The organism is Pseudomonas sp. NEEL19 (assembly GCF_028751975.1).
GTDB classification, from domain to species: domain Bacteria; phylum Pseudomonadota; class Gammaproteobacteria; order Pseudomonadales; family Pseudomonadaceae; genus Aquipseudomonas; species Aquipseudomonas juntendi.
On record NZ_CP081491.1, the window covers coordinates 4102013 to 4332698 of the forward strand.

General features: G+C 63.2%; 209 protein-coding genes, 1 tRNA gene, 1 other RNA gene and 2 pseudogenes (2 of these 213 cut by a window edge). 96 read left to right on the forward strand and 117 right to left on the reverse strand.

The annotated features are described in order from the left end of the window. From rnc to rpoE, 7 genes are all read right to left on the reverse strand, one after another. Positions 1-159, reverse strand: the 5' end (the start) of a protein-coding gene (rnc, locus tag K4A76_RS18200) for a ribonuclease III (protein WP_009684761.1). 531 nt of this gene lie to the left of the window's left edge; the window shows 159 of its 690 coding nt (coding positions 1-159); the start codon lies at positions 157-159; the stop codon falls past the left edge of the window. A 163-nt stretch (positions 160-322) separates the two neighbouring features. Further along, positions 323-1177, reverse strand: coding sequence for a signal peptidase I (lepB, locus tag K4A76_RS18205; RefSeq protein ID WP_009684762.1), 855 nt, complete (start codon positions 1175-1177; stop codon positions 323-325). Between the two features lie 5 nt (positions 1178-1182). Further along, positions 1183-2982, reverse strand: coding sequence for a translation elongation factor 4 (lepA, locus tag K4A76_RS18210; protein WP_029886108.1), 1800 nt, complete (start codon positions 2980-2982; stop codon positions 1183-1185). Between the two features lie 181 nt (positions 2983-3163). Further along, positions 3164-4597 (reverse strand): DegQ family serine endoprotease, encoded by a 1434-nt coding sequence (locus tag K4A76_RS18215; protein ID WP_029886109.1) that lies wholly within the window; start codon positions 4595-4597, stop codon positions 3164-3166. 176 nt (positions 4598-4773) lie between these two features. After that, positions 4774-5739 (reverse strand): MucB/RseB C-terminal domain-containing protein, encoded by a 966-nt coding sequence (locus K4A76_RS18220; protein WP_274410858.1) that lies wholly within the window; start codon positions 5737-5739, stop codon positions 4774-4776. Between the two features lie 12 nt (positions 5740-5751). Next, positions 5752-6342: a sigma-E factor negative regulatory protein gene (locus tag K4A76_RS18225; protein ID WP_029886111.1), complete on the reverse strand. Its 591-nt coding sequence runs from the start codon at positions 6340-6342 to the stop codon at positions 5752-5754. Between the two features lie 31 nt (positions 6343-6373). After that, positions 6374-6955, reverse strand: coding sequence for an RNA polymerase sigma factor RpoE (gene rpoE, locus K4A76_RS18230; RefSeq protein WP_003252049.1), 582 nt, complete (start codon positions 6953-6955; stop codon positions 6374-6376). A gap of 432 nt (positions 6956-7387) precedes the next feature. Between rpoE and nadB the strand changes: the two genes are divergently transcribed. Further along, the gene (gene nadB / locus K4A76_RS18235) at positions 7388-8992 is read left to right on the forward strand and encodes an L-aspartate oxidase (protein WP_047149741.1); all 1605 of its coding nucleotides are present in this window, start codon (positions 7388-7390) and stop codon (positions 8990-8992) included. Here nadB and K4A76_RS18240 read toward each other — a convergent pair. Together K4A76_RS18240 and K4A76_RS18245 are read right to left on the reverse strand one after the other, a co-directional pair. Continuing rightward, positions 8979-9443: a protein YgfX gene (locus K4A76_RS18240; RefSeq protein ID WP_274410860.1), complete on the reverse strand. Its 465-nt coding sequence runs from the start codon at positions 9441-9443 to the stop codon at positions 8979-8981. The two genes, nadB and K4A76_RS18240, sit on opposite strands and share 14 nt — an antisense overlap. Further along, complete coding sequence (locus K4A76_RS18245) at positions 9427-9681, reverse strand: FAD assembly factor SdhE (protein ID WP_009684770.1); 255 nt, start codon at positions 9679-9681, stop codon at positions 9427-9429. Before K4A76_RS18245 ends, K4A76_RS18240 begins: the two co-directional genes overlap by 17 nt. A 133-nt stretch (positions 9682-9814) precedes the next feature. On the opposite strand from K4A76_RS18245, the gene ygfZ reads away from it, so the two are divergent. After that, positions 9815-10756, forward strand: a complete 942-nt coding sequence (ygfZ, locus tag K4A76_RS18250; protein ID WP_274410862.1) for a CAF17-like 4Fe-4S cluster assembly/insertion protein YgfZ — start codon at positions 9815-9817, stop codon at positions 10754-10756. Positions 10757-10811: 55 nt separating this feature from the next. Continuing rightward, positions 10812-11618, forward strand: coding sequence for an HDOD domain-containing protein (locus tag K4A76_RS18255; RefSeq protein WP_274410863.1), 807 nt, complete (start codon positions 10812-10814; stop codon positions 11616-11618). Positions 11619-11666: 48 nt separating this feature from the next. Here K4A76_RS18255 and K4A76_RS18260 read toward each other — a convergent pair whose 3' ends face one another. Continuing rightward, positions 11667-13046, reverse strand: coding sequence for a sensor histidine kinase (locus tag K4A76_RS18260; RefSeq protein WP_009684773.1), 1380 nt, complete (start codon positions 13044-13046; stop codon positions 11667-11669). Beyond that, a complete protein-coding gene (locus K4A76_RS18265) occupies positions 13039-13710 on the reverse strand; it encodes a response regulator (protein ID WP_009684774.1) in 672 nt (223 codons plus the stop codon). The genes K4A76_RS18260 and K4A76_RS18265 overlap by 8 nt, the downstream gene beginning before the upstream one ends. A gap of 198 nt (positions 13711-13908) precedes the next feature. Between K4A76_RS18265 and K4A76_RS18270 the strand changes: the two genes are divergently transcribed. From K4A76_RS18270 to K4A76_RS18290, 5 genes are all read left to right on the forward strand, one after another. Continuing rightward, positions 13909-15198 (forward strand): OprD family porin, encoded by a 1290-nt coding sequence (locus K4A76_RS18270; RefSeq protein ID WP_009684775.1) that lies wholly within the window; start codon positions 13909-13911, stop codon positions 15196-15198. Between the two features lie 45 nt (positions 15199-15243). Next, a complete protein-coding gene (locus K4A76_RS18275) occupies positions 15244-16224 on the forward strand; it encodes a Bug family tripartite tricarboxylate transporter substrate binding protein (RefSeq protein WP_054912178.1) in 981 nt (326 codons plus the stop codon). Between the two features lie 182 nt (positions 16225-16406). Then, complete coding sequence (locus K4A76_RS18280; protein WP_274410864.1) at positions 16407-16865, forward strand: tripartite tricarboxylate transporter TctB family protein; 459 nt, start codon at positions 16407-16409, stop codon at positions 16863-16865. 3 nt (positions 16866-16868) lie between these two features. Further along, positions 16869-18383, forward strand: a complete 1515-nt coding sequence (locus tag K4A76_RS18285; protein WP_009683064.1) for a tripartite tricarboxylate transporter permease — start codon at positions 16869-16871, stop codon at positions 18381-18383. Then, positions 18376-19407, forward strand: a complete 1032-nt coding sequence (locus K4A76_RS18290; RefSeq protein WP_274412310.1) for an AbrB family transcriptional regulator — start codon at positions 18376-18378, stop codon at positions 19405-19407. Before K4A76_RS18285 ends, K4A76_RS18290 begins: the two co-directional genes overlap by 8 nt. A gap of 57 nt (positions 19408-19464) precedes the next feature. On the opposite strand, the gene ung is transcribed toward K4A76_RS18290, so the two are convergent. Further along, positions 19465-20157 carry a uracil-DNA glycosylase gene (ung, locus tag K4A76_RS18295; protein ID WP_009683066.1) on the reverse strand — a complete coding sequence of 231 codons (693 nt, stop codon included), beginning with the start codon at positions 20155-20157 and terminating at the stop codon, positions 19465-19467. Between the two features lie 126 nt (positions 20158-20283). Between ung and K4A76_RS18300 the strand changes: the two genes are divergently transcribed. Further along, positions 20284-21390 carry an enoyl-CoA hydratase/isomerase family protein gene (locus K4A76_RS18300; protein WP_274410865.1) on the forward strand — a complete coding sequence of 369 codons (1107 nt, stop codon included), beginning with the start codon at positions 20284-20286 and terminating at the stop codon, positions 21388-21390. 12 nt (positions 21391-21402) lie between these two features. On the opposite strand, the gene K4A76_RS18305 is transcribed toward K4A76_RS18300, so the two are convergent. After that, on the reverse strand, positions 21403-21861 hold the full coding sequence (locus K4A76_RS18305) for a hypothetical protein (protein ID WP_029886127.1): 459 nt from the start codon (positions 21859-21861) through the stop codon (positions 21403-21405). Between the two features lie 212 nt (positions 21862-22073). Between K4A76_RS18305 and K4A76_RS18310 the strand changes: the two genes are divergently transcribed. From K4A76_RS18310 to K4A76_RS18330, 5 genes are all read left to right on the forward strand, one after another. Beyond that, a complete protein-coding gene (locus K4A76_RS18310) occupies positions 22074-23549 on the forward strand; it encodes a sensor domain-containing diguanylate cyclase (protein ID WP_182367390.1) in 1476 nt (491 codons plus the stop codon). Continuing rightward, positions 23546-23758 (forward strand): cysteine-rich CWC family protein, encoded by a 213-nt coding sequence (locus K4A76_RS18315; protein ID WP_182367386.1) that lies wholly within the window; start codon positions 23546-23548, stop codon positions 23756-23758. Before K4A76_RS18310 ends, K4A76_RS18315 begins: the two co-directional genes overlap by 4 nt. 9 nt (positions 23759-23767) lie before the next feature. Then, positions 23768-24460, forward strand: a complete 693-nt coding sequence (locus K4A76_RS18320) for a pseudouridine synthase (protein WP_274410866.1) — start codon at positions 23768-23770, stop codon at positions 24458-24460. Positions 24461-24919: 459 nt separating this feature from the next. After that, complete coding sequence (locus K4A76_RS18325; protein WP_274410867.1) at positions 24920-25807, forward strand: alpha/beta fold hydrolase; 888 nt, start codon at positions 24920-24922, stop codon at positions 25805-25807. Between the two features lie 110 nt (positions 25808-25917). Beyond that, positions 25918-25991: transfer RNA gene (locus K4A76_RS18330), tRNA-Gly, on the forward strand. A 2-nt stretch (positions 25992-25993) separates the two neighbouring features. Here the strand turns inward: K4A76_RS18330 and K4A76_RS18335 are convergent. Next, positions 25994-26176, reverse strand: a complete 183-nt coding sequence (locus K4A76_RS18335) for a hypothetical protein (RefSeq protein WP_009683073.1) — start codon at positions 26174-26176, stop codon at positions 25994-25996. On the opposite strand from K4A76_RS18335, the gene K4A76_RS18340 reads away from it, so the two are divergent. After that, complete coding sequence (locus K4A76_RS18340; RefSeq protein ID WP_274410868.1) at positions 26175-27881, forward strand: SulP family inorganic anion transporter; 1707 nt, start codon at positions 26175-26177, stop codon at positions 27879-27881. The two genes, K4A76_RS18335 and K4A76_RS18340, sit on opposite strands and share 2 nt — an antisense overlap. A gap of 63 nt (positions 27882-27944) precedes the next feature. Further along, a complete protein-coding gene (locus tag K4A76_RS18345; RefSeq protein ID WP_274410869.1) occupies positions 27945-28955 on the forward strand; it encodes a DUF4917 family protein in 1011 nt (336 codons plus the stop codon). A 39-nt stretch (positions 28956-28994) separates the two neighbouring features. On the opposite strand, the gene K4A76_RS18350 is transcribed toward K4A76_RS18345, so the two are convergent. Together K4A76_RS18350 and K4A76_RS18355 are read right to left on the reverse strand one after the other, a co-directional pair. Continuing rightward, on the reverse strand, positions 28995-30209 hold the full coding sequence (locus K4A76_RS18350; RefSeq protein ID WP_274410870.1) for a class I SAM-dependent methyltransferase: 1215 nt from the start codon (positions 30207-30209) through the stop codon (positions 28995-28997). A gap of 257 nt (positions 30210-30466) precedes the next feature. After that, positions 30467-31084: a TPM domain-containing protein gene (locus tag K4A76_RS18355; RefSeq protein WP_236185550.1), complete on the reverse strand. Its 618-nt coding sequence runs from the start codon at positions 31082-31084 to the stop codon at positions 30467-30469. A gap of 185 nt (positions 31085-31269) precedes the next feature. On the opposite strand from K4A76_RS18355, the gene bglX reads away from it, so the two are divergent. The 4 genes from bglX to K4A76_RS18375 all read left to right on the forward strand — a co-directional run bounded on the left by bglX (position 31270) and on the right by K4A76_RS18375 (position 38307). After that, the gene (gene bglX, locus K4A76_RS18360; protein ID WP_274410872.1) at positions 31270-33561 is read left to right on the forward strand and encodes a beta-glucosidase BglX; all 2292 of its coding nucleotides are present in this window, start codon (positions 31270-31272) and stop codon (positions 33559-33561) included. A gap of 122 nt (positions 33562-33683) precedes the next feature. Beyond that, positions 33684-35450 carry a sensor histidine kinase gene (locus tag K4A76_RS18365; protein WP_274410873.1) on the forward strand — a complete coding sequence of 589 codons (1767 nt, stop codon included), beginning with the start codon at positions 33684-33686 and terminating at the stop codon, positions 35448-35450. Beyond that, positions 35435-36766, forward strand: coding sequence for a sigma-54-dependent transcriptional regulator (locus K4A76_RS18370; RefSeq protein ID WP_274410874.1), 1332 nt, complete (start codon positions 35435-35437; stop codon positions 36764-36766). Before K4A76_RS18365 ends, K4A76_RS18370 begins: the two co-directional genes overlap by 16 nt. A gap of 221 nt (positions 36767-36987) precedes the next feature. Further along, the gene (locus K4A76_RS18375) at positions 36988-38307 is read left to right on the forward strand and encodes an MFS transporter (RefSeq protein WP_009683086.1); all 1320 of its coding nucleotides are present in this window, start codon (positions 36988-36990) and stop codon (positions 38305-38307) included. A 165-nt stretch (positions 38308-38472) separates the two neighbouring features. On the opposite strand, the gene K4A76_RS18380 is transcribed toward K4A76_RS18375, so the two are convergent. Beyond that, entirely contained in the window at positions 38473-39225 is a 753-nt protein-coding gene (locus K4A76_RS18380; protein WP_274410875.1) for a COG4705 family protein, read from the reverse strand. Between the two features lie 340 nt (positions 39226-39565). On the opposite strand from K4A76_RS18380, the gene K4A76_RS18385 reads away from it, so the two are divergent. Continuing rightward, positions 39566-39970, forward strand: coding sequence for a heme utilization protein (locus K4A76_RS18385; protein WP_274410876.1), 405 nt, complete (start codon positions 39566-39568; stop codon positions 39968-39970). A gap of 117 nt (positions 39971-40087) precedes the next feature. Next, positions 40088-40693, forward strand: a complete 606-nt coding sequence (locus tag K4A76_RS18390; protein WP_009683089.1) for a flavin reductase family protein — start codon at positions 40088-40090, stop codon at positions 40691-40693. Here the strand turns inward: K4A76_RS18390 and K4A76_RS18395 are convergent, their stop codons facing one another. Together K4A76_RS18395 and K4A76_RS18400 are read right to left on the reverse strand one after the other, a co-directional pair. Then, a complete protein-coding gene (locus K4A76_RS18395; RefSeq protein WP_009683090.1) occupies positions 40694-40951 on the reverse strand; it encodes a hypothetical protein in 258 nt (85 codons plus the stop codon). 59 nt (positions 40952-41010) lie between these two features. Further along, entirely contained in the window at positions 41011-41304 is a 294-nt protein-coding gene (locus tag K4A76_RS18400; protein ID WP_054905633.1) for a putative quinol monooxygenase, read from the reverse strand. Positions 41305-41505: 201 nt separating this feature from the next. Between K4A76_RS18400 and K4A76_RS18405 the strand changes: the two genes are divergently transcribed. Next, positions 41506-42426, forward strand: coding sequence for an AraC family transcriptional regulator (locus tag K4A76_RS18405; RefSeq protein ID WP_029884879.1), 921 nt, complete (start codon positions 41506-41508; stop codon positions 42424-42426). A gap of 51 nt (positions 42427-42477) precedes the next feature. Here K4A76_RS18405 and K4A76_RS18410 read toward each other — a convergent pair whose 3' ends face one another. Then, entirely contained in the window at positions 42478-44115 is a 1638-nt protein-coding gene (locus K4A76_RS18410) for a 5-guanidino-2-oxopentanoate decarboxylase (protein ID WP_274410877.1), read from the reverse strand. 114 nt (positions 44116-44229) lie between these two features. On the opposite strand from K4A76_RS18410, the gene K4A76_RS18415 reads away from it, so the two are divergent. Next, entirely contained in the window at positions 44230-45105 is an 876-nt protein-coding gene (locus K4A76_RS18415; protein WP_274410878.1) for a LysR substrate-binding domain-containing protein, read from the forward strand. Between the two features lie 98 nt (positions 45106-45203). Here K4A76_RS18415 and K4A76_RS18420 read toward each other — a convergent pair whose 3' ends face one another. Then, complete coding sequence (locus tag K4A76_RS18420) at positions 45204-45818, reverse strand: NAD(P)-dependent oxidoreductase (RefSeq protein WP_009685604.1); 615 nt, start codon at positions 45816-45818, stop codon at positions 45204-45206. Between the two features lie 27 nt (positions 45819-45845). Next, the gene (locus K4A76_RS18425) at positions 45846-46721 is read right to left on the reverse strand and encodes an MBL fold metallo-hydrolase (protein ID WP_274410879.1); all 876 of its coding nucleotides are present in this window, start codon (positions 46719-46721) and stop codon (positions 45846-45848) included. 103 nt (positions 46722-46824) lie between these two features. Between K4A76_RS18425 and K4A76_RS18430 the strand changes: the two genes are divergently transcribed. Both K4A76_RS18430 and K4A76_RS18435 read left to right on the forward strand, forming a co-directional pair. Next, positions 46825-47739, forward strand: coding sequence for a LysR family transcriptional regulator (locus tag K4A76_RS18430; protein ID WP_054912195.1), 915 nt, complete (start codon positions 46825-46827; stop codon positions 47737-47739). Positions 47740-47811: 72 nt separating this feature from the next. Continuing rightward, the gene (locus K4A76_RS18435; RefSeq protein ID WP_274410880.1) at positions 47812-47985 is read left to right on the forward strand and encodes a hypothetical protein; all 174 of its coding nucleotides are present in this window, start codon (positions 47812-47814) and stop codon (positions 47983-47985) included. Positions 47986-48004: 19 nt separating this feature from the next. Here the strand turns inward: K4A76_RS18435 and K4A76_RS18440 are convergent, their stop codons facing one another. After that, positions 48005-48874 (reverse strand): isocitrate lyase/PEP mutase family protein, encoded by an 870-nt coding sequence (locus K4A76_RS18440; RefSeq protein WP_009685607.1) that lies wholly within the window; start codon positions 48872-48874, stop codon positions 48005-48007. Between the two features lie 438 nt (positions 48875-49312). Here K4A76_RS18440 and K4A76_RS18445 point away from each other — a divergent pair, with 438 nt between their 5' ends. Further along, positions 49313-50764, forward strand: a complete 1452-nt coding sequence (locus K4A76_RS18445) for an MDR family MFS transporter (RefSeq protein WP_274410881.1) — start codon at positions 49313-49315, stop codon at positions 50762-50764. A gap of 105 nt (positions 50765-50869) precedes the next feature. On the opposite strand, the gene ttgR is transcribed toward K4A76_RS18445, so the two are convergent. Further along, positions 50870-51502 (reverse strand): efflux transport transcriptional regulator TtgR, encoded by a 633-nt coding sequence (gene ttgR / locus K4A76_RS18450; protein WP_054912197.1) that lies wholly within the window; start codon positions 51500-51502, stop codon positions 50870-50872. A 259-nt stretch (positions 51503-51761) separates the two neighbouring features. Between ttgR and ttgA the strand changes: the two genes are divergently transcribed. The 5 genes from ttgA to K4A76_RS18475 all read left to right on the forward strand — a co-directional run bounded on the left by ttgA (position 51762) and on the right by K4A76_RS18475 (position 59690). Then, positions 51762-52916: a toluene efflux RND transporter periplasmic adaptor subunit TtgA gene (gene ttgA, locus K4A76_RS18455; protein ID WP_009685610.1), complete on the forward strand. Its 1155-nt coding sequence runs from the start codon at positions 51762-51764 to the stop codon at positions 52914-52916. A gap of 3 nt (positions 52917-52919) precedes the next feature. Beyond that, positions 52920-56072, forward strand: coding sequence for a multidrug efflux RND transporter permease subunit TtgB (gene ttgB, locus K4A76_RS18460; RefSeq protein ID WP_029887533.1), 3153 nt, complete (start codon positions 52920-52922; stop codon positions 56070-56072). Continuing rightward, positions 56069-57523 (forward strand): AdeC/AdeK/OprM family multidrug efflux complex outer membrane factor, encoded by a 1455-nt coding sequence (locus K4A76_RS18465; protein WP_054912198.1) that lies wholly within the window; start codon positions 56069-56071, stop codon positions 57521-57523. Before ttgB ends, K4A76_RS18465 begins: the two co-directional genes overlap by 4 nt. 198 nt (positions 57524-57721) lie before the next feature. Next, a complete protein-coding gene (locus K4A76_RS18470) occupies positions 57722-58978 on the forward strand; it encodes an OprD family porin (protein ID WP_274410882.1) in 1257 nt (418 codons plus the stop codon). A 199-nt stretch (positions 58979-59177) separates the two neighbouring features. Continuing rightward, a complete protein-coding gene (locus tag K4A76_RS18475; protein ID WP_274410883.1) occupies positions 59178-59690 on the forward strand; it encodes an Mpo1 family 2-hydroxy fatty acid dioxygenase in 513 nt (170 codons plus the stop codon). 180 nt (positions 59691-59870) lie between these two features. Here K4A76_RS18475 and pcaC read toward each other — a convergent pair whose 3' ends face one another. The 7 genes from pcaC to pcaR all read right to left on the reverse strand — a co-directional run bounded on the left by pcaC (position 59871) and on the right by pcaR (position 67958). Then, positions 59871-60263: a 4-carboxymuconolactone decarboxylase gene (gene pcaC / locus K4A76_RS18480; RefSeq protein WP_047583944.1), complete on the reverse strand. Its 393-nt coding sequence runs from the start codon at positions 60261-60263 to the stop codon at positions 59871-59873. Positions 60264-60273: 10 nt separating this feature from the next. Next, positions 60274-61065 (reverse strand): 3-oxoadipate enol-lactonase, encoded by a 792-nt coding sequence (gene pcaD, locus K4A76_RS18485; RefSeq protein ID WP_274410884.1) that lies wholly within the window; start codon positions 61063-61065, stop codon positions 60274-60276. A gap of 11 nt (positions 61066-61076) precedes the next feature. After that, positions 61077-62429, reverse strand: a complete 1353-nt coding sequence (locus tag K4A76_RS18490) for a 3-carboxy-cis,cis-muconate cycloisomerase (RefSeq protein WP_274410885.1) — start codon at positions 62427-62429, stop codon at positions 61077-61079. Positions 62430-62438: 9 nt separating this feature from the next. Then, the gene (locus K4A76_RS18495) at positions 62439-63728 is read right to left on the reverse strand and encodes an MFS family transporter (protein ID WP_110675686.1); all 1290 of its coding nucleotides are present in this window, start codon (positions 63726-63728) and stop codon (positions 62439-62441) included. Positions 63729-63929: 201 nt separating this feature from the next. Then, complete coding sequence (gene pcaF / locus K4A76_RS18500; RefSeq protein ID WP_274412311.1) at positions 63930-65135, reverse strand: 3-oxoadipyl-CoA thiolase; 1206 nt, start codon at positions 65133-65135, stop codon at positions 63930-63932. A gap of 261 nt (positions 65136-65396) precedes the next feature. Beyond that, positions 65397-66743, reverse strand: coding sequence for an MFS transporter (locus K4A76_RS18505; protein ID WP_054912070.1), 1347 nt, complete (start codon positions 66741-66743; stop codon positions 65397-65399). A 339-nt stretch (positions 66744-67082) separates the two neighbouring features. Then, on the reverse strand, positions 67083-67958 hold the full coding sequence (gene pcaR, locus K4A76_RS18510; RefSeq protein ID WP_009685624.1) for a pca regulon transcriptional regulator PcaR: 876 nt from the start codon (positions 67956-67958) through the stop codon (positions 67083-67085). Between the two features lie 476 nt (positions 67959-68434). On the opposite strand from pcaR, the gene K4A76_RS18515 reads away from it, so the two are divergent. Then, complete coding sequence (locus K4A76_RS18515; RefSeq protein WP_009685625.1) at positions 68435-68635, forward strand: hypothetical protein; 201 nt, start codon at positions 68435-68437, stop codon at positions 68633-68635. A 308-nt stretch (positions 68636-68943) separates the two neighbouring features. Beyond that, a complete protein-coding gene (locus tag K4A76_RS18520; protein WP_274410886.1) occupies positions 68944-70416 on the forward strand; it encodes an inorganic phosphate transporter in 1473 nt (490 codons plus the stop codon). A gap of 287 nt (positions 70417-70703) precedes the next feature. Here the strand turns inward: K4A76_RS18520 and K4A76_RS18525 are convergent, their stop codons facing one another. Then, positions 70704-72179: a helicase HerA-like domain-containing protein gene (locus K4A76_RS18525; protein ID WP_274410887.1), complete on the reverse strand. Its 1476-nt coding sequence runs from the start codon at positions 72177-72179 to the stop codon at positions 70704-70706. Positions 72180-72492: 313 nt separating this feature from the next. Between K4A76_RS18525 and K4A76_RS23940 the strand changes: the two are divergent. The 5 genes and pseudogenes from K4A76_RS23940 to K4A76_RS18545 all read left to right on the forward strand — a co-directional run. After that, positions 72493-73317 (forward strand): annotated as a pseudogene (locus K4A76_RS23940) (PDC sensor domain-containing protein); the annotation flags it as partial. 141 nt (positions 73318-73458) lie between these two features. Further along, positions 73459-74223 carry a methyl-accepting chemotaxis protein gene (locus K4A76_RS23945; RefSeq protein ID WP_371262796.1) on the forward strand — a complete coding sequence of 255 codons (765 nt, stop codon included), beginning with the start codon at positions 73459-73461 and terminating at the stop codon, positions 74221-74223. A 159-nt stretch (positions 74224-74382) separates the two neighbouring features. Beyond that, positions 74383-75504, forward strand: a complete 1122-nt coding sequence (locus K4A76_RS18535) for a glycosyltransferase family 4 protein (protein ID WP_274410889.1) — start codon at positions 74383-74385, stop codon at positions 75502-75504. Next, entirely contained in the window at positions 75497-76261 is a 765-nt protein-coding gene (locus K4A76_RS18540) for a DUF2334 domain-containing protein (RefSeq protein ID WP_054905769.1), read from the forward strand. The genes K4A76_RS18535 and K4A76_RS18540 overlap by 8 nt, the downstream gene beginning before the upstream one ends. Continuing rightward, on the forward strand, positions 76258-77250 hold the full coding sequence (locus tag K4A76_RS18545; RefSeq protein WP_274410891.1) for a lysylphosphatidylglycerol synthase transmembrane domain-containing protein: 993 nt from the start codon (positions 76258-76260) through the stop codon (positions 77248-77250). Before K4A76_RS18540 ends, K4A76_RS18545 begins: the two co-directional genes overlap by 4 nt. A gap of 209 nt (positions 77251-77459) precedes the next feature. On the opposite strand, the gene purU is transcribed toward K4A76_RS18545, so the two are convergent. After that, positions 77460-78311 (reverse strand): formyltetrahydrofolate deformylase, encoded by an 852-nt coding sequence (purU, locus tag K4A76_RS18550; RefSeq protein ID WP_047149623.1) that lies wholly within the window; start codon positions 78309-78311, stop codon positions 77460-77462. Between the two features lie 284 nt (positions 78312-78595). Between purU and mvaT the strand changes: the two genes are divergently transcribed. Beyond that, a complete protein-coding gene (gene mvaT, locus K4A76_RS18555; protein ID WP_009685634.1) occupies positions 78596-78973 on the forward strand; it encodes a histone-like nucleoid-structuring protein MvaT in 378 nt (125 codons plus the stop codon). Between the two features lie 73 nt (positions 78974-79046). Here mvaT and sbcB read toward each other — a convergent pair whose 3' ends face one another. The 3 genes from sbcB to K4A76_RS18570 form a co-directional block, all read right to left on the reverse strand. Next, positions 79047-80480, reverse strand: a complete 1434-nt coding sequence (gene sbcB, locus K4A76_RS18560; protein ID WP_054912075.1) for an exodeoxyribonuclease I — start codon at positions 80478-80480, stop codon at positions 79047-79049. 59 nt (positions 80481-80539) lie between these two features. Continuing rightward, positions 80540-80899: a PilZ domain-containing protein gene (locus tag K4A76_RS18565; protein WP_009685637.1), complete on the reverse strand. Its 360-nt coding sequence runs from the start codon at positions 80897-80899 to the stop codon at positions 80540-80542. Positions 80900-81022: 123 nt separating this feature from the next. Next, positions 81023-81409, reverse strand: coding sequence for a tetratricopeptide repeat protein (locus tag K4A76_RS18570; RefSeq protein ID WP_274410892.1), 387 nt, complete (start codon positions 81407-81409; stop codon positions 81023-81025). 234 nt (positions 81410-81643) lie between these two features. Here K4A76_RS18570 and pyk point away from each other — a divergent pair, with 234 nt between their 5' ends. Further along, positions 81644-83098 carry a pyruvate kinase gene (gene pyk, locus K4A76_RS18575; protein WP_274410893.1) on the forward strand — a complete coding sequence of 485 codons (1455 nt, stop codon included), beginning with the start codon at positions 81644-81646 and terminating at the stop codon, positions 83096-83098. A gap of 356 nt (positions 83099-83454) precedes the next feature. Here the strand turns inward: pyk and K4A76_RS18580 are convergent, their stop codons facing one another. Further along, entirely contained in the window at positions 83455-84375 is a 921-nt protein-coding gene (locus tag K4A76_RS18580; protein ID WP_274410894.1) for an iron-sulfur-binding ferredoxin reductase, read from the reverse strand. Positions 84376-84654: 279 nt separating this feature from the next. Here K4A76_RS18580 and K4A76_RS18585 point away from each other — a divergent pair, with 279 nt between their 5' ends. Then, positions 84655-86178 carry a fumarate hydratase gene (locus K4A76_RS18585; protein ID WP_009685641.1) on the forward strand — a complete coding sequence of 508 codons (1524 nt, stop codon included), beginning with the start codon at positions 84655-84657 and terminating at the stop codon, positions 86176-86178. A gap of 104 nt (positions 86179-86282) precedes the next feature. Here K4A76_RS18585 and K4A76_RS18590 read toward each other — a convergent pair whose 3' ends face one another. Together K4A76_RS18590 and K4A76_RS18595 are read right to left on the reverse strand one after the other, a co-directional pair. Next, the gene (locus K4A76_RS18590; RefSeq protein ID WP_274410895.1) at positions 86283-87155 is read right to left on the reverse strand and encodes a carbon-nitrogen hydrolase family protein; all 873 of its coding nucleotides are present in this window, start codon (positions 87153-87155) and stop codon (positions 86283-86285) included. Beyond that, complete coding sequence (locus K4A76_RS18595; RefSeq protein ID WP_009685643.1) at positions 87152-87742, reverse strand: GNAT family N-acetyltransferase; 591 nt, start codon at positions 87740-87742, stop codon at positions 87152-87154. Before K4A76_RS18595 ends, K4A76_RS18590 begins: the two co-directional genes overlap by 4 nt. Before the next feature lie 115 nt (positions 87743-87857). Between K4A76_RS18595 and K4A76_RS18600 the strand changes: the two genes are divergently transcribed. Then, complete coding sequence (locus K4A76_RS18600) at positions 87858-88256, forward strand: nuclear transport factor 2 family protein (RefSeq protein ID WP_029887342.1); 399 nt, start codon at positions 87858-87860, stop codon at positions 88254-88256. Positions 88257-88299: 43 nt separating this feature from the next. Here the strand turns inward: K4A76_RS18600 and K4A76_RS18605 are convergent, their stop codons facing one another. From K4A76_RS18605 to K4A76_RS23795, 4 genes and pseudogenes are all read right to left on the reverse strand, one after another. Beyond that, complete coding sequence (locus K4A76_RS18605) at positions 88300-88878, reverse strand: DJ-1/PfpI family protein (protein ID WP_009685645.1); 579 nt, start codon at positions 88876-88878, stop codon at positions 88300-88302. Positions 88879-88929: 51 nt separating this feature from the next. Continuing rightward, positions 88930-90087 (reverse strand): phospholipase D-like domain-containing protein, encoded by a 1158-nt coding sequence (locus K4A76_RS18610; RefSeq protein WP_274410896.1) that lies wholly within the window; start codon positions 90085-90087, stop codon positions 88930-88932. A 1-nt stretch (position 90088) separates the two neighbouring features. Next, positions 90089-90670: a YceI family protein gene (locus K4A76_RS18615; protein ID WP_009685647.1), complete on the reverse strand. Its 582-nt coding sequence runs from the start codon at positions 90668-90670 to the stop codon at positions 90089-90091. Positions 90671-90754: 84 nt separating this feature from the next. Beyond that, positions 90755-90924: pseudogene (locus tag K4A76_RS23795) on the reverse strand (acyl-CoA dehydrogenase); the annotation flags it as partial. A 123-nt stretch (positions 90925-91047) separates the two neighbouring features. On the opposite strand from K4A76_RS23795, the gene olsB reads away from it, so the two are divergent. After that, positions 91048-91803 carry an L-ornithine N(alpha)-acyltransferase gene (gene olsB / locus K4A76_RS18620; protein ID WP_029887338.1) on the forward strand — a complete coding sequence of 252 codons (756 nt, stop codon included), beginning with the start codon at positions 91048-91050 and terminating at the stop codon, positions 91801-91803. After that, a complete protein-coding gene (locus K4A76_RS18625) occupies positions 91803-92591 on the forward strand; it encodes a lysophospholipid acyltransferase family protein (protein ID WP_274410897.1) in 789 nt (262 codons plus the stop codon). Before olsB ends, K4A76_RS18625 begins: the two co-directional genes overlap by 1 nt. 127 nt (positions 92592-92718) lie before the next feature. On the opposite strand, the gene K4A76_RS18630 is transcribed toward K4A76_RS18625, so the two are convergent. After that, a complete protein-coding gene (locus K4A76_RS18630) occupies positions 92719-93303 on the reverse strand; it encodes an acyl carrier protein phosphodiesterase (RefSeq protein ID WP_274410898.1) in 585 nt (194 codons plus the stop codon). 150 nt (positions 93304-93453) lie between these two features. On the opposite strand from K4A76_RS18630, the gene K4A76_RS18635 reads away from it, so the two are divergent. Continuing rightward, positions 93454-93756: an ArsR/SmtB family transcription factor gene (locus K4A76_RS18635; RefSeq protein WP_054906130.1), complete on the forward strand. Its 303-nt coding sequence runs from the start codon at positions 93454-93456 to the stop codon at positions 93754-93756. Positions 93757-93772: 16 nt separating this feature from the next. After that, positions 93773-94822, forward strand: coding sequence for an alkene reductase (locus K4A76_RS18640; protein ID WP_274410899.1), 1050 nt, complete (start codon positions 93773-93775; stop codon positions 94820-94822). Positions 94823-94873: 51 nt separating this feature from the next. Here K4A76_RS18640 and K4A76_RS18645 read toward each other — a convergent pair whose 3' ends face one another. The 3 genes from K4A76_RS18645 to K4A76_RS18655 form a co-directional block, all read right to left on the reverse strand. Continuing rightward, positions 94874-95698 carry an ATPase gene (locus tag K4A76_RS18645; protein ID WP_274410900.1) on the reverse strand — a complete coding sequence of 275 codons (825 nt, stop codon included), beginning with the start codon at positions 95696-95698 and terminating at the stop codon, positions 94874-94876. Positions 95699-95785: 87 nt separating this feature from the next. After that, positions 95786-96781: an NAD-dependent epimerase/dehydratase family protein gene (locus K4A76_RS18650; RefSeq protein WP_115294680.1), complete on the reverse strand. Its 996-nt coding sequence runs from the start codon at positions 96779-96781 to the stop codon at positions 95786-95788. 49 nt (positions 96782-96830) lie between these two features. Then, on the reverse strand, positions 96831-97721 hold the full coding sequence (locus tag K4A76_RS18655) for a LysR family transcriptional regulator ArgP (RefSeq protein ID WP_029887119.1): 891 nt from the start codon (positions 97719-97721) through the stop codon (positions 96831-96833). Positions 97722-97821: 100 nt separating this feature from the next. Here K4A76_RS18655 and K4A76_RS18660 point away from each other — a divergent pair, with 100 nt between their 5' ends. From K4A76_RS18660 to K4A76_RS18710, 11 genes are all read left to right on the forward strand, one after another. Then, complete coding sequence (locus K4A76_RS18660) at positions 97822-98421, forward strand: LysE/ArgO family amino acid transporter (protein WP_274410902.1); 600 nt, start codon at positions 97822-97824, stop codon at positions 98419-98421. A gap of 219 nt (positions 98422-98640) precedes the next feature. Beyond that, complete coding sequence (locus tag K4A76_RS18665; RefSeq protein WP_009686825.1) at positions 98641-99237, forward strand: superoxide dismutase; 597 nt, start codon at positions 98641-98643, stop codon at positions 99235-99237. A 260-nt stretch (positions 99238-99497) separates the two neighbouring features. Then, positions 99498-101549 carry a putative bifunctional diguanylate cyclase/phosphodiesterase gene (locus K4A76_RS18670; RefSeq protein WP_029887117.1) on the forward strand — a complete coding sequence of 684 codons (2052 nt, stop codon included), beginning with the start codon at positions 99498-99500 and terminating at the stop codon, positions 101547-101549. Between the two features lie 144 nt (positions 101550-101693). Continuing rightward, positions 101694-103028, forward strand: a complete 1335-nt coding sequence (locus K4A76_RS18675) for an imelysin family protein (protein WP_197886353.1) — start codon at positions 101694-101696, stop codon at positions 103026-103028. 145 nt (positions 103029-103173) lie between these two features. Then, positions 103174-103656, forward strand: a complete 483-nt coding sequence (locus tag K4A76_RS18680) for a hypothetical protein (protein WP_115295360.1) — start codon at positions 103174-103176, stop codon at positions 103654-103656. Positions 103657-103668: 12 nt separating this feature from the next. Continuing rightward, positions 103669-104055 (forward strand): hypothetical protein, encoded by a 387-nt coding sequence (locus K4A76_RS18685; protein WP_274410904.1) that lies wholly within the window; start codon positions 103669-103671, stop codon positions 104053-104055. Positions 104056-104165: 110 nt separating this feature from the next. Continuing rightward, positions 104166-105593, forward strand: a complete 1428-nt coding sequence (locus K4A76_RS18690) for a di-heme oxidoreductase family protein (protein WP_274410905.1) — start codon at positions 104166-104168, stop codon at positions 105591-105593. Between the two features lie 18 nt (positions 105594-105611). Further along, a complete protein-coding gene (locus K4A76_RS18695; RefSeq protein ID WP_009686819.1) occupies positions 105612-106676 on the forward strand; it encodes an imelysin family protein in 1065 nt (354 codons plus the stop codon). Between the two features lie 2 nt (positions 106677-106678). Further along, positions 106679-107776: a DUF1513 domain-containing protein gene (locus tag K4A76_RS18700; RefSeq protein ID WP_274410906.1), complete on the forward strand. Its 1098-nt coding sequence runs from the start codon at positions 106679-106681 to the stop codon at positions 107774-107776. A gap of 315 nt (positions 107777-108091) precedes the next feature. Then, positions 108092-109240: an efflux RND transporter periplasmic adaptor subunit gene (locus K4A76_RS18705; protein WP_274410907.1), complete on the forward strand. Its 1149-nt coding sequence runs from the start codon at positions 108092-108094 to the stop codon at positions 109238-109240. A gap of 12 nt (positions 109241-109252) precedes the next feature. Further along, a complete protein-coding gene (locus K4A76_RS18710; RefSeq protein ID WP_274410909.1) occupies positions 109253-112297 on the forward strand; it encodes a multidrug efflux RND transporter permease subunit in 3045 nt (1014 codons plus the stop codon). 82 nt (positions 112298-112379) lie between these two features. Here the strand turns inward: K4A76_RS18710 and K4A76_RS18715 are convergent, their stop codons facing one another. From K4A76_RS18715 to colR, 5 genes are all read right to left on the reverse strand, one after another. Then, positions 112380-112613 carry a hypothetical protein gene (locus K4A76_RS18715; RefSeq protein WP_029887498.1) on the reverse strand — a complete coding sequence of 78 codons (234 nt, stop codon included), beginning with the start codon at positions 112611-112613 and terminating at the stop codon, positions 112380-112382. Next, positions 112613-113311: a lipopolysaccharide kinase InaA family protein gene (locus K4A76_RS18720; protein ID WP_009684388.1), complete on the reverse strand. Its 699-nt coding sequence runs from the start codon at positions 113309-113311 to the stop codon at positions 112613-112615. The genes K4A76_RS18715 and K4A76_RS18720 overlap by 1 nt, the downstream gene beginning before the upstream one ends. A 6-nt stretch (positions 113312-113317) precedes the next feature. Then, on the reverse strand, positions 113318-113998 hold the full coding sequence (locus K4A76_RS18725; protein ID WP_054913949.1) for a class I SAM-dependent methyltransferase: 681 nt from the start codon (positions 113996-113998) through the stop codon (positions 113318-113320). A gap of 107 nt (positions 113999-114105) precedes the next feature. Further along, positions 114106-115416 (reverse strand): sensor histidine kinase, encoded by a 1311-nt coding sequence (locus K4A76_RS18730; protein ID WP_274410911.1) that lies wholly within the window; start codon positions 115414-115416, stop codon positions 114106-114108. Further along, positions 115406-116089 carry a two-component system response regulator ColR gene (gene colR, locus K4A76_RS18735; protein ID WP_009684391.1) on the reverse strand — a complete coding sequence of 228 codons (684 nt, stop codon included), beginning with the start codon at positions 116087-116089 and terminating at the stop codon, positions 115406-115408. Before colR ends, K4A76_RS18730 begins: the two co-directional genes overlap by 11 nt. A 183-nt stretch (positions 116090-116272) precedes the next feature. Between colR and K4A76_RS18740 the strand changes: the two genes are divergently transcribed. After that, positions 116273-117001, forward strand: coding sequence for a phosphatase PAP2 family protein (locus K4A76_RS18740; RefSeq protein WP_009684392.1), 729 nt, complete (start codon positions 116273-116275; stop codon positions 116999-117001). A gap of 102 nt (positions 117002-117103) precedes the next feature. On the opposite strand, the gene groL is transcribed toward K4A76_RS18740, so the two are convergent. The 5 genes from groL to K4A76_RS18765 all read right to left on the reverse strand — a co-directional run bounded on the left by groL (position 117104) and on the right by K4A76_RS18765 (position 121702). Continuing rightward, a complete protein-coding gene (gene groL / locus K4A76_RS18745; RefSeq protein WP_009684393.1) occupies positions 117104-118744 on the reverse strand; it encodes a chaperonin GroEL in 1641 nt (546 codons plus the stop codon). 49 nt (positions 118745-118793) lie between these two features. Then, complete coding sequence (locus K4A76_RS18750) at positions 118794-119087, reverse strand: co-chaperone GroES (RefSeq protein ID WP_009684394.1); 294 nt, start codon at positions 119085-119087, stop codon at positions 118794-118796. A gap of 253 nt (positions 119088-119340) precedes the next feature. Next, a complete protein-coding gene (locus tag K4A76_RS18755; RefSeq protein ID WP_009684395.1) occupies positions 119341-119802 on the reverse strand; it encodes an FxsA family protein in 462 nt (153 codons plus the stop codon). Between the two features lie 67 nt (positions 119803-119869). Then, on the reverse strand, positions 119870-120601 hold the full coding sequence (locus K4A76_RS18760) for a HugZ family pyridoxamine 5'-phosphate oxidase (RefSeq protein ID WP_110675646.1): 732 nt from the start codon (positions 120599-120601) through the stop codon (positions 119870-119872). A 90-nt stretch (positions 120602-120691) separates the two neighbouring features. Continuing rightward, positions 120692-121702 (reverse strand): DUF481 domain-containing protein, encoded by a 1011-nt coding sequence (locus K4A76_RS18765; RefSeq protein WP_029887495.1) that lies wholly within the window; start codon positions 121700-121702, stop codon positions 120692-120694. Between the two features lie 151 nt (positions 121703-121853). Here K4A76_RS18765 and K4A76_RS18770 point away from each other — a divergent pair, with 151 nt between their 5' ends. Together K4A76_RS18770 and K4A76_RS18775 are read left to right on the forward strand one after the other, a co-directional pair. Beyond that, entirely contained in the window at positions 121854-122207 is a 354-nt protein-coding gene (locus K4A76_RS18770; protein WP_033690708.1) for an MGMT family protein, read from the forward strand. A 43-nt stretch (positions 122208-122250) separates the two neighbouring features. Beyond that, complete coding sequence (locus K4A76_RS18775) at positions 122251-123798, forward strand: AmpG family muropeptide MFS transporter (RefSeq protein ID WP_274410913.1); 1548 nt, start codon at positions 122251-122253, stop codon at positions 123796-123798. Between the two features lie 1066 nt (positions 123799-124864). Here K4A76_RS18775 and K4A76_RS18780 read toward each other — a convergent pair. The 3 genes from K4A76_RS18780 to K4A76_RS18790 all read right to left on the reverse strand — a co-directional run bounded on the left by K4A76_RS18780 (position 124865) and on the right by K4A76_RS18790 (position 127676). Beyond that, a complete protein-coding gene (locus tag K4A76_RS18780) occupies positions 124865-126109 on the reverse strand; it encodes an MFS transporter (RefSeq protein WP_274410914.1) in 1245 nt (414 codons plus the stop codon). A gap of 126 nt (positions 126110-126235) precedes the next feature. After that, positions 126236-127078: a mechanosensitive ion channel family protein gene (locus K4A76_RS18785; RefSeq protein WP_182389422.1), complete on the reverse strand. Its 843-nt coding sequence runs from the start codon at positions 127076-127078 to the stop codon at positions 126236-126238. A gap of 112 nt (positions 127079-127190) precedes the next feature. Beyond that, positions 127191-127676, reverse strand: coding sequence for a YajQ family cyclic di-GMP-binding protein (locus tag K4A76_RS18790; protein WP_009682794.1), 486 nt, complete (start codon positions 127674-127676; stop codon positions 127191-127193). Between the two features lie 100 nt (positions 127677-127776). Here K4A76_RS18790 and K4A76_RS18795 point away from each other — a divergent pair, with 100 nt between their 5' ends. From K4A76_RS18795 to K4A76_RS18805, 3 genes are read left to right on the forward strand one after another with little or no spacing between them, the layout of a single operon-like run. Next, positions 127777-128694 carry a putative 2-dehydropantoate 2-reductase gene (locus tag K4A76_RS18795; protein WP_054905815.1) on the forward strand — a complete coding sequence of 306 codons (918 nt, stop codon included), beginning with the start codon at positions 127777-127779 and terminating at the stop codon, positions 128692-128694. 38 nt (positions 128695-128732) lie between these two features. After that, positions 128733-130763: a sensor histidine kinase gene (locus K4A76_RS18800; RefSeq protein WP_274410915.1), complete on the forward strand. Its 2031-nt coding sequence runs from the start codon at positions 128733-128735 to the stop codon at positions 130761-130763. Between the two features lies 1 nt (position 130764). Then, on the forward strand, positions 130765-131331 hold the full coding sequence (locus K4A76_RS18805; protein WP_054905817.1) for a cob(I)yrinic acid a,c-diamide adenosyltransferase: 567 nt from the start codon (positions 130765-130767) through the stop codon (positions 131329-131331). A gap of 48 nt (positions 131332-131379) precedes the next feature. Here the strand turns inward: K4A76_RS18805 and K4A76_RS18810 are convergent, their stop codons facing one another. The 3 genes from K4A76_RS18810 to secA form a co-directional block, all read right to left on the reverse strand. Continuing rightward, on the reverse strand, positions 131380-132324 hold the full coding sequence (locus K4A76_RS18810; protein WP_274410916.1) for a Nudix family hydrolase: 945 nt from the start codon (positions 132322-132324) through the stop codon (positions 131380-131382). A 125-nt stretch (positions 132325-132449) separates the two neighbouring features. Further along, entirely contained in the window at positions 132450-133667 is a 1218-nt protein-coding gene (argJ, locus tag K4A76_RS18815; protein WP_274410917.1) for a bifunctional glutamate N-acetyltransferase/amino-acid acetyltransferase ArgJ, read from the reverse strand. 90 nt (positions 133668-133757) lie between these two features. After that, positions 133758-136493, reverse strand: a complete 2736-nt coding sequence (secA, locus tag K4A76_RS18820) for a preprotein translocase subunit SecA (protein WP_274410918.1) — start codon at positions 136491-136493, stop codon at positions 133758-133760. A gap of 390 nt (positions 136494-136883) precedes the next feature. On the opposite strand from secA, the gene K4A76_RS18825 reads away from it, so the two are divergent. Next, positions 136884-137339, forward strand: a complete 456-nt coding sequence (locus tag K4A76_RS18825; RefSeq protein WP_009684406.1) for a DUF721 domain-containing protein — start codon at positions 136884-136886, stop codon at positions 137337-137339. A 53-nt stretch (positions 137340-137392) separates the two neighbouring features. Here the strand turns inward: K4A76_RS18825 and lpxC are convergent, their stop codons facing one another. The 18 genes from lpxC to rsmI all read right to left on the reverse strand — a co-directional run bounded on the left by lpxC (position 137393) and on the right by rsmI (position 156745). Then, entirely contained in the window at positions 137393-138304 is a 912-nt protein-coding gene (gene lpxC, locus K4A76_RS18830) for a UDP-3-O-acyl-N-acetylglucosamine deacetylase (protein ID WP_003260771.1), read from the reverse strand. 112 nt (positions 138305-138416) lie between these two features. Further along, on the reverse strand, positions 138417-139613 hold the full coding sequence (gene ftsZ / locus K4A76_RS18835) for a cell division protein FtsZ (protein WP_009684407.1): 1197 nt from the start codon (positions 139611-139613) through the stop codon (positions 138417-138419). Between the two features lie 55 nt (positions 139614-139668). Next, on the reverse strand, positions 139669-140931 hold the full coding sequence (gene ftsA / locus K4A76_RS18840) for a cell division protein FtsA (RefSeq protein WP_009684408.1): 1263 nt from the start codon (positions 140929-140931) through the stop codon (positions 139669-139671). Positions 140932-140945: 14 nt separating this feature from the next. Continuing rightward, a complete protein-coding gene (locus K4A76_RS18845; protein WP_054912890.1) occupies positions 140946-141815 on the reverse strand; it encodes a cell division protein FtsQ/DivIB in 870 nt (289 codons plus the stop codon). Positions 141816-141820: 5 nt separating this feature from the next. Next, positions 141821-142777, reverse strand: coding sequence for a D-alanine--D-alanine ligase (locus tag K4A76_RS18850; protein ID WP_029886560.1), 957 nt, complete (start codon positions 142775-142777; stop codon positions 141821-141823). Next, positions 142774-144222, reverse strand: a complete 1449-nt coding sequence (gene murC / locus K4A76_RS18855; RefSeq protein ID WP_029886559.1) for a UDP-N-acetylmuramate--L-alanine ligase — start codon at positions 144220-144222, stop codon at positions 142774-142776. Before murC ends, K4A76_RS18850 begins: the two co-directional genes overlap by 4 nt. Continuing rightward, positions 144215-145294 carry an undecaprenyldiphospho-muramoylpentapeptide beta-N-acetylglucosaminyltransferase gene (gene murG / locus K4A76_RS18860; RefSeq protein ID WP_274410919.1) on the reverse strand — a complete coding sequence of 360 codons (1080 nt, stop codon included), beginning with the start codon at positions 145292-145294 and terminating at the stop codon, positions 144215-144217. The genes murC and murG overlap by 8 nt, the downstream gene beginning before the upstream one ends. After that, the gene (gene ftsW / locus K4A76_RS18865; RefSeq protein ID WP_174824202.1) at positions 145284-146495 is read right to left on the reverse strand and encodes a putative lipid II flippase FtsW; all 1212 of its coding nucleotides are present in this window, start codon (positions 146493-146495) and stop codon (positions 145284-145286) included. Before ftsW ends, murG begins: the two co-directional genes overlap by 11 nt. Then, entirely contained in the window at positions 146495-147841 is a 1347-nt protein-coding gene (murD, locus tag K4A76_RS18870; RefSeq protein ID WP_274412312.1) for a UDP-N-acetylmuramoyl-L-alanine--D-glutamate ligase, read from the reverse strand. The genes ftsW and murD overlap by 1 nt, the downstream gene beginning before the upstream one ends. A gap of 6 nt (positions 147842-147847) precedes the next feature. Beyond that, positions 147848-148930: a phospho-N-acetylmuramoyl-pentapeptide-transferase gene (gene mraY, locus K4A76_RS18875; protein WP_003251852.1), complete on the reverse strand. Its 1083-nt coding sequence runs from the start codon at positions 148928-148930 to the stop codon at positions 147848-147850. After that, positions 148930-150297 carry a UDP-N-acetylmuramoyl-tripeptide--D-alanyl-D-alanine ligase gene (locus K4A76_RS18880; protein WP_274410920.1) on the reverse strand — a complete coding sequence of 456 codons (1368 nt, stop codon included), beginning with the start codon at positions 150295-150297 and terminating at the stop codon, positions 148930-148932. Before K4A76_RS18880 ends, mraY begins: the two co-directional genes overlap by 1 nt. After that, complete coding sequence (locus K4A76_RS18885) at positions 150290-151780, reverse strand: UDP-N-acetylmuramoyl-L-alanyl-D-glutamate--2,6-diaminopimelate ligase (protein ID WP_443218404.1); 1491 nt, start codon at positions 151778-151780, stop codon at positions 150290-150292. The genes K4A76_RS18880 and K4A76_RS18885 overlap by 8 nt, the downstream gene beginning before the upstream one ends. After that, on the reverse strand, positions 151777-153525 hold the full coding sequence (locus K4A76_RS18890; protein ID WP_161893096.1) for a peptidoglycan D,D-transpeptidase FtsI family protein: 1749 nt from the start codon (positions 153523-153525) through the stop codon (positions 151777-151779). The genes K4A76_RS18885 and K4A76_RS18890 overlap by 4 nt, the downstream gene beginning before the upstream one ends. Next, positions 153525-153818, reverse strand: a complete 294-nt coding sequence (ftsL, locus tag K4A76_RS18895) for a cell division protein FtsL (protein WP_009684421.1) — start codon at positions 153816-153818, stop codon at positions 153525-153527. Before ftsL ends, K4A76_RS18890 begins: the two co-directional genes overlap by 1 nt. Further along, the gene (gene rsmH, locus K4A76_RS18900; RefSeq protein WP_443218405.1) at positions 153815-154762 is read right to left on the reverse strand and encodes a 16S rRNA (cytosine(1402)-N(4))-methyltransferase RsmH; all 948 of its coding nucleotides are present in this window, start codon (positions 154760-154762) and stop codon (positions 153815-153817) included. The genes ftsL and rsmH overlap by 4 nt, the downstream gene beginning before the upstream one ends. After that, positions 154759-155214, reverse strand: a complete 456-nt coding sequence (mraZ, locus tag K4A76_RS18905; RefSeq protein WP_004575120.1) for a division/cell wall cluster transcriptional repressor MraZ — start codon at positions 155212-155214, stop codon at positions 154759-154761. The genes rsmH and mraZ overlap by 4 nt, the downstream gene beginning before the upstream one ends. 308 nt (positions 155215-155522) lie before the next feature. Continuing rightward, an RNA gene (gene rnpB / locus K4A76_RS18910) (RNase P RNA component class A) lies at positions 155523-155883 on the reverse strand. Positions 155884-155950: 67 nt separating this feature from the next. Further along, positions 155951-156745, reverse strand: coding sequence for a 16S rRNA (cytidine(1402)-2'-O)-methyltransferase (rsmI, locus tag K4A76_RS18915; protein WP_274412314.1), 795 nt, complete (start codon positions 156743-156745; stop codon positions 155951-155953). 267 nt (positions 156746-157012) lie between these two features. On the opposite strand from rsmI, the gene K4A76_RS18920 reads away from it, so the two are divergent. From K4A76_RS18920 to K4A76_RS18935, 4 genes are all read left to right on the forward strand, one after another. Next, positions 157013-158830 carry a penicillin-binding protein activator gene (locus tag K4A76_RS18920; protein WP_274410922.1) on the forward strand — a complete coding sequence of 606 codons (1818 nt, stop codon included), beginning with the start codon at positions 157013-157015 and terminating at the stop codon, positions 158828-158830. Beyond that, positions 158830-159201, forward strand: coding sequence for a YraN family protein (locus tag K4A76_RS18925; RefSeq protein ID WP_054889886.1), 372 nt, complete (start codon positions 158830-158832; stop codon positions 159199-159201). The genes K4A76_RS18920 and K4A76_RS18925 overlap by 1 nt, the downstream gene beginning before the upstream one ends. An 86-nt stretch (positions 159202-159287) precedes the next feature. Next, positions 159288-159881, forward strand: a complete 594-nt coding sequence (locus tag K4A76_RS18930) for a phosphoheptose isomerase (RefSeq protein ID WP_029887793.1) — start codon at positions 159288-159290, stop codon at positions 159879-159881. After that, positions 159878-160456, forward strand: coding sequence for a BON domain-containing protein (locus tag K4A76_RS18935; RefSeq protein ID WP_009684429.1), 579 nt, complete (start codon positions 159878-159880; stop codon positions 160454-160456). Before K4A76_RS18930 ends, K4A76_RS18935 begins: the two co-directional genes overlap by 4 nt. A gap of 222 nt (positions 160457-160678) precedes the next feature. On the opposite strand, the gene K4A76_RS18940 is transcribed toward K4A76_RS18935, so the two are convergent. The 7 genes from K4A76_RS18940 to rplM all read right to left on the reverse strand — a co-directional run bounded on the left by K4A76_RS18940 (position 160679) and on the right by rplM (position 165541). Continuing rightward, positions 160679-161110, reverse strand: a complete 432-nt coding sequence (locus tag K4A76_RS18940) for a ClpXP protease specificity-enhancing factor (RefSeq protein ID WP_274410923.1) — start codon at positions 161108-161110, stop codon at positions 160679-160681. 10 nt (positions 161111-161120) lie between these two features. Further along, on the reverse strand, positions 161121-161744 hold the full coding sequence (locus K4A76_RS18945; protein ID WP_054913251.1) for a glutathione S-transferase N-terminal domain-containing protein: 624 nt from the start codon (positions 161742-161744) through the stop codon (positions 161121-161123). A 115-nt stretch (positions 161745-161859) separates the two neighbouring features. Continuing rightward, a complete protein-coding gene (locus tag K4A76_RS18950; RefSeq protein ID WP_029886542.1) occupies positions 161860-162639 on the reverse strand; it encodes a cytochrome c1 in 780 nt (259 codons plus the stop codon). Next, the gene (locus tag K4A76_RS18955; protein WP_029886541.1) at positions 162639-163850 is read right to left on the reverse strand and encodes a cytochrome b; all 1212 of its coding nucleotides are present in this window, start codon (positions 163848-163850) and stop codon (positions 162639-162641) included. Before K4A76_RS18955 ends, K4A76_RS18950 begins: the two co-directional genes overlap by 1 nt. Continuing rightward, complete coding sequence (gene petA / locus K4A76_RS18960) at positions 163850-164443, reverse strand: ubiquinol-cytochrome c reductase iron-sulfur subunit (protein WP_009684434.1); 594 nt, start codon at positions 164441-164443, stop codon at positions 163850-163852. The genes K4A76_RS18955 and petA overlap by 1 nt, the downstream gene beginning before the upstream one ends. A gap of 262 nt (positions 164444-164705) precedes the next feature. Further along, complete coding sequence (gene rpsI / locus K4A76_RS18965) at positions 164706-165098, reverse strand: 30S ribosomal protein S9 (protein WP_003260797.1); 393 nt, start codon at positions 165096-165098, stop codon at positions 164706-164708. A gap of 14 nt (positions 165099-165112) precedes the next feature. Beyond that, on the reverse strand, positions 165113-165541 hold the full coding sequence (gene rplM, locus K4A76_RS18970) for a 50S ribosomal protein L13 (protein WP_003251819.1): 429 nt from the start codon (positions 165539-165541) through the stop codon (positions 165113-165115). 258 nt (positions 165542-165799) lie between these two features. Here rplM and K4A76_RS18975 point away from each other — a divergent pair, with 258 nt between their 5' ends. Beyond that, a complete protein-coding gene (locus K4A76_RS18975) occupies positions 165800-166840 on the forward strand; it encodes an NADP(H)-dependent aldo-keto reductase (RefSeq protein ID WP_110675628.1) in 1041 nt (346 codons plus the stop codon). A 258-nt stretch (positions 166841-167098) separates the two neighbouring features. Next, positions 167099-168019 (forward strand): GlxA family transcriptional regulator, encoded by a 921-nt coding sequence (locus K4A76_RS18980; RefSeq protein WP_172828420.1) that lies wholly within the window; start codon positions 167099-167101, stop codon positions 168017-168019. 93 nt (positions 168020-168112) lie between these two features. Here K4A76_RS18980 and zapE read toward each other — a convergent pair whose 3' ends face one another. The 3 genes from zapE to K4A76_RS18995 all read right to left on the reverse strand — a co-directional run bounded on the left by zapE (position 168113) and on the right by K4A76_RS18995 (position 171302). After that, on the reverse strand, positions 168113-169207 hold the full coding sequence (zapE, locus tag K4A76_RS18985) for a cell division protein ZapE (protein WP_029886538.1): 1095 nt from the start codon (positions 169205-169207) through the stop codon (positions 168113-168115). An 84-nt stretch (positions 169208-169291) separates the two neighbouring features. Continuing rightward, positions 169292-170641, reverse strand: a complete 1350-nt coding sequence (locus K4A76_RS18990) for a tryptophan--tRNA ligase (RefSeq protein ID WP_274410924.1) — start codon at positions 170639-170641, stop codon at positions 169292-169294. A gap of 25 nt (positions 170642-170666) precedes the next feature. Continuing rightward, positions 170667-171302 carry an alpha/beta hydrolase gene (locus tag K4A76_RS18995; protein WP_274410925.1) on the reverse strand — a complete coding sequence of 212 codons (636 nt, stop codon included), beginning with the start codon at positions 171300-171302 and terminating at the stop codon, positions 170667-170669. Positions 171303-171437: 135 nt separating this feature from the next. Between K4A76_RS18995 and K4A76_RS19000 the strand changes: the two genes are divergently transcribed. Next, entirely contained in the window at positions 171438-171875 is a 438-nt protein-coding gene (locus K4A76_RS19000) for a YhcB family protein (protein WP_009684440.1), read from the forward strand. Between the two features lie 229 nt (positions 171876-172104). Here K4A76_RS19000 and K4A76_RS19005 read toward each other — a convergent pair whose 3' ends face one another. After that, complete coding sequence (locus K4A76_RS19005) at positions 172105-173301, reverse strand: methionine gamma-lyase (RefSeq protein ID WP_274410926.1); 1197 nt, start codon at positions 173299-173301, stop codon at positions 172105-172107. A gap of 127 nt (positions 173302-173428) precedes the next feature. Here K4A76_RS19005 and K4A76_RS19010 point away from each other — a divergent pair, with 127 nt between their 5' ends. Then, entirely contained in the window at positions 173429-173908 is a 480-nt protein-coding gene (locus tag K4A76_RS19010; protein ID WP_173890979.1) for an Lrp/AsnC family transcriptional regulator, read from the forward strand. A gap of 96 nt (positions 173909-174004) precedes the next feature. Here K4A76_RS19010 and cysN read toward each other — a convergent pair whose 3' ends face one another. The 3 genes from cysN to K4A76_RS19025 all read right to left on the reverse strand — a co-directional run bounded on the left by cysN (position 174005) and on the right by K4A76_RS19025 (position 177872). Beyond that, complete coding sequence (cysN, locus tag K4A76_RS19015) at positions 174005-175906, reverse strand: sulfate adenylyltransferase subunit CysN (protein ID WP_009684444.1); 1902 nt, start codon at positions 175904-175906, stop codon at positions 174005-174007. A 16-nt stretch (positions 175907-175922) separates the two neighbouring features. Next, a complete protein-coding gene (gene cysD, locus K4A76_RS19020; RefSeq protein ID WP_009684445.1) occupies positions 175923-176840 on the reverse strand; it encodes a sulfate adenylyltransferase subunit CysD in 918 nt (305 codons plus the stop codon). A gap of 273 nt (positions 176841-177113) precedes the next feature. After that, complete coding sequence (locus K4A76_RS19025; protein WP_009684446.1) at positions 177114-177872, reverse strand: Nif3-like dinuclear metal center hexameric protein; 759 nt, start codon at positions 177870-177872, stop codon at positions 177114-177116. A 168-nt stretch (positions 177873-178040) separates the two neighbouring features. On the opposite strand from K4A76_RS19025, the gene algW reads away from it, so the two are divergent. Continuing rightward, complete coding sequence (gene algW, locus K4A76_RS19030) at positions 178041-179201, forward strand: Do family serine endopeptidase AlgW (RefSeq protein WP_009684447.1); 1161 nt, start codon at positions 178041-178043, stop codon at positions 179199-179201. 31 nt (positions 179202-179232) lie between these two features. On the opposite strand, the gene K4A76_RS19035 is transcribed toward algW, so the two are convergent. From K4A76_RS19035 to K4A76_RS19050, 4 genes are all read right to left on the reverse strand, one after another. Then, positions 179233-179997, reverse strand: a complete 765-nt coding sequence (locus tag K4A76_RS19035; RefSeq protein WP_003251792.1) for an amino acid ABC transporter ATP-binding protein — start codon at positions 179995-179997, stop codon at positions 179233-179235. Positions 179998-180007: 10 nt separating this feature from the next. Continuing rightward, positions 180008-181105: an amino acid ABC transporter permease gene (locus K4A76_RS19040; RefSeq protein ID WP_115294702.1), complete on the reverse strand. Its 1098-nt coding sequence runs from the start codon at positions 181103-181105 to the stop codon at positions 180008-180010. Between the two features lie 10 nt (positions 181106-181115). Then, a complete protein-coding gene (locus tag K4A76_RS19045) occupies positions 181116-182294 on the reverse strand; it encodes an amino acid ABC transporter permease (protein ID WP_029887285.1) in 1179 nt (392 codons plus the stop codon). A gap of 67 nt (positions 182295-182361) precedes the next feature. Further along, entirely contained in the window at positions 182362-183390 is a 1029-nt protein-coding gene (locus K4A76_RS19050; RefSeq protein ID WP_009684450.1) for an amino acid ABC transporter substrate-binding protein, read from the reverse strand. Positions 183391-183722: 332 nt separating this feature from the next. Between K4A76_RS19050 and K4A76_RS19055 the strand changes: the two genes are divergently transcribed. Together K4A76_RS19055 and rhlB are read left to right on the forward strand one after the other, a co-directional pair. Further along, on the forward strand, positions 183723-184379 hold the full coding sequence (locus K4A76_RS19055) for an alpha/beta hydrolase (RefSeq protein ID WP_009684451.1): 657 nt from the start codon (positions 183723-183725) through the stop codon (positions 184377-184379). 101 nt (positions 184380-184480) lie between these two features. Further along, positions 184481-185932: an ATP-dependent RNA helicase RhlB gene (rhlB, locus tag K4A76_RS19060; RefSeq protein WP_274410927.1), complete on the forward strand. Its 1452-nt coding sequence runs from the start codon at positions 184481-184483 to the stop codon at positions 185930-185932. Positions 185933-186095: 163 nt separating this feature from the next. Here rhlB and moaE read toward each other — a convergent pair whose 3' ends face one another. The 5 genes from moaE to K4A76_RS19085 all read right to left on the reverse strand — a co-directional run bounded on the left by moaE (position 186096) and on the right by K4A76_RS19085 (position 190198). Beyond that, the gene (gene moaE, locus K4A76_RS19065; RefSeq protein ID WP_054912050.1) at positions 186096-186542 is read right to left on the reverse strand and encodes a molybdopterin synthase catalytic subunit MoaE; all 447 of its coding nucleotides are present in this window, start codon (positions 186540-186542) and stop codon (positions 186096-186098) included. Positions 186543-186544: 2 nt separating this feature from the next. Next, positions 186545-186790: a molybdopterin converting factor subunit 1 gene (gene moaD, locus K4A76_RS19070; RefSeq protein WP_274410928.1), complete on the reverse strand. Its 246-nt coding sequence runs from the start codon at positions 186788-186790 to the stop codon at positions 186545-186547. Next, a complete protein-coding gene (gene moaC, locus K4A76_RS19075) occupies positions 186790-187260 on the reverse strand; it encodes a cyclic pyranopterin monophosphate synthase MoaC (RefSeq protein WP_054912052.1) in 471 nt (156 codons plus the stop codon). Before moaC ends, moaD begins: the two co-directional genes overlap by 1 nt. A 137-nt stretch (positions 187261-187397) precedes the next feature. After that, the gene (locus tag K4A76_RS19080; RefSeq protein WP_009684456.1) at positions 187398-188792 is read right to left on the reverse strand and encodes a PhoH family protein; all 1395 of its coding nucleotides are present in this window, start codon (positions 188790-188792) and stop codon (positions 187398-187400) included. A gap of 278 nt (positions 188793-189070) precedes the next feature. Continuing rightward, the gene (locus tag K4A76_RS19085; protein WP_274410929.1) at positions 189071-190198 is read right to left on the reverse strand and encodes a polysaccharide deacetylase family protein; all 1128 of its coding nucleotides are present in this window, start codon (positions 190196-190198) and stop codon (positions 189071-189073) included. 137 nt (positions 190199-190335) lie between these two features. Here K4A76_RS19085 and yaaA point away from each other — a divergent pair, with 137 nt between their 5' ends. From yaaA to K4A76_RS19165, 16 genes are all read left to right on the forward strand, one after another. Further along, complete coding sequence (gene yaaA, locus K4A76_RS19090) at positions 190336-191115, forward strand: peroxide stress protein YaaA (protein WP_274410930.1); 780 nt, start codon at positions 190336-190338, stop codon at positions 191113-191115. A gap of 246 nt (positions 191116-191361) precedes the next feature. Beyond that, a complete protein-coding gene (locus K4A76_RS19095; protein WP_274410931.1) occupies positions 191362-191628 on the forward strand; it encodes a hypothetical protein in 267 nt (88 codons plus the stop codon). A 619-nt stretch (positions 191629-192247) separates the two neighbouring features. Next, positions 192248-193564 (forward strand): nucleotide sugar dehydrogenase, encoded by a 1317-nt coding sequence (locus tag K4A76_RS19100; RefSeq protein WP_274410932.1) that lies wholly within the window; start codon positions 192248-192250, stop codon positions 193562-193564. Between the two features lie 73 nt (positions 193565-193637). Beyond that, positions 193638-195119: a glycosyltransferase family 2 protein gene (locus K4A76_RS19105; protein WP_009684460.1), complete on the forward strand. Its 1482-nt coding sequence runs from the start codon at positions 193638-193640 to the stop codon at positions 195117-195119. 36 nt (positions 195120-195155) lie between these two features. Continuing rightward, the gene (locus tag K4A76_RS19110) at positions 195156-196322 is read left to right on the forward strand and encodes a PilZ domain-containing protein (protein WP_274410933.1); all 1167 of its coding nucleotides are present in this window, start codon (positions 195156-195158) and stop codon (positions 196320-196322) included. A 12-nt stretch (positions 196323-196334) separates the two neighbouring features. Further along, the gene (gene algK / locus K4A76_RS19115; protein ID WP_115294710.1) at positions 196335-197780 is read left to right on the forward strand and encodes an alginate biosynthesis TPR repeat lipoprotein AlgK; all 1446 of its coding nucleotides are present in this window, start codon (positions 196335-196337) and stop codon (positions 197778-197780) included. After that, positions 197777-199255, forward strand: a complete 1479-nt coding sequence (locus K4A76_RS19120) for an alginate export family protein (RefSeq protein WP_054905664.1) — start codon at positions 197777-197779, stop codon at positions 199253-199255. Before algK ends, K4A76_RS19120 begins: the two co-directional genes overlap by 4 nt. 16 nt (positions 199256-199271) lie before the next feature. Then, on the forward strand, positions 199272-200831 hold the full coding sequence (gene algG / locus K4A76_RS19125) for a mannuronan 5-epimerase AlgG (protein WP_009684465.1): 1560 nt from the start codon (positions 199272-199274) through the stop codon (positions 200829-200831). Positions 200832-200844: 13 nt separating this feature from the next. Next, positions 200845-202287, forward strand: coding sequence for an alginate O-acetyltransferase (locus tag K4A76_RS19130; RefSeq protein WP_047149990.1), 1443 nt, complete (start codon positions 200845-200847; stop codon positions 202285-202287). Between the two features lie 7 nt (positions 202288-202294). Beyond that, complete coding sequence (locus K4A76_RS19135; RefSeq protein WP_054912059.1) at positions 202295-203398, forward strand: mannuronate-specific alginate lyase; 1104 nt, start codon at positions 202295-202297, stop codon at positions 203396-203398. Between the two features lie 197 nt (positions 203399-203595). Next, on the forward strand, positions 203596-205053 hold the full coding sequence (locus K4A76_RS19140; protein WP_009684468.1) for an MBOAT family O-acyltransferase: 1458 nt from the start codon (positions 203596-203598) through the stop codon (positions 205051-205053). 10 nt (positions 205054-205063) lie between these two features. Then, entirely contained in the window at positions 205064-206221 is a 1158-nt protein-coding gene (locus K4A76_RS19145) for an alginate O-acetyltransferase (RefSeq protein ID WP_274410934.1), read from the forward strand. A 20-nt stretch (positions 206222-206241) separates the two neighbouring features. Then, positions 206242-206889, forward strand: a complete 648-nt coding sequence (locus tag K4A76_RS19150) for an alginate O-acetyltransferase AlgF (protein ID WP_054912061.1) — start codon at positions 206242-206244, stop codon at positions 206887-206889. Between the two features lie 35 nt (positions 206890-206924). Continuing rightward, on the forward strand, positions 206925-208379 hold the full coding sequence (locus K4A76_RS19155; protein ID WP_054912062.1) for a mannose-1-phosphate guanylyltransferase/mannose-6-phosphate isomerase: 1455 nt from the start codon (positions 206925-206927) through the stop codon (positions 208377-208379). Between the two features lie 195 nt (positions 208380-208574). Then, entirely contained in the window at positions 208575-209039 is a 465-nt protein-coding gene (locus tag K4A76_RS19160; RefSeq protein ID WP_274410935.1) for a multidrug transporter, read from the forward strand. A gap of 52 nt (positions 209040-209091) precedes the next feature. After that, entirely contained in the window at positions 209092-209904 is an 813-nt protein-coding gene (locus tag K4A76_RS19165) for an SDR family oxidoreductase (RefSeq protein ID WP_274410936.1), read from the forward strand. A 98-nt stretch (positions 209905-210002) separates the two neighbouring features. On the opposite strand, the gene K4A76_RS19170 is transcribed toward K4A76_RS19165, so the two are convergent. From K4A76_RS19170 to K4A76_RS19190, 5 genes are all read right to left on the reverse strand, one after another. After that, positions 210003-210797: an SDR family NAD(P)-dependent oxidoreductase gene (locus K4A76_RS19170; RefSeq protein WP_161892685.1), complete on the reverse strand. Its 795-nt coding sequence runs from the start codon at positions 210795-210797 to the stop codon at positions 210003-210005. Positions 210798-210936: 139 nt separating this feature from the next. Continuing rightward, on the reverse strand, positions 210937-212388 hold the full coding sequence (locus K4A76_RS19175) for an efflux transporter outer membrane subunit (protein WP_274410937.1): 1452 nt from the start codon (positions 212386-212388) through the stop codon (positions 210937-210939). Next, complete coding sequence (locus K4A76_RS19180; RefSeq protein ID WP_274410938.1) at positions 212385-213446, reverse strand: HlyD family secretion protein; 1062 nt, start codon at positions 213444-213446, stop codon at positions 212385-212387. The genes K4A76_RS19175 and K4A76_RS19180 overlap by 4 nt, the downstream gene beginning before the upstream one ends. A 28-nt stretch (positions 213447-213474) precedes the next feature. Continuing rightward, positions 213475-215016, reverse strand: coding sequence for an MFS transporter (locus K4A76_RS19185; RefSeq protein ID WP_274410939.1), 1542 nt, complete (start codon positions 215014-215016; stop codon positions 213475-213477). Between the two features lie 559 nt (positions 215017-215575). Further along, complete coding sequence (locus K4A76_RS19190) at positions 215576-216484, reverse strand: LysR family transcriptional regulator (protein ID WP_009685043.1); 909 nt, start codon at positions 216482-216484, stop codon at positions 215576-215578. A gap of 188 nt (positions 216485-216672) precedes the next feature. On the opposite strand from K4A76_RS19190, the gene K4A76_RS19195 reads away from it, so the two are divergent. Then, positions 216673-217122 carry a universal stress protein gene (locus K4A76_RS19195; protein ID WP_274410940.1) on the forward strand — a complete coding sequence of 150 codons (450 nt, stop codon included), beginning with the start codon at positions 216673-216675 and terminating at the stop codon, positions 217120-217122. A gap of 15 nt (positions 217123-217137) precedes the next feature. On the opposite strand, the gene K4A76_RS23950 is transcribed toward K4A76_RS19195, so the two are convergent. The 5 genes from K4A76_RS23950 to K4A76_RS19220 form a co-directional block, all read right to left on the reverse strand. Beyond that, on the reverse strand, positions 217138-217926 hold the full coding sequence (locus K4A76_RS23950; RefSeq protein WP_443218406.1) for an RHS repeat-associated core domain-containing protein: 789 nt from the start codon (positions 217924-217926) through the stop codon (positions 217138-217140). Between the two features lie 624 nt (positions 217927-218550). Then, complete coding sequence (locus K4A76_RS19205; protein WP_009685041.1) at positions 218551-219411, reverse strand: efflux RND transporter periplasmic adaptor subunit; 861 nt, start codon at positions 219409-219411, stop codon at positions 218551-218553. A gap of 10 nt (positions 219412-219421) precedes the next feature. Next, complete coding sequence (locus tag K4A76_RS19210; protein ID WP_009685040.1) at positions 219422-219622, reverse strand: DUF1656 domain-containing protein; 201 nt, start codon at positions 219620-219622, stop codon at positions 219422-219424. A 4-nt stretch (positions 219623-219626) separates the two neighbouring features. After that, complete coding sequence (locus K4A76_RS19215; RefSeq protein ID WP_274410941.1) at positions 219627-221804, reverse strand: FUSC family protein; 2178 nt, start codon at positions 221802-221804, stop codon at positions 219627-219629. After that, positions 221801-223330: an efflux transporter outer membrane subunit gene (locus K4A76_RS19220; protein ID WP_274410942.1), complete on the reverse strand. Its 1530-nt coding sequence runs from the start codon at positions 223328-223330 to the stop codon at positions 221801-221803. The genes K4A76_RS19215 and K4A76_RS19220 overlap by 4 nt, the downstream gene beginning before the upstream one ends. Before the next feature lie 191 nt (positions 223331-223521). On the opposite strand from K4A76_RS19220, the gene K4A76_RS19225 reads away from it, so the two are divergent. Continuing rightward, entirely contained in the window at positions 223522-224469 is a 948-nt protein-coding gene (locus tag K4A76_RS19225) for a LysR family transcriptional regulator (RefSeq protein ID WP_009685037.1), read from the forward strand. Positions 224470-224626: 157 nt separating this feature from the next. Further along, the gene (locus tag K4A76_RS19230; RefSeq protein ID WP_029888023.1) at positions 224627-225601 is read left to right on the forward strand and encodes a 2-hydroxyacid dehydrogenase; all 975 of its coding nucleotides are present in this window, start codon (positions 224627-224629) and stop codon (positions 225599-225601) included. A gap of 84 nt (positions 225602-225685) precedes the next feature. Here the strand turns inward: K4A76_RS19230 and K4A76_RS19235 are convergent, their stop codons facing one another. Beyond that, positions 225686-226588, reverse strand: coding sequence for a DMT family transporter (locus K4A76_RS19235; RefSeq protein WP_274410943.1), 903 nt, complete (start codon positions 226586-226588; stop codon positions 225686-225688). A 159-nt stretch (positions 226589-226747) separates the two neighbouring features. Between K4A76_RS19235 and K4A76_RS19240 the strand changes: the two genes are divergently transcribed. Continuing rightward, positions 226748-227623, forward strand: coding sequence for a helix-turn-helix domain-containing protein (locus tag K4A76_RS19240; RefSeq protein ID WP_182390394.1), 876 nt, complete (start codon positions 226748-226750; stop codon positions 227621-227623). A gap of 128 nt (positions 227624-227751) precedes the next feature. Here K4A76_RS19240 and K4A76_RS19245 read toward each other — a convergent pair whose 3' ends face one another. Together K4A76_RS19245 and K4A76_RS19250 are read right to left on the reverse strand one after the other, a co-directional pair. Continuing rightward, positions 227752-230142: a TonB-dependent siderophore receptor gene (locus tag K4A76_RS19245; RefSeq protein WP_274410944.1), complete on the reverse strand. Its 2391-nt coding sequence runs from the start codon at positions 230140-230142 to the stop codon at positions 227752-227754. Positions 230143-230311: 169 nt separating this feature from the next. Beyond that, positions 230312-230686, reverse strand: partial view of a FecR family protein gene (locus tag K4A76_RS19250; protein ID WP_274410945.1) — the 3' portion only. Its footprint extends 609 nt past the window's final position; the window shows 375 of its 984 coding nt (coding positions 610-984); the start codon falls outside the window, past its right edge; its stop codon occupies positions 230312-230314.

A 230686-nucleotide genomic window follows, 5' to 3' on the forward strand; every position in this document is an offset into this window, starting at 1 on the left:
TTCACCGGCGACGAAGTTGAGAATGGCGTCACCCAGGAACTCCAGGCGCTCGTTGTTGCGCCCGGCGTAACTGCGATGGGTCAGCGCCAGGAGCATCTGGTCCTGGTTCTTGAAGGTGTAGCCGAGCTTTCGCTCCAGACGGGCAAGGGAAGCACTCATGCGGCCACCCGTTGGTTATTTAACGCGTTGTTCAAATCAACATCCTGAAAGACTGTTTGGCTGTGGCCCGCCGCGCGATGTGCGGCGAATCTCCCGATCCCTGAGAACACAGCCTATGTCAGAAATGCATTCGGCGCTGTCTGCTGGACAGCGCCGATGGGTATCAATGGATCAAACCGACCCGCGACAGGTTGGGCAGGTGGCTGAGCTTGGGTTCCGGCCAGCTCATCCATACCGCAAAGGCCTTGCCGACGATGTTCCGGTCCGGAACCATGCCGTGCAGCTCCTTGGGAATGTTCGGGTCATCCCAGAAACGGCTGTCGTTGGAGTTGTCGCGGTTGTCGCCCATCATGAAGTAGTGGCCTGCCGGCACGGTCCATTGCTGGTCCGGCGGCATGCGATAGCGGCTCATTTCCTTGCGGATCAGGTGTTCGGTCTCGCCCAGCTTTTCCTTGTACAGCGTGGCGCTGCCCAAGGTGCCCGGCTCGCTACCTACCAGCTGTTCGGCAACCGGCTGGCCGTTGACGAACAGGCGCTTGTCGTTGGTATAACGCACCACATCGCCTGGCAGGCCGACCACACGCTTGATGTAGTTGACGTTCGGGTCGCTCGGGTAACGGAACACCATGACGTCGCCGCGCTGCGGGTCACCCACTTCGATGACCTTCTTGTCGATCACCGGCAGGCGAATGCCATAGGAGAACTTGTTCACCAGGATGAAATCGCCCACTTCCAGAGTGGGTTTCATCGACCCCGAAGGGATCTGGAACGGCTCGACCAGGAACGAGCGCAGTACCAGTACGATGAACAGCACCGGGAAGAACGACTTGCCGTACTCGACCAGCAACGGTTCCTTGTTCAGGCGCTCGACCACCGCCATTTCAGGCTGGCTTACGCTGCCCTGATAGTTGGCAATTGCCGCACGCCGGCGCGGGGCCAGGAACAGCAAGTCGATCAAGCCCAGCAAACCGCAGACGAATACGGCAATGACCAGCAACAGCGGGAAATTTAGCGACATAGGACCTAGCTATCCAACCTGAGCACGGCGAGGAAGGCTTCCTGTGGAATTTCCACGTTGCCCACCTGTTTCATGCGTTTCTTACCGGCCTTCTGCTTCTCCAGCAGTTTCTTCTTACGGCTGACGTCACCACCGTAGCACTTGGCCAGTACGTTCTTTCTGAGCGCCTTGACGGTTGTCCGGGCAATGATCTGGCCGCCAATGGCTGCCTGGATCGCCACGTCGAACATCTGCCGAGGGATCAGTTCCTTCATCTTCTCGGTCAACGCACGGCCTTTGTAGGCCGCGTTGTCGCGGTGCACGATCAATGCCAGCGCATCGACCTTGTCGCCGTTGATCAGCACGTCCAGCTTGACCAGGTTGGCCGACTGGTAGCGATCAAAATGGTAATCCAGCGAAGCATAGCCGCGGCTGGTGGATTTGAGGCGGTCGAAGAAGTCCAGCACCACTTCGTTCATCGGCATGTCATAGCGCACCTGCACCTGGCTGCCGAGGAACTGCATGTCGCGCTGCACGCCACGCTTCTCGATGCACAAGGTGATCACGTTACCCAGGTGCTCCTGCGGCACCAGAATGGTCGCGGTCACGATCGGCTCGCGGAAGTCGGCCACGGCTGAAACATCCGGGAGCTTGGACGGGTTGTCGACGACAATAGTTTCGCCGGTTTTCAACTCCAGCTCGTAGATCACGCTGGGTGCGGTGGTGATCAGGTCCAGGTCGTACTCGCGCTCCAGGCGCTCCTGGATGATCTCCATGTGCAGCATGCCGAGGAAGCCGCAACGGAAACCGAAGCCCAGTGCATCGGAGCTTTCCGGCATGTACTGCAGCGACGAATCGTTCAGGGTGAGCTTCTGCAGGGCATCGCGGAAGTCTTCGAAGTCGTCGGAGCTGACCGGGAACAGGCCTGCGTAGACCTGCGGCTGGATTTTCTTGAAGCCTGGCAGCACTTCGACCTCGGGGGTCGAGGACAAGGTCAGGGTGTCGCCTACCGGGGCACCGTGAATGTCCTTGATGCTGGCGATGATGAAGCCCACTTCACCGGCTTTCAGGTCGGCGGTCTGGGTGTGTTTCGGGGTGAACACCCCCACGCTGTCGACCAGGTGCACCTTGCCGGTGGACTTGACCAGGATCTTGTCGCCCTTCTTGACGCGCCCCTGGCGCACGCGCACCAGCGAGACCACGCCCAGGTAGTTGTCGAACCAGGAGTCGATGATCAGCGCTTGCAGCGGCGCATCGATTTCGCCCACGGGCGCCGGGATCGAGTGCACCAGGCGCTCGAGCACCTCGTCCACGCCCATGCCGCTCTTGGCACTGCAGGCCACGGCGTCAGTGGCGTCGATACCGATGATTTTCTCGATTTCGTCCTTGACGCGGTCCGGGTCGGCCTGGGGCAGGTCCATCTTGTTGAGGACCGGCATGACCTCCAGGCCCTGCTCGATGGCGGTGTAGCAGTTGGCTACCGACTGGGCCTCTACACCCTGGCCGGCGTCGACCACCAGCAGTGCGCCTTCACAGGCTGCCAGCGAGCGCGAGACTTCGTAGGTGAAGTCGACGTGGCCGGGGGTGTCGATGAAGTTCAGCTGGTAGATCTTGCCGTCCTGCGCCTTGTAGTGCAGCGTGACGCTGTGGGCCTTGATGGTAATACCGCGTTCGCGCTCCAGGTCCATGGAGTCCAGTACCTGGGCTTCCATTTCGCGAGCCGTCAGGCCACCGCACATCTGGATGAAACGGTCGGCCAGCGTCGACTTGCCATGGTCGATGTGGGCGATGATGGAGAAATTGCGGATATGACTCAAATCACTCACGGGTCAACACTCGAAAAGGCTGCGAGCCGGACGCCCGCCGAAAAATAGCCGGGCATTGTACCTTAAGCTGTTCGCAGATGGGAGATTCCTCTGCCCGACTGTACACAACTACCCGCCAGTCAATTGTGAAGATTCATGAAAAAGGGCAGCCGAAGCTGCCCTTTTCGCCCCACCTGGCCGCTTATTCAGCGAGCTTGAAGGTGATGAAGCTGGCACGGCCCTGACGCAGCACGCGCATCGACACCGAGCGGTTCTTCGGCAGTTCCTTGGCGATTTCGGTGAATTCCTTGGCCGAGCCGATGGCCTGGTTGTTCAGGTGGCTGATGACGTCACCCGGGCGCAGGCCGATGAGCGCTGCCGGACCATCCTGAACTTCCTTGATCACCACGCCGCCCTTGAGCTCGAGGGATTTTTTCTGCTCGGCGGTCAGGTCGGCGACCGCGACACCCAGGCGATTGCTGCTGCGCTCGGTGCTGCCGTCGGCACCGGCGGTGATGTCGGCGTCGTCGTCCGGCATGGCGCCCACGGCCACGTCCAGGGTCTGGCGCTTGCCGTTGCGGATGATTTCCAGCTTGGCTTTCTCGCCATCCTTGAGGCTGCCGACCAGGTGCGGCAGGTCGGCCGACATGACGATCGGCTGGCCGTTCATGCTCAGGATCACGTCACCCACCTGCAAGCCACCCTTGGCGGCCGGGCCGTTTTCCAGCACCTGGGCTACCAGGGCGCCGGCCGGCTTGTCGAGGCCGAAGGATTCGGCCAGGTCCTTGTTGACCTCCTGAATCACCACGCCCAGCCAGCCGCGGCTGACTTTGCCGTCTTTCTTCAACTGGTTGGAAACGTCGAGCGCCACATCGATCGGGATGGCGAACGACAGGCCCATGAAGCCGCCCGAACGGGTGAAGATCTGCGAGTTGATACCCACCACTTCGCCCTTCATGTTGAACAGCGGACCACCGGAGTTACCCGGGTTGATGGCCACGTCGGTCTGGATGAACGGCACATAGGTATCGTTGGGCAGGGTGCGGCCCTTGGCGCTGACGATGCCCTTGGTCACCGAATGGTCGAAGCCGAACGGCGAACCGATGGCCAACACCCACTCGCCCACCTTGAGCTTCTCGGAGTCACCCAGTTTCACGGTGGGCAGGTTCTTGCCATCGACCTTGAGCAAGGCCACGTCGGTACGGGGATCGGTGCCGATCAGCTTGGCCTGCAGCTCACTGCGGTCCGACAGGCGGACGATGATCTCGTCGGCATCGGCGACCACATGGTTGTTGGTCAACACATAGCCATCGCTGGAAATGATGAAGCCAGAGCCCAGCGACATGGCCTCACGCTGGCGATCGCCACGCGGCGAGCGCGGCTGTTGCGGCATGTTGCGCTCGAAGAATTCGCGGAACATCGGCGGCAGGCCTTCCAGGTCCGGCATCTGGCCCTGGGCGACGCGGCGGTCCGGCAGCTTCTGCTTGGTGCTGATGTTGACCACCGCGGGCGAGGCCTGCTCGACCAGCGTGGTGAAGTCCGGCAGGGCTTCGTCGGCCTGGGCGGTGAGCGCCTGGCCGAGCATCAGCACGGTGGCGACCATCATTAGGTAGGATTTCAAGCGTGGTATTGACATACGGCTCCCGTCACAACGAGCGGTAGTTAGAAAGGCCCCTGCACAAAACAGGAAAGGCCAGGCTCCTGAAAGCCTGACCTATAGAAAATTTGCCGCAGGATTGCAAATGACAATGCTTTAATTTCATTTCAGGCGTATGCCCGGCTGCCTTTGGCACGGCCCGCAAACGGGCGCCATCACTGGCGTGCCTGGGCATCCTGAGGTCGCATGGACAGGGCAACACGCTCTGCCGTACCCAGGGGGATTTCACCGACGACCGTCACCATGACCTTGCCCTTGGGCGTATTCAGGCGACGTGAAACCGCCGACGTCGGCCCAAGCTGGGTGCGCACATCGCTACCACCGTCATCCTTGACCGGCTCGAGGAACACCGAGAAGCGCGCCAGGCCATCGTCGTACATCAGGCTACTGACCGAACTGCCAAGCTTGGGGTCGCGGTGCACGGTGCTGTTGACCAGTTCGAAGCCCGGCGGCAACCAGTCCGAACGCCAGGCGGCGATGTTGTCATTGCTGACCGAGGCCACATGCTGCACAGGTTTGCAGGCGGCGCTTGGCTGCAGGTCGCTGTCGCTGGGCAGGTCATCGGTATCGAGACGGGTCATCTGGAAGCGTTCCAGCAACTGCCCCTTGTCGTTGAGCATCAAGGAGCGCAGCGGCAGGCCGGTCTTGCGGTCCAGGTGCAATTCGAAGGCATAGCGGTGCTGGTCGCGCGGCGTGAGCGTCACAATCACCGCGTCACGCCCGGCCACGCGTGACTTGCCCGCCACGCTCAGGTCGTACCAACCCATGAGCTTCAGGGGATCGAGCACACGCGGTGCTGTATCTGGAGGGCTGGTAACCCCGCTGGCCAAGGCGCCGCTGACACACGCCACCTTGCCATCCACGCGCACGATTTCCTCGGCAGCGCCGTCGAGCTGCAATAGCCGCTCGCTGACCTTGCCGCCCTCTACCCTGTGCCAGATATCGTGGGAAGAAAAACTACCGTTGCGTTCGTAGACGAAAGCGCCTTGGTAGCTCTGTTTTTGCTCGGCCTGTGCCAGCTTGTTCAGCCATTCACTCGCCTCGGGCGAAGAATTGGCTGCCAACGCTGGCACCGTCATGCAACTGCCAACCAGCAGCGTCAGGAGAGGTAGCGCGCGCATGAGCCTCCTTACTTAACGGTTTTCCAGGCTGGCAGCGCGGGCATACGGCAGTGCAGTTTCAGTACCCTTGAGCGCAGACTCCTGAGCATGCTGGCGCAGGTAACCTGGCAGACGCTGGTCCCAGCCGGCCTGGTTCTGCAGCACACCGTTGGCCATTGGCCCGGTCGGTTGCTCGCTGCTCTCGGTATAACCTGCCAATACTGCAGGGCCCTGTGCTTGTGGCACGCTCACGCCCTGCTGGACCGGCTGCTGGGCAGCCAGCTCGGCACCGGTGATCTCGTCCTGGTTGTACATGCGCACACCCGCCAGCACGGCCACGGTGACCGAAGCAGCCACAGCCAGGCGGCCGATGCTGCGCCACGGGCCCTTGTTGACCTTGGCCGGCACGGCTTCATCGGCCAGCGCCGCAGACACCGCCGAGGCGATATCCAGGTTGGGCAGCAGCAACTCCTTGTGCATGGCTGCGCGGGCTACCTGGTAACGGGACCAGGTGGCACGGGTTTCGGCTTCGTCGACGGCGTTCAACACCCGACGCAATTCCAGTTCGTCCGCTTCGTTATCCATTACCGCGGACAGCGATTCCTGCAAAGCTTCACGACTCATGGCGGTTCCTCTCTTGGCTGTCGCCGCTGTCTCAGGTTTCCTGCAACAACGGTTGCAGGGCTTTGTCTATGGCCTCCCGAGCGCGGAAGATTCGAGAGCGCACGGTACCCACCGGACATTGCATGACACTGGCAATGTCCTCGTAACTCAGGCCATCGAACTCACGCAGGGTAAGCGCCGTGCGCAGGTCTTCGGGCAGTTGCTGGATGGTGCGATGGACGGTGCCTTCGATCTCATCCCGCAACAACGAGCGCTCTGGAGACTCAAGATCCTTGAGGCCATGATCGCCGTCGTAAAACTCCGCATCCTCGGAGCTGACATCGCTGTCTGGCGGCCGTCTTCCACGGGACACCAGGTAGTTCTTCGCCGTGTTGATGGCGATGCGGTACAGCCACGTGTAAAACGCACTGTCGCCGCGGAAATTACCAAGTGCACGGTAGGCCTTGATAAAGGCTTCCTGCGCAACATCCTGGGCCTCGTGGGTATCGTGAACGAACCGCACGATCAACCCGAGAATCTTGTGCTGATACTTCAGCACCAACAGATCGAACGCTCGCCTGTCGCCGCGCTGCACGCGCTCGACAAGTTGCTGATCCTCTTCCTGGGTTAGCATGAACACTCCTCAGTGAACTCGAAGGAGCGTTGCAACAGCCATCGCTCAGGCTTGCAACCATAGACTCGGGCTTTTCGCAAAAGTTCTCCCCTCCAAGCAAGTTTCCTGCAGCCCTTGGTCGGCTTGCACGGAAGACGAGGCACGGTCATCGCCGGCTTCGTCGATAATCAGGTTACGTGTACGCAGGGACAGCCGGGACAGGCCTGCCGCCCTGCGTCGCCGCGGCAATTTGTGGCGTGCGGGCAACCTTCATAGGATTTCCGGCCATGTCGGAAAGTTCCCACAAAGGTTGGCCACGCTGGCAGCTGGCATGGAAATTGGCCACCGGGGGCTGCTATAAAGGCAGCCCGGTCGAGCGAACAATAGTTTCACTATGCCACCTGCGCGTGGCTATTGTGCCGCGCCCCCTCCAAAGATTACTAGTGTCCCGACATGAGCCAACAATTCCAACATGATGTCCTGGTGATCGGCAGCGGTGCCGCCGGTCTCAGCCTGGCACTCAACCTCCCCAGCCACCTGCGCATCGCCGTGCTGAGCAAGGGCGACCTGGCCAATGGCTCGACCTTCTGGGCCCAGGGCGGTGTCGCTGCGGTGCTGGACAATACCGACACAGTGCAGTCGCATGTGGAGGATACCCTCAATGCCGGCGGCGGCCTGTGCCATGAAGACGCCGTACGCTTCACGGTCGAACACAGCCGCGAGGCCATACAGTGGCTGATCGAACAAGGCGTACCGTTTACCCGCGACGAGCACTACAGCGTCGACGATGGCGGCTTCGAGTTCCACCTTACCCGTGAGGGCGGCCATAGCCACCGGCGGATCATCCACGCCGCCGATGCGACCGGTGCCGCCATTTTCACCACGCTGCTCAAGCAGGCCCGCTCGCGCCCGAATATCGAGCTGCTGGAACAGCGCGTGGCAGTCGACCTGATCACCGAGCGGCGCCTGGGCCTGCCTGGCGAGCGCTGCCTGGGCGCCTATGTGCTCAACCGCAACACTGGTGAGGTCGACACCTTCGGGGCACGCTTCACCGTGCTGGCCACTGGCGGCGCGGCCAAGGTCTACCTGTACACCAGCAACCCCGACGGCGCGTGTGGCGATGGCATTGCCATGGCCTGGCGGGCCGGTTGCCGGGTGGCGAACCTGGAGTTCAACCAGTTCCACCCGACCTGCCTGTATCACCCGCAGGCCAAGAGCTTCCTGATCACCGAGGCCCTGCGTGGGGAGGGCGCCCTGCTGCGCCTGCCCAATGGCGAGCGTTTCATGCCACGTTTCGACCCGCGCGAGGAACTGGCGCCCCGCGATATCGTCGCCCGCGCCATCGACCACGAAATGAAGCGCCTGGGTGTGGACTGCGTGTACCTGGACATCACCCACAAGCCAGCCGAGTTCATCAAGGGCCACTTCCCCACCGTGTACGAGCGGTGCCTGGCGTTTGGCATCGACATCACCCGCCAGCCGATTCCGGTGGTGCCTGCCGCGCACTACACCTGCGGCGGGGTAATGGTCGACGACCGCGGCCACACCGATGTGCCGGGTTTGTACGCGATTGGCGAAACCAGTTTCACGGGCCTGCATGGCGCCAACCGCATGGCCAGCAACTCACTGCTGGAGTGTTTTGTGTATGGCCGCGCCGCGGCTGCCGACATCGAGGCCAACCTGCAGCAGGTGAGCATGCCAAGGGCTCTGCCGGGTTGGGACGCCAGCCAGGTGACCGATTCGGACGAGGACGTGATCATCGCGCACAACTGGGACGAGTTGCGGCGGTTCATGTGGGACTACGTGGGGATCGTGCGCACCAGCAAGCGCCTGCAGCGGGCGCAGCACCGCATTCGGTTGCTGCTGGATGAAATCGACGAGTTCTACAGTAACTACAAGGTCAGCCGCGACCTGATCGAACTGCGCAACCTGGCACAGGTGGCCGAGCTGATGATCCTGTCGGCGATGCAGCGCAAGGAGAGCCGCGGCTTGCATTACACCCTGGACTACCCGGGCATGCTGGACGAAGCAAAGGACACGGTGCTCAGCCCGACCTGAGCGCTGCAGCGCCCCAGCGCCGCCGGCTGAATTTCAACCGCACCCGCAACCGCCGATGCTCATCCGCGCCCAGGGCATCCGGCGGTACACACTGGCTTTGCCCCAACCAGCGCCCGGCGCGCTCAAAGCGCACCACCACCAACCCAGGCAGGGCGATGCTGTCCCGGCACAGCCGCACCGGCTGCCAGCCACCACCACGGGTGTACACCTGCCAGCCGCGCACATCACGGCGCAAGCCGGTAACGGCCTGTTCATGGGTCAACAGAATACGGCGGGGAAGCGCCCAGGCAGCGTGGGCAAGGCAGGCAATGATGAGGGTAAACGCCAGCCAGGCTGGCAGCGCACTTGCCCACGCGGCAAGCCAGGCTACCCCCTGGCATGCCAGGTAGACCGCCAGCAGCCGGCGCGAGCCCTGCCAGCGGCACTCATAACACTCACTTGGGTTGGACACGGTCCAGAATGATGCGGACCATGCGCTGCAGCTCCGGGTCTTCAGACTCGGTGCGCTCCATAAACCAGCCGAACATGTCCTGATCCTCGCAGCTCAACAGGCGCACGTACAGTTCGCGGTCGGCCTCGTTGAGGGTGGGGTAGACTTCCTGGGTGAAAGGCACCAGCAGCACGTCCAGTTCCAGCATGCCGCGGCGGCTGTGCCAGAACAGCCGGTTGAGTTCAGTTTGTTCGACCATGGGGCCCTCCTCGAATGGCCCGCCAGTATACAGCCAGGCGAGCGCAGCGGCACCGGGCGTTGGTCTACTCACCTACCTATTTTGTTACCGGCGTTCTATGATGGCCGCCAGTCTTTAGCCACCGCGATGACCCATGGCCGATTCCGCTTTCTTCTGCCCCCTGTCCCACGAGGGCATCCTCGCCGTCCGCGGCTCCGATGCAGGCAAGTTCCTGCAAGGCCAGCTGACCTGCAACATCAACTATCTCAGCCAGGAACATGCCGGCCTCGGCGCCCGCTGCATGGTCAAGGGGCGCATGCAGTCGAGCTTCCGTATCCTGCCCGAAGGCAACGGCTACCTGCTGGCCATGGCCAGCGAGCTGCTCGAGGCGCAATTGGCCGACCTGAAGAAGTACGCCGTGTTTTCAAAGGCCACGCTCACCGATGAGAGCAGCGCCTGGGCACGCTTCGGCCTGCAAGGGGGCGAAGCGGCACTGCAAGCACTGGGGATCGACCTGCCCAGCGCCGCGGGCAGCACCGTGCGCCAGGCCGGGCTGATCGCGATCACCGTGTCCGCCGGCCGCGTAGAGCTGTGGGTAGCGGCGGACAACGCCGAGCCCGTGCGCCAGGCCCTCGCCGCCGCCCTGCCCGAAGGCAGTCTCAACGACTGGCTGCTCGGCCAGATCCGCGCTGGCATCGGTCAGGTCATGGGGCCGACCCGCGAGCTGTTCATTCCCCAGATGATCAACCTGCAAGCCGTCGATGGCGTCAGCTTCAAGAAGGGCTGCTACACCGGCCAGGAGATCGTCGCGCGGATGCAGTACCTGGGCAAGCTCAAGCGCCGTCAGTACCGTCTGGCGCTGGACCAGGCCGCCGTTCCGGCGCCGGGGGCGGAAATCTTCTCGCCCACCCACGGCTCGTCGGTCGGTGAAGTGGTGCTGGCCGCCAGCAACGGTGCCGGCTGCGAATTGCTCGCCGTGCTGAGTGCCGAGGCGGTAGAGGACGACAACCTGCACCTGGGCAGCCTGGAAGGCCCGCGCCTGCAGGTGCTGACCCTGCCTTACGAACTGGACCGCGACCGGGAAATCCAGCGCTGACCAGCCTGCCCCGCCCGCGTGGCGGGGCCGCACCACCACTGCGGTAGACACGCCCATGAACAAGCTGGCCGAGATGGTTCAAGCACAGTTGCTCGATGCCATCGAAAAGGATGACCTGGTCCTGCCGACCCTGCCCGAAGTTGCCTTGAGCATCCGTGAGGCGGCAGAAGACAGCGAGATCAGCGTAGCGGCCCTGAGCAAGGTGATCGGCCGTGATGCGGCGCTTTCGGCGCGCCTGATCAAGGTCGTCAACAGCCCACTGCTGCGCGCGGCGGTAGAAGTGACCGACCTGCACACCGCCATCACGCGGCTGGGCATCAACTACAGCTGCAACCTCGCCATCGGCCTGGTCATCGAGCAGATTTTCCACGCCCGCTCGTCGGCCGTGGAGCAAAAATTGCGGGAAATTTGGGCCAACAGCCTGGAAGTGGCGGGCATCAGTTACGAAATCACGCGCCGCTACACCCAGCTCAAACCTGAGCAGGCGACCCTGGGTGGGCTGGTCAACCAGATTGGCGCGCTGCCCGTGCTGATCTACGCCGAAGAGCACAACGAACTGCTGTCCGACGCGGTGTGCCTGCATTATGTGATCGAGCAGATCCAGCCGGCGCTGGGTGACAAGATTCTCAAGGCGTGGGAGTTTCCGGAGCAATTGGTCAACCTGCCCTCGCAGGTTCAGGACCTGGACCGCCAGACTGACAAGGTCGACTACATCGACATCGTGCAGATCGCGCGTTGCATCAGCCAACGTGGGCGCCAGCGGCCGTTGGCGGCGCTGCCGGCGTACCGCCACCTGGGCTTGCCGTTCGGTACCGAGCTTGAGGTGGAAGAGCTGCTTGAGGCGCGGAGCATGTTGCGCTGACCCGCTCAAACCTGCGCTGGCCGGCGGTGGGCCAGCACAGGCACCGCGTCAGTCCGCGATAAAACTCACCCGTACCCGCAACCCGCCCTTCGCGCCATCATGCAGGCTCACCTGCGCCAGGTGCGCCCGGCAGATCTCGCCCACGATGGCCAGCCCCAACCCGCTGCCCTGCGCACTGCGCCGGTAGAACCGCTCGAAGACCCGCTCGCGCTCAGCCTCGGGAATGCCCGGCCCGTCGTCTTCCACTTCCAGCACGGCCGGGGCCAACACGCGGATGATCACATTGCCGCCTTGCGGTGTATGCGCCAGGGCATTGTCCACCAGGTTGCTCAACAGCTCGTTGAGCAACGTCGGTTCGCCCTTCAGCCAGACCGGCGCCTCGGCCTCCAGCGCCAGCGCAACGCCGCGCTTGTGCGCCAGGGGGGCCATGGCCATGCCCAGCTCCCGGGCCAGTTGGCTCAAGTCCAGGCGCTGCGCACCGCCCTCGGCAATCGCCCGCGCGCCGTTCTCCACCCGTGCCAATGACAGCAACTGGTTGGCCAGGTGGGTCAACCTGTCGGTGCCCTGGGCGGCAGACTCCAATGTTTCCCGCCACGCCTGCGGCTCTGGCGAACGCAGGCCCAACTCGACGCGCGCCTTCAAGGCCGCCAGCGGCGTGCGCAGTTCGTGCGCGGCATCGGCAATGAACTGGGCCTGGCGCTCGAACTGGCCACGCAGGCGTTCTGTGAAATGGTTCAAGGCACGCACCAATGGGCCCAACTCACGCTGCACCTGCACCACCGGCAGCGCCCGCAGGTCGTCGGGCTGGCGCTCCTCCACCGCCGTGCGCAGACGCTCCAGCGGCCGCAGCGCCGCACTGACGGCGAACCACACCATCACCAGCGCCGCCAGCGCCAGCATGCCCAGGCGCAGCAAGGTATCGGCCATCAAGCCGCGGGCCATGCTCACCCGCGCCTCCTCGGTCTCGGCCACCCGGATTTCCGCCATGCCATTCATGTTCGGCTCGCTCACCGCCTTGAGCAAACTGACCACGCGCACGTCCTGGCCCAGGTAGGTGGCGTTGTAGAACCGCGCCAGCGCCGGGTAATCGTCGGTGCGGGGCGTGCCTGGCGGCGGTGGCGGCAGGTTCTCGTAACCGGAAATCAGCCGCTGCTGGATATCGAGCACGGTGTAGTAAATGCGCCCGGCGCTGTCGTAGGCGAAGGTGTCCAGCGCCACGTAAGGCACGTCGGCGCTCAGCGAGCCATCGCGCTGCGACAGCCCCGCGGCGATGGTCCGTGCCGAGGCCAGCAGGGTACGGTCGTAGGCGGTATCGGCAGCCTCGCGACCATTCCAGTAGGCGCTCAGGCCGCTGGCCAGCATCAGCACCACCAGCAGCAACGCCAGGTTGCCCATCAAGCGCCCGCGCAGGCTGCCATTGTCACGCATCGCGGTGCTCTAGCAGGTAGCCCAGGCCGCGGAAGGTGACGATGGCTACCGGTTGGCCGTCGAGCTTCTTGCGCAAGCGGTGGATGTAGATTTCGATGGCATCGGGGCTGGCCTCCTCGTCCAGGCCGAAGACCTGGGCGGCCAGCTGCTCCTTGCTCATCACCCGGCCCGGGCGGGCGATCAGCGCCTCCAGCACACTCTGCTCACGGGAGGTCAGGGTCAGGTTGTCGTCGCCAAGGGCAAAACGCCGGGTATCGAGGTCGTACACCAACGGCCCGCAGCGCTGCTGGCGCTCCCCACCGAGCACGCTGCGCCGCAGCAGGGCTTTGACCCGGGCTTCCAGCTCGGTCAGCTCGAACGGCTTGGCCAAGTAGTCATCGGCCCCCAGGTTCAGGCCGTGGACCCGGTCCTTGACGTCGCTGCGGGCGGTCAGCATCAACACCGGCAGGGTCTTGCCACGCCCACGCAAACGCGCCAGCACTTCAAAGCCATCCATGCGCGGCAAGCCGACATCCAGCACGGCCACTGCGTATTCTTCGCTGGCCAGGGCCAGGTCGGCGGCCACGCCGTCATGCAGCACATCCACGGTCAGACCCAGGCTTTTCAAGGCCAAGGCCACGCTTTCGGCCAGTTGCAGGTGGTCTTCGACCAGCAGCACACGCATCGGTTTTTCCCTCTCGGCTGGGGCAATGGCGCGGAGTGTACCGCTGTCGCCGGGCCTGTGAAGCCCCTTGTGGCAACCTTTCAGATTGAAAGGTTAGCGAAAGGTTCGTTGCCTAGCATCGCCCTACGGTCGCGCCTCGCACCGAAAAAAGCACCAGCAAGGTGCAACGAATAAGAACAATAAACGGAGTCACCGACGATGCTGTCAGCACAGCCGCAGGCGTTTGCGCCTACCCGTTCCTTTGCCTCACGCCCCAGCACCCTCGCCAGCGCCCTGGCGCTCGCCGGTGTCGCCCCGCTGAGCCAGGCCGCCTTCTTCGAAGACAGCACGGCCACCTTCGAAACCCGCAACATGTACTTCAACCGCGATTTCCGCGACGGCACCAGCGCGCAACAATCCAAGCGCGATGAATGGGCCCAGGGCTTCATGCTCAACTTCGAGTCCGGCTACACCGATGGCACCGTAGGCTTCGGCGTGGACGCGCTGGGCATGCTCGGTATCAAGCTCGACTCCAGCCCGGACCGCACCGATACCGGCCTGCTGCCGACCCACGATGACGGCAAGGCTGCCGACGAATATTCCAAGCTGGGCCTGACCGGCAAGGTCAAGGTCTCCCAGACCGAACTGAAGATCGGCACGCTGATCCCCGAGCTGCCGACCCTGCAACCGAACGACGGCCGGATCCTGCCGCAAACCTTCGAAGGCGGCCTGCTCACCTCGAAGGAAATAAAGGGCCTGACGTTCACTGGCGGGCGCCTGGACAAAGCCAAGGACCGTAACGACACCAATTGGGAAGATCTGGCCCTGAACAACAAGAATGGCCGCTTCGGTGGTTCGTTCAGCGCCGATCACCTGGCCCTGGGTGGGCTCGACTACCAGTTCACCGACCGTATCACCGGCAGCTATCACTTCGCCCAGCTCGACGATATCTACCGCCAGCACTTCATCGGCATGGTCGCCACCCAGCCGTGGGGCCCAGGCACCCTCGGTGCCGACCTGCGCCTGGCCATCAGCGACGACGCCGGTGCCGCCAAGGCCGGCAACATCGACAACACCACGTTCAACGGCATGCTCAGCTACGCCCTGGGTGGGCACAAGGTCAGTGGCGCGTGGCAGCAATTGTCGGGCGACAGCGCGTTCCCTTATGTGGATGGCGCCGACCCCTACCTGGTCAACTTCGTGCAGATCAACGACTTCGCAGGCAAGGACGAGCGTTCCTGGCAGGCGCGCTACGACTACAACTTCGCCGCCCTGGGCGTGCCCGGCCTGACCTTCATGACCCGCTACATCAGCGGCGATAATGTCAGCCGCGCCGCCGGTGGCGAAGGCAAAGAGTGGGAACGCGACACCGAAATGAAGTACGTCGTACAAAGCGGCCCGTTGAAGAACGTGGCCGTGCGTTTGCGCAACGCCACATTCCGCTCCAACCTCGCCCGCGATGCCGACGAAGTGCGGCTGCTGGTGAGCTACAGCGTGGCGCTGTGGTAAGCCGCTAGCCTAACCCGATAACAACAACATTCACGGAGATCGACGATGACCTTTTCACTGCGCCGCCTCGTCCTCGCTACCGGCTGCCTGCTGTTGGCCGGCAACGCCCTCGCTGCCGAACCGAAACGCCCCGAATGTATCGCCCCCGCCTCGCCGGGCGGCGGTTTCGACCTGACCTGCAAGCTGGTGCAAAGCGCCCTGGTGCAGGAAAAGATCCTCAGCAAGCCCATGCGCGTCACCTACATGCCCGGCGGTGTCGGCGCGGTGGCGTACAACGCCGTGGTCGCCCAACGCCCGGCTGACGCCGGCACACTGGTGGCCTGGTCCAGCGGTTCGTTGCTGAACCTGGCCCAGGGCAAGTTCGGCCGCTTCGACGAAAACGCCGTGAAATGGCTGGCCGCGGTCGGCACCAGCTACGGCGCCATCGCGGTGAAGAGCGACTCGCCCTACAAGACCCTCGACGACCTGGTCGCAGCACTGAAGAAAGACCCGAGCAAAGTGGTGATCGGCTCTGGCGGCACCGTGGGCAGCCAGGACTGGATGCAAACCGCCCTGATCGCCAAGGCCGCCGGGATCAACCCGCGCGACCTGCGCTACGTGGCCCTGGAAGGCGGCGGCGAAATTGCCACGGCCCTGCTGGGCGGCCACATTCAGGTGGGCTCGACCGACATTTCAGACTCCATGCCGCACATTCAGAGCGGCAACATGCGCATCCTCGCGGTGTTCTCGGAAAACCGCCTGGATGAGCCGGAGATGAAGGACATCCCGACTGCCAAGGAGCAGGGTTATGACATCGTCTGGCCGGTGGTGCGCGGTTTCTACCTGGGGCCAAAGGTCAGCGACGAGGATTACGCCTGGTGGAAGCAGTCGTTCGACAAGATGCTGGCTTCGGAAGACTTCGCCAAACTGCGTGACCAGCGCGAGCTGTTCCCGTTCGCCATGACCGGCGAAGAACTGGACGGCTATGTGAAGAAGCAAGTGGCTGACTACAAGACGCTGGCCAAGGAATTTGGCCTGATCCAGTAAGCCTGCCGGATCCACCACCCTCCCTGTGTAGGAGCGGCCTTGCGTCGCGATCGGCCGCTAAGCGGCCCCTGGAAATGCCTTGCGATGCTGCAGACAGATCGCAGTGGCTGGTTTTGCGGCCGCTTCGCGGCCGATCGCGACGCAAGGCCGCTCCTACAAGCGATCTCAACGAGGATTTTTTCATGATCCTGCAACGCATCTTCGCCCTGGTCTTGCTGGCGGTGTGCGCCGTGCTTGCCATAATGGCCTGGCCCTACCAGGCGGCGTTTTCCTATGAGCCGGTGGGCCCGCGTGCCTACCCACTGCTGATGCTCGGCCTGATGGGCCTGGGCCTGCTGTACCTAGCTATCCGCCCGACGCCGATCGTGCGCAAGGACGACGAACCAGAACTGGACCGCGCGACCCTTTTCAAGATCGCCGCGTGTGTCGGCCTGCTGCTGGTTTTCGCCGCCACCTTCGAACCCTTGGGCTTCATTCTCAGTGCCATCCTGGTGGGCCTGCCCATGGCGCGCCTGTATGGCGGCCGCTGGCTGCACAGCGCCATGGTGGTGGTGGGCATGAGCATCTTCCTCTACTGGCTGTTCGACCGCGTGATGGACGTGCCACTGCCCCTTGGCCTGCTGAGCGTACTGGAGAACTGACACATGGATACCTTGAGCTATCTGGGCCAGGGCTTCGGCGTTGCCCTGTCCCCCTATAACCTGGTCACCGCCCTGTCCGGCACCTTGATCGGCACCGTGGTCGGCCTGCTGCCAGGCCTGGGCCCGATCAACGGCGTGGCCCTGCTGATCCCGATTGCCTTCGCCCTCGGCCTGCCGCCAGAATCGGCGCTGATCCTGCTGGCAGCGGTGTACCTGGGCTGCGAATACGGCGGGCGTATCAGCTCGATTCTGCTGAACATCCCGGGCGAGGCTTCGACCGTGATGACCACCCTCGACGGTTACCCGATGGCCCGCCAGGGCCTGGCTGGCGTTGCCCTGTCGCTGTCGGCCTGGAGTTCGTTCATCGGTGCGCTCATCGCCACCTGCGGCATGGTGCTGTTCGCCCCCCTGCTGGCCAAATGGGCGATTGCCTTCGGCCCCGCCGAGTACTTCGTGCTGATGGTGTTCGCCATCGTCTGCCTGGGCGGCATGGCCGGTGACAAACCGCTGAAAACCTTCATTGCCGCATTGATCGGGCTGTTCCTGTCGGCGGTCGGTATCGACGCCAACAGCGGCGTCTACCGCTTCACCGGCGACAGCGTGCACCTGGCCGATGGCATCCAGTTCGTGGTGTTGGTACTGGGCCTGTTCTCGATCAGCGAAATCCTCCTGCTGCTGGAAAAGACCCACCATGGCCACCAGGCGGTCAAGGCCACCGGGCGCATGCTGTTCAACTTCAAGGAAGCGGCTTCGGTGTTCGTGGTGAATATCCGCTGCGGCCTGCTCGGTTTCATCATGGGCGTGCTGCCGGGCGCTGGCGCCACGCTGGCCAGCGCCGTGGCCTACATGACCGAAAAACGCCTCGCCGGCACCAGCGGCAAGTTCGGCAAGGGCGACGCCCGTGGCCTGGCGGCACCCGAAACCGCCATTGGTGCTTCCTGCTGTGGCGCCCTCGTGCCCATGCTGACGCTGGGCGTACCGGGCTCCGGTACCACCGCGGTGATGATCGGTGCACTGACCCTGTACAACATCACCCCAGGCCCCCTGCTGTTCGAGCAGCAGCCAGACATCGTCTGGGGCCTGATCGCTTCGCTGTTCATCGCCAACATCATGCTGGTGATCCTCAACATCCCGATGATCCGCATCTTCACCCGCATCCTGGCCGTACCAAACTGGGCGCTGGTGCCGGTGATCGCCATCATCACCGCGATCGGCGTGTACGCCGTGCATGCCACCACCTTCGACCTGTTCCTGATGGTCGGCATCGGTATCATGGGCTACATCCTGCGCAAGCTGGACTTCCCGCTGTCGCCGATCCTGCTGGGCTTCATCCTCGGCGGCCTGATGGAACAGAACCTGCGCCGCGCGCTGTCGATTTCCAACGGTGAACTGGGCATCCTCTGGTCAAGCCCAATCAGCCTGTCGGTATGGGTGCTGACCCTGTGCATGCTGACCCTGCCGCTGCTGCGCATCTGGCGCAAACGTGCGCAGCAGCGTCGGGCCATGGCAGATGCCTGACCGGTCACTGCCGCTGTACGTTGCAACCGGGCTGGTCGGCCTTGCTGGGGGTTTTGCCGCCAGCAAGGTCGGCTGGCCTTTGCCGTGGATGATCGGCTCGCTGCTGGCGATCATCCTGGTGCGCTGCCTGACGCCCTGGCAATTGCCGGAAATACCCAATGGCCGCAAATGCGGGCAGTGGGTCATCGGCATCGGCATTGGCCTGCACTTCACCCCGGCGGTGATCGAGCAGGTCGCCAGCCACTTCGTCCTGATTTTCTTCAGCGCGGTGTTCACTACCGTGACCAGCGTGATCAGCGTGTGGCTGCTCAGGCGCAGCGGCGAGGACCGCGCCACTGCGTTCTTCGCCAGCATGCCCGGCGGTTCGGGAGAGATGGTCAACCTTGGCGCGCGCAACGGCGCGGTGCTCAGCCAGGTGGCGGCCGCGCAGAGCCTGCGGGTGCTGGCTGTGGTGTTGTGCGTACCGGCAATATTCAAGTACCTGCTGGGCGACGGCGTCGCGCTCAACCACGCAGGCAGCGTAAGTTGGAGCTGGTTGGCCCTGATTGCCCCGCTGGGCATTGCCGTGGCCCTGCTGTGGCAGCGCTTGCGCCAGCCCAACCCATGGCTGTTCGGGCCACTGCTGGTGGCGGCCTCGGTGAGCCTGGCCACCAACCTGCAGATCGCCCTGCCCAACGGCGCCAGCCAGATCGGCCAATGGTTGATTGGCAGCGCCCTGGCCTGCCACTTCAACCGCGAATTCTTCCGCCGCGCCCCATCGTTTCTCGCCCGCACCCTGCTGGCCACGGCATTGTGCATGGCCATTGCCGCCCTGGCAGCCTGGGCACTGAGCGTCCTGACGGCACTGGACTTGCGCTCGCTGACACTGGGCATGATGCCAGGCGGGATTGCCGAAATGAGCTTGACCGCAGAGACACTGCAGCTGTCGGTGCCGCTGGTGACGGCACTGCAGGTGATGCGGCTGCTGCTGGTGCTGTTTCTGGCCGAGCCGTTGTTCCGCGCGTGGAACGCCAGGCCTCGATGAACGCGGCGCCCGGCGAGGGGCGAACCCGCTGGCCAGGCGCTGCGCCAGTCCACATGACTACAACGGCGGCAACGCCCAGTTGATCGGCGCCAACCCGCGCTGCTCGAGGAAGCTGTTGGTGCGGCTGAAGTGCCCGCAGCCGAGAAAGCCGCGGTAAGCCGACAACGGTGACGGGTGCACCGACTTCAGCACCAGGTGCTTGGTGCCATCGATCAGCTTCTGCTTGCTCTGCGCATGGGCGCCCCACAGCAGGAACACCACGTGCGGGCACTGCTCGCTGACGACCTGGATGATCCGGTCGGTAAAGTGCTCCCAGCCTTTCTTGGCATGCGAGGCCGCATTCGCGCGCTCGACCGTCATGGTGGTGTTGAGCAGCAGCACGCCTTGCTCGGCCCAGCTTTGCAGGTAGCCGTGGCTGGCGATCGGGATGTTCAGGTCCCGCTGCAACTCTTTGTAGATATTGACCAGCGACGGCGGCGTGGCCACCCCGGGTTGCACCGAGAAGCACAAGCCGTGCGCCTGGCCCGGCCCGTGGTAAGGGTCCTGGCCGAGGATCACCACTTTCACCTGTTGCAGCGGTGTCGAGTTGAGCGCGTTGAAGATCAGCGGCCCTGGCGGGTAGATCTGCTTGCCGGCAGCGTACTCGCTACGCAGGAACTCGCGCAGCTGATGCATGTAGGGCTGGTCGAACTCACCGCGCAACGCGGCCTTCCAGCTGGGTTCGAGTTTGATACGGTCGTCGTCAGTCATGGGGCCTTCCATAAACAATGGCGCGACACTAGGTAAGCCCTACCCGCTTGTCAAACGATCCGACCGACGACCGGCATGATTGGCCAGGCAAGCCATACTTGGGCCATGACTTGCGCGAGGTAGTCCATGACCATTCATTGCGAGGTGCTTACCGGCGCCGATGGCGCCCGCATGGGCATCGCCACCCTCGATGCGCCCATGGCGCTCAATGCCCTGACCCTGCCCATGATCGAGGCGCTGGGCGACCAGCTGCAGGCGTGGGCGCGCGACCCCGGGGTGGTCTGCGTGCTGTTGCGTGGCAGCGGCGCCAAGGCATTCTGTGCGGGAGGTGATGTGCGCGCGCTGGCCCAGGCTTGCCGCGATCAACCTGGCAGCGTGCCACCGCTGGCCGCCACCTTCTTCGCCGCCGAATACCGCCTGGACTACAGCCTGCACACCTACCCCAAACCGTTACTGTGCTGGGGGCATGGCCATGTTCTGGGCGGCGGCATGGGGTTGCTGCAAGGCGCCAACGTGCGCATTGTCACACCCAGCAGCCGTCTGGCCATGCCGGAGGTCAGCATCGGCTTCTACCCGGACGTGGGCGCCAGCTGGTTCCTGGCCCGGCTGCCAGGCAAACTGGGGCTGTTCCTTGGCCTGACCGGCGCCCCGCTCAACGCCCGCGATGCCCTGGACCTGGGTTTGGCCGACCGCTTCCTGGGTGAGCACCAGCAAGAAACCCTGGTCGATGAGCTGCTGCAACTGAACTGGCAGGAACACACCGCTTTGCAGCTCAACAGCCTGCTCAAGGCCGAACAGCACCGCGTGTGTGCCGAATTACCGGCCGCTCAATGGTTGCCGCGCCGGGCAGTGATCGACGCGCTGCTCGATGTTGCCGATGCGGCTGCCGCATGGCGCGCGCTGGAAAACCTGAAGCACCATGACGACCCATTGCTGGCCGACGCCGGCCAACGGCTGCAGCAAGGCTGCCCGCTGACCGCCCATCTGGTTTGGGAGCAGATTCGCCGGGCGCGACACCTGTCACTGGCGCAAGTGTTGCAGATGGAGTACTGCATGAGCCTGAACTGCTGCCGCCACCCGGAGTTCAGTGAAGGGGTACGCGCCCGCCTGCTGGACAAGGACAACCAGCCGCGCTGGCACTGGCCGGATGTGGCGCAGGTGCCCGCAGCGGTGGTTGAGGCGCACTTCGCCAAGGTGTGGGAGGGCAGGCACCCGCTGGCGGACCTGGGTTAGTGCAGTGGCTGCCTAGCGCTGCCATTGCCCCTGCCCGCGCGGCCCATCACCTGGCCCACCGCCATTGCCTGGCCCATTGGATTGCCAGCCGCCCCGCGGGTAGCGCTGGCTGCCATCGCGGTAGTCGTGCCGGTCCCGGTCACCCCGGTAGTCATCACGCTGGCGGTTGCCATAGTCATGACGTGGGTTACCGTGCCACTGGGTCACCGGCGGGCGAGGCTGCGGCCGGTAGTTGGGTGCGGGCTGATAGCGGTAACGCGGGGCGGGCTGGTAGTAGTAGCGTGGTGCCGGCTGGTAGTAGTAGCGTGGCTGTGGCGCCACGTAGTAACGGTCATAACGGTAGTACCCGGGCGCTGCATAGCGGTCGCTGGTGTAATAGTCGGAGCGGTAGTAGCTGCCACTCTCGTAGTAAGGCGCGCAGGCGGAAGTCATCGACCCCAGCAGGGCGATCAACAGGATTCGATAGGACATGGCGGCCTCCTGGACCGCTGGAGTGCCCGCACAGCGGCGCTGTCGGGCGTCGATGCGAAATGTGTTCATCGACATTGAATAAGACACCGGTAACAAGGTGCAGTGCCATTCCTGCAATAATTTGATACAGCTGCCCGGGCACCGAAAAACTTGCAGTCATTTCAAGGCCACCTCACTAGAATGGGCGGCTCGGCACACATCATGGGAAGATCATGCCTTTACGTTCCACCCTGTTTTCGCAGCGTTCGCTGATCTTCACCCTCCTGTTGCTGCTGGCCTGCGGCTTTCTCGCCACCTCGCTGCTCAGTTACTTCGCTTCGCGCAGCGCTATCCGTGACGGCATCATCAATACCGAGTTGCCGCTGACCTCCGACACGGTCTACTCGGAAATCCAGAAAGACCTGATTCGCCCGGTACTGATCGCCTCGATGATGGCCCAGGACACCTTCCTGCGCGACTGGGTGCTGTCCGGCGAGCAGGACACCGCACGCATGACCCGCTACCTGGGGGAGGTCATGGGCAAGCAGGACACCTTCACCTCATTTTTCGTGTCCGACCGCACCCTGACCTACTACCAGGCCAAGGGGGTGCTCAAGCATGTCGACCCTGGCGCCTGGCGCGACGCCTGGTACTTCCGCCTGCGTGACCTCAAGGCGCCTTATGAGATCAACGTCGACCTCGACATGGCCAACCATGACAGCCTGACCGTATTCATCAACTATCAGGTGCATGACTATCAGCAACGCTTCATCGGCGCCGCCGGTGTCGGCCTGAGCGTATCGTCGGTGGTCAAGCTGATCGACCGCTATCAACAACGCTACCAGCGCGCGGTGCTGTTCACCGACGCCAAGGGCAAGGTGCTGCTGACCGGCTCGGCAGGCGGCCCGCATGGCCTACAGGTGGGCCAGCAGCTCAGTGCCAACCCCGAACTGCAGGACCTGCTGGCCGAACGGCCTGTACCCAGTGAAGGCAGCCACGAGTACCGTGACAGCGACCAGCACAGCCACTTCCTCAACGTGCGCCAGTTGCCTGAGCTGGACTGGTACCTGCTGGTGGACAAACGGGAAACCGGCGCGCTCGATCGCATTCGTCACTCGCTGTACCTGAACCTGGCGATCTGCACCATGATCACCCTGGTGGTACTGGCACTGGTACACGCCATGGTCCGCCGCCATCAGGCCAGCACAGAGGCCCTGGCGACCCTCGACAGCCTCACCGGCCTGCTCAACCGGCGCAGCTTCGACCTGCTGGCTGCCCAGGCCCTGCGCGAAGCCCAGCGCGACAGTGGCCCACTGGTGGCGTTGCTGTTCGACCTGGACCACTTCAAGGCGCTGAACGATACCCATGGCCACCTGGCAGGCGACGAAGTGCTGCGCCAGTTCGCCAATGTGCTGCAAAGCAGCCTGCGCCAGTCGGATATACTGTGCCGCTGGGGTGGCGAGGAATTCATCGTGCTGCTGCGTGAAGCCGAGGGTCGGCACGCCATCGAGGTGGCCGAAAAGATCCGCCAGCGCACCGAACAGCTGACCTTCAGCTACGACGACCAGCCACTGCGCCTGACCACCAGCATCGGCCTGAGCAGCCTGCGACCGGGGGATACCCTGCACGCCCTGCTGACCCGCGCCGACCGTGCCCTTTATCGTGCCAAACAGGCTGGCCGCAACCGTGTCTGTAGCGAAACCCCATGACTGATCAGCAACACTGCCCCGCTTGCGGCGCGCTCAACCACTGCAGCCTGGCCGACCCACGCCGCGCCCCCCAGGCCTGCTGGTGCTACGGTGTGACCATCGACCCGAGCGTGCTCCAGGCACTGCCCGCCGCGCTGCGGGACAAGGCCTGCCTGTGCCCGCGCTGCGCCGCCGTTGAAGACCAACTCCAATCACGCCCTTCCAGCTGACGCCAAGCCATGCGCCTCGATCGTTTCCTTGCCAACCTGCCCCACTGCAACCGCCAGCAAGCCCGGCTGATGCTGGCCCAGCGCCGTGTGCGCCTGGATGGCCAGGTCATCAGCGACCCGCTGGCCGAGGTGCGGGAGTTCAGCCGGGTGCAACTGGACGAGCAGTTGCTGCAGGCTGGCCGCCCGGCGCGCTACCTGATGCTGCACAAGCCGGCCGGCTGCGTGAGCGCGACCCACGACCCACAGCACCCCACTGTGCTCGAACTGTTGCCGGCGGCGCTGCGTGCAGACCTGCACATCGCCGGGCGCCTGGACTTCAACACCACCGGCCTGATGATCCTGACCAACGATGGCCAATGGTCACGACGCCTGACCCAGCCAGCGACGAAGCTGCCCAAGCACTACCTGGTGGAAACCGAGGACGAGATTGCCGAGCACTATGTGGCCAAGTTCCGTGAAGGCTTCTACTTCGCCTTTGAGAACCTCACCACCCAGCCCGCCCAGTTGGACATTCTAGGGCCGCGCCAGGCGCGGCTGGCGATTGTCGAAGGGCGCTATCACCAGGTCAAACGCATGTTCGGGTTTTTCGACAACAAGGTCGTGGGGCTGCATCGGGAGAGCATGGGGGCGATCCGGCTCGACCCGGGGTTGGCGCCCGGCGCCTTTCGGCAACTCACGCCGGAAGAAATAGGCACCGTCTAGCCCGCCCACGAACTCGCGCAACCTACCGCTGAGCGCGCGCCATACGACCGCTCAGCGCCAAACGTCACAATTAAGCCCGAACGGCACTTGCAGGATCCCCGCCCCCCTGCTTGAATCCCAATCGTCAGTCTGCATGTGACCGCTAAGTCACGATCGTAGACCCAGACACTTTTTGTCGGCCACCCAGGGCCTAGATGCCTTGGGGCACGGCAGATTGCCCGCCATACAACAACACCGTCGACGCAAGTGCCAAGGATCGACACAGGGCCCCGGTTACTCTTCAGGCGAATGCCTACCTGTCATAAAGAACGTGCACCCTGATGTCCTGTTTCGGGAATGCGCTCGCTTTGGGCCAGTGGCTTGAGTGTTCGGCCAAGCCGCCGCCAAAAGTGAACGACCCGTTTCCGCGACAAGCCACCAGGTGACGCGAATACCCTTTTTGCGCCAGGAGTCGATGACATGAGGCCAGAAATCGCTGTACTTGATATTCAAGGTCAGTATCGGGTTTACACGGAGTTCTATCGCGCGGATGCGGCTGAGAATACGATCATCCTGATCAACGGCTCGCTGGCCACCACAGCCTCGTTCGCCCAGACGGTGCGCAACCTGCACCCGCAGTTCAATGTCGTCCTGTTCGACCAGCCCTACGCGGGCAAATCCAAACCGCACAACCGCCACGAACGGCTGATCAGCAAGGAGACCGAGGCGCATATCCTCCTTGAACTGATCGATCACTTCCAGGCCGACCACGTGATGTCGTTCTCGTGGGGCGGTGCCAGCACGCTACTGGCACTGGCGCACCAGCCGCGGTATGTGAAGAAGGCCGTGGTGAGTTCGTTTTCGCCGGTGATCAATGAACCAATGCGCGACTACCTGGCGCGCGGTTGCCAGTACCTGGCCGCCTGCGACCGCTATCAGGTGGGCAACCTGATCAACGACACCATCGGCAAGTACCTGCCGTCGCTGTTCAAGCGGTTCAACTACCGGCACGTCAGCAGCCTGGACAGCCACGAATACGCGCAGATGCACTTCCACATCAACCAGGTGCTGCAACATGACCTGGCACGGGCACTGGAGGGCGCGCGCGCTATCGATATTCCGGTGTTGTTCATCAATGGTGAACGCGACGAGTACACCACGGCCGCAGATGCACGGCAGTTCGGCAAACACGTGGGGCGCAGCCAGTTTGGGGTTATCCGCGGTGCAGGGCACTTTCTGGACATGGAGACCAAGGCCGCCTGCGAGGACACCCGCAGTGCCATGCTGGGCTTCCTCAAGCCAACCCTGCGTGAAGCCCGGCAACGTTACCAGCCGCTGCAACAGGGGCAGCATGCACTGGCTATCTGAGCAACTCGGCGCCTTGGTGCGGATACCCGCCGGCATGGGGCGCCGACACGCTTTTTTTATAACGTGGGCTTCTATTTCGCGCAGGGTTCTGGTAAAAAGTGCGGCGTAAGGCGGGTATAGTTTAGTGGTAAAACGAAAGCTTCCCAAGCTTTAGTTGAGGGTTCGATTCCCTCTACCCGCTCCACATTACATTCCCCCGCATGGCGTTCCGGCAACGTCATCGCTGTCAAAAGGAGCGTTCGCTCCTTTTTTCGTTTCTGCCAATCGCTTCGATCTGCTGCTTTCGATGATCAGCAGCATGGCCAATTGCCTGTCGATCCGTTTCAATGCACCCAAGGTTTCGTGAAACATTTCGAAAGGACGACGCATGTTGCTCTCCCGCTGGCTACCGGGCCTTGCCAACCTGCTGCACTACCGCCGCGAATGGCTGCACGCCGACCTGCAGGCAGGGCTGTCGGTGGCGGCCATCCAGATCCCGATTGCCATCGCCTACGCCCAGATCGTGGGCTTGCCGCCGCAGTACGGCCTGTACGCCTGTGTGCTGCCGATGATGGTCTACGCGCTGATCGGGAGCTCGCGCCAGTTGATGGTCGGCCCCGACGCGGCTACCTGCGCCATGATTGCCGGGGCCGTGGCGCCGCTGGCCTTGGGCGAACCGCAACGCACTGCCGAGCTGTCGGTCATCGTCACCGTGCTGGTCGGGGTCATGCTGATTGCCGCTGGCCTGGCGCGGGCCGGGTTCATCGCCAGCTTCTTCTCGCGGCCGATTCTGATCGGCTACCTCAACGGTATTGGCCTGAGCCTGATCGCCGGGCAGTTGTCCAAGGTGGTGGGGTTCAGGATCGAGGGCGACGGTTTCATCCTCAGCCTGATCAACTTCCTCCAGCGCCTGGGCGAAATCCACGGGTTGACGTTGTGCATCGGCCTGGCCGCACTGGGCCTGCTGATCTGGCTGCCACGCCGCTACCCGCGCCTGCCGGCCGCGCTAACGGTGGTGGCGCTGTTCATGCTGCTGGTGGGTCTGTTCGGCCTCGACCGCTTCGGCGTCGCCATTCTCGGCCCGGTGCCGGCCGGCATCCCGCAACTGGCCTGGCCACACAGCAACCTGGCCGAAATGAAAAGCCTGCTGCGCGACGCCCTGGGTATCGCCACGGTCAGTTTCTGCAGCGCCATGCTCACCGCGCGCAGTTTCGCTGCCCGGCATGGCTACGCCATCAACGCCAACCACGAGTTCGTGGCGTTGGGCGTGAGCAATCTGGCCGCCGGGGTTTCCCAGGGTTTTGCCATCAGCGGTGCCGATTCGCGCACCGCTGTCAACGACATGGTCGGGGGCAAAAGCCAGCTGGTCGGCATCGTCGCCGCCCTGGTGATCGCCTTGATCCTTTTGTTTTTCACCGCGCCCATGGCGTGGATCCCACAGGCGGCGCTGGGCGCGGTGCTGCTGATGGCTGGCTGGGGGCTGATCGATATCAAGTCATTGGGCCACATTCGGCGCCTGAGCCGTTTCGAATTCTGGCTGTGCCTGCTGACCACCGTGGGGGTGCTGGGGCTGGGCGTGCTGCCCGGCATCGTGTTTGCCGTGACCTTGGCGATACTGCGCCTGCTGTACAGCATCTACCAGCCTACCGACGCCGTGCTCGGCTGGCTGCCGGGCACCGAAGGCCAGGTCGACATTCGCAAGTTCAAGGATGCGCGGACGGTGCCCGGCCTGGTGGTCTACCGTTTTGACGACGCAATCCTGTTCTTCAATGCCGACTACTTCAAGATGCGCCTTCTCGAGGCGGTGCAAGGCGAGGCCCAGCCCAAGGCCGTATTGTTCGATGCCGAGGCCGTGACCAGTATCGATGTCAGCGGCATGGCCGCATTGCGTGAAGTGCGCGACACCCTGGCCGCGCAGGGCATTTTCTTCGCCATCGCCCGTGCCCGCGGCAGCTTCCTGCGCATGCTGGTGCGCTCGGGCATGGCGCGCGAGATGGAGGACAAATTGCTGTTCGGTTCGGTGCGCGCCGGCATCCGGGCCTACCGGGTATGGCGTAACCGTAAGCGCAGCGTGCCGACGGCCAGGCAGGGTTGATACCCCTTGCCCCCGCCTGACATGCTAAAGTCGCCCCGCGCCCGCACCACCAATGGACCCAGCATGCCTGCACTCGACGCCCCTCTTCTGCCCTGGCCGCAACTTGCCGCCCGCCACCCCTGCGATGCCCTGCTGCTGGGTAACGGCGCCAGCCGCGCAGTGTGGAAGCCGTTCGGCTATTTCTCGCTGTTCGAGGAGGCGCAACGCGCCGGTCGCAAGAAAGGCCTGGCGATCAGCGACCAGGCCCTGTTCAAGTCCTTGGACACGGAGCTGTTCGAACCGGTGCTCAGCGCGCTCAACACCACCGTGCGCGCCAATGCTGCGCTCGCCATCAACTCCACTGCGCCGCTCAACCGCTATTACTCGATCAAGGAAGCGCTGATCCACGCCGTGCGCACCGTGCATCTGCCCTGGCGGCTGATGCCCCCGGCAACCCTGGCCGTGCTCAATCAGGCCTTGCGTGGCTATCGCAGCGTCTACACCAGCAACTACGACCTGCTGCTGCCTTGGGCCCTGCAACATGCCCCTCAGGGCTTCGCCGACCTGTTCGACGAGCAGGGTTACTTTGATGTGCGCCGGCGCAGCAGCGAGGGTACCCGGGTGATGCACCTGCACGGTGGCTTGCACCTGCTCAAGCAACCCGACGGCACCACCCGTCAACGCAGCGCCGAGAGCGCCGAGCTGCTGGAAGGTTTTGCCGTGAACATTCCCGGTGAGGTGCCGCTGTTCGTCAATGAAGACCGCAGCGACGAGAAACTGCGCGCCATCCGCCACTCGGACTACCTCAGCTGGTGCCTGGGGCAGTTGGCCCAGGAAAACCGTGGCCTGTGCCTGTTCGGGCAGCACCTGGACAGCACTGACCAGCACCTGCTCGACGCCATTCGAATGGCCGGGCCCAAGCACCTGGCGATCGCCATTCGGCCGTTGAGTGAAGCGTCGGTGATCAACCAGAAGCAGCATTTCGTCGATCGCCTGGGCGCCATGCCGGGCACGTCACTGCACTTCTTCGATGCCACGACGCATCCGCTGGGCCAGGCATCGCTGTCTATCGAAGCCGTGTTCACCCGAGGTTGAGGCCAGCTTCAAACGCCTGTTGAAGGGGCCAGTGCCGCCTCAAAGCAGCCCGTCAACTCGCAACAGCGTCTCCAGGCAATGCTCCTGCACCCCATAGAACGCCTTGAGCTGAGCGATTTTCTCCAGCAGCGCACGGTTGTCGCCCGGCTGGCGCCGCTTCACCGCAAGAATCATCTTGTTCTTGTTGGTGTGCTCCAGGGAGATGAACTCGAACACCTTGGTCTCATAACCACAGGCCTCCAGGTACAGCGCCCGCAAGCTGTCCGTGAGCATTTCGGCCTGCTGGCCCAGGTGCAGGCCGTACTGCAGCATTGGCTGCAGCAGGCCCGGGCTGTGCAGTTGCGGGCGGATCTGCTTGTGGCAGCACGGCGAACACATGATGATCGCGGCATTGCTGCGGATGCCGGTATGGATGGCATAGTCGGTAGCGATGTCACAGGCATGCAGGGCGATCATCACCTCGATGGCGTCGGGCACCACGCTGCGCACGTCACCACACTGGAACTCCAGGCCCGCATGCTGCAGCCGCACCGCGGCGGCGTTGCACAGGTCGACCATGTCCTGGCGCAGTTCAACCCCGGTCACCTGCGCTTCGCGGCCCAACGTATTGCGCAGGTAATCATGCATGGCGAAGGTCAGGTAGCCCTTGCCCGAGCCAAAGTCGGCCACCCGGAGTACCTGCTGTGTCGGCACCGGGGCGCTGGCCAGGGCGTGGTCGAAGACCTCGATGAACTTGTTGATCTGCTTCCACTTGCGCGACATGGACGGGATCAGTGCCCCCTGCGCGTCGGTCACGCCAAGGTCGCGCAGGAATGGGCGCGACAGCTCCAGGTAGCGTTTTTTCTCACGGTCATGGCCACTGGCGGGCGCGGCCTCGCGCGGGGCTTGTGCGCCATGGCGCTGAAGCATCGGCTTGCCCTTCTTGCTGAAGGTCAGCTGTACTTCGCCGTCGGCATCGAAGAGGTGGGCGTTACGGAAGCTGCCCGGCAGCAACTCGGCCACCAGCGTCAAGGCATCGTCCAGGGCCAGGTTGCGGGTGATGTCTCGGGTCTGGTGACGGTAGACCAGCGACAGGCAGGGCTGGCCCTTGACCTGCAGCGGCTTGGCGATGATTCGTTGCAGGGTCTGGTCGGCACCGACATGGCGCGCCAGCACCAGCTTGCTTAACGTGCCGCCCTGCAGGGCAGCGTTCAGCAGGTCGAGGAACTGGGCGAGTGCGTCCGGCGCGGCGGAAGCGGAATGACTGGCGGGCATGGACAAAGGGGCCTTGGGTAGCGGAACGCTCATTCTACCGTGTGCCGCGCGGCCAGGCATACCTTGGCCACCCACGGCCGCGTCACGCCCAGGCCAGGCGCTGCATAGCTTGTGGCAAACACCTGCCGCAAGCGCGACGCTCCCACATGGGCCCGGCTAAATCAACAAGTTATGGATTGTTCAATAGGAGCTGACGATGGGCTGCACAGCAGCCCCGAACTGCCTGCCCTTATCCAAGTGCGCGCCTGCATGCTGCCTCAGTCGAGAATCACCAGGCGGTTGGGCAGCTCGTTACGCGCATGGGTCGGTGGCACCTGCTCGCTCAGTAACTCGCCGCAGGCCTCGATGCATTCGACAAAACCCTGCAGGGTCCGCCCCTGGCGCACCTGTTCGGCAAACCGGCTGACGAGTGCCGCCCGAGCGCTGGCATCCAGGCAGTGCTCAATGCCGCGGTCAACCAGTATTTCCACATGCCGCTCCGCCTCGCTGACGAAAATCAGCACCCCCGTGCCAGCCGCCGTGCGCTGCAGGTTCAGCTCACGAAATTGCTGGTGCGCCAGGCGCGAAGCACGCCAGCGGCGCAGCACCCGGGGGATCAGCCAGCCGGCCAGGCGCGGGCTGCGCAGCAGCAGGCACAAGCCGACAAACAGCAGCATGTTGGCCACCAACAAGCCACGCACGCCCGGCCAGCCCAGCAGCCACTGCAGCAGGCCCGGCACGGCCAGTGCCAGCACGGCAGCCCAGAGCAGCGGCCAATACGCATAGTCGTCGGCACGCCGCGCCAGTACCGTCACCAGTTCGGCGTCGGTATGCCGCTCGGCACGGGCTATGGCTTCGGCAATCTGCCGCTGATCATACTCGTCAAAAGGGGTCATGCCGTCGGTCTCTGAGCTTTCTTATAGTTGTTGTCCCGGCATACGGGGCTTCGTCCGCGGGTGACATATTCAGGCATAATCGGCCGCTGGAAGCATTGCCTGCAAATCGTACAACAATAGCCGCCTGAAAACTTCGGCCGCGCGCGTATCACCCTGGATACGGCAGAGGCCCCACAACGGAACTGATGATGAAACTGTCTTTGCTGGGCCTGGCCATGGGCCTTGCCAGTCAGGCGGCCCTCGCCGCCACCTCCGCCCCGCCCCTGCAAGACAAGCAGGCCTTCATCGACCATCTGATCAGCCAGATGACCGAAGCCGAGAAAATCGGCCAACTGCGCCTGATCAGCATCGGCCCGGAAATGCCGCGCGACAAGATTCGCGAGGAAATCGCCGCTGGCCGAATTGGCGGTACCTTCAATTCCCGCACCGCGCCGGAAAACCGGCCGATGCAGGATGCGGCCATGCGCAGCCGCCTGAAAATCCCGATGTTCTTCGCCTACGACACCGTCCACGGCGAGCGCACGATTTTCCCGATCGGCCTGGGCATGGCCGCCACCTGGGACATGGACGCGGTGGCCAAAGTGGGCCGCACCGCCGCCATCGAAGCCTCGGCCGACGCCCTGGACATGACCTTCGCCCCCATGGTCGATATTGCCCGCGACCCCCGCTGGGGCCGCACCAGTGAAGGTTTCGGCGAGGATACCTACCTGACCTCGAAGATCGGCCAGGTCATGGTGCGCTCGTTCCAGGGCAGCAGCCCGGCCAACCCCGACAGCATCATGGCCATCGTCAAGCACTTTGCGTTGTACGGTGCGGTAGAAGGCGGGCGCGACTACAACACGGTCGATATGAGCCTGCCGAAAATGTACAACGATTACTTGCCGCCCTACCGCGCCGCACTTGATGCCGGTGCCGGGGGCGTCATGGTGGCGCTGAACTCGATCAACGGTGTGCCGGCCACCTCCAACACCTGGCTGATGAACGACCTGCTGCGCAAGGAGTGGGGCTTCAAGGGGGTGACCATCAGCGACCACGGCGCCATCCAGGAACTGATCCGCCATGGCGTCGCCCGCGACGGCCGCGAAGCCGCCAAGCTGGCTATCAAGGCCGGCATCGACATGAGCATGAACGACACCCTGTACGGCCAGGAACTGCCAGGCCTGCTGAAGTCTGGCGAGGTGACCCAGCACGAACTGGACCAGGCCGTGCGCGAAGTGCTGGGGGCCAAATACGACATGGGCCTGTTCAAGGACCCGTACGTGCGCATCGGCAAGGCCGAAACCGACCTGAAAGACTACTACAGCAGCGACCGTCTGCACCGCGAAGCCGCCCGTGACGTGGCGCGTCGTAGCCTGGTGCTGCTGGAAAACCACAACCAGACCCTGCCGCTGAAAAAAACCGGCACCCTCGCGCTGGTCGGGCCCCTGGCCGATGCCCCGATCGACATGATGGGCAGCTGGGCCGCCGACGGCAAACCGGCGCATTCGGTCACCGTGCGCGAAGGCCTGCGCCGCGCCGTGGAAGGCAAGGCCAAACTGGTCTACGCCAAAGGCTCCAACATCACCGGCGACAAGGCCATCCTCGATTACCTGAATTTCCTCAACTTCGACGCCCCGGAAATCGTCGACGATCCGCGCCCCCCTGCGGTGCTCATCGATGAAGCGGTCAAGGCTGCGCAACAAGCCGACGTGGTAGTGGCCGTGGTTGGCGAGTCCCGCGGCATGTCCCACGAATCGTCGAGCCGCACCACCCTGGAAATTCCTGCCAGCCAGCGTGAACTGATCAAGGCCTTGAAGGCGACCGGCAAGCCACTGGTACTGGTGCTGATGAACGGCCGCCCGCTGTCGATCAGCTGGGAACGTGAACAGGCCGATGCCATTCTCGAAACCTGGTTCGCCGGCACCGAAGGCGGCAATGCCATTGCCGACGTGCTGTTCGGTGACTACAACCCGTCCGGCAAGCTGGCCATCACCTTCCCGAGGTCGGTCGGGCAGATCCCGATGTACTACAACCACACCCGTATCGGCCGGCCGTTCACGCCAGGCAAACCCGGCAACTACACCTCGCAGTACTTCGAAGAGCCCAACGGCCCGCTGTACCCGTTCGGCTACGGCCTGAGCTACAGCAGCTTCGAGCTGTCGGGCCTGACGCTGTCGGCCAACAACCTCAAGCGCGGCGATACGCTGCAAGCCAAGGTCACGGTGAAGAACACCGGCAAGCTGGCAGGCGAGACCGTGGTGCAGTTGTACCTGCAGGATGTCTCGGCATCGATGAGCCGGCCGGTCAAAGAGCTGAAGAACTTCCAGAAACTGATGCTCAAGCCCGGTGAGACGCGCACCTTGAGCTTCCGCATCAGCGAGGAAGACCTGAAGTTCTACAATGGCCAGTTGCAGCGGGTTGCCGAGCCCGGGGAATTCAATGTCCAGGTCGGGCTCGACTCCCAGGCGGTGCAGCAGCAGAGCTTTGAATTGCTGTAACTGAACGGTCGCCTGTACCGGCCCTTTCGCGGGCTTGCCCGCTCCCACAGGTACTCACACGTGGGGGCGGGCAAGCCCGGGTAAGGGCCAGCCCCGATGTCCCAATGACCCGGATCCGCGCCATGCCCTTTTCCTTTCGCGCCCTGCGGCTGGGGCTGATTACCCTGCTGATCCTGCTAGGCACTGCCCTCAGTGCCGGTTGGGCGATGCACCAGGCCAAGCGCCAGGCCATGGAAAACGACGCACAACGTGCCCACCAGCAACTGGGCTTGTACGCCAATACCCTGCATACGCTGATCGACCGCTACCGGGCCCTGCCGGCCGTGCTGGCGCTCGACCCGGAACTGATCGACGCCCTGCGCGGCCCGGTCAGCGAGACGGTGCAAGGCGCCTTGAACCGCAAGCTCGAACGTATCAACGGTGCGGCCAACTCTTCGACCCTCGAACTGCTCGACCGCACCGGCCTGGCCGTGGCAGCCAGCAACTGGCGGCTACCCAGCACCTACGTCGGCTCCAACTACGGCTTTCGGCCCTACTTCAAGCAAACCCGCAGCCAGGGTACGGGCCGCTTCTATGCCGTTGGCGTGACCAGCGGGGTACCGGGGTACTTTCTGGCCAGCGCAGTCAACGACGAACATGGCCGTTTTCTCGGCGCCATGGTGGTCAAGCTGGAGTTCCCGGAGCTGGAACGCGAATGGCGCCAGGGCAGCGATATCCTGCTGGTCAGCGATGCCCGCGGCATCACCTTCATTGCCAACCAGGACGGCTGGCGCTACCGCGAGCTGCAGCCACTGAGCGGCGCCGACCGTGCCGAACTCGCCGAAACACGCCAGTACGACAAGCAGCCGCTGGTGCCGCTGCACCATCAGGTGCTCACGCGCTTCGCTGCCAACAGCACCCTCAGCCGCGTGCAAGGCCCCGACGGCAGCGCCGAGTACCTGTGGGAAAGCCTGCCGCTGGCAGGCGAAGGCTGGACCTTGCACCTGCTGCGCAAGCCGCAGGTGGCGGCAGACGGCCGCAACGCCGCACTCGGCGCTGCTGCCGTATGGTTGAGCCTGGTGTTCGCGGCGTTGTTCATCAGCCAGCGCCTGCGCCTGGCACGGCTGCGCCAGCGCAGCCGGGAAGAGCTCAAGCGCCAGGTCGAGGAACGTACCCGCGAGCTGCGTACCGCCCAGGAGGGCCTGGTGCAATCCGCCAAACTGGCCGCGCTGGGCCAGATGTCGGCGGCCATGGCCCACGAAATCAACCAACCGCTGACGACCCAGCGCATGCAACTGGAAACCGTGCGCCTGCTGCTCGACAATGGCCGGCCTGCCGAAGCGCGGCAGGCACTCGAGCCGCTGGAGCAGATGCTCACGCGCATGGCCGCGCTCACCAGTCACCTCAAGACCTTCGCCCGTAACAGCCCGATGGGCTTGCGCGAGCGCCTGGACCTGGCCACCGTGGTCGATCAGGCACTGCACCTGCTGGAAACGCGTATCCGCAGCGAAGAGGTCGAGGTCGCGCTGTACCTCGCACGCCCGGCCTGGGTACGGGGCGATGCCATCCGCCTGGAACAGGTACTGATCAACCTGTTGCGCAACGCCCTCGACGCCATGGCCGACAAACGCTACAAGCGCCTGGAAATACGCATCGAAGCCGATGGCCAACGCTGGCGCCTGAGTGTGCTCGACTCCGGTGGCGGCATAGCCGAGGCCGACCTGGCCAAGGTCTTCGACCCCTTCTTCACCACCAAGCCCGTGGGCGAAGGGCTGGGCCTTGGCCTGGCGATCTCCTACGGTATCGTCCATGAGGTCGGCGGCCAGCTGCAGGCCGAGAACCTGTCTGGCGGTGCGCGCCTGAGCCTTACCCTGCCCCAAGACCTGGAGCCTGCATGTTCAATTCAGTGATCGTCATCGACGATGAAGCCAGTATCCGCACAGCAGTCGAGCAATGGCTGAGCCTGTCGGGTTTCAACGTGCAGCTGTTTGCCCGCGCCGAAGACTGCCTGAGCCAGCTGCCGAAGCACTTCCCGGGTGTGATCATCAGCGATGTGCGCATGCCCGGCATGGGTGGCCTGCAGCTGCTCGAACGCCTGCAGGCGGACGACCCCGACCTGCCAGTGATCCTGCTGACCGGCCACGGCGATGTCCCCATGGCCGTGGAGGCCATGCGCAATGGGGCCTACGACTTCCTGGAAAAACCCTTCACCCCGCAACATCTGATGGGCAGCCTGCGGCGGGCTCTGGAAAAACGCCAGTTGGTGCTTGAGAACCGCCGCCTGCACGAGCAGGCCGACCTCAAGTCACGCCTGGAAGGCACGCTGCTGGGCATGTCCCAGGGCCTGCAACTGCTGCGGCGGCAGGTGCTGGACCTGGCCAGCCTGCCGGTCAATGTGCTGATCCGCGGTGAGACAGGCAGCGGCAAAGAACGTGTAGCCCGCTGCCTCCACGATTTCGGGCCACGCGCGGCCAAGCCATTCGTGGCGCTCAATTGTGCGGCCATTCCTGAGGCATTGTTCGAGGCCGAGCTGTTCGGCCATGAGAGCGGCGCCTTCACCGGTGCCCAGGGCAAGCGCGTCGGCAAGCTGGAATATGCCAACGGCGGCACGGTGTTTCTCGATGAGATCGAAAGCATGCCGCTGGCCCAGCAGGCCAAATTGCTGCGGGTGATCCAGGAGCAGAAGCTCGAGCGCCTGGGGGCGAACCAGAGTATCAACGTTGACCTGCGCATCATCGCCGCAACCAAGCCCGACTTGCTGGAGGAGGCCCGTGCCGGGCGCTTCCGTGAAGACCTTGCCTACCGCCTGAACGTTGCCGAGTTGCGCCTGGCGCCTTTGCGCGAACGGCGCGAAGACATTCCGCTGCTGTTCGACCACTTCGCCCGCGCTGCTGCCGACCGGCTTGGCCGCGCTGCGCCGCCGCTGTCGGGTGCGCAACTGGCACAACTGCTGGCGCATGACTGGCCAGGTAACGTGCGCGAGCTGGCCAATGCGGCAGAGCGGCACGCATTGGGCCTGGGTTCACCGGGTACCGCGGTGGCCCCTGCCGGGCAATCGCTGAGCGAGCAGATGGAAGCGTTCGAGGCCCAGTGCCTGCGTGCGGCTTTGCGCCAGCATGGGGGCGCGATCAGTACGGTGATGGAGGCGTTGCAACTGCCGCGGCGAACGCTGAACGAAAAGATGCAGCGGCACGGGTTGTCGCGGGACGATTTTACGGGCCGCTGATAAGCGGAATTCCGCCTATCACTGCCCGGCGATAGGCAAAATACCGCCCATGCACAGCGCTTTCAGCGCCCGGCTCGCAGGCGCGCGGCCGGCGAAATGCCCGCAAAGCGGCCTATTGCCCCGGTTTGGGTCGGCCCGCCCCGGTTTGGCACACCTTCTGCAAATGCTCGTGTCAGCTGCGCCCAGGCGCGCTCCACAACAACAACGAGAAGGTATCCCTGATGGATAACGCCACCTCCCTGCCCGCTGGGGCGGCCGCTGCGCCTGCCGCAGAAAAAACTACCGCCAGCCGCCTGAAGTCGATCTTCAGCGGGTCCATCGGCAACATGGTCGAATGGTACGACTGGTACGTCTACGCCGCATTCTCGCTGTATTTCGCCAAGGCCTTCTTCCCGGCCGGCGACTCCACTGCACAACTGCTCAACACCGCCGCGATTTTCGCCGTTGGCTTTTTGATGCGCCCGATCGGCGGCTGGCTGATGGGCCTTTACGCCGACCGCAAAGGCCGCAAGGCCGCGCTGATGGCCTCGGTACTGCTGATGTGCGCCGGCTCGCTGGTCATCGCCCTGACGCCTGGCTATGAAACCATCGGCTTCGCCGCACCGGTCCTGCTGGTCATCGCCCGCCTGATGCAGGGCCTGTCGGTGGGGGGCGAATACGGCACCTCGGCAACCTACCTCAGCGAAATGGCCAGCAAGGACCGCCGCGGCTTCTTCTCCAGCTTCCAGTACGTGACCCTCATCTCCGGCCAGCTCATCGCCCTGGCAGTGCTGATCGTCCTGCAACAGACCCTGACCACCGAGCAGCTGTATGCCTGGGGCTGGCGCGTCCCCTTCGTGATCGGTGCGCTGTGCGCCGTGGTCGCGCTGTACCTGCGCCGTGGCATGGAAGAAACCGCCTCGTTCACCAAGAAGGAAAAAGCCAAGGAAAGCCTGATGCGCACCCTGCTGCGCCACCCCAAGGAACTGATGACCGTGGTTGGCCTGACCATGGGCGGTACCCTGGCCTTCTACACCTACACCACCTACATGCAGAAGTACCTGGTCAATACCGTGGGCATGAGCATCAGCGACTCGACCACGATCTCGGCCGCCACGTTGTTCCTGTTCATGTGCCTGCAGCCTGTGATCGGTGGCCTGTCCGACAAGATCGGCCGGCGCCCGATCCTGATCGCCTTCGGTGTACTGGGCACCTTGTTCACCGTGCCGATCCTCAGCACCCTGCATACCATCCAGACCTGGTGGGGGGCGTTCTTCCTGATCATGGCAGCGCTGATCATCGTCAGTGGCTACACCTCGATCAACGCCGTGGTCAAAGCTGAACTGTTCCCGACCGAAATCCGCGCCCTTGGCGTGGGCCTGCCCTACGCACTGACCGTTTCGATCTTCGGCGGCACCGCCGAGTACGTGGCGCTGTGGTTCAAGAGCGCGGGCATGGAAAGCGGCTTCTATTGGTACGTCACTGCCTGTATCGCCTGCTCGCTGCTGGTGTACGCGACGATGAAGGACACCAAACAGCACTCACGTATCACCACCGAGTGACCCGGTAAGGCCGTTCTGCAAGGGCGCCCAACGTGCAGGGCGCCTTTTTTTATGCCCCCTAATCTCCCATGAGCCGATTAGCTGAGCTATTCGGCTCATGGGATGGGTATGAAAGGCCATTTACTGGGCAAGCGTGAAAGCATTGACCCGTTACCGCATCAACATTCAGGACATTTCCAGCGCCTGACGCGGTTCACGACGCTGGTACCAGCTGGCCATCAGTACCAGTACCAGCAGCACGCCACCCAGCACGGCCGATGAACCGACCGTGCCGAAGTCCAGCCCGCCCTTCGCATGAGGCTTGGTCAGGAAGTCGCCCAAGGTGGCGCCAAATGGACGGGTGAGCACAAATGCAACCCAGAACAGCACCACGCCGGGAATGCGGGTCCAGTAGCGGGCCACCACTACTAGGGCAATAGCGCTACCAATCAACAACGCACCGCCTGCGAAGCCCAGCCCCGAATCATCGGCCAGGTAGTCGCCCAGAGCGGTACCCAAGGTATTGGAGAACAGGATCGCCACCCAGTAGAACAGCTCGGCGCTGCGGTTCTTGATACGGGTGACATCCAGTGGGTTGCCGCTCAGGCGCCAGGCCAGGAAGGTCAGCAGCAGGATGCCGATCAGCAGGGCCGAACCGGTGGCATAGCCCAGGCCCAGGGTACGGTCCATGAAGTCGGACATCGTGGTGCCGGCGGTGCTGGTGGAGAGGATCACCAGCCAATACAGCATCGGGTGGTAGCGGCGTGCGCACAACTGGCCGAGCAGGGTTAGCAGGAACACGCTGATCAACAGCAGCGAACTCAGTGCATAACCGATATTCAGGGTCATCGACAGCAAGTCACCTGCCGTTTCCCCCAGGGTGGTAGCGCAGATCTTCATGACCCAGAAGGCCAGGGTGATTTGCGGAAGTTTGTTCATTGCTGTGCCGCTCCAGTTCATAAGTGCGGCGATGGTGCTGAGCATGGCCTGAAAAATAGGTTGGCGAGCGATGAAAAAAACGTTCATCGGTGCCCTGCCCCGAGTTTTCTTCTTAACGCCCTATTAATTACCACCCTTCAGCCTGCACGGGCTGACTGATGAAGGGTGCATGCACCAACCCGTGCCCGGCCAGGCAAACGCCTATACGACGGTTACAGCACCCTGAAATATCGAATAAGTCGATTATTTAGTGCGTATATTTGCGCTTTTTAATCAGCATATTCGGCGTAATATTTAAGTCACGGAAACAAACAACCCACGAACCCCTGGAGCAATGACCATGAAAAACAAACTGATCCTCACCCTGGCCCTGTCGGTTTTCGCCACTGGCGCCTTTGCCGAAGATGGTTTCGACCGGACCAATGCCCACACCTTTGCCGCAGCCCAGACCCAGTCGGCCAGCTACGCTGAAGACGGCTTCGATCGCACCGGCGGCCAACGCTTCGCCGAAGACGGCTTCGACCGCACCGGTGGCCAACGCTTCGCTGAAGACGGCTTCGACCGCACCGGCGGCCAACGCTTTGCTGAAGACGGCTTTGATCGCACCGGCGGCCAACGCTTCGCCGAAGACGGCTTCGACCGCACTGGCGGCCAACGCTTCGCTGAAGACGGCTTCGACCGCACTGGCGGCCAACGCTTTGCTGAAGACGGCTTCGACCGCACCAACGCCAACCGCATCAGCTGATCCCTGCTGCGAGCGCCCAGCCCGGCTTTTGCCGGGCTTGATCATTTGCAGGCAAGCAAAGGCTTGGCACACTAGGCTTCTTGTCTACCAGGAGGTAGGGCCAGTAAGCCCAGCACAATGTATTACTACGAACCCGCCAAAGGCCACGGCCTGCCCCACGACCCCTTCAACGCCATCGTCGGTCCACGTCCTATCGGCTGGATCTCTTCGCAAGACCGCGAGGGACGCTTGAACCTGGCGCCCTACAGCTTCTTCAATGCCTTCAACTACATCCCGCCAATCATCGGTTTCTGCAGTGTCGGGCGCAAAGACAGCCTGAACAATATCGAGCAGACCGGTGAATTCGTCTGGAACCTGGCCACGCGATCGCTGGCCGAGCAGATGAACCAGAGCTGTGCGCCGGTGGCTGCCGAGGTCAGTGAATTCGAGTTGAGCGGCCTCACCGCCACACCGTCAAGCCTGGTCAAGGTGCCGCGCGTGGGCGAAACCCCAGTCGCGTTCGAGTGCAAGGTCAGCCAGATCGTCCAGCTCAAGCGGGCCGACCAGGCGCTGGTACCCAGCTGGCTGATTCTTGGGGAAGTGGTGGCTGTGCACATTGCCGACCACCTGCTGAAGAACGGCATCTACGATACCGCGGCAGCCGAACCTATCTTGCGCGGTGGTGGCCCGGCGGACTATTTCGAGCTGGGCAACCTGTTCAAGATGGCCCGCCCGCCAGCCTGATCACCAGACCAGCTCACCCTCAGCGCTAACGCCTTGCAGGCGCTGCAGTTCGGCCGTGGCCGCTTCGTCGGCGGCCACGGCGCCCTTGAACACCTGGCCGTCGAGCACCTTGTGAAAACGCGGCGCGCCGCCCATACCCAGGGCTTTGACTGCGATGGCCGCGTGATAGCCACCACCTTCGGCCGGCACCATCGCCGACACCGCTTCGAACTGCGGGAATTCCCTACGTGCCATGTTGCTCTCTGCCTGCTTGATCATGGCCCGGCATGTTAACCCAAACCCCAGCCAGCGCGCGCGCTGTGGGAGGGGCCATGCCGTCAGTCGAATGTATGCAAGTCCAGGCTGCTGACCACCTGCGCCTGCACCAGCTCACCAAACACCTCCAGCGTGGGCGACGCAAAATAGCCACTCATGGCCTGTTGGTCCTGCCAACTGCCGCTGAGCAGCCACAGGTCAGCGTCGGCTTGCGAACGCTGTACGCTGAAACTCAGGCAACCCGGCGCACGCAGCGACGGCTCGAGCAGGTCACGCAGGCGCGCGCCAAGCTCCGCCGAGCGCCCGCTGCTGGCACGAATGAACGCAAGATGGGTGACCGGTTGTTTTAGGGCCATTGCACAATCTCCTTGAAGCAAGCGGACGAAAAAGCCAGGCTGCCAAGGTTAGGGGTTCGCTCGCACGACACGTTAGGCCATTACTGCTCGCCGCTTGCCTAATCCTGCGGCGCGGCAGGATCAGGCAAGCGACGTGCAGCTTTCGACTAGCGTCGGCCGTTGCCCAAACCTATGCTGCGACCGTCAGCAGAGGAAAGCATCATGACCATCGCCACGCCCACCGACCCGACCCTGGAACTGCAGCGCCTGGAGCTGGCCGAGCTGATTACCCGCCATGCCGGCGAGCCCCACGGCCCGGCGTCGGCCATCGCGGATCTGTACCTGGTGCGCTACACCGAGAATGTGCGCTCGGTCCCCACCCTGGCGCAACCGGCCTTGTGCATCCTTGCACAAGGCAGCAAAAGCCTGTTTCTGGGTGACGAGCAGTATGCCTACGATCCACTGCACTACATGGTGGTTTCGGTCACCCTGCCGTTGAGCGGCGTGCGGCTCGATGCCAGCCCCGAGCACCCCAGCCTGGGTTTGCGCATGGACCTGGACCCGGCCGAGATCAGCCAGTTGATCGCCGAAAGCGGCCCGATGCTGGTGCCCAACAAGCCATCGGGCCGTGGCCTGTACGTGGACAAAACCGATGCGGCGTTGCTCGACGCCCTGTTGCGGTTGCTGCGCCTGCTGGATAGCCCACGCGACATCTCCATGCTGGCGCCACTGGTCCGCCGTGAGATCCTCTACCGCCTGTTGCGTGGGCCGCAGGGTTATCGGCTGTACGAAATCGCCTTGGCGAACAGCCAGACCCACCGGGTTTGCCAGGCCATCGCCTGGCTCAACAACCACTACCAACAGCCACTGCGTATCGAGGACCTGGCGCGTGAGGTCAACCTCAGCACCTCGACCTTGCACCACCGCTTCAAGGCGGTGACCTCCATGAGCCCGCTGCAGTACCAGAAGCAACTGCGCCTGCAGGAGGCACGGCGGTTGATGCTCAACGACGGGCTCGAGGCGGCGGTGGCGGCCTACCGGGTGGGCTATGAAAGCCCTTCGCAGTTCAGCCGCGAGTACAGCCGGCTGTACGGCGCGCCGCCCATTCGGGATGTGGCTCGGTTGCGGGCCAATGCTGGCTGAAGTTCAGGGTGGCTGTACCGGCCCCATCGCTGGCAAGCCAAGACTCAAGGTTCAACCGACAACCGCGCCCTGCCACTGGTGCTGGTCTACCTGGATCAATGTCGGCCCCTTGCGCTCCACCGCCTGCCCCAGCGCCGCCTGCAATTGCGCCACATCCGCCACGCCCTGCGCTGCGGCCCCCAACGCCCGCGCCACGCCGATGAAGTCCGGGGTATGGATATCCACCCCGACCGGCTCGATCGCCCGGTTGAGCATGTACTTCTTAATCTCTTCGTAGCCCTGGTTATTCCACAGCAGCACGATCAGCGGCACCTGCGCCTCCACGGCACTGGCCAACTCCGGCAGCGTGAATTGCAGGCCGCCATCGCCAATCAGGCACACCACTGGCGCCCGCTCAGCAGCGTGCTCGGCACTGCCCAACCAGGCACCCATGGCCGCCGGCAAGGCATAGCCCAGGGTGCCGTAGCCCGTCGAGGCGTTGAACCAGCGGCGCGGCTGGTCCATGTCCAAGGTCAAGTTGCCGGTGTAGACCGGCTGGGTAGAATCGCCCACCAGCACAACACCGGGCAGGCGCTGCACGATGGCCGTCAACAAGCGTGTCTGGCTCAGGGTCGGCTGGTCCCAGCCGGTTGCCAAGGCTTCCCGCAGCCTGGTCACGCGAGCCCGCCCCCAGTTGCGGTCGTGTACCCCCTGCGGCTGCGCCTGCAAGGCCGCCAGCAGCGCTTCGGCAGCCAGTTCGGCATCGGCCACCAGTGCCAGTTCCGGCAGGTAGTTGCGCACGGTCTGGTCCGGGTCGATGTCGATGCGCAGCAGGCTCCCCGGGATGTCGAAACCGCCTTTGAAGGTCACGTCATAATCGGTTTCGGCCAGTTCGGTACCGATCGCCAGCACCACGTCGGCCTCGGCCACCAGCGCCCGCGTAGCCGGTAGCGACTGGGTCGAGCCAATCTGCAGCGGGTGGCTGGATGGCAGCAAGCCCTTGGCATTGATGGTCAGGGCTACCGGTGCCTGCAGGTGCTCGGCCAGGCGGGCCAGCGCAGCACCTGCTGCCAAGGCACCCCCACCGGCCAGGATCAATGGCCGCCGCGCGCTGGCCAGGCGTTCAGCCATCTGCGCCACGGCCAGCGGTGCAGCCCCTGCACGGTTACCCCGTACCGGGCGGCCCGGCAACAGTTGGTCGGCGGGCTGAACCAGCACATCCAGCGGGATCTCGATATGCACTGGGCGCGGCCGGGCGCTGTCGAATACCGCGAAGGCCCGCGCCAATACCTGAGGCAGATCGGCTGCATTCATCAGGGTGTGCGAAAACGCCGCGACACCCGCCACCAGCGCCGCCTGGTCAGGCAACTCGTGCAGCTTGCCACGGCCACCGCCCAGCTGGTCACGCGACTGCACGCTGGAGATCACCAGCATCGGAATCGAATCGGCATAGGCCTGGCCCATGGCGGTGGCGATGTTGGTCATGCCCGGGCCGGTAATGATGAAGCACACCCCGGGTTTGCCACGGGTGCGCGCATAGCCGTCAGCCATGAACCCGGCGCCCTGCTCGTGGCGCGGGGTGATATGGCGAATGGACGAGCCCGCCAGGCCTCGGTAAAGCTCCACAGTATGCACGCCGGGGATGCCGAAGACATGGTCCACGCCATAGCCTTCAAGGAGTTTGACCAGCACTTCGCCGCAGGTTGCCATCGGGGTTCACCATCGATCTTGTTGGGTTATGCGCTTATTGGACCCAAGCCACGGCTATCGGCACAATGCAAAAAAACACATACTAGCCATGTCCTGAAGTCATGGCTTATTGCGATGAAACGCCTCCCGCCCCTACCCGCCTTGCATACCTTCCTGATCACCGCCCAGTGCTGCAATTTCACCCGCGCGGGGCAGCAGTTGCACATCACCCAAGGCGCCGTCAGCCGGCAGATCGCCGCCTTGGAGCAGCACTTGGGTTATGCCCTGTTCCAGCGCCAGGCCCGCGGTTTGAGCCTGACCCGTGAAGGCCAGGACTGGTTGCCACGGGTGCAACAGGTGTTTGCGCTGATCGAGCAAGGGGTGCGTGAAGTGGGCGCGCACAGCACGACCCTGCAGTTGAAGGCCCCCACGTGCGTGATGCGCTGGCTGCTGCCGCGCCTGATGGAGTGGCAGGCACTGCGCCCGGATGTACCGGTGGAACTGACCACGACCGTTCAGCATGGCGTGGATTTGCGCCGCGAGGGCTTTGATGCAGCGGTGGTCTATGGCGAGGCACCGAACCACGGGCTGCAGGTGCGCAAGCTGTTCGATGAGCAACTGACGCCGGTATGCGCACCGTCTTTGCGTGAGGGGCCGCTGCCCTTGCAGCAGGTTGAAGACCTGGCGCGGCACATGTTGCTGCACCCCTCGCGGGATGAGCATGATTGGCGGTTATGGCTGCAGGCGGCTGGGGTAACGCTGGCTGCGCAGGGGCCGAAGCAGCACTTCGAAACGCTGGACATGGCCATGGCCATGGCGTCGCAGGGGACAGGCGTGGCTATCGGTGATTGGTCGCTGATTGGCGATGACTTGCGCGGCGGGCGGCTTTGCATGCCGTTTGCGCTGAAGGTGCGGACCGGTAAGGGCTACTACCTGGTGAGCCAGGCCAGGAACCTGCCGGCGGGGTTGCTGGAGCTGCTGGACTGGCTGGAGGGCCAGGCCAGCCGGTGAAGGCCTGTTCGCGGGCTCGCCCGCTCCCACAGGTGACGCACAGGATTTGAAACCTGTGCAATACCTGTGGGAGCGGGCGAGCCCGCGAAGCAGGCGACTCAATACCCGACCGTGAACCGCTGCCGCGAATGCTGCGGTTTCTCCAGCTCATCCAGCATGGCAATCGCATAGTCGGCAAAGGTGATCCAGCTCTTGCCATCCGCAGCGATCAGCAGATGGTCCTTGCCCAGCGTGTAGTGCCCGCTGCGCTCGCCTTCAACAAACTCCGCCGAGGGTGAGAGGAAGGTCCAATCCAGGTCCTGCTCGCCCTGCAACGCCTCCAGAAACCGCACACCGCCCGTGGCCTCGGCCTTGTAGGCCTCCGGGAAATCAGGGCTGTCGATCACCCGCTGCCCCGACGGCAGCAACAGGCTGGCGGCACCGCCAACCACCAGCAGGCGTTTGACCCCGGCACGCTTGACCGGCTCGATGATCGCCTGCGGCTCGATGGTGGAGAAGTGCGCTGCACTCAGTACTGCGTCCACACCTGTCACTGCTGCTTCCAGGGCTGTGCCGTCCTTGGCATCCAGCGCCTTGATGGTCACCCCGTCACGCCCCTGCAGCTGCGACGGGTCGCGGGCAATCGCCACCACGTTATGGCCACGGCGCAGGGCCTCTTCCAGCAACTGGCTGCCAGCACGACCGGTGGCGCCGATGATTGCAATCTTGCTCATGTCATACGCTCCATCAATTGAACGGAATTACCACTTCATTTCGCCCTTGGCGACCTTGGCCCCCAGCTCCAGCGAGCTTTCATCGGCCAGGCCCGGGTAACGCTGCTTCATCGCCTTGATCAGCGCGCCGGCATCTTTCGCCTTGGCGGCCTCGCTGTCGAAATCGCGAATGTAGTTGGCCGTGAAACGCACGGCCTGCAACGAACGGCTGCTATCGCCCAAGTAGTGGCCCGGGACGACCGTGCGCGGCGCCAGCGCTTCGATGCGCGCCAGTGTGCTCAGCCAGTCGGCATGGGACTTGGGCGTTTGCGTATCCGCCATCCACACATGAATGTGCTCGGCTACCACGACACCGCCGACCACGGCCTTGATCGAAGGGATCCAGACGAAACTGCGGTCAGGCTGAGGGCCGTCCAGGCCGACCACTTCCAGGGCTTGCCCCTCCAGGGTCAGGCGGTCGCCTTCGAGCACCTGAGGCAGCACCAGCCGCGCCGGTTTGTCGGCCCCCATCTGCGGCCCCCAGTAGGCCAGCTTGGCCTCCATGGTCTGGCGGATGTGCGCAACCGTGGCAGCCGAAGCCAGCACCTTGGCGTCGGGGAACGCCTGGGTCACGGTATCCAGGCCAAAGTAGTAATCCGGGTCACCGTGGCTGATGTAGATGCTGGTCAGGTGCTTGCCACCCGCCCGCAGGCGTTGCACCAGTTGCTCGGCCTGGGCCTTGCCGAACTGGGCATCGACCAGCACCGCATCGTGCTCGCCACTGACGATTACCGAGCTCACCGGGAAAATAGCGTCGTGGCCGGGGTTGTAGACTTCCAGGTGCAAAGGCTCGGCGGCCATGGCCGGCCCGGCGAGGGTGACGCAGGCCAGCAGCAGGCCACGCAGAGGGGTGAACAGGGACATTGGGTAAGCCTTCCGCTAGATCGATGACCCACAGCTTAGTTGCCCGATCCGTAACAAAAAATGCGATGCTTGGACATAGTTTGTTTCTGAAAGCGAGCAAGTCATGGACCGTCTGAACGCCATGCGCGTCTTTGTCACCGTTGTCGACCTGGGCAGCCAGTCAGCGGCCGCGGATCACCTGCAACTGTCGCGTCCGGTCGTATCGCGTTACCTGGCCGAGCTGGAAGACTGGGTAGGGGCACGCCTGATGCAACGCACCACACGCAAGCTCAGCCTGACGGCCGCCGGCCAGGAAACCCTGCCCCGTTGCCGGCAATTGCTGGACCTGGCAGGTGACCTGCAGGCCGCAGTACAACAACCGGACGATGCCCCCAAGGGGGCATTGCGCATCAGCGTCAGCACCTCGTTCGGCCAGGCCCAACTGGTGGATGCCATCGCGGCTTATGTGCAGCGTTACCCCGGTGTGAAGGTTGAACTGCAGATGCTCGACCGCACCGTCAACCTGGTAGACGAGCGCATCGACCTGGCCATCCGCACCAGCAACGACCTGGACCCCAACTTGATTGCCAGGCGGCTGAGCGTGTGCCGGTCAGTGGTCTGTGCGGCACCCGCCTATCTGCACGAGCATGGCACCCCGCAACAGGTCGAGGAACTGAGCCGGCACAACTGCCTGACCCATGCCTACTTCGGCCATAGCCTGTGGCACTTCGACGTGGCCGGCCAGCAGGTGAGCGTGCCGGTGGCAGGCAACATCAGCGCCAATGAGGCAATGACCTTGCAGAAGGCGGCACTGGCTGGGGCCGGCATCGCCATGTTGCCGACCTACCAGGCCGCCGACGCCCTGCGCAAAGGTGAACTGGTGCGGCTGCTGGCACACGCCAGGCCGCGCGAGCTGAACCTGAATGCGGTGTACACCTCGCGCAAGCACATGCCGGCCACCTTGCGCAGCATGCTGGATTTTCTGGTGGAGCGGTTCAAGGACGACCCAGAGTGGGACCGCGATCTGTCATGGGCATGATGGCATCGCCGGCCAGCCTGCATGGACTATGCTCCTTGGTATCACCTATCGCTGTACCAGGAGGTGAACACCATGGGCATCAAATCAAGAAGAGTCGCCCTTGTCATGGCCCTGAGCGCAGCAGCAGCACTGTACGGCTCGGCCTGCTGGCGCGCCGAACTGCTACGCAGCCAGCCCAGCGCCGCCGCCAGCTGCGAGCAGGCACACTGCGTGCCTCACACTGCCACCTTGAGCGCCGTCCGTTGAGTTGACGGCGCCCTGCCGGTCACTCCTCGACGCTCATGTACTCCTTGGCCCAGCGGATGTAGTCCTCGGGCTGGGTGTAGGTGTGCGAGAGTTCGGTGGCACTGAGGTTGTCCGACTTGTTCTGCTTGCCGCGCTGCAGCCGCAAGCAGTCGTAGGTGGCTTTGATCGCAGCAAAGTACGCCGCGTGGCCATCGACGGCAATGCGCACGCCCAGGCGCGCCAGGCGCTCGTCGTCATGCAGGTTCGGGTTGCCATAGGTGACCAGCATCAGCGGCACGGTCAGGTGCTCGGCGATCTTTTCGAGCTGCTCGAAGTCCTTAACGCCCACCATGCAGATGCCATCGGCACCGGCCTTCTGGTAGCTCTGGGTACGCACGATGATTTCTTCGGTGGTGAGCACGCCAGCATTGGTACGGGCGATGATCGACAACGACGAATCGACCCGGGCCTCCAATGCCGCCCGGATCTTGCCAACGCCCTCATCAACCGGGATCAGGTCGGTGGACTTGCGCCCGAACTGGGCTGGCAGCAGGGTGTCCTCGATGGTCAGGGCAGCCACCCCGGCGCGCTCCAGCTCGATCACCGTGCGCATCACGTTCAGTGCGTTGCCATAGCCATGGTCGGCGTCGGCCAGCACCGGCAACTGCGCCACGCGGCCAATCCGGGTGGCCTGCTCGACGAACTCACTGAGGGTGATCAGCGCAAAGTCCGGCGCAGCCAGCACCTGCAACGAGGCGACCGAGCCGCCGAGGATACCGACCTCGAACCCCAGGTCAGCCGCAATGCGTGCCGACATCGGATCGAACACCGAGGCGGTGTGGTAACAGGAACCTGAAGCGAGCAGCTCGCGGAAGGCAAAACGCAGATCTTGATGGGAAGCCTTGGGCATGATCACTCCGCAATTATGTGCAAATTTTGAACGGTAACTACCGACCCCTGCAATCGGGTCTACCTGACCTGTTCCAACCGTCGCCATGTGGGCGGTCATGCTCGGCATGCAGGCAGAGGAATAAAAGGTGTGGGAGACAGAGGCCCATGAAACCTGCGGCATAATGTTGCACCAAGCTGGTGCAAGCCGCGGCGTTCGGCCCCTGTGGCATACCAACGATATCACGCGGCCATGCTGCGCTGGATGAATACGCCAATGCCGATTCGGCATAGGGGATGCAGTTAGTACATAGGAAGCTACCTAACTCAGGTTACAATTCGAGGGCCTGTTCGCGGGCACGCCCGCTCCCACAGATACGGCTCATGCTCGAGCCTGAGCTTTACCGGTGGGAGCCGGCATGCCCGCGAAGATGCCAAAACCGATAACCAAGGTACCCCCGTGACCGCCGCCCTGCCCCCCACCACCCTGCGCAACGTGCTCACCGCCCTGATGCTGGCGATCTTTCTCGGCGCCCTGGACCAGACCATTGTCGCCGTCTCGCTGCCAGCCATCTCGGCCCAGTTCAACGACGTCGGCCTGCTGGCCTGGGTCATTTCCGGCTACATGGTCGCCATGACCATTGCCGTGCCCATCTACGGCAAACTGGGCGACCTGTATGGCCGACGGCGCATGATCCTGACCGGCATCAGCCTGTTCACCCTGGCCTCGATCGCCTGCGCGCTGGCCCAGGACATGCAGCAACTGGTGCTGGCCCGGGTACTGCAAGGTATCGGCGCAGGTGGCATGGTCTCGGTCAGCCAGGCGATCATCGGTGACTTCGTACCGCCCCGCGAGCGTGGCCGTTATCAGGGCTACTTCAGCAGCATGTATGCCGTGGCCAGTGTCGCCGGGCCCGTGCTGGGCGGTTGGTTGACCGAATACCTGTCATGGCGCGGCGTGTTCTGGATCAACCTGCCGCTGGGGCTGCTGGCCTTGTGGTCGATTCAGCGAGCCTTGGCGGGCATGCCGGTACAACGCCGCCAGGCGCAGGTCGACTACCTTGGCGCTGTACTGTTGATTCTCGGCCTGGGCAGCCTGCTGCTGGGCATTACCCTGGTCGGCCAGGGCCATGGCTGGGGCGACGCGGCCGTGCTGGCATTGTTCGCCTGCGCCGTGCTGGGCCTGGGCTTGTTCATTGCCCACGAAAGCCGCTGCGCGGAACCGTTGCTGCCACTTGGCCTGTTCGGCAATCGGGTAGCCGTGCTGTGTTGGGGGGTGATCTTCTTCGCCAGCTTCCAGTCCATTTCCCTGACCATGCTCATGCCCTTGCGCTACCAAGGCATCACCGGTGCAGGGGCCGACAGCGCCGCCCTGCATCTACTCCCGCTGGTGATGGGGCTGCCCATGGGGGCGTTCACCGGTGGGCGCATGACCAGCCTCACCGGGCGCTACAAACCGCAGATCCTTGCCGGCGCAATATTGATGCCGCTGGCCATCGTCGGCATGGCCCTGACCTCGCCCCAGTCGGCGTTGCCCAGCGCACTGTTCATGCTGTTGACCGGGATAGCCTGTGGCCTGCAGTTCCCGACCTCGCTGGTAGCCACGCAAAGCGCGGTGGCCAGCCAGGACATCGGCGTCGCCACCAGCACCACCAACCTGTTCCGCTCGCTGGGCGGGGCCATGGGCGTGGCATGCATGTCCAGCCTGTTGCTGGCACTGCTGCACCAGGGCGGTTTCGAATTGCTCGGTAACCCGTTGCTGGGGAGCTTGAAGGCAGGCGAGGTGGACGTGGCCACCCAAGGGCGGTTGCTGCAGACATTCCGCCAGCTGTTGCTGGGCAGCGCGGTGGTCGCAGTGCTAGGGCTGATCGCGGCGGTGGCGTTACCGGACCGGCAACTGCGCGGCCGTTGAGCACCTGGGCACGGTGCAGGCACGTTGCCTGGCTGAGGGAACGCCACGCATTAATCGTCTCTTAATACAAAGCGGAAACACTCCCTCACAATCCTTAACAAAGAGTCATTTGCGCAGCGCCGGGCTCAAGCGCAGCATATCCAGCCCGGTATCGACCCATTTGTCGACATCCGCCAACAGGTCAATGCTGTCCGGCAACAACAGCCAGCGCCCGATCAGGCCATCGACATAGGCAAACAAGGCCACCGCCGCGCGCTCGACATCCAGCTCGCCCGGCAACTGGCCCCGGCGCACGGCATTGGCCAGGGCCAGGGTAATGCCCCTGTGGCAATCCAGCACTGCGGCCTGGCGCTGCTGGCGAATCTCACACATGTCATCGGTGAACTCGCACTTGTGATGCAGGATCTCATTGATACGCCGGGTTCGGGCATCGAGCACCAGCTCGTTGAACACCTGCAACAGCAGCTTGCGCATGCAGCCCAGCGGGTCGACCTCGTCCTCGCTTTCGCTCGCGCGCGCCAAATGGTCATGGGTTTCATGCAGGCTGTCGAGCAACGCCTGCACCAGTTCGGCCTTGTTGTTGAAGTGCCAGTAGATCGCCCCGCGGGTCACCCCCGCCAACTCGGCGATGTCGGCCAGCGTGGTTCGCGCAACCCCGCGCTTGTAGAAGGCCTTTTCCGCTGCCTCGATGATCTGGGCGCGGGTTTCCTGGGCTTCCTCTTTGGTTCGACGGACCATGGCAGTACAACCTCATCGGGCCCGAACGCGCGCTGCGCACGGGGAAACATTTCGCGGGCACCTCTGCAGGGCGCCTCGCGGCGGGGCTAATCACGGGCTGTGGCGGTACCTGGGTACAACCAAGCGGTATTTACAAACAACCATGAATGTAAGTATATTCCTTAGCAAGCTATTTATCTACCGGATAGCAAATTTCTCCAGATCTCGACTCTTCCATTATTCTTGAGCGTCTACCTGCTCCTGCGACCCGAGGATCCTCATGCAATTCAAGCCAGCCGTTACCGCTCTGGTTTCCGCCGTCGCCCTGGCAACACTGCTCAGTGGCTGTAAGAAAGAAGAAGCAGCGCCAGCGGCGCAGGCTCCTCAGGTCGGCGTCGTAACCATCCAGCCACAACCTTTCACCCTGACCTCGGAATTGCCGGGGCGCACCAGTGCCTACCGCATTGCCGAAGTGCGCCCGCAGGTCAATGGCATCATTCTCAAGCGCCTGTTCAAGGAAGGCAGCGACGTCAAGGAAGGCCAGCAGCTCTACCAGATCGACCCTGCCGTGTACGAGGCAGCGCTAGGTAACGCCCAGGCCAACCTGCAAGCTACCCGCTCGCTGGCCGAGCGTTACAAGCAACTGATCGACGAGCAGGCCGTGTCGAAGCAGGAATACGACGACGCCAATGCCAAACGGTTGCAAGCAGAAGCATCGCTGAAAAGCGCACAGATCGACCTGCGCTACACCAAGGTGCTGGCCCCTATCAGCGGGCGTATCGGCCGCTCAGCGGTCACTGAAGGTGCGCTGGTGAACAACGGCCAGACCAACGCCATGGCCACCATCCAGCAACTCGACCCGATCTACGTCGACGTTACCCAGTCCACTGCCGAGCTGCTCAAGCTGCGCCGCGACCTGGAAAGCGGCCAGTTGCAGAAGGCTGGCGACAACGCCGCCTCGGTACAGCTGGTGCTCGAAGACGGCAGCCTGTTCAAGCAGGAAGGCCGCCTGGAGTTCTCGGAAGTCGCAGTCGACGAGACCACCGGTTCGGTGACCCTGCGTGCGCTGTTCCCCAACCCTGACCACACCCTACTGCCCGGTATGTTCGTGCATGCGCGGTTGAAGGCCGGGGTCAACGCCAACGCCATTCTGGCCCCGCAACAGGGCGTTACCCGCGACCTGAAAGGTGCGCCAACCGCGCTGGTGGTGAACAAGGACAACAAGGTCGAACTGCGTCAGCTCAAGGCCAACCGAACCCTGGGCAGCGACTGGCTGATCGAAGAAGGCCTCAACCCGGGTGACCGCCTGATCACCGAAGGCCTGCAGTACGTGCGCCCTGGCGTCGAGGTCAAGGTCAGCGAAGCCACCAACGTCAAGAAGCCGGGCAGCCCTGATCAGGCCAACGCGGCGAAAGCAGACGCCAAAGCGGAGTAAACCATGTCGAAGTTCTTTATCGATCGCCCGATCTTCGCCTGGGTGATCGCCTTGGTGATCATGCTGGTCGGGGCCTTGTCGATCCTGAAGCTGCCGATCAACCAGTACCCCAGCATCGCGCCGCCGGCCATCGCCATCGCCGTGACCTACCCGGGCGCTTCGGCGCAGACCGTGCAGGACACCGTGGTCCAGGTGATCGAGCAGCAGCTCAACGGTATCGACAACCTGCGTTATGTGTCGTCGGAAAGCAACTCCGACGGCAGCATGACCATTACCGCCACCTTCGAGCAAGGCACCAACCCCGACACCGCGCAGGTGCAGGTGCAGAACAAGCTGAACCTGGCCACCCCGCTGCTGCCGCAGGAAGTGCAGCAGCAAGGTATCCGTGTTACCAAGGCAGTGAAGAACTTCCTGATGGTGATCGGCCTGGTGTCCGAAGACGGCAGCATGACCAAGGACGACCTCGCCAACTACATCGTCTCCAACATGCAGGACCCGATCTCGCGTACTGCCGGTGTGGGCGACTTCCAGGTGTTCGGTGCACAGTACGCCATGCGCATCTGGCTCGACCCGGCCAAGCTGAACAAGTTTCAGCTGACCCCGGTCGACGTCAAGAACGCCGTGGCTGCGCAGAACGTGCAGGTGTCCTCCGGCCAGCTCGGCGGCCTGCCGGCCATGCCGGGTACCCAGCTGAACGCGACCATCATCGGCAAGACCCGCCTGCAGACCGCCGAGCAGTTCGAGAAGATCCTGCTCAAGGTCAACAACGACGGTTCCCAGGTGCGCCTGGGGGATGTCGCCGAGGTTGGCCTGGGCGGTGAAAACTATGCCATCAGCGCCCAGTTCAACGGCAAGCCGGCCTCCGGTCTGGCCGTGAAGCTGGCCACCGGGGCCAACGCCCTGGACACGGCCAAGGCGCTGCGCCAGACCATCAGCGACCTGGAACCCTTCTTCCCGCCTGGGGTGAAAGCGGTATTCCCGTATGACACCACGCCGGTGGTCACCGAGTCGATCAGTGGCGTAATCCATACGCTGATCGAAGCCGTGGTGCTGGTGTTCCTGGTGATGTACCTGTTCCTGCAGAACTTCCGCGCCACCATCATCACCACCATGACCGTGCCGGTGGTGTTGCTGGGTACCTTCGGCATCCTTGCCGCTGCGGGTTTCAGCATCAACACCCTGACCATGTTCGCCATGGTGCTGGCCATCGGCTTGCTGGTGGACGACGCCATCGTCGTGGTGGAGAACGTCGAGCGGGTCATGTCCGAAGACGGCCTGCCGCCCAAGGAGGCGACCAAGCGCTCCATGGAGCAGATCCAGGGCGCCCTGGTGGGTATCGCCCTGGTGCTGTCGGCGGTTCTGCTGCCCATGGCGTTCTTCAGTGGCTCCACCGGCGTAATCTACCGGCAGTTCTCCATCACCATCGTTTCGGCCATGGGGCTGTCGGTGCTGGTGGCGCTGATCTTCACCCCTGCCCTGTGCGCGACCATGCTCAAGCCGCTGAAAAAGGGCGAGCACCACACCGCCAAAGGTGGCTTCTTCGGCTGGTTCAACCGCAACTTCGACCGCAGCGTCAACGGCTACGAGCGCAGCGTGGGTGCCATCCTGCGCAACAAGGTGCCGTTCCTGCTGGCCTATGCACTGATCGTGGTTGGCATGATCTGGCTGTTCGCCCGCATCCCTACCGCGTTCCTGCCCGAGGAAGACCAGGGCGTGCTGTTCGCCCAAGTGCAGACCCCGGCCGGCTCCAGTGCCGAGCGCACCCAGGTGGTGGTCGACCAGATGCGTGAATACCTGCTCAAGGATGAAGCCGACACCGTGTCGTCGGTATTCACCGTCAACGGCTTCAACTTCGCCGGCCGTGGCCAAAGCTCGGGCATGGCGTTCATCATGCTCAAGCCATGGGGTGAACGGTCCCAGGAAAACAGCGTGTTCGCCTTGGCCCAACGCGCCCAGCAGCACTTCTTCACCTTCCGCGATGCCATGGTGTTCGCGTTTGCCCCACCGGCGGTGCTGGAACTGGGTAACGCCACGGGTTTCGACGTGTTCCTGCAGGACCGCGGCGGTGTCGGCCATGCCAAGCTGATGGAAGCGCGCAACGAGTTCCTGGCCAAGGCGTCGCAGAGCAAAGTGCTCAGTGGCGTACGCCCGAACGGCCTGAACGACGAGCCGCAGTACCAGCTGACCATCGATGACGAGCGTGCCAGCGCCCTGGGCGTGACCATTGCCGACATCAACAACACCCTGTCCATCGCCTTGGGTGCCAGCTACGTCAACGACTTCATCGACCGTGGCCGGGTCAAGAAGGTGTACATCCAGGGCGAAGCCAACGCGCGGATGAGCCCTGAAGACCTGCAGAAGTGGTACGTGCGCAATGGCGCTGGCGAGATGGTGCCGTTCTCCTCCTTCGCCAAGGGTGAGTGGAGCTACGGTTCGCCCAAGCTGTCGCGTTACAACGGTGTGGAGGCCATGGAGATTCTCGGTGCCCCGGCGCCTGGCTACAGCACCGGTGAAGCCATGGCCGAGGTCGAGCGCATTGCCGGCGAACTGCCTAGCGGTGTGGGCTTCTCCTGGACCGGCATGTCCTACGAGGAAAAACTCTCCGGCTCGCAGATGCCGGCACTGTTCGCCCTCTCGGTACTGTTCGTGTTCCTGTGCCTGGCAGCGCTGTATGAAAGCTGGTCGATTCCGATCGCCGTGGTGCTGGTGGTACCGCTGGGTATCATCGGTGCACTGATCGCCACCAGCCTGCGCGGCCTGTCCAACGACGTGTACTTCCTGGTCGGCCTGTTGACCACCATCGGCCTGGCGGCGAAAAACGCCATTCTGATCGTCGAGTTCGCCAAGGAACTGCACGAGCAGGGTCGCAGCCTGTACGACGCCGCGATCGAAGCCTGCCGCATGCGTCTGCGCCCGATCATCATGACCTCGCTGGCATTCATCCTTGGCGTGGTACCGTTGACCATCGCCAGCGGCGCGGGCGCCGGCAGCCAGCACGCCATCGGCACCGGCGTGATCGGCGGCATGATCAGCGCGACCGTGCTGGCAATCTTCTGGGTACCGCTATTCTTCGTCGCAGTGTCGTCGCTGTTCGGCAGCAAAAAGCCGGAAAAAGACGCCACCCCTGAAACTCCACGTTATGAGGCTGGGCAATGACCAAGTCTTTGTTGTCCCTGGCGGTAACCGCTTTCATTCTGGGCGGCTGCTCGCTGATCCCTGACTACCAGACCCCGGAATCGCCGGTGGCTGCGCAGTGGCCGCAAGGCCCTGCATATTCCCCCACGCAATCGGCAGACGTCGCCGCTGCCGAACAGGGCTGGCGCCAGTTCTTCCGTGACCCGGCACTGCAGCAGCTGATCCAGACTTCGCTGGTCAACAACCGCGACCTGCGTGTTGCCGCACTGAACCTCGACGCGTACCGCGCGCAGTATCGCATTCAGCGGGCCGACCTGTTCCCGGCGGTTTCCGCCAACGCCAGCGGTAGCCGCCAGCGGGTACCGGCGAACATGTCGCAAACCGGTGAGTCCAGCATCACCAGCCAATACTCGGCCACGCTGGGTGTCAGCGCCTATGAACTGGACCTGTTCGGCCGGGTACGCAGCCTGACCGAGCAAGCCCTGGAAACCTACCTGTCCAGCGAACAGGCACGGCGGTCCACGCAAATTGCCCTGGTGGCCAGCGTGGCCAACGCCTATTACACCTGGCAGGCCGACCAGGCGCTGTTCAAGCTGACCGAAGAAACGCTGAAGACCTACGAGGAAAGCTACAACCTCACCCGTCGCAGCAATGAAGTGGGCGTGGCCTCGGCACTGGACTTGAGCCAGGCACGCACCGCCGTGGAAGGGGCCCGGGTCAAGTATTCGCAGTACCAGCGCCTGGTCGCCCAGGACGTCAACAGCCTGACCGTGCTGCTGGGCACCGGCATTCCTGCCAACCTGCCCAAGCCGCTGGAGCTCGACGCCGATCAACTGGCGGAAGTACCAGCCGGCTTGCCGTCCGACATCCTCCAGCGCCGCCCGGACATCCAGGAAGCCGAACACCTGCTCAAGGCCGCCAACGCCAATATCGGCGCCGCCCGCGCAGCGTTCTTCCCAAGCATCAGCCTGACGGCCAACGCCGGCAGCCTGAGCCCCGACATGGGCCATCTGTTCTCCGGCGGCCAGGGCACCTGGCTGTTCCAGCCGCAGATCAACCTGCCGATCTTCAACGCCGGCAGCCTGAAGGCCAGCCTGGACTACTCGAAAATCCAGAAGGACATCAACGTCGCCAAGTACGAAAAAACCATCCAGACGGCCTTCCAGGAAGTCTCCGATGGCCTGGCAGCGCGCAAGACCTTCGAAGAGCAATTGCAGGCGCAACGCGACCTGGTGCAAGCCAACCAGGACTACTATCGCCTGGCCGAGCGCCGCTACCGTATCGGTATCGACAGCAACCTGACCTTCCTCGATGCCCAGCGCAACCTGTTCAGTGCCCAGCAAGCGCTGATCGGCGATCGCCTGTCGCAGTTGACCAGCGAGGTCAATCTGTACAAGGCGCTGGGCGGTGGCTGGTACGAGCGCACTGGCCAGGCCAACCAGCAAGCAGCGGTGGATACACCCAAAGGCTGACCTGGCTCGGTACAGCACAAGGCCCACCCTGGCGGTGGGCCTTTTTCATGGCTGCTGCAAAATGTGTCAGTAATTAACCAACTGGAACATTCCGTTCGATTATCGCCCCCTTCCGTTTGCGACGAATTGCCTCACCCCCGCCTCACGCCGCACCATCCCCCCACGCAACGCCCCATAAAAACAAGAGATCCACGACAGATGAGCACTTCGCAAACCGCACGCCAGCTGCTGCCCGGCCTGTTGGCCATGTCCTGCGCCCTCCCCGTCTTCGCTGCCGACCAAGGCGGTTTCCTGGAAGACGCCAAGGCCACCCTCAACCTGCGCAACTTCTACATCAACCGTAACTTCGTTGACCCGGCCAACCCACAGGGCAAGGCCGAAGAATGGACGCAGAGCTTCATTCTGGATGCCCGCTCCGGCTTCACCCAAGGCACCATCGGTTTCGGCGTGGACGTGCTGGGCCTGTATTCGGTCAAGCTCGACGGTGGCAAAGGCACCACCAACACCCACCTGCTACCCGTGCACGACGATGGCCGCCCAGCCGATGATTTCGGCCGCCTGGGTGTGGCGTTGAAGGCCAAGCTTTCCGAAACCGAACTGAAGGTCGGGGAATGGATGCCGGTGCTGCCGATCCTGCGTTCGGACGACGGCCGTTCGCTGCCGCAAACCTTCCGCGGTGGCCAGCTGACCTCCAGGGAAATCGCCGGCCTGACCCTGTACGCCGGCCAGTTCCGCGGCAACAGCCCGCGCAACGATGCCAGCATGGAAGACATGTCGATGAACGGCAAAGGCTCGTTCACCTCCGACCGGTTCAACTTCGGTGGCGGCGAATACACCTTCAACGACAAACGCACCATGATTGGCCTGTGGGATGCCCAGCTCAAGGACATCTACCACCAACAATACCTGAACCTGACCCACAGCCAGCCGCTGGGCGACTGGACCCTGGGCGCCAACCTGGGCTACTTCATCGGCAAGGAAGACGGCGCCGAGCGCGCCGGTAAACTGGACAACCGTACCGCCTCGGCACTGCTCTCGGCGCGCTACCAGGGCCATACGTTCTACGTGGGCCTGCAAAAGGTCAGCGGCGACGATGCCTGGATGCGAGTCAATGGCACCAGCGGCGGGACCCTGGCCAACGACAGCTACAACTCCAGCTTCGACAATGCCAAAGAACGCTCCTGGCAGGTGCGCCATGACTTCAACTTCGCCACCGTTGGCGTTCCGGGCCTGACCCTGATGAACCGCTATATCAAGGGTGAGAACGTGACCGTCGGCAACGTTGATGATGGCAAGGAATGGGCCCGGGAGACCGAATTGGCGTACGTGATCCAATCGGGCAGTTTCAAGGACCTGTCGGTGAAATGGCGCAACTCCACCATGCGCCGTGACTTCAGCACCAACGCCTTCGACGAGAACCGCCTGATCGTGAGCTACCCGCTGAACCTGCTGTAAGCCCTGCCAATGTGCGCCATGGCCCCGCTGGATAAGCCCGCGGGGCGCCCCTGCCATTCGCCCCGCTGATGATAGTGGTGGCTGCGGGCTATCCTGAGCTATACCCGTTGCCTGTACCGGGCCTGCCGCGGCGTGTGACCGCCGCGCAGGGCCCTGACAGGCAGCTTGATCAGCCCAGGCAAACCAGGGAGGCACAACAATGAAAACGCTCGTCGACCACCTGAGCCAGTACGCCAGTTACCACCGCGACCCGCGCAACATCGTCACCCACTTCATCGGCATCCCCATGATCGTGCTGGCAGTCACCATCCTGCTGTCCCGCCCCGGGTGGGAGGTTGCTGGCATATGGCTGTCCCCGGCCCTGCTGGCGGCAGCGGCTTCGGTCTGGTTCTACCTGCGCCTGGACCTGCGCTTCGGGCTGGTGATGGGGGTGTTGCTGGGCTTGTGCCTGTGGGTTGGCCAGGTGCTGGCGGTGCAGCCTACCGGGCTTTGGCTCGGTGCCGGGGTGGCCGCGTTCGTGCTGGGCTGGATCATCCAGTTCGTCGGCCACTATTACGAAGGCCGAAAACCGGCGTTTGTGGACGACATCAGTGGCCTGATCATCGGGCCTTTGTTCGTGGTGGCAGAAGCGGCCTTCATGCTGGGCTTGTGCCCGGCCCTGAAGCAGGCTGTGGAAAGCAACGCAGGCCCGGTGGCCATACGCTCGATGTAACCGTGGCACCTGAGCGGCCTTGTGTCGCGCTGTAACCCCGGCACCTGTGTAGGAGCGGCCTTGTGTCGCGATGGGCTGCGCAGCGGCCCCGGCAATCGTAGCTGCGAAGCTGATATTCCGGGGCTGCTGCGCAGCCCATCGCGACACAAGGCCGCTCCTACAGGCGGGGCCGCGTGAGGGTCAGCTACGCGACTCTACCCCTAGCTCGTCCCACACCGACTCCGCCAGGTGGAAGGTGGCGTTGGCCGCTGGAATGCCGCAGTAGATCGCGCTCTGCATCAGCACTTCCTTGATCTCGTCGCGAGTCACGCCGTTGTTGGCCGCTGCGCGCAGGTGCAGCTTCAGTTCGTCGTTACGGTTCATGCCGATCAGCATGGCAATGGTGATCAGGCTGCGGGTGTGACGTGGCAGGCCGGGGCGGGTCCAGATGTCACCCCACGCATGGCGGGTAATCATTTCCTGGAACTCGCCATTGAAGTCGTTGAGCTTTTCCAGGCTGCGGTCCACATGGGCATCGCCCAGTACCGCGCGGCGTACTTGCATACCGGCGTCGTAGCGTTGTTTCTCGTCCATGGCAGGGTCCTCAGTGAGCCAACAGGAAGGCGAGCACGCGGCGGCTGAACGCCTCGCCAATCTCGACGTTGGACAGGTGCGCTGCCGGGAACTCGACGTATTCGGCACCGGCAATACCGGTTTGCATGAACTGGCCGTGCGCCGGGGTGGTTACCACATCTTCTGTCCCTGCCACGATCAACGTCGGCACCTGTATGCGACCGAGTTGCTCACGGAAGTCGGCATCACGCACCGCCGCGCAGTTGCCGGCATAACCCTGGGGGCTGGTCTGCGCCAGCATCTGGCAGATACGCTGGGCCTCTGCGGCTTGTGCCTGGGCAAAGCCTGGGGTGAACCAGCGGGCAATGGACGCATCGCGCAGGTCGACCATGGCCTGCTGGCCGCCCTTGAGCACGGTGTCGATACGGGTGTTCCACACCTCGTCATTGGCGATTTTGGCGGCGGTGTTGCACAAGGTCAGGCTACGCAACCGGTCACCGGCATTGATGCCCAGCCACTGGCCAATCAGGCCACCCATCGACAAGCCGACAAAGTGCGCCTTGGCAATGTCCAGGCCATCGAGCAACGCCAGCACATCGCGGCCCAGTTGCTCGATGGAATAAGGGCCTTCGGTGACCAGCGATGCACCGTGGCCACGGGTGTCGTAGCGCAGCACCCGAAATTGCTCGGCCCACAGCGGCATCTGGGCGTCCCACATGCCCAGGTCGGTACCCAGCGAGTTGGACAGGACCAGCACCGGGGCGTCTGCCGGGCCATCGAGTTGGTAATTCAAAACGCCATCGGCCAGTTGCAAATGCGCCACAGCGGTCTCCTTCAGGCAGTAAAACGTTGATGTTCGGACACGGCGCGCGCCACCCAGACGCGGGCCTGGCCCAGGTAATGGGCAGGGTCGAGCAAGCGATCGAGTTCCTCGGCGGACAGTTCGGCGCTGACCTGCGGCTCGTCACCCAGCACGGCACGCAGGTGACGCTGCTCGGCCACGGCGCGCTGGCAGCATTGCTCCAGCAGGTGGTGGGCGCGGTCGCGGCCCAGGCGCTGTGCCAGCACAATGCTCACTGCCTCGGCCAGCACCAGGCCCTGGGTCAGGTCGAGGTTGCGGCGCATGCGCTCGGCATCCACCTCCATCCCCTCGGCAATCACCTGGGCCTGGCGCAACGCACCGGAGACCAGGCAGCAGATTTCTGGCAGGGTTTCCCATTCGGCATGCCACAACCCCAGGCTGCGCTCGTGTTCCTGGGGCATGGCGCTGAACATCGTCGAAACCAGCCCCGGCACCCGGGTGGCGGCCCCGATCAGAACGGCGGCCCCCACCGGGTTACGCTTGTGAGGCATGGTCGAAGAGCCGCCCTTGCCCGGCGCGGAAGGCTCGAACACCTCGCCAGCCTCGGTTTGCATCAGCAAGCTGACATCGCGGCCGAACTTGCCCAGGCTGCCGGCGATCATGCCCAGCACCGAGGCAAACTCCACCAAGCGGTCGCGCTGGGTGTGCCAAGGCTGTTCCGGCAGGGCCAGCCGCAGTTGCTCGGCCAGCGCCTCGGCCACCGGCAGCGCCTTGCTGCCCAAGGCCGCCAGGCTGCCCGAGGCGCCGCCGAACTGCAGCACCAGCAAGCGCGGGCGCAACGCCTGCAAGCGCTGGCGATGGCGGGTCACGGCGCCAAGCACCCCGGCCAGCTTCATGCCCAAGGTCACCGGCGTGGCATGTTGCAGCCACGTGCGCCCCACCATGGGGGTGTCGGCGTGCTTCAAGGCCTGCTGCGCCAAGGTTTCGGCAAGCTGGCCAAGGTCGCTTTCCAGCAAGTCGAGGGCAGCGCGCAACTGCAATACCAAGCCGGTGTCCATCGCATCCTGGCTGGTAGCGCCCAAGTGCACATAACGCTCGGCCTCGGGCACGCCGGTGGCGATCACCTTGCCCAACGCCTTCACCAGCGGGATTGCCGAATTGCCAGCGCTGGCGATGGCATTGGCCAGGGCGCCTACGTCATAGCGCTCGGCCTGGCAGGCCGCCTCGATGGCGGCCACGGCGCTGTGCGGAACCAAGCCGACCGAAGCCTCGGCGCGGGCGAGCGCGGCCTCGAAATCCAGCATGCCCTGCAGGCGGCCACGGTCGGAAAACACCTCGCGCATGGCCGGCGTGGTGAAGTAGGCGTCGAACAGTTGGTTGCTCATGCAGCTTCCTTAATGATCATGGTGCAGGTACTCGGCCTGCTTCGGCAGGCGCAGGCTGAACAGGAAGGCTATCGCCATCATCGCTGTCACGTACCAGTAGAACGTATTCTCCATACCCATGGTCTTCAGCCCCAGGGCCACGTACTCGGCCGAACCGCCGAATGCCGCGTTGGCCACCGCGTAAGCCAGGCCTACACCCAGCGCGCGAACTTGCGGCGGGAACATCTCGGCCTTCACCAGGCCGCTGATCGAGGTATAGAAACTGACGATGCACAGTGCCAGGCTGATCAGCACGAAGGCCATGAACGGGCTGGTCACGGTTTTCAACGCCATCAGCAGCGGCACGGTGAACAGCGTTCCCAACGCGCCGAACAGCAGCATGGAATTGCGTCGGCCAATACGGTCGGACAGCATGCCGAAGAACGGCTGCAGCACCATGAACAGGAACAGCGCAGCCGTCATCACATAACTGGCGTTCTTCGCCGTCATGCCAGCGGTATTCACCAGGTACTTCTGCATGTAGGTGGTGAAGGTGTAGAAAATCAGCGACCCACCTGCGGTGTAGCCCAGCACGGTGATGAAGGCTGCAGCGTGGTTGCTGAACAAGCCTTTGATGGTGCCGGCATCCTTGTCCTGACGGGTTTCGGCGCTGCTGGTTTCGTGCAGCGAGCGGCGCAGCATCAACGAGATCAGTGCTGCAATGGCCCCGACCACGAACGGAATGCGCCAGCCCCAGGCACGCAGCTCATCCTCGGTCAGCAGCTGCTGCAGGATCACTACCACCAGCACGGCCAAAAGCTGGCCGCCGATCAGCGTCACGTACTGGAACGAGGCAAAGAAGCCGCGCTGGCCGCGCAGGGCCACCTCACTCATGTACGTGGCGGTGGTGCCGTATTCGCCACCCACCGACAGGCCCTGGATCAGGCGCGCCAGCAACAGCAGCGCCGGGGCCCAGGTGCCAATGCTGGCATAGGTGGGCAGGCAGGCGATCATCAGCGAGCCGAAGCACATCATCAGCACCGAGATCATCAGCGAGTTCTTGCGGCCATGGCGGTCAGCGAGGCGGCCGAAGATCCAGCCACCAATCGGGCGCATCAAGAAGCCTGCGGCGAATACCCCCGCGGTGTTTAGCAACTGCACCGTGGGGTCGTCGGAGGGGAAGAACGCCGGGGCGAAGTAGATCGCGCAGAAGGCATAGACGTAAAAGTCGAACCATTCCACCAGGTTGCCCGAAGAGGCACCAACGATAGCGAAGATGCGCTTGCTGCGCTCTTCACCGGTGTAATAGGCTGAGGTCATGGTGAGATTACTCCTGAAGGGTCCCAGGTTATTCTAGACATACCTGGTAACACCTCGTTCCGCCTTGAGGCTGGCAATTGGCCTTGAGTCGAAGGTGCCGGCCCCTTCGCGGGGCAAGCCTGCTGCCACAGTTTGCCGTTGTGCAGTGGGCAACGACCATACTGTGACACCCGGCTTGCCCCACGAAGGGGCCAGGACAGGTCAAACCCGTTCGATGGCCAGCGCCAAGCCTTGGCCGACGCCCACGCACATGGTCGCCAGGCCTTTACGGCCACCGCTTTTCTCCAGTTGATGCAGCGCCGTCAGCACCAGGCGAGCACCGCTCATGCCCAGCGGGTGGCCCAGCGCGATCGCGCCGCCATTGGGGTTCACCTGCGGCGCATCATCGGCCACGCCCAGCTCACGCAGCACTGCCAGGCCTTGGCTGGCGAACGCTTCATTGAGCTCGATCACATCGAAATCATTCACCGCCACACCCAGGCGCTCGGTCAGCTTACGCACTGCCGGGACCGGGCCAATGCCCATCACCCGTGGCGCAACGCCACCGCTGGCCATGCCGAGAACGCGGGCACGCGGGGTAAGGCCATGCTTCTTCACCGCTTCAGCCGAGGCCAGGATCAGTGCTGCCGCACCATCGTTGACGCCCGAAGCGTTGCCGGCGGTGACGGTCTTGTCCGGGCCGTTGACCGGCTTGAGCTTGGTCAACGCTTCCAGGGTGGTCTCCGGGCGCAGGTGTTCATCACGCTCGACGATCACTTCACCCTTCTTATGGGCGATGCGCACCGGCACGATTTCTTCGGCAAAATAGCCGGCTGCCTGCGCTGCAGCGGCCTTTTGCTGGCTGCGCAAGGCGAAAGCATCCTGGTCGGCGCGCGATACCTGATAATCGTCGGCCACGTTGTCGGCGGTTTCCGGCATGGAGTCCACGCCGTACTGGCTCTTCATCAGCGGGTTGATGAAGCGCCAGCCGATGGTCGTGTCTTCCAGCTTCATGTTGCGCGAATAGCCGCTTTCGGCCTTGCCCATGACGAACGGGGCCCGCGACATCGATTCCACCCCCCCGGCGATGGCCAGCTCCATTTCCCCGCTGGCAATGGCGCGGAAAGCAGTGCCAATGGCATCCATGCCCGAGGCACACAGGCGGTTCAGGGTGACGCCCGGAATGCTTTCGGGCAGGCCGGCCAGCAGCAGCGCCATGCGCGCCACGTTGCGATTGTCTTCACCTGCCTGGTTAGCGCACCCGAAGAACACCTCGTCAACCTGGTCCCACTGCACACCGGGGTTGCGCTCGATCAGCGCCTTCAGTGGCACGGCGGCCAGGTCGTCGGCACGCACACCGGCCAGGGCACCGCCAAAGCGGCCAATCGGGGTACGGATGGCGTCACAGATGAATACGTCTCGCATCAGGCTTCTCCTGCCGGCTGGCCATGGGCCGCGGCGGTACGGGCATCAAGGTCACGCGGGGTGGCAGCTTGATTTCGGTGGGTTCGGTGGTGGTCTGCACGTGGCATTGGAGGCTCCTGGTCAGGGTGCTTCAGTAAGCTCAGATTAAGGAGGCCGGTGGGTAGCTTACAATCCGATAATCGACTATTCGTGCGATTATCGAACTATTTGTTGCCTTGCTACCCACCTTCGTACAGCGCCTGCCCGGCAAGGGCGGCCTCGCTATCAGGTGGCGTCGGCGTGGCTCACCAGCCCTTTCACCACCACCCCAACGGTAGCCAGCGCCGCCGGCACCAGCAGCGCCGTGAGCACCTGCTCGAAGCTCCAGCCCAGGCCCAACAGGGTTGCGCCGCTCCAGGCCCCGAGTATCGCGCCGAAGCGTCCGATGCCCAGCATCCACGATACCCCGGTCGCCCGGCCTTGGGTCGGGTAGAAGCGCGCCGCCAGCGACGGCATGGCCGACTGGGCGCCGTTCACGCACATACCAGCCACCAGTACCAGCGTAGCCAGCAAGGTGATATTGCCCAGGCTCTGCCCTACGGCGTAGGCGAATACCCCGGCCAGCAGGTAGAAAATGCCAATCACCTTGTGCGGGTTGAAGCGGTCCATGGCCCAACCCACACCGACCGCACTCAGCACGCCACCAAACTGGAACAAGGCACCGATAAAGGCCGCCTGCTCCATGCTCGCGCCACTGTCACGCATCAGAGTCGGCAGCCAGCTGGTCAGCAGATAGACGATCACCAGGCCCATGAAATAAGTCAGCCACAGCAGTACGGTACCCAGGCCGTAGGTGCCAGAGAAAATCACCGAGAACACGTTGCGGGCGGCCACGGCCTTCTGTTCCGGCACGCTGAAGCTCGCCGCCTCGGCCACCACCTGCGGGGCGATCGGCGACAAGGTCTTGCGCACCCTGTCAGTGCCACGGTTACGCACCACCAGGAAGCGCGCCGACTCCGGCAGCCAGACCATCAGCACCACGGCCAGCAGCAACGGCAGCACGCCACCGACTACCAACAGGCTGTGCCAGCCATAGGCCGGGATCATTTTCGCGGAAATGAAGCCACCGCCGGCCATACCCAGGTTGAAGCCGCAGAACATGCTGGTGACCAGCAGCGACTTGAGCCGCTCTGGGGTGTACTCCGACAGCAGCGTGGTGGCGTTGGGCATACCCGCCCCCAGGCCAAGGCCGGTCAGGAAGCGCAGCACCAGCAACTGGTCGACGTTGGTGGCATAGGCCGAGGCCAGGCTGAAGCCACCGAATACCAGTACAGCACCCACCAGCACGCCCTTGCGGCCAAAGCGGTCGGCCAGCGGCCCCGAGCCCAGGGCGCCGAAGACCATGCCGATCAACGCGGCACTCATCACCGGGCCCAGGCTGGCACGGTCAATGCCCCATTCCTGCGACAGGGCCGGGGCGATGAAGCCCATGGCGGCCGTGTCCAGGCCATCGAGGAAGACGATCAGAAAACACAGCAGCACGACCCGCCACTGATAGCGGGACAACGGTTGCTGATTGATGAACGACTGGACGTCAAGGCTTGCGCCGACGTTGGTTTGCGCTTGGTTCATTGTTGTTATCCAGAATAGGGGGCACAGCCAGGCCATTGCACTCGGCTAGCCGGTACAGGTGGGCAACGCTAGGGAAAATGGCCTGGGTCAGCCTGGATACAACGAAACTGCATGCGGGTGCGAGCGCAGCAGCCTAGGGACAGTATGCATGGTATGTGCCTCATGTTTTTCTTGTTCGGTCGGCACAGCCGACCGTTGCGAGAGACATTAATCAGCGGGCGCAGGTGACGCAATTCGCCGCGAGCGACACTGTGCGTTTATCGCACAGGAAACCGTTTTGCCTGTTCAAAAAACCGCTGGCGCCCGCCCCGCAGGTTGCTGCGCCCCCCCCTTGCGCGCTCAACCAAACAGCTGGTGGCACAGGTCCCGGCTGGCAGCCAGCAGGATCGGCAAGAAGCGCTGCTCCAGTTCGCTGCGCGTGACCCGCCCGACGTGGGTACTTACGTTCAAGGCTGCCAGCACCTGCCCGGAAGCGTCGTACACCGGCACGGCAATCGAGCGCAGCCCCTGCTCCAGTTCCTGGTCCACCACACACCAGCCTTGGGCGCGGACCTGCTGAATACAGGCGAACAACGATTCGGCATCATGCAAGGTACGGCTGGTGCGCGCCTTGAGGTCGGCCCGCTCCAGGTATTCGCGCAGGCTGGTGTCATCCAGCGCCGCCAGCAGAATGCGCCCCATCGACGTGCAGTAGGCGGGCAGGCGCCCGCCCACCGACAAATCGACCGAAATCAGGCGCTCGACCGTGGCCGAACGGGCTATATAAAGGATGTCGTCACCTTCGAGGGTGGCCATGTTGGCCGCCTCGTGCAGCTGGTCGCTGATGCGGTCCAGGTACGGCTGGGCCGAAATCGCCAATGGCGTGGATGACAGGTAGGCATGCCCCAGGGTCAGCACTTTGGGTAGCAGCGAGTAGGTGCGCCCATCGGTGGTGGCATAGCCCAGCTTGATCAGCGTGTGCAGGCAACGGCGCACGGCGGCCCGGGGTATTTCGGTACGGTGGCTGATCTGGGCGATGGTGAGGTGGCGCTTGCGCTCCTGGAAAGCCTGGATCACCGCCAGGCCACGGGCCAGGGATGTCATGAAGTCCGGGTCGCCGGTGAAAGCCTGGATGCGCTTGGCCGGCGAGGCCACGATCGGCGGCGCCATGGCCGCCAACACAGGCCGTGCCGCCTCTGGGCTGGCAGAAGCGTTGTCCACCGTTTCGTCACTCATCCCACACCTCAAAAAAAACGCCGGTTCGTGCGATTATCGAACAAACGGCCGATAATCGCAATTGACCGCTGACACTTTTGCTTATACCTTTCTCCTGCCACATGTGGCTTCTTTGGAGAGACTGGTCAGGTACCCACCGTAGAAGTCCCCAGGCAACGGCCTCGCCTTTCGGCGGGGCCGTTTTTTTCATTCCCGCCTCGTCAGCTTGTTGCCCGAACTTTTATCCGGCATGCCTTTCAAACTTGTAAGAAAGCCCCAACTTGTTTACCCGCACATGCCATAACTTGTGTCGGATGATGGCGGTGCTGGTTAAATAACGATGTTCGGCAAATTATCGGTTGCTATAATCGGCACCACAGTCGTGACGCAATTGTGCCCACGGGACCTTCCATGGAACCAAGCCGTTGCGGCCGGAACAGGGCGCACAAGCGCATAACGCGTTACACCCGTGATTACACTTAATTCAGGTACTGCATGTGACGAAAGATGAACTGCGCGCAGAACTCGAGCGCCAGGCTGAACGTTACAAGGATGTCTACGGCGGCGAAGTCACCACCTATGCCGCACAAACGGAACCGGAGCGCAAACCCTGGCGCAAACGCGCCAGCCTGCGCGACCAGGCTTTCAGCCAGGAACTGGAACGCATGGAAAAGGAACTACGCAGCGAGAACCCCTGACCCGGGTCAATGCAGCGCTGTGTTCGCCCGGCTCGGCCGGGCGTGTTGGTCTTATTACCCAAGCTAAGTGAAATGGATTTTCACAAATTTCAAACGATCGTTTTAATTAGCGCCGAAGCTTGACCTTTACGTTTTTGACCTGCTTTTCGCAGCAATTCACCGATTTAAGCTGAACTTGCCCTGTAATCAAAGGCCGCTGGCAGGGCAGCTTTGGCGCTTTTGGCCGTACCAACGGCCTGCTGGAGGTGCATCGATTGCCAAGGTTTTCTGGCATAATCCCGCCCCCCTATGACCGCCAGACAACCTTCATGATCGATTTATTCAGCGGACTGGATGCCTGGGTATTGGTGAGCCTGCTGCTCGCCTTGACCTTCGTACTCGCTTTCGAGTTCATCAATGGCTTTCATGACACCGCAAACGCGGTAGCTACCGTCATCTATACCAAAGCCATGCCTCCCCACCTCGCCGTGTTCTTCTCCGGCGTGTTCAACTTCTTCGGCGTACTGCTGGGCGGTGTCGGGGTGGCCTACGCCATCGTGCACCTGCTGCCGGTGGAGTTGCTGATCAATGTGAACACCGGGCACGGCCTGGCCATGGTCTTCTCCCTGCTGGCCGCGGCCATCACCTGGAACCTCGGCACCTGGTACTTCGGTATTCCCGCTTCCAGCTCGCACACGCTGATCGGCTCTATTCTGGGTGTAGGTCTGGCCAATGCCCTGATCAACGACATCCCGCTGGGAGACGGCGTTAACTGGCAGAAAGCCATCGACATAGCCATGTCGCTGGTGGTCTCGCCACTGGCCGGCTTCGCCGTGGCTGCCCTGGTGCTGCTCGGCCTGAAGTGGTGGCGCCCGCTGTCGAAGATGCACAAGACCCCCGAGCAGCGCCGTAAACTCGACGACAAGAAGCACCCGCCCTTCTGGAACCGCCTGGTCCTGGTGGTTTCTGCCATGGGCGTGAGCTTCGTGCACGGTTCCAACGACGGCCAGAAAGGCATTGGCCTGATCATGCTGGTGCTGATCGGTATCGTTCCGGCCAAGTTCGTGCTCGACCTGAACAGCACCACCTATCAGATCGAGCGTACCCGCGACGCCACCCTGCACATGAGCCAGTTCTACGAGCGCAACGCCGCCACCCTGGGCGAGTTCCTGGCCCTGGGCAAGGCCAAGGCCAGCGACCTGCCGGAGCAGTTCAGTTGCAACCCGCAGCAGACCGAGCCGACCATCGCCGCACTGCAAACCTCGTTGCAAGGCGTGACCGACTATCACAGCCTGGCTGCCGAGAAGCGCGTTGAAGTACGCCGCTACTTGCTGTGCCTGGATGACACCGCGAAGAAGGTTGGCAAGCTGCCTGGCCTGGAAGCCCGCGAAAAGGCCGACCTGGAAAAACTGCGCAAGGACCTTACCGCCACCACTGAATACGCCCCGTTCTGGGTAATCGTGGCCGTTGCGCTGGCCCTGGGCCTGGGCACCATGGTGGGCTGGAAGCGTGTGGTGCTGACCGTTGGCGAGAAGATCGGCAAGCAGGGCATGACCTATGCCCAGGGCATGTCGGCACAGATCACCGCGGCCTGTGCCATCGGCATGGCCAACGTGTTCGCCTTGCCGGTTTCGACCACTCACGTGTTGTCGTCCGGGGTGGCCGGCACCATGGTCGCCAACAAAAGCGGCCTGCAAGGTGGCACCGTCAAAACCATCCTGATGGCTTGGGTTCTGACCCTGCCAGCCTCGATGGGCCTGGCGGCCGGCTTGTTCTGGCTGGCGTCCAAGGCCATTGGCTGAGTGACACCGCAATAGACAAAGGCGCCCACGGGGCTAATGCCTGTCAGTTAAGGGTTATTGGGGCTGCTTTGCAGCCCTTCGCGGGCACGCCCGCTCCTACACGCTTGGCGCTGAACTCAAGAAATGCGCTATCCCCTGTGGGAGCGGGCGTGCCCGCGAAGGGTCGCAAAGCGGCCCCAACTACTTAACTGACTGGCATTAACCCCGGGGCGCCTTTTTCATATCGGCAGCTGGGCTCACAGGCAGTGCGCAAGGCCCAGGCTCGATACGGTCCAGGTGGCAGCCAACTATTTTTTCTTGCCCCCCAACAACGACCCCATCAACCCCCGCACCAGTTGCCGCCCCAACTGGTTGGCTGCCTGGCGCACCGCCGATTTGATCGCCTGCCCCGCCGCACTCTGCAAGAACTCACCGGCCTTGTCGGCAAAGCTCTCTTCATCGGCCTTCGGTTGCGGCGCCGGCTCCACGGCCTCGCCTTTGCGCTGAGTCAGCATTTCATAGGCCGACTCACGGTCCACCGGCTTGTCATAGCGCCCGGCCAGCGGCGAAGCAGCAATCAGCGCACCGCGCTCCGCAGCACTCAACGGCCCGATTCGCGATTGCGGCGGAGCCACCAACACGCGCTGGACCATGGCCGGGGTGCCCTTCTCTTCAAGCGCCCCCAGTAGCGCTTCGCCAATGCCCAGTTCGGTGAGCACGCTCAAGGTGTCGAACGCCGGGTTGGGGCGGAAGCCATCGGCTACCGCGCGCAACGCCTTTTGCTCCTTGGCTGTGAACGCCCGCAAGCCATGCTGAATGCGCAAGCCCAACTGGGCCAGCACCGCATCCGGCAAGTCACCCGGCGACTGGGTGACGAAGAACACGCCCACACCTTTGGACCGGATCAGCCGTACCACCTGCTCCAGGCGCTCCTGCAGCGCCTTGGGCGTGCCGTTGAACAACAGATGCGCCTCGTCGAAGAATAACGCCAGCAGCGGTTTTTCGGCATCGCCGCGCTCGGGCAACTGCTCGAACAATTCAGCCAGCAGCCACAACAGGAAGGTGGCGTAGACCTTGGGGGCCTCATGCACCAAGCGGCTGGCATCAAGCAGGTGGATCCGGCCGCGGCCATCGGGGTCCGGGCGCAGCAAGTCTTCCAGTTGCAACGCCGGCTCGCCGAACAGCGCCTCGGCCCCCTGTTGCTCGAGGGTTGCCAGCCGGCGCAACAAGGCCTGGGTCGAGGCGGTGGTCATCAGCGCGCTGTCTTCACCCAGCAATTGCGGGTTGTCTTTCAGGTGGGCAAGCAGCGCCTTGAGGTCTTTCAGGTCGAGCAGCAACAGGCCTTCACGGTCGGCCACCTTGAACGCTGCATACAACGCCGCCTGCTGGCTGTCGGTCAGTTCCAGCAAGTTGCCCAGCAGCAGCGGCCCCATTTCACTGAGGGTCGTGCGCAGCGGGTGGCCGGACTGCCCCGCGATATCCCACAACGTCACCGGGTAGGCCCGTGGCGTATGCCCAAGCCACGGCATGCCGGCGATGCGCTCGGCCACCTTGCCCTGCGGTGCACCGGCGGCGCCCAGGCCACACAAGTCACCTTTCACGTCGGCGGCAAACACCGCGACCCCGGCGTCACTGAACACTTCCGCCAGGCGTTGCAAGGTGACGGTCTTGCCGGTACCGGTGGCGCCTGCCACCAGGCCGTGGCGGTTGGCCAGGCGCATGGCTTGCCCGAGCGGCTGGCCATCCGGGCCCGATCCCACAACTATGGTCGAAGTTTCCGACATCTCTTTAATCCCCTGCTCAAGCTTTAACTGAAACCGGCCGATACCTTCGGGTGATATTCGCCTTAGAAGAGAGGAACAACCGAAAAGGGATTTTTCCGGATATTGCACAGCCTTGCGGCCTCACTCGTGCGAACGCCCTGATTAAAACCTTAGCGGAACCGATTACGCCATGAATAAAAGCCTGCGTTTCAGCCACAAGATACTGTTGGCCGCCTCACTGATCGTCATACTCGCCTTCAGCCTTTTCACCCTTTACAACGATTACCTGCAGCGTAATGCCATCCGCGAGGACCTGGAAAACTACCTGGCTGAAATGGGTACTTCCACGTCCACCAACATCCGCAACCTGTTCGACGGGCGTATCAAACTGGTGGAAAACCTGGCGCAGAACATTGCCCAGAACCCGGCCAACGCTGAAACCTTCATGGGCCAGCGCGCACTGCTCTCCAGCTTCCTGACCGTTTACCTGGGCAAGATCGACGGCGGCTTCAGTGTTCGCCCGGACGCGAAGATGCCCGACGGTTACGACCCTCGCACCCGACCCTGGTACAAGGATGGCATGAATGCCAGCGGGGCCATGTTGACCGAACCGTACATCGACATGACCACCAACAAAATGGTCATCGGCATCCTCAGCAAGGTCTCCAGCAGCGTGGGTGTGGTCGGTGGCGACCTGGCGCTGGACGGTCTGGTGCAAATCATCAACTCGCTGGACTTTGGTGGTATGGGCTATGCCTTCCTGGTCAATGACCAGGGCAAGATCCTGGTACACCCGGACCAGGCCCTGGTGATGAAGTCGCTGTCAGACCTGTTCCCGCAACACACACCCAAACTGAGCAACGAACTGACCGAAGTGCAAAGCGACGGCCAGGCACGTTTGCTGACCTTCACCCCGATCACCGGCCTGCCCTCGGCCAATTGGTACATCGGCCTGTCGCTGGACAAGGCCAAGGCCTTCTCGATGCTGAGCACCTTCCGCACCTCGGCTGTGGTTGCCACGGTCGTCGCCGTGGTCATCATCATCGCCTTGCTCGGCTTGCTGATTCGCGTACTGATGCAGCCGTTGCACACCATGACCCGCGCCATGGAAGACATCGCCGAAGGTGAAGGCGACCTGACCAAGCGCCTGCGCATCCATAACCACGATGAATTCGGCATTCTCGGCAACGCCTTCAACCGCTTCGTCGAGCGTATCCACAGCAGCATCCGCGAAGTGTCCTCGGCCACCGAGCAAGTCAACGAAGTGGCGCTGCGGGTGATCAGCGCCTCGAACTCATCAATGACCAACTCCGATGAGCAGGCCAACCGCACCAACAGCGTGGCCGCGGCCATCAACGAACTGGGTGCCGCGGCCCAGGAAATCGCCGGCAACGCTGCCCAGGCCTCGCAGCACGCCAGCTCCGCAAGGCTACTGGCCGAAGAAGGCCAACAGGTGGTCGAGCGCAACATTGCGGCGATGAACCGGCTCTCGGACCTGATCGTCACCTCCAGCGAACACATCGAGACCCTCAACAGCAAAACCGTGAACATCGGCCAGATTCTGGAAGTGATTACCAGTATCTCCCAGCAGACCAACCTGCTGGCCTTGAACGCCGCCATCGAAGCGGCCCGCGCCGGTGAAGCCGGGCGTGGTTTCGCCGTGGTGGCCGATGAGGTACGCAACCTGGCCCACCGCACCCAGGAATCGGCGCAACAGGTGCAGGCCATGATCGAAGAACTGCAGGTGGGTGCCCGCGCATCGGTCGAAACCATGGATCAGAGCCAGCGCCACAGCAACGACAGCATGCAGATCGCCAACCAGGCCGGCGAACGGCTGGACAGCGTGACCGTGCGCATTGGCGAAATCGATGGCATGAACCAGTCGGTGGCCACCGCCACCGAGGAGCAGACTGCCGTGGTCGAAGCCATCAACATGGATATCAACGAGATCAACATGCTCAACCAGGAAGGTGTGGAGAACCTGCAGGCCACCCTGCGTGCGTGCTCCGACCTGGAGCAGCAGGCCGGGCGCCTGAAGCACCTGGTGGGCAGCTTCCGGATCTAGTCCCACGCGCCCCAGGGGAGCAGGTACACCCCCTCCCCTGGGGCAGCTTGCCGCGCAACCCCGATCGAACAAACTATCCTTCTGAAAGGTCAACCTTTAGGCGTGTCATCGCCGCCAACCAAGCGCCAGATGACAGACCCGAAAGACGATCCCGGAGGGATGCTGATCGTGCACATCGCCGACATCACCATGTTCTACGCCCCCGCCAGCGGTGGCGTACGAACTTATCTTGATGCCAAACATCACCGCCTCGACGCCATCCAGGGCGTACGCCATAGCCTGTTGATTCCTGGTGCCAGCGCCCACAATGCCGACGGCATCTACCAAGTACCGGCACTGCCGCTGCCTTTTGGCAAGGGCTACCGCTTCCCGGTACGCCTGGCCCCGTGGTGCAAGACCCTGCGCACGCTCAAGCCGGACCTGATCGAGGTCGGCGACCCGTACCTGACTGCCTGGGCGGCGCTGGAGGCCCGGCGCCAGCTGGACGTGCCGGTAATCGGCTTCTACCACTCCGACCTGCCGCTGCTGGTCAGCAACCGCATGGGCAACTGGTTCACGCCCAATGTCGAGGCCTATGTCAGCAAGCTATATGGGAATTTCGACCGGGTGCTGGCCCCCAGCCGGGTCATGGCCGACAAACTGCGCCGCCTGGGCGTGCGCGATGTACACGTACAACCGCTGGGCGTGGACCTGGCCACGTTCCACCCGTCCAAACGCGACGCCAATGTGCGTGCCGAACTGGGTATCGCCGATACCGCCCGCCTGCTGATCTACGCCGGGCGTGGCTCCCGGGAAAAGAACCTGCCGGTATTGCTGGCCTGCATGCAGCAGCTGGGCCACCCCTACCACCTGCTGTTGGTGGGCTCCGGCATGCCCGCCAATGTGCCGGACAACGTCAGTGTCATCGGCCAGTTCTGCCCGCCAGAGGAGGTCGCCCGGCTGATGGCCAGCGCCGACCTGCTGGTGCATGCCGGCGACCAGGAAACCTTCGGCCTGGTCATTCTCGAAGCCATGGCCAGTGCAACGCCGGTGGTCGCCGTGCGCGCGGGTGCCTTCGGCGAAATCGTCAATGACCAGTGCGGCCGCCTGTGTACAGCCAACGATGCCCAGGCCATGGCCACAGCCGTGCGCGAGGCATTCGAGGCAGGTGTGCGCAAGCTGGGCGCGCAGGCGCGCCGCCACGTCGAGCAACACTACTCATGGGACAACGTGGTCGCGGGCCTGCTGCTGCACTACCAGGCCGTGCTCGGCCATCAGCCTCTGGTGCGCGCCCATGCTTGAGTCACGCCCCGCACCGCGCAGCCTGATGCTGGTACTGCATGATGTCGCGCCTGAAACATGGCCCGACTACCAACCTTTCGTGGAGGCTGTGGATGCTATCGGCGGTGTGCCCATGACTTGGCTGGTGGTTCCGGACTTTCACCAGCGCAACCCGCTGTTGCGCTCACCGGCGTTCTGCCGCCTGCTTGAACGGCGCCTGGCCGAGGGCGACGAACTGGCGCTGCATGGCTACTACCATGCCGACAACGGCCCGCCGCCGCGCACGCCAGGCGACTTCTTCATGCGCCGCATCTATACCCACGAAGGCGAGTTCTATGGCCTTGATCAACAGCAGGCCCTGCAGCGCCTGGAACAGGGCCTGGCCGTGTTCGCCCAACAGCAATGGCCGGTGGCAGGTTTCGTGGCGCCAGCCTGGTTGATGAGCGAAGGCACCCGCCAGGCGCTGCGCCAGCTGCCTTTGCGCTACACCAGCACACCGCAGCACCTGTACCGCTTGCCCGAGTTCACCCCGATCAAGGCGCCAGGGCTGGTGTGGAGCGCCCGCAGTGCCTGGCGCCGGGGGCTTTCGCGGGCCCTGTGCGACTGGCAGTGCAGACGGTGGCAGAACGCCGAAACCCTGCGCCTTGGCCTGCACCCGGTGGACATGCGCCACCGTAGCTCCCGCGAGTACTGGCTCAATACCCTGCGCACCTTGATGGCCCAAGGTCGCGAACCGTTGACCAAGTCCGCCTGGCTGGACCGCCAGGTCAGCGCATGAGCCGTCTGGGCTGGCTAGGCCTGGCACTTGTCGCAGCAATGCTGGTGCCAGCCCTGCTTGGCGGCAGTGACCTGCTGCCCCGGTTGCAAGGGTTCGATCCTGGCCTGTTGCTGACCCTGCTGGGCATGATCCTGCTGTGTTGGGTGATCAACGCCATGCGCCTGCGCCTGTTGCTGGGCCAGCAAGGCGCAAGGCTTGGGTACCTGCGCAGCCTGGGCGTGGTGATGGCCACCGAGTTCGCCATCTGCACCACCCCCGGCGGCAGTGGTGGCCCGTTGACCCTGATGGCGCTGCTGGCACGCGAGCGCATCGGCCCGGCGCGCAGTGGCGCCGTGTTCGCCATGGACCAATTGAACGACCTGCTGTTCTTTTTCTGTGCGATGCTGGCGATTGCGGGCTACGCATTGTTTCACAGCCTGGGCCACAGCCAGCAGAGCATGTTGCTGGGCAGTGCGTTGCTGCTGTGCAGTGCGCTGGTCGGGGTGATCGGCTTGCTGCGCTACCGCCGCGCGCTCATGCGCCTCAACGGCAGGCTGCTGCAACGCCTGGGCGTGGCCGCACCGCGCAAGCGCCGCTGGGCCCGCAAACTGCTGCACTTCATCGCCGCACTGGCGCAGACCTGGCAGTTGCCCAAGCGCACGCTGGCGCTGGTGTTCACCCTCACCTGCATCCACTGGGGGCTGCGCTACAGCGTGTTGTACCTGGTATTGCGCGGGCTGGGCGGGGAGCTGGCATGGATCCCCAGCTTTCTGGTGCAGATGCTGTCGCTCAGTGCCGGGCAATTCAGCCTGCTACCGGGCGGGGCAGGTGCGGCCGAGCTGACGTCTGCAAGCTTGCTGACGCCGCTGGTGGGCAGCTCCACCGCCGCCGCGGCGATCCTCATCTGGCGGGCAGTCACTTATTACTTTTACCTGCTGGCAGGCGGGCCGGTGTTCGTGTGCCTGCTGGCGCGTCCGTTGCTGACGCGCTGGCGGCGCCAGGCGGGTTGAGCCGCTGCCACAGTTCGGCGGCGCCGGGGAAATCGGTGCCGTCGGTGTCGGCCAGCGCTTGCGGGTCATAGCGCGCCAGGCAGCCTTCACCCACGGTGGGCGGGGCCGTGGCGGTGGGTTGGTTGCGCCGTTTGGCCATTGGTATGTTCCTCAAGCGTAGCGATAGGGCTGCCGGGCAGCCCCAAAGGCTTGCAGACAACCCAACGGTATCAGTCGAAGACCACCGTCTTGTTGCCATGCACAAGCACGCGGTCTTCGAGGTGATAACGCAAGCCACGTGCCAGCACCATCTTTTCCACATCACGGCCAAAGCGAACCATGTCTTCGATGCTGTCAGCGTGGCTCACGCGCACCACATCCTGCTCGATGATCGGGCCGGCATCCAGTTCTTCGGTGACGTAGTGGCACGTTGCACCGATCAGTTTCACCCCACGCAGCGCGGCCTGGTGGTAAGGCTTGGCCCCCACAAACGACGGCAGGAAGCTGTGGTGAATGTTGATGACCTTCTCCGCGTAGTCCCGGCACAGTTGCGGCGGCAGGATTTGCATGTAGCGGGCCAGCACCACGACATCGGCCGCGTGTTCTTCGACCAGGCGCGACACTTCGGCAAAGGCCGGGGCCTTGTCCTTGGGGTCGACCGGTACATGGAAGAACGGTATGCCGTGCCACTCGACCATGCTGCGCAGGTCGTCGTGGTTGGAAATGACACACGGGATCTCGCAGTCCAGTTCATCGGTATGCCAGCGGTGCAACAGGTCAGCCAGGCAATGCGACTCGCGGCTGGCCATCAGCACCACGCGCTTTTTCTGCGCCGAGTCGGTTATCCGCCAGGTCATGGAGAACTCTTCGGCAATCGGCGCAAACGCCTCACGGAAGGCTTCGATACCGAAGGGCAATGATTCGGCGCGGATTTCATGACGCATGAAGAACCAGCCGCTCTGCTCATCGGAGTGATGGCTGGCTTCGTTGATCCAGCCATTGTACAAGGCCAGGAAATTACTGACTTTCGCCACGATCCCTACACGGTCGGGGCAGGCGATCACCAGACGATAGGTGCGCATGAATGAGACTCCAGAACTTCGCAAAGGCGCTTATTCTAGCGGCACGCAAGGAAAAGCGCAGTATTGATTGCAGCGGCCGCAGCCACTGTAGCAACCACGCTGGCAATGTGGACACTATCTGACACAGTCGGCGAAATGGCACACGCTAATGTAAATTTTTGTTCACCGGAGAAATATTGTCACAGCTTAATCAACAGTTAATTGCCCAACATTATGTTTACTTGCGAGTATCGGCTGTCTATTATTGCCCCACACATTTCCGAACACGCATTAAGGAACACTCCATGTCCCTGATCAACGAGTACCGCGCCACCGAAGAAGCCATCAAAGAACTTCAGGCTCGCCTGGCCAACCTGTCGCAGGACGACAAGCTGAAGAAAGAGCTGGAGTTCGAAGGCAAACTGCGCAACCTGATGGGCGAGTACTCCAAGTCCCTGCGCGACGTGATTGCCCTGCTCGACCCAGAGTCGAAACTGAGCAAAGCACCGCGTGGCACCGTCAAGGCTGTTGCTACCAAGCGTGCCCGCAAGGTCAAGCAATACAAGAACCCGCACAACGGTGAAGTGATCGAAACCAAAGGCGGCAACCACAAGACCCTGAAAGAGTGGAAAGCCAAGTGGGGCGGCGACGTGGTCGAGAGCTGGGCTACCCTGCTGGACTGATTGTTCAGCCCGGGCCTTTGCTTATCGCAATCAAAAACGTCGGCACATTGCCGGCGTTTTTGTTTGTCTGCCTTCAGTCAATTGCAAACTGTTGTTGCAAGTTCCGGGCATGTACTTGCCATGCCTCCAGCACGCGCCGCCCGGCCTCGTCGGCGCGCTCCCAGGCTTGCAGGCGCGCCTGCTCGAAATCACCCAATGTGTTCGGCGCCCCCCACTGCGGCTGGCTAAGGCGCTGCTGGCAGAACGCATACCACCGCTGGCGCTCCTCGGGGGTCAAGGTGTCCGGAAAGTTGCGCGCCCGGTAACGGAACAACAGCTCAGGCAAGCGCGGGTCATCGAACAGCCACTGCCCCCGGCCCAATTGCGCCGGTTCCAGCGCACGAACTTGCTCGCATAGACGCCGGTCACGGTCACCAATAAAACCGTTATACAACTGCTGCTCCGGGTCCTCACTCGGCGCGAAATCGTCCTTGCCGTAAATGTGCTCCAGCTTGTCCTGCCATTGCGCCTGTTGATCGGCCAACTGTTCACCGCGCGATTGTAACAACGTCAAGTCGATGCCCAGCCGCTGTTGATCGGCAGGGCGTAATACCGACAGTGGCGCAAGTACCGGGCAGCGATTGATCTGTACCAGTTTAAGCGGCACCGGTAGTTCGCCCTCGGCCAAATCCTCGTGCCGGGTGTACAAGCGCTGACGCAATACTTCAGCACTTTCCCTGAGTAATGGCAGGGTTTCCTGATGCAGGTCGCAGACAATCAGTGCATTGCGATTGTGCGGGTGCCAGGCCAATGGCAAGACCACCCCCAGGTAATTACGCGCTGCTGAAAAACGCCCGGATACATGCACCAGCGGTTGTAGCAAGCGGATCTGTTCCATGACTTTATGCTTGCTGCGCAACTGGAACAGCCAGTCATACAACTTGGGCTGTTTTTGCCGGATCAGTCGCGCCAGGGCAATGGTTGCCCGCACGTCGGAAAGCGCTTCATGCGCATGCCCGTGATCAATGCCGTTGGCCTTGCTCAACAGCTCCAGACGCAGGCTGGTGCGCCCGTCCTGCTGCGGCCACTCGATGCCCTCCGGGCGCAGGGCGTAGGCCGTGCGCACGATGTCGATCAGGTCCCAGCGGCTGTTGCCGCCCTGCCATTCACGGGCATAGGGGTCGAAAAAATTCCGGTACAGGCTGTAGCGGGTCACTTCGTCATCGAAACGCAGGGTGTTGTAGCCCGCCCCACAGGTGCCTGGTTGGGCCAGCTGCGCATGCACGCGGGTCATGAATTCGGCTTCGCACAGGCCCTGCTCGGCCAGTAACTGCGGGGTGATGCCAGTCACCAGGCACGCAGCCGGGTGCGGCAGAATATCGTCGGCGGGGCGGCAGTAAAGGCTGATCGGCTCGTCGATCTCGTTGAGGTCGAAGTCGGTGCGCAGGCCGGCGACCTGCAGCGGCCGGTCACAGCGCGGGTTGATGCCGGTGGTTTCGTAGTCGTGCCAGAAAATGCTGGAGGTCACGGGGTCGTCCTGTCTTGCGAGGTCGACCCGATTCTAACGCGATTCCAGGGCCCCAAGGCTCAGGCAGAGGCGTTGGCCGGGCGGAAGCTGAAATAGTCGCGCAGCGAGCGCACGAAATCGTCGTACTCGCGCGGGGCCTGCAGCAGCATGAAGCCCGAATCGTAATGCCCAGGGGTCTGGTCCTCACTGCACCACAGGCAACTGGCGGTCAGGTTGACGAACTGGAACCCGCCGCCGGCCAGCGGCATGCGAAGTTGCAGTTCATAATCGGGCCCTACCAGCACGGGCAGTTGGCTGATGACCATCAGGCCGTCTTCCGAGGCGTTGCCGAGCAGGCCGATTTCCTGGTCGGTAAAGCGGTTGAACACCTTGAGGGCACAAGGGAGCTGATGGCGTTCGATGCGGCGTTTGTTGAACATGATGGCGAGTGTATTCCGTACCTGATGCCAGGAATACAAGGTACTGGCGGTTGTTGTAACAGCTGGGTTACAGATTAGCGCAGCACGCGCCGCGAATCCCGTGAAATAAACCACACCTTTGTATTAGCGCCAAGGTGCAGTAGTCGCCGGCCGGGCCACGGCCGCTTCGGTACCGCGCAAATGACCAAGCTTCTCCAGCGTCTGCAGGCGGGCCTGGGCGCGATAGGCGTACTCGTTGCGCGGGTATTGCTGGATCAGGTACTCGTAGGTCTGGGCGGCGTCCACGTACAACGCCTGGCGCTCCAGGCACTGGCCGCGCAGCAGCGACACTTCGGGGTGGATGAACGGGCGCGCGCGGCTGGTACGGTCTACTTGTGACAGCTCCAGCATCACCCGCGCGCAATCACCCCGGTCATAGGCGCGATAGGCATTGTTCAGGTGGTGGTCCATGGACCAGCGGGTACAGCCGACAGCACTGGCGGCGAGGGCGAAAACGATCAGGGCTCGCATGGCAATCTCCTTTGATAGCAAACCTATCGGCCGCTGTCGGGTTTTCTTCAGCGGCGCGCGACAAGCGCAAGGCCGCCACGAGCGGCATGAATGCCGCACGCGCTTTTCCTTGTAGCTTACTGCTTGTAGCTTGCAGCTGCCCTACCCTGGAAGTCACAGGTAGTGCAACGGAACAATGACTACAGCGAGATTCAGGAGTAGCCTTTCGCTGCGCTTCACTATAGGAGTCTGTGCATGAGCATCCGCCGTACCAAAATCGTCGCCACCCTTGGCCCCGCCAGCAACTCGCCGGAAGTGATCGAACAGCTGATCCTTACCGGTCTCGACGTGGCACGCCTGAACTTCTCCCACGGCACGCCGGACGAGCACAAGGCCCGCGCGCGCCTGATCCGCGACATCGCTGCCAAGAACGGCCGCCATGTTGCACTGCTGGGCGACCTGCAGGGTCCGAAGATCCGCATCGCGAAGTTCGCCAACAAGCGCATCGAACTGAAGATCGGTGACAAGTTCACCTTCTCCACCGCCCACCCGCTGACCGAAGGCAACCAGGATATCGTCGGCATCGACTACCCGGACCTGGTCAAGGACTGCGGTGTCGGTGACGAACTGCTGCTCGACGATGGCCGCGTGGTCATGCGCGTCGAAACCGCCACCGCCGATGCCCTGCACTGCGTGGTGATCATCGGTGGCCCGCTGTCGGACCACAAGGGCATCAACCGTAAAGGTGGCGGCCTGACCGCACCGGCCCTGACCGAAAAGGACAAGGCCGACATCAAGCTGGCTGCGGAAATGGACCTGGACTACCTGGCCGTGTCGTTCCCGCGGGACGCCAGCGACATGGAATACGCGCGCAAGCTGCGTGACGAGTCCGGTGGCAGCGCCTGGCTGGTGGCCAAGATCGAGCGCGCCGAAGCCGTCGCCGACGACGAGACCCTGGACAAGCTGATCCTCGCTTCCGACGCCGTCATGGTCGCCCGCGGTGACTTGGGCGTGGAAATCGGCGACGCCGAGCTGATCGCCATTCAGAAGAAGATCATCCAGCACGCTCGCCGCAACAACAAGGCAGTGATCGTGGCGACCCAGATGATGGAGTCGATGATCCAGAACCCGATGCCGACCCGTGCCGAAGTGTCCGACGTGGCCAACGCCGTGCTCGACAACACCGACGCGGTCATGCTGTCGGCGGAAAGTGCTGCCGGTTCGTACCCGATCGAAGCCGTACAGGCCATGGCCCGCATCTGCTCCGGTGCCGAGAAGCACCCGACCAGCCAGCGCTCCAGCCACCGCCTGCACACCACCTTCGAGCGCTGCGACGAAAGCATCGCCCTGGCGGCGATGTACACGGCCAACCACTTCCCGGGCGTGAAGGCGATCATCGCCTTGACTGAAAGCGGCTACACCCCGCTGATCATGTCGCGCCTGCGCTCGCACGTGCCGATCTTCGCGCTCTCGCCGCACCGCGCGACCCAGGCACGGGCCAACATGTTCCGTGGCGTCTACCCGATTGCCTTCGACCCCGCTTCGCTGCCGGCCGACAAAGTCAGCCAGGCAGCTGTCGACGAACTGCTCAAGCGCGGCTTGGTAGAACAAGGCGACTGGGTGATCCTGACCAAAGGTGACAGCTACCACACCATCGGTGGCACCAATGGCATGAAGATCCTGCATGTGGGTGATCCGCTGGTCGGCTGAGCCTGCCTCAGAGGGGGCCGCTCTGCGGCCCTTCGCGGGCGTGCCCGCTCCTACAGGTACAGTGCCAGCCTCAGGCCTGTCGTTACCCCTGTGGGAGCGGGCGAGCCCGCGAATAGGCCGGCACAGTCAACCGCGAAGGCGGGCGCAACACTAGGGGTTCAGCCAGACAGTGCCCGGCGCTGTTGCGCGCCACGTGCAGCACCCGGATATAGGTCGCCCTGCCTGAAAGGGGGCCGCTCTGCGGCCCTTCGCGGGCAGGCCCGCTCCTACAGGTACAGCGCCAGCCTCAGGCCTGTCGTTACCCCTGTGGGAGCGGGCGAGCCCGCGAATAGGCCGGCACAGCCAACCCGACTACCTCAGGCATGTTCAACGAAGACGTCAGTAAATACTTGCCCCCGCGGCACGCCGGCAATGAACAGCCGCCGCGCAAACCGGTCCACACTCCCCGCTGCCCCACACACCAGCGCCACCGTCTGCCGCGAAGGCGGGCGCAACCGCGCCAGCGCTTCATCCATCTGCTCTTCCAGGACCAGCTCGACCTGCACGCCTTGCAGCTGCATCAGGGGTTCAGCCAGATAGTGCCCGGCGCTGTTGCGCGCCACGTGCAGCACCCGAATCTCGCCGCGATGCCCCTGCCGCACAGCCTCACGCAAGATCCCCCACAACGGCGCAAGCCCGGTTCCGGCCGCCAGCAGCCAGAGCGGCCGATCCTGCCAATCCAGGTCGTAGTGCAACGCACCGCCCCTGAATTCGCCCAGGCGAAGCACATCTGCTACCTGCAAACCACGCGCCTTGTCGCAAAAGGCGCCGGGGCGCCGGCAATCGATGTGAAACTCCAGGAAGTCATCTTCCCCCGGCAGGCTGGCCAGTGAATAAGGCCGCGCTACCGAACCATTCCACAGCACCACATGCTGCCCCGCCTGGTAACGCACCGCCCGCTCGGGCCGTAGCCGTACACGCAACACGTCACCGTACCAGTCCAGCGCACAGACGTGCGCCGGCACACCATCGCGCTGCGGGTCGAACAACGCAACCTGCAAGTCCTCGATCACCCTGCACTGGCAAGCCAGGCGCCAGCCCAGGGCGTGCTGGTCCAGGGCCAGGGCCTCAGGCATGGCGTCCAGCGGCTGCCCGCACTGGCAGTGCACCAGGCAGGCGTGGCAGCTTCCGGCGCGGCAGCTGTAGGGCACGTTGAGCCCGGCCTCGTTCAGGGCATCGAGCAGGTTGCTGCCGGTCGGCACCGCCCAGCGGTGCTCGCCTACGCAAAGTTCGGGCATCTTCAGGTATCTCTTCCCGCTTCAGGTTGTGGGGGGGCGCTCTGCGCGCCCGTCGATAGTAAGGCCAACCACAGGCGTCAGCAGCAAAAAGGATGCCCAGCCCCAACCGACCAAGGTCCAGACCACTCGCAGGTGTGCCACGCGGTGAGGCACGCTATACTGCCGCGCCCTTTTGCGTCGGCCATGCTGCCGGCGCGCCTTTGCAAGGCGTCTCGACATGCTGGTCGGCACCGTCGAGCGTCTCTATGAATGTTCCCGTCTTTAAGAGGAGCGCGCTGCATGACCGTGATCAAGCAAGACGACCTGATTCAGAGCGTCGCCGACGCCCTGCAATTCATCTCGTACTACCACCCCGTCGATTTCATCCAGGCCATGCACGAGGCCTATCTGCGCGAAGAGTCGCCTGCTGCCCGCGACTCCATCGCCCAGATCCTGATCAACTCGCGCATGTGCGCCACCGGCCACCGCCCGATCTGCCAGGACACCGGTATCGTCACCGTGTTCGTGCGCGTGGGTATGGATGTGCGCTGGGACGGTGCCACCTTGAGCGTCGACGACATGATCAACGAAGGTGTGCGTCGCGCCTACAACCTGCCTGAAAACGTCCTGCGTGCCTCGATCCTGGCCGACCCGGCCGGTGCCCGCAAGAACACCAAGGACAACACCCCAGCCGTTATCCACTATTCCATCGTGCCTGGCGACAAGGTCGAGGTCGATGTCGCCGCCAAGGGCGGCGGCTCGGAGAACAAGTCGAAGATGGCCATGCTCAACCCGTCCGACTCGATCGTCGACTGGGTGCTCAAGACCGTACCGACCATGGGTGCTGGCTGGTGCCCGCCTGGCATGCTCGGCATCGGCATTGGCGGTACCGCCGAGAAGGCCGCGGTCATGGCCAAGGAAGTGTTGATGGAGTCCATCGACATTCATGAGCTCAAAGCCCGTGGCCCACAAAACCGCCTGGAAGAAATCCGCCTGGAGCTGTTCGAGAAGGTCAACCAACTGGGCATCGGTGCCCAGGGCCTGGGTGGCCTGACCACCGTGCTCGACGTGAAGATCATGGACTACCCGACCCACGCCGCTTCGCTGCCGGTGTGCATGATCCCCAACTGCGCCGCCACCCGCCACGCGCACTTCGTGCTCGATGGCTCCGGCCCGGCCGAGCTGGAAGCGCCATCGCTGGACGCCTACCCGGAAATCGTCTGGGAAGCCGGCCCAAGCGCACGTCGCGTCAACCTCGACGATATCACCCCGGAAGAAGTCGCCAGCTGGAAGCCGGGCGAAACCATCCTGCTCAACGGCAAGATGCTGACCGGCCGCGACGCCGCGCACAAGCGCATGGTGGAAATGCTCAACCGTGGCGAAGCGCTGCCAGTGGACCTCAAAGGCCGCTTCATCTACTACGTTGGCCCGGTCGACCCGGTCGGTGACGAAGTGGTTGGCCCTGCCGGCCCGACCACTGCCACCCGCATGGACAAGTTCACCCGCCAGATCCTCGAGCAGACGGGCCTGCTGGGCATGATCGGCAAGTCCGAACGTGGCCCGACCGCGATCGAAGCGATCAAGGACAACAAGGCCGTATACCTGATGGCCGTGGGCGGCGCTGCCTACCTGGTAGCCCAGGCTATCCGCAAGTCCAAGGTACTGGCCTTCGCCGAACTGGGCATGGAAGCGATCTACGAGTTCGAGGTCAAGGACATGCCAGTCACCGTTGCCGTAGACAGCAACGGTGAGTCGGTGCATATCACTGGCCCGGCCCTGTGGCAGAGCAAGATTGCCCAGAGCCTGGCAGTCGAAGTCAAGTAAACCTGATGTAACAGCGGCGCCTGCTTCGCGGGTGAACCCGCTCCTACAGGGACCTCATGTCCCCGGTGGGAGCGGGTTCACCCGCGAAGCAGGCGCCTCTGCTTTCAACGCACTCTGTCAAACTGCTCTGGCCAGTCCCTGCGGGTAAACACCTGCCCTTCCCGCCGCACTCGCCGTACTTCCTCAAGGTCCACGTCACACACCAGCCACTGGCTTCTGCCCGGGTCAAGCGCTGCGCTCAAGGCAACCACACCGTCCCCCGGCATGCCATGGTCCGGCGGTACGAACAACCCTGCCCGGCCAATATTCTCATCCAGCGCCGGCGACCAGGCCGCCAGCCCTACCGTCGGGCTTTGCAACACCGCTATCTGGTTCTCCAGCGCCCGTGCCTGGGTACCGATGCGCACCCGGTGATAGCCCGCCTCGGTGTCGGTGCAGCTCGGTGCCAGGATCAGGTCGGCACCCAACTCGGCCAACTGCCGGGCCAGCATCGGGAACTCATTGTCGTAGCAGATCAGAATGCCCACACGCCCCAGTGCAGTATCGAACACCCGCAGCCCCTGGCCGGCGCTGATGCCCCACTGCTCTCGCTCGAAGCGGGTCATCATCAGTTTGTCCTGGTAGCCCAGCGGCCCCTCGGGACCGAACAGCCAGGCACGGTTGCGGTAGGCACCGTCATTGTCCAGCACCGGCACGCTCCCCGGCTGCAGGTAGATGCCCCAGCGCCTGGCCATGCTTTCACACAAGGCTGCCCAGGCGCCGAGCAGCGGTTGGATCCCGGCAATCGAACCCAGCAGGTCGCCCCGCTGTTCACCTCTCAACTGGCCGCTGAGTACCAGCCCGGCATACTCGGGCAGCAACAGCAAACGGGCGCCCGCCGCCACCGCTTCGGCGCACAGGCCCTGCAGGTGGTCGGCGTAGGCGTCCCAGGTTTCATGCAGTTCGATGGCGTACTGGCAGGCCGCCAGGCGGATCATACCGGCAGTTCCTTCAGCCAGAACGACATCAGCTTGTCGGAGCTTTCCTGCTCGTCCAGGTCACGCCAGGCATAGCGGGTGCGCAGCGACGGGTCGTGCAGGAAACCGCGGTTACGCCAGAAACCATGCAACGGCTTGTAGTCTGCAGGCCGGCGCGGGTGTACACCGGGCCGCTCGACCGCACAGAACGCGCAGTAGTCGAACTCGGCCAGTTTGTGGGCATAAGACTCGCGTTCGATGAAGAAACGCACGCCCAAACCTTGGCCGCGGTACTCCGGCAACACCAGCGACTCACCAAAGTAATAAACGCTGGCCGGGTCCCGCCCCTGGGCCAGGAACGGCTGCTGGAACTCCGGGGCCACGTCCACCAGCGGCAGGCCGGTAGATGCACCCACCACCTGGCCTTGGTCCAGCGCCAGCACCACCAGGCTGCGCCCGGAACGGGCATAGTTGGCCAGGTAGTCGGCTTCGTACTCCGGGGTGCCGTCGTACAGGTAGGGGAACTCGCGGAATACGGTAAGGCGCAAGCGAGCGAGGTCATCGATATAGGGCGCGATAGCGGCGCCGTGCAACAGGCGTATTTCCATGCTTGGCGGTCGTTTTGTCGATGTGGATGACGCGCTCGGCTAAGCCGGGCTTGAGGGGGAACCGTATCATCCGGGGCAACGACCCGCCTTTTCCCTACACGACAGGTATTGTTCCATGACCGCTACCGAACTGGTAAATGCGTACTACGCCGCCTTCAACGCCGGCGACATGCCGGGTTTTCTGGCACTGCTCAGCGAAGACGTGATCCACGACATCAACCAGGGCGAGCGGCAGATGGGCAAGGCCAGGTTTGCAGCGTTCATGGACAAGATGAACCGCTGCTACCGCGAGCGCCTGGCCGACATCGTGGTCATGCAGAACGCCGACGGCAGCCGTGCGGCGGCGGAGTTCACCGTGCATGGCCAGTACCTGGCCAATGACGATGGGTTGCCGCCGGCGAACGGGCAGACCTACGTGCTGCCGGCCGGGGCCTTCTTCTACATCCATTGCGGCAAGATTGCCCGCGTGACCAACTACTACAACCTCAATGACTGGGTTGAACAGGTAGGTTGAGCCCGTACGGGCCTGTTCGCGGGTTCACCTGCGAACACGCCTGTCAGGCGATGCGGGTGCCCAGCACCTTGAGGAAGGCCGCCAGCCACGCCGGGTGCGCCGGCCAGGCCGGGGCGGTTACCAGGTTGCCATCCACATGGGCCTGGTCCACGGCGATGTCGATGAACGTCCCACCCGCCAGCCGCACCTCCGGCGCACACGCCGGGTAGGCGCTGCATTCGCGCCCTTCCAGCACCCCGGCCGCTGCCAGCAACTGCGCACCATGGCACACTGCTGCAATCGGCTTGCCGGCCTGGTCGAACGCCCGCACCAGCTCCAGCACCTTCTCGTCCAGGCGCAGGTACTCCGGCGCCCGGCCACCCGGGATCAGCAGCGCGTCGTAGCGCTCGGGCCGCACCCGCACGAAATCGAAGTTCAGGGCAAAGTTGTGCCCGGGTTTTTCGCTGTAGGTCTGCTCACCCTCGAAATCATGAATCGCGGTACGCACCGTCTGCCCCGCCAGCTTCTCCGGGCACACCGCGTGCACCGTGTGGCCGACCATGCTCAGTGCCTGGAACGGCACCATTGCTTCGTAATCCTCGACGTAATCGCCGACCAGCATCAGAATTTTTTTCGCCGTCATCGCACACACTCCTTCGCTCGCCCGTGAACAGTCATTGCACGATAGCCGCTATCAGTCGCGGCGGTCGAGCAGGTTCACCACCAGCCGGTCGAGCCAGCCCCAGATGCGCTGCTTGACCCGCCGCCACAGCGGCCGGGCGTGCCAATGGGCCAGGTCGACTTCCTCGCTCAGGGCAAAATCGCGCTCGAAGCTGGCGACCACGGCCGCCGTCAGCGGTGGGTCCAGTGCCTCGATGTTGGCTTCCAGGTTGAAGCGCAGGTTCCAATGGTCGAAATTGCAGGAGCCAACGCTGACCCAGTCGTCCACCACGGCCATCTTCAGGTGCAGGAAGCACGGCTGGTACTCGAAAATGCGTACACCAGCGCGCAGCAGGCGCGGGTAGTAGCGGTGCCCGGCATAACGGACCGAGGGGTGGTCGGTGCGCGGCCCGGTCAGCAGCAGCCGCACGTCCAGGCCCTTGCTGGCGGCCCGGCGCAAGGAACGGCGTACACTCCAGGTTGGCAAGAAGTAGGGCGTGGCCAGCCATACCCGTTGCTTGCCGCTGTTCAGGGCGCGCACCAGCGCGTGCAGGATATCCTGGTGCTGACGGGCGTCGGCGTAGGCCACCCGGCCCATGCCCTGCCCCTGCGCCGGCACCTTGGGCAGGCGCGGCAAACCAAAGCCCTCGGCGGGGCGCCATGCGGTGCGGCGGTTGTTGGCATGCCACTGGCGGTCGAACAGCAATTGCCAGTCGGCCACCACCGGGCCTTGCATCTGCACCATCACCTCGTGCCAGTCACTGCGCGCCTGGCCGGGTGTCCAGAACTCATCGGTTACGCCCGTGCCGCCGACCACGGCCCAGCGCTCGTCCACCAACAGCAGTTTGCGGTGGTCGCGGTACAAGTTGCGCAGGCCACGCTTCCAGCGCAGGCGGTTGTACCAGCGCAGGTCCACGCCCGCCGCCAGCAAGCGCTGGCGTAGCTTGCTGTTGAAGGCCAGCGAACCGTAGTCGTCGAACAGGCAGCGCACTCGCACTCCCCGCCGGGCCGTGTGCTCCAGCGCTTCGACCACCGCCTCGGCACAGGCCCCTGCCTCGACCAGGTAGAGCTCCAGATCTACCTGCAACTCGGCGCGCTCGATCGCCCCAAGCATGCGCGGAAAGAACTCGGGGCCGTCGATCAGCAGTTCGAACTGGTTACCCTCCCGCCAGGGAAATACCGGCCCCGGCATGTCAGCGCGCGGTGAAAATCAGCACCGCATTGACCGGCACCGACGGGTTGATGGATTTGAGCTTGGCAAACTTGCGCAGGTTTTCCAGCCCCGGCAGCAGGCCAAAGTCCTCGGCACGCAGCAGCAGTGGCTCTAGGGTGACCACCTGGAACCGTCGCGCATCCAGGCGGGTTGCCAGCAACAAGGCGTTGTAGCGGTGCGACTGCCCGTGCAAGGTGACCGTCAGCGGCAGGCGCAGCTCGATCTGGGCACCATCGGCCAGGTCATTGATCGGACGCAGGTCGATTTGCGCCTTCACCGTGGCCTCGGCAAAGCGGCCGACCTCGAACAGCTGGTCACGCATCTGCTCATCACGCAGGGGGATGCCACTGCTGACCGAATCCATCTCGATGCGCAAGCCCGCCACGCCCTTGTTGTCGACCGAACCATGCAGCACCAGGAAGCGATGCACTTCGGCGGTATCGCCGTTCTTGCCGGTAATGAACGACAAGCGCGAAGACTCGCCATCGAGGTGCCAGTTGGCATGGGCGGGCAGGCAAACAGCCAGCAACAGGGCGAAGAGCGCGGAGGGCAACTTGAACATGACAAATCTCAGAAAACCAAGCCGCCAACCTTACCCGCCCGCTTTAGCGGCAGCAAGCGGCGTGCCCTGCTGGGGCTTGCGCACTCATGCAGAGCCCACAGCAGCCCAGGCCTTGTACAGCCGTTTCTCCCGCGCCGCCGCAGCCAGCGCCATCACCCCCTGATCCCGCTGCCACAGTCGGCCCAATGCGCCGGCCCCGCCGCCAACGCCGCGTCTACCTGCGGCCGCAGGGCCTGGAATGGCACGTACAAGCCCCGGGGTTGTCACGCAAGCATCACCAAAGCTTCACCGGGGTGACACCGCGTCTGCCTAGGCTGACTTTGCACAACAAAGCCGACCGGCCGCAACCCTTCATGGCTGGCTTATGGAGACTCGCAATGACTCGGATCGCTCACGCTGGCGACAACAGCACTGAACGCCGTCTGCAAGCCGAACGCCTGGTTGGCGCCAAGGCGCTGCAAGAAGCCCAAGCCTTGCGTTACCAAGTGTTCAGCGCAGAATTCAAGGCCAAACTCAAAGGTGCCGAGCACGGCCTGGACATGGACGACTACGACGTGCACTGCCGCCACATTGGTGTACGCGACCTGAGTACCGGCAAGCTGGTGGCCACTACCCGGCTGCTTGACCACCAGGCCGCCAGCAGCCTGGGGCGGTTCTACAGCGAAGAAGAATTCCGCCTGCACGGCCTGTTGCAGCTGCAAGGGCCGATCCTTGAACTGGGGCGTACCTGCGTAGCCCCCGCCTACCGCAATGGCGGCACCATTGCCGTGCTCTGGGGCGAGCTGGCCGAGGTCCTCAATGAAGGCCGCTACCGTTACCTGATGGGCTGCGCCAGCATCCCCATGCAGGACGGTGGCGTACAGGCCCAGGCCGTGATGCAGCGCCTGCGCGAGCGCTACCTGTGCACCGAACACCTGCGCGCCGAACCGAAGAAGCCGCTGCCGAACCTGGCGCTGCCCAACAACGTCATCGCCGAACTGCCACCGCTGCTCAAAGCCTATATGCGCCTGGGTGCAAAGATCTGCGGCGAGCCGTGCTGGGACGAAGACTTCCAGGTCGCCGACGTGTTCATCCTGCTCAAGCGCGACGACCTGTGCCCGCGCTACGCCCGCCACTTCAAGGCGGCAGTCTGATGCCCAGGCTGCGGGTGCTGGCCCGCGTCTGCAGGCTGCTGCTGGTCGTGCTGCTCGGCGTGCTTATGGCCAGCGTGATCGCCGTGGGGCAGCGGCTGGGCCTGAAGGCCTCGCTCGAACGGCGCCAGCGCTGGACCTGCCTGTTCATGAAACGCCTGGTCGCAGCCCTGCCCTTCGACGTGCAGGTGCGCGGGGCGCTGCCGCAGCGGCCGATGTTGTGGGTCAGCAACCATGTGTCATGGACCGACATCCCCCTGCTGGGCATGCTGATGCCCCTGTCATTCCTGTCCAAGGCCGAAGTGCGCCAGTGGCCGCTGGCCGGCTGGCTGGCGGACCAGGCCGGCACGCTGTTCATTCGTCGTGGGGGCGGCGACAGCGAACGGCTGCGCGAGCAGATTGCCAGGCAACTGGGCCTGGCCCGACCGCTGCTGATCTTTCCTGAAGGCACCACCACCAGCGGTCACGCCTTGCGCACTTTCCATGGCCGCCTGCTGGCAGCGGCCATCGACCGTGGCGTAGCGGTGCAGCCAGTGGCTGTGCAGTACCTGCGTGACGGCCAGATCGACCCGGTTGCGCCCTTTGTTGGTGACGATGACCTGGTGGCGCACCTGCTGCGCCTGTTCGCCCAGCCACGTGCGCAGGTGTGCATTCACCTGTTGCCGCCGATCGGGACTGTGGGCAAGGAACGTGCGCTGCTGGCAATGCAGGCACAGCAGGCGATTCACCTGGCGTTGTATGGGTTCGAAAACGTCGAGGCGGCGCCACGGCGGCAGGCGCGGGCTGCCTGATCTCTATCTCATGTTGCGGCCCTATCGCCGGCATGCCGGCTTTAAAGGTACTGCGTTGGCCTGCAAACCTGCAGTGAACTTGTGGGAGCTGGCTTGCCGGCGATAGGGCCACCACAGGCAACCAACATCAGTTGCCTGACACACGCCCCGCCGCTGCAAACGCCTGCAATTGCGGGTAGAACGCGCGGAAGTCCGCCAGCAGCGGCTCGTACAGCCGCTCCAGCTCCACCATCACCCCCGCCATCGCGTCTGGCCGCGACAGCCGCCGGCCGATACCGTTGAACACCTGTTCCAGCGTGGCGAAGTCGCCATAAGCGCCCAACCAGTCATCGGCAGCCATGAACGGCGCAATGCGCGCCAGCCGCCCCGGCAGCTCAGGCTCCGCCAGCAATACCCGATAAAACGCGCCCGTGAACTGCGCCAAGGGCTGCTCGGCATAGTCGTGCCAATGCCGCGCCAGGCAGTGGTCGAAAAACACGTCCAGCACGATGCCGGCGAAGCGCCGCCGCTCACGCGGGAACCGCGCCAGCGCCGCCAGTACCAATGGGTGCCGGTCGGTATAGCTGTCGATATGCCGGTGCAACCGGATAGCCGCCTCCAAGGCAGGCGGGAAGCGCCCGTCCAGCGAGCCTTTGACGAAATCGCCGTACAGGCTGCCCAGCAGTTGTTGCGGGGCCGGCCCGCCCAGGTGCAAATGTGCAAGGTAGTTCATGAGCGCAGTCTACCACCGCGGCGCCCAATATCGTTATAACGCGATATAGCGATTTTAACTCAGCTAAGCACCACTGGATATTTGGATATCGGCATTCAGCGATTTATATTTCGCCCTATCGCGATATACCGCTACAACGAGCCTCACGCCATGCCACTCGATCTCGACGAAATCATAAAAGCGCTGGCCCACCCGGTCAGGCGAGAAATTCTCAGCTGGCTGAAAGACCCGGCAAACCAGTTCCCGGACCAGTACCACAGCACCGAAAACGGTGTGTGTGCCGGGCAGATCGACCAACGCTGCGGCCTTTCGCAGTCGACCGTCTCCGCCCACCTGGCCACCTTGCAGCGTGCCGGGCTGATCAGCAGCCAGAAGATCGGCCAATGGCATTTCTTCAAACGCAACGAAGCCACCATCCAGGCGTTCCTGGAACAACTGCGCCAAGCGCTTTGACCAGCAGGTAACCGACATGACCACGCTTTTCGATCCGATCACCCTGGGCGACCTGCAGTTGCCCAACCGCATCATCATGGCCCCACTCACCCGCTGCCGTGCAGACGAGGGCCGCGTGCCCAATGCCTTGATGGCCGAGTACTACGTCCAACGCGCCAGCGCCGGGCTGATTCTCAGCGAGGCAACCTCGGTCACCGCCATGGGCGTCGGCTACCCTGATACGCCCGGTATCTGGAACGATGAGCAAGTCCGCGGCTGGACCAATGTCACCAAGGCCGTGCATGGCGCTGGCGGGCGCATATTCCTGCAGCTGTGGCACGTGGGGCGTATCTCGCACCCCAGCTACCTGAACGGCGAACTGCCGGTGGCCCCCAGCGCGATCCAGGCCAAGGGGCATGTCAGCCTGGTACGCCCGCTGAGTGACTACCCCACCCCGCGCGCACTGGAAACCGAAGAAATCAGCGACATCGTCGAGGCCTACCGCAGCGGTGCAGAAAACGCCAAGGCCGCCGGCTTCGATGGTGTGGAAATTCACGGCGCCAATGGCTACCTGCTCGACCAGTTCCTGCAAAGCAGTACCAATCAGCGCACCGACCGCTACGGCGGCTCGCTGGAAAACCGCGCACGCCTGCTGCTGGAAGTGACCGATGCCGCCATCGAGGTGTGGGGGGCCAACCGGGTCGGCGTGCACCTGGCACCACGTGCCGACGCCCACGACATGGGTGACGCCGACCGTGCCGAGACGTTCACGTACGTTGCCCGCGAACTGGGCAAACGCGGCATCGCTTTCATCTGCTCGCGGGAGCGTGAAGCCGACGACAGCATCGGGCCGTTGATCAAGGCGGCGTTTGGTGGGCCATACATCGTCAACGAGCGTTTCGACAAGGCAAGTGCCAATTCAGCCCTGGCCGATGGCAAGGCCGATGCGGTGGCGTTCGGGGTGCCGTTCATTGCCAACCCGGACCTGCCGGCACGCCTGGCAGCGGATGCACCGTTGAACGAGGCGCACCCCGAAACGTTCTATAGCAAGGGGCCGGTGGGGTATATCGATTACCCGCGCCTGTAACCCAGCGAACCCGCTGCTACCGTGCACCTGTAGCAGCGGGTTCAGGCCATTTCAGGGCCGAGCGTTGATTTGCTGCTGCAGGTTCTGGATCTGGCTCTGTAGGGTGTTGAGGTTGCGCGTGGTCTGCCCGCGGAACGCATCGAACTCCTGTACCGATGCGCCACTTGAGCCCGACGAGCCGCGGTTTTCCATTTGCGTCTTGAGCACCAGCACGTCCTGCTCCAGGCTTTCGATCGCCGCACTCGGGTTGCCCTGCTTCTTCAGCGCAGCCACCTCTTCGCTCAGGTTTTTGAGCTGCCCATCAAGCTTGCCACCGTCTACCTGGCCCGACTTCAACGCCGCCAGCTCGGCATTCACCGCCTTCAACTGCGCCTGCAGCTGGCCCTGCAATTCGGTCACGGCTTTCTGCTGCTCACGGGTATCGGCCAGCACCTGCTCCAGGCGCTTGCCCAGGTCGCCGGCCTGGCCAGCCACGCCTTGCTGCTGCTTGCTCTGCTCGGCCAGGCTGGCCTGCAACTGGCGGATCTGCAGCTTGAGCGCCTCGCTGCCGGTGTTGACCGACGATTCGCTGGCAGCGACCTTGCCACTGATTGCCTGCAAGCGCCCCGCTGCATCCTCGCTGATGCGGGCAAAGCTTTCCTGGGTGGCCACCAGTTGCTGCTCCATCAGCGAGATCTGCTGGAAGCTCCACCAGCCCAGCCCGGCCAGGGCTATGAACGAGGCCCCCAGCAGCACCCACAAAGGCCCGGTGCTGGCCGGCCTGGCCGCCTTCTGGCGGCTACGGGCCACGTGCGCCGGCAACAGTTCGTTATCATCAGGGGTGCCGGCCCGCAGGGTTGGCACATCATCGAAATCGTCGTGAGCATCGTTGCGCATGGGTGAGTTCAACCGCGGTAATAGCAAAGAAACAGGAGTATAAACCGCTCGCGCGGCGCACTGCTGACCCTAATCGGCGCGCCGCGTTCACTGCCCCGGGGGCTGATGTTTCCACCAGGCGCAGAATTCATCCAGCGCCGTCCACAGGCTGATCTTCGGCTGATAGTCCAGGTACTGCCTGGCGCGGCTGATGTCGAGGGTGAAATCACGGCTCATAACCTGCATTCCCAACCGCGACAAGGTCGGTTGCGGGCGCCCCGGCCATAGCATGCAGGCGGCTTCGTTGAGCGCAGCCAGGCTGTAGGCCAGGCCGTAGGAACGGTAGCGGGTCACCTGCGGCAACTGCATCTGGCGCATCACGTAGTTGACCACGTCCCACAACGGCAGCGGCTGGCCGTTGCTGATGTTGTAGGCCTGGCCCAATGCCCGGTCATCGGCGAACAGGGCGCTGAGCAGTGCCTCGTTGAGGTTGTGCACACTGGTGAAATCAACCTTGTTCAGGCCATTGCCGATGATCGCGACCCGGCCCTTGCGCTGCATCTGCATCAGCCGCGGGAAGATGCTGGCATCGCCGGCCCCGGTGACGAAGCGGGGGCGCAGTGCCAACACCTCGAGGCCAAACTCCTGCGCACCGAACACTTTCTGCTCGGCCAGGTACTTGGTTTTCCCATAATGGTCATGGAACCGGCGCGGCAGCTGGTCTTCCCGGATGTCGAGGCGCGAGCGGCCGTTGAAGTACATGGACGGCGACGACAGGTGTACCAGGCGCCGCACGTGCTCCTTGAGGCACCCTTCGACCACGTTCTCGGTGACCACCACGTTGGCTTGGTGGAAATCCTGATAACGCCCCCAGTGCCCCACCGCGCCGGCACAGTGCACCACCGCTTCGACGCCCTGGCAAAGGCGCCGGGCCAGCTCGGCATCGTTCAGGTCGCCGGGGATGAACTGGGCACCGCGCTTGACCAGGTGCTCCACCCCCTCCGCACGGCGGCCGCTGACCCGCACGTCCAGGCCCTGCTCCAGGGCGAAACGCGCAAAGCGCCCGCCAATGAAGCCACTCGCGCCGGTGACCAGAATTCGCATGTAACACTCCGTCTTGCCAGATTTCAGATGCAACTGACGCCAGCCGCGGCTACAACGGCACCAGCCATTGCCCTGCCGTATGCCGCAGATGCTCGGTCAGTTGCGCGAGCAATTGCCCGCCATTGCGCCAATGATGCCAGTACAGCGGCACGTCGATGGGGGTATCGCTGCAAATTTCCACCAACTGCCCACCGGCCAGTTGCTCGCGGGCCTGCAATTCGGGCACCAGCCCCCAGCCCAGGCCCGCCTCGGTCATGCGCAGGAAGCCTTCGGATGACGGGCACAGGTGGTGCAGGAAACCGTCCTCCATGCCCAGCGACGCCAGGTAGCGGTGCTGCAGGAAGTCGTCCGGGCCGTACACGATGGCCGGGGTGCGGGCCAGGCGGCTGGCGACAAAGCCCTGGGGAAAATGGCGCGCCATGAACCCGGGGCTGGCCAACGCCCGATAACGCATTGCCCCCAACGGTAGGCTGCGTGCCCCGGCCACAGGCCGTTCACTGCCACACAGGCAGGCCGCCACCTCACCCGCACGCATGCGCTTCAGGCCCACTTCCTGGTCTTCCACCACCAGGTCGGTCAGCACGTTCTGCTGCGCACAGAAGTTGCCCACCGCGCCAGCCCACCAAGTGGCCAGGCTGTCGGCGTTGAGGGCGATGCGCAGGCGCTCTGGCATGCCTTCTTCGTCCAGCGCCGGCACCTGGCGCTGCAGGTCACGTTCAAGCAGGCGTACCTGCTGCACATGGTTGAGCAACTGGCGGCCGACCTCTGTAGGGCTGGGCGGGGTAGCGCGCACCAGCACGGGCTGGCCGACCCGCGCCTCGAGCAGTTTGATGCGCTGGGAAATGGCCGATTGCGACAGGCCCAGCACTTGCGCGGCACGCTCGAAACCACCCTGTTCGATCACGGCCGCCAGGGCGGCAAGCAGCTTGTAGTCGAACATCGATTTTCCTAATGAGGGATCAGCTTTATTTGTTTTTCTTATACCGCCCCAACCCACACAATGGCCAGCATCATTTATGACCTTTTCGGAGAGCCTCGCCATGTGGCAAAGCTATCTCAACGGCATGCTGGTGGCCTTCGGCCTGATCATGGCCATCGGCGCTCAGAACGCCTTCGTACTTGCTCAAAGCCTGCGCCGCGAGCACCACCTGCCGGTGGCAGCACTGTGCATCGTCTGCGATGCCATCCTGGTGGCGGCCGGTGTGTTTGGCCTGGCCACCGTACTGGCGCACAACCCGACCTTGCTGGCGATCGCCCGCTGGGGCGGGGCGGTGTTCCTCATCTGGTACGGGGCCAAGGCTTTGCGCAGTGCCTGTTCGACACAAAGCCTGCAGCACCAGCAAGGCCAAGGCACACGTTCACGTCGTGCGGTACTGCTCAGTGCCTTGGCGGTGACGTTGCTGAACCCGCACGTGTACCTCGACACGGTGTTGCTGATCGGCTCGCTGGGCGCCCAGCAGACCGAGCCCGGGGCTTATGTGGCCGGGGCCGCCAGCGCTTCACTGCTGTGGTTCTCGACCCTGGCGCTCGGCGCGGCCTGGCTGGCTCCGTGGCTGGCGCGGCCGGCAACCTGGCGCATGCTCGACCTGATGGTGGCGGTCATGATGTTTGCGGTGGCGGCGCAGTTGATCTTCAACTGATCCCAAGGGCCCTGGCACGCATAGCCCGAGACCACCGGTCGGCATGGCTCGACCGCCCCGGAACCTCTATTCCCTATGTTTGTTGCGTGGTTATGCGCCGGACCCGGTGCTATGATCCAGCCCTTGCGTCGCAAAGAGTAAAAACTCGCCGACGCTGATCGGGCCGCCCGTGATCGGCCTTGCGCAAACCGCAAACAGACCTGAATCAGGAGATCCACCATGGCTTTTGAATTGCCGCCGCTGCCGTACGCCCACGATGCCCTGCAGCCGCACATCTCCAAGGAAACCCTGGAGTATCACCACGACAAGCACCACAACACCTATGTCGTGAACCTGAACAACCTGGTCCCAGGCACCGAATTCGAAGGCAAGTCCCTCGAAGAAATCGTCAAGGCCTCTTCGGGCGGCATCTTCAACAACGCCGCTCAAGTCTGGAACCACACCTTCTACTGGAACTGCCTGTCGCCAAACGGCGGCGGCCAGCCAACCGGCGCCCTGGCCGATGCCATCAACGCGGCCTTCGGTTCCTTCGACAAGTTCAAGGAAGAGTTCACCAAGACTTCGGTCGGCACCTTCGGTTCCGGCTGGGGCTGGCTGGTGAAGAAAGCCGACGGCTCCCTGGCCCTGGCCAGCACCATTGGCGCCGGCTGCCCGCTGACCAGCGGCGACACCCCGCTGCTGACCTGCGACGTCTGGGAACACGCCTACTACATCGACTACCGCAACCTGCGTCCGAAGTACGTCGAGGCGTTCTGGAACCTGGTCAACTGGGCCTTCGTTGCCGAGCAGTTCGAAGGCAAGACCTTCAAGGCCTGAGTCACCAAGCCTTGAACAGAAAACCCGGCCATGTGCCGGGTTTTTTTGTGCCTGCCAGGGGCCGCCGCGCCGGTACACCGAGCCGCACGGTTTTGCTTGCTCAGGCGGCAGAGCGCGCTAACATCAAATCTTTGGAAGATTGAGACAGCGCACTCAAGTTGCGGGGGCAGGCAACCGATACACTGCTCATGGTAGGCCGATAGTGTATCGTCATCGTTGATGGCAAAATGATGCCATGCGCATGGATTAAGGAAACCCCATTGAAGCTGGAATTGCGGAACAGCTTGTCGGTCAAGTTGCTCAGGGTCGTGCTGCTGTCGGCGCTGGCGGTCGGCGTACTGCTCAGCTGTGCGCAAATTGTCTACGACACCTACAAGACCCGCCAGACCGTGAACAACGATGCCCAGCGCATCCTCGACATGTTCCGCGACCCGTCGACCCAGGCGGTGTACAGCCTCGACCGTGAAATGGGCATGCAGGTGATGGAAGGCCTGTTCCAAGACGAATCGGTACGCATGGCGTCCATCGGCCACCCCAATGAAACCATGCTGGCAGAAAAGTCCAGGCCGCTGCGGGACACCTCCATGCGCTGGCTGACCGACCTGATTCTCGGCCAGGAACGTACCTACACCACGCAACTGGTCGGCCGCGGCCCCTACAGCGAGTATTACGGCGACCTCAGCATCACCCTCGACACCTCTTCGTATGGTGAAGATTTCCTGATCAACGCGGTCATCATCTTCATTTCCGGCGTATTGCGCGCCCTGGCCATGGGCCTGGTGCTGTACCTGGTCTACCACTGGCTGCTGACCAAGCCGCTGTCGAAGATCATCGAGCACCTCACGCAGATCAACCCCGACCGCCCCAGCCAGCACCAGATCCCGCTGCTAAAGGGGCACGAAAAGAACGAACTGGGCCTTTGGGTCAACACGGCCAACCAGTTGCTGGCTTCGATCGAGCGCAACACCCACCTGCGTCACGAAGCGGAAAACAGCCTGCAGCGCATGGCCCAATACGACTTCCTGACTGGCCTGCCCAACCGCCAGCAGCTGCAACAGCAACTGGACAAGATCCTGGTCGACGGTGGCCGCCTGCAACACCGGGTGGCGGTACTGTGCGTGGGCCTGGACGACTTCAAGGGCATCAACGAACAATTCAGTTACCAGGTGGGTGACCAACTGTTACTGGCCCTGGCCGACCGTCTGCGGGCGCATAGCGGCCGCCTGGGTGCCCTGGCGCGGCTGGGCGGCGACCAGTTTGCCCTGGTGCAAGCCAACATCGAGCAGCCCTACGAAGCTGCCGAACTGGCGCAAAGCATCCTGGATGACTTGGAGGTGCCGTTCGACCTCGATCACCAGCAGATCCGCCTGCGCGCCACCATCGGCATCACCCTGTTCCCGGAAGACGGCGACAGCACGGAAAAGCTCCTGCAGAAAGCCGAGCAGACCATGACCCTGGCCAAGGCCCGCTCGCGCAACCGCTACCAGTTCTACATTGCCAGCGTCGACAGTGAAATGCGCCGCCGCCGCGAGTTGGAGAAGGACCTGCGCGAAGCCCTGCCGCGTAACCAGCTGTACCTGGTGTACCAGCCACAGATCAGCTACCGCGACCACCGCGTGGTCGGCGTGGAGGCCCTGCTGCGCTGGCAGCACCCGGAACTGGGCATGGTGCCGCCCGACCAGTTCATCCCGCTGGCCGAACAGAACGGCAGCATCATCAGCATCGGCGAATGGGTACTCGACCAGGCCTGCCGGCAGTTGCGGGAATGGCACGACCTGGGCTTCAGCGACCTGCGCATGGCGGTCAACCTGTCTACCGTGCAGTTGCACCACAGCGAGCTGCCGCGGGTAGTCAACAACCTGTTGCAGGCCTACCGCCTGCCACCGCGCAGCCTGGAGCTGGAGGTTACCGAAACCGGCCTGATGGAAGACATCAGCACCGCCGCCCAGCACCTGCTGAGCCTGCGCCGTTCCGGGGCGCTGATTGCGATCGACGACTTCGGCACCGGTTATTCGTCGCTGAGCTACCTGAAGTCATTGCCGCTGGACAAGATCAAGATCGACAAGAGCTTCGTCCAGGACCTGCTTGACGACGATGACGACGCTACCATCGTTCGCGCCATCATCCAGCTGGGCAAAAGCCTGGGCATGCAGGTCATCGCCGAGGGCGTGGAAACCGCCGAGCAGGAAACCTACATCATTGCCCAGGGCTGCCACGAGGGCCAGGGCTATCACTACAGCAAGCCGTTGTCGGCGCGTGAACTGACCCACTTCCTCAAGCAAGCCCAACGCAATCAGGTCTCGATGCTCTGAACCTGCTCGGCCGGCCAAGCCAGCGACCTGGATTTGCATGAAATACGCCCCCGCCCCTTTACAGCAAATGCAAATCTTTCGCATGATGTTGCCGTTTCGCATGCCTAGGCGCACTGTCCAACCACACGACGCAGGAAACCCATAATGATTCGAATGCCTCTGGCCTCCGCCAGTCTGCTGGCCATGGCCATCGCCCTCGCCGGTTGCGGCGAAAAAGACGACAAGGCTGCCGCTGCGCAAGCGCAGGCACCCGCTGCCGCCAGCACCACCGCTGCAGCGCCAGGGGCTGTCGACGAAGCCGCTGGCAAAGCCGTGGTCAAGCATTACGCAGAAATGGTCTATGCCGTGTACAGCGACTCGCTGAGCACCGCAAAAACCCTGCAGAACGCTGTCGACGCGTTCCTTGCCAAGCCAGACGATGAAACCCTGAAGGCTGCCAAGCAAGCCTGGGTTGCTGCACGCGTGCCTTACCTGCAGAGCGAAGCCTTCCGCTTCGGCAACACCATCATCGACGACTGGGAAGGCCAGGTGAATGCGTGGCCGTTGGACGAAGGCCTGATCGACTATGTCGACAAGAGCTACGAGCATGCCCTGGGCAACCCCGCCGCCAGCGCCAACATCATCGCCAACACCGAGATTCAGGTCGGCGAAGAAAAGATCGACGTCAAGGACATCACCCCCGAGAAGCTGGCCAGCCTGAACGAACTGGCAGGGTCCGAAGCCAACGTCGCCACGGGCTACCACGCCATCGAATTCCTGCTGTGGGGCCAGGACCTCAACGGTACCGGCCCAGGCGCAGGCGCCCGCCCGGCGTCGGACTACCTGGAAGGCCAGGGTGCTACCGGCGGCCACAACGAGCGCCGCCGCGCCTACCTCAAAGCCGTGACCCAGTTGCTGGTCACCGACCTTGAAGAGATGGTCGGCAACTGGGCTCCGAACGTCGCCGACAACTACCGCGCCAAGCTCGAAGCCGAGCCGGTCAACGATGGCCTGCGCAAGATGCTGTTCGGCATGGGTAGCCTGTCGCTGGGCGAACTGGCCGGTGAACGCATGAAGGTTTCCCTGGAAGCCAACTCGCCGGAAGACGAGCAGGACTGCTTCAGCGACAACACCCACTACTCGCACTTCTACGATGCCAAGGGTATCCGCAATGTCTACCTGGGCGAGTACACCCGCCCGGACGGCACCAAGGTCAGCGGCCCGAGCCTGTCGTCGCTGGTAGCCAAGGTTGACCCGGCGGCCGACGCCACCCTCAAGGCCGATCTGGAGGCCACCGAGGCCAAGATCCAGGTCATGGTCGACCATGCGCAGAAAGGCGAGCACTACGACCAGTTGATCGCCCCCGACAACGCTGCCGGCAACCAGATCGTTCGCGATGCCATCGCCGCCCTGGTCAAGCAGACCGGTGCGATCGAACAGGCTGCGGGCAAGCTCGGTATTGCCAACCTGAACCCGGATACCGCGGACCACGAGTTCTGATTCGGTAACGGCGCCTCACCCCGAACGCCCGGCCTTGTGCCGGGCGTTTGCGTTTGTGCTGCAGGTGCTGTGGTTCCAGATGCCTGTCCTGCCTTTCGCCCTTCATTCTGGCCCCATTCACGGGATCACCAGGCCGGAGGGCGCAGTGCTACAGATTCTTGATGTTTGGGGGGAAGGCCGAATCGTTCAGCGCGTGGGGGGCAAGGACATCATTACCGGCTTCACCCACGCCTATAACCTGAATAAAGCCGGCCAGCGCATTTCCAACGGGCCGCGCACAGGCGAGCGCATCCCCCACCTGTATCAGGTCGACGAATACGATGCGCCCCGTTTCCCGCTGGACACCCGCGCCATACCCCACGTAACCCTGATGGGCGCCCCCATCACTTACCACGTGGCCCTGGAGATGTGCAGGGTGCTTGCCCACTCCGGCAAGATCTACCTGTACGACCCCAACGAAACCGACCGCAAGATGTTCGAGGCTGTCGCCTTTGCCCAGGGCCTGCAGCTGCTGGGGCGCTTTGACCCCGCCGAACTGGACCCGCCTTTCAACGAGATCACCTTGCTTGGCGTGTACGTCTACCGCAGCCCGAGCAGCCCGCTACCCCGCCCAGAAACCCGACCGTAAAAGGACCTTCACATGGCCAGCGTCACCTACCTGTGCTCCATCGCCAACAACACCCCCTACACCCTGACCGTGGTCGACGGTGAGAACCGCAGCAAAAGCGTTGCAGTCGGCGCCCAGCACGCCTGGAACGGCGCACTGGCCGTGCCGTGGATCGGCAAAAGCGATGAAAACCACAAAGCCTTGCGCCTCATCCTCGGCCCCGCTGCCGAAGCCAGCATCTGGGTCTTCCAGGATTACTGGAAACCGGCCCACGAGAATGCCATCAAACAGCTCACTGCCCGCACCATGGACTATGACAGCGACGAGGTCATCGAAGTGGCCGGCAACAATCGCAATGGTGGCAACAAGAATCTGATCGTCAGCCTGGTGAACCGCCACTTCAAGCTGTATCTCGCCTGAGGGCCACAAGCAACGACGATTTCATCGAGCAAACGCAAATTGCTCTTATTCAATGATCCTGGGCCTGCTAAGCTTGCACGCCGGTTTTTTGCCCAAGCCCAGGATTCTCGATGTCCTTGTCGCTGTTTCGACTCAGCCCCCTGCTGCTGGCCTTTGCCCTCGCTGCCTGTGACGACGCCCCGCGCTTCACCCAGGCCGAGCCCGGCGAAGCCTTGTCGGCTGGCCTGGCCACCGTACAGCGCAGTGACCGCAACGCCTACGCCCAGCCCTCGGCCAACCTTTCACCGGAGCGGCGGCTGGACTTCGCCGTAGGCAACAGCTTCTTCCGCAGCCCCTGGGTGATCGCCCCCTCCACCACGACTGCACGCGATGGCCTGGGCCCGCTGTTCAACACCAATGCCTGCCAGAACTGCCATGTGCGCGACGGCCGTGGTCATCCCCCAGCCGCCAATGACAGCAACGCCGTCGGCATGCTGGTGCGCCTGTCTATCCCCGACCAACCCTACCTGGCCAAGGTGATCGAGCGCGTCGGCGTGGTGCCGGAACCGGTCTATGGCACCCAGTTGCAAGACATGGCCATCCCCGGCGTGGCCCCGGAAGGCAAGGTGCGGGTGAGCTATGCCCAGCACACGGTGACGTTCGAGGATGGCCATCAGGTGCAACTGCGCAAGCCAAGCCTGCAGATCACTCAGTTGGGCTACGGCGTGATGCACCCCGACACCCGGTTTTCCGCACGGGTGGCCCCGCCGATGATCGGCCTGGGCCTGCTCGAAGCCATCCCCGAAGCCGCCCTGCTGGCCAACGAAGACCCCGACGACCGTAACCACGACGGCATTCGCGGGCGGGCCAACCGGGTATGGGATGACGCCCAGGGCAAGACCGTGGTCGGGCGCTTCGGCTGGAAGGCCGGCCAACCCAACGTCAACCAGCAGAACGTGCATGCCTTCGCCGGCGACATGGGCCTGACCAGTACCCTGCAACCCAAGGACGACTGCACGGCGGCACAAGCCGCGTGCCTGGCTGCGCCCAATGGCGATGGCGCCGATGGCGAGAAGGAAGTCAGCGACAACATTCTGCGCCTGGTCACCTTCTATACCCGCAACCTGGCCGTGCCGGCACGCCGCGACGTGGGCGCGCCACAGGTGCTGGCGGGCAAGAACCTGTTCTACCAGGCCGGCTGCCAGGGTTGCCATACACCGCAGTTCACCACCGCCGCCGATGCAACCGAGCCAGAGCTGGCCGACCAGGTCATCCGCCCCTACAGCGACCTGCTGCTGCACGACATGGGGCCGGGCCTGGCCGACGAGCGCACCGAATTCGCCGCCAACGGCCAGGACTGGCGTACCGCGCCGCTGTGGGGCATCGGCCTGAGCGAAACGGTCAGTGGCCACAGCCAGTTCCTGCACGATGGCCGTGCGCGCAACCTGCTCGAAGCCGTGCTTTGGCATGGTGGCGAAGCCGAAGCGGCACGCAATTTCGTTCTCACGTTCAATGCCGAGCAGCGCGCCGCGCTGCTGGCGTTCCTGAATTCCCTTTAAACGCGCAAAGGAGCCGGCATGTTCCGACCCAAATTGTTGTTCACCAGCCTCGCCGCACTCGCCCTCGGCGCCTGCTCGCCGCAGGACCCGCAAGCAGTGACCTCCGCCGCCATCGCCAAACAGGTGATCCTGCCCACCTACAGCCGCTGGGTCGAAGCCGACCGTACCCTGGCCGCCAGCGCCTTGGCCTACTGCGAAGGCAAGGAAGACCTGGAAAAGGCCCGTGCCGACTTCCTCAACGCACAAAAAGCCTGGGCTGAACTGCAACCGCTGCTGGTGGGCCCTCTGGCCGAAGGCAACCGCGCCTGGCAGGTGCAGTTCTGGCCCGACAAGAAAAACCTGGTCGGCCGCCAGGTAGAGCAATTGGTCAACGGCGACAAGCCAGTCGATGTGGCCGCCCTGGGCAAGGCCAGCGTGGTGGTGCGTGGGCTGTCGGCCTATGAATACATTCTGTTCGACAGCAAGCCGGACATCGCCACAGCCGAACAGAAGGCCCGTTATTGCCCGCTGCTGGTCGCCATCAGCGAGCACCAGAAGCTGTTGGCCGAGGACATCCTCAAGAGCTGGAACAGCACCGACGGCATGCTCTCGCAGATGACCAAGTTCCCCAACCAGCGCTACGCCGATTCCCACGAGGCCATTGCCGACCTGCTGCGCTCACAGGTGACCGCGCTGGATACGCTGAAGAAAAAACTCGGCGCCCCCATGGGCCGCCAAAGCAAGGGCATCGCGCAGCCGCTGCAGGCCGAGGCCTGGCGCAGCCACAGCTCGCTGAAAAGCCTGGAAGCCACCCTCAAGGCTGCCCAGACCGTGTGGGTCGGCGTCGACAACCAGGGTTTGCGCGGCCTGCTGCCCAGCGATCAGAAAGCGTTGGCAGACAAGATCGACGCCGCCTACGCTACCTCGCTCAAACTGCTGGCCGACAATCAGAAGACCCTGGGCGAGTTGCTGGCCGACGACGCCGGCCAACAAACCCTCAACCAGCTCTATGACAGCCTCAACGTGGTCCACCGCCTGCACGAAGGCGACCTGGCCAAGGCGTTGAACATCCAGCTGGGCTTCAATGCCAACGACGGTGACTGATCATGCTGCGACGCCAGGCAATCAAACTCGGTAGCGTACTGCTCAGCGCCCTTACCCTGGGTGGCTGGAGCCTGTTCCGCAACAAAGGCAGCGAACCCTTGCTGCTCTCGGCGCGTGACGACGGCGACGGCAAGCACTATGCCGTGGGGTTCCGCCTGGACGGCACCCAGGTGTTCAGCACCCAGGTTGCCCAGCGTTGCCATGCCATCATCCATCACCCTGAACAGCCGATCGCCCTGTTCGTCGCCCGCCGCCCCGGTACCGAAAGCTACCTGGTCGACTTGCGCGACGGGCGCTTGCTGCAAACGGTGGTTTCGCAAGCGGACCGGCACTTCTACGGCCATGCGGTGGTGCACAAAAGCGGCGAATGGCTGTACGCCACCGAGAACGACACCCGCGACCCGGGGCGGGGCGTGCTCGGCGTGTACCGCTTCGAAGGTGCGCGCCTGGTACACACCGGCGAGCTCCCCACCCACGGCATTGGCCCGCACGAGGTGGCCTGGCTAGCCGACGGCGAAACCCTGGTGGTGGCCAACGGCGGGATCCGCACCGAGGCCGAAAGCCGGGTCGAGATGAACCTCGATGCCATGGAGCCGAGCCTGGTGCTGATGCAGCGTGACGGCACCTTGTTGAGCAAGGAAACCCTCGCCCAGCAAATGAACAGCGTGCGCCACCTGGCAGTGGGCAGCGATGGCACCATTGCCGCCTGCCAGCAGTTCATGGGCGACGCCGATGAAACTGCCGAGTTGCTGGCCATCAAGCGCCCGGGCGAGCCGTTCAAGGCCTTTCCGGTGCCCGAGCAGCAACTGCAGGCCATGGCCCAGTACACCGCCAGTGTGGCTATCCACAGCGAGCTGCGGCTGGTGGCGCTGACCGCGCCACGGGCCAACCGCCTGTTCATCTGGGACCTGGACAGCGGCGCTGTGCGGCTCGACGCCCCTATGCCCGACTGTGCCGGGGTCGGTGCGGTCAAGGACGGGTTTGTCGTGACCTCCGGGCAGGGCCGCTGCCGCTTCTACGATTGCACCAAGGCACAACTGGTCGGGCAACCGATGAGCCTGCCGTCCGGGTTCTGGGACAACCACCTGCATCTGGTCTGATTGATCCGTGGCCTTCACCGGCCCTATCGCCGGCAAGCCAGCTCCCACAGGGATCGCATCAGGGCTGATAGGTGTTTGTCACAAGATATGCAGCGCCTGTGAGATCGAGCGCCGCGCGGGCGGCGCTCGATCTCACAGGCGCTGAAGGTGCTGCGGCGATCCCTGTGGGCGCCGGCTTGCCGGCGATAGGGCCGGTGCAGACAATTTACTCCCCTTCAGACAAAAAACAGTCAATACTTCCCCCATCCACACGTGGGCAGGATCGCCCGTTGTCGTGCCAGAACGAATAACAACCGCATCCAAGGAACCGGACCTATGCTGCGCCGCCGCATGCTCATCATGTTGGCCGTGGTTCTGCTGATCGTGCTGGCCCTGGGGGGCTACAAGGCTTTCTCGATCTACCAGCAGATCCAGATGTTCACTGCCCCCAAGCCGCCTATCACCGTGGCGGCAGCCTTGGCCGAACAACGCCAGTGGCAACAGCGCCTGCCCGCGGTCGGCAGCCTCAAGGCGCTGCAGGGTGTCGAGCTGAGCCTGGAGGTCGAAGGCATCGTCAAGGCCCTGTATTTCGACTCTGGGCAAACGGTCAAGGCCGGGCAGCTGCTGCTGCGGCTCAACGATGACCAGGAAACCGCATTGCTCGGCACCGCCGTGGCCGACCTGGGCCTGGCCAAGGTCGACTTCGGCCGCGGGCGGCAACTGGTGGGTGACTCGGCGATCTCCCGTGGCGAATACGACCGCCTCAATGCCCAGTACCAGCGCAACCAGGCGGTGGTCGAGCAGCTCAAGGCTTCGAAGAACAAGAAAAGCATCAGCGCGCCCTTCAGTGGCACCCTGGGCATCCGCCAGGTGGATGTCGGCGATTATCTGGCGCCAGGCACCGTCATCGCGACCCTGCAGAACACCTCCGGCCTATACGTCGACTTCAACGTGCCGGAACAGGCCTTGCCCCGGCTGAGCCTCGGCCAACAGGTGCTGGTGCAAGTGGCTGCCTACCCGGACCAGACCTTCCCCGCCAGCCTCAGCGCCATCAACCCCAAGGTCGATGAAACCACGCGAAACCTGCTGGTGCGCGCGACCCTGGCCAACCCCGACGGCAAATTGCTGCCGGGCATGTTCGCCAGCCTGCAGGTACTGCTGCCCGATCCGCAGTTGCAGGTGGTGGTGCCGGAAAGTGCCATTACCTACACCCTGTACGGCAACTCGGTATATGTCGCCACCGCGAAAAAGGACCAGCACGGCAAGCCGCAGCACGATGAACAGGGCCACCCCCAATGGGTCGCCGAACAGCGCACGGTGCAGACCGGCGAGCGCCGTGACGGCGTGGTGGTGGTCAGCAAAGGGTTGCAGGCCGGGGAACAGGTAGTCACTGCCGGGCAGCTGAAGCTGACCCCCGGCGCCGCAATCCGAATCGGCCAGGACCAGGCCGTCAAGCCCGCCCCGGGCGCCGCGACCAAGGACTGACTGGAGGCTGGCATGGCGTTCACCGACCCGTTCATCCGTCGCCCGGTGCTGGCCAGCGTAGTCAGCCTGCTGATCCTGTTGCTGGGTATCCAGGCCTGGCACACGCTGCAGATCCGCCAGTACCCGCGCATGGAAAACGCCCTGATCACCGTCACCACGGCCTACCCCGGGGCCAACGCCGAAACCATCCAGGGCTACATCACCCAGCCGCTGCAGCAAAGCCTGGCCAGCGCCGAAGGTATCGACTACATGACCTCGGTGAGCCGGCAGAATTTTTCCGTCATATCCATCTACGCGCGCATCGGTGCCGACAGCGACAGGCTGTTCACCGAACTGCTGGCCAAGGCCAACGAAGTGCGCAACAAGCTGCCGCAGAACGCCGAAGACCCGGTACTTAGCAAGGAAGCCGCCGATGCTTCGGCGCTGATGTACATCAGCTTCTACAGCGAACAGATGAGCAACCCGCAAATCACCGACTACCTGTCACGGGTGATCCAGCCCAAGCTGGCCACGCTACCCGGCATGGCCGAGGCAGAAATCCTCGGTAACCAGGTATTTGCCATGCGTCTGTGGCTGGACCCGGTGAAACTGGCCGGTTTCGGCCTGGCGGCCAGCGACGTGACCGACGCCGTGCGCCGCTACAACTTCCTGTCTGCTGCCGGCGAAGTCAAAGGCGAATACGTGGTTACCAGCATCAACGCCAGCACCGAGCTGAAGTCAGCCGAGGCGTTCGCCGCCCTCCCGGTCAAGACCAGTGGCGACAGCCGCGTACTGCTGGGTGACGTGGCGCGGGTGGAGATGGGGGCGGAGAACTACGACACCGTCAGCTCATTCGACGGCACGCCCTCGGTGTACATCGGCATCAAGGCCACGCCCGCCGCCAACCCGCTGGAGGTGATCAAGGAAGTACGGCGGGTCATGCCCGACCTGGAAAGCCAGTTGCCCTCGGCGCTGAAGGTGTCGATCGCCTACGACGCCACGCTGTTCATCCAGGCCTCCATCGACGAAGTGATCAAGACCCTCGGCGAAGCGGTGCTGATCGTCATCCTAGTGGTGTTCCTGTTCCTTGGCGCCCTGCGCTCGGTGCTGATCCCTGTGGTGACCATTCCGCTGTCGATGATTGGCGTGTTGTTCTTCATGCAGATGATGGGCTACTCGCTGAACTTACTGACCCTGCTGGCCATGGTCCTGGCCATCGGGCTGGTGGTGGACGATGCGATCGTGGTGGTGGAAAACATTCACCGGCATATCGAAGAAGGCCAGTCGCCGTTCGATGCAGCCCTGGAAGGCGCGCGCGAGATCGCCATGCCTGTGGTGTCGATGACCATCACCCTGGCAGCGGTGTATGCGCCCATCGGCTTTCTCAGCGGGCTCACCGGGGCACTGTTCAAGGAGTTCGCCCTGACCCTGGCCGGCGCAGTCGTCATTTCCGGTATCGTCGCCCTGACCCTGTCACCGATGATGTGCGCCCTGCTGCTGCGCCGCGAGCAGAATTCCAGCGGCCTGGCCCACTGGCTCGATCGGCAGTTCGCGCGCCTGAAGGTACGCTACCAGCGCCTGCTGCACGGTACGCTCGACACCCGGCCGGTGGTACTGGTGTTTGCCGTGATCATCCTGTGCCTGATTCCGCTACTGCTGAAGTTCACCCAGAACGAACTGGCCCCCAACGAGGACCAGGGGGTGATCTTCATGATCAGCAGTTCCCCGCAGCCAGCCAACCTAGACTACCTCAACGCCTACACCAACCAGTTCACCCCACTGTTCAAGACCTTCCCCGAATACTATTCGTCGTTCCAGATCAACGGTTTCAATGGTGTGCAAAGCGGCATCGGTGGCTTCTTGCTCAAGCCCTGGAACGAGCGCGAGCGTACGCAAATGGAGCTGCTGCCACTGGTACAGGCCAAGCTGGAAGAGGTCGCCGGCCTGCAGATCTTTGGCTTCAACCTGCCGTCGCTGCCCGGCACCGGAGAAGGCCTGCCGTTCCAGTTCGTGATCAACACCGCAGGCGACTACCCGGCACTGCTGGAAGTGGCCCAACGCATCAAGGCTCGGGCCCAGGCATCGGGCAAGTTCGCCTTCCTCGACATAGACCTGGCCTTTGACAAACCCGAGGTAGTGGTCGATATCGACCGGGCCAAGGCGGCGCAAATGGGGGTATCGATGGACGTCCTCGGCAGTACCCTGGCCACCTTGCTGGGTGAAGCCGAAATCAACCGTTTCACCCTCGACGGGCGCAGCTACAAGGTCATTGCCCAAGCCGAGCGCGCATACCGCGACAACCCCGGCTGGCTGAACAACTACTACGTGAAGAACGACCAGGGCAAGCTGCTGCCGCTGGCGACCCTGGTCACCCTCACCGACCGCGCTCGCCCGCGGCAGCTCAACCAGTTCCAGCAGTTGAACTCGGCCATCATTCAAGGCGTACCGATGGTCAGCCTGGGCGAAGCGCTGAAGACCGTGCAGGACATCGCCCGCGAAGAGGCGCCGGAAGGTTTCGCCTTCGACTATGCCGGCGTGGCCCGCCAGTACGTGCAGGAAGGCAGCGCACTGTGGGTGACTTTTGGCCTGGCGCTGGCGATCATCTTCCTGGTCCTGGCGGCCCAGTTCGAAAGTTTCCGGGATCCGCTGGTGATTCTGGTTACGGTACCGTTGTCGATCTGCGGGGCGCTGTTGCCACTGTTCCTGGGCCTGTCGAGCATGAACATCTACACCCAGGTCGGGCTGGTGACATTGATCGGGCTGATCAGCAAACACGGCATCCTGATCGTCGAGTTCGCCAACCAGTTACGTGATGAGCTTGGCCTGGGCGCGCGCGAGGCAATCGAAGAAGCAGCGGCGATTCGCCTGCGGCCGGTGCTGATGACCACAGCGGCAATGGTGTTCGGCATGGTGCCGCTGATCCTCGCGACCGGGGCCGGGGCGGTAAGCCGCTTCGACATCGGTGCCGTGATCGCGACCGGCATGTCGATCGGCACGTTGTTCACCCTGTTCGTACTGCCTTGTATCTACACCCTGCTGGCGCACAAGACGGTGGCCAAGGAACCTGCTGCCGCCTGAAACCCGCCCACCGAGGGCCACCTGCAGAAACGCCAGAGGCCTCGCGCTTGCGAGGCCTCTGGCATGTACAGCTACACCGGTTTCAACCAAATGGCCGCAACCCTTGGCGCAGGCCAAACAGCAACAGCAACAGATCCTGATCCGGCTCTACCCTGGCCTTCTGCTGCGGTTTCACGTCCCGCGGCAGTGCGCACTGGGCGGCCATCTCAGCCTTGCTGAATACCGTCGGCCTCGGCTCTTCCCAGGCAGCCACCGCTACAGTGGTCACCGCCAGGCCCGCTACCAGGAACAAAGCTCGAGCTATTTCTAGTTTCATTACCCTAACCCTTTGACAGCGCTGCCAAACGCCACCTTGTAAAAGTAGAGTAGCGTCTGCCATTCCGCCTCGTTGAGCGACGAATGGCGGCGCAATTGGCGCAGGTCGTTACCCGCCGCGCGCTGGCAACTGAAACGTCGCCGACACTTCTCGAGGTCGAGCAGCGCCACTTCGACACGGGCTTGCTCGCCCTCGCCCAGCACCTTGACGAACACATGCTTGCCGTACAGGCAGCCGTGCTGCCAATGGCCCAGGTGCATGCGCGCCAGGTTTTCGGCAAGGTCCTTGAGCATGCGCTCGTGGACCACCTGTGGGTAACGGTCTCGGGCACCTTGGGCATGCCAGGTGTCCAGCTCCACAAATCCGTCCAGTGCTTCGCTGACCAGCAGCGCCCGCCACTGGTGGTCGGCATCGCGCTGGGCACCACAGAACACCAGGCGCGGTACACGCACCCCCAGTTGCTCGAAGCTGTTCAGCGCATCGAGTTCACGCAGCACGGTTGGCCGGCCGAAGGGGTGCAACAGGCTGCGATAAATATGCCCGACCTGACGCTTTGCATACAGCAGTTTGCCGTTGGCATCGTTGAGCCGTTGCACACCACTTTCGCCACCCCGGCGCTGGTTAGGCTCCTCTACCCACTCGCCTTGCTGGCGCCAGTAAAAATCGAAGCGCGACTCCCCATTCTGGGCTACAGCCATCAAACACTACCCCTTACGCAATACATAAACCCGCCACATGGCATAGAACGGCAGGAAGTCGAGGCGTTCCTGGATCCTGAAACCGGCGGCGCGGAATTCTTCTTCGACCGTGTCGGCCGGTAACACAAACCGGTTCTGGTAATGGTTCTGCTCGGCTTTGGTGCTGCGGCGCTGTTCCAGTTTCCTGCGCCGCCAAGCCTTGAAGTTGCCGTCCACCCACAGTGACAAGATCACACTATCACGGCTAACTCGTTGAAATTCAGAAAGAATCTTCTTTCTGTGGGCTGCCTCGCCAATATGGTGAAACAGCCGCATGCAAAAAATGCTGTCGACGGAGTTGTCGGGCAAGTCGATGTCGAATGCCGATGTCTGCAAAGGCCGTACCCGCGCGACCACTTCTGGCGGTTGCGCAGCACAGGCGGTCTCGATCATCGCCTCGGAATTATCGGCACCGATGATGACGCGGTTGTTCTTTTCTGCCAGCAGCGGCCAGAAACGACCAGCGCCGCAGGGCAAGTCCAGGACCAGGCCAGGCTCACCCGCCAGCGCCAGTGCGCGGCGGGCCAGTTGTTCATCTCGCTTGTGAGACAGCCGGCGGGCCAAGCCATCCTGGTGCTTGAGAAAGTACTCTCGGGCATGGTCTTTGTCGTACTTCTCGGAAAATTCAAGCTTGATAGGGCTACGCATTGAGCATCTCCTGATTCCATTGCGCTCACATTAGGTAAATGCGCGTAGGAATCAGGTCATGCTGATGTGAAAAAAGTGTTGGCCACGGTAACACGTGTAACAACGCATTACCCAGCCACGACGTCCGGCTCTTCTTTCATTCGCGTATTGCTCAAGTCGACATGGAAACGGCAGCCATGGGGTACAGAAGAGGTCAAGGTCACCCGCCAGCCCTGGTCGTCACAGATGCGCTGCACCAGCGACAAGCCCAGCCCAAGGCCCTCGCCGCGCCGCTCGTCACCGCGCACGAACGGCTTGAACATGGCTTCGCGCTGTTCTTCCGGTATGCCCACGCCACTGTCTTCCACGCTGAAGCCATTGCTTTCCAGGCTCAGGCGGATGTAGCCGGCATCGGTGTAGTGCGCCGCATTGCGCAGCAGGTTGCCCATCACCGACTGCAGGAAGGTCGCGTTGTACAGCACTGAGCTGGCACTGGCCTGGCCATCGAAATACAGGGTCAGGCCCTTCTGTTCGATGGTGTCGCGCCACACCCCGATCAGCTCGTTGGCCACTTCGCGCAGGGTCGCCCGGGAGGCCACTGCGCCTTCATCACGTTGCGCCCTGGCCAGCATCAGGAAGGTCTTGACCAGCTCGCGCATCTCTTCGGTTGCCCGCGCCACGCGCTCCACCTGGCTGCGCGCGCGGGTGTCGAGGTTGGGGTTTTCCTGCAGCAGCTCGCAGGACGTGGCCAGCACCATCAATGGGGTGCGCAACTCATGGCTGACGTCACTGGTGAACAGCCGTTCACGGGTCAGCGCATCGCGCAGGCGGCCCAGCGTGTCATCGAACGCCACCGCCAGCTGGCCGACTTCGTCCGCCGCGTAGTCCGGCGCCAACGGCGGCGCCAGGCCCAGCAGCTGGTCACGGTGGCGAACTTGCCGCGCCAGGCGGATCACCGGTGCCATCACCCGCCGCGCCACCAGCCAGCCCAGGATCACCGCCAGCACCAGGCTGAGCACGAAGCCCACCAGCACCACCGCGAACAGCACACGCTCGCGCTCCTCGAAGTCGCTTTGGTCCTGCAGCAATACATAGCGGCGGCCATCGACGATCTCGACCATCGCGTGGTAGGAAAGCTGGTCGCGGAATACTTCGTGGAAGCCACGGTCCAGGTGGCGCAGGTCTTTGGGCAGCTCGAAGTCGTCCCGCCCACCGCTGAAGTAGAACAACTGGTCGGGGCGCGGGCGGTGGCTCCAGTCGCTGACGCTGTCCATGCGCAGCAGGCGCTGCAAGTCACCGCCCAGTACCGATGAAATCAGCCGCTCTTCGACCAAGTGCACGGTGCCGACGATACCGAAGGCGAAGGCCCCGGCCACCAGCGCGCTCATCAGGGCAAAGGCGATGATGATGCGCTGGGCAAGGCTTTGCTTAAACTCCATCACGACCCTCGGCGAGGCGATAGCCGACGCCATGGACGGTATGCAGCAGCGGTTTTTCGAACGGTTTGTCGATCACCTGGCGCAGTTGGTGCACATGGCTGCGCAGGCTGTCACTGTCGGGGCAGTCGTCCCCCCACAGGGCTTCTTCCAGCACTTCGCGGCGCAGTACATGAGGGCTCTTCTGCATCAACACGGCCAACAGCTTGAGGCCGACAGGGTTGAGCTTGAGCATGCGGCCCTGGCGGGTGACCTCCAGGGTGTCGAGGTCATAGCTCAGATCAGCCACCTGCAGGCTGCGCCGCCCGCCGCCCTGGGCCCGGCGCAGCACGGCTTCGATGCGTGCCGCCAGCTCGGACAGGGCGAAAGGCTTGAGCAGGTAGTCGTCGGCCCCGGAACGGAAGCCTTGCAGGCGGTCGTCCAACTGGTCGCGAGCGGTAAGCATGATCACCGGCGTGTCGCGGCGGGCGTCTTCGCGCAGGCGCTTGCACAGCGTGTAGCCATCGATACCGGGCAACATGATGTCGAGCACGATCAGGTCATAGTGCTCGGTGGCAGCCAGGTGCAGCCCGGACAGGCCATCCTGGGCGCAGTCGACGGTATAGCCCTTCATGCCCAGGTAATCGGCCAGGTTGGCCAGGATATCGCGGTTGTCTTCAACCAAAAGAATGCGCATCGGTTTCTCCTGTGCGGCGCTTCTCGCTGTGGTGCGCGGCAGGCGCAGCTTACGGCCTATGCCTGCAGGGTGCCAGCCCCCGGAAAAATTCACCGCACTTGACGGTTTTTTCACTGATCCTTCACGGACACAGGATAGCGGGCCGACGACAATGGCCGATCTTTTTTCCGCCCTGGAGCCGCCATGCAGCAAGCAACCCGCCCTCGCCCGATCAATTACTGGCTGTACCTGGGTATTCCGTTGGCGACCGCGTTGGCCCTGATTCTGCTGGAGCTGACGTCAATCGACATGGACCTCGCCAAGCTGTTCTTCGACCCTGTAGCCGGGCAGTTCATTGGCCGCCACAGTTATTGGCTGGAAAACATCCTGCATGACCGGGTCAAACAGGGGGTGATCCTGCTGGGGCTGATAGCGCTGCTGACCTTCGCCGCCAGCTTTTTCGTCAAGCGCCTGTTCGGCTGGCGCCGCGAGCTGGGCTGCCTGGTGTTGGCGCTGGGTTTGTCCACCGCGTTTGTCACGCCCCTGAAGAAGGTGACGCAGGTGCAGTGCCCCTGGAGCCTCACCCAGTTTGGCGGTACCGAAACCTACAGCAAGCTGCTGCAACCACGGCCGGCCACCGACAAGCCCGGGCTGTGCTGGCCGGGCGGGCATGCCGCGACCGGGTTCTGCCTGTTCGGCCTGTTCTTCATGTTGCGTGACCGCAAGCCGCGCCTGGCGCGGGCGGCATTCGTGGTGGCCTTGCTGGCAGGTTCGCTGCTTGGCGTTGGGCGCATGCTGCAAGGGGCGCACTTCCTGTCGCACAACGTGTGGACGGCGGTGTTCTGCTGGTTGATCGGGTTGGGGTCGTATTATCTGGTGCTGTATCGCCGGGGCATGGTAGAAGTGCCCGCGGTCAAAAACAGCGTTGCCTGAAGCCGGGGCCGCTTAGCGGCCCAATGGCGCCCACAGGAGAATAAAAAAAGCCCCGGTTCTCACGAACCGGGGCTTTTTCTTGGTGCAGGGGGTAAGACTGGCTTACATCATGCCGCCCATGCCACCCATGCCGCCCATGTCAGGCATGCCAGCAGCTGGCTTGTCTTCTGGCAGGTCGGCAACCATGGCTTCGGTGGTGATCATCAGACCGCCGATCGAAGCAGCAGCTTGCAGCGCCGAACGGGTGACCTTGGCTGGGTCCAGGATACCCATCTCGATCATGTCGCCGTACTCGCCGGAGGCAGCGTTGTAACCGAAGTTACCCGAACCTTGCTTGACCTTGTCAGCGACAACGCTTGGCTCGTCGCCGGCGTTGGCAGTGATCTGGCGCAGCGGCGCTTCGACAGCGCGGCGCAGCAGGGCGATACCGACGTTCTGGTCTTCGTTGTCGCCTTTGAGGTCGATAATGGCTGCCAGGGCGCGAACCAGGGCAACACCACCGCCAGGCACCACGCCTTCTTCAACGGCTGCACGGGTAGCGTGCAGGGCGTCTTCAACGCGGGCTTTCTTCTCTTTCATTTCAACTTCGGTACCAGCACCGACCTTGATCACGGCAACACCGCCGGCCAGCTTGGCCAGACGCTCTTGCAGCTTCTCACGGTCGTAGTCCGAAGAAGTTTCTTCGATCTGGGCACGGATCTGCTTGACGCGTGCTTCGATCTCGGTGTCAGCGCCAGCACCATCGATGATGGTGGTGTTTTCCTTGGACAGGATCACGCGCTTGGCGTTACCCAGGTGCTCCAGGGTAGCGGTTTCCAGCGACAGGCCGATTTCTTCGGAGATGACCTGGCCACCGGTCAGAACGGCGATGTCCTGCAGCATGGCCTTGCGGCGGTCGCCGAAGCCAGGTGCCTTGACCGCTGCAACCTTGACGATGCCGCGCATGTTGTTGACTACCAGGGTAGCCAGCGCTTCGCCTTCGACGTCTTCAGCCACGATCAGCAGTGGGCGGCCGGCCTTGGCAACGGCTTCCAGCACTGGCAGCAGCTCGCGGATGTTGGAGATTTTCTTGTCGACCAGCAGCAGCAGCGGGCTTTCCAGCTCGGCAACCATGGTGTCTGGCTTGTTGACGAAGTAAGGCGACAGGTAGCCGCGGTCGAACTGCATGCCTTCTACGACGGACAGTTCGTTTTCCAGGCCCGAGCCTTCTTCAACGGTGATCACGCCTTCTTTACCGACTTTTTCCATGGCTTCGGCGATGATTTCACCGATGGAGCTGTCGGAGTTGGCGGAGATGGTACCGACCTGAGCGATGGCCTTGGAATCGGCGCATGGCTTGGACAGGTTCTTCAGCTCGGCGACAACGGCAGCAGTGGCCTTGTCGATACCGCGCTTCAGGTCCATCGGGTTCATGCCGGCAGCGACGGCTTTCAGGCCCTCGTTGACGATGGCCTGGGCCAGAACGGTGGCGGTGGTTGTGCCGTCACCGGCGGCGTCGTTGGCCTTGGAAGCGACTTCCTTGACCAGCTGGGCGCCCATGTTTTCGAAAGCGTCTTTCAGCTCGATTTCTTTGGCGACGGAAACGCCGTCCTTGGTGATGGTTGGCGCGCCGAAGCTCTTGGCCAGAACCACGTTACGACCTTTCGGGCCGAGGGTAGCTTTTACCGCGTCAGCCAGAACGTTGACACCAACCAGCATTTTTTTACGAGCGGAGTCGCCGAATTTTACGTCTTTAGCAGCCATGATCGTTTAATCCTTGGAAATTCTTTGGAGTAACGGGAAGTCGGGGAAATCAGCCTTCGATAACGGCGAGGATTTCATTCTCGGCCATGACCAGCAGGTCTTCGCCATCGACTTTCACGGTGTTGCTGCCCGAGTAAGGGCCGAAAACCACTTTGTCACCGACCTTGACGGCCAGTGCACGGACTTCGCCGTTTTCCAGAACGCGACCGGTGCCAACAGCAACGACTTCGCCGCGGTTAGGTTTTTCAGCGGCCGAACCCGGCAGGACGATACCGCCAGCGGTTTTCGATTCTTCTTCGCTGCGACGGATGACTACGCGGTCATGCAGAGGACGAAGCTTCATTGTCGATCTCTCCCAAATTGTGGTTTTCATCGGCCGGTATCGAAACCGGCGGGTTGAGGCTGTCCGGCGTTGCCGGAAGGTAGCCCGCTAAGGGCAAGCCACCTGAGTAATGTCTGGCGTTAATGCCAGAAACCTTGCGGTGACCACATACATGAGGCCGCCATATCCAATTACAAGGCTTGCCCTACAAAATTTTTCAGCTCGCGGAAAAAACGCGGGGCCGCATATGCGGCCCCGTAGTGGAAAGCGGTGGTTACTTGTCGCGGCGCTCGTACTCGCCCTCGATCACGTTCGGCCGGTGGCCGCCATCGCGCGGCTGGGCCTGGAACGGGTCGTCCTGGAACGCGCGCTGGCGCATGGCCTGGGCCTCGGCGCGTTCGCGCAGCTTGCGCGCGGCCAGATGGCGGGTGAACGGCAGCAGGCACAGCAGGCCCAGCACGTCGCTGATAAAGCCCGGCAGCAGCAGCAAACCACCGCCCACCGCCAGCATCATGCCCTGGAACATGTCCTCGGCAGGCAACTCACCGCGCTGCAGGCTTTCCCGGGCGCGCAGGGCGGTGGCCAGGCCAGCCACACGCATGACCAGCACACCCAAGGCGGAACCGGCGATGATCAGCAACAGCGCCGGGAAGAAACCGATGGCCGCGCTGACCTTGACGAATACGAACAGCTCCAGCACTGGAAACAGCAGAAGCAACAGTAGAAAAGCACGCATCAAAGCATTCCTCGTCGGAAGAGAACCTTCCTTTAAGACCATCAAGTGGATGCAAGTGCACGCTTTTTCAACCCTCGCCCCCTGCAGGCGTGGGCCACTGATCGGCGCGCGCCAGCAAAACCAAGGCCTCGCGGACTTGTGTCGGCGTATTGCAAATATGCGGGAAGGGTAACCAGTACACCCCCTGGCCGATGCGCAGGTGCATGCCTTCGCTGTCCACCCCAGCCATTTGCGCTGCGGCATGGTCCGGCAGGCCGGTCAGTTGCACATAGTGGGCTATGGCATTGGCATGGTCGCTGTTCATGTGTTCGACCATGCTGGCCTCGGCCGTGCCGGCGAACGGGTTGGCCAGGGTGACCTGGTCGAGCCAGTGGATCGCGCCGAAGCCGCCGATGTAGCGGTGGCGTACCGGCTGCAGCACCCAGAAGTCGAAATCGTGAGCCTTATGGTAGCCGGCAGCGTCCGGGAAGTAGCGGTAGTAACGCTCGGCGGCAGCCTCGATGGCGTCTGCCTCGACCAGCTTGTGCGCTTCGGCCATTACCGTAAGGCGCCCCACCGCCTGCACATCCTCAGCTTCGCGCTCACCTACCAGCAGCGAGCACTTGGGATCTTTTTGCAGGTTGTGGGTGTGCTGGGCAATGCGGCTTATGAGGATCAGCGGGTTGCCGTGAGCGTCCAGGCAGTACGGCACCACCGAGCCGAACGGGTAGCCGGGCATCGACTTGGAATGCGTCGAGAGCACGCCGCGGTATTCCTTGAGCAGCAGTTCCCGGGCTGGGCGGATGGCGTTGGTACTCACTGGGTGCGGCTCCTGGTGGCAAACGGGATGGGTGACAAGATAAGCATTATCACACCGGGTGCCAATGGGGCCGCGGTGCGGCCCGGCGGTTTACCAGGTCACGCCAAAGCCCGCGGTATAGCGCGTCTTCTCCAGATCGCTTTCACTCGTGCCGCTGATGATGTCACGCTCCGCCTTGAGGTTGAGCGAAGCCCATTCGGTAACCTTGTAGCGCAGCCCCACCTCGGCATCCAGTGAATAGTCGGCCACCCCACCCAGCGGTTTGGCGAGCTCGCCGTTGGTAAACAGCTGCACGTTCTTGCCGATCAGGTAACGGGTGTAGTCCCACTTCACGGCAGCGGAATAGAAGTTGTCCTTGCTGCCGTCCTGGTACTCGAAGTCGGTGCGGTTGATCAGCGACCCCAGCGAGAATGCGCCGAGCTCGTTGTCCCAGAACTGGTAACCCGGGCCGGTACCGACGGTGCGCTGGCGGGCAAGGTCTTCGATGCGGTCACGCTTGTATTCCGCCCGCCCCTGCCAGAACCACTTCTCGGTGATGAAGCGGTCCAGCGCGTATTCGGCACTCCAGTTGTCGGTGGTGGTGACGTCGTCCTTGGTTTCGCGGTTGTACTCGCCTTCGGCGTTGTGCCGCCAGCGGCCGTGGCGGGCCGTGGTCTTGAAGCTGACATCGTAGTCGTCGGTATCGTTTTCGGCGCGCTTGTAGTCCAGCGCTACATCCACGTTGCCTTTCCACACGAAGTCTTCCACCAGAGGCTTGGGCTTCATGATCTGCTCGATGCTGGCCAGCTCCACGGTCTTGGGTGCCTCGCCGTTGGCCAAGGTCACCTTGCCCGGTTCAGCGGCCTTCAGCGACTTGGCCTTCTCGCCCGTGTAGGCATCCTGCTTGACCAGCAGTTCCTGGTCGCTTTCCAGGGTCTGCACCTGTTTCCAGTCCAGGGCAATGGAGCCGCCGTAGGGCGTTTCCAGCAGCAGCTTGCCGCCATCGAAGACTTTGATCTTGCCACTGAGCCGGTCACCGTTCTTCATCCACACGGTATCGGCCAACGCCGGTGAGGCGCACAGGGAAGCAGCGAGCAGGCACAACAAGGATCTAGAATGCATAGACGTAATACGGTTCGATTCGAAGAAAAAAGCCGGGCATTATCCAGCTACCGCCGACCAGAGCAAGCACAGACCGGCAGCCTGGCATTGAGTTCAATACGCATTTACCTGACCATTTGTCTGGTTTCATCCACAGCCCAAGGGGGGCGCCATGTCTGGGGGACCTGAGCACATGCCGGAATCGGCCGAAGGTCGACGAACGGCACTGTATTCGGTGCTTGGCCAAGTACCGGCGGGCAAAGTCGTGAGCTATGGCCAGCTCGCAGCGCTGGCCGGGCTTGGCCGCGCAGCCCGCTGGGTAGGGCGCACCCTCGGGCAACTGCCTGCGCAAACCCGCCTGCCATGGCATCGGGTGCTGGGCGCAGGGGGCCGCCTGAGCCTGGCGCTGGGCACACCGGCCGGGGATGAACAACGGGCGCGGCTGCGTGCAGAAGGCGTGAATGTGACCAACAATCGTGTGGATATGACGCGCCATGGCTGGCGCCCGACAGAGCACAGCGGTTAGAGTGCGCGCTTTGTTTTCGAAAACTTGAGGCAGATGTTGGCCCATGCCCCGTAAAACCTGGCGCGCTGCGCTCGCTGCCTATGCCAGCCCGTCAACCTTGGTACTTTTGCTGCTCGGTTTCGCCGCCGGCCTGCCCTACATGTTGGTGTTCTCGACCCTGTCGGTGTGGCTGCGCGAGGCTGGGGTGGCCCGCGAAACCATTGGTTACGCCAGCCTGATCGGCCTGGCCTACGCCTTCAAGTGGGTGTGGTCACCGTTGCTCGACCAATGGCGCCTGCCACTGCTCGGCGGCCTGGGGCGCCGGCGCTCGTGGCTGCTGCTGTCGCAGGCACTGGTGGTGATCGGCCTGGTCGGCATGAGCCTGTGCGACCCGCAACAACATCTGTCCTGGTTGATCGCCATGGCCGTGCTGGTGGCCTTTGCCTCGGCCACCCAGGACATCGCGGTGGATGCCTACCGCCTGGAAATCGCCGACGACCAGCGCCAGGCCGCCCTGGCCGCCAGCTACATGGCCGGCTACCGGGTCGCCGCCCTGCTCGCCACCGCCGGCGCGCTGTTCTTCGCCGAGTGGTTCGGGTCCACCGGCTTCAGTTACCTGCATAAAGCCTGGGCCGGCACCTACGTGATGTTCGGGGTGATGATGCTGCCTGCGCTGTTCACGACTCTGGTCATGCGCGAACCGCCGGTGCCGCTGCGCACCCAGCTGTCGGCTGCGCGCTACGGCCTGGTGCACCAGATGGCCTCGGTGTTCGTGCTGATCATCCTGCTGGTGTCGGTGCCCGCCAGTTTCACCCAGATGTTCAATACCGGCTGGTCCACGGTCATCTCCGGGGATGCCACACCGCTCGACCTGTTGCTCGAAGACCGCGCCTTCCTGCGCCTGATCCTCTATGTGCTGCTGACCTGGGCGTGCCTGTCGAGCCTGGGCCGCCGTGGCCTGGCCCCGGTGCTGACCCCGGTCAACGACTTCATTGCCCGCTACCGCTGGCAGGCTTTGCTATTGCTAGGTCTGATCGCCACCTACCGCATGTCGGACACGGTCATGGGCGTGATGGCCAACGTGTTCTATATCGACATGGGCTTCACCAAAGACCAGATCGCCAGTGTCAGCAAGATCTTCGGCCTGATCATGACCCTGGTCGGTGCCGGTATCGGCGGGCTGCTGATCGTGCGCTTCGGCATCATGCCCATCCTGTTCATTGGTGGCGCGGCTTCGGCGGGCACCAACATCCTGTTCCTGATGCTGGCGGACATGGGGCCTAACCTGGAAATGCTGGTGGTCACCATTTCGCTGGACAACTTCAGCTCCGGCATGGCCACGTCTGCGTTCGTGGCGTACCTGTCGAGCCTGACCAACCTGAAGTTCTCGGCCACCCAGTACGCGCTGCTCAGCTCGATCATGCTGTTGCTGCCGCGGTTGATCGGGGGGTACTCGGGGGTGATGGTGGAGAAGTTCGGTTACCACGACTTCTTCCTGATTACCGCCCTGCTGGGCGTGCCTACGCTGATCCTGATCGCCTTGCAGTGGCGCCAGGAGACTGGCCGCGGTAAACCGCTTGCAGAGCCAGGCGCGGCGGCCGAGCGGCCCTGACAGGTTTCTGCTGCCTGTACCGGCCGTTTCGCTGGCAAACCAGCGCTGCTGCCAAGACCTGTGCACTAGCCTGAGACTTTCCTCGCGAAAGGGCCGGGCATACGGGCCGATATCTGCCAGGCATTGTGCGTCGCCGGTACCACCGTATTCGCGGGTGAACCCGCTCCTACATCGATCGATGATGCCGGCCCGGCCCCGCAGGACTGCCGGCCACCCTCGCCCGTCGTAGGAGCGGGTTCACCCGCGAAAGGGCCGGGCCTGCTGGCCGAATTCTGCCAGGCATTGTGCGTCGCCGGTACCACCGTATTCGCGGGTAAACCCGCTCCTACATGATCGATGATGCCGGCCCGGGCCCGCAGAACTACCGGCCACCCCGGCCCGTTGTAGGAGCGGGTTTACCCGCGAAAGGGCCGGGCCTGCGGGCCAGTTTCTGCCAGCATGGTGCGTTGCCGGCACCACCGTATTCGCGGGTGAACCCGCTCCTACATCGATCGATGATGCCGGCCCAGCCCCGCAGGCCTGCCGGCCACCCTCGCCCGTTGTAGGAGCGGGTTCACCCGCGAAAGGGCCGGGCCTGCTGGCCGAATTCTGCCGGGCATTATGCGTTGCCGGTACCACCGTATTCGCGGGTGAACCCGCTCGATGAATTGTGCCGCCCCACCTCCGCAGGCCTGCCGGCCACCCTCGCCCGTTGTAGGAGCGGGTTCACCCGCGAAAGGGCCGGGCCTGCTGGCCAGTTTCTGCCAGCATTGTGCGATGCCGGTACCACCGTATTCGCGGGTGAACCCGCTCGATGAATTGTGCCGCCCCACCTCCGCAGGCCTGCCGGCCACCCTCGCCCGTTGTAGGAGCGGGTTCACCCGCGAAAGGGCCGGGCCTGCTGGCCAGTTTCTGCCAGCATTGTGCGATGCCGGTACCACCGTATTCGCGGGTGAACCCGCTCCTACATCGATCAATGATGCCGGCACGGTTCCGCAGGACTGCCGCCCCCCCGCCCGTTGTAAGCGGCCCCGGCATTTACGACGACCGGGTCACAGATCGACAAGGCCGGCACAGGTACTGCAGATCAGTCAACCACGGCCCCTTGCCCCGGCCGGCCGCCCACCACAAACCACAACGGCCACAGCGCCAGCGCGCCCGCCAGCCCCGCCGCCAGTGCGAAATGCAGCAAGCTGGCACCGGCGCCGATCATTGCCAGCAATGCCCCACCCAGCCCCAACAGGGCGATGGTGATCATCCCCAGCATGGCCGAGACCAGGCCTTTGCTTTGCTCGCTGGAAAACAGCGTCATGCGGTACAGCACCGCGTTGGCCACACCCAGGCCCAGTGCATACAACGACATGCCTGCCACCAAGCTGGTCACGCTCGGCCAATACCATGTCGCCAGCACCATCACGCTCAACCCCGCCAGGTACGGCCACAGGGCACCACGGACCAGGGCCGGCAGCGGGTAGCGGTCGGCAATACGGTTGATGATCAGGTTGCCCAGGATCAAACCACCAAACACCGGCAGCTGCCACAGCGCATATTCCAGGGTCGTCAGGCCCTCATCGTGAATGAGCAATACCGGTGACAGGCCAATCCAGCCAATCAGCGGCAACCCGACCAGGCCCAGGGCGGCGCTGCCCGCGACAAAGCGGCGGTTGCCGAGCAATTGGCCGTAGCCTGCCAATAATGGCAACAGGTGGATCGGCGTGAACGCCAGGCGCGAACCGTCGCGGCGCTCTACCCCCAGGGTTTCGGGCATGAGCCGGTACAGCAGCCCCCAGCACACCACGGCCCCCACGGCGAAAGCCACGAACAGCCAACGCCAGTCCAGCCACTGCAACAGCAAGGCCCCGACCAGCGGGCCAAGCAGCGGCGACAGCAGCGCGATGTTGGCCAGCAGCGCCATCATGCGCACGGCGTCCGCCTCGCTGAATGCCTCGTTCAGCGCCGGGTAGCTGACCGTGACCACAAAGCCCAGGCCTATCCCCTGCAACAGGCGCAGCAGGTTGAACAGGCCAATATCATGGGCCCAGAAGGTCGCCAGGCAGGCCAGGCCGAAAAACGCGCAGCCGGCCAGCAGCAACGGGCGCCGACCATAGCGGTCTGCCAGCGGGCCGATCAGCCACTGCAGCACCACGCCACCGAGCAGGTACAGGTTGAGCGCATGGGGGATGTATTCAGGGCTGGCCTTCAGGTCGCCGACCACAACCGGCATGGCCGGCATCACCGCGTCACTGGCCAGGTAGGTCAGCAGTTCGAACAGGGCCAGGGTCAGGCCAAACAGCAAGGCCCGCAGGGGGGTGATGTACAGCAGTGGTTTCATGATGGCATATCAGGGGTGACAGGCAGGAGCAGGGTATATGCCAGAAATTGCTGGGGTTTGCTGTGAACAAGTGTAATCGGGGCGAAAAAAGCGGGGCCGCTGTGCAGCCCCGGCGCTAATGCACTGTTACTGGGCGGCAGTTTCCTGCACCACCCGAATGACCCGCTGTGGGAACGGAATGTCGATACCTTCGGCCTTCAGGCGGTCACGCGCTTGCTCGTTGAGCATGAACATCACATCCCAGTAATCGGCGGTCTTGGTCCACAAGCGCAGCGACACGGTGATCGAACTGTCACCCAGCGTCGCCACCACCGCTTGCGGAGCGGGGTCGGCCAGCACGCGAGGGTCCTGGGCCAGCTCCAGCAACACATTGCGGGCCTTCTGCAAATCGGCCTCGTAATCCACGCCCACATCGAACACCACCTTGCGCGTGGGCTGGCGGTTGGTGTTGGTGATGATGCCATTGGACAGGCTGCCGTTGGGCATGATCACCGTCTTGTTATCACCGGTGCGCAGCACGGTGTGGAAGATCTGGATGCTGTCGACAGTGCCGGCAACGCCTTGTGCCTCGATCCAGTCGCCGATGCGAAACGGGCGGAACATCAGGATCAGCACGCCGCCAGCGAAGTTGGCCAGGCTACCCTGCAGCGCCAGGCCGATGGCCAGGCCGGCGGCACCGATAGCCGCGACGAACGAGGTGGTCTCGATGCCGATCATCGACGCCACGCTGACCAGCAGCAGGATCTTCAGCACGATGTTGGCCAGGGTGCTGATGAAGCCCTGCAACGCCAGGTCGGCATTGCGCAGGCCGACCAGCTTGCCCAGGCGGGCGCTGACCTTGTTGATGATCCACCAGCCGACCGCCAGGGTCAGCAGCGCCAGCAGCACACGGCTGCCGTATTGCATGATCAAGGGGATCCAGGTTTGCGACTGGCGAACCAGCTGATCGACTTCAGCGTTCAAATCCATATTCATCTCCTGATGCCGAACGGCAAGTACACGGTAGAACAGACCGCGCTAACACACGGCCCCGGCCCCCATGGACATCATTGAGCCATGGGGGTTCCTGGCCACACCCGCATCAGTCGCGGAAGTTGTTGAACTGCAGCGGCATCTCGAATTCCTTGGTCCGCAGCAAGGCAATGGCCTCCTGCAGGTCGTCGCGTTTCTTGCCGGTTACCCGTACCTGCTCACCCTGGATGGCGGCCTGCACCTTCAGCTTGCCGTCCTTGATGGTGGCGACGATCTTCTTGGCCAGGTCCTTGTCGATACCCTCGCGGAACTTGGCTTCCTGTTTCTTTTCCTTGCCGGACGCATACGGGTCCTTGGTTTCCAGGCATTTCACGTCGATCTTGCGCTTGACCAGCGCCAGGCGCAGGATTTCCAGCATGGCTTCGAGCTGGAACTCTTCCTCGGCGGTGAGCATCACGGTCTGCTCTTTGTCCTTGAACTCGAAGGAGCCCTTGCCTTTGAGGTCGTAACGGCGGTCCAGGTCCTTGATGGCGTTGTCCACCGCGTTCTGCACTTCGTGCTTGTCCAGTTCCGATACCACGTCGAACGAAGGCATGGTTGTTCTCCCAAAATAAAAGCGCGCTCAGGCTGAAGATGGAGCGCGCCGGGTTTGACGGTTAAAATGCGGGCTCATTATAACGGGTTGCGAAACGCATATGAGCAGCACCTGGCATATTCTCGGCGCCGGCAGCCTCGGCAGCCTGTGGGCTTGCCGCCTGGCACGCGCGGGCAAGGCAGTGCGCCTGGTGCTGCGCGATCGGCAACGGCTGCAGGCCTATGAGCAGGCTGGCGGCCTGACGTTGATCGAGCAAGAACAGCCCCGGCACTACGCCATACCCGCCGAAACCGCCCAGGCTGACGGGCCGATCCATCGCCTGCTGGTGGCCTGCAAGGCCTACGACGCGGCCCCGGCGATTGCCGGCCTGGTACCACGCCTGGCCGAGGGCGCAGACGTGCTACTGCTACAGAACGGCCTGGGCAGCCAGGACGCGGTGGCAGACCTGCTGCCACAGGCGCGCTGCGTTTTCGCCTCCAGCACAGAAGGCGCCTTCCGCGAAGGCGACTGGCAGGTGCGTTTTGCCGGGCATGGCTTCAACTGGCTGGGCGACCCGCGCAACCCGGCGCTGCCGGCCTGGTTCGATGACCTGCACGAAGCAGGCATCCCTGCCGAATGGACGGTGGATATTCTCACCCGCCTGTGGCGCAAGCTGGCCCTGAACTGCGCGATCAACCCGCTGACCGTGCTGCACGCTTGCCAGAACGGCGGCTTGCTGGGCCACCTGGCGGAAGTACATGGCCTGTGCACCGAACTGGCCGCACTGCTGCGCCGCTGTGGCCAGCCGCAAGCGGCCGAGGGCCTGGACGAAGAAGTGCAACGGGTGATCGTGGCCACCGCAGCCAACTACTCTTCCATGTACCAGGACGTGCACGCAGGCCGACGCACCGAGGTGCATTACCTGCTCGGCCATGCCTGCCGGGTTGCCGCGCGGCACGGCCTGCAGCTGCCGCAACTGGAACACCTGCTGCAACGCCTGGTCGAACACCTGCGCTTACGTGGCTTGCCCTGCGACTGACGCAGCCCTATTACCTGGATACGGACACTGCCTAGCCCATGACCTTGCGCCATCGCCTGGAAAACCTCCCGGTCGGGCAGAAGCTGCTGGCGGCCCTGCTGGTATTGCTGGTGACCATCCTGCTGGTGGCCAACCTCACCTTCATCAGCGCGGCTTACTGGATCACCCAGGAGAGCATGGCACCCCAGGCCCTGCAGACCATCGGCCGGCTGGTGGCCAACCCACAACTGGCCGAGCGCGCGGGCGACAGCCCAGACACCGCCAGTGCCCTGCTCAAGGAGCTGGACAGCTACACCCCGCTGCGCGCGGCAGCCGTGTACGGGGGGGACGGTCGCATGCTGGCGCAACTCCAGCATGGCGACCCGTTGACCTTGCCCAAGCGCTTTCGCAACATCGACGGCTGGCGCCTGATGGAGTTTCGCAGCACCCAACTGATCCGCATCCCGCGCGAGGCCAACCCGCCGGCCCACCTGTTGCTGGTGGCCAGCAGCGAGCTGCCCACCGCGTTCTACACCGGCACGCTCAGTGCCAGCCTGGCTATCCTGGTGTTCAGCATCCTGCTGTGGATCTTCATCGCCCGCCAGATCAAACGCCTGATCACCCAACCGATCAACCAGCTTGAAGAACTCAGCCGCCAGGTCACCCGCGAAGAGAGCTACGCCCTGCGCGCCCGGCGTGGCAACGACGATGAGATCGGCAGCCTGGCCGACGCCTTCAACACCATGCTTTCGCGCATCGAGGCCCGTGAGCAGCAACTCAAACGCGCCCGTGACGAGTTCCAGGATGCCTATGACCAGGCCCAGGGCCTGGCCGAGGAAACCCGCCATACCAACCGCAAGCTGGAACTGGAAGTGCAGGTGCGCAGCAAGATCGAGAAAAAACTCACCGGCTTCCAGAACTACCTCAACAGCATCATCGACTCGATGCCTTCGGCATTGATTGCCCTGGACGAACAGCTCTATGTCACCCAGTGGAATCACGAGGCCACGGTCCTCTCCGGCACGCCGTTGCATGAGGCGCTGAACCAACCAGTGTTCATCGCCTTCGAGCCCCTGAAGCCGTTCCTGCCACAACTTAAGGAAACCGTGGAAAAGCACCGGGTGGCCAAGATCGAGCGGGTCACATGGCCCAAGGGCGACGAGCTGCGCCATTACGCCCTGACCTTCTACCCGCTCACCGGCGGCGGCGGGCGCGGCGTGGTGATCCGCATCGACGACATCACCCAGCGCCTGTCGCTGGAAGAAATGATGGTCCAGTCGGAAAAAATGCTCTCGGTCGGCGGCCTGGCGGCGGGGATGGCTCACGAAATCAACAACCCGCTGGGCGCCATCCTGCACAACGTACAGAACATCCGCCGACGCCTGTCGGCAGACCTGCCCCGCAACCAGGAACAGGCCAGCGAGCTTGGCCTCGACCTGGCCATGATCAACCGCTACCTGGCCAGCCGCGAAGTGCCGCAACTGCTCGACGGCATCCAGCAGGCCGGGGCCCGCGCGGCGAAGATCGTCACCCACATGCTCAGCTTCAGCCGCCGCAGCAACCGACAGCTGGAGCCTTGCGAGCTGCCGGCGCTGATCGACCAGGCGGTGGAAATTGCCGGCAACGACTTCGACCTGGCGATCGGTTTCGACTTCAAGGGGCAGGCCATCGTGCGGCAGTTCGACCCTGAACTGGGGCCCGTGCCGTGCACTGCCAACGAACTGGAACAGGTACTGTTGAACCTGTTGAAGAACGCCGCCCAGGCCATCCATTTGCGCCCGCAACCGAGCGAGCCGGGGCGGATCACCCTGCGCACCCGGCTGAACCCGCCGTGGGCGGAGATCCAGGTCGAGGACAATGGCGTCGGCATGCCAGAGGCCGTGCGCAAGCGCACCTTCGAGCCGTTCTTCACCACCAAGGAAATCGGCCAGGGCACCGGGCTGGGCCTGTCGGTTTCGTACTTCATCATCACCAACAACCACAAGGGGCAGATGGAGGTGCACTCCACGCCTGGCCAGGGTACGTGCTTCACCCTGCGCCTGCCCCTCGGCCAGCCGGCAGCAGCGGCGCCGACCTTACCGGAGCAATGACATGGGCAACCGCCTATCGAAGATCTACACCCGTACCGGCGACCAGGGCGAAACCGGCCTGGGCGACGGCCGGCGGGTGCCGAAAAGCCACCCGCGCATAGAAGCCATTGGCGAGGTAGACAGCCTCAACAGCCAGCTCGGCGTGCTTTTGGCAGGCCTGGCCGAGCAAGGCCTGGAAGAGGTCACTACGGTGCTTGCGCCGTGTCAGCACCGCTTGTTCGACCTGGGTGGGGAGCTGGCCATGCCCAGCTACCAGGCCTTGAACCAGGCAGAGGTGGAGCGCCTGGAGGCGGTCATCGATGTGTGGAACGAAGAGCTGGGGCCGCTGAAGAACTTCATCCTGCCCAGTGGTTCGATGCTGGTGGCGCAGGCCCATGTCTGCCGCAGCCTGGCGCGCAGCGCCGAGCGGCGCTGCCAGCAGCTGCATGCGCTGGAACCACTGGAAGGGGTAGGTCTGGCGTACATCAACCGCCTGTCCGACCTGCTGTTCGTGGCGGCGCGGATCATCGGGCGGCGACAGGGGGTGGCCGAGGTGTTGTGGCAGCCTGCTGAAAAGCCGCAGGGCTGACAGGTTCGGGGCGGCCTGCGCGGTGTCGAGAAGGGCCGCCCCAATGGCTCAGGCCTCGGGCCAGAATGCCCGGATGCCAGCCACACCCTGGGCCCCGGCTTCCCAGGCTCGCTCGCGCTCACCCGGCCCTACCCCACCCAGCAAATACACCGGCTTGCTGAACCCGGCCAGCAAACGTCGAGCTTCGTCCCAGCCCAACGGCGCCGCCTCGGGGTGGGTCTGGGTTGCCTGGACTGGCGACAGGGTGACGAAGTCGACGCCCATCTGCTCGGCCAGTGCCAGCTCTTCGGCGCAGTGGCAGGAAGCCGCCAACCACCGCTCGCGGGGAAACGGCCGACCTTTGGCGGCGTACTTGCGTAACTGCGCCGCGGTCAGGTGCCAGCCGGCCGAAGGGAAATCGCCCAGCCATTCCAGCGGCCCCTTGAGCATCAACTGTGCCTTGCCCGCACACAGTCCAACCGCATCCACCGCCACGTCGCGGTACTTGGGGTCGTACATGTCCGGGGCGCGCAACTGAATCAGCCGAATGCCGCTGGCAACCGCCTTCTGGATGCCCTTGAGCAGTTGCGGCACTTCCAGGCCATCGGGGGTAATCAGGTACTGGTCCGGCAGGCGCGCGGCAGCCACGATTGGCTGGTTGGCCTCGGGAAATTCGTACTGCGGCAAATCGCGCGGGGCAACCCACGCCAGCGGCTGACCCTCGGCGCCATGCGCCTCGCCGGTAAAGGCCTGCACTTCACGCACGTCCAGCAACACCTGCTTGTCCGGGTAGTCGTGGCTGACCTTGATCAGCGCACGCGAACGGCTCACCTCGATACCCAGCTCTTCGCGCAGCTCGCGGGCCAGTGCCGCTTCCACGCTTTCATCGGCTTCGACCTTGCCGCCGGGAAACTCCCACAGGCCACCCTGGTGCTGGGTGGCGGCCCGCCGCGCGATCAGAATGCGGCCATCGGCGCCACGAATGACTGCTGCTACAACATGAATCCGTTTCACACTTCACGCTCCGCCAGGCCAGCCTGCAACAAGGCGCACAACGTGTCGCCGAAGTTCAGGTGATCGCTCATGGTTCGTCTCCTGGTTCTGGAATTGTGGGGCCGTTGCCCGACCCCAGCACTGCATCAGGTACGGTATTCGGCGTTGATCTTTACGTACTCGTGCGACAGGTCGGTGGTCCAGATGGTTTCGCTGCACTGGCCACGGCCCAGTTCGATACGGATCGTGATCTCTTCCTGGGCCATCACTGCCGAGCCCTGGGCTTCGGTATAGCTGGGGCTGCGGCCGCCCTGGCTGGCGATGCACACGTGATCCAGGTAGACGTCGATCAGGCTCACGTCCAGCTCCGGCACACCGGCACGGCCCACCGCGGCGAGAATACGGCCCCAGTTCGGGTCCGACGCGAACAGTGCGGTCTTGATCAGCGGTGAGTGGGCCACTGCGTAACCAACGTCCAGGCATTCCTGGTGGTTGCCACCGCCGTTGACCTGCACGGTCACGAACTTGGTCGCACCTTCGCCGTCACGCACGATGGCCTGGGCCACGTCCATGCACACTTCGAACACGGCTTTTTTCAGGGCCTCGAACAGCGCACCACGGGCTTCGGTGACCTCTGGCAGGTTGGCCTTGCCGGTGGCGATCAGCATGCAGCAATCGTTGGTCGAGGTGTCGCCATCGATGGTGATGCGGTTGAACGATTTGTTGGCGCCGTCCAGCATCAGGTCCTTGAGCACCGCCGGGGCAACCTTGGCGTCGGTGGCGATGTAGCCAAGCATGGTGGCCATGTTCGGGCGGATCATGCCGGCGCCCTTGCTGATACCGGTCACGGTCACGGTCACGCCATCGTGCTGGAACTGGCGGCTGGCGCCCTTGGGCAAGGTATCGGTGGTCATGATGCCGGTGGCCGCTTCGGCCCAGTTGTTCTCCGACAGGTTATCGAGGGCGGCCTGCAGCGCGCCTTCGATCTTTTCCACCGGCAGTGGCTCGCCGATCACCCCGGTGGAGAACGGCAGTACCGATTCGGCGGGTACGCCGGCCAGTTCGGCCAGCTTGGCGCAGGTGCGTTCGGCGGCTGCCAGCCCTGGGGCGCCGGTACCGGCGTTGGCATTACCGGTGTTGGTCAACAGGTAGCGCACGGTGCCCTGTACACGCTGCTTGGAGAGGATCACCGGTGCCGCGCAGAACGCGTTGAGGGTGAACACGCCCGCCACGTTGGAGCCTTCGGCGCAGCGCATGACCACCACATCCTTGCGCCCAGGACGCTTGATGCCGGCAGAAGCGATGCCGAGTTCAAAACCCGCAACCGGGTGCAGGGTGGGCAAAGGACCAAGACCAACAGCCATTAGAGCGCTCCTAGAAAATTCGGTGGATGTACAAAAAACGGGGCCGCAAAGCGGCCCCAGGATGTATCAGGTTACAACACCCAGGTCAGATCATTCGATCTGCCCGTGGCAATGCTTGAACTTCTTGCCCGAACCACACCAGCAAGGCTCATTGCGGCCCAGCTTCTGCTCGTTGCGCACCGGCGCCGAGGCAACGGCCACTTCGGCCTCCTCCTCGCTCAGCTGCTCGCCTTCCAGGCCAGGGGCTGGGGCGTGCTCGAACTGCATGCGGCTGGCCAACTCCTCGGCCTCGCGGCGCAGGCGGGCTTCCTCTTCGACCGGGTCTTCGCGGCGTACCTGAACGTGCGACAGCACGCGGATGGTATCGCGCTTGATCGACTCCAGCAGCTCCTGGAACAGGCTGAACGACTCGCGCTTGTACTCCTGCTTGGGGTTCTTCTGCGCATAGCCACGCAGGTGGATACCGTGGCGCAGGTGGTCCATGGTCGACAGGTGGTCTTTCCACAGGTCGTCCAGCACACGCAGCAGAATCTGCTTCTCGAAGGTACGCAGGGCGTCGAGGCCGGCCTGGTCTTCTTTCTCGGTGTAGGCCGCGGTGATCTCGTTCAGCAGCTTCTCGCGCAGCGTCTCCTCGTAGAGGTGATCGTCTTCGTCGAGCCACTGCTGGATCGGCAGCTTGATGGCGAAGTCGCTGGCCAGCGATGCCTCCAGGCCGGCCACGTCCCACTGCTCGGGCAGCGACTGCGGCGGAATGTGCTGGCTGATGGTAGCGTCCAGGACTTCCTTGCGGAATTCGACGATGGTGTCGCCAATGTTCTCGGCCGCCAGCAGGCTGTTGCGCATGTGGTAGATCACCTTGCGCTGCTCGTTGGCCACGTCGTCGTATTCAAGCAACTGCTTGCGGATGTCGAAGTTGCGGCCTTCGACCTTGCGCTGCGCCTTCTCGATGGCATTGGTGACCATGCGGTGTTCGATGGCCTCGCCCGCCTGCATGCCCAGGGCCTTCATGAAGTTCTTCACCCGGTCGGAGGCGAAGATACGCATCAGGCTGTCTTCCAGCGACAGGTAGAAGCGGCTGGAACCCGGGTCGCCCTGACGGCCGGAACGGCCACGCAACTGGTTGTCGATACGGCGCGACTCGTGGCGCTCGGAGGCGATCACGTGCAGGCCACCGGCCTCGATCACCTGCTGGTGACGCTTCTGCCAGTCGGCCTTGATCTGGGCGATCTGCTCGGCGGTCGGGTTTTCCAGGGCGGCCACCTCGGCTTCCCAGTTACCGCCCAGCAGGATGTCGGTACCACGGCCGGCCATGTTGGTGGCGATGGTCAGGGCACCCGGCGCACCGGCCTGGGCGATGATTTCGGCTTCTTTCTCGTGGTACTTGGCGTTCAGCACCTTGTGGTCGATACCTTCTTTCTTCAGCAGGTTCGACATGTGTTCGGACGTTTCGATGGTCGCGGTACCAACCAGAATCGGCCGGCCCTGCTTCATGCTTTCCTTGATGTCGGCAATGATCGCGGCGTACTTCTCGTCGGCGGTCAGGTACACCAGGTCGTTGAAGTCCTTGCGCGCCAGCGGCTTGTTCGGCGGGATGACCATCACGTTCAGCGCGTAGATCGACTGGAACTCGAAGGCTTCGGTGTCGGCGGTACCGGTCATGCCGGACAGCTTGGTGTACAGGCGGAAGTAGTTCTGGAAGGTAGTCGAGGCCAGGGTCTGGCTCTCGGCCTGGATGTTCAGGTTTTCCTTGGCCTCGATGGCCTGGTGCAGGCCTTCGGACAGGCGCCGGCCCGGCATGGTCCGGCCGGTGTGCTCGTCGATCAGCAGTACCTGGCCGTCCTGGACGATGTACTCGATGTTGCGGTGGAACAGCTTGTGCGCGCGCAGGCCAGCATATACGTGGGTCAGCAGGCCCAGGTTATGCGCCGAGTACAGGCTCTCGCCTTCGGCCAGCAACCCGGCCTGGGTCAGCATCTCTTCGATGAACTGGTGACCGGCCTCGTTGAGCTCGACCTGGCGGCTCTTCTCGTCGATGGTGAAGTGGCCTTCCTGAGTGACCTGGCCTTCGACTTCTTCGATGTGCTGGGTCAGGCGCGGGATCAGGCGGTTGATCTCGATGTACAGCTTGGAGCTGTCTTCGGCCTGGCCGGAGATGATCAGCGGGGTACGCGCTTCGTCGATGAGAATGGAGTCCACTTCGTCGATCACGGCGAAGTTCAGTTCACGCTGGAACTTCTCGTCCTGGCTGAACGCCATGTTGTCGCGCAGGTAGTCGAAACCGAATTCGTTGTTGGTGCCGTAGGTGATGTCGGCCGCATAGGCAGCACGCTTTTCTTCCGGCGGCTGGAAGGCCGATACGATACCGACCGACAGGCCGAGAAACTCGTACAGCGGGCGCATCCAGTTGGCGTCACGGCGGGCCAGGTAGTCGTTGACGGTAACCACATGCACGCCCTTGCCGGACAGTGCGTTGAGGTACACGGCCAGGGTACCGACCAAGGTCTTGCCTTCACCGGTACGCATTTCTGCGATCATGCCTTCGTGCAGGGTCATGCCGCCAATCAACTGAACGTCGAAGTGGCGCATGCCCATCACGCGCTTGCCGGCCTCGCGGGCCACGGCAAAGGCTTCGGGCAACAATTGGTCCAGTGTCTCGCCTTTGGCCAGGCGCTCCTTGAACTCTGCAGTCTTGCCCCGCAGTTGCTCGTCGGAGAGGGCCACCATCTTCTCTTCGAAGGCATTGACGATACTCACCGTCTTGAGCATGCGTTTTACTTCACGCTCGTTCTTGCTTCCAAAAAGTTTTTTTAACAAAGGCGCAAACATATCGGCAGGATCTTCCACACGTAGGGATGGAGGGCGGCCCCATGAGTCGCCCGTGCAGCCCTGAGGCCGCATGCGAACGAGCATTCTACCCGGAAACGATGGTGAGGAAAGTGGTGGATTTCCACGATGCTGGCACAGCGCTTTGGCAGGGGCTTGGTTTAGATAGGGGCATTTTCCCTGAGTTCAAGGTTTGGCAACATGAAAGGTATCGAGAACCAGTCTTATCTTGCGTCGCCTGTGCTGGCCTCTTCGCGGGCACGCCCGCTCCCACAGGATCACTACAGGCCTGAGTGTTGCGCAATCCCTGTGGGAGCGGGCGTGCCCGCGAAGAGGCCAGCACAGGTTCTACAGGTGTTAAACTGCCGATCTTGTAACCTCATGCGTACCCCCATGGCCTACAAACCCTCCCCCGCCCAGCCACCCTCGGCCCTGCTGCGCCAGGTGCGCCCGCTGCGCCTGCTGCTGAACCAGGCCGAACGCCTGGAACACCTGCAGCGCCTGCTGGAAAGCCAGCTGCAACCGGCTGCCCGCGAGCATTGCCACGTGGCCTCATGGCGCGATGGCACTTTGTTGCTGGTGGTTACCGATGGCCATTGGGCTACCCGCCTGCGCTACCAGCAGAAGCGCCTGCTGGCCGCATTGCAGGCCATGGAAGCCTTTGGCAACCTCCGGCGCATCCTCTACAAGGTGCAGCCGCCCCTGGTACCGGCCAAACGCGGCGGGCATGCTGCCGAGCTGTCCACCAGCGCCGCGGCGAGCCTGCGTGACACCGCCGAGGGCATCGCCGACCCCAAGCTGCGCGCTGCACTGGAGCGCTTGGCCGCCCACGCTGGCGACAAGCAATAAAAAAGGCCACCCGAAGGTGGCCTTGATTACAACACTAGAGAGAGTGTTCGAACTTACACGGCCGCAACAGGGCGCATGTACGAGATCGGTGCCGTACTGGCATCTTCGAACGTGACCACTTCCCAGGCATCGGTTTCGGCAATCAGCTTGCGCAACAGCTGGTTGTTCAGCGCGTGGCCGGACTTGTAGCCCTTGAACTCGCCGATCAGGCTGTTGCCCAGCAGGTAGAGGTCGCCGATGGCGTCGAGGATCTTGTGCTTGACGAATTCGTCATCGGAACGAAGGCCGTCTTCGTTGAGCACACCTGTCTCGTCGACCACGATGGCATTCTCGACACTGCCACCCAACGCAAGGTTGTGCTTGCGCAGGTACTCGATGTCACGCATGAAACCGAACGTGCGGGCGCGGCTGACTTCCTTCACGAACGAGGTGCTGGAGAAGTCGACAACCGCGCTCTGGGTCTGGCCCTTGAGGACCGGGTGATCGAAGTCGATCTCGAAGCTCACCTTGAAACCGTCGAAAGGCAGGAAAGTGGCGCGCTTGTCGCCCTCTTCCACAGTTACCTCACGCAGGATGCGGATGAACTTCTTGGCTGCGTCCTGTTCTTCCAGGCCGGCAGACTGAATCAGGAATACGAAGGGACCGGCGCTGCCATCCATGATCGGCACTTCCGAGGCGGAGAGCTCGACGTAGGCGTTATCGATGCCCAGGCCCGCCATGGCGGAGAGCAGGTGCTCGACCGTATCGACCTTGACGTCACCGTTGACCAGCGTCGTCGACATGGTGGTCTCGCCGACGTTGGCCGCACGCGCAGGGATCTCGACCACAGGGTCGAGGTCGGCGCGGCGGAAGACGATGCCGGTGTCAACAGGTGCAGGCTTGAGGGTCAGGTAAACCTTCTCCCCGGAGTGCAGGCCGACACCTGTGGCACGGATGGTATTCTTCAGGGTGCGTTGTTTAATCATGGCATTGGCCGCTTCAGCGCAAATTGCGAACAGGTATCAACAAAGGCTGGGGATGATAACAGACCCAACCTTTGATGAATACCAATCACCTTTATACCCCTGATAAATTCCATTAATCAGCCTGACGACGCAGGAATGCCGGGATATCCAGGTAATCCAAGTCATCCTGAGGGTTCATTTTCGCGGCTGCCGCAGCACCGGCGTGGGCCTGGTTGCGCATTACGGTCGGGCGCTCGAGGTCACGGTAGTTCACGGCTGGCTGCTCCTGACGAACTGGCGCCGGGTTGGACGCTTCGTACGCCTGCTGGGCGGTCTGCAGGGTGTTGTCGACCACTTTCACAGGCTTCTCGATACGCGCGCCCAGGCCGGTGGCCACAACGGTCACGTGCAGTTCGTCACGCATGTCCGGATCGATCACGGTACCGACCTTGACCATGGCGTGGTCAGAGGCGAAGGCTTCGATGATGCTACCCACGTCGGAGTATTCACCCAGCGACAGGTCCGGGCCAGCGGTGATGTTCACCAGGATGCCGCGGGCGCCCTGCAGGTTGACATCTTCCAGCAGCGGGTTGCGGATGGCTGCTTCGGTGGCTTCGCGTGCACGGTTCGGGCCGCTGGCGCAACCAGTACCCATCATCGCCATGCCCATTTCACCCATGACGGTGCGCACGTCGGCGAAGTCGACGTTGATCATGCCCGGGCGCTTGATGATGTCGGAGATACCGCGCACGGCGCCGGCCAGTACATCGTCGGCCTTGGCGAAGGCGGACAGCAGGCTGGCATCCTTGCCCAGGATGGTCAGCAGTTTCTCGTTGGGGATGGTGATCAACGAGTCGACGCTTTCAGCCAGCATGCGGATGCCTTCATCGGCGATCTGCATGCGCTTGCGGCCCTCGAACGGGAACGGACGGGTCACCACGGCTACGGTGAGGATGCCCATTTCCTTGGCCACTTCGGCAATGATCGGTGCAGCACCGGTACCGGTACCGCCGCCCATGCCAGTGGTGATGAACACCATGTTGGTGCCTTGCAGCACTTCGGCGATGCGCTCACGGTCTTCCAGTGCGGCCTGACGCCCGACTTCCGGATTGGCGCCAGCACCCAGGCCCTTGGTCACGCCAGTGCCCAATTGCAGGATGGTGCGTGCACCAATGTTTTTCAGGGCCTGAGCATCCGTGTTGGCGCAGATGAATTCCACACCTTCGATGCTGCTCTTGACCATGTGGTTGACGGCGTTGCCGCCACCACCACCAACGCCGATCACTTTGATGACCGGGCTTTGCGGGACGTTGTCTACGAGCTCGAACATTTTCCCTCTCCTTACAGTTCTCTAGTTGTTGCGCCTACCACTACTGCTTTGAAACTTAGAAGTTGCCCTGTACCCAGCGCTTGAAGCGTTCAAGCACTGGGGCCTTCGGTTCATCGCCATAGCTGTTGTTGCTGCTGTTGCTGCTGCCGGTCAGGACCATGTCCTCGGACTGCTTGAGCAGGCCGTAGGTGAGCAAGCCCACGCCGGTGGAATAGATGGGGTTGCGAACCACGTCGCTCAGGCCCCGAACGCTGTGCGGTACGCCCAGGCGTACCGGCATGTGGAAGATTTCCTCGGCCAGTTCCACGGCACCTTCCATCTTCGCGGTACCGCCGGTGAGGACGATGCCCGCTGGCACCAGGTCCTCGTACCCGCTGCGGCGCAGTTCGGCCTGGATCAGGGTGAAGAGCTCGTCGTAACGCGGCTCCACCACCTCGGCCAGGGCCTGACGCGACAGCTCGCGCGGTGGGCGGTCGCCCACGCTCGGCACCTTGATGGTCTCGCCAGCGCCCGCCAGTTTGGCCAGGGCGCAGGCGTAGCGGATCTTGATTTCTTCGGCGTACTGGGTCGGGGTACGCAGGGCCATGGCGATGTCGTTGGTCACCTGGTCGCCTGCAATCGGAATGACCGCGGTGTGGCGGATCGCGCCTTCGGTGAAGATGGCGATGTCGGTGGTGCCGCCACCGATGTCGACCAGGCACACGCCCAGTTCCTTTTCATCGTCGGTGAGCACCGAATAGGCCGAAGCCAGCTGCTCGAGGATGATGTCGTCGATTTCCAGGCCGCAGCGGCGCACGCACTTTTCGATGTTCTGTGCCGCGTTGACCGCGCAGGTCACCACGTGAACCTTGGCTTCCAGACGCACGCCAGACATGCCCAGCGGCTCGCGGACACCTTCCTGGTTGTCGATCACGTAGTCCTGCGGCAGGGTATGCAGCACGCGCTGGTCGGCCGGAATGGCCACCGCCTGGGCCGCGTCCAGTACCCGCTCCAGGTCGGCCAGGCTGACCTCGCGGTCACGGATGGCGACGATGCCGTGGGAGTTCAGGCTGCGGATATGGTTACCGGCGACGCCCACGAACGCCGAGTGGATGCGGCAGCCGGCCATCAGCTGCGCTTCTTCGACGGCGCGCTGGATCGATTGCACGGTCGACTCGATGTTCACCACCACGCCTTTTTTCAGGCCGCGGGACGGGTGTGTGCCGATACCGACGATTTCCAGGGTGCCGTCTTCGCCCACTTCGCCGACCAGTGCCACCACCTTGGAGGTGCCAATATCCAGCCCGACGATCATTTTGCCGCTATGCGCGTTTGCCATGGTCCTGCCTCTCTCTAATTCTTCGCAACGGCGGGTTGGGCCGTCGTCGGTGCAATCGGTTCCCGCCAACCAACGGCAAGTCCGTTGGAATAACGCAGATCAATGCGGGCGATAGTGCTGATCTGGTCTTTGAGTGTCTTGTCGTAAATGGCAATGAAACGGCGCATCTTCTCCACCAGATGGTCGCGCCCCAGCAGCAGCTCGATGCCAGGCCCGGCGCTGCTCGCGCCAGTGGTCAGGAACCAGCTGCCTCGCTCGCGCAGCTCCAGGCGAGCGATGGAAAAGCCCAAGGGGCGCAGCATCTGGCTCAATACCTGATACTGCTGCATGACTTGTTGCTGGGCACGCCGCGGCCCGGCAAGCTGCGGCAGGTGCTCATAGTTGGCCAGCTCACGCGGGGTGAATGCCTGGCCCTGGTTGTTGAGCAAGGCTTCGTCGCCCCAGCGCGCCACCGGCAGCTGTTCTTCCAGGCGGATGACCACCTCGTCAGGCCACACGCGGCGTACTTCAGCGTGGGCGATCCAGGGCATCTGTTCGAGCTCCGCACGCATCGCCGGCAGGTCGACACTGAAGAAGCTCGCGGCCACGTAAGGGGCGATGCGCTGCTGCACCGACTGCTGGCTGATGTAGCTGAGGTCGCCCTGCACATCGATCTTGGCGATGGGCCGGTCGGCATAAGGCATCAGGCGAATGGCCCCTTCGTAGGCACCGAAGCCTGCTGCCACCAGCAATACCGGCCACAGCAGGCGCTTCAGGCCGCCGAGGCTGGGCCGCGGCAGGCGCGCCGATACGGGCTCGTCGGCCACCAGCCTGCTGGCACCACGCGGCACCGGCTTGCTACGGCCGGTTACGGGTTGCTGCTGACGTATCATTGCGCCTTGCATGATGATTAACCTCGCGTCGCCACGCTTTCGGCCAGGATTGCCAGCACCAGTTGCTGGAAGTCCAGGCCAGCCGCGCGGGCCGCCATGGGCACCAGGCTATGATCGGTCATGCCGGGTGCGGTGTTTACTTCGAGCAGCCAGAACCGGCCTTGCTCGTCCTGCATCACGTCCAGCCGCCCCCAGCCCTCGATGCCAACGGCATCACAGGCACGGGCGGTCAGGTCGATCAGTTCCTGTTCCTTGGCGCTATCCAGGCCGCACGGAATGCGGTACTGGGTATCGTTGGCGATGTACTTGGCGTCGTAGTCGTAGAACACGTGCGGTGTACCCAAGGCGATCGGCGGCAGCACCTGGCCGCGCAGCACCGCAATGGTGAACTCCGGGCCGTGGATCCACTGCTCCACCAGTACCTGGGAATCGTACTGGGCAGCGTCTTGCCAGGCGGCGATCAGTTCCTCGGCGCTGTTCACCTTGGCCATGCCGATGCTAGAGCCTTCATGGGCGGGTTTGACGATCAGCGGGAAGCCCAGTTCCGTACTGGCCTGCAAACAATCGCTTTCACTCGCCAGCACCGCGTGGCGCGGGGTAGGAATGCCCAGGCTCTGCCACACCTGCTTGGTACGCAGCTTGTCCATGGCCAGGGCCGAAGCGAGGATGCCGCTACCGGTATAAGGGATGCCCAGGCACTCCAGCAGCCCCTGCATGCTGCCATCCTCACCGCCACGGCCGTGGAGGATGATGAAGGCGCGGTCGATCTTCTCGTTCTGCAGGCGGTCGAGCAGGTCGTCACCGACGTCGATGGCAACGACATCGACACCGGCGGTGGTCAGCGCATCGATCACGGCGGCGCCGGACTTGAGCGACACTTCGCGCTCGGCACTCTTGCCGCCGTACAGCACGGCAACGCGGCCAAACGCTTTCACGTCGAGGGTAGAGTGCAGCTTGTCGTAGGCGCTGGTCATTTCGACTTCTCCTGCTTGGCGCCAGCGAACAGCGGGCTTTTCATCAGTTGCGGGGCCAGGCCGCCAACGTCACCGGCACCCTGGCAGAGCAGGATGTCGCCAGCGCGCAGCAACGGCTTGACCAGTGGCGCCAGCTCGGCGCCACGTTCGATGTAGATCGGGTCGAGCTTGCCGCGCTGGCGAATGCTGTGGCACAGCTGCCGGCTGTCGGCGCCAGGTATTGGCTCTTCGCCAGCCGGGTACACCTCCATCAGCAGCAGCACGTTGGCATCGCCCAGCACCTGAACGAAATCGTCGTACAGGTCGCGGGTGCGGCTATAGCGGTGCGGCTGGTAGACGATCACCAGTCGGCGGCTTGGCCAGCCACCACGCACAGCCTTGATCACGGCGGCCACTTCGGTCGGGTGGTGGCCGTAGTCATCGACCAGCATCACGCTGCCGTCTTCGACCGGCAGCTCGCCGTAGACCTGGAAGCGACGCCCAACGCCCTGGAAGCCGGAAAGGCCCTGCACGATGGCTTCGTCAGTGATGCCTTCGTCAGTGGCAATGGCGATGGTGGCCAGGGCATTGAGCACGTTGTGGTTGCCCGGCATGTTCACCGACACGTCCAGCGGCTCGCAGTCGCGGCGCAGCACGGTGAAATGGGTCTGCATACCCTGCTGCCGCACATTGATGGCGCGGATGTCGGCCTCTTCGCTGAAACCGTAGGTCACGGTCGGGCGCTTCACCTGCGGCAGAATCTCGCGTACCACCGGGTCGTCCAGGCACATCACCGCCAGGCCATAGAACGGCAGGTTGTGCAGGAACTCGACGAAGGTTTTCTTCAGTTTGTTGAAGTCGCCTTCATAGGTCGCCATGTGGTCGGCGTCGATGTTGGTGACCACAGCCACCATCGGCTGCAGGTGCAGGAAGCTGGCATCGCTTTCATCGGCTTCGGCGATCAGGTAGCGGCTGGTGCCCAGCTGGGCATTGGTGCCGGCCGCGGTCAGGCGACCACCGATGACGAAGGTCGGGTCCAGACCGCCGGCGGCGAATACCGAGGCCAGCAGGCTGGTGGTGGTGGTCTTGCCGTGTGTACCGGCGACTGCCACACCGTGGCGGTAGCGCATCAGTTCGGCGAGCATCTCGGCACGCGGTACCACCGGAATGCGCCGCTCGAGGGCGGTGGCCACTTCCGGGTTGGCCGGGTTGATGGCGCTGGAAACCACCAGCACATCGGCAGTGGCAGCGTTTTCGGCACGGTGGCCGACGAAGATCTCGGCACCGAATGACTCCAGCCGCTCGGTGACCGGCGAGGCTTTCAGGTCGGAACCGGACACTTCATAGCCCAGGTTCAGCAACACTTCGGCAATGCCGCACATGCCCACGCCGCCAATACCGACGAAGTGAATGCGACGGATACGACCCATTTTCGGCTGGGGCATGGCTTTCTGGCTCTCAACCATGGGCCACCTCCAGGCAGATATCGACCACGGTGCTGGTTGCTGCAGGTTTGGCCAGGCGCCGTGCGGTACCTGCCATGACATTGAGTTTCTCGGGTTGCATCAGCACCTCGTTCAGGCGTTCAGCGAGCTGCGCTGCGCCAGTTGTCGCTTGTGGCATCAGGAAGGCAGCACCTTCGCGAGCCAGATATTGAGCGTTGTGGGTCTGGTGATCGTCGATTGCGTGAGGCAACGGCACCAGCACCGAAGGCAGGCCTGCCGCCGCCAGCTCGCTGACGGTCAGCGCACCCGCCCGACACACCACCATGTCGGCCCAGCCATAGGCTTGGGCCATGTCCTTGATGAAAGGCTCGACCTGAGCCTCGACGCCGGCCTCGTGATAACGCTCGGCGGTGATCGGCGCGTGCTGCTTGCCGGCCTGGTGAAACACCTCGGGCCGCACGGCAGCAGGCACTTCGGACAGGGCCTTAGGCAACAATTTGTTCAATGGTTCCGCCCCCAGGCTGCCGCCCAGCACCAACAGCCGTGCACGGCGTTCGGCCAGGGGCGCGCGTGGCGCATCCAGGAACAGCTCGGGGCGCACCGGGTTGCCGGTGGTGCGGCGCTTGTCGCTGGCCTCGAAGGTGTTCGGGAACGCCTCGCAAACCCGCGCAGACAGCGGCACCAGCAAGCGGTTGGCGGTACCGGCGCGGGCGTTCTGCTCATGGATCACCAGCGGCACGCCACACAGCCGCGCAGCCACGCCGCCAGGGCCGGTCACATAACCACCAAAGCCCAGCACGCACACCGGCTTGAGCTGGCGAATGATCCGCCTTGCCTGGAGAACGGCCTTGACCAGGGTCAAGGGTGCCTTGAGCAACGACAGCTTGCCTTTGCCGCGCAGGCCGCTGACCTGGATCAGGTGCAGCGGCAGGCCGGCCTGGGGCACCAGTTCATTCTCGATGCCGCGCGGGGTGCCCAGCCAGTGCACGCTGTACCCGCGCGCCTGGAACTCACGGGCGCAGGCCAGGGCCGGGAACACGTGTCCGCCGGTACCGCCGGCCATGATCAGTACGTTCTTGCCGTCAGCGGCCATGACTGGTCTCCTCGGCAAAATCGCTTTCGCTGAATTCGTGCTCCTCGCTGCCCAGGTGCGTACGGCTTTCCCACTCGATACGCAATAGCAAGCCCACGCAAGCACAACAGATGACCAGCGAGCTGCCCCCGTAGCTGAGGAACGGCAGGGTCAGGCCTTTGGTCGGCAGCAAGCCGACATTCACCCCGATGTTGATCAGGAACTGGCCGATCCACAGGAAGGCCAGGCCGAACGCCATGTACGCGGCGAAGAACTGCTTGGCCTTCTCCGCCCACAGGCCGATGTACAGGGCGCGGACGGTCACGAACACGAACAGGGCGATGGTCACCAGCGAGCCGACCACGCCCAGCTCTTCGGCCAGTACCGAGAACACGAAGTCGGTGTGCGCTTCAGGCAGGTAGAACTGCTTCTGCACGCTGTTGCCCAGGCCCACGCCCAGCCACTCGCCACGGCCGAACGCGATCAACGCCTGGGTCAACTGGTAACCGGAGCCGAACTGGTCGGACCATGGGTCGGTAAAGGTGATCAGGCGCGCCATGCGGTAAGGCTGCGCCTGCACCAGTACGAACACCGCCAACACTGCCAGCACCACCATCAGGCTGAAGCGGAACAGCCCGACACCGCCAAGGAACAACATGGCCGCGGCCGCGCCCATCATCACCACGGTGGCGCCGAAGTCCGGTTCCATCAGCAGCAGCGCAGCCATCGGCAGCAACACGATGAAGGGTTTGAAGAAGCCCATCCAGGTCTCGCGGACTTCGGTCTGGCGGCGCACCAGGTACCCGGCCAGGTAGACCACCACGAACACCTTGGCGATTTCCGAAGGCTGCACGTTGAAGAAGCTGAAGCCGATCCAGCGCATGGAGCCGTTCACTTCACGGCCGATCCCCGGCACCAGCACCAGCACCAGCAAGCCGAAGGCGCCCAGCAGCATGAGGAAGCCCATGCGCTGCCAAGTGGCGATCGGGATCATCAGGGTCGCACCACAAGCCACCAGGCCCAGGAACACGTACACCAGGTGGCGGAACATGTGGTACAGCGGGTTGCCCGACTGCACTGCAGCCACTTCCGAGGAGGCCGAGGTGATCATCACCAGGCCCAGGCCGAGCAAGGCCAGGCAGCCGGCCAGCATCGCGAAGTCGAGGTCGATGCCACGGCCGCTGATCAGCGGCGACGGATAGGGCTTGAGCACACCGAAGATCATGCCAGGGCCCCCGCTGCCTGGGCGAACAGCCGCCCGCGTTCTTCGAAGTTCCGGAACATGTCGAGGCTGGCGCAGGCTGGCGACAACAGCACGGCATCGCCGGCCCGGGCCAGGTCGGCGCACTGTTGCACGGCGTCGTCGAGAGTTTTTACCCGCACCAGCGGCACGTCATCACCCAAGGCTTGGGCAAGGCGCTCGGCATCACGGCCCAGCAACACCACGGCGCGGCAAAACCGCTTGACCGGTTCACGCAGGGCGCCGAACTCGGCGCCTTTGCCGTCGCCACCTGCGATCAACACCAGCTTGCCCTCGATATCGGCCCCCAGGCCTTCGATGGCGGCCAATGCAGCACCGACATTGGTGGCCTTGGAATCGTCGTACCAGTTCACACCGTCACGCTCGCGCACCCACTGGCAACGGTGGGCCAGGCCCGCGAACTCGCGCAGCGCTTCGAGCATCGGCTCGAACGGCAAGCCGGCAGCATGGCCCAAGGTCAACGCCGCCAGTGCATTGCTCTGGTTATGGGCACCGCGAATCTTCAGCTCGCGCACCGGCAGCAATGCCTGGAATTCGAACGCCAGGTATTTCTCGCCATCCACTTCGCGCAGGCCGAACGCCTTGAAGTCTGGTTGGTTGAGGCCGAAGGACCAGCAAGGGCGGCCTTCTACCGGCAGTGGCCGGCTCAGGGCGTCCTGGCGATTCACAACCACCTGCCTGGCACCGCGGAAGATGCGGTGCTTGGCCAGGTGATAGGCCGGCAGGCCGCTGTAGCGGTCCATGTGGTCTTCGCTGATGTTCAGCACGGTGGCCACTTCGGCATTGAGCTGGTCGGTGGTTTCCAGCTGGAAGCTCGACAGCTCCAGCACGTACAGCTCGACGTCATCGGCCAGCAGGTCCAGTGCCGGGGTCCCCAGGTTACCGCCCACGGCCACGCGCTTGCCGGCCTTGGCTGCCATTTCACCTACCAGCGTGGTCACGGTGCTCTTGGCGTTGGAACCGCTGATGGCGATGATCGGCGCCTTGGCATGGCGGGCGAACAGCTCGATGTCCCCCGACAGCTGCACGCCCCGCGCAGCGGCCTGCTGCAGGGCCGGGGTAGCCAGGGCCAGGCCAGGGCTCACGTACAGTTCGTTGGCGCGGCACAGGAAGTCCACGTCCAGTTCACCACAGCGCACTTCCACCTGCGGGTACTCACGGCGCAGGGTGTCCAGTTCCGGCGGTTGCTCGCGGGTGTCGGCGACCGCAAAGGCAATGCCCCGGCTCGCCAGGAAGCGAACCAGGGACATGCCGCTCTTGCCGAGGCCGACAACGATGCGGAATTGGTCGGAAGCGATCAAAGACACGCTCATCTACCTCAGTTTCAGGGTGGCAAGGCCGATCAGCACCAGGATCACGGTGATGATCCAGAAGCGGACGATCACGCGTGGCTCAGGCCAGCCCTTGAGTTCAAAGTGGTGGTGGATCGGTGCCATGCGGAACACCCGTTTGCCGGTCAGCTTGAACGAGGCGACTTGAATCACCACCGACAGGGTTTCCACGACAAAGATGCCGCCCATGATGAACAGCACGATTTCCTGGCGCACGATCACCGCGATGGTGCCCAGGGCAGCGCCCAGCGCCAGCGCGCCGACGTCACCCATGAAGACTTGTGCCGGGTAGGTGTTGAACCACAAAAAGCCCAGGCCGGCACCGATCAAGGCACCACAGAACACGATCAGTTCGCCCGAGCCAGGCACGTAGGGAATCAGCAGGTACTCGGCGAATTTCACGTTACCCGACAGGTAGCAGAAGATGCCCAGGGCGCCGCCGACCATCACCGTGGGCATGATCGCCAGGCCGTCGAGGCCGTCGGTGAGATTGACCGCGTTGCTGGAGCCGACGATGACGAAGTAGGTCAGCACCACGAAGCCGACGCCCAGCGGAATGGTGACGTCCTTGATGAAGGGCAGGATCAGCGTGGTTTCGACGCTGGTCGGTGCGGTCTTGTACAGGAACACCGCCGCCGCCAGGCCGAACACCGACTGCCAGAAGTACTTCCAGCGGCTTGGCAGGCCCCGCGAATTCTTTTCGATCACCTTGCGGTAGTCGTCGACCCAGCCGATGGCACCGAAGGCCAGGGTGACGATCAGCACCACCCAGACGTAGCGGTTGCTCAGGTCGGCCCACAGCAGGGTGCTGACAGCGATGGCCGACAGGATCAGTGCGCCGCCCATGGTCGGGGTGCCGGACTTGGACAGGTGCGATTGCGGGCCGTCGTTACGTACGGCCTGGCCGATCTGGCGAATTTGCAGCGTACGGATCATCCACGGCCCCAGCCACAGCGCCAGGGACAACGCGGTCAGTACACCCAGAATCCCGCGCAGGGACAGGTACTGGAAGACCGCGAAGCCTTTGTGGAACTGTTGCAGATACTCGGCCAACAGCAGCAGCATTAATGTTTCTCCCCGCTGGCACCGCACAAAGCCGCCACGACGTTTTCCATCGCAGCGCTGCGCGAGCCCTTGATCAAAATAGTGGTGTCGCTGGCGTTTTCGGCACTAACCGCGTCGATCAGCTCAGCTTGAGTAGCGAAATGACGGCCATCGGCGCCGAACGCCTCGACCGCATGTTTCATGTTGGAACCCACTGCGTACAGGGCGTCGACCTTGCCGCGCGCGTAGTCACCCACCTGCCGGTGGCCTTCTTCCGCCCACTGCCCCAGTTCGCCGATATCCCCAAGCACCAGGACGGTGCGGCCGGAGAAGCCGGCGAGTATATCAATGGCCGCGCACATCGAGGTGGGATTTGCGTTGTAACTGTCGTCGATCACACGCACGCCACTGGGCGCGATCTGCGCCACGGTGCGGCCCTTGACCGGCTGCACCGCCGCAAGGCCAGCTGCAATGCCAGCCAGGCTCAGACCAACGGCATGGGCAGCGGCGGCAGCGGCCAGGGCGTTGCTGACATTGTGCTCACCGAGCACATTGAGCTGCACCTGGGCCACCTCGCCGGCGCCATGCAGCTGGAATGACGGGCAACCACGGGCGTCGCGCCCAATGGCGCTGGCATGGAAATCGGCACGGGCGTCGCTGCGGGCGAAGCTGATGACCTTGTGCGCCCCGGCACGGGCCTTCCAGGTCGCGAAGGCCTTGTCGTCCAGGTTGAGAATGGCGATACCGCCCTCGCCCAGGCCTTCAAGAATCTCGCCTTTGGCTTCGACGATTTTCTCCGGGCCGCCGAACTCGCCAACATGCGCGGTACCGGCGTTGTTGATGACGACCACCTGCGGCCGGGTCAGGCCGACGGTGTAGCGAATTTCACCGATGCGCGAAGCGCCCAGCTCGATCACCGCAGCACTGTGCTCCGCAGCGATTTCCAGCAGGGTCAGCGGCGCACCGAGGTCGTTGTTGAGGTTGCCACGGGTGGCGTGGACAAGACCACGGGTGCGCAGGATGCTGGCAAGCATTTCCTTGACTGTGGTCTTGCCGCTGGAACCGGTAATGGCCACCACCGGCTTGTCATAGGCAGCACGGTTCAGTGCCCCGAGCTGGCCCAGGGCCAGGCGGCAGTCAGCCACGCGCAATTGCGGCAGGTCGACATCGGCCACCTCGCGCTCGACCAGCGCCGCGACGGCACCCTTGGCTTTGACATCGGCCAGGTAGTCGTGGCCGTCGAAACGCGGGCCGGTCAAGGCGACGAACAGTTGCCCGGCACTGACACTGCGGCTGTCGATGCTGACGCCGGTGAACGCCGCATCGGCGCCGATCTGCTGACCGTTCAGCAGCGGGGCCAGCTGGCTGAGTGACATGGGCTTAAGCATGTGGAGCCTCCCAGGCTGCAAGTGCCATTTCGGCTTCGATCAAGTCGGAGAACTCATGGCGCTCGCCGTTGATCTCCTGGTAATCCTCGTGCCCCTTGCCGGCCAGCACGATCACGTCGTCGGCAGCAGCGGTGGCAATCAGGTGCGCAATGGCCGCGCCGCGGCCAGCGATGAACTCCACCCCGGCAGGCTTGGCAAAACCGGGGCGAATGTCGTCGAAGATACGCAGCGGGTCTTCGCTACGCGGGTTGTCGTCGGTGACCAGGACGCGGTCCGCCAGGCGCTCGGCCACTTCGGCCATCAGTGGGCGCTTGCCGCGATCACGGTCGCCACCGCAGCCGAACAGGCACAGCAGCTGGCCGTGAGCATGCGGGCGCAGGGCTTCCAGAACCTTCTCCAGCGCGTCTGGCGTATGTGCGTAGTCGACCACCACCAGTGGCTTGGCGCCGCCACCCAGGCGCTGCATGCGGCCTACCGGCCCTTGCAGTTCGGGGATGACGCGGAGGATCTCGTCGAGGGCGAAGTCCATTGCCAGCAGGGTTGCCACCGCCGCCAGCATGTTGCTCAGGTTGAAACGGCCCAGCAACTGGCTGCGCAGAATGCGTTCACCCTGGGCAGTGACCAATGTGGCGCGCACGCCATGGTCGTCGAATTCGGCCTTGGTGCAGAACAGATGCGCGTCCCGGTTTTCCAGGCTATAGCTAAGCAGCCGTGACTCGATAGGATCGGCCGGCGCCCTATCGGCAAAAGCTTGAGCCAGGCGCCGACCGAACTCGTCGTCCAGGTTCACCACCTGGCAGCGCAGGCTCGGCCAGGCGAACAGCTTGGCCTTGGCCGCTTCGTACGCCTGCATGCTGCCGTGATAGTCGAGGTGATCGCGGGACAGGTTGGTCATCACCGCAATGTCGAAAGCCAGTGCAGCCACGCGGCCTTGTTCCAGGGCATGGGAGGACACCTCCATGGCCACGGCTTTGGCGCCAGCCTTTTTCAGGCCATACAGCGTCGACTGCACGGCAATCGGGTCAGGGGTGGTCAGGCGGCCACTTTGCAGTTCACCGTAGAACCCGGTACCGAGGGTGCCGATCAGGCCGCAGCGCTTGCCGAGCAGCTCCAACGCCTGCGCCAGCAACTGGGTGACACTGGTCTTGCCGTTGGTACCGGTCACGCCGACCAGGTCCAGCTGCCGGCTGGGCTCGCCATAGAAGCGGCCGGCAATATCCGACAGCTGAGCGATCAGGCCTTTGACCGGGATCAGCGGCACATCGGTCAACGGCAGCACGTTGGCGCCCTGCTCTTCATAAGCCACGGCGGCAGCACCACGGGCCAAGGCATCGGCAATGTGCCCACGGCCATCGACCTTGGCCCCCGGCACTGCCAGGAACAAGTCACCCGGGCGCACGTTGCGGCTATCCAGGGTCAGTTCGCGGATCATCGGGTCGCGGCTGGCGTGGGCGAACAGTTTGCTCAATGGCATTGTCATCATCCACGCCCTCCCTTGGCAGCGGCAGCATTGACTTGTGGTTGCCCGGCAGGTGCAGCAGCAGCTGGCGGCGGCAGGTTGTCTGGCGGCACGTTCATCAGGCGCAGGGTGCCGGACATGACCTTGCTGAACACCGGTGCCGAAACCAGGCCACCGAAGTAGCCACCCTTGCCCGGCTCGTCGATCACCACGACGATGGCGTAACGCGGATCGCTCATCGGGCCGAAGCCTGCAAACAGCGAGCGGTAGGCGTTTTCGGTGTACCCTTTGGAACCCACCGTGGCTTTACGTGCAGTACCGGACTTGCCGGCCACGTGGTAGAACGGCACCTGGGCGCGGAACACGCCACGCGGGGCCTCGATCACCTGCTGCAACATGCCCTGGATGGTTTCCGCGGTCTCCTTCGGAATGGCCTGCACGGCCTCGGGCGCCTTGTCCACCTTGAGGATCGACAGCGGGACCATCTTGCCGTCGTTGGCCAATGCCGCGTAGGCATGCACCAACTGCAGGGCGGTCACCGACACGCCGTAGCCGTAAGACAGGGTGGCCGTCTCGGCCTTGCGCCACTCGCGGTGGTTCGGCAGGTTGCCGACACGCTCACCCGGGAAGCCAAGGCCGGTGTACTGGCCCAGGCCGACCTGGGACATCACGCGGTAGATGGCCTCGCCACCGATGTCGAAGGCAATCTTGCTCATGCCCACGTTACTGGAGTTGATCAGGATGCCGGTCAGGTCGAGGATCGGACCCTCGCTGCGCGACACGTCCTTGATGGTGTAGCGGCCGATCTGCAGGCTGCCGGGGTATACCTCGACCTTGTCGGTAGGTTTCCAGCGGCCGCTTTCCAGCGCTGCGCTCATGGAGATCGGCTTCACCGTCGAACCTGGCTCGAACACGTCGATGATCGCCCGGTTACGCATGGCCGCCGGGAACATGCTGCGGCGGTTGTTGGGGTTGTAGGTCGGCTGGTTGACCATGGCCAGGACCTCACCGGTCTTGACGTCCATGATCACCAGGCTGCCGGCCTTGGCGTTCTGTTCGGCAATGGCGTTGCGCAGCTCGCGGGTAGCCAGATACTGCAGACGCAGGTCAATCGACAACGCCAAGGTCTTCCCGGCCTTGGCGTTCTTGGTGACCTGAATGTCCTTGATCAGCCGGCCGCGCCGGTCCTTGATCACCTGGCGCTTGCCAGGCACGCCGGCAAGCCACTCGTCATAGGCCAGCTCGACCCCTTCGCGCCCGTGGTCGTCCAGGTCGGTGAAGCCGACCATGTGCGCAGTGACATCACCGGCCGGGTAGAACCGGCGGAATTCTTCCAGCCCGTACACGCCGGGCACTTTCAGGTCGAGCACGTGCTGGCCCTGCTCCGGGGTCAGGCCGCGGACCAGGTAGATGAACTCTTTGTTGGCCTGCTGGGTCAGGCGCTCGCTCAGCTGCTGCGGGTTTTGCCCCAATGCTGCTGCCAGTTGCGGCCAGCGCTCTTTGGAGGCCTGCATTTCCTTGGGGTTGGCCCACAAGGTCGTGACCGGGGTACTGACCGCCAATGGCTCACCGTTGCGGTCGGTAATCAGCCCACGGTGTGCCGGGATCGAGATATGGCGCAGGCTGCGCGCGTCGCCCTGGCCCTTGAGGAAGTCGCGGTCGACCACCTGCAGGTCGATGATGCGCCAGCAGATGGCCCCGACCATGAGTGCCAGCAGGCCGATGACCACGCGGAAGCGCCATGGGTACAGTGCGCCTTCGAGTTTCATCATGGCGCCACCATCCGCACTTCGTCAGCCGCAGGCACGCGCATCTTCAATTGCTCGGACGCAAGGTTTTCGATACGGCTGGCAGCGGTCCAGGTGCTCTGCTCGAGGATCAACCGGCCCCACTCGGCCTGGGCCTTGTCGCGCTCGTTCAGCTCACCGTACAGGGTATTGAGCAACTGGCGGTTCCAGTGCGCGCTATAGGACACCGCAATGGCCGAAACCAGCACGGCAACGAATAGCAGGAGCATCAGGAAGCTCCCGCCAGGCAAGGGCTTGGCGAACAGCCTGCTCACCGCAACTTCTCCGCCACACGCATCACGGCGCTGCGCGACCGCGGGTTGGCCTTGAGCTCGGCTTCGGAGGCGAACTGGGCCTTGCCGATGAGCTTGAGCTTGGGCTCGAAGACCTTGTGCTGCACCGGCAGGTTGCGTGGCAGGTTGTCGGCCTCGCCCTTGACCAGCTTGCGCATGAACAGTTTGACGATGCGGTCTTCCAGCGAGTGGAAGCTGATGACCGCCAGCCGACCGCCGACTTCAAGTGCGTCGAGCGCGGCCTCGAGCCCCGCCTCCAGGTCACCCAGTTCATTGTTGACGTGGATGCGCAAGCCCTGGAAGGCGCGGGTAGCCGGGTTCTTGCCCTTTTCCCAGGCCGGGTTGGCCACCTTGAGCACCTCTGCCAGGTCGGCAGTGCGGGTGAACGGCTGCTTTTCGCGGCGCTCGACCACGGCACGCGCCATGCGCCCGGCAAAGCGCTCTTCGCCGTATTCCTTGAACACGCGGGCAATTTCTTCCACCGGTGCGGTGGCAATGAATTCAGCAGCGCTGACGCCCTGGTCGGGGTTCATGCGCATGTCCAGCGGGCCATCATTGAGAAAGCTGAAGCCCCGCTCGGGGTCGTCCAGTTGCGGCGAGGACACGCCAAGATCCAGCAACACGCCGCTGACCTTGCCATGCAGGCCGCGCTCGGCCACTTCTGCGCCCAGCTCGGCAAAGCTGCGCTGCACAATGACAAAGCGGCCGTCTTCGGCCGCCAGCGCTTGCCCTGTGGCAATCGCTTGTGGGTCTTTGTCGAAGCCCAGCAGCCGCCCTTGCGGCCCGAGCTTGCTGAGGATCAGGCGGCTGTGTCCGCCACGGCCAAACGTGCCGTCCAGATAGCAACCGTCGGCGCGCAAGGCCAATGCCTCGACAGCTTCGTCGAGCAGGACGGTAATGTGGTTGAAGCCGCTATCTATGGTCACAGGATCAGGTCACGCAATTCGTCGGGCATGGCGCCCGGTTGTTGAATAGCTGCAAGGTCGGCTGCCGAAACCGCGTTCCAGGCATCTTCATCCCACAGCTGGAATTTGTTCAGTTGCCCCACCAGCATCGCCTTCTTGTCGAGCTTGGCGTACTCACGCAAACGGGGCGGCACCAGGAAACGCCCACTGCCGTCGAGTTCCAGGTCTACCGCATTGCCAATCAGCAATCGCTGCAGGCGGCGGTTTTCCTCACGCAACGATGGCAAGGCACGCAACTTGGCTTCTATCTGTTCCCACTCATCGAGGGGATAAACACACAAGCACGGGTCCACGGCGTCGATGGTCACGATCAGCTGACCATTGCAACGCGAATCGAGCTCGTCACGGTACCGGCTCGGCATGGCGAGACGGCCCTTGGCATCGAGACTGACGGCGTTGGCTCCGCGGAACACGGCTGCGATTCCCCACAATGTTATCTTTTTTGTGCCAGAAAACCCACTTCATCCCACTTTCTGCCACTTGCGCACACTATAGGAATCCGCCGGAGGCACCGTCAAGGCACGTTCGGAAGGAAAAGCCTTACAGGACCGAGATTTAGCGCGTTAAAGGATTGTGAAAGGTATTTCACAATGAAAAAAACACGAGAAAAATCAAACCCGCACAAGCCACTGGGGCTTGAACTTAAAGTGATTTATTAAGAGTAAGATTTTTTCGGTATTACCAAAGGGGGGTCTGCTATCGAAAGATGCAGAAAAGAAAGGTGGAGAGTCGATCTGTAAGCCGGGTTTTGTCGAGGACAGTCATTCCTCTACGACGGCCATCACTGGACGCCTCTAGCAACCTACCCGGTTCCGACGCGGGCCACGCCTGATGGAACCCTATTTGGTCTTGCTCCGAGTGGGGTTTACCTAGCCACGAACTGTTGCCAGCCGTGCGGTGCGCTCTTACCGCACCTTTTCACCCTTACCGGCACCGAAGTGCTTAGGCGGTTATTTTCTGTGGCACTTTCCGTAGGCTCACGCCTCCCAGGCGTTACCTGGCACTCTGCCCTATGGAGCCCGGACTTTCCTCCCCCGAACTTTTGCGGAACAAAAGACGGCAGCGACTGTCCGATCGACTCTCCGCCGACAAGGGTAACGGCACACGCGCTCAAGAACAAGCGCCAGCAGCATTTATATCAATTTGCCACTACTGAGCCTTCTGTTTATCCAGGGCAAGTTGATACAACAGGTTCTTGCGCACGCCGGTAATTTCCGAGGCAAGCGCCGCCGCCCGCTTCAGCGGCAACTCGGCCAGCAACAGGTCGAGCACGCGCTGGGTCTCGCTACTGATGGCCTGCTCGCCCTCCGGTGCACTCCAGCCACCGACCAGTACCACGCACTCACCGCGCTGCTGGTTGCTATCACCGGCGACGAACGCCCGCAACTCGGCCAGGGGCAAGCCCTTGAGCGTCTCGAAGGTTTTCGTCAGTTCGCGCGCCAATAATGCTGGGCGCTCACCGCCAAACACCGTTTCCATGTCCTCGAGGCACTCGAGGATACGGTGCGGCGCTTCATAGAAAATCAGCGTGCGCGGCTCTTCGCGCACTTGCTCCAGGCGTGCCAGGCGCCCCGCCTGCCTGGCCGGCAGGAAACCTTCGAAAATGAAACGGTCCGAGGGCAGGCCCGCCGCCGACAATGCCGCGATCAAGGCACAGGCGCCCGGCACCGGCACCACGCTGACCCCGGCAGCCCGCGCCTGGCGCACCAGGTGGTAGCCAGGGTCGGAAATCAACGGGGTACCGGCATCGGAAACCAGCGCCACATCTTCGCCGGCCAACAGCTTGCCGAGAAAGCGCCCGCCTTCGTCCCGCTCGTTATGCTCGTGGCAGGCCGCCAGTGGTGTATCGATGCCAAAATGTTGCAGCAGGCGGATTGAATGGCGAGTGTCTTCGGCTGCGATCAGCGCCACGTCTGCCAGCACCTTGAGCGCTCGGGCGCTCATGTCATCGAGGTTGCCGATGGGAGTTGCCACCACATACAGCGTTCCCACGGTGGATTTAGAAGCCCCTGCCACATCAGTCACTGCGCACACCTGTCATTCGGATCAAAGGCGCCATTGTAGCCCGAGCGCCCGCAACAGGGCGCAAAGAACTTCATACGCGACCGGCGGCAAGCCACCTATAGTGAAGGATCGACACGGCAACATCGCGCCCCGGCCAGTGCTTGGGTACAATTGCCGGCCAACTTGATCGAGTAACAGGACCTTTACATGATCGCTTGCCTGCGGCTGCTCACAGCCCTCTGCCTCGCTGCCCTGCTGGCAGCCTGCGCCAGCTCGCCCTCATCCAGCCTGGGCGAACTGCCACGCACCCCGGATGCCAGCATCGAGCAACTGCTCGAGCAGGCTGCTTCCAGCAAGTCTGCGCAAGACGCCGCCCTGCTGCGCCTGAGCGCAGCCGACCTGGCCTACAAGCAGAAGGACTTCCCCCGCGCCGCACGCATTCTCGAGCAGGTCCCGCTGGACACGCTCAAGCCGGCCCAGCAAGTGTTCGCCAGCACCCTGGCGGCAGAACTGGCCATGAGCCGCAACCAACCCAAGGCTGCCCTGGCCGCCCTGGCCCACCCAAGCCTGCAGCACGTTCCCGAGCTGCCGAAGGAACAGCAGGCGCGCACCTACTACGTGCACGCCGCCGCGCTGGAGGCCGATGGCCAGGCCCTGGCCGCCGCGCAACAGCGCGTACTGCTGGCCCCATTGCTCAGCGACCAGGCCGCCAGCGCAAACAACGACGCCATCTGGGCCTTGGTCGCCTCGCTGCCGGCCGAGCAGCTGCAGCAGCCGGCCACTGACCAGACCCTGGCCGGCTGGACCAGCCTGGCCCTGGCGGTGAAAAGTGCCGGCACCCTCGAGCAGCAACAGAGCGCCATCGAGAGCTGGGTCAAACAGCACCCGGCCCACCCGGCGGCCAAACAGCTGCCAGTGCCACTGGTCAAGCTCAAGGAACTGGCCAGCCAACCGCTGACCAAAATCGCCCTGCTGCTGCCCCAGGAAGGGCCACTGGCCGGGGTTGCCCGGGCCCTGCGTGACGGCTTCATGGCCGCCCACTTCCAGGCCCAGCAGGCTGGCCAAGCCGCCCCTGCGGTGCAGGTGTTCGACAGCTCGCGCATCGGCTCGCTCGACGACTTCTACCGCCAGGCCCAGGCCGCAGGCGTGCAGCTGGTCATCGGCCCGCTGGAAAAACCGCTGGTCAAGCAATTGGCCAGCAAACCGCAACTGCCGATCACCACCCTGGCGCTCAACTACGCCGATGCTGGCCAGGTGGCCCCACCGCAATTGTTCCAGTTCGGCCTGGCGGCCGAAGACGAAGCACGCGAAGTATCCCGTCGCGCCCGTGCCGATGGCATGGTCCGCGCGGTAGCCCTGGTGCCGAGCGGCGAATGGGGTGATCGCGTGCTGGCCGCCTTCCGCCAGGACTGGGAAGGCAACGGCGGCACCGTGCTCGCAGCCCAACGCATCGCGCAACCGGTTGCGCTGGCCCAGCAGATTGCCGACCTGTTCCAGCTGCGCCAGAGCGAAAGCCGCGCCAAGAGCCTGCAGAGCACGGTTGGCGGCAACATCGCCGCACAACCGTCGCGCCGCCAGGACATCGACTTCCTCTTCCTTGCCTCTACCCCTCAGCAAGCGCAGCAGATCAAGCCGACCCTGAATTTCCAGTACGCCGGTGACGTACCGGTGTACGCCACTTCCAACCTGTACAGCGCCAGCGGTGACGTCAACCAGTACAACGACATGAACGGCATCCGCTTCTGCGAAACCCCGTGGCTGCTCGATACCAGCAACAGCCTGCGCCAACAGGTGGTTCAGCAGTGGCCGCAAGCGGCCGGCAGCCTGGGCCGCCTGTACGCCATGGGCGTCGATGCCTACAGCCTGGCACCGCGCCTGGGCCAACTGAAGGCGCTGCCGGATAACCGCGTCCAGGGCCTATCCGGCAGCTTGAGCATCAACGCCAACCAGCGTGTGGAGCGTCAACTGCCATGGGCTGAATTCGCTGGCGGCCAAGTCAAGCGCCTGCCTGATACCCCGCGCTGATGGCTGCAGCATCACCGACCGGCGCCGGCCACGCTGCAGAAACCCAAGCCCTTGAGTACCTTCAGGGGCAAGGCCTGCGGCTGCTGGCGCGCAACTGGCGATGCAAAGGCGGCGAGCTTGATCTGGTCATGCTCGACGCCGATACAGTAGTATTCGTCGAAGTCCGCTACCGGTTGCACGCGGCCTTCGGAGGCGCCCTCGCCAGTATCGATGGGCGCAAGCAGAAACGGCTGGTGCATGCGGCCAGCCTGTTCCTGCTCAAGGAGCCCCAATGGGGCAACCACCCCTGCCGCTTCGACGTTGTCGCCCTGCAGGGTAGCCACCATGCAGGCAAACCGCTTCAGTGGCTGAAAAACGCCTTCGAGTGCTGAACCCTCTACGTTTTTTTTGCTCTATGTATCGCGGGCTGGTCGTTGTTGCGCGTAACAAAGGCCACCGCCCCATTTAAGGTCACCAGATGGACATGCAATCCCGAATTCGCCGGCTGTTCCAGGCCAGCATCGAAACCAAGCAACAGGCGATGGACATCCTGGCACCGCACATCGAGCAGGCCAGCCTGGTCATGGTCAATGCGCTGCTCAATGAGGGCAAGATGCTCGCCTGTGGCAACGGCGGCTCGGCCGGCGACGCCCAGCACTTTTCCTCGGAACTGCTCAACCGCTTCGAGCGCGAACGCCCGAGTTTGCCGGCCATCGCCTTGACCACCGACAGTTCGACCCTGACGTCGATCGCCAATGACTACAGCTATAACGAAGTCTTTTCCAAGCAGATCCGCGCACTGGGCCAACCGGGCGATGTTCTGCTGGCGATCTCCACCAGCGGGAACTCGGCCAACGTGATCCAGGCGATCCAGGCCGCGCATGACCGCGAAATGATTGTCGTAGCAATGACGGGGCGCGACGGCGGCGGCATGGCCTCGCTGCTGCTGCCAGAGGACGTGGAAATCCGCGTACCTTCGACAGTGACCGCGCGCATCCAGGAAGTCCACCTGCTGGCGATCCACTGCCTGTGCGACCTGATCGACAGCCAACTGTTCGGGAGTGAAGAATGACCCCTATGCGCCTTGGCCTGCTGGCCCTGACTCTGTGCCTGAGCGTTACCGGCTGCAGCTCGGTACTCACCTCTGCCCGCAATTCGCCCATTGAAGACGACCGCGGCACGCGCACCATCGGCAGCAAGATCGACGACTCGCTGATCGAAACCAAAGCCGCGGTCAACATCTCCAAGGCCAACCCGGACCTGGACAAGGGCTCGCACATCGTTGTCAGCAGCTACAACGGTATCGTCCTGCTCGCAGGCCAAACCCCACGCGCCGACCTCAAGAGCCTTGCCGAGCAAACCGCCAGCCAGGTTCAACGGGTGAAAAAGGTGCACAACGAGCTGCAGGTCATGCAGCCGTCTTCGATTCTGGCGCGCAACAACGATGCCTGGCTGACCACCAAGATCAAGACCCAGATGCTGACCGACAGCGCCGTGCCCAGCTCGCGAATCAAGGTCATTACCGAGAACGGTATCGTCTACCTGCTCGGCCTGGTGACCCAGCAGGAGGCCAATTCCGCCACCGCCGTAGTACAGGGTGTATCGGGTGTGCAAAAAATCGTCAAACTCTTCGAGTACATCGACTGAAGAACCCTGGGCCGGCAAGGCAACAATCCCGGCCTAAAAAAGGCGACCCTTAAAGGTTGATGCCTGTCAGTCAAGCGTTATTGGGGCTGCTTTGCAGCCCTTCGCGGGTACGCCCGCTCCCACACGCGATCCCCTGTGGGAGCGGGCGTACCCGCGAAGGGTCGCAAAGCGGCCCCAAATTAGTTAACTGCTGGCATTAACCCTACAAGGTCGCCTTTTTTATTACTTGACCACTTTCAGGCTTGGTCGACCAGTCGGGCGCGGCGGCTGGCCACCACCTTCTGGCGGACCATCGTCATCCGGCTGCACATCATCGTCTTCCAGGTCATCGCCATCCGTCAGCGGCTGCTCCAGCTCGAAGACCATGCCTTGGCCATTTTCGCGGGCGTAGATGCCCAGGATGGCGCCAACCGGCACGAACAGCGAATGGGTCACGCCACTGAAACGGCCCTCGAAACTGACCGCGTCGTTATCCATGTGCAGGTTGCGCACAGCACTTGGCGAAATATTCAGGACAATCTGGCCATCATTGGCGAAACCATCCGGTACCTGCACCTTTTTGTATTCGGCATTGACCAGCATATGGGGCGTGCAATCGTTGTCGACGATCCACTCGTACAGTGCTCTAACCAGATAGGGGCGACTGGAGTTCATCAACGGCTCCTTAAAGCTTACGCATTTCACGTTCTACAGAGGACAGGCTCGCCTGGAATGGCTCGCGGGCGAACTGGCGCTCCATGTAATCCAGCAGCGGTTTCGCTTGCCGGGGCAACTCGATGCCCAACACTGGCAGGCGCCAGAGTATGGGCAGTAGACAACAATCGACCAGGCTTTGCTCATCGCTCATGAAACAGGCGAACTCATTGAACAATGGCGAAACACCGGTCAGGCTTTCGCGCAGGGCCTTGCGCGCTTCACTTCGGGCAGCCTCGCTGCTGCGCGAATCGAGCACGCTATCGGCCAGGGCACACCAGTCCCGCTGAATGCGGTGCATCAGCAAACGGCTGTTGCCGCGCGCAACCGGGTATACCGGCATCAGCGGCGGGTGCGGGTAACGCTCCTCGAGGTATTCCATCACCACGGTCGATTCATACAACGCCAGGTCACGGTCGACCAGGGTCGGCACACTGCCATACGGGTTGACCTCGGCCAGCCTGGGCGGCAGGCGCGCCGGATCGACATCGATGACCTGCACGCTGACCCCCTTCTCGGCCAGCACCAGGCGTACCCGATGAGAATAATGGTCAGCGGGGTCGGAATAGCAGGCTAACCTGTTGGTTGCGCCCATGTAGCGGCTCCTCGCACGAGATGCTGTGCAACTTTAAATGAAAACGCGCCCGGGGCATCCTGGCATTTCTGCCAGGCGCCCCGGGCGCGTTCAACAACCAGAAATTACTGCGTGATCAGTGCACGTCCTTCCAGTATTCACGCTTGAGCAAATAGGCGAATACGAAGAAGAAAGCCAGGTACAGCAACACATAGGTACCGATGCGCTGGCTTTCCAGTTTGACCGGGTTGGCCGAATAGGCCAGGAAGGTCACCAGGTTCTTGACCTTCTCGTCGAACTGCTCGGCGGTCAGGGTACCGGATTTCGGCGTAACGGTCAGCTGGTCACAGGCTTCATGGGTAATCGGGCTACCGGTCAACGGATCGAATTGCTTCTTCCCATCGGTCACCGTCTGCACCTGCTTGCAGCCAATCACCTGGTTGCCCTGCAGGCCGACCAACACGTTGGGCATGCCGACGTTCGGGAATACCTTGTTGTTCACCCCATAAGGCCGCGAGGGGTCTTCGTAGAAACTGCGCAGGTAGGTGTACAGCCAATCGGTACCACGCACCCTGGCCACCAGGGTCAGGTCGGGCGGCGCGGCACCGAACCAGGTCTTGGCGTCTTCGGGCTTCATGCCGATCTGCATGTGATCACCGATCTTGGCCCCGGTAAACACCAGCTTTTCGAGCATCAGCTCGTGGGGGATGCCCAAGTCATCGGCCACACGCTCGTAGCGTTGGAACTTGGCACTGTGGCAGCCCATGCAATAGTTGGCGAACGTCCGCGCGCCGTCCTGCATGGCAGCCTTGTCGGTAAGGTCGATATCGACCTTGTCCAGCTCCAGACCGTGTTCGGCAGCGAAGCAAAAGGCAGGCATCAGTGCCAGCAAAAATACTGCAATCAACTTTTTCATCAGCCAGTCACCCTTTCCGGAACCGGTTTGGTCTTCTCGAGCCTTGTGTAGAACGGCATCAACAGGAAGTAGGCGAAGTACAGCACCGTGCACACCTGCGACAACAGCGTGCGCCCAGGTGTCGGTGCCAGCACGCCCAGCACGCCGAGGATGACGAAGGCCACGCAGAACACCAGCAGGAAGAGCTTGCTGATCCAGCCTTTGTAACGCATGGAGCGCACCGGGCTGCGATCGAGCCAGGGCAGTACGAACAGCACCGCAATCGCCGCCCCCATGGCGATCACACCCATCAACTTGTCAGGCACCGCACGCAAGATGGCGTAGAACGGTGTGAAGTACCACACAGGGGCAATATGTTCCGGGGTCTTGAACGCGTTGGCCTGCTCGAAGTTCGGCTTTTCCAGGAAGTAACCGCCCATTTCCGGGAAGAAGAACACCACCGCACAGAACACGAAGAGAAACACCACCACGCCGACAATATCCTTGACGGTGTAGTACGGGTGGAACGGAATGCCATCGAGCGGAATGCCGTTTTCGTCCTTGTTCTTCTTGATGTCGATGCCATCGGGGTTGTTCGAACCCACTTCGTGCAGGGCAAGAATGTGCAGCACCACCAGGCCGAGGATGACGATAGGCAGGGCGACCACATGCAGGGCGAAGAAGCGGTTCAGGGTAATGCCGGAGATCAGGTAGTCACCACGAATCCATTGGGTGAGGTCGCCACCAATCACCGGGATGGCACCGAACAGCGAAATGATGACCTGGGCGCCCCAGTAGGACATCTGGCCCCACGGCAGCAGGTAACCCATGAAGGCCTCGGCCATCAGCGCCAGGTAGATCAACATGCCGAACAGCCAGACCAGCTCGCGGGGCTTCTGGTAGGAGCCGTAGAGCAGGCCGCGGAACATGTGCAGGTAAACCACGATGAAGAACGCCGAAGCACCCGTGGAGTGCAGGTAGCGCAGAATCCAGCCGTATTCGACGTCACGCATGATGTACTCGACCGAGGCGAATGCCTCTTCTGCCGAGGGCGTGAAGCTCATGGTCAGCCACACACCGGTGACGATCTGGTTGACCAGCACCAGTAATGCCAGGGAGCCAAAGAAATACAGGAAGTTGAAGTTCTTGGGCGCGTAATACTTACTCAGGTGATCTTCCCACATCTTGGTCGCGGGGAAGCGAGCATCAATCCAGTCCATGAACTTGCTCATCATGCTTTCTCCTGGTCGACGCCGATGACGATGATATCGTCCGACTCGTACGAGTGCGGCGGTACGGGCAGGTTGAGTGGCGCCGGCTGCGACTTGTAGACACGCCCAGCCAGGTCGTAGTGGGAGCCGTGGCACGGGCAGAAGTAGCCACCCACCCATTTAGGGCCCAGGTCGGCTGGCGCAACCTCCGGGCGGAAGGTGGGCGAGCAGCCCAGGTGCGTGCACAGGCCGACGAGAATGAGGATTTCCGGCTTGATGGAGCGGACTTCGGGGTCGACATAGGTCGGCTGCACCGAAGACTTGGAATCGGGATCAGACAATTCGCCGGTAATTTTCTTCAGGTTACCGAGGATCTCCTCGGTGCGCCTGACGATGAACACCGGCTGGCCTCGCCATTCGGCTACCATCTGCTGCCCGGCCTCGACCTTGGCGATATTGACCTTCACCGGCGCCCCCGCGGCTTTCGCCTTGGCACTGGGAAACCATGACCCCACGAACGGTACCGCAGCCCCCACTGCTCCCGCTGCCCCGACCACGGATGTCGCGGCTACGAGGAAGCGGCGCCGGCCTGCGTTGACGCCGTCATTGCTCATTCAGTCCTCTCCCATCAGCTTGCTTGGCCTGTTGAACCAGGCCTGTACTTAGGTTGTGTCTGTGGCACTAAAATTTGGTCGCCATGGTAAGAAACAAATCCACACACTGACAAGGGATTAGCCGGGCAAGGGCCCACTACCAGCGCTTTGCTTGATCTGCGTCTATGCGACGAGCGGCCACAGACATGCTGACAGGTTAGTTCAAGGCAAAAAAAAAGCCCGGTTCCAAGGAACCGGGCTCTTTTCGACTGCCGAAGCGGTATTAACGCTTGGAGTACTGAGGACGCTTACGCGCTTTACGCAGACCCACTTTCTTACGCTCGACTTCACGAGCGTCGCGGGTGACGTAGCCAGCACGACGCAGAGCGCCACGCAGGGTTTCGTCGTATTCCATCAGAGCGCGGGTGATACCGTGACGGATCGCACCGGCCTGACCGCTGACACCACCACCGGAAACGGTGACGTAGATGTCGAACTTCTCAACGGTTTCGGTCAGCTCGAGCGGCTGACGAACAACCATGCGAGCGGTTTCGCGACCGAAGAACACGTCCAGAGAACGGTTGTTGATGGAGATGTTACCAGTACCCGGACGCAGGAATACGCGAGCGGTTGCGGTCTTGCGACGGCCAGTGCCGTAATTTTGAGTCGCCGACATAATGAACTATCCCGTTAGATCTTCAGTTCTTGAGGCTGCTGAGCAGTGTGTGGGTGAGCAGCACCCGCGTACACTTTCAGCTTACGGTACATGTCGCGACCCAGCGGGTTCTTAGGCAGCATGCCTTTGACCGCGGTTTCGATAACACGCTCAGGGGCCTTGGCGATCAACTTCTCGAAGTTGATTTCCTTGATACCGCCCGGGAAACCGGAGTGGGAGTAGTACATCTTGTCGGAAGACTTGGCACCAGTCACACGAACCTGTTCAGCGTTGATAACGACGATGTAGTCGCCGGTGTCAACGTGAGGGGTGTATTCTGGTTTGTGTTTGCCACGCAGACGGGTAGCGATTTCGGTAGCCAGACGACCCAGGGTCTGGCCAGCGGCGTCGACTACGAACCACTCGCGCTTTACTGTTTCCGGTTTAGCAGTAAAAGTTTTCATTCTCTAAAGCCTCAGAGGCCGCCCAGCGAAAAATAGACGGCGAATCTTACTGGATAGTGCACAGCTTGCCAAGGGCAAGCGCGCAGCCGAACACTGACGCTTTTGGGGGCTCGGGTCGGGCACGCCAATATTCGACGGGGTTCTTCCTGCGTGATGGTGCATCACTTCCGCCACGCGGAGAGGGGCTGAATTATCCAGATTGCGCGAAAAATTTCAACCTGCTTTGATGAGCTTCCATTGCCAAGGAGTGTTTACCCGATGGAATACCGCCAGCTCGGCCGAACCGACCTCAACGTCAGCGCCCTGTGCCTGGGCACCATGACCTGGGGCGAGCAGAACGACCAGGAAGAGGCTTTCGGCCAAATTGCCCGGGCCAAGGCCGCGGGGATCAACTTCATCGACACGGCCGAAATGTACCCGGTGCCGCCACGTGCGGAAACCTACGCCGCTACCGAGCGCATCATCGGCAACTGGTTCAGGGCCAACGGTGACCGTGATGACTGGGTGCTGGCCAGCAAGGTTGCCGGCCCCGGCAACGGCATCAGCCACATCCGCGATGGCCAGCTCAAGCACAACCGCCAGCACATCGTCGCGGCGCTGGACGAGAGCCTCAAGCGCCTGCAGACCGATCGCATCGACCTGTACCAGCTGCACTGGCCGGAACGCAGCACCAACTTCTTTGGCAAACTGGGCTACCAGCACCTGCCGCACGATCACTTCACGCCGCTGGAAGAAACGCTGGAAGTGCTGGACGACCAGGTACGGGCGGGCAAGATCCGTCATGTTGGCCTGTCCAACGAAACGCCGTGGGGCACCATGAAATTCCTGCAACTGGCCGAAAGCCGGGGCTGGCCACGGGCGGTATCGATCCAGAACCCGTACAACCTGCTCAACCGCAGCTTCGAGGTGGGCCTGGCGGAAGTCGCCATTCGCGAGCAATGCGGTTTGCTGGCGTACTCGCCGCTGGCATTCGGCATGCTGTCGGGCAAGTACGAGAACGGCGCTCGGCCGGAAAACGCCCGCCTGACCCTGTTCAGCCGCTTTGCCCGCTACTCCAACCCGCAGACCGTGGCCGCCTGCAGCCGCTACGTGCAGCTGGCCCGCGAGCACGGCCTGGACCCGGCACAGATGGCCCTGGCGTTCGTGACGGGCCAGCCGTTCGTGACCAGCAACATCATTGGCGCTACTAGCCTGGAGCAACTGGACAGCAACCTGGCCAGCGCCGAGCTGCACCTGAGCGACGAGCTGCTGGCGGCGATCGAAGCCATTCACCAGGCGCAGCCGAACCCGGCACCTTGAGCGTAATCCTGTACCGGCCTATTCGCGGGCAAGCCCGCTCCCACAGGGTTCAGCGCAGGCGCTGTGGGAGCGGGCTTGCCCGCGAAGAAGCCAGCGCGGTGCTGCGGGCTAGACACACTCGCCAAAAAATAAGACGATCCAGCCGGTGATTGACCACTCTACCCTATAAGAACAATGACAATGATGTTTACCCAACCCCCCGCGTCGCTGCGGCGCGTCAGCATCCTGGCCATTGACAAGGTGTTCGCTTCGACCTTGATGCAGGCCAAGGACTTCTTCCACCTCGCCAGCCTGCGCTACGGCAAGCAGCTGGGCCTGGGCTTGCAGCCCATGTTCGAGATCCGCCTGGTGAGCCCCGATGGCCTGCCCGTGGACAGCTTCAGCAATGTACAGCTACCGGTCGACGGCGGCCTGGATGACGCCGATGTCATCATCCTGCCAGCCTACTGGGACGACTTCGACAACCTGCTGCAACGCTACCCACAGGTGCTGCCGTGGCTGCGTAACCAGCACGCCCGCGGCGCGGTGCTGTGCGCGGAGGCCAGTGGCGTGTTCTGGCTGGCCGAAAGTGGCCTGCTCGACGGCAAGGAGGCGACCACCTACTGGCGCTTCTTCAGCAGCTTCGCCGAGCGCTTCCCGAAGATCCGCCTGAACCAGGACAAGCACCTGACCGACGCCGACAACATCTATTGCGCTGGCGGCGCCACTTCGGCCTGTGACCTGTACATCTATCTGATCGAGCGTTTCTGCGGGGCCAATGTGGCCCGTGCGGTGTCGCGCGACATCCTCTACGAAGTGCAGCGCAACTACACGCCGGGGCGCATGGGGTTTGGCGGGCAGAAGCTGCATCAGGACCTGATCATCCTGCAGATTCAGCACTGGCTGGAAGAGCACTTCGCGGACAAGTTCCGCTTCGAGGATGTGGCCCGCAACCACGGCATGAGCATCCGCAACTTCATGCGCCGGTTCCAGGGGGCGACCGGCGACAAGCCGCTGCACTACCTGCAACGGCTGCGGATCGAAACGGCCAAGGGGTTGTTGTCGAGCACGCGCAAGAGCATCAAGACCATCAGTTACGAGGTCGGTTACGACGATGCCAGTTTCTTTGCGCGGCTGTTCCGCCAGCATACCGAGTTGTCGCCGAACCAGTACCGGCAGCAGTTCATGCAGGAAGCTTGAGGGCTTATTAGGGCCGCTTCTACAGTAGTGAATCGCTGAATCCTGTAGGAGCGGCCTTGCGTCGCGATGGGCCGCAAAGCGGCCCCAAAATGCTTAAGGCTTGTGCGCCCGAGACAGGAACTCGTGCGACTGCATCTCCAGCAAGCGGCTCAGGGTACGCTGGAACTCGAAGCTCAGGCGCCCACCGGTGTACAGGTCTTTTAGCTCCACCTCGGCCGAGATGATCAGCTTGACATTGCGGTCGTAGAACTCGTCCACCATGTTGATGAAACGCCGCGCGATATCATCGGTGGTCACCCCCATCTGCTCTACATTGCTCAGCAGCACCGCGTGGAAGATCTTGCCCAGCTCGATGTAGTCGTTCTGGCTACGCGGTCCGTCGCACAATGCCCGGAAGTCGAACCAGGCAACGTCGTCGCACGTACGCAAGGCATTGATCGGGCGGTTCTCGATCATCAGCACGTCATTTTCGACCGCCTGGGTGCATTCCGGGGTCAGCGCCTTGAAGCTGGCACGCATGCTTTCGTGCGCTGCCTCATTGAGCGGGTAGTGGAACAGTTCGGCCTGCTCCAGATGACGCAGGCGATAGTCCACGCCGCTGTCGACGTTCACCACGTCGGTGTACTGCTTGATCATGGCGATGGCCGGCAGGAAACGCGCGCGCTGCAGGCCGTCCTTGTACAGGCCGTCGGGCACGATGTTGGAGGTGGCCACCAGCGACACACCGTTCTTGAACAGCTCTTCCATCAAGGTGCCGAGGATCATCGCATCGGTAATGTCCGAGACGAAGAACTCGTCGAAGCAGATCACCTTGGCCTCTTCGCTGAAGCGCTTGGCAATGATGGTCAGCGGGTTCTTCTCACCCTTGAGGGTCTTCATTTCCTCGTGCACACGCTTCATGAAGCGGTGGAAGTGGGTGCGCATTTTCTGCTTGAACGGCAGCGCCTCGTAGAAGGTATCGACCAGGTAGGTCTTGCCCCGCCCTACTCCACCCCAGAAGTACAGGCCCTTGACCGGGGTCTGCTCCTTCTTGCCGAACAGCTTGCCGAATACCCCCGGCTTGTTGTTCTGCGCCTGTACCAGGTCGTCGTACAGGCGCTGCAGGTGACGCACAGCAGTTTCCTGCGCCGCGTCATGGAAGAAGTCGGGACGTTTCAGATCTGCTTGATAGCGTTCTAAGGGAGTCATGATTCGTTAGCGAGGCAACAAAAAACGGGCCGTCACTGTAGCGACCGGCCCGCTTTATGGCAATTGGAGTTGCGGCGAATTGCCTCAGTCCTGTTGTGGGGCCAGGGCTTCGTGCAGGCTTCGAATGGCTGCATCCCGCGCTTCAGCGCTGGCGAACTGCGGCCCGTCGGCAACCTGTTCACCGTTGAGCCACAAGCCGAAACCCAGGCCCTCTACACGCACATCGGCCTCAGCACCCTGCTGCAGTTGCTTGCTCACCGCACCTGCACTCTTGCCGTCGGCAAAGCTGCGCGACAACAGCAGTTGCTCACCGTCGGCGGCCAGCAGGCGGAAGCGGAAGCTGCCGTCCTCATCACGGAAGCTGACGAAACGCGCGCTCTTGGCGGCCTTTTTCTTCACTTCGGTACTGGTTTGCACGCTGCTGCGGAACGAGCGCAGGCCAACCGCCTCACGCAGTTGCTCCAGGAACGGGGTGGCAATCTTGCGGGCCTTGGCGGCCCCCGCCAGCAGGATATCCTCAAGGTCGGCCGGGCGCGCGATCAGCTGGTGGTAGTGCTCGCGTTTTTCCGCCAACTGGCCGTCCAGCAACTGGAACAGGCGCTGCTTGGCATCGCCCCAGCCCAGGCCCTGCAACAACTCGTCGCGGAACCCGGCGCACTGTTCTGGCGTAGCGAAGGCCTGGTAGAGGGTGAACAGGTGCGAAGTGTCCGGGTCCTTGGCTTCGCCAGGCGCACGCGAATCGGTCACGATGCGCGAGATGGCGTCTTTCATGTCCTTGGCGCTGGTGAACAACGGAATGGTGTTGTCGTAGCTCTTGGACATCTTGCGCCCGTCCAGGCCCGGCAGGGTCGCCACGCTTTCTTCGATCACCGCCTCTGGCAGGGCGAAGAAGTCCTTGCCTTGGCCGAACAGGTGGTTGAAACGCTGACCGATGTCCCGGGCCATTTCCACGTGCTGGATCTGGTCGCGGCCCACCGGCACCTTGTTGGCATTGAACACCAGGATGTCGGCCGCCATCAGCACCGGGTAGCTGAACAAGCCCATGGTCACGCCGGCATCCGGGTCTTCACCGGCTTCCACGTTCTTGTCCACCGAGGCTTTGTACGCATGTGCACGGTTGAGCAGGCCCTTGGCCGCAACGCAGGTCAGCAACCAGGTCAACTCGGGGATTTCGGGGATATCGGACTGGCGGTAGAAGGTCACCTTGTCGGCGTCCAGGCCACCGGCCAGCCAGGTGGCGGCGATTTCCAGGCGCGAGCGCTGGATGCGCAGCGGGTCGTCGCACTTGATCAGCGCGTGATAGTCGGCCAGGAAATAGAACGAGTCGACACCGGGCTGCTGGCTGGCACGGATCGCCGGGCGGATGGCGCCGGCGTAGTTGCCCAGGTGCGGAGTGCCGGTGGTGGTGATACCGGTGAGAATGCGCGTGGTCATGGGTGTTCGCTTATTCAGGCTTGGCTCAGTTCGAAAGGCGCGGCAGCAGCAGATCCTTGAGATCGGTCAGCTTGCCATGAAAGAAGTGTCCGCATTCTGCCACTTTCAGCAGCTCATGGGGGCGCGACAGGCTGTCGGACCAATCGTAAACCAGCTGCGGCGCGACCACTTCATCGGCCTCCGGCTGCACCACGGTGATCGAGCATTGCTGTGGCAGGGGGAATTCGTCGGTCAGGCGCATTACCGCTGGGGCAATCATGAACAAGTGCTGCAGGCTCACCCCACCCGCCTCCAGGCGGCCAGCCAGGCTGGTGGCAACGAAGCCGCCGAACGAGAAGCCCATCAGCACCAGCGGCAATTGCGGGTGCTTATCGCGCAGCCAGGCCGCAGCAGCCTCGCCATCGGCCACTTCGCCTGCGCCCATGTCATGGCTGCCAGCGCTCTGCCCGACGCCCCGGTAGTTGAACCGCAGGGTCACATAGCCGGCGTCACGGGCGGTGCGCTGCAGGGTCGAGACCACCTTGTTGAGCATGGTGCCGCCCTGAACCGGGTTGGGGTGGCAGATCAGCACCGCGCCGCGGGCATCGGCCACGTCCAGGTACAAGGCTTCCAACTGGCCACTGGGGCCATCGATGAACAAGGGGGTTTCGCGGACAAGCAAGGCACTACTCCGTGACCTCGGGGTGGGTCGTTTCGTCTAGGTGAGGAATTCTGTTCTGATTTGCGATCGCTCGCGGTATACAGCGCAGGTCTGAGCCGTTAACGTAAAGCAAAGCCGTTTATAGAGGAAGGACTCGTGGAACTCTCGCTCCTTGTTTGGTTGTTGCCGACCTTGGCCCTGGTCATTGGCGTGGTCGTCGGTTTCGTCGTGGCTCGCCTGCTGCCCAATGCCGCGCCCAGCAGCACACAGCGCCAGCTGGATGAAATGCAGAAACGCTTCGACAACTACCAGAACGAAGTGGTTACCCACTTCAACAGCACTGCAGTACTGGTCAAGAAGCTGACCCAGAGCTACCAGGATGTCCAGGACCACCTGGCCGACGGTGCCAACACCCTGGCGCTGGACGAACTGACCCGCCAGCGCCTGCTGGCCGCCCTGCACTCCGAAGGTGCGCATGGCCCCCGTGATCGCCTGACCCCACCGAAGGACACTGCCGAAGTGCCGCGCGATTATGCGCCAAAGGTACCGAATTCCCCGGGCATGCTCGACGAGAGCTACGGGCTCAAGCGTTGATTCGCTGAACATGAAGAAGGCCTCGCGAGAGGCCTTTTTGGTGGGCAGCCCAGGTACGCCGAAGCATTTGAAATCTGCGCAATATCTGTGGGAGCGGGCGTGCCCGCGAACACCGGCGTAGCCGGTGCCAGCCACCGCGCTGGATTCTTCGCGGGCACGCCCGCTCCCACAGGACCCTGCTAAATCAATAAGTTATGTACTGTTCTATGGAACGGCCGGCCCAAACAACCTAGCTACAAGCCTGCAATGCCTGCTCGACATCCGCCAGCAGGTCTTCCACATCCTCCAACCCCACCGACAAACGCACCAACCCCTCCGAGATCCCGTGGTGCGCCCGCTCCTCTGGCGTATAGCTGGAATGGGTCATGCTCGCCGGGTGCTGCGCCAACGATTCGGCATCCCCCAGGCTCACCGCCCGGGCAAACAGCTGCAGTGCGTTCATGAACCTGCGCCCGGCCTCGATGCCACCCTTGAGCTCAAAAGCAATCATCCCGCCCGGCAAACGCATCTGCCGCTGCGCCAGCTCGTATTGGGCGAACGATGGCAAGCCCGGGTAGTGGATAAGCTCGACCTGAGGCTGCCGAGCCAGGAACTGCGCCACCTCCAGTGCGTTGGCGCAGTGGCGGTCCATGCGCAGTGCAAGGGTCTTGATCCCGCGCATCAATAAAGCCGCGTCATGCGGAGACAGCACCGCCCCGGTCATGTCTTTCAGCCCTTCCAGACGAATGCGGTCGACCAGCGCCTTGCGCCCCACTACCAACCCCGCGGTGATATCACCATGGCCACTGAGGTACTTGGTCGCGGAATGCAACACCAGGTCCGCCCCCAACGCCAGTGGCCGCTGCAGGTAGGGCGTGCAATAGGTATTGTCGACCACGATATGCAAGTCATGCCCACGGGCCACCTCGGCGACCGCCGCGATATCCACCAGTTGCATGTTGGGGTTGGCTGGCGTTTCAAAGTAGATCATGCGTGTCTTGCGGGTGATGGACGCCCTTAAAGCCTTGACGTCATTGAGGTCGACGTGACGGACCTTCACCCCGAACTGGCCAATGCCGTGATGCAGAAACGCAAAGGTGCACCCATACAAGGTATGCCCCACGATCAGTTCGTCGCCGGGGCGCAGCAGGGTCCAGATTGTCGAGGTAATCGCGCCCATCCCCGACGCCAGCGCCAAGCCTGCCTCACCACCCTCCAGCGAAGCCATGCGCTCCTCCAGCAGCGCCAATGTGGGGTTGGAGATGCGGCTGTAGAAATGCCCTGCCACGTCCCCGGCAAAGCACGCTGCGCCGTGTTCAACAGTGGGAAAGGCATAGGTGGCGGTCTGGTAAACCGGCGGCACCAGCGCGCCACTATGTGACAGCGGGTCGTAGCCGTGGTGGATGGCTCGCGTCGAAAAACCGGTGTTGTTATGGGAGTCGCGCATGGCAACAGCCTCTCGTGGTTTGCTATAAGCTTATGCCACCGAGCTGCCCGAATTTTTCCAAAGTAGCCCACACAGCGGCCTGCTTGGTGGAAAGAAAACAACAATCAAACAAGCAGGAGGGCAAAACATGCCTTCGAGCCTCGATCGCACCGACCGCGCCTTGCTGGCCGCCCTGCAGGACAACGCCCGCCTCACCGTTGCCGAACTCGCCGACCAGGTGGCACTGACCACCTCGCCCTGCTGGCGCCGCGTCAAACTGCTGGAGGACAACGGCTACATCACCGGTTACCAGGCCGTGCTCTCGCCCAAGTCACTGGGCTTCGGCGTCACTGCTTTTGTCAGCATCATGATGGACTCGCACACCAAGGACATGGCCCTGGCGTTCGAGCAGCGGCTGATGGAAATTCCCGAAATCGTCGCCTGCCACAACATCTCTGGGCGCTACGACTTTCTGCTGGAGATTCTGGCGAGAGACCTGGAATCGTTCGGCGAATTCACCCGCGAGGTGCTGCAGCGGTTGCCAGGGGTGAAGGAGATCTATTCGAGTTTTTCGTTCAAGGCGGTGAAGGAGCGCCGGGTAATTCCTGTATCGGAACACCACATCTGAACGGCAAGCACGCCCCCCTGGCGCATCACCAGGCGTGAGACAACCTGCACAAAAAAACCCCGCCGGAGCGGGGTTTTTGGTAGTGCAGGGCAGCGCTTAGATCGCACCACGCTGACGCAGTACGTCCAACACCTGTTTAACGCCTTCGTCCACGCTGGTGGCCTGGGTGTCGATCACCAGGTCGGCATCCAGCGGCACATCGAACGGGAAGCTTTCACCCGGGATGTTGTCGCCACCGGCAGCGTACAGGCCCTGTGGGTCACGCTCGCGGCAGACCAGTGGGGACGCCTGGACGTAGACCGTTACCAGGCGATCCTTGCCGATCAGCGCCTTGGCCTGTTCGCGGCCTTCGGCATCCGGGGCAACGAACGCTGCCAGGGTCAGCATGCCGGCTTCGTTGAACTGGCGCGCCACATGGGCGGCACGGCGCCAGTTTTCGGTGCGGCCAGCGCGGTCCTGCGGCAGGCCCTTGTTCAGGTCATGGCGCAGGTTCTGCCCGTCGAGCACGTACACTGCACGGCCCATGTCGAACAGCTTGCGCTCAACGGCATAGGCCAGGGTGCTCTTGCCGGCGCCAGAAAGGCCACTGAACAGCACGGTGGCTGGCTGCTGACCGAAACGCAGGGCGCGCTCCTCGGTAGACACGTGGGCCTGCTTGCCATGCTGGCCGGTGCTGCCATGCGGCAAGACTGGCTGGGCGATGATCATGCCGGCGCCGACGGTGCCGTTGGTCAGGCGGTCGATGACGATGAACGCACCGGTTGTGCGGTTGCTGTCGTAACCGTCCAGGGCAATGGCGCTGTCCAGGGATACCTTGACGCGGCCAATCTCGTTCAGCTGCAGGGCGCTGGCGGCGTCCTTCTCGAGGGTGTTCACATCAACCTTGTGGGTGATGCTGGCAATCGAGCCCGGCACGTAGCTGGTGGCGCGCTTGATGTCGTACTTTTTGCCCGGGAGCATCGGCTCTTCGGCCATCCACACCAGCATGGCATCGAACTGGTCAGTGACCGGTGGCACGTTGTCGGCATGCACCAGCAGGTCGCCACGCGAGATGTCGATCTCATCTTCCATGGTCAGGGTCACGGCCTGGCCTGGGCCGGCGCTTTCCAGTTCACCTTCATAGGTGACGATGGACTTGACCCGGCTGCTCTTGCCCGACGGCAGCACGACAATTTCGTCGCCCTTGTGCACCACGCCGCTGGCGAGGGTGCCGGCAAAACCGCGGAAGTTCAGGTTCGGCCGGTTGACGTACTGCACCGGGAAACGCAGGTCGGTGAAGTTGCGGTCAGCCGACACTTCGACGGTTTCGAGGATTTCCATCAGGGTCGGGCCGGTGTACCACGGCGATTGCTCGCTGTGGTTGACCACGTTGTCACCCTTGAGCGCCGACATCGGCACGAAGTGCAGGCTGCTCGGGGTCAGGTTGATGGCTTCGGCGAACTTCAGGTAGTCCGCCTTGATGGCCTCGAAGACGCCTTCATCGAAGCCCTTCAGGTCCATCTTGTTGACCGCGACCACGATGTGCTTGATGCCCAGCAGCGACGCGATGTAGCTGTGGCGGCGGGTCTGGGTCTGCACGCCATAGCGGGCATCGACCAGGATGATCGCCAGGTCACAGGTGGATGCGCCGGTGGCCATGTTGCGGGTGTACTGTTCGTGGCCCGGGGTGTCGGCGATGATGAACTTGCGCTTGGCGGTGGAGAAATAGCGGTAGGCGACATCGATGGTGATGCCCTGCTCACGCTCGGCCTGCAGGCCGTCTACCAGCAGCGCCAGGTCGACCTCTTCGCCGGTGGTGCCAGACTTTTTCGAATCGCGGGTGATGGCCTCGAGGTGGTCCTCGTAGATCATCTTGGAGTCGTGCAACAGGCGCCCGATCAGGGTGCTCTTGCCGTCATCCACGTTGCCGCAGGTGAGGAAACGCAGCAGTTCTTTACGCTCGTGCTGAGCCAGATAAGCGAGGATGTCTTCGCTGATCAAATCGGATTGGTGCGACATGGAGTAACCCTGAAAATTAGAAGTAGCCCTGACGTTTCTTGTCTTCCATCGAACCGGCGCCATCGTGGTCGATGACCCGGCCCTGGCGCTCGGAAGTGCGCGTCAGGAGCATTTCCTGAATGATGTCGGTGAGCGTTTCGGCCTCCGACTCGACAGCGCCCGTGAGCGGGTAGCAGCCGAGGGTACGGAAACGCACCTTCTTCTTGACGATGCGGGCTTTCTCTTCCTCGGAGAGGTGTTCGAGGATGCGCTCGTCGTCGATCATGATCAGGGTGCCGTTCTTCTCGATGACTTCACGCTCGGCAGCGAAGTACAGCGGCACGATCGGGATGCCTTCGAGGTAGATGTACTGCCAGATGTCCAGTTCGGTCCAGTTCGACAGCGGGAAGACGCGGATCGACTCACCTTTGTTGACCTTGCCGTTGTACACGTTCCACAGCTCGGGGCGCTGGTTCTTCGGGTCCCAGCGGTGCTTGCTGTCACGGAACGAGTACACACGCTCCTTGGCCCGCGACTTCTCTTCGTCGCGGCGAGCACCACCGAAGGCGGCGTCGAAACCATGCTTGTCCAGCGCCTGTTTCAGGCCCTGGGTCTTCATGATGTCGGTGTGCTTGGAGCTGCCATGGGTGAACGGGTTGATGCCCTGCGCCACACCCTCGGGGTTGACGTGGGTGATCAGCTCCAGGCCCATTTCCTCGACCATCTTGTCGCGGAACCTGTACATCTCCTGGAATTTCCACTGGGTGTCGACGTGCATGACCGGGAACGGCAGCTTGCCCGGGAAAAAGGCCTTGCGCGCCAGGTGCAGCATCACGGCGGAATCCTTGCCGATCGAGTACAGCATCACCGGGTTGTCGAACTCGGCGGCCACCTCGCGGATGATGTGGATGCTTTCCGCCTCCAGCTGTTTCAAGTGCGTCAGTTTGTCGACCATGGCTACTCACGAAAAACGATCTTATGGACGGCCTGCGGGCCGTGTTCGAGCGGATCACTGTATCACAGCGGCTGCTTCTATTTAGGCGGCCAGCTAGATCGAAAAAGTCTAACGATATGACTGGGGGTTAGGCTAATGCCTGCTCAATTAAGCGTTACTGGGGCTGCTTTGCAGCCCTTCGCGGGCACGCCCGCTCCCACACGTTTGGCGCTGATCTCAAGAAATGCGCGATCCCCTGTGGGAGCGGGCGTGCCCGCGAAGGGGCCAGTAAGGTCAGATCGGGTTCGGGCAATCGATGAACAGGTGTTCCACGGCAAACCGCCGCGCCAGGTAATCACCCAGCGCCTGCACCCCATACCGCTCGGTGGCATGGTGCCCGGCAGCGATGAAGCTGACGCCATTCTCCCGCGCACTGTGGTAGGTCTGCTCCGACGCCTCGCCCGTCAGGTACAGGTCTACCCCGGCGGCAATCGCCGTGTCGATATAGCCCTGCCCGCCCCCGGTGCACCAGCCGACCCGGCGGATCATTTCGTCGCCTTCGACCAGCAGCGGCTCACGCCCCAGCACCTCCTGCACGCGCCGGGCAAAATCGCGGGCAGTCACCGGTTCGGCCAGCGAACCGACCAGCCCGACCACCTTTGGGTTCTCCGGGTCAAGCGGCCCTTCGACGGTAATCTCCAGTTGCCGCGCCAGCTGCACGTTGTTGCCCACCTCAGGGTGTACATCCAGCGGCAAGTGGAATGCCAGCAGGCTGATGTCGTTGTTCAGCAAGGTTTTCAGGCGGCGCTGGCGGATGCCGGTGATGCAGGGGTTTTCGCCCTTCCAGAAGTAGCCGTGGTGCACCAGCACCAGGTCGGCTTCGGCCTCGACCGCAGCATCCAGCAACGCCTGGCTGGCGGTGACACCGCTGACGATACGGCTGACCTGCGGCCGGCCTTCGACCTGCAGGCCATTGGGGCAGTAGTCCTGGATCCTGGCGCTGCCCAGGTAACGCTCGGCTTCTTCAACCAGGGTGTTTAGCGCGACGGCCATGAAAATCTCCTCGAAAACTGCACACTCCCCAGGCGCAACGCACAGGGAACGCCCGTATAATGCCGGCCATTATGGGCCGTCGCCGGCACTGGGGGAACCGGTGTATGATCGCGCGCGCTCATGCCCCACCGCGCGGCCACTGGCCCCCGCCCTTTTCAGGACTCGTTCATGTTCAAGGCTTTGCGTTACTTTGGCTGGCCCCTGCTTACCGGCGTATTGATCGCCGTGCTGATCATCCAGCGGTTTCCGGAATGGGTCGGCCTGCCCAGCCAGGACGTCAACCTGCAGCAGGCACCGCAGACCACGAAGATCATGCAGGGCCCGGTGTCCTACGCCGACGCCGTGACCCTCGCGGCCCCGGCGGTGGTCAACCTGTACACCACCAAGGTGGTCAACAAGAGCGCCCACCCGCTGTTCGAAGACCCGCAGTTCCGCCGCTTCTTCGGCGACAACCTGCCCAAGCAGCGCCGCTGGGAATCGAGCCTGGGCTCGGCAGTGATCATGAGCCCCGAGGGCTATCTGCTGACCAACAACCACGTCACCAGTGGCGCCGACCAGATCGTGGTGGCCTTGAAGGATGGCCGCGAGACCCTGGCCCGGGTCATTGGCAGCGACCCGGAGACCGACCTGGCGGTATTGAAGATCGACCTGAAGAACCTGCCCGCCATCACCATCGGCCGCTCCGACACCATCCATATCGGTGACGTGACGCTGGCCATCGGCAACCCGTTCGGCGTTGGCCAGACCGTGACCATGGGCATCATCAGCGCCACCGGCCGCAACCAGTTGGGCCTGAACAACTACGAAGACTTCATCCAGACCGACGCCGCGATCAACCCGGGCAACTCCGGTGGTGCGCTGGTCGATGCCAACGGCAACCTGGTCGGCATCAATACGGCCATTTTCTCCAAGTCTGGTGGCTCGCAGGGCATCGGCTTCGCCATCCCGGTCAAGCTGGCACTGGAGGTGATGAAGTCGATTGTCGAGCACGGCCAGGTGATCCGCGGCTGGCTGGGTATCGAAGTGCAGCCACTGAGCCAGGAACTGGCCGAGTCGTTCGGCATGAAGGACCGCCCAGGCATCGTGGTTGCAGGCATCTTCCGCGAAGGGCCGGCGGCCAAGGCCGGGCTGCAGCTGGGGGACGTGATCTTGAGCATCAACGGCGAACCGGCAGGTGACGGGCGCAAGTCGATGAACCAGGTGGCGCGGATCAAACCGAACGAAAAGATCACCATCGAGGTGATGCGTAACGGGCAGCAGCTCAAACTGGTGGCCGAGGTGGGGCTGCGGCCGCCACCGGCACCCGCTGCCCCACAAGAAGAGAAGTAAACATCGGGGCCGCTTCGCGGCCCCGGCTGTATCAATGCAGGATCTGGCTGAGGAACAACTTGGTCCGGTCGCTGCGTGGCCGGTCGAAGAAATCATCCGGTGCCGCCTGCTCGACGATTTCACCTTTATCCATGAAGATCACCCGGTTGGCCACGGTGCGGGCAAAGCCCATCTCGTGGGTCACGCAGAGCATGGTCATGCCATCTTCGGCCAGACCCACCATGGTATCGAGCACTTCCTTGACCATCTCCGGGTCCAGGGCCGAAGTGGGTTCGTCGAACAGCATGATTTTCGGCTTCATGCACAACGCCCGGGCAATCGCCACGCGCTGCTGCTGGCCACCAGACAACTGCCCCGGGTACTTGTGCGCCTGCTCCGGGATACGTACCCGCTCCAGGTAATGCATGGCAATCTCTTCGGCCTTGCGGCGCGGCATCTTGCGCACCCACATCGGCGCCAAGGTGCAGTTCTCCAGAATGCTCAGGTGCGGGAACAGGTTGAAGTGCTGGAACACCATGCCCACTTCACGGCGGATCGCCTCGATCTGCTTGAGGTCGTTGGTCAGCTCCACGCCATCGACCACGATGCGCCCCTGCTGGTGCTCTTCCAGGCGGTTGAGGCAACGGATGGTGGTGGACTTGCCCGAGCCGGACGGCCCGCACAGCACGATACGCTCGCCCTGGCGAACATTGAGGTTGATGTCCTTGAGCACATGGAACTGACCGTACCACTTGTTCACACCCTGCATCTGGATGATCCCTTCGGGGCCGGCAGGCTGCTTGATCGCTTCACTCATTTCGAAACTCCTAACGCTTGTGGCCAGTGTCCAGCTTGCGCTCCAGGTGCATGGAGTAGCGGGACATACCGAAACAGAAAATCCAGAACACCAGGGCGGCGAAAACGTAGCCCTCGGTAGCCATACCCAGCCAGGCCGGGTCGGCGGCGGCTTGCTTGACACTGTTCAGCAGGTCGAACAGGCCGATGATGATCACCAGGCTGGTGTCCTTGAACAGGGCAATGAAGGTGTTGACGATGCCAGGGATCACCAGCTTGAGCGCCTGCGGCAGGATCACCAGGCCCATCGCCCGCCAGTACCCCAGGCCCATGGCTGCGGCCGCTTCGTACTGGCCCTTGGGGATGGCTTGCAGGCCACCGCGTACCACTTCGGCGACATAGGCCGACTGGAACAGGATCACGCCGATCATCGCCCGCAGCAGCTTGTCGAAGCTCATGCCCTCAGGCAGGAACAACGGCAGCATCACCGAAGACATGAACAGCACGGTGATCAGCGGCACGCCGCGCCAGAACTCGATGAAGGTCACGCACACCACCTTCACCGCCGGCATCCTCGAACGCCGCCCCAAGGCCAGCAGAATGCCCAGGGGCAAAGCGCCGACGATGCCCACGGTGGCGATCACCAAGGTCAGCATCAGCCCGCCCCACTGGCTGGTGGACACGTTGCTCAGGCCCAGCAGGCCACCGTGCAACAAGGTGTAGGCCAGCAGCGGGTAAAGCACCAGAAAGCCCAGGCCATAGAGGGCCTTGCGCGGGAAGCGCTTGATGAACAACGGCGCTGCGCCAAGCACTGCCAGCCATACCGTCAGGTCGACCCGCCAGCGCAGCTCGACGGGGTAGTAGCCGTACATGAACTGGCCGAAGCGCTGCTGCACGAACACCCAGCAGGCGCCGTCCTTGGTGCAGTCGGCGCGGGTGGTGCCAACCCAGTTGGCGTCGATCAGTGCCCAGTGCAACAGCGGTGGCACGATCAGCCAGATCAGGTAGAGGGCAAACAGGGTCAACAGGGTGTTCAGCCAACTGGAGAACAGGTTGGTACGCATCCATGCGAGTACGCCGACGGTTTTCACCGGTGGCGGCATATCGGGTTTGAAAACATGGGCATTCACAGGCGTATCCTCACCGCTCGATCAGCGCAATGCGCTTGTTGTACCAGTTCATCAGCAGCGAAATGCTGATGCTGATGGCGAGATAGACACTCATGGTGATGGCGATCACCTCGATGGCCTGGCCAGTCTGGTTGAGCACGGTACCGGCGAACAGCGAGACCATCTCCGGGTAGCCGATACCGGCCGCCAGCGACGAGTTCTTCGCCAGGTTCAGGTACTGGCTGGTCAGTGGCGGAATGATCACCCGCAAGGCCTGGGGGATGATCACCTTGCGCAAGGTTGGCCCTTCGCGCAGCCCCAGCGAGCGCGCCGCCTCGGTCTGGCCGTGGCTGACCGAACGGATGCCCGAGCGCACGATCTCGGCGATGAAGGCGGCGGTATAGATCGTCAGCGCCAGGGTCAGCGCCAGCAGTTCGGGGATCAGCACCCAGCCACCGACGAAGTTGAAGCCCTTGAGCTGCGGTGCCTCCCACGTGACCGGGCTGCCGAACAGCAGCACGCTAAGGCCTGGAATGACCAGCAACAGCGCCAGCGCGGCCCAGAACTTGTGGAACGGTACACCGGTCTCGTCGAAGCGTTTGTTGGCCAGGCGCACCATCAGCCAGACCGCCCCCACCGCCACCGCCAACGCCGCGACAAATGGCCAGAAACCGTCCGCCATGGAGGCACCAGGCATGTTCAGGCCACGGTTGCTGATGAAGAACAGGTCGTTGAGGTTGATGCTGCCCCGCGGTCCCGGCAGGGTCAGGAATACGGCGAAGTACCAGAACAGGATCTGCAGCAGCGGCGGAATGTTGCGGAAGGTCTCCACGTACACCGTCGCCAGCTTGTTGATCATCCAGTTCGGCGACAAGCGTGCCACACCGATGATGAAACCCAGGATGGTCGCCAGGATGACGCCAATGAAGGTGACCAGCAGGGTGTTGAGCAGGCCGATGACGAACACCCGTGCATAGCTGTCCGATTCCACATAGGGGATCAGGTGCTGGGCGATGCCGAAGCCGGCACTGCGATCGAGGAAGTCGAAGCCCGAGGTGATACCCCGGTGTTGCAGGTTGGTTTGCGTATTGTGAAACAGGTACCAGCCCAGACCGACCACGAAAACGATGGTGAGAATCTGGAACAGCCACGCGCGCACACGTGGATCGCTCAGGGATAAACCCTTTTGTGCGCCAATATGATTTTGCATGAAGTGCCCCGGGAAATAGGGATTCGAACAACCTGCGGCGGCCGGATGCCGCCGCAGGGTGCAGCCATCAGCGCACAGGTGGCGCGTACTGGATGCCGCCGTTGTTCCACAGGGCGTTCATGCCACGGTCGATCTTCAGGTCGGTACCTTGGCCCAGGTTCTTCTCGAACACTTCGCCATAGTTGCCGACTTGCTTGACGATCTGCACTACCCAGTCTTTGGGCAGCTTGAGGTCCTTGCCGTACTCGCCGTCCGCACCCAGCAAGCGGGCCACGTCAGGGTTCTTGGTAGCTTTGGCTTCAGCCTCGACGTTCTTCGAGGTGATGCCCGCCTCTTCGGCGTTGAGCATGGCGAACAGGGTCCACTTGACGATGCTGAACCAGTCTTCGTCGCCTTTGCGCACCACCGGGCCGAGTGGCTCCTTGGAGATGGTTTCCGGCAGCACCACATATTCGGTCGGTGCGGCCAGCTTGGAGCGCTGGGCAAACAGCTGCGACTTGTCGGACGTCAACACATCGCAACGGCCGGACTCCAGCGACTTGGCGCTTTCGTCAGAGGTATCGAAGGTGATCGGGGTGTACTTCAGGCCATTGGCCCGGAAGAAGTCCGACACGTTCAGTTCAGTGGTAGTCCCTGCCTGGATGCAGATGGTCGCGCCATCGAGCTCCTTGGCACTGGAAACACCGAGCTTCTTGTTGACCAGGAAACCGACGCCGTCATAGTAGGTGACACCGGTGAACACCAGGCCCATGCCGGCATCGCGCGAGCTGGTCCAGGTGGTGTTGCGCGACAGCACGTCAACTTCGCCCGATTGCAGGGCCGTGAAGCGTTCCTTGGCGTTGAGCTGGCTGAACTTGACCTTGTTGGCGTCGCCGAACACGGCAGCGGCCACGGCGCGGCAGACATCGGCGTCGATACCGATGATCTTGCCTTGTGCATCAGGTACCGAGAAGCCTGGAAGACCGTCGCTCACGCCACACTGGACGAAGCCCTTCTTCTTTACCGCATCAAGGGTGGCGCCGGCCTGGGCATTGCTCACGGCGCCCAGCGCGGCGGCAGCGGTCAGGACTGCCAGGGTGGTTTTCAACACTTTCATTCACAACCTCCAAATCGCTCTTGTTGTATCGAGCCGGAATTGCACCGCACCCTTTTGAGGCATGTCCGACCCGTATTGGCTAGTTATTGGGTCAATTGGCGCAATGGGCTGTTCTATGACAGCCTTCGCGTACAAAGGGTGTTACCGTCACGGCCTGCCCTTTGCATCGCAACCTCAGTTGCAAAGCGCGTACCAAATGTTTTGGCTGGAGCGTTTAAGCGTTCGTCAAGTAGTGAAAGTTGTATCGTTGCGACATTCTTTTTCAGGCAATCCTGTGCAGCGCTTTTTTTTAACGCACACAACACGATCACCCGCACTCTTTCGGAGCAGTCATGACCAACCCGCTGATTCTCGAACCACAGAAAACCGCTGATGCCTGTGTGATCTGGTTGCACGGCTTGGGAGCCGACCGTTACGACTTCCTACCCGTAGCCGAATTCATGCAGGAGCGTTTGACCAGCACCCGCTTCGTGATGCCTCAGGCACCCACCCGCCCGGTGACCATCAATGGCGGCTATGCCATGCCCAGCTGGTACGACATCAAGGCCATGACCCCGGCCCGCGCCATAGACGAGGCTCAGTTGGAGGAGTCGGCCGAGCAAGTGGTGGCGCTGATCAAGGCGGAGCAGGCCAAAGGCGTCAGCTTGTCGCGCATCTTCCTCGCCGGTTTCTCCCAGGGCGGCGCGGTGGTGTTGCACACTGCCTATATAAAGTGGCAAGAGGCGCTGGGTGGGGTCATCGCCCTGTCCACCTACGCCCCCACCTTCAATGACCAACACCAGCTCAGTGCCTGCCAACAACGCACCCCTGCCCTGTGCCTGCATGGCGTGCACGACCCGGTGGTGATCCCGGCCATGGGCCGCACCGCCTTCGAGTACCTGAACACCTGGGGCGTAGCTGCCCGCTGGCACGAATATCCAATGGAACACGAGGTAGTGGTCGAAGAGTTGAGCGACATCCACGACTGGCTGGCAAAGCAACTGCAATAAGCCAAGGCCGCCTGTAGTTGTAAGGCTATTCCACTACGCCACGCCTGATTCTTGCATTACACTGCCCGGCGTACATTCCTTAATCAGTTGATGAGACGATCGTGCTCAAGGCACTCAAGAAAATATTCAGCAAGGGAGAGGCTGCACCACAGGCCGCCGCTCCTGCTGCCAGTGTGACGCCGCCTGCGCCGGCCCCCGCCAGCGAGGCGCAACCGGCGGCCCCACGCGCCAACCCTACCCCCAAGGCAGAATCGCCTGTCGCCGCAACGCCAGTGGCCGACAAGCCGGCCAAGGACAAACCACGTCGCGAGCGCAAGCCCAAGCCCCAGGCCAGCCTGTGGAAACTGGAAGACTTCGTGGTCGAGCCGCAGGAGGGCAAGACCCGCTTCCACGACTTCAAGCTGTCCAGCGAGGTGATGCACGCTATCCACGACCTGGGCTTCCCCTACTGCACGCCGATCCAGGCGCAGGTGCTGGGTTACACCCTGCGTGGCCAGGATGCCATCGGCCGTGCCCAGACCGGCACCGGCAAAACCGCAGCGTTTCTGATCTCGATCATTTCCCAGCTGCAGCAGACCCCTGCACCCAAAGAGCGCTACATGGGTGAGCCGCGGGCGCTGATTATCGCGCCAACCCGCGAGCTGGTGGTACAGATCGCCAAGGATGCTGCGGCGCTGACCAAGTACACCGGCCTGAACGTCATGAGCTTCGTCGGCGGCATGGACTTCGACAAGCAGCTCAAGGCCCTGGAAGCGCGCCACTGCGACATCCTGGTGGCTACACCGGGCCGCCTGCTGGACTTCAACCAGCGGGGCGAGGTGCACCTGGACATGGTCGAAGTGATGGTGCTGGACGAAGCTGACCGCATGCTCGACATGGGCTTCATCCCGCAAGTGCGCCAGATCATTCGCCAGACGCCGCCCAAAAGCGAGCGCCAGACCCTGCTGTTCTCGGCCACGTTCACCGAGGACGTGATGAACCTGGCGAAGCAATGGACCACCAACCCGGCCATCGTCGAGATCGAACCGGAGAACGTGGCCAGCGAAACGGTCGAGCAGCATGTCTATGCGGTGGCCGGCAGCGACAAGTACAAGCTGCTGTACAACCTGGTGACCCAGAACCGCTGGGAACGGGTGATGGTGTTCGCCAACCGCAAGGACGAAGTGCGGCGCATCGAGGAAAAACTGGTGCGCGACGGCATCAACGCCGCCCAACTGTCGGGCGACGTGCCGCAACACAAGCGAATTCGTACCCTGGAGAACTTCCGCGAAGGGCGCATCACCGTTCTGGTCGCCACCGACGTTGCCGGGCGCGGGATTCACATCGACGGCATCAGCCATGTGATCAACTTCACCCTGCCAGAGGACCCGGACGACTACGTGCACCGCATTGGCCGTACCGGCCGTGCCGGCACCAATGGCGTATCGATCAGCTTTGCCGGGGAAGATGACTCGTATCAGCTGCCGGCGATCGAAGAGCTGCTGGGGCGCAAGATCAAATGCGAGATGCCGCCGGATGAACTGCTGAAGCCGGTGCCGCGCAAGCATCACTGACCCGTGGTTGGGAATACATATCCCCCTGTAGGAGCGGCCTTGCGTCGCGATAGGGCCGCACAGCGGCCCCGGGATTTCAGCTTCAACGCATCAATTGCCGGGGCCGCTTTGCGGCCCCATCGCGACACAAGGCCGCTCCTACAAACGGCGGGCGCAGCCTTGACTACCAGCGCCCTGCGGCATCCAGGTCACTCTGCCTGCCTTCCACCCACCTCGGCCCTTCCTGGGTATTTTCCTTCTTCCAGAACGGAGCCCGGGTCTTCAGGTAGTCCATGATGAAGTTGCAGGCATCGAACGCTGCCTGCCGATGGGCACTGGCCACGCCGACGAACACGATTGGCTCACCCGGCTCCAGCGCACCGATGCGGTGCAGCACCTGCACTTTCAACAACGGCCAGCGCTGCTCGGCCTCGGCCACGATCTTGGCCAGGGCCTTTTCGGTCATGCCCGGATAGTGCTCGAGGAACATCCCTGCCACTTCGCGGCCATCATTGAAGTCCCGCACATAGCCGACAAAGCCGACCACCGCGCCTACCCCCACGTTGGCCGCATGCATGGCATTGGTCTCGACGCCCGGGTCGAACGCGTGTTCCTGCACTCGCACTGCCATGCTCAGCCCCCCGTCACCGGCGGGAAGAACGCCACTTCATCGCCCTCTTCCAACGGCTCATCCAGCTTGCACAGTTCCTCGTTGCGGGCGCACATCAGGTTCTGTTCGCCTAGCAGTTCATAGGGCCCACCCTTGCCCAGCAATGCCCGGCGCACATCGTCGACAACCATGAACTCACCCTCCACCCGCTCGGCATCCACACCCAGCAACTCACGGTAACGCGCGAAGTACATCACTTTGACTTTCATCACGCCTGCACCTTGTAGTGGCCGCTCTTGCCGCCCAGCTTTTCCAGCAGGCGAACCTGCTCGATGACCATGCCTTTATCCACAGCCTTGCACATGTCATAGATCGTCAGCGCAGCGACGCTAGCGGCGGTCAGTGCCTCCATTTCCACACCGGTTTGCCCGGCCAGCTTGCAGCGGGCGAGGATCCGCACCGCGTCCTCGCCCTCCGCGCTGAGTTCCACCTTGACGCTGGTGAGCATCAGCGGGTGGCACAGCGGTATCAGGTCGCTGGTCTTCTTCGCCGCCTGGATGCCGGCAATGCGCGCCACGGCGAACACATCGCCCTTGGGATGTTCACCGTCGACGATCATCTGCAGGGTCTGCGGCAACATGCGCACCCGCGCCTCGGCGGTGGCCTCGCGCTCGGTCACGGCCTTTTCAGTGACGTCGACCATGTTGGCCCGCCCCTGGGAATCAAGATGTGTCAGCACTGCTCTGCTCCTGTGAAGGGAGCCTGCAGTGTAAACCTGTGGGTCAGGTTTGAGCAGAGGTATGTGTCGGCAGGTCTGGCGGCTGTATGAACACGCTCGTAGAGATGCCGGGCAGCGGGCTGCCCGGCGACAGGTTTTTACAGATGCGACTCGGCGTACTCGGCCAGTACCGAGCGTGGCACACCCTGCAGGGTGATGTGCACGCCATGGGGGAAGTCCTTGAAGCGCTCGGTCAGGTAGGTCAGGCCCGAGCTGGTCGCGGACAGGTAGGGGGTATCGATCTGCGCCAGGTTGCCCAGGCAGACCACCTTGGACCCGGAACCGGCACGGGTGATGATGGTTTTCATCTGGTGCGGCGTCAGGTTCTGGCACTCGTCGATCAAGATCAGGCTCTGCTGGAAGCTGCGGCCGCGAATGTAGTTCAACGACTTGAACTGCAGCGGCACGCGCTCGAGGATGTATTCGACGCTGCCATGGGTGCTTTCATCATCCATGTGCAAGGCCTCGAGGTTGTCGGTAATGGCGCCCAGCCACGGCTCCATCTTCTCTGCTTCGGTACCCGGCAGGAAGCCGATCTCCTGGTCCAGCCCCTGCACGCTGCGGGTGGCGATGATGCGCCGGTAGCGTTTGCTGACCATGGTCTGCTCGATGGCAGCTGCCAGGGCCAGGATGGTCTTGCCGGAACCGGCAGCACCGGTCAGGTTGACCAGGTGAATGTCCGGGTCGAGCAAGGCGAACAGCGCCAGGCTCTGATGAATGTCCCGCGGCTTCAGGCCCCAGGCCTCCTGGTGCAGCAGTGGCTCCTGGTGCAGGTCGAGCAGCAGCAACTCGTCGTCGCGGATGCCCTTCACCCAGCCGACGAAGCCCTGGTCGTCAATGATGAACTCGTTGACGTGAACGGCCGGCAGGGTGTCGATCATGTGCACGCGATGCCAGGTCCGGCCGCGCTCCTGGCGGGTATCGACCTTGCTGACCCGGTCCCAGAACGAACCGCTGACCGAGTGGTAGCCCTTGGACAGCAAGGACACGTCATCGACCAGTTGGTCGGTGCTGTAGTCCTCGGATGCGATGCCGCAGGCGCGCGCCTTCAAGCGCATGTTGATGTCTTTGGTGACCAGCACCACATCCAGGTCGGGGCGCCGGCTACGAACGTCCAGCAGGGTGTTGATGATGATGTTGTCGTTGAGGTGTTCCGGCAACAACTTGCCAGGCTCGTTGCGTGGGCTCATCAGGATCGAAAGAAAGCCTTTGGCCCCACTCTTGTTGCGCTGGATCGGCACGCCCTGCTCGACATCACTGGGCGAAGCGTCCCCGAGGGTCTGGTCGATCAGGCGGATGGCCTGCCGGCACTCTGCGGCGATGGTCTGTTTACCGGTCTTGAGCTTGTCGAGTTCCTCCAGCACCGTCATGGGGATAGCGACGTGATGCTCCTCGAAGTTGAGTAATGCGTTGGGGTCGTGAATCAGGACGTTGGTATCGAGCACATAGAGGATTGGCTTGCTGGAGGAAGGGGTGCGTCCTTGGTCATCCATACTCGGTCACCTTATGTCGAAGCCGCACGGCGTGGTCTGTTACGCCGCAGAGTGACTGCCGTGTCCCCGTATCCGCGTTGTTACGGGCGGGGAGCAACCTGGCCAGGAGGGTCTGGATGACGCCACCTGTGCTGCAGGGATCGGCTGTCTGGTTTCTTCATACCGCAAAAGCCATGACCGGAAAAAGCATTTTTACGTGTTTTTGAAGTTTATTTTTCCGATTGACGATAAGGCCTTGGCGGCAGGCCCAGACACGACTACGCTCAGAAGTGGTACCTCTATTCGCTGTACCCATAGGCCCGGCAATCTTCCCAGCCGATACCGCTCTGGGCGGTACTGCGCAGCAACCACTCCACCGCCGGTTGCGCCTTGGGCAGGCTGTCATGCAGCTGGATAACCCCCTTGCGCCACAACAGCATCAGGGTCAGCACGCGTTGCGCCGAGGCTTCGGCGGTCAGTGCAGTGTCATCCTGCGCGTCGATATCCCACAACGACACCCGCAACTGCTGGCTGGCCATGAACGCCTCGCCATCGGCCCGGCGTTGCCCGTAAGGGGGGCGGAACAGCGGCACGTACTGCTCCGGCAGGTCGGCCTGCACGCGGGCCTGGCTGCGCCGCAGCGAGTCCTGCCAATCGACCCACTGTGCATGCGAGCGGTACTCCCAGCCCTGAATACCCACGCACTGGCCGCGATAAAGCCTGGCCACGGTGTTCGGCATGCCGGCATCCCGGCGCTGCTGCAGGCGGTTGCCAAGCACGAAGAAGGTACCCGCCAGCTTTTGCCGGCGCAGGTAATCGGCCAGCAGGTCGGTACTGCCGCCGTCAGGCCCCGGGCCACCGACGAAGGTCAGCAGGAACATGCGATCGTTCAGGCGTTCACCATCGAGCTCCCGTGCAGATAGCCGCTCCACCTCGCTGCTGGTCTGGGGCAGCAGCGCAGCTTTGCGCAGCTGTTCGTCCAGGTAGCGGCTGTGGAACTGGTGGCTGGGTTCTACCCACCCGGCATAGAACGCGCCGACATCGGTGGCGAACGTCGCCGCCTGGGTACGTAGATCCGCCATGGACTCAACGGCGTAGCAGAACGACGCATCCTGCTCGCAGCTGCGTTGTGCCTGTTGGTAGCCTGCCCATAACCGCTGCCACATGCGCGCCCGCAGTTGGCGAACCTTCTGCAGGTTGATCTGCCGCAAGCCCAGCCGCGCCGCCAGCGTTGCATCATCGAGCAGCTCGCTTTCATGCAGTACCCGGGCGAACGACAGAATCTCCGCCCGTGAAGCCACATCGAACAACGCCGGGCTGTTCAGTTGCTCGGGCCACAGGCTGCGATCGAAACTGACCGGGGCTGTGGGGGCGGCTTGCACGGCCAGGCTCAACAGCGCGGCCAGCGCGGCAAAGGCGATGCGCACGGTAAAAGGCTCCGTCACGGCAAAACGCGAACTATAGCGTTAGAACCGGCCATGGTCTGTGACTATTGTCACCATAGTTTGGACTTGCACCGCCCAGCCCGTAGAATCTCAGGCCAATGATGCCAGGAGCCGACCCGATGCTGACGGTGATTTCCCCCGCCAAGACCCTCGACTACGATACCCCGCCGGTAACCGAGCGCTTCACCCTGCCCCAGTACCTGGATGATTCCCAGGTGTTGATCCAGCAACTGCGAACCCTGTCGCCGGCGCAAATCAGCGAGCTGATGCACCTGTCCGACAAACTCGCCGGCCTGAACGCCGCACGCTTCGGCAGCTGGTCTCCGGACTTCAGCCCAGCCAATGCCAAGCAGGCGCTGCTGGCGTTCAAAGGTGACGTGTACACAGGCCTTGCTGCCGAAACCCTGGGTGAGGACGACTTCAGCTACGCGCAAGACCACCTGCGCATGCTCTCCGGCCTGTACGGCCTGCTGCGCCCCCTCGACCTGATGCAGCCCTACCGGCTGGAAATGGGCACCAAGCTGGCCAATGCCCGCGGCAAGGACCTGTACGCCTTCTGGGGTACACGCATCAGTGAATGGTTGAACCAGGCCCTGGCCGCTCAGGGCGATGACGTGCTGTTGAACCTGGCCAGCAATGAATACTTCAGCGCAGTGAAACGCAGCGCCCTCAAGGCGCGGGTGATCAATGTCGACTTCAAGGACTTGAAGAACGGCCAGTACAAGATCATCAGCTTCTATGCCAAGAAAGCCCGCGGCATGATGAGCCGCTTTGTCATCGAGCAGCGCATCAACGATCCAGAGCAGCTCAAGCAGTTCGATGTCCAGGGTTACTACTACAGTGCCGAACAGTCCAAGCTAGATCACCTGGTGTTTCTGCGCGATCACCCGGGCGAGTAGACCTGCCGATACCGCTTCGCGGCTTGAGCCGTTCCTGCAACCGCCACGCGGCACCCGCAGGAACCGCTTCAGCCGCGAGCACCGGCAAGGCTAGGGCCAGCCTCCACCGCCTTCAGGGCAGCTGTACATAGCCGCTTTCCAAGCCGATCGCTTCCACCCCCTCGGGCAAAGCCACCCCCGCCGTAATCGAAACCCGCCTCGCCGGTTGGCCGTCTTCGCCGCGCCATACGGCGTATGTGCACCCGCATGATCCACCCGCCGCAGCAAGTTGAAACGCGGAAAGACAAAACCGATCAGCTGATTGCCCATGACCGCACGGTGATCAGCACTTGCTGCTGTCACGTCGATGTTATTTATAAGGACACGGCCGCTACTCCGGCGGTCAAGCAGGCCGAGCAGGTTCAGCAAGGTGAGACCGCATTTTCGTCATTTTTATGGCGCCAAAAAAGTATTACGTCAGCGCGTAACACCGGCGCCGGGGCGACCGTTCATACCTTTTCCGACGAATTCTGAAAAAATTTTTTCGATGCTGGCACTAAAACATCTCGCAACAGTTTCGCCCTTGAAACATCGGGGGCAAACCGATGCGTGCCATCAAATTGAAACTGTCGGCAGCTGAATAAATATTTAGAAATCTTTCATCGAGACCAAACCCAGCCAGGAACTTCTCATATCCACAACCGCTCATAGAGCCGTAACGAATTTCCTGCCCACGGGCTGTGAGAGATGACTTACAGATGACAACGGCAAGGTATCCACTACCTGCCTCGATAATATAGACAGGCCGCCCGGCTAACGCCCAAATGCCTGTCCTTAAAGGAGACAAGCGTCCCGCACAACTCGTCCTAGTGGTTGATTTCAAAGGATTTATCCCACTTGAAAAAACAAGCACAGCAAAGCGCCGCGTAGCGCCTTGCAATAAAGACGGCTGCATGACAGGGCACGTTTTTACTACCTGGTTTTTAAATGCCTAATTTGAGTGCATAACTTTTCGTGCACTCCGGACTTATGTTGCCTGCGCTCGGTGAAGTGTGCATTCGCCATGAACCCGTGCGCCTGAAAACTGCTGTTAATCAACCCAGCCCGGCACTCCACGGAGGCGTCGGCGTGATAAACACATGAGGTGATAGCGATGCGTATCAGCATCTTTGGTTTGGGTTATGTGGGTGCAGTCTGTGCAGGCTGCCTGACGGCGCGTGGCCATGAAGTAATCGGTGTGGACGTGTCCAGCACCAAGATCGACCTGATCAACCAGGGCAAGTCGCCGATCGTCGAACCTGGCCTGGAAGCACTGTTGCAACAAGGCATCGCCAATGGTCGCCTGCGCGGCACCACTGACTTCGCCGAGGCCATTCGCGCCAGCGACGTATCGATGATCTGTGTGGGTACACCCAGCAAGAAAAACGGTGACCTGGGCCTGGAATACATCGAGTCGGTGTGCCGGGAAATCGGCTATGTGCTGCGCGACACCACGCGCCGCCACACCATCGTGGTGCGCAGCACCGTGTTGCCGGGCACCGTCAAGAACGTGGTGATCCCGATCCTCGAAGATTGCTCGGGCAAAAAGGCCGGCGTCGACTTCGGCGTCGCGGTGAACCCGGAATTCCTGCGTGAAAGCACTGCAATCAAGGACTACGACCAGCCACCGATGACCGTCATCGGCGAACTGGACAGCGCCAGCGGCGACATCCTCCAGGCCCTGTACGAAGAACTCGACGCCCCGGTCATCCGCAAGCCGATCGAAGTGGCCGAGATGATCAAATACACCTGCAACGTGTGGCATGCCACCAAGGTCACCTTCGCCAACGAGATCGGCAACATCGCCAAGGCTGTCGGTGTGGATGGCCGTGAAGTGATGGACGTGGTCTGCCAGGACAAGGTGCTGAACCTGTCGCAGTACTACATGCGCCCCGGCTTTGCCTTCGGCGGCTCGTGCCTGCCAAAGGACGTGCGCGCCCTGACCTACCGTGCCGCCAGCCTGGACGTGCGTGCCCCGCTACTCGACTCGCTGATGCGCAGTAACGAGTCGCAGGTGCAAAACGCCTTCGAACTGATCGAAGCCCACGACAAACGCAAGGTCGCCCTGCTTGGCCTGAGCTTCAAGGCCGGCACCGACGACCTGCGCGAAAGCCCACTGGTGGAGCTGGCCGAACGCCTGATCGGCAAGGGCTACCAACTGGATATCTACGACGAGAACGTCGAGTACGCCCGCGTTCATGGGGCCAACAAAGACTACATCGAATCGAAGATCCCGCACGTTTCGTCGCTGCTCAACGGTGACTTCCAGAAGGTCATCGACAACGCCGAAATCATCGTTCTGGGCAACCGTGACGAGCAGTTCCGCGCCCTTGCCCAGCAAGCGCCGGCCGGCAAGCAAGTGATCGACCTGGTCGGCTTCATGAGCAAGCCGACCAGCGCGGCCAGCCGCACCGAAGGCATCTGCTGGTAACCCCTGGGCCAGGCGGCGCAAGGCTCCCCACTTGCGCTGCCGCCCTTTCCCGAATTTTCCACGGATGCTGAACATGCAAAGGCTCCAGACAGTGCTGTTGCAGTGCGCCGGTTGGCTGCTCTACATGAGCCTGCTCATGCTGATCGCCCTGGCCCTGCCAGCCGATATCTTCGACTCGCAATCGAAGCACTTCATCTTCCTGGTCGGCGCCGTCGGCATCTGGCGCTACTCGATGGGCGCCACCCATTTCATCCGCGGCATGATCTTCCTCTACGGCGTGTACCCCTACCTGCGCCGCAAAGTGCAGAAAATGGGCAGCGCCGCCGACCCGTCGCACGTGTACCTGATGGTCACCAGCTTCCGCATCGAAGCATTGACCACCGCTCAGGTGTACAGCTCGGTGATCCGCGAGGCGATCAACTGCGGTTTCCCCACCACCGTGGTCTGCTCGCTGGTGGAAATGTCCGATGAATTGCTGGTGAAGAGCCTGTGGGCCAAGTACAACCCGCCGGCCCACGTGAAGCTGGACATCGTACGCATCGCCGGTACCGGCAAGCGCGATGGCCTGGCCTACGGCTTCCGTGCCATCTCCCGCATGCTGCCGGACGAAAACGCCGTGGTGGCGGTGATCGACGGTGACACCGTGCTGGCCGATGGCGTGGTGCGCAAGACCGTACCGTGGTTCAAGCTGTACCCCAATGTCGGCGGCCTGACCACCAACGAGTTCTGCGAAGTACGCGGCGGCTACATCATGAGCGAATGGCACAAGCTGCGCTTCGCCCAGCGCCACATCAACATGTGCTCGATGGCCCTGTCCAAGCGCGTACTGACCATGACCGGGCGCATGTCGATGTTCCGCGCCAGCGTGGTCACCAACCCCGAGTTCATCGCCGACGTGGAAAGCGACTCGCTGATGCACTGGCGCCTGGGCCGCTTCAAGTTCCTGACCGGTGACGACAAGTCCAGCTGGTTCAGCCTGATGCGCCTGGGCTACGACACCTTCTACGTGCCGGACGCTGCCATCAACACGGTCGAGCACCCGCCGGAGAAAAGCTTCTTCAAGGCCAGCCGCAAGCTGATGTACCGCTGGTACGGCAACAACCTGCGGCAGAACTCCCGTGCGCTGGGCCTGGGCCTGCGGCGCCTGGGGCTGTTCACCAGCATCGTGCTGTTCGACCAGCGCGTGTCGATGTGGACCAGCCTGCTGGGCCTGACCGTGGCGGTGATCGCCAGCCTCAAGTTCGGCCTGGCATACCTGCTGGTGTACCTGCTGTGGATCGGCATCACCCGCCTGATCCTCACCGTGATGCTGCTGTGCTCTGGCCACAACGTCGGCCCGGCCTACCCCCTGATTCTCTATTACAACCAGATCATCGGCGCGCTGATGAAGATCTACGTGTTCTTCCGCCTCGACAAACAGTCTTGGACGCGTCAGCCCACTGCCCTCAAGCGTGACCTCGCCAGCTTTCAACAATGGTTCAACACCTGGTCCTCGCGGACCATGACCTTCTCGGCGGCCAGCATCTTCGTTGCTGTGCTGTTCATGGTCGTGTGAGCCCAACCCGGATCGGATCTAACAGGAACAAACCCCATGAATACCGCCGTGAATGTCAACGTCGTGCATGAGTCCGAAGCCCAGCGCCAGCACGCCCGGGTACGCATCCCCGCCAAGCTGCGCTTCATCGACGCCCAGCGCCAGGCCCACGATGTGAAGGTCGACGACCTTTCCGCCGGAGGCTTGAGTTTCCACACCAAGCAGCAACTGGCGGTGGGCGATGCGTTGCGTGGGCGGTTGATGTTCACGGTCGACAACCTCGGCCTGTCGATGGACATCGAATTCCAGGTGCGCTCGTACCACCCCGACAGCGGGCGTACCGGTGCGCAATTCCAGAACCTGGAGCCACGCGACATCGCCACCCTGCGCCATATCATCACCTCGCACCTGTCGGGTGAACTGATCACTGCCGGCGACGTGCTCAGCACCCTGCAACGCGACAACTTCACCAAGGCGCGCAAGCAGAAGGACGGCGGCAGTGGCCTGAGCCCCTTCGGCCGGCTCAAGGCCGTTACCGTCACCCTCGGCGTGTTCGTGGTCGGCATCGCCGCCTTCGGTTTCGTCGCCAAGTCGTTGTACGGCATGTACTTCATCAGCCATGCCGAAGCCGGTGTGGTCGCAGTACCCACCACCAATGTCACCATGCCGCGCGACGGTACTGTGAGCAGCCTGGTCGAGAGCGGTGGGCAGGTGGCCAAGGGCGCGCCACTGGCCAGCTTCACCACCAGCATGCTGGACATGCTCAAGGGCAACCTCGACGACACGCAACTGGAACCGGCGAAGATCGAGGAACTGTTCGGCAAGCAACTGTCCGGCACCCTGACCAGCCCCTGCGATTGCGTGGTCGCCCGCCAGTTGGTGGATGACGGCCAGTACGCGGCCAAGGGCCAGCCGATCTTCCAGCTGATTCCGCGTACCACCAACCCGATGGTCGAGGCGCGTTTCAGCTACCGCCAGTTCGATGAGGTCAAGCCAGGGACCCGGGTCAATTTCCAGGTCGCCGGCGAAGACGAAGTGCGCACCGGTCAGATCGTCAGCAGCGCCAGCCTCAACAGCGAAGACCTGGCCTCCGACATCCGTGTGCAGATCAAGCCCGATAGCGGCCTGCCCGCCGAGCTGGCCGGCCGCCCGGCGTCGGTCAACAGCGACCGTGGCCCGTCGCTGAACTGGCTGATCGACAAAGCCGTGGCCCGTGGGCTGTAAGAGGATCGGACGATGATCGCTGATACCAACACCTGCCCCCACAGGTTCCGTATGAACCTGGGTCTGTGTGGCCTGGCCATGGCCATCACGTTGGCCGGCTGCGCCGGCCTGCCCGACCAGCGCCTGGCCAACGAAGCCCTGAAGCGCGGTGACACGGCATTGGCCGAACGCAACTACAAGGCCCTGGCCGACCTGGGCTACAGCGATGCGCAAGTGGGCCTGGCCGACATCAAGGTGGCCAGCCGCGACCCGGCGCAAATCAAGGAGGCCGAGGCCACCTACCGCGCTGCCGCTGCGTCCTCGTCGCGCGCCCAGGCCCGCCTTGGCCGCCTGCTGGTGGCCAAGCCCGACAGCACCCAGGCCGAGCGTGAAGAAGCCGAAACGCTGCTGAAACTCGCCGCCCGCCAGGGTGAAGGCAACACCCTGATCCCGCTGGCGATGCTGTACCTGAGCTACCCGCAAAGCTTCCCCAAGGTCAACGCGCAGCAGCAGATCGACCAGTGGCGCGCCACCGGCAACCCGGAAGCGGGCCTGGCCCAGGTGCTGCTGTATCGCACCCAGGGCAGCTACGACCAGCACCTGGACGACGTGGAGAAAATCTGCAAGGCCGCCCTGAGCGCCACCGACATGTGCTACGTCGAACTGGCCACCGTGTACCAGAAGCGCGGCCAGACCGACCAGCAGGCCGCCCTGCTCGGCCAGCTGCAGGCGGCCTACGCCCGTGGTGCCGTGCCAGCCAGCCGGGTCGACAGCGTGGCCCGGGTGCTGGCCGATCGCAGCCTTGGCCAGACCGATGAAAAAACTGCCAAGGACTTGCTCGAACAGGTGGCACCGGCCAACCCGGCGTCGTGGGTCAGCCTGGCGCAATTGCTGTACGAGTTCCCCGAACTGGGCGACACCGACCAGTTGCTGGCCTACATCGACAAGGGTCGCGAAGCCGAGCAGCCACGTGCCGAACTGCTGCTTGGCCGCCTGTACTACGAGGGCAAGACCGTACCGGCCGACGCCAAGAAAGCCGAACGCCACCTGCAGGCGGCCGCCGACGCTGGCGAAACCAGCGCCCATTACTACCTGGGCCAGCTGTACCGCCGTGGTTACCTGGGCAACGTCGAGCCGCAAAAGGCTGTCGACAACCTGCTGGCCGCCGCCCGCGGCGGGCAGATCAGCGCCGACTATGCCTTGGCCCAGTTGTTCAGCGAAGGCCATGGCATTCGCCCGCAACCAGGCAATGCCTGGGTGTTCGCCCAGCTGGCACAAGCCAACCCCACGCCGCAGGCGGCAGAAATGCTGCAACGGCTCGAGCCGCAACTGACCCCGGACCAGCGCCACCAGGCCGAGCAACTGCTGGCTCAGGAAAAGCAGGCCCGCGGCAGCATGAGCCAAGGCGCCAACAGCACCCTGGCCACCGAAGCCCTGCAAGACGACGAACCAGAAGTAGACGGTGAGGACTCGCTATGACGCTCAATCCCTTCGTGAAAGCCGGCATCGGCCTGAGCTTCGCCCTGCTGTGGTCCTGCCCGACCCTGGCGGAAATGACCGCTGAGAAAAATTTCGGCCTGGACGTGAAAATCACCGGCCAATCGGAAGACGACCGTGACCTGGGTACCCGCCCCGGCGGCGACGTCAACGGCCTGGGCCTGGACCTGCGCCCATGGGTGTACGGCGAGCGCGGCAACTGGAGCGCCTACGCCATGGGCCAGGCGGTCGCAGCCACCGACACCATCGAAACCGACACCCTGCGCCAGAACGACGACGGCACCACCACCGACACCGGTGACGACAGCCGCAAGCCAGACAAAAGCTACCTGGCCATGCGCGAATTCTGGGTCGGCTACAGCGGCCTCACCGCCTACCCTGGCGAGCAACTGCGCCTGGGTCGCCAGCGCCTGCGCAGCGATGACGGCATGTGGCGCGACACCAACATCGAGGCGCTGAACTGGACCTTCGACACCACCTTGCTCAAGGCCGACCTGGGCGTGGCCCAGCGCTTCAGCGAATACCGCACCGACCTCACCGAGCTGGCGCCCGAGGACAAGGACCGTACGCACGTCTACGGCAACATCGCCACGCAATGGACGCCCGGCCACTGGGTTGGCCTGCGCGCCCACCACACCCATGACAGCGGCAGCCTGAACCAACCCGGGGAAACCGTCGATGCACTGGACAAGACCCGCACCGGCGACCTCACCTGGCTGGGCCTCGAGGCCAACAGCGACGCCTACAACTGGCGCAATGACCACACCGTCAACTACTGGGGCAGCGTCACCTGGCTGACCGGCGACCGCGACAAGCTCACCACCCAACAGGTGGGTGACGACCAGGTGGCCACCGGTAAGCAGAGCGGCAACGTCAATGCCTGGGCCACCGACCTGGGTATCCGCCTGCGCCTCGACCCGCAATGGCAGGTGGGTGCGGCCTACGCCCGCGGCAGCGGCGGCGGCGGTGACGATGGTTCGAACAACTTCGAGCAGACCGGGCTGGAGAGCAACCGCTCCAACTTCACCGGCACCCGCTCGCGGGTACACCGCTTCGGTGAGGCCTTCCGCGGCGAGCTGGGCAACCTGCAGGCGGCCACGCTGTTCGCATCGTGGCAACTGCGCGACGACTATGACGCCAGCCTGATCTACCACAAGTTCTGGCGCGTCGATGGCAACCAGAACATCGGCTCCAGCGGCATCAACGCCGTGGTCGACGACAACGGTGTGAACCGCCAACTGGTCGACGGTGAAAAAGACCTTGGCCAGGAGATGGACGTGGTCGTGACCAAGTACTTCAAGCAAGGCCTGCTGCCCGCGTCCATGAGCCAGGCCATCGACGAGCCGTCTGCCCTGGTGCGCCTGCGCGCGGGTGTATTCAAGCCGGGCGACGCCTATGGCAAGGAAGCGGACTCGTACATGCACCGCGCCTTCGTCGACGTGATCTGGCGCTTCTGAGGCCGGGAGAAACCTGATGAACCTTCACCCGCACCTACGTCACAGCCTGTTGGCCAGCGCCTTGTTGCTGGCCTCGGGCCTGGCCGTCGCCGCAGAGCCCAAGGTCATTGCCAAGGAGTTGCAGCAGGCCAAGACCTACACCGTGGCCAGCGCGCCGATCGAGCCCCTGCACCTGGACCCGCCCAAGCTGCCCGACCTGAGCGGCTACACCGCCCAGGCCGTGCAGAAGAAGATCGACCGCAGCCACAAGGGCAAGGTCAGCCTGCGCCGCATGTTCCAGGAGGACACCCTCAAGGAATTTGTCGGCGGCGACAACAAGGCAGCCGAGTGGGTCCAGCGCCAGCACGGTATTCCGCAGGCGATCTTCATCGATGACGGCCATGTCGACCTTGTCGAGCTGAGCAAGCAGGTGCCGCGACAGTACCTGCGCGAAGTCGAGCCGGGCGTTTACCTGGCGCGCCTGCCGATCGTGGTCGGCCGCAAGGGCATCCTCGAGATCGATGGCAAGGTCAAGCAATTGCGCCTGTCCCAGGAGGGCGGCGCGTTCCTGGTCAACGACGGCAAGCTGTTCGTCACCGACACCCAGGTGACTGGCTGGCGGGAAAAAGACAACGGCCCGGCGACCTTCCGCTCGCCCAAGGAGTTCCGCCCGTTCCTGCTGTCGTGGGGCGGTACCGAGACCTATATCGTCAATACCAAGATGGCCAGTTTCGGCTATGCCAAGTCCAAGTCGTACGGCGTGAGCATTTCGCAGTACACCCCGAACATGGCCAAGCGCATGGGCCGCCCGGAACCCACCGGCTGGATCATCGGTTCGCAGTTCAGCGACATGTGGTACGGCTTCTACTGCTACGAAACCCAGGACTTCGTGGTCAAGGACAATACCTACAACGACAACATCGTCTATGGCATCGACCCCCACGACCGCTCGCACCGCCTGATCATCGCCGGCAACACGGTCTACGGCACCAAGAAGAAGCACGGCATCATCATTTCGCGTGAGGTCAACGACAGCTGGATCATCAACAACAAGAGCTACGACAACAAGCTCTCCGGCGTGGTGATCGACCGTAACAGCGTCAACAACCTGGTGGCCTACAACGAGATCTACCGCAACCACACCGACGGCATCACCCTGTACGAAAGCGGCGACAACCTGATCTGGGGCAACAAGCTGATCAACAACCGCCGCCACGGCATACGCGTACGTAACAGCGTGAACATCCGCCTGTACGAGAATGTGGCCATGGCCAACGGCCTGGTCGGCGTGTACGGCCACATCAAGGACTTGTCCGACACCGACCGCGACATCGCCCTCGACCCGTTCGACACCAAGGTGTCGCTGATCGTGGTGGGCGGCGAACTGGCGGCCAACGGCTCAGGCCCGCTGTCGATCGACTCGCCGCTGTCGGTCGAGCTGTACAAGGTATCCATGCTCGCACCGCGCAAGGCCAGCGGCATCAGCCTCAACGGCGTGCTGGGCGAGCGCCAGGACGAAATCCTCGACCTGCTGGTCCGCCAGCAGAAGGCTGTGCTGATCGACCCGGTCGAGCGCCAGACCGAAATGATCGATTAAGGAAGCCCAGACCATGACTCCACACCTGATGAAACTGCTGGGCCTGTCCGCTGCCCTTCTGGCAATCAGCCAGGGCGTGCGCGCCGATGAAGTCAAGGCCCCGACCTTCACGGCCGAGCCCTGCTGCCAGCTGTGCCCCGAAGCGCACGATGCCAGCCGCTACACCACCCGCTACCAGCAGAACTTCACCACCCTGGTGCAAGCCAAGGGCGACTGGCTGTTCCGCACACGCGAAGACTTGCGCACCGAATTCAGCACCACGCCGGCCGGCTACAAGCGCCTGCAACAAGTGCACGACGCGTTCAAGAAGCGTGGCGTGGAGCTGGTGATGGTGTACCAGCCCACCCGTGGCCTGGTGAACCGCAACATGCTCAACCCGGCCGAGAAAGCTGCGTTCAACTACCAGAAGGCACTGGGCAACTACCAGGCCATGCTCAAGCGCTTCGCCAGCATGGGCTACAACGTGCCCGACCTGTCGCCGCTGACCAACGAGCAACTGGCCGCCGCCGACCAGGGCAAGGACTTCTACTTCCGCGGTGACCAGCACTGGACGCCTTACGGTGCCCAGCGCGCCGCCAGGATCGTCGCCGACACCGTGCACAAGATGCCGGCTTTCGAGGGCATCCCGCGCAAGGAATTCGAAACCAAGAAATCTGGCCGCATGGGCAAGACGGGCACCCTGCACAACGTGGCCGGCCAACTGTGTGGCACCAGCTATGCGATCCAGTACATGGACCAGTTCGCCACCGAGCCGAAAGGCTCCAGCGGCGGCGGCGACGACCTGTTCGGCGACAGCGGCAACGCACAGATCACCTTGGTCGGCACCAGCCACAGCGGCAAGAACTACAACTTCTCCGGTTTCCTCGAGCAGTACATCGGCGCCGATGTGCTCAACGTCGCCTTCCCCGGCGGTGGCCTGGAAGGCTCGATGATCCAGTACCTGGGCAGCGAGGAATTCCGCAAGAACCCGCCCAAGATCCTGATCTGGGAGTTCTCGCCGCTATACCGCCTGGACCAGGAAACCATCTGGCGGCAAATCCTTGGCCTGCTCGACGATGGCTGCAATGACCGCCCGGCGCTGATGAGCGCCAGCACCACGCTCAAGCCCGGCAACAACGAGCTGATGGTCAACGGCAAGGGCGGCGTAGTGAAACAGCTGATCAACCGCAACCTGCAGATGGATGTCAGGTTCGACGACCCATCGGTGAAGGTGCTGCAAGCCACCCTGTGGTACCTCAACGGCCGCCACGAAGACATCAAGCTGGAAAAACCGGAAACCTCCGACACCGACGGCCGCTTTGTCTTCCAGATGCGCGAGGACGAGGACTGGGCCGACCAGAGCCTGCTGGCGTTCGAGGTGCAAGGCCCGGAAAGCGGCACCCAGAAAGTCGAGGCCAAACTCTGCAAACGCAACAACTTCGCCGTGCCTGCGCAAACCGCGCAAGCCGGCCAGTGAGGCGACCATGACCGTATTCAAGCAAATCTTTCGCCCTGCCCTGCTCGCCATGGCGCTGTTCGGCAGCGCCGCGCACGCTGCGCTGGTGCCACCCCAAGGCTATTACGAGGGCATCGAGAAACCCAAAACGGGCGACGGCAATTTCCGCTGCGAGCCGGCACCAAAACCCTACACCGGTGCGCTGCAATTCCGCAGTAAGTACGAAGGCTCCGACAAAGCCCGTGCCACGCTCAATGTCGCCTCGGAAAAGGCCTTTCGCAAGTCGACCGAAGACATCACCACGCTGGAAAAGGGCGTGAGCAAGATGGTCGGCCAATACATGCGTGATGGCCGCCCGGCGCAACTCGACTGCACCTTGGCCTGGCTGGGGACCTGGGCGCGGGCCAATGCGCTGCTGTCCACCGACTACAACCACACCGGCAAGTCGATGCGCAAATGGGCCCTGGGCAGCATGAGCGGCTCGTGGCTGCGCCTGAAGTTCTCCACTGCCCAGCCGCTGGCCGCGCACCAGGCCGAGGCCAAGCTGATCGAGAAATGGCTGGACCGCCTGGCCGAGCAGACCGTGCAGGACTGGAGCAACCTGCCGCTGGAGAAGATCAACAACCACAGCTACTGGGCCGCCTGGTCGGTGATGGCCACCGCTGTGGCCACCGACCGCCGCGACCTGTTCGACTGGGCGGTGAAGGAATTCAAGGTGGGTGCCAACCAGGTCGACGAACAAGGTTTCCTGCCCAACGAGGTCAAGCGCAAGCAACGTGCCCTGGCGTATCACAACTACGCCCTGCCGCCGCTCGCGATGATCGCCAGCTTCGCCCAGGCCAACGGCGTGGACCTGCGCAGCGAAAACAACTTTGCCCTGCAGCGCTTGGGCGAAGGTGTGCTCTACGGCGCCCGCGACCCACGTCACTTCGCCGAACGTGCCGGTGAGAAGCAGGACATGAAAGACCTCAAGGTCGACAACAAGTACGCCTGGCTCGAGCCTTGGTGCGCGCTGTACCACTGCGTCGGCGACACGCTCGAACGCAAGCACGGGATGCAGCCGTTCAACAGCTTCCGGCTGGGCGGCGACCTGACCCGGGTCTACGACCCGAGCGCAGCAAGCAAGAAGTGAACTGACTCCCATTATGGGGTCGGTACCTGTGGGAGCGGGCATGCCCGCGAAGAAGCCACCGCGGCGCATGGCAAGGGCTTCGCCCGTGTTCGCGGGCATGCCCGCTCCCACAGGGATCTAAGTTGCCCTCCAGCTTTTTGCTGGGGGGTTTGGGGGGCGCTGTGCCCCGGATGCTGTGAACAATAAGGAGAACCGGGATGGTCTTCTCGTCCAACGTGTTCCTGTTCCTGTTCTTGCCGATATTCCTCGGCCTGTATTACTTGAGCGGGCAACGTTATCGCAACCTCCTGCTGCTGGTCGCCAGCTACATCTTCTACGCCTGGTGGCGGGTGGACTTCCTGGCGCTGTTCGCCGGGGTCACCCTGTGGAACTACTGGATCGGCCTGAAAGTGGGTGCCGCCGGCGTGCGCACCAAGCCGGCACAGCGCTGGCTGCTGCTGGGCGTTGGTGTCGACCTGGCCATTCTCGGCTACTTCAAGTACGCCAACTTCGGTGTCGACAGCCTGAATGCGATCATCACCTCGTTTGGCCTGGAACCCTTCATCCTCACCCACGTGCTGCTGCCGATCGGTATCTCGTTCTACATCTTCGAGTCGATCAGCTACATCATCGACGTGTACCGCGGCGACACCCCGGCCACGCGCAACCTGATCGACTTCGCCGCGTTCGTGGCGATCTTCCCGCACCTGATCGCTGGCCCCGTGCTGCGCTTCAAGGACCTGGTCGACCAGTTCAACAACCGCACCCATACCCTGGACAAGTTCTCCGAAGGCTGCACCCGCTTCATGCAGGGTTTCATCAAGAAGGTGTTCATCGCCGACACCCTGGCAGTGGTCGCCGACCACTGCTTCGCCCTGCAGAACCCGACCACCGGGGATGCCTGGCTCGGCGCCCTGGCCTACACCGCGCAGTTGTACTTCGACTTCAGCGGCTACAGCGACATGGCCATCGGCCTGGGGCTGATGATGGGCTTCCGCTTCATGGAAAACTTCAAGCAGCCATACATCAGCCAGTCCATCACCGAGTTCTGGCGGCGCTGGCACATCAGCCTGTCGACCTGGCTGCGCGACTACCTGTACATCACCCTGGGCGGTAACCGCAAAGGCACCTTCAACACCTACCGCAACCTGTTCCTGACCATGCTGCTGGGCGGCCTGTGGCATGGCGCCAACTTCACCTACATCATCTGGGGCGCCTGGCACGGCATGTGGCTGGCGATCGAGCGGGCGCTGGGCATCGACACCAACCCGCAGCGTTTCAACCCGGTGAAATGGGCCTTCACCTTCCTGCTGGTGGTGGTCGGCTGGGTGATCTTCCGCGCCGAAAACCTGCACGTCGCCGCACGCATGTACGGCGCCATGTTCAGCTTCGGCGACTGGCAGCTGTCGGAACTCAACCGTGCCCAGCTCACCGGCCTGCAGGTCGCCACCCTGGTGATCGCCTACCTCACCCTGGCGTTCTTCGGCCTGCGCGACTTCTACCGCAACGCCAAACCCACGCCCAAGGCCACCCCGGTGCAAGTCAACAGCGACGGTTCGCTGGGCCTGGACTGGACCCGGGTCATGACCCGCGCGCTGGTGTTGCTGCTGTTCGTGGCCTCGATCCTCAAGCTTTCGGCGCAGAGCTACTCGCCGTTCCTCTACTTCCAGTTCTGAGGGGGCTGACATGACCCGAACCTTACGCATTACCTATTCGCTGTCCTTCATTGGCCTGTTGGTGGGCATGGGCGTCTGGTCCACCGGTGGGTTGGAAAGTTTCCAGCGCACCGAGCAGATGACCCTGCTCAACGGCAAACTGGCCAAGGCAGCCGAAACCCATTACGACGACCAGTTCCCAATCAAGCGCCTGGGCACCAACCTGTGGGCGGCGATGGACTTCAAGCTGTTCCACGAAGGCCGCCCTGGCGTGGTGCTGGGCCGCGACCAGTGGTTGTTCAGTGACGAAGAGTTCAAGCCCACCGCCGGTGCCGAACAACTGATGCAAGAGAACCTGGCGCTGATCCGCGGTGTACGCGACACCCTGCAGCAGCGCGGCGTGCACCTGGTGCTGGCGATCGTCCCGGCCAAGGCGCGGGTGTATGCCGAATACATCGGCAAGCAACAACCGGCCAGCTTGCATGACGACCTGTACAACCAGTTTCACGCCCAGGCACGCCAGGCCAACGTGTTTGCGCCCGAGCTGATGGGCCCACTGGCGCAGGCCAAGGCCCGCGGCCAGGTGTTCCTGCGTACCGACACCCACTGGACGCCGATGGGCGCCGAAGTGGTGGCGCAGGCGCTGGCAGACGCCGTGCGCCGGCAGAACCTGCTCGACGGCGAGCCGCAGGCCTTCATCACCGAAGCAGGCAGCACCGCCCCGTACAAAGGTGACCTGACCAACTTCCTGCCACTGGACCCTTTGTTCAGCAACCTGCTGCCCGCCCCGGACAGCCTGCAACAGCGTACCACCCGGGCCGCCGAGGCCGAGGGTGACGGCGCTGACGCACTGTTCGCCGACAGCCGCATACCGGTGGCACTGGTTGGCACCAGCTACAGCGCCAACCCGCACTGGAACTTCCTTGGCGCCCTGCAGCAGGCGCTGCGCAGCGACGTGGCCAATTACGCCGAGGACGGCCACGGCCCGTTGGTGCCCATGCTCAAGTACCTGCAAAGCGATGCCTTCAAGAACGCCGCGCCACAAGTGGTGGTGTGGGAATTCCCAGAACGATATCTGCCAATGAAGAACGACCTCAGCAGCTTCGACCCGCACTGGGTCGCGCAGCTGAAGAACGCCCGTAAATCCGAAGAAAACCTGGCCTTGTCGTCCACCCGGACGAACCACTGACTGAAGAGAGGAACACGCACATGACTACCAAGACTTCCATTGCCAAAGCCCTCACCCTGGCGGCCGGCCTGTCCCTTGCTTCCATGCAGGCCTTCGCCGGCGCCGACGCCGCATTGTATGGCCCCAGCGCGCCGAAAGGCTCCACGTTCGTCCGGCTGTACAACGCCACCAGTGCACCGGCTGCCGCCAGCGTCGGCAACACCCAGATCAAGCAGGTTGGCGCCCAGGCCAGCAGCGATTTCAGCTTCCTGCCTGGCGGTGACTACACCGCCCAGGTCGGCGGCAAGAGCGTGCCGGTCAAGCTGGCCTCGGACAAGTACTACACCCTGGTCAACAGCAACAGCGGCAACCCGAAGCTGATCGAAGAGCCGCCGTTCAAGAACAAGCAGAAAGCCCTGGTGCGCGTGCAGAACCTGAGCGACCAGCAGCTGACCCTGAAAACCGCCGACGGCAAGACCGAAGTGGTCAAGCAAGTAGCCGCCAACGGCCGTGGTGAGCGCGAGATCAACCCGGTCAAGGTGAACCTGGCGCTGTACCAAGGTGACAAGAAAGTGGGTGACGTGAAGCCGGTCGCCCTTGAGCGCGGCGAAGCCGCAGTGCTGTACGTAACGGGTTCCGGCAACGCCTTGTCGCCGGTGTGGGTAACTCGCCCCGTGGCTAGCAACTGATTCCCCTGCCTCTCAACGACTATTGGAGAAACATGATGATCCCGGTAATTCTTTCTGGTGGTAGCGGTTCGCGTCTGTGGCCTTTGTCGCGCAAGCAGTTCCCCAAGCAGTTCCTGGCCCTGACCGGTGAACACACGCTGTTCCAGCAAACCCTCTCGCGCCTGGTGTTCGAGGGCATGGACACGCCGATCGTGGTCTGCAACAAGGACCACAAGTTCATCGTGCAGGAGCAGCTGGCTGCCCTGAAGCTGGAAACCCAAGGCATCCTGATGGAGCCGTTTGGCCGCAATACGGCGCCCGCGGTGGCCATGGCCGCGATGAAATTGGTCAACGAAGGCCGTGACGAACTGATGCTGGTGCTGCCTGCCGACCATGTAATCGAGGACCAGAAGGCCCTGCAACGTGCCCTGGCCCTGGCCACCGTAGCGGCAGAGCGCGGCGAGATGGTGCTGTTCGGGGTACCGGCGACCAAGCCGGAAACCGGCTACGGCTACATCCGCTCCAGCCAGGATGCATTGCTGCCCGAGGGCGTGGCGCGGGTAGCGCAGTTCGTCGAGAAGCCCGACGAGAAGCGCGCCACCGAGTTCGTCCAGGCCGGTGGTTACTTCTGGAACAGCGGCATGTTCCTGTTCCGCGCCAGCCGCTTCCTCGAGGAGCTGAAAAAGCACGATGGCGATATCTACGACACCTGTGTATTGGCCTTGGAGCGTAGCCAGGAAGACGGCGATGTGCTGAGCATCGACCCCGCCACTTTCGCCTGCTGCCCGGACAACTCCATCGACTACGCGGTGATGGAAAAAACCCAGCGCGCCTGTGTCGTGCCGATGTCGGCCGGCTGGAGCGACGTGGGCTGCTGGTCGTCGTTGTGGGAGGTGCATGAGAAGGACGACAACGGCAACGTCACCAAGGGCGATGTGGTGGTGCAGGACAGCCACAATTGCATGATCCACGGTAACGGCAAGCTGGTGTCGGTAATCGGCCTTGAGAACATCGTGGTGGTCGAGACCAAGGACGCCATGATGATCGCCCACAAGGACAAGGTTCAAGGCGTGAAGCAAATGGTCAAGACACTGGACGAACAGGGCCGTAGCGAAACCCAGAACCACCTGGAAGTGTATCGCCCATGGGGTTCTTACGACTCGGTGGACATGGGCGGCCGCTTCCAGGTCAAGCACATCACCGTCAAGCCAGGCGCCAGCCTGTCGCTGCAGATGCACCACCACCGCGCCGAACACTGGATCGTGGTGTCCGGCACTGCCGAGGTGACCTGCGACGAAAACGTGTTCCTGCTGACCGAGAACCAGTCGACCTACATCCCGATTGCGTCGGTGCACCGCCTGCGCAACCCGGGCAAGATCCCGCTGGAGATCATTGAGGTGCAGTCCGGGAGTTACCTGGGCGAAGATGATATCGAGCGCTTCGAAGATGTGTATGGGCGCACCTCTACGCCGGTCGAGCGTGGTGTGTCTGTAAAGACCATTGCGCAGTAAGTGAAATCCCGGGGCCGCTTCGCGGCCCTATCGCCGGCAAGCCAGCTCCCACCTCGACCACATTGACCACAAGCCAGGCGCAGTACCTGTGTGCTGGCTTGCCGGCGAAAGGAGGGCGAAGCCCTCCCGCTTTTGAGCCCTCCCTCATTTAAGGCTACGATGGTCAGACCCGCACAACCAAGGTCTGCAAGGCTCATGATCATCGGTGCCGTCCTTATCCTCACCTGGCTGGTGCTGCTGTTGCGCTACCCGGCCAAGGCCCTGCCCATTTCCCTGGCCGCCGTGTGCGGCCTGGGCCTGGTGGCCCTGTTCGTTGCCTGGCAGGACACCCGCGAAGCCTCGCAACTGGCCCGCCTGGACCTGCGCCTGCGCTACGCCCCAGACCAGTGCCCCGCCGACCGAACCCTGCAGGTGCACATGAAGAACGGCAACCAGGTACCGCTCACCGAACTGCGTTGGCGCGTAGCCGCCTATGCACCGGGCGATACCGTGAACCTCGCAGAAAATACCTACAACGCGCCGCGCTACCGTGGCCCTGGCGAACTGCAGCCGGGGGCCGAGTGGATAGACTGCCTGCCCTTGCCGCCCCTGCGTTCCGGTTACCGAGCACAAACCCTGGAGTTTCGGGCAGAGCACCTGCAAGGTACATTTGCCAATTGATTCATTGTCTGTACTGGCGACACACCTCTCACCTTGATCAAAGGCCCCCACCATGCCCACCGTCCTGATCACCGGTTGTTCCAGCGGCATCGGCCGCGCCCTGGCCGACGCCTTCCGCGATGCTGGCCACCACGTCTGGGCCACCGCCCGCAAGCCTGAGGATGTCGAGCAACTGAGTGCCGCCGGCTACACCGCCCGGCAACTGGACGTGAACGACAGCGAGGCCCTTACCCGCCTTGCCGAGGAACTGCCAGGCCTCGACATTCTGGTCAACAACGCCGGCTACGGCGCCATGGGCCCATTGCTCGATGGTGGTGTGGACGCACTGCGCCAGCAATTCGAGACCAACGTCTTCGCGGTGATCGGCGTGACCCGCGCACTGTTCCCTCTGCTGCGCCGCTCCCGGGGCCTGGTGGTCAATATCGGCAGTGTTTCCGGCGTGCTGGTTACCCCATTCGCTGGCGCTTACTGCGCGTCGAAAGCGGCCGTGCATGCCCTGAGTGACGCCCTGCGCCTGGAGCTGGCCCCGTTCGGCGTGCGCGTGCTGGAAGTGCAGCCGGGAGCGATTGCCTCGCAGTTCGCCAGCAACGCCCAGCGCCAGGCCGAGCAGGTACTGGCGTCGGATTCGGCGTGGTGGCCGTTGCGTGAACAGGTGCAGGCACGGGCGCGGGCTTCGCAGGACAAGCCGACTTCGGCGGCGGTGTTTGCCAAGGGCGTGCTGGCGGCGGTGAGCAGGTCGCCGGTACCGGCTGTGGTGCGCTTGGGCAATGGCAGTACAGCGTTGCCGTTGATGGCTCGGTTGCTGCCGCGGCGTTTGCTGGATTGGGCGTTGCGCAAGCGCTTTGGCCTGCTGCGACCGCTTTGATTCTTCTTTTTCCTGTGCTGGCCCCTTCGCGGGTAAACCCGCTCCTACAGGGTGGGAGCGGGCAAGCCTGCGAAGAGGCCGGTACAGGCAGTAGACAATCAGGCAATGGACCGCAGCACCCCGCCGTCCACCCGCAACGCCGCCCCGGTGGTAGCACTGGCCTGCAGCGATGCCAGGTACACCACCATGTTGGCCACCTCTTCCACTGTCGCCAGCCGCTTGATCAGCGAACTGGGCCGGTGCTCGGCCAGGAAGCTGGTTTCCAGTTCAGCAGTCGTGACACCCTGCTCCTCGGCCAGCTTGGCGAAGAAGTCACCCACGCCTTCAGAGCGCGTCGGCCCAGGCAGCACGGCATTCACCGTTACCCCGGTGCCCGCCAAGGTCTCGGCCAGCCCTCGTGACACCGCCAACAGCGCGGTCTTGGTCATGCCGTAGTGAATCATCTCGGTCGGGATCTGCAGCGCCGACTCACTGGACAGGAACACCACCCGCCCCCATTTGCGCTCGGCCATGCCTTGGGCATAGTGGCGCGACAGGCGCACCGCGCTAAGCACGTTGACGTCGAAGAAACGCTGCCAGTCTTCGTCTTCGATCTCGAAGAACGGCTTGGGCTCGAAGATGCCCAGGTTGTTGACCAGAATGTCGGTATGCGGCACTTGGTCGAACAGCTTTTGCGCACCTTCCTGGGTGCCGAGGTCGGCAGCGATGCCGATGATGCGCGCTTGTGGCAGGCGTTCGCGCACGGCTTTAAGCGCTTCGTCGACGCGGGATTGGGTGCGGCCGTTGAGGACTACTTCGGCGCCGGCTTCGGCCAGACCTATAGCGATGGCCAGGCCAATGCCGGCGGTGGAACCGCTGACGATCGCGCGTTTGCCGTTCAGGGAAATGTGCATCTTTGCCTCCTCATCTGTCTGGGAAATCGCCGGGGCTGCTTTGCAGCCCTTCGCGGGCAAGCCCGCTCCTACAGGTATTGCGCTATACCTGAGACCTGCGCTGTACTTGCCGGCGATGGGCTGCAAAGCGGCCCCGCCTTCAAGCTTTCTTCACCGGTTGCTGATCAAACGCCTGCCAGCCACCCCCCAAGGCCTTGTACAGCGCCACCAGCGCCTGCGACACCGCCGCCGAGCTGTCGATCCACTGTTCCTCGCTGGCTAGCAAGGCACTCTGCACCGTCAGCACGTTGAGAAAATCCACCGCCCCTTCCACGTACTGGCGCTGGGCGGTTTCCAAGGCGATGCGGTTCTGCCGCACGGCCTCGGCCAGGTGATCACGGCGCAACTGACTGGCGTTGTACAGGCGTAGCACATCGTCAATTTCGTGCCAGGCACCCAGCACCACCTTGCGATAATTCAACGCCGCTTCCTGCTGCTGCGCCTCGCGCAACTCCAGGGTACCCTTGAGTCGGCCGCCCTCGAAGATCGGCAATGAAAGCTGTGGCCCAAAGGCAAACCGGCGCGAGTCCCAGGCACCGAAATCGGACAACTGCATGGCCTGGAAGCCGACACTGCCCGACAGCCGGATGCTCGGGTAGAAGTCGGCCTTGGCCACGCCGATGCTGGCGGTGGCAGCGTGCAGGCGAGCCTCGGCCTGGCGGATGTCCGGCCGGCGCTCGGCCAGCTCGGACGGCAAGCCGATAGCGAACTTCTGCTGCGGCGCAGGCAGTTCGCCACCCTGCAGCAACTGGGCCTGCAGGCTGCGCGGCGGTTCGGCGGCGAGCAGGCTGAGGGCGTTGATCAGGTCATCGCGCCGGGCTTCAAGGCTGGGCAGACGCGACTCGATGGACGCCACCTGGGCACTGGCCTGGGCTACGTCGAGGCGGGTAGCGACGCCTTCGGCCTGGCGGCTTTCCGACAGCTTCAGGCTGTGCTGGGCGACCTTGAGGTTGTCGCGAGTGACATCGATGGTGTGCTGCACCGCACGCAACTGGATGTAGTTGCCGGCAGTTTCCGACAGTAATGCCAACAGCACCCCGCGGCGGTCGTTCTCCGCCACTTCGATCGTGGCATCGGCCGCCTCGACCTGGCGCCGCACGCGGCCCCACAGGTCCAGCTCCCAACCCGCTACCAAGTCGCCCTGCCAGAGGTTGAAGGCTTGCTTGCCCGCCTTGCCAGACGGGTCGCTCAGGCCTTCGGCGCTGTTGCGGGCACGGCTGTAGCCGGCAGCAACATCCACCGCCGGCATTTCATCGGCGGCCACGGTGCTGCGCAAGGCCCGGCTTTGTACCAGCCGGGCACTGGCCATCTGCAAGTCGAGGTTGCGCTCGGCAACGCGCTGGATCAATGCGCTGAGCTGGGCATCGTGGAAACTTTCCCACCAGCGCAGCTCCAGCGGTTCAGCCTGAGGCTGGCTGGCCGCCGCCTCACCTTGTAGCGGCGCCCATTGTTGCGGTGCCTGGCTGTCGGGGCGCAGGAAGTCCGGGCCCATGCTGCAGCCAGCCATCAGTACGGCCAGCAGCAATGGGCTCACGCGTAATGCCGCTTTCATCGTGCGCTGACCTCTTTGCCGTTCAGCTTGTCGCCACGGGTATCGATGGTCGCTTCCACCGACATGCCCACGCGCAAGCGGGCCAGCAGCGGCTGGCCATCATCGAAAACGATCTTCACCGGAATGCGCTGCACCACCTTGGTGAAGTTGCCGGTGGCGTTGTCCGGCTTCACGGCGGCGAAGGTCACGCCGGTGGCCGGGGCGATACTTTCCACATGGCCTTGCAGCTTCTCGCCGGAGAAGGTGTCGACGCTGATGCTCACCGGCTGGCCCGGCTGTACGTGGGTCAGCTGGGTTTCCTGGAAGTTGCCTACCACATAGGCCTGCTGCAACGGTACTACCGACAGCAGGCGAGCGCCCGGGGTGACGTAGGCACCGACGCGCAGGGCGCGCTCGCCGACCATGCCGTCCACCGGCGCGGTAATGCGCGTGTAGGAGAGGTCGAGCCGGGCTTTTTCCAGTCCTGCTTCGGCACGTTTCAACTGACCATCGGCACTGGCCACCTGGGCGCTGAGAATATCAACTTGCTTGCGCGCCGCCAGCAATGCTGCCTGGGCATTGGCCAGCCGCGCGCGGGCCTGGTCGACCCTGCTGCGTGCCTGCTGGGCATTCTGCACGGTACCGGCGCCCTGCTCGGCCAGGCGGCTGTAGCGGTTGACCTCGTGGTCGGCGAACGCCGCTTCGGCTTGTGCCGCCTTGACCGCCGCTTGCGCCTGGGCAATCAGCGAAGCCTGACGTTCCAGGGTGGCACGGGCATCGGCACTTTGCGCCTTGGCCACCAACAGCTGCGCATACGCGGCAGCCAACGCGGTCTGGTAGTCGCGGTCATCGATGGTCGCCAGCAACTGGCCGGCGCGAACTTGCTGGTTGTCGTCCACCAACACCTCTTTGATGAAGCCGGCGACCTTGGGCGCCACCACGGTGTAGTCGGCGCTCACGTAGGCATCATTGGTGCTCTGCCGATGGTCGCTGCCCAGCACCCAGGGGCCGAGGATGCCAGCCAGTACGGCCACGGCAAGCACCGAGCCAATGAACAGGGTTTTACGGTTGTTGGTCATTTCAGTGTTTCTCGAATTCGTCCAGGTATCAGGCCACGGCACGCGGCGGGTAGACCCGGGTAGGCACCAAAGGAATCAGGCAGATAAGGGCCACGGCAATACCGGCCAGCACCACGTACAGGTCGGCCGAGGTCAACACCAGCGCCTGCTCGTGCAGGCGGGCGGGCAGGCCAGCGGCGTTGCCGTCCACCAGCGGGGCGTTGCCCAGGCTGTCCACCAGGTGGTTGGAATGAAAGTGTCGCCGCAGCGTACCCAGGGCATCGAGCAAGCCACCGGCGACCACCGCAGCCAGGCCTTTGACGGTGTTGAACCAGCTGGAGGCGAACGGGCCTTCCTGCGGGGTCATGCCGTTGGTGGACAGCATCAGCAGCGGCAGCACCGCCATCGGCTGGCCGAACACCTGCAGCAGGTAGAAGGGGTAGAAGTCACCACGGATCCATTCGCTGGTCAGCAGGCTGCTGCCAACACATGACACCGCCAGCATCGCCAGGCCGATGCCCAGCACCCAGCGGCAGTCCACCGCACGGATGTTGCACAGCGCTGCGGTCAATGGCAGGGCGATCAACTGCGGCATGGCCACCAGCATCAGCAACGGGCTGGTCTGCGCCGGCCGGTAGCCCTGGATCTGCGCCAGGTAGGCCGACGGAATGCTGCCCACACCCGACAGCACGACCAGCACGCCGGCCAAGGTCACCAGGGCGAAACTCAGGTTGCGCCGCGACAGCATGCGCAACTGGAAGAACGGCAGCGGCTCGGACCATTCGTTGAACATGAACAGCACCAGCAACAGCAGCCCACCCCCGAGCAGCCAGCAGATCAGCGGCGAGTCGAACCAACCCCAGCGGTCCCCCAGCGACAGGCCCAGGACGATGCTGCTGATGGCCGGTAGGCCAAGCACCACGCCACGCCAGTCGAACTGCCTGAAACGCTCCAGGCGCAGCGGGTCCTGCGGCAGGCCCCAGCCCACACAACACATGGCCAGTGCCGACGGCAGAATGATCTGCCAGAACGCCCATTGCCAGCCCACGTATTCAGTCCACAACCCGGCCAGCGGGGTACCGAGGTTGGGGCCGAACGTGGCGGTCAGGGCGTAACAGGCCAGGCCGTAGACCTTGATGCCCGGCGGCAGGAAGCGCAGGGCCACGCTCATCAGCATCGGTGGCAAGGCACCGGCGGCAAAACCCTGCAGCACGCGCAGCAGCATCAGGCTGTGCAGGTTGGGGGCGAACGGTTGCAGCAGGCCGAGTGCGGCGAACAGGCCAATGGCGCTCAGGGTGAAGCGCCGCAGCGAGAAGGTGGTGGCCAGCCACGGCGCAAAGGCCATGGCCGAGACCGAAGCGGCGCTGTACACCGCCAGCAGCCAGGCACCTTCGTCGGCCCCGATGCCCATGGCGCCGCGGATGTCGGCCAGGGAAATCTTGGTCACCGACTCGTTGAGGCCCGCACATAACACGGCCAGCAATACACCGAACAGCCCGACCACCACCTGCAGGCCGAACGCCGTCTGCGCAGGCGCGGCCGGCGCGGGGGCGGCGGCAGGTACGGCAGACAGGGCGGACAGGGAACTCATGCAACGACATCTCCAGCAACAAATTTGCGACTGGAGCAAGTCTAAGAAGGTCGAATGCTGACGAAAACTGACTTCTCGGTAGGTTTATGTTGCGTCAGGCGCAATCCACTTTTTTGCAGGTCTGGCCCTATCGCCGGCAAGCCAGCTCCCACAGGGATCGCATTAGGGCTGACAGGTGTTTGTCAGAAGATATGCAGCGCCTGTGAGATCGAGCGCCGCCCGCGCGGCGCTTCGCGGGTGAACCCGCTCCTACGTTTGTTTCGGGCCAATTATGCCTGGGGGATTTGCGCGCGAACGCCTTGGCGCCCGCCACGATATCGCGTCGTACAAACAAGGCGGTCGCGCGCGTCCGGCACAGGCAATACTGGCCCGAAACAAACGTAGGAGCGGGTTCACCCGCGAAGCGCCGCGCGGGCGGCGCTCGATCGCACAGGCGCTGAAGATGCTGCGGCTACCCTTTCCAGAAACCATAGAATCTCCCACAGGTGCTGCACAGGGCTTGAGATCAATGCGGTCGAGGTGGGAGCTGGCTTGCCAGCGATGAGGCCCTTACAGGCAATCAAGGATCAACACTGCAGCAAGCTTTCAAAGTCTGCCGCAACCACCTATGTGCCGGGTCATTGTGGAACCGCGGGTGCCAGGCTTGCAGCACCGTCACCCGTTCCAGCGGTACCGGGATCTCGAACGATCGCAGTGGCAACCCGAGCTTGTGCACGCTGTTGAGGATATTCGCCGGCATCGGCAGGATCAGGTCTGAATCCGGTAGCGAGAACAGCGCCGAGTGAAAACTCGGGGTAATCAAAGCCACGCGCCGTTGCACCTTGAAGTTGGCCAGCTCGACATCAATCGGCCCGTTGGCCCGGCCACGGCGGGACACGCTGATCTGAGGATAACTGGCAAAGCTGGTCGGCGTGATCGGCTGCTCGAAGATCGGGTGGTCACGTCGGGCCAGGCCCACATAGTAGGTCTGGAACAGGCTCTGCACCTTGATCTCCGGTCCCAGATCCACGGTCGAGCTGATGATCAGGTCGGTGCGCCCGTCGCGCAGCACGCTGTCGTCGTCACCGCCGGGGCTTTCCGGCACGAAGCGCAGCACCGTGCGCGGTGCCTGCTCGTGCATGCGGCGCAGCAGCTGGGCGCCATACAGGGCGATGAACAGGTCATTGGTGCGAATGTTGAAGGCACGGTCGAGCTTGGGCAGGTCGACTTCATCGGCGCTGCGGAACACTTCGCCAGCCTGCTCCACCAGCGCCGCCACCTGCTCGCGCAAGGCCAGCGCCCGTGGCGTCGGCACCAGCCCACGGCCCGCGCGCACCAGGATCGGGTCGCCCAACGCATCGCGGATACGACTCAGGGTCCGGCTCATGGCCGCGGGGCTCAGGTTCATGCGCTGCGCCGCACCGACCACACTGCCTTCGTCGAGCAGGGCATCGAGGGCGACGAGCAGGTTCATGTCCGGGAGTTGCATGGCCGTGTTCCATTACAGCTGGGGAGTGGCGATGGTAGCAGGTTGGCGGATTGCACCAGACGCAATGCGCTCGTGCGTGGTGGGGCATTTATTCTGGACGGTGATTGGGTCATAACAGTTGCAGTGCCTGCACCGACCCTATCGCCGGTGCAGGCAAATGACTAGCCAGCCAGAAGCAAGGATCCTGCATGCCCAGCCCCGTCCTGATCGCCATCGACGCCTCCCCCGCCGCCACCGCCCTGCTCACCCTCGCCCGCCGTTACTGCCGCCCCGGCGAACACGAATTGCACGTGCTGCTGGCCATCGACTCTACCTTCGCCGTGCACGAGCAACCCGCGCCCTACACCACCGAAGAGCTGGAGCAATACCCCGCCGCCTGCAAGGAACAGCACCAGGCCGACGACGCGGTGGCCAAGGCGGTAGGCGAGTTGCAACAGGCCGGCTTCGCCAGCCAGGGTTGCATGATCGCGGGGCAACCGGTCGAGGCGATCGTAGCCAAGGCGCAGGAACTGAACTGCGAACTGATCATCATGGGCCACCGCCACCTGTCACGGCTGGGCCGGTTGCTGGATCCATCGATCAGTGCGAAGGTGATCGATAGGGTGATGGTGCCGGTGTTGGTGGGGGTTGCAGGTTAAAAAGCCCGGTAAGAATCAGTTCGCTTCCTGGTTAGCCACATATGATTGGCGCGTAATTTTCATATCAATACCAAGCTGCTCCATGTGCATCTTGACTGGCCATAACCTCTCGTATGGCGTCTTATAATGGCCACTGTAGTTGGTCATTATAAGAATGCTGCCCTTCGTCCTGAACTCCCCCGCTGCGACTACAGTGGCACTGGTACCGTGGTCACGGGCCGCAATCTGTGCAAAGCTGGCATGTGTCGAGTAAACCTTTGCATGTCGGAAGCTACCGACGACGATTTCTCCATTTTTAGTAACCATCCATTTATACGTCATGGATGATGACGCTCCATTGAAAACATGACGCATGGATTCTGAGTCCTTTACGACCGTCAGTCTCGCCTGATCGCCCTTTATATTTCTATCAGTGATCGGCACTTCAAATTCGAGTCTGTCCCGATTCGTGTTGGACAGCGGACTCATGGATTGCACTTTCTTAGGCCCACCGGTTAATCCCTCCCACATGCGGCGCAGCCAAGAACGCCCCGAAGGATCCATTCGATTGACTGGGTCCCCGGAACAATACGCGTAAGCATTTATTCCGCCGCGCCTGAACGGGCTCAGACTGTCGGCGCTCTGGAACCGCATGAGCCTGGGGTTGTAGGCCCTCTGCCCATTTCCAAGTGCATAGTTACCTGTGAACGAATCAATGAAAGCGCCGTTAAACGCCAGCAGTGCTGTCGAACGTTGCTGGAACAAGGAATGACCATAAGCACTGTAGGCTTGCCAATACAGGGCTCGTGACAGCTCGCTGTTCATTGTCTGCACTCCACCGTAATCAAGGCCACTATCACCTACGCGACTTGAGTTGGATAGCTGGTAAAAATATCAGGTGCAGGTGGTTACCGGACTCGAAGACCAGCGCAAAGGTAAACGACCGGGTGAAGGTGCCGATATTGGCGGGGCCCGCCTGAACCCCAGGTTGTCGATGCTGACCTCATCGCGCGCCTCGACAAGCTTGTCGGCGACGCGGAGGTCGATCTGAATCAACCTCTGTCGGCGGATGATGCATGAGTGATGCGAAAAATACGCCTCTGGTTATTCATGGATGAACTGTATTTGACCACCCGCTGTTCCTGGCCAAGCTCGACGCACCGAGCGTTCAAGTTCAGGCCCAAATACAGTCGAGCAGGGCATTTCCCAAAACTTAAAAGCTGCGTGTGATTGTGGGAGATCACCCAGCCCAGCAAGGCTGCGATGTCGCGCCGAGAACCAATGCTGGCAGGCGCACAGCGTACCCTGTGGGAGCGGGCGCGCCCGCGAACACCGGCGCAGCCGGTGCCAGCCACCGCGTTGGACTCTTGCCGGGCATGCCCGCTACCACAGGTCCAGCGCTGTATTCAAAGGCAGTGTAGTGACTGTGGGCCAGAATGGCGCCGCAGGTCACCCCTCGCTCGGCTTCACCACCACCGTACAAGTAGTCCCCGCCGCCAGCAAAAACCCTTCCGGCACTTCATCGATGTGAATGCGCACCGGCACCCGCTGCGCCAGGCGTACCCAGTTGAAAGTAGGGTTCACGTCGGCGATCAGCTCGCGGCTTTGCGGGTTGTCGCGGTCGTAGATACCGCGGGCGATGCTCTCCACATGGCCCTTGATGCGCTCGCCGCTCATCATCTGCAGCTCGGCCTGGTCACCTACCTTCACGTGCGGCAGCTTGGTCTCCTCGAAGAAGCCGTACACCCAGAACGAGTTCTCGTCGACCACTGCCATCACCGCCTCGCCAGTACGCGCGTAATCGCCCCGGTGGATATTCAGGTTGGTCACGTAACCGTCCACCGTGGCCACGATATGGGTGCGCTTGAGGTTCAACTCGGCTGCTGCCAGTTCAGCCTGGGCCTGCTGGTAGTCGGCCAGCGCCGAGTTGGCGATGTTACTGGCATCGTCACGGTTTTCCTTGGAGATCACCAGGTTGTCCATGTCGGCACGGCGCTTGGCGTTGACCTTGCGCATCTCCCAGGTGGCCTTGCGCGACGCGACCAGCGCCTTGGCCTGGTCGACAGCGAGCTGATAGTGCTCGGGGTCGATCTGGATCAACAGGTCGCCCTTCTTCACCCGCTGGTTGTCCTTGACCGGCACGTCCACCACATAGCCGGGCACGTCGGCGGCCACGTTGATGATATCGGCACGCACGCGGCCGTCACGGGTCCACGGCGTGGTCATGTAGTGCACCCACAACTGGCGACCGATGGCCACGGCAGCGACCAGCACCAGCAGGGTGGCGATCAGGCTGAAGAACTTTTTCATCGAAGGTTTCTCACCAGTAGACAGTAAGCGCCATGGCGCCGAACAGGCAGACGAACAGGCTCAGGCGCAGCAACGCCGGGTGCCAGAAGAAGCGGTAGCCATCATGGCTGGCGATGAACCGGTCCAGGCCCCAGGCCAGGCCCAGCGCAAACAGGAACATCAAGGTCATGGTGGGCATGTACACACCATGGAAGGCGATTTCGCGGGGCATGCTTTCACGCAGCATCAGGCAGTCCTTTCGCCGGCACCAGCGGCGACTGTGGGTCGAGCAGGGAAGAACGGATGAAGTGCAGGTAGCTTTGCGCACGGCGCAGCACCGAGGTATCGAAGTGCCGGGCGAATGGCTCGTCGGTGGCCTGCACCCGGGCAATGGCATGGTCCACTGCTACCAGCGCGCGTTCGTGGTTGCTGGCACTGGGCTGCAGAAACAGCCGTGCCAGGGCCCGGCCCATCACGCGGATGGCCTGGCGCCACGGTTGCGACTCGGCATAGGCCGGGTGCACCGGGGCGCGGGCCTGCTCCTTGCGCAGTTCGATAACAGCGTGGCCGACCTCCAGCACGGTGAACATCCAGCCCATCAGCTCGCTCTGAACCTTCGGCTTGCCGGCTGCCAGGCCGTAAGCCTGGTGCAGCAGGTCGCGGGTGCGGCTTTCGAACGCCGTGCCGATGCCACGCAGGCGGCCGCTGATGGCAAACAACACCTGCTCGCGTAGCTCCTGCTCCAGGCGGCTCCACAACCAGCGGCTGTTGGGTGGCAGGATGATCGCCCCGGCGGCGGCACACACGCACATGCCCAGAATCATGCCGATGTAGTCATTGATGAAGCTGTAGGGGTCGTACACGGTCAGGTTGTTGGGTACCGAGCCGATGGCGAAAAACACCAGCAGGCCGATGCCGTAGCCCGCGTAGGCCGGCCGTGACGAGAGAAACGCGCCGAGCACGAACACAGGCGCCAGCACCATGCACAGCAATGGGAACCCATCGATCCAGGGGAACACGAAGAAGGTCTCGAAGAAGCCGACCAAGGCCCCCAGCGCAGTGCCGCAGGCCATCTGGAACGACATGCGCTTGGGGTTGGGCGAGGCCGCCGACAAGCCCACGGTCACCGTGGCGATCAGGGTCATCATGGCGCCACTGGGCCAGTCGCTGAGCAGCCAGTAGCTGCCCAGCAGCAACAGCACTGTCGAGGCGCGCACACCCGCTGCCAACGACACCAGCCAGCTGGTCTGCGCCACATAGGGCTCGTCCCATTGCTCGCGCTCGTGCTTGTGTGCGGCCAGCGAGGCGTGGGTTTCGGCGTAGCTGAACATTTCGTCGATGAAGCGGTACAACAGCTCGAACACCGTGTGGAAGTCGAGCTGGTCGGCCGCGCTAGGCCCGGACGCCAGGTACTCGGCCCGCAGGCTACGCACCTGGGCTTGCAGGCCTTCCTTGTAGGCGCCCAGCTCCAGGGTCAGGCGCAAGGCATCGGCGTCGGTCAGCGCCCGGCCCACGTAGGGCTGCAACAGCTCCACCAAGGTGTTCAGGCCCGGCTCGATGGCGGTGACGATCTGCCGCGGGCCACGTGCACGCAGCCGCTCCAGCAGGCGGTGCAGGGCGTTGAAGCGTGTGGTGATGGCCATGAACTCGCTGTTCATCCGCACCAGCCGGCCACTGCGCCGGCGCATGTGCGGGTCTTCGAAGGCGGTGACGTTACGCAGGCTTTCCAGGCCCACCGCCTCGGCCACGAAGCGCACGTTGCTGCTCTCGAAACGGTCACGCTGGCTGTCACCGCGCAAGGCCTCGACCACCACCCCGGCGAACACACCAAAGCGCTGGTACAGGGCGTTACGCATGGCGGCGCTGGCCGACTGCGGCAGGATCGCGGCACTGACGAAAGTCGACACCAGGATGCCCAGGGCAATTTCCAGCACCCGCCACACCGCCGCCATGAACGCCTGGTCAGGGTGCTGCAGCACCGGCAGGCCGATCATGGCCGCGGTGTAGCCGGCCAGCACGAAGCCATAGGCGCGGAAGGTGCGGTAGCGCATGGCACCGGCCGAGCACAGCCCAACCCACAGCGCCAGGCTGGGCAGGAACAGCTCGGTGTTCTGCGGGAAAATGGCAATCAACGCCACCATCATCGCCGAGCCGGCCAGGGTGCCGAGCACCCGGTAGAAGCTCTTGGCGAACACGTGGCCGCTTTGCGGCTGCATGACGATGAACACGGTGATCATCGCCGTGCGCGGTTGCGGCAGCTCCAGGCGCATGGCCAGCCACAGGGTAATGAACGCGGCTGCCAGTACCTTGAAGATGTAGACCCAGGTCACGCCATCGGTACGCGCCCAGGCGAAGAAGCCGCGACGCCATTCCAGGCTTTGCAGCCAGCGCACAGGCAAACTGGAAGTGCTCATTCAGCGTTGTCCGGCCGGGTATCGAAAATGGCCAGGGTCGCCGGGGTGTTCGGCGCAGCCTGGCGTTCTTCCTGGGGTACGTCCTGGCCAGCCTGCAGGCCACCGCCCAGGGCGGTGACCAGCTCGGCATGGGCGATCAGGCGTGCCGCCTGCACCTGCTGCTGCACCTGCTGCTGGCGGAACAGCAAGGTCTGCGCATTGAGCACGTTGAGGTAGTCGGTAAGGCCACGCTGGAAGGCGACCATGGCGATGTCGTAGGTTTTCTGCGCGGCGGCCACCGATTCAGCAGCGAAGTGCGACTGCTGCTGCATCGACTCGCGGCGGATCAACTGGTCGGAAATGTTCTTCAGCGCACCGACCACGGTCTGGTTGTAGCGCGCCACGGCCACGTCATAGCCAGCCGAGGCCACGCCCAGCTGCGAGCGCAGGCGCCCGCCGTCGAAGATCGGCAGGCTGATGGCCGGGCCAACGTTGTAGTTGAACTTGCGCCCGGTCAGGAATTCCAGCGGCCCGCCGCCCGTGGCCATGAAGCCCAGGCTGCCGACCAGGTCGACGTTGGGGAAGAAGCCGGCGTGCGCGACGTCGATGCCGCGTGCCTGCGCAGCCACCTGCCAGCGGCTGGCGACCACATCCGGGCGCTGGCCGACCAGTGCCGCAGGCAGGTTGGAAGGCAGCTTCAGTGGTGCGGCCAGGGCCAGGGCCGGGCGCTGCAACTGCGCGCCCTCCCCCGGGCCTTTGCCGGCAAGGGCGGCCAGCTGGTTGCGGGCCAGGGCGATTTCTTCGTCGAGGCTATCGAGCTGGCGATGGGTTTCCGGCAGCGGCGCTTCGGCCTGGCTGACTTCGAAATGGGTGCCGATACCGGCCGCCAGGCGGCGCTTGGCCAAGGCCAGGATCTCTTCTTGCTGTGCCAGCTCGGCCTTGACGATATCGCGCTGGGCAAAGTGCAGGCTCAGCTGGATATAGGCGCGCACCACGTTGTTCTGCAGCTCCAGCTGCGCCTGGCGCGCTTCAGCCACGCTCATGTGCGCCTGGTCCACGGCCTGTTCACTGGCGTTGCGTTCACGGCCCCACAAGTCCAGCGCGTAGCTCAAACCAATGGCCGCGTTGTTGTCCCAGGTGTTGGCACCCGACAACGCGCCAGGCCCATAGAACTGGTCTTCAGGCCAGTTGTGGCGCTTGAGCGTGGCCTGGCCGTCGGCCTGGAGCTTTTCAGCCGACTCGATCACACCGGCCATGGCCTTGGCTTCACGCACCCGCGCGGCGGCCATGGCCAGGCTCGGGCTGCCGGCCACTGCCAGGGCAACCCAGCGGTCCAGTTGCGGGTCGCCATAGGCGTGCCACCACTGCTGGTCGGGCCAGTGAGCATCGCTTGCGGCTTCGCGAATGGCCGCGTCGGTGCTCAGGGTATTGGCTTGCAGCGTCTTGCTTTGCGGGGCGATGCCCCAGGTTCCGATACAGCCGCTCAAGGTGAGGGCAAGGGCACAGGCACTGAACGCACTGAGCGTTCTGATGATGCGACGCGGCACAGCTGCGATTTCCCGAGGAAGAGGTGGAGGGGCCGAGCAATTCTAGGGGGCGGCAGCACTGGCGATAAGCGTAGATTCCTGCGAATCTTTGTTACCAAAACGGCGATAATCCGCCTTTGGTCGAAGGTAAGTTTTCATAACTTTTGCGTTGCTTCGTGACACAATTTTGTCCTCTACCTCGAGAGTGACCCATGGACACCCTGCAAAACATGCGTGCTTTCAGTTGCGTAGCGCAATTAGGCAGCTTCACGGCGGCTGCGGCGCAACTGGACACCACCACCGCGAACGTGTCGCGGGCGGTCTCCAACCTGGAAGCCCATCTGCAAACAAGGCTGCTCAACCGTACCACCCGCCGCATTGCGCTGACCGAGGCCGGCAAGCGCTACCTGATGCGCTGCGAACAGATTCTGACCTACGTCGAAGAAGCCGAGGCCGAGGCCAGCGACGCCCATGCGCGCCCCGCCGGGCAATTGAAGGTGCATTCGATGACTGGGGTGGGCCAGCATTTCGTGGTGGATGCGATTGCCCGCTACCGTGAATCGCACCCCGACGTGACCTTCGACCTGACCATGGCCAACCGCGTGCCCGACCTGCTTGACGAGGGCTATGACGTGTCCATCGTGCTGGCCACCGAGCTGCCGGACTCGGGGTTCGTTTCGCAGCGCCTGGGCATCACCTACAGCATCGTCTGCGCTTCGCCGGCGTACATCGCCCGCCATGGCCTGCCGCACAAACCTGCCGACCTGCTCAAGCACGCCTGCCTGCGCATGGTCAGCCCGGTGATCCCGCTGGAAAAGTGGCTGTTCGATGGCCCGGAAGGCCAGGAGATGGTCAACATCACCAGCTCGCCGTTCATGGTCAACACCGCCGACGCCATGAAGACCGCGATCCGCAGCGGCATGGGCGTAGGCGTGCTGCCGATTTATTCGGCCATCGATGGCCTGCGCGACGGCAGCCTGGTGCGGGTGCTGCCCGAGTACCGCCTGCAGGAACTGAACCTGTACGCCATCTACCCGTCGCGCCAGTATCTGGATGCCAAGATCAAGACCTGGGTCGAATACCTGCGCAACTCGCTGCCGGAAATTCTTGCCGCGCATGAGGCCGACCTGAAAACCCATCAGGTGCTGATCGCCGACTAAGGGCAGCTGCAAGTAGCAAGTAGCAAGTAGCAAGTAGCAAGTAGCAAGTAGCAAGTAGCAAGTAGCAAGAAAAAGCAGATCCGTTCACGTGCTGCTTTTTCTTGTAGCTTGTAGCTTGCAACTTGTAGCTTGTAGCTTTCCCCTTGGAAGCAGCCCGATGAAAAAGACCGTCCTGGCCTTCAGCCGAATCACCCCGGCCATGGCCGAGCGCCTGCAGCAAGATTTCAACCTGATCCAGCCCAACCCCAAGTTGGGCGACATCGCCGCCCAGTTCAACGAAGCCCTGCCCGAAGCCCACGGCCTGATCGGGGTCGGGCGCAAGCTTGGCCGGGCGCAGCTGGAAGGTGCGGCCAAGCTCGAGGTGGTGTCCAGCGTGTCGGTCGGTTACGACAACTATGACCTGGACTACTTCAACGAACGCGGCATCGCCCTCACCAACACCCCGGACGTGCTCACCGAAAGCACCGCCGACCTGGGCTTTTCACTGATCATGGGCTGCGCCCGGCGTACCGCCGAACTCGACGCCTGGACCAAGGCTGGCAACTGGCAGGCAACCGTGGGCCCGGCGCACTTCGGCAGTGATGTGCATGGCAAGACCTTGGGCATCGTCGGCCTGGGCAACATCGGCGCAGCCGTGGCCCGCCGTGGCCGCTTCGGCTTCAACATGCCGATCCTGTACAGCGGCAACAGCCGCAAGAGCGCGCTGGAGCAGGAGCTGGGCGCGCAGTTCCGCAGCCTGGAGCAGTTGCTGGCCGAAGCCGATTTCGTGGTCATCGTGGTGCCCCTGTCGGACGCGACCCGCAAACTGATCAGCAGCCGCGAGCTGAAGCTGATGAAGCCAAGCGCGTTCCTGATCAACATTGCACGCGGGCCGGTCGTCGATGAAGCCGCACTGATCGAAGCGCTGCAGAACGGCACCCTGCGCGGCGCAGGCCTTGATGTCTACGAGAAAGAGCCACTGAGCGATTCGCCGCTGTTCAAGCTGCCCAATGCTCTGACCTTGCCACACATAGGCTCGGCCACCGCCGAAACCCGCGAAGCCATGGCCAACCGGGCGCTGGACAACCTGCGTGCGGCGCTGCTGGGTGAGCGGCCGCGGGACCTGGTGAACCCGCAGGTGTGGAAGGGCTGATCCCCCGGTTGTCCCTGTACCGGCCCTATCGTCGGCAAGCCAGCGCCCACAGTTTCGGTAGCTGGCCGCTGATAGGGCCATGATTCATCTGGCCTCCACAACCCCCTCAGCTACCCGTGCCCTGGGCTTGCGAAACACCAGCACATTCCCTGCCATCACTGCGACAAGCCCCAACAGGGCCGGGGCCGTCCACTGGTACCCCTCGGCCACCGCCGACACGTTCAACGCCACCAACGGGAACAGCACCGTGCAGTACGCGGCCCGCTCCGGCCCCATGCGCCCCACCAGGGTGAGGTAGGCGGTAAAGGCGATCACTGAACCCGGAACCACCAGGTACAACAGCGAGCCGATGTAGCGCAGGTTCCACTCCATGCCGAACGGCACGCCGCTGACCACACAGAACGTCCCCAGCATCAACGCGCCGTAGACCATGCCCCAGGCATTGGTGGTCATGGGCCGCAGCCCGGCCTTTTGCTGCATGCTCGACAGCAGGTTACCGGCCGAGAAGCACAGCGTGCCGAGCAGGGCCAGGCCCAGGCCGTACAGGGTCTCACGGCTGGCAGCGTGGTGCGACAGCTCGGGCCAGAACAGCAGGCCCAGGCCAAGCAAGCCCAAGGCGCCGCCGCCCAGCACATTGCTGGCAACCCTTTGGCTGAAGAAGATCCGCGCATTCAGCGCGTTCCACAGCGTGGCGGTGGAAAACACCACGGCGATCAGGCCGCTGGCGATCCACTGGCTGGCACTGAGGAAGCAGATGAAGTTGACGCAGAACAGGCACAGGCCCTGGGCCAGGCAGATCTGGTGGCCCCGCCTGTTCATCGGCTGCAAGCGACGGGTGAGCAGCAGGAAGGCAAACAGGATCAGACCGGCCAGGGCGAAGCGGTAGACGATCGAGACCGGGATCGCGACCACGCCCAGTTGCAGTTTCAGGGCGATCCAGGTGGTGCCCCAGATCAGGACGGTGAGCAAGTAGAGAGACAGGTTCATCGGTGCGGCTCCTCAGGCGATCGAGGGCGCAGCCCTCGCCAGTGCAATCAGTGTTCGCCCTGCCCTGTGCTCTGCGCTTGCACAAACTTGCGCATTTGTCGCGCAGGCGGCTGTACGCAAGCTCAAGGCGCAGTAGGATGGGCGTCAGAGGAACCCGCCATGACGCCATTCACCCAGCTGCAAGTGTTCAATGCCATGCACGCCTCGCCCCACGCCCGCCTGGAGCTGAGCGCGCACCTGGGTGACGGGCTGGCGGCGGCGTTGTGGAGCAACCGCGACGACGCCCGCGATTATCAGGCGCCAAGCCATCACACCCTGTCGTGCTACATCGCCGACGGTACCGGCACCTTCCGCCGCCAACGGCCGGCCGACAAAGGTGCGCCCGACAAGCTGTGCATCATGCCGGCGGGCCAGGAATCGAATTGGGTGGTCAATGGCGAGATCCGCCTGGCGCACCTGTATGTCAGCCAAGCGCAGTTCGCCCTTGGTTGCGTGCGCCTGCTCGACCGTGAGCCGCGTGAATTGCAGTTGCAGGAAGCGACCTTTCTTGACGACCCACAGCAGGCCCGACGCTTTCGCCAACTGATCGACCTGGACTGGGACGAACCCGGCGAGCGTCTGCTGGCCAGCAGCCTGGCGCATGAGATCGTCGACCATGCGCTGCTCAGCCAGGTCGGGCTGCGCCAGGGCCTGCGCCTGAAAGGCGGGCTGGCACCAAGCCTGCGTCGGCAACTGGTCGACTACCTCGAGGCGCACCTGGACCAGCCGATCACCCTCGGCGAACTGGCGTTGCGCTGCAACCTGTCCGAGTACCACTTTGCGCGCATGTTCCGCGCCAGCTTCGGGCTGCCACCGCACCAGTTCCTGCTGGCCCGGCGGCTGCACCGGGCTTGCCAGCTGTTGCGGCTGGGGGGCATGCCGTTGGGGGAAATTGCCCTGGTGTGCGGGTTTGCCAGTGCCAGCCATTTCAGCAATCGGTTCCGCCAGGCCGTTGGCGCCACACCGGGCGAGTACCGCCTGGCCTTCAACCTGTGACATCGGGGCTGCTTTGCAGCCCATCGCAGGCAAGCCAGCTCCCACAGGGATTGCATCAGGCCCGGGCTCCATGCAGTACCTGTAGGAGCTGGCTCGCCTGCGATGGGCCGCGAAGCGGCCCCTGCTCCCTAAAACTCAAAGGTACTGGACAGGCTCACCTGCCGCGCATCCCCAATCGCCACAAAGTACTGGTTCACCGCCGAGCTGTAGTACACCTTGTCGAACAGGTTCTTCACGTTCAGCTGCAACAGCACCTTGTGCTCATCGAGCTTGGTCTCGTAGGTCGCAAATGCGTCAGCCACGGTGTAGGACGGCAAGTCGAAGGTGTTGGTCGCGTTGCCGCTGCGCTCACCCACATACCGTGCCCCGGCACCAAAGCGCAGGCGGTCGCCGCCGAACAGGCTGCCGTAGTCGTACACCGCCGACAGCGAGCCGCTGTGCTTGGCCACGTTCTGCAGGCGGTTGCCCTTGAGGTCGGGGTCCTTGGTGACCTTGGCATCGGTGAAGGCATAGCTGCCGATCAGGCTCCAGCGCTCGCTGAGCTGGCCGGTCAGGTCCAGCTCGACCCCGCGTGAATTGACTTCACCCGCATTGCTGTAAAGCGTATCGCCGGTGCGCGTGTCGAAATTGGCCACCAGCACGTTGCGCTTGGTGATGTCGAACAGCGCCAAGGTACCGGTCAGGCTGCCTGGCATGTCGAGCTTGGCGCCCAGCTCCCACGACTTGCCCTCTTCCGGCGCCACCGACGAGTCCAGTACCACACCCCCGGTGAGCGGCGCGATGCTGGAGTTGGGCTTGAACGATTCGCTGTAGCTGCCATAGAACGACAGTTGCTCATCGACCTTGTAGACGATACCGGCATGTGGCACCCAGGTCTGGCCGTTGGTATCGGTGTTGGCCGTGAACGGGCGACCGCGGCCGGCGTACTGGTCGTACTGCTGGAAGCGTGCACCGGCCACCAGGATCCAGTGATCGTCCAGGTGCAGCGCGTCCTGCAGGAACAGCGCATCGGTGCGCAGCTTGTCGGTCTGGTCACTGTCGCTGGCACGCACGGTGGTGCCTTCCACTTCCTGCCCATACACCGGGTTCACGTAGCTGAAGCTGGACCGCGCGGCTTGCCGGATCAGGTCAGCGCGGTAGACCTTGCGGTCTTCATGGTCGGCACCCAGCAGCAAGTCATGCTGCATGCCGGCCAATTGCACGGTGCCGGTCAGGCTCAGGGTTGCGAACTGGTCACGGCTCATGGCGCCATGGGTGCCATCAATACTGCGGGTCAGGGTGCCATTGGCTTCGTTCACCCCCGTGACGCGAACCTGGCTGGCGTCGTAGGTCTCACGGTTGAAGCTGTAGCCAACGTGCAGCTTCCAGTCATCGGCCAACTGGTGGTCGACCTCCAGACGGTACAGGTCCGAGCGCCCTTCCATGTCGTTGAAGGGCTCGTCCAGGCGCCGGGTGGCGGGAATGTCCAGCGCGTGGCCATTGCTGCCAAAGGCCGTGCCCCGATCAAACGGCGAGAGAAACTCGCGGTGCTCGTAGGCCAGCACGACCTGGGTGTCTTCGCCCAGCCAGGCCAGCGACGGCGCGACCAGCGATTCACGATGCACCCCGAAGTTGCGCCAGTAATCTTCGTCTTCGTGGTCGACGATCATGCGGTAGGCAAAGTTGCTGTCGCCCAGCGCGCCGGTGCTGTCGAAGCCCCCGCCGCTGCCGTTCTTGCCGCTGCCGTAGGTGGAACCCCGCAGGTTCAGGGCGTTGTACTGCTCGAGTTGGGGGCGCTTGCTGACCACGTTGATGACCCCGCCCGGGTCCTGGATACCGTACAGCAGCGAGGCCGGCCCCTTCAGCACTTCGACCCGTTCGGTACTGGCATTGAGGCTGCGGCCCTGCACGATGGGCATGCCATCGCGCATGATCGAGCCGTCGCGGTTGTCGCCGAAGCCGCGCTTCATCACCGTGTCGGAGGTGCCGCCGAAGTTGTTGCCCTGGGTAATGCCGCTGACGTTGGCCAGGGCATCGTCAAGGTTGCGCGGCGCCTGATCACGGATGACCTGCGCCGGGACCACGTTGATCGCCTGGGGAATGTCCTGGTTGGCGCCTTGGCCACGCATGATCGACGCCGTGGCTGGGGGTTGGTAGCTGTAGTCGTCCCGGAGCGAGGTCACCGTGGTGGCCTGCAGGTTGAGGGCCCGGGTAGTATCCAGCGCGTCCAGGGTCAGGGTCCGCGAGTCCAGGCGCCGCCAGGTCAGCCCGCTGCTTGCCAGCAGCTGTTGCAGCGCCTGTTCGGCACTGTAGGTGCCGGTCAGCGCCGGCGCCTGCACCCCGGGCAACGCTACGGTGTAGACCACGCTTTGGCCCGTAGTCCGGCTGAAGGCGCTGAGGGCCTGGGCCAGCGGTTGCGCTGGCTGGGCGAAGGCGTAGGCCTGCTGTTGCTCGGCAGCGCTGGCCTGGGGAGCCACGGCAACGGTCGGGAGCATGGCAAGGCCGAACCAGAGGGGGACGCAACGCGGGGAGAACTTCATGGACGCTGACCTGTGAGAGGAATATGAGTACGAATGAATCGCACTTCCACTCATTACACGGATGCCACGGTCGGTTACCTCATGCGCTTTTGAAAATATTTTCCCGGTGCTGCCGGTTCGCTGGCAAAGCCGCTTCCACGGCAGGCGCCAACGGCGGCCGGCAGAGGGGCTAGCGGATCAGCGTCAAACGGCCCAGCACGGTCTGCCGTGAAAAGCCCATCACCTTGCCCAGCGAATCCAGTGCCAGCAGCGGCTCGGCCAAGGGGAAACTGCCACTGACCTTACGCTGCCCGAGTTCCTCATCCAGCAACAGGATCCGCCCCGGGTAGTAGCGCCCCAGGTCCTCGACCACCTGCGCCAGTGGCACCTGGTAGTAATTCAGCCAGCCCTGGCGCCAGGCCAGGCGGTTGTCGCTGTCCACCGCCAGGGTTGCGCCGGCCCGGCCGGCGCCGTAGCTCACCTGCTGGTTGGCCGTCAGCTCCCTGGCCGCAGCCCCCGCGGCCGGGCTCACCGCCACCCGCCCGCTGCGCACCGTGACCTGCGT

Excerpts from the sequence above, each read along its gene's own strand:
- K4A76_RS19160 (WP_274410935.1), top strand. The coding sequence starts at position 208,575 with ATGATCATCGGTGCCGTCCTTATCCTCACCTGGCTGGTGCTGCTGTTG.
- algG (WP_009684465.1), top strand. The coding sequence starts at position 199,272 with ATGAACCTTCACCCGCACCTACGTCACAGCCTGTTGGCCAGCGCCTTG.
- K4A76_RS18505 (WP_054912070.1), bottom strand. The coding sequence starts at position 66,743 with ATGAACCAAGCGCAAACCAACGTCGGCGCAAGCCTTGACGTCCAGTCG.
- K4A76_RS19190 (WP_009685043.1), bottom strand. The coding sequence starts at position 216,484 with ATGCAACTCCCGGACATGAACCTGCTCGTCGCCCTCGATGCCCTGCTC.
- K4A76_RS18665 (WP_009686825.1), top strand. The coding sequence starts at position 98,641 with ATGGCTTTTGAATTGCCGCCGCTGCCGTACGCCCACGATGCCCTGCAG.
- K4A76_RS18405 (WP_029884879.1), top strand. The coding sequence starts at position 41,506 with ATGACCATCGCCACGCCCACCGACCCGACCCTGGAACTGCAGCGCCTG.
- K4A76_RS18280 (WP_274410864.1), top strand. The coding sequence starts at position 16,407 with ATGATCCTGCAACGCATCTTCGCCCTGGTCTTGCTGGCGGTGTGCGCC.
- rpoE (WP_003252049.1), bottom strand. The coding sequence starts at position 6,955 with ATGCTAACCCAGGAAGAGGATCAGCAACTTGTCGAGCGCGTGCAGCGC.
- K4A76_RS18750 (WP_009684394.1), bottom strand. The coding sequence starts at position 119,087 with ATGAAGCTTCGTCCTCTGCATGACCGCGTAGTCATCCGTCGCAGCGAA.
- K4A76_RS19170 (WP_161892685.1), bottom strand. The coding sequence starts at position 210,797 with ATGCACATTTCCCTGAACGGCAAACGCGCGATCGTCAGCGGTTCCACC.
- K4A76_RS19235 (WP_274410943.1), bottom strand. The coding sequence starts at position 226,588 with ATGAACCTGTCTCTCTACTTGCTCACCGTCCTGATCTGGGGCACCACC.
- K4A76_RS18390 (WP_009683089.1), top strand. The coding sequence starts at position 40,088 with ATGTATTACTACGAACCCGCCAAAGGCCACGGCCTGCCCCACGACCCC.
- pcaC (WP_047583944.1), bottom strand. The coding sequence starts at position 60,263 with ATGGACGAGAAACAACGCTACGACGCCGGTATGCAAGTACGCCGCGCG.
- K4A76_RS18570 (WP_274410892.1), bottom strand. The coding sequence starts at position 81,409 with ATGCGAGCCCTGATCGTTTTCGCCCTCGCCGCCAGTGCTGTCGGCTGT.
- K4A76_RS19010 (WP_173890979.1), top strand. The coding sequence starts at position 173,429 with ATGCCTTCGAGCCTCGATCGCACCGACCGCGCCTTGCTGGCCGCCCTG.
- K4A76_RS18585 (WP_009685641.1), top strand. The coding sequence starts at position 84,655 with ATGACCGTGATCAAGCAAGACGACCTGATTCAGAGCGTCGCCGACGCC.
- K4A76_RS19045 (WP_029887285.1), bottom strand. The coding sequence starts at position 182,294 with ATGCAAAATCATATTGGCGCACAAAAGGGTTTATCCCTGAGCGATCCA.
- K4A76_RS18975 (WP_110675628.1), top strand. The coding sequence starts at position 165,800 with ATGGAATACCGCCAGCTCGGCCGAACCGACCTCAACGTCAGCGCCCTG.
- K4A76_RS19215 (WP_274410941.1), bottom strand. The coding sequence starts at position 221,804 with ATGAGCACTTCCAGTTTGCCTGTGCGCTGGCTGCAAAGCCTGGAATGG.
- mvaT (WP_009685634.1), top strand. The coding sequence starts at position 78,596 with ATGTCCCTGATCAACGAGTACCGCGCCACCGAAGAAGCCATCAAAGAA.
- K4A76_RS18225 (WP_029886111.1), bottom strand. The coding sequence starts at position 6,342 with ATGAGTCGTGAAGCTTTGCAGGAATCGCTGTCCGCGGTAATGGATAAC.
- K4A76_RS19180 (WP_274410938.1), bottom strand. The coding sequence starts at position 213,446 with ATGACCAACAACCGTAAAACCCTGTTCATTGGCTCGGTGCTTGCCGTG.
- K4A76_RS19005 (WP_274410926.1), bottom strand. The coding sequence starts at position 173,301 with ATGCGCGACTCCCATAACAACACCGGTTTTTCGACGCGAGCCATCCAC.
- K4A76_RS18265 (WP_009684774.1), bottom strand. The coding sequence starts at position 13,710 with ATGCGTGTGCTGCTGGTCGAAGACCACCTGCAACTGGCCGAAAGCGTG.
- K4A76_RS18275 (WP_054912178.1), top strand. The coding sequence starts at position 15,244 with ATGACCTTTTCACTGCGCCGCCTCGTCCTCGCTACCGGCTGCCTGCTG.
- K4A76_RS18470 (WP_274410882.1), top strand. The coding sequence starts at position 57,722 with ATGAGCACTTCGCAAACCGCACGCCAGCTGCTGCCCGGCCTGTTGGCC.
- K4A76_RS18355 (WP_236185550.1), bottom strand. The coding sequence starts at position 31,084 with ATGACCCCTTTTGACGAGTATGATCAGCGGCAGATTGCCGAAGCCATA.
- K4A76_RS18710 (WP_274410909.1), top strand. The coding sequence starts at position 109,253 with ATGGCGTTCACCGACCCGTTCATCCGTCGCCCGGTGCTGGCCAGCGTA.
- K4A76_RS18535 (WP_274410889.1), top strand. The coding sequence starts at position 74,383 with ATGCTGATCGTGCACATCGCCGACATCACCATGTTCTACGCCCCCGCC.
- K4A76_RS18300 (WP_274410865.1), top strand. The coding sequence starts at position 20,284 with ATGACCATTCATTGCGAGGTGCTTACCGGCGCCGATGGCGCCCGCATG.
- K4A76_RS19225 (WP_009685037.1), top strand. The coding sequence starts at position 223,522 with ATGGACACCCTGCAAAACATGCGTGCTTTCAGTTGCGTAGCGCAATTA.
- K4A76_RS18440 (WP_009685607.1), bottom strand. The coding sequence starts at position 48,874 with ATGCCCAAGGCTTCCCATCAAGATCTGCGTTTTGCCTTCCGCGAGCTG.
- K4A76_RS18980 (WP_172828420.1), top strand. The coding sequence starts at position 167,099 with ATGCAGGCCAAGGACTTCTTCCACCTCGCCAGCCTGCGCTACGGCAAG.
- K4A76_RS18610 (WP_274410896.1), bottom strand. The coding sequence starts at position 90,087 with ATGCCGGGGCCGGTATTTCCCTGGCGGGAGGGTAACCAGTTCGAACTG.
- K4A76_RS18350 (WP_274410870.1), bottom strand. The coding sequence starts at position 30,209 with ATGCCCGCCAGTCATTCCGCTTCCGCCGCGCCGGACGCACTCGCCCAG.
- K4A76_RS18770 (WP_033690708.1), top strand. The coding sequence starts at position 121,854 with ATGTCTGGGGGACCTGAGCACATGCCGGAATCGGCCGAAGGTCGACGA.
- K4A76_RS23950 (WP_443218406.1), bottom strand. The coding sequence starts at position 217,926 with ATGAACAGCGAGCTGTCACGAGCCCTGTATTGGCAAGCCTACAGTGCT.
- K4A76_RS18430 (WP_054912195.1), top strand. The coding sequence starts at position 46,825 with ATGGACCGTCTGAACGCCATGCGCGTCTTTGTCACCGTTGTCGACCTG.
- K4A76_RS19185 (WP_274410939.1), bottom strand. The coding sequence starts at position 215,016 with ATGAGTTCCCTGTCCGCCCTGTCTGCCGTACCTGCCGCCGCCCCCGCG.
- K4A76_RS19080 (WP_009684456.1), bottom strand. The coding sequence starts at position 188,792 with ATGGATGACCAAGGACGCACCCCTTCCTCCAGCAAGCCAATCCTCTAT.
- K4A76_RS18375 (WP_009683086.1), top strand. The coding sequence starts at position 36,988 with ATGGATAACGCCACCTCCCTGCCCGCTGGGGCGGCCGCTGCGCCTGCC.
- K4A76_RS19025 (WP_009684446.1), bottom strand. The coding sequence starts at position 177,872 with ATGGCCGTCGCGCTAAACACCCTGGTTGAAGAAGCCGAGCGTTACCTG.
- K4A76_RS18645 (WP_274410900.1), bottom strand. The coding sequence starts at position 95,698 with ATGCGCAACGATGCTCACGACGATTTCGATGATGTGCCAACCCTGCGG.
- K4A76_RS18805 (WP_054905817.1), top strand. The coding sequence starts at position 130,765 with ATGGGCAACCGCCTATCGAAGATCTACACCCGTACCGGCGACCAGGGC.
- K4A76_RS18725 (WP_054913949.1), bottom strand. The coding sequence starts at position 113,998 with ATGCGTAGCCCTATCAAGCTTGAATTTTCCGAGAAGTACGACAAAGAC.
- K4A76_RS18435 (WP_274410880.1), top strand. The coding sequence starts at position 47,812 with ATGGGCATCAAATCAAGAAGAGTCGCCCTTGTCATGGCCCTGAGCGCA.
- ung (WP_009683066.1), bottom strand. The coding sequence starts at position 20,157 with ATGACTGACGACGACCGTATCAAACTCGAACCCAGCTGGAAGGCCGCG.
- colR (WP_009684391.1), bottom strand. The coding sequence starts at position 116,089 with ATGCGCATTCTTTTGGTTGAAGACAACCGCGATATCCTGGCCAACCTG.
- K4A76_RS18775 (WP_274410913.1), top strand. The coding sequence starts at position 122,251 with ATGCCCCGTAAAACCTGGCGCGCTGCGCTCGCTGCCTATGCCAGCCCG.
- ttgB (WP_029887533.1), top strand. The coding sequence starts at position 52,920 with ATGTCGAAGTTCTTTATCGATCGCCCGATCTTCGCCTGGGTGATCGCC.
- moaE (WP_054912050.1), bottom strand. The coding sequence starts at position 186,542 with ATGGCAGTGCGAGTGCAGGAACACGCGTTCGACCCGGGCGTCGAGACC.
- K4A76_RS18765 (WP_029887495.1), bottom strand. The coding sequence starts at position 121,702 with ATGCATTCTAGATCCTTGTTGTGCCTGCTCGCTGCTTCCCTGTGCGCC.
- K4A76_RS19240 (WP_182390394.1), top strand. The coding sequence starts at position 226,748 with ATGACGCCATTCACCCAGCTGCAAGTGTTCAATGCCATGCACGCCTCG.
- K4A76_RS19130 (WP_047149990.1), top strand. The coding sequence starts at position 200,845 with ATGACTCCACACCTGATGAAACTGCTGGGCCTGTCCGCTGCCCTTCTG.
- ygfZ (WP_274410862.1), top strand. The coding sequence starts at position 9,815 with ATGGCCGATTCCGCTTTCTTCTGCCCCCTGTCCCACGAGGGCATCCTC.
- K4A76_RS18825 (WP_009684406.1), top strand. The coding sequence starts at position 136,884 with ATGGCCTACAAACCCTCCCCCGCCCAGCCACCCTCGGCCCTGCTGCGC.
- K4A76_RS18305 (WP_029886127.1), bottom strand. The coding sequence starts at position 21,861 with ATGTCCTATCGAATCCTGTTGATCGCCCTGCTGGGGTCGATGACTTCC.
- K4A76_RS18740 (WP_009684392.1), top strand. The coding sequence starts at position 116,273 with ATGCAGCAAGCAACCCGCCCTCGCCCGATCAATTACTGGCTGTACCTG.
- zapE (WP_029886538.1), bottom strand. The coding sequence starts at position 169,207 with ATGACTCCCTTAGAACGCTATCAAGCAGATCTGAAACGTCCCGACTTC.
- K4A76_RS18600 (WP_029887342.1), top strand. The coding sequence starts at position 87,858 with ATGACCGCTACCGAACTGGTAAATGCGTACTACGCCGCCTTCAACGCC.
- K4A76_RS18885 (WP_443218404.1), bottom strand. The coding sequence starts at position 151,780 with ATGATGACAATGCCATTGAGCAAACTGTTCGCCCACGCCAGCCGCGAC.
- K4A76_RS18345 (WP_274410869.1), top strand. The coding sequence starts at position 27,945 with ATGCCTGCACTCGACGCCCCTCTTCTGCCCTGGCCGCAACTTGCCGCC.
- murG (WP_274410919.1), bottom strand. The coding sequence starts at position 145,294 with ATGGCCGCTGACGGCAAGAACGTACTGATCATGGCCGGCGGTACCGGC.
- K4A76_RS18475 (WP_274410883.1), top strand. The coding sequence starts at position 59,178 with ATGAAAACGCTCGTCGACCACCTGAGCCAGTACGCCAGTTACCACCGC.
- K4A76_RS18640 (WP_274410899.1), top strand. The coding sequence starts at position 93,773 with ATGACCACGCTTTTCGATCCGATCACCCTGGGCGACCTGCAGTTGCCC.
- K4A76_RS18795 (WP_054905815.1), top strand. The coding sequence starts at position 127,777 with ATGAGCAGCACCTGGCATATTCTCGGCGCCGGCAGCCTCGGCAGCCTG.
- K4A76_RS18370 (WP_274410874.1), top strand. The coding sequence starts at position 35,435 with ATGTTCAATTCAGTGATCGTCATCGACGATGAAGCCAGTATCCGCACA.
- K4A76_RS18935 (WP_009684429.1), top strand. The coding sequence starts at position 159,878 with ATGACCCCTATGCGCCTTGGCCTGCTGGCCCTGACTCTGTGCCTGAGC.
- K4A76_RS18490 (WP_274410885.1), bottom strand. The coding sequence starts at position 62,429 with ATGAGCAACCAACTGTTCGACGCCTACTTCACCACGCCGGCCATGCGC.
- K4A76_RS18800 (WP_274410915.1), top strand. The coding sequence starts at position 128,733 with ATGACCTTGCGCCATCGCCTGGAAAACCTCCCGGTCGGGCAGAAGCTG.
- K4A76_RS18675 (WP_197886353.1), top strand. The coding sequence starts at position 101,694 with ATGATTCGAATGCCTCTGGCCTCCGCCAGTCTGCTGGCCATGGCCATC.
- K4A76_RS19245 (WP_274410944.1), bottom strand. The coding sequence starts at position 230,142 with ATGAAGTTCTCCCCGCGTTGCGTCCCCCTCTGGTTCGGCCTTGCCATG.
- K4A76_RS19210 (WP_009685040.1), bottom strand. The coding sequence starts at position 219,622 with ATGCCCCGCGAAATCGCCTTCCATGGTGTGTACATGCCCACCATGACC.
- K4A76_RS18845 (WP_054912890.1), bottom strand. The coding sequence starts at position 141,815 with ATGCAAGGCGCAATGATACGTCAGCAGCAACCCGTAACCGGCCGTAGC.
- K4A76_RS23945 (WP_371262796.1), top strand. The coding sequence starts at position 73,459 with ATGACCAACTCCGATGAGCAGGCCAACCGCACCAACAGCGTGGCCGCG.
- K4A76_RS18325 (WP_274410867.1), top strand. The coding sequence starts at position 24,920 with ATGAGGCCAGAAATCGCTGTACTTGATATTCAAGGTCAGTATCGGGTT.
- K4A76_RS18700 (WP_274410906.1), top strand. The coding sequence starts at position 106,679 with ATGCTGCGACGCCAGGCAATCAAACTCGGTAGCGTACTGCTCAGCGCC.
- K4A76_RS18950 (WP_029886542.1), bottom strand. The coding sequence starts at position 162,639 with ATGAAAAAGTTGATTGCAGTATTTTTGCTGGCACTGATGCCTGCCTTT.
- K4A76_RS18335 (WP_009683073.1), bottom strand. The coding sequence starts at position 26,176 with ATGCGTCGTCCTTTCGAAATGTTTCACGAAACCTTGGGTGCATTGAAA.
- lepB (WP_009684762.1), bottom strand. The coding sequence starts at position 1,177 with ATGTCGCTAAATTTCCCGCTGTTGCTGGTCATTGCCGTATTCGTCTGC.
- K4A76_RS18220 (WP_274410858.1), bottom strand. The coding sequence starts at position 5,739 with ATGCGCGCGCTACCTCTCCTGACGCTGCTGGTTGGCAGTTGCATGACG.
- K4A76_RS18215 (WP_029886109.1), bottom strand. The coding sequence starts at position 4,597 with ATGTCAATACCACGCTTGAAATCCTACCTAATGATGGTCGCCACCGTG.
- K4A76_RS18655 (WP_029887119.1), bottom strand. The coding sequence starts at position 97,721 with ATGTTCGACTACAAGCTGCTTGCCGCCCTGGCGGCCGTGATCGAACAG.
- K4A76_RS18260 (WP_009684773.1), bottom strand. The coding sequence starts at position 13,046 with ATGCGTGACAATGGCAGCCTGCGCGGGCGCTTGATGGGCAACCTGGCG.
- K4A76_RS18630 (WP_274410898.1), bottom strand. The coding sequence starts at position 93,303 with ATGAACTACCTTGCACATTTGCACCTGGGCGGGCCGGCCCCGCAACAA.
- K4A76_RS18395 (WP_009683090.1), bottom strand. The coding sequence starts at position 40,951 with ATGATCAAGCAGGCAGAGAGCAACATGGCACGTAGGGAATTCCCGCAG.
- murC (WP_029886559.1), bottom strand. The coding sequence starts at position 144,222 with ATGGTTGAGAGCCAGAAAGCCATGCCCCAGCCGAAAATGGGTCGTATC.
- K4A76_RS19110 (WP_274410933.1), top strand. The coding sequence starts at position 195,156 with ATGAATACCGCCGTGAATGTCAACGTCGTGCATGAGTCCGAAGCCCAG.
- K4A76_RS18595 (WP_009685643.1), bottom strand. The coding sequence starts at position 87,742 with ATGGAAATACGCCTGTTGCACGGCGCCGCTATCGCGCCCTATATCGAT.
- cysD (WP_009684445.1), bottom strand. The coding sequence starts at position 176,840 with ATGGTCGACAAACTGACGCACTTGAAACAGCTGGAGGCGGAAAGCATC.
- K4A76_RS18945 (WP_054913251.1), bottom strand. The coding sequence starts at position 161,744 with ATGGGCGCAACCAACAGGTTAGCCTGCTATTCCGACCCCGCTGACCAT.
- K4A76_RS18930 (WP_029887793.1), top strand. The coding sequence starts at position 159,288 with ATGGACATGCAATCCCGAATTCGCCGGCTGTTCCAGGCCAGCATCGAA.
- K4A76_RS18545 (WP_274410891.1), top strand. The coding sequence starts at position 76,258 with ATGAGCCGTCTGGGCTGGCTAGGCCTGGCACTTGTCGCAGCAATGCTG.
- K4A76_RS18540 (WP_054905769.1), top strand. The coding sequence starts at position 75,497 with ATGCTTGAGTCACGCCCCGCACCGCGCAGCCTGATGCTGGTACTGCAT.
- K4A76_RS18365 (WP_274410873.1), top strand. The coding sequence starts at position 33,684 with ATGCCCTTTTCCTTTCGCGCCCTGCGGCTGGGGCTGATTACCCTGCTG.
- K4A76_RS19055 (WP_009684451.1), top strand. The coding sequence starts at position 183,723 with ATGACCAACCCGCTGATTCTCGAACCACAGAAAACCGCTGATGCCTGT.
- K4A76_RS18785 (WP_182389422.1), bottom strand. The coding sequence starts at position 127,078 with ATGGATTTGAACGCTGAAGTCGATCAGCTGGTTCGCCAGTCGCAAACC.
- rplM (WP_003251819.1), bottom strand. The coding sequence starts at position 165,541 with ATGAAAACTTTTACTGCTAAACCGGAAACAGTAAAGCGCGAGTGGTTC.
- K4A76_RS18605 (WP_009685645.1), bottom strand. The coding sequence starts at position 88,878 with ATGACGGCGAAAAAAATTCTGATGCTGGTCGGCGATTACGTCGAGGAT.
- K4A76_RS18420 (WP_009685604.1), bottom strand. The coding sequence starts at position 45,818 with ATGAGCAAGATTGCAATCATCGGCGCCACCGGTCGTGCTGGCAGCCAG.
- ftsA (WP_009684408.1), bottom strand. The coding sequence starts at position 140,931 with ATGGCAAACGCGCATAGCGGCAAAATGATCGTCGGGCTGGATATTGGC.
- K4A76_RS18990 (WP_274410924.1), bottom strand. The coding sequence starts at position 170,641 with ATGACCACGCGCATTCTCACCGGTATCACCACCACCGGCACTCCGCAC.
- lpxC (WP_003260771.1), bottom strand. The coding sequence starts at position 138,304 with ATGATTAAACAACGCACCCTGAAGAATACCATCCGTGCCACAGGTGTC.
- K4A76_RS18705 (WP_274410907.1), top strand. The coding sequence starts at position 108,092 with ATGCTGCGCCGCCGCATGCTCATCATGTTGGCCGTGGTTCTGCTGATC.
- argJ (WP_274410917.1), bottom strand. The coding sequence starts at position 133,667 with ATGGCTGTTGGTCTTGGTCCTTTGCCCACCCTGCACCCGGTTGCGGGT.
- K4A76_RS18465 (WP_054912198.1), top strand. The coding sequence starts at position 56,069 with ATGACCAAGTCTTTGTTGTCCCTGGCGGTAACCGCTTTCATTCTGGGC.
- K4A76_RS18940 (WP_274410923.1), bottom strand. The coding sequence starts at position 161,110 with ATGAACTCCAGTCGCCCCTATCTGGTTAGAGCACTGTACGAGTGGATC.
- bglX (WP_274410872.1), top strand. The coding sequence starts at position 31,270 with ATGATGAAACTGTCTTTGCTGGGCCTGGCCATGGGCCTTGCCAGTCAG.
- K4A76_RS18615 (WP_009685647.1), bottom strand. The coding sequence starts at position 90,670 with ATGTTCAAGTTGCCCTCCGCGCTCTTCGCCCTGTTGCTGGCTGTTTGC.
- purU (WP_047149623.1), bottom strand. The coding sequence starts at position 78,311 with ATGCGCACCTATCGTCTGGTGATCGCCTGCCCCGACCGTGTAGGGATC.
- K4A76_RS18380 (WP_274410875.1), bottom strand. The coding sequence starts at position 39,225 with ATGAACAAACTTCCGCAAATCACCCTGGCCTTCTGGGTCATGAAGATC.
- K4A76_RS18590 (WP_274410895.1), bottom strand. The coding sequence starts at position 87,155 with ATGATCCGCCTGGCGGCCTGCCAGTACGCCATCGAACTGCATGAAACC.
- K4A76_RS19230 (WP_029888023.1), top strand. The coding sequence starts at position 224,627 with ATGAAAAAGACCGTCCTGGCCTTCAGCCGAATCACCCCGGCCATGGCC.
- pyk (WP_274410893.1), top strand. The coding sequence starts at position 81,644 with ATGAGCATCCGCCGTACCAAAATCGTCGCCACCCTTGGCCCCGCCAGC.
- K4A76_RS18525 (WP_274410887.1), bottom strand. The coding sequence starts at position 72,179 with ATGTCGGAAACTTCGACCATAGTTGTGGGATCGGGCCCGGATGGCCAG.
- K4A76_RS19205 (WP_009685041.1), bottom strand. The coding sequence starts at position 219,411 with ATGAAAAAGTTCTTCAGCCTGATCGCCACCCTGCTGGTGCTGGTCGCT.
- K4A76_RS18685 (WP_274410904.1), top strand. The coding sequence starts at position 103,669 with ATGGCCAGCGTCACCTACCTGTGCTCCATCGCCAACAACACCCCCTAC.
- K4A76_RS18955 (WP_029886541.1), bottom strand. The coding sequence starts at position 163,850 with ATGAGCAAGTTCATGGACTGGATTGATGCTCGCTTCCCCGCGACCAAG.
- ttgA (WP_009685610.1), top strand. The coding sequence starts at position 51,762 with ATGCAATTCAAGCCAGCCGTTACCGCTCTGGTTTCCGCCGTCGCCCTG.
- K4A76_RS18925 (WP_054889886.1), top strand. The coding sequence starts at position 158,830 with ATGGCTGCAGCATCACCGACCGGCGCCGGCCACGCTGCAGAAACCCAA.
- algW (WP_009684447.1), top strand. The coding sequence starts at position 178,041 with ATGTTCAAGGCTTTGCGTTACTTTGGCTGGCCCCTGCTTACCGGCGTA.
- pcaR (WP_009685624.1), bottom strand. The coding sequence starts at position 67,958 with ATGAGTGACGAAACGGTGGACAACGCTTCTGCCAGCCCAGAGGCGGCA.
- K4A76_RS18495 (WP_110675686.1), bottom strand. The coding sequence starts at position 63,728 with ATGACCTCAGCCTATTACACCGGTGAAGAGCGCAGCAAGCGCATCTTC.
- algK (WP_115294710.1), top strand. The coding sequence starts at position 196,335 with ATGATCGCTGATACCAACACCTGCCCCCACAGGTTCCGTATGAACCTG.
- petA (WP_009684434.1), bottom strand. The coding sequence starts at position 164,443 with ATGAGCAATGACGGCGTCAACGCAGGCCGGCGCCGCTTCCTCGTAGCC.
- K4A76_RS18320 (WP_274410866.1), top strand. The coding sequence starts at position 23,768 with ATGCGCCTCGATCGTTTCCTTGCCAACCTGCCCCACTGCAACCGCCAG.
- K4A76_RS18690 (WP_274410905.1), top strand. The coding sequence starts at position 104,166 with ATGTCCTTGTCGCTGTTTCGACTCAGCCCCCTGCTGCTGGCCTTTGCC.
- K4A76_RS18385 (WP_274410876.1), top strand. The coding sequence starts at position 39,566 with ATGAAAAACAAACTGATCCTCACCCTGGCCCTGTCGGTTTTCGCCACT.
- groL (WP_009684393.1), bottom strand. The coding sequence starts at position 118,744 with ATGGCTGCTAAAGACGTAAAATTCGGCGACTCCGCTCGTAAAAAAATG.
- K4A76_RS18245 (WP_009684770.1), bottom strand. The coding sequence starts at position 9,681 with ATGGTCGAACAAACTGAACTCAACCGGCTGTTCTGGCACAGCCGCCGC.
- K4A76_RS18310 (WP_182367390.1), top strand. The coding sequence starts at position 22,074 with ATGCCTTTACGTTCCACCCTGTTTTCGCAGCGTTCGCTGATCTTCACC.
- K4A76_RS18715 (WP_029887498.1), bottom strand. The coding sequence starts at position 112,613 with ATGAAACTAGAAATAGCTCGAGCTTTGTTCCTGGTAGCGGGCCTGGCG.
- K4A76_RS19050 (WP_009684450.1), bottom strand. The coding sequence starts at position 183,390 with ATGAAAGTGTTGAAAACCACCCTGGCAGTCCTGACCGCTGCCGCCGCG.
- K4A76_RS18415 (WP_274410878.1), top strand. The coding sequence starts at position 44,230 with ATGAAACGCCTCCCGCCCCTACCCGCCTTGCATACCTTCCTGATCACC.
- K4A76_RS19100 (WP_274410932.1), top strand. The coding sequence starts at position 192,248 with ATGCGTATCAGCATCTTTGGTTTGGGTTATGTGGGTGCAGTCTGTGCA.
- K4A76_RS19105 (WP_009684460.1), top strand. The coding sequence starts at position 193,638 with ATGCAAAGGCTCCAGACAGTGCTGTTGCAGTGCGCCGGTTGGCTGCTC.
- K4A76_RS18565 (WP_009685637.1), bottom strand. The coding sequence starts at position 80,899 with ATGTTCAACAAACGCCGCATCGAACGCCATCAGCTCCCTTGTGCCCTC.
- K4A76_RS18255 (WP_274410863.1), top strand. The coding sequence starts at position 10,812 with ATGAACAAGCTGGCCGAGATGGTTCAAGCACAGTTGCTCGATGCCATC.
- K4A76_RS18880 (WP_274410920.1), bottom strand. The coding sequence starts at position 150,297 with ATGCTTAAGCCCATGTCACTCAGCCAGCTGGCCCCGCTGCTGAACGGT.
- K4A76_RS18755 (WP_009684395.1), bottom strand. The coding sequence starts at position 119,802 with ATGCGTGCTTTTCTACTGTTGCTTCTGCTGTTTCCAGTGCTGGAGCTG.
- moaD (WP_274410928.1), bottom strand. The coding sequence starts at position 186,790 with ATGAAAGTCAAAGTGATGTACTTCGCGCGTTACCGTGAGTTGCTGGGT.
- K4A76_RS19095 (WP_274410931.1), top strand. The coding sequence starts at position 191,362 with ATGATCCACCCGCCGCAGCAAGTTGAAACGCGGAAAGACAAAACCGAT.
- olsB (WP_029887338.1), top strand. The coding sequence starts at position 91,048 with ATGACTCGGATCGCTCACGCTGGCGACAACAGCACTGAACGCCGTCTG.
- K4A76_RS19035 (WP_003251792.1), bottom strand. The coding sequence starts at position 179,997 with ATGAGTGAAGCGATCAAGCAGCCTGCCGGCCCCGAAGGGATCATCCAG.
- K4A76_RS19155 (WP_054912062.1), top strand. The coding sequence starts at position 206,925 with ATGATCCCGGTAATTCTTTCTGGTGGTAGCGGTTCGCGTCTGTGGCCT.
- K4A76_RS19145 (WP_274410934.1), top strand. The coding sequence starts at position 205,064 with ATGACCCGAACCTTACGCATTACCTATTCGCTGTCCTTCATTGGCCTG.
- K4A76_RS18790 (WP_009682794.1), bottom strand. The coding sequence starts at position 127,676 with ATGCCTTCGTTCGACGTGGTATCGGAACTGGACAAGCACGAAGTGCAG.
- K4A76_RS18520 (WP_274410886.1), top strand. The coding sequence starts at position 68,944 with ATGATCGATTTATTCAGCGGACTGGATGCCTGGGTATTGGTGAGCCTG.
- mraY (WP_003251852.1), bottom strand. The coding sequence starts at position 148,930 with ATGCTGCTGCTGTTGGCCGAGTATCTGCAACAGTTCCACAAAGGCTTC.
- K4A76_RS18625 (WP_274410897.1), top strand. The coding sequence starts at position 91,803 with ATGCCCAGGCTGCGGGTGCTGGCCCGCGTCTGCAGGCTGCTGCTGGTC.
- K4A76_RS18730 (WP_274410911.1), bottom strand. The coding sequence starts at position 115,416 with ATGGAGTTTAAGCAAAGCCTTGCCCAGCGCATCATCATCGCCTTTGCC.
- ttgR (WP_054912197.1), bottom strand. The coding sequence starts at position 51,502 with ATGGTCCGTCGAACCAAAGAGGAAGCCCAGGAAACCCGCGCCCAGATC.
- K4A76_RS18920 (WP_274410922.1), top strand. The coding sequence starts at position 157,013 with ATGATCGCTTGCCTGCGGCTGCTCACAGCCCTCTGCCTCGCTGCCCTG.
- yaaA (WP_274410930.1), top strand. The coding sequence starts at position 190,336 with ATGCTGACGGTGATTTCCCCCGCCAAGACCCTCGACTACGATACCCCG.
- K4A76_RS18580 (WP_274410894.1), bottom strand. The coding sequence starts at position 84,375 with ATGCCCGAACTTTGCGTAGGCGAGCACCGCTGGGCGGTGCCGACCGGC.
- K4A76_RS18720 (WP_009684388.1), bottom strand. The coding sequence starts at position 113,311 with ATGGCTGTAGCCCAGAATGGGGAGTCGCGCTTCGATTTTTACTGGCGC.
- K4A76_RS18695 (WP_009686819.1), top strand. The coding sequence starts at position 105,612 with ATGTTCCGACCCAAATTGTTGTTCACCAGCCTCGCCGCACTCGCCCTC.
- K4A76_RS18315 (WP_182367386.1), top strand. The coding sequence starts at position 23,546 with ATGACTGATCAGCAACACTGCCCCGCTTGCGGCGCGCTCAACCACTGC.
- K4A76_RS18850 (WP_029886560.1), bottom strand. The coding sequence starts at position 142,777 with ATGACCAGCGCCTACGACAAGCTGCACTCTACCCTCGACGTGAAAGCG.
- K4A76_RS19140 (WP_009684468.1), top strand. The coding sequence starts at position 203,596 with ATGGTCTTCTCGTCCAACGTGTTCCTGTTCCTGTTCTTGCCGATATTC.
- cysN (WP_009684444.1), bottom strand. The coding sequence starts at position 175,906 with ATGTCGCACCAATCCGATTTGATCAGCGAAGACATCCTCGCTTATCTG.
- K4A76_RS19120 (WP_054905664.1), top strand. The coding sequence starts at position 197,777 with ATGACGCTCAATCCCTTCGTGAAAGCCGGCATCGGCCTGAGCTTCGCC.
- K4A76_RS18270 (WP_009684775.1), top strand. The coding sequence starts at position 13,909 with ATGCTGTCAGCACAGCCGCAGGCGTTTGCGCCTACCCGTTCCTTTGCC.
- K4A76_RS19165 (WP_274410936.1), top strand. The coding sequence starts at position 209,092 with ATGCCCACCGTCCTGATCACCGGTTGTTCCAGCGGCATCGGCCGCGCC.
- K4A76_RS18410 (WP_274410877.1), bottom strand. The coding sequence starts at position 44,115 with ATGGCAACCTGCGGCGAAGTGCTGGTCAAACTCCTTGAAGGCTATGGC.
- K4A76_RS18650 (WP_115294680.1), bottom strand. The coding sequence starts at position 96,781 with ATGCGAATTCTGGTCACCGGCGCGAGTGGCTTCATTGGCGGGCGCTTT.
- K4A76_RS18285 (WP_009683064.1), top strand. The coding sequence starts at position 16,869 with ATGGATACCTTGAGCTATCTGGGCCAGGGCTTCGGCGTTGCCCTGTCC.
- K4A76_RS19135 (WP_054912059.1), top strand. The coding sequence starts at position 202,295 with ATGACCGTATTCAAGCAAATCTTTCGCCCTGCCCTGCTCGCCATGGCG.
- secA (WP_274410918.1), bottom strand. The coding sequence starts at position 136,493 with ATGTTTGCGCCTTTGTTAAAAAAACTTTTTGGAAGCAAGAACGAGCGT.
- ftsZ (WP_009684407.1), bottom strand. The coding sequence starts at position 139,613 with ATGTTCGAGCTCGTAGACAACGTCCCGCAAAGCCCGGTCATCAAAGTG.
- K4A76_RS19150 (WP_054912061.1), top strand. The coding sequence starts at position 206,242 with ATGACTACCAAGACTTCCATTGCCAAAGCCCTCACCCTGGCGGCCGGC.
- K4A76_RS18890 (WP_161893096.1), bottom strand. The coding sequence starts at position 153,525 with ATGAAACTCGAAGGCGCACTGTACCCATGGCGCTTCCGCGTGGTCATC.
- rsmI (WP_274412314.1), bottom strand. The coding sequence starts at position 156,745 with ATGAGCGCCCGAGCGCTCAAGGTGCTGGCAGACGTGGCGCTGATCGCA.
- K4A76_RS18400 (WP_054905633.1), bottom strand. The coding sequence starts at position 41,304 with ATGGCCCTAAAACAACCGGTCACCCATCTTGCGTTCATTCGTGCCAGC.
- K4A76_RS18425 (WP_274410879.1), bottom strand. The coding sequence starts at position 46,721 with ATGTCCCTGTTCACCCCTCTGCGTGGCCTGCTGCTGGCCTGCGTCACC.
- K4A76_RS18635 (WP_054906130.1), top strand. The coding sequence starts at position 93,454 with ATGCCACTCGATCTCGACGAAATCATAAAAGCGCTGGCCCACCCGGTC.
- nadB (WP_047149741.1), top strand. The coding sequence starts at position 7,388 with ATGAGCCAACAATTCCAACATGATGTCCTGGTGATCGGCAGCGGTGCC.
- K4A76_RS18340 (WP_274410868.1), top strand. The coding sequence starts at position 26,175 with ATGTTGCTCTCCCGCTGGCTACCGGGCCTTGCCAACCTGCTGCACTAC.
- K4A76_RS18780 (WP_274410914.1), bottom strand. The coding sequence starts at position 126,109 with ATGAAACCACTGCTGTACATCACCCCCCTGCGGGCCTTGCTGTTTGGC.
- K4A76_RS18660 (WP_274410902.1), top strand. The coding sequence starts at position 97,822 with ATGTGGCAAAGCTATCTCAACGGCATGCTGGTGGCCTTCGGCCTGATC.
- K4A76_RS19195 (WP_274410940.1), top strand. The coding sequence starts at position 216,673 with ATGCCCAGCCCCGTCCTGATCGCCATCGACGCCTCCCCCGCCGCCACC.
- K4A76_RS19175 (WP_274410937.1), bottom strand. The coding sequence starts at position 212,388 with ATGAAAGCGGCATTACGCGTGAGCCCATTGCTGCTGGCCGTACTGATG.
- rpsI (WP_003260797.1), bottom strand. The coding sequence starts at position 165,098 with ATGTCGGCGACTCAAAATTACGGCACTGGCCGTCGCAAGACCGCAACC.
- K4A76_RS18290 (WP_274412310.1), top strand. The coding sequence starts at position 18,376 with ATGCCTGACCGGTCACTGCCGCTGTACGTTGCAACCGGGCTGGTCGGC.